The following is a 230,686-nucleotide window of genomic DNA, read 5'->3' as shown; positions in this document are numbered from 1 at the left end:
ATCCGATGCGGTGACAATTTGCTGCATCTGGGTTTCCATCTTATCGACCTCTACCGCGCAGTTACGCATCAACGCATCGGCTGATTGTGCTTCCTGCGTTGCCTGCTGCGAGAACTGTGCACCGATCTCCACCTCTTCCGAAACGCGATCCAGGCGCTGCGACAAGTGATGGAAGCTGGCATTTTGCTTCTGATGTTGCTGCATCACTTTTTCGTTGTGCTGCTGCATATCCTCGGCACCGGCGGCGACGCTGACTGCCACCGTGTTGATGTCGCGCACAATCTGTTGCAAGCCGAGCCGCATGGTATCAATCGACTGGAACAGCTGGCGCGTTTCCAGGGACTGGCGACGCGGATGGTTTTGCGCATCGACCAGATCACCGGTGGCGATCTGTTCCAGCTGCGCGTTAGCGCGACGCAGCGGCAACAGCACGCCGCGCATCAGCAGGCTGGAGGCCAGCACTAACAGCGCCATCAGCACCGCGCTGACAATCAGCGACATATTGCGGCTCAGCTTCAAGGTGCTAAGCGTGTTCTGATTCACGCTGCTGAGCTGATGATTAGCCTGCTCGATTTCACTGAACCAGGCATCATTAAACTGTTGCTGAAACGCCTGCATCGGCACCATAAAAAAGGCGTTAATGTCATTGGCCGCCAATCCTTTCAGCTGCTCCTGCAATCCTTCCGCCAGCATGGCGAAACCTTGCGCCAGCGGGCTATCTGCATTGGCGTGGTAGGCGGCGAACTGTTGCTGTGCATTTTTTAAAGAGTCATCGGCCGCTGCAGCCAGACTTTTCCAGCTATCGACTGAGCCACTTTGCTGATCCTGCATCAGATAGATGCCGGCGCGATGGCTGTTATCGCTGGCGGTGAGCAGTTCGATACGTGCTTTATCCAGCAGGGCCAGACGTTCACGCAGTTGATTCGCCTGCTGCAGCGAAGTTTGCGTCTGATTGACGTGGGTATTCAGCAGCAGCACACCGGCAAACTGCAGCGCGCAGAACAGCACGATAAACAGCAAAAACTGGCTACGCAAACTGGTGAGCCACAACGGAATTTTCAGGGATAACCGCGCGCGCAGCCGCAGCGGCAGAGAGATAACGGACAGGAGTGACATCACACGCCTCCAAAAAATAAAACAGGAGTATTGGCAGCACGCGTGACAGTTTGGTGACAGCGGGCGCGATTAGGCGGAAAACAGCATAAAGCGCGGCCCTAAATAAAATTGTGGTCCTGAATAGCTACGCCTTTTGCGCGGCGTACTGTTCAATCAACGGTAATAACAATTGCGCCACCGCAGCAAATACCGGCACCACCACCGAGTTGCCGAACTGCTTGTAGGCTTGCGTATCGGACACCGGAATGCGCAGTTTGGCTTCTCCCGGCGCTTCAAAACCCATCAGGCGGGCACATTCGCGCGGAGTTAAACGACGCGGACGGCGCGCCATATTCTCAGCCTGCTGGAAATCAGTTTCGCCTAACGCGTGATCCCAGCCGCGATCGATGAGGATTTCCGAACCATCTTTGTAATAGCGCGCCGATAAGGTACGCACACAAATGTTCAGATTACGCGGATCGTTTAGGCCAAAGCCGAAGCCGTTGCCTTTGGCTTTATGCTTTTTCGCGTATTGATAGAGATAATTCCACAACGTTGGCGACAGCGTGTATTTCGCTTCCGGCTGGGTTTCCAGCAGGCTGTGAAGTGACGGCACATTTTGCGGATAGAGCGCGGGCAGGGCGCGCAACGAGAAACCTTTGCTGAGCCCGCTGTCGCGACGAATGCCCACCAGCACAATGCGCTCGCGATGCTGCGGCAGAAAATGGCGCGCATCGATAACCTTGGCATCCGGCAAACCGCTGTCGTTGGCATCCGCCACGTCATAACCGAGTTCATCCAGCGTGGCCATGATGATGGCGAAGGTGCGGCCTTTGTCGTGGCTCTTGAGGTTTTTCACGTTCTCCAGCACGAAGAACGGCGGCTTTTTCGCGGCGAGAATGCGCGCCACATCGAAGAACAGCGTACCTTGCGCTTCACACTCAAAACCATGTGCGCGACCCAGCGCATTCTTCTTGCTCACGCCCGCCAGCGAGAAGGGCTGGCAAGGAAAACCGGCCAGCAGCACCTGATGATCGGGAATGGTGCGATCGATATGCTGATAAATTTCCTGCTCATCGCTAATGCCTGCCGGCTGCGTCACCAGACGAATATCACTGTTGAAGTAGTGCAACTGCGGATCGCTATACAGGTTAGCTTTGTAGGTGCGCACCGCTTCTTTATTCCATTCGCTGGTGAACACGCACTGTCCGCCAATTTGCTCAAAGCCACGGCGAATGCCGCCGATACCGGCAAACAGATCAACAAACTGGAATTTGGCGTCGTCATAATGCGCCGGACGCTGCGGCAGCAAGGCCTGCAGGCTGGCGACTTCGCGGCTGGAGAGCGCCGGCGCGGCACTTTTACCGGCGCGAATACGATTCAAACGCGGCACGCTCCAGTCGCGGCCACCGGCTTCGGTTAAGGTAATAACCACATCGCGTGCGGCATAGATATCGAGCACCTGCAGTAACAGCGACGTCGCGTCATCCTGATTGGCGGTAAACGGGGAGGGCGAGACGGGGTCGATAGCGAGCATGCGTTTTTCCTTAACAGTGAAGCGGCTATGCTAACACTCATCACGCAACGAGGAAATTGGCGTGCGGTGTGCTTTCGCTTTTGGCCTAAGCCGCTAAAGTTGAAGAAGCGCTAATACAAGGAGACGCTATGGCAGACGTTCACTCGCAAGCCATTCGCAGCAAAAACATGCGCGCCATTCGCAATCAGGATACCGCGATTGAACAGCGTATTGCGTTGATTCTTAAAGATCGCGGCTTCACCTATCGCGTGCAGGATAAAGCGCTACCGGGCCGCCCGGATTTTGTCCTGCCCGCCGAGAAAGCGATTATTTTTGTTCACGGCTGCTTCTGGCATCGTCATCACTGCTACTTATTTAAGATGCCCGCCACGCGTACCGAATTCTGGAGTGGCAAAATTAACAGTAACGTTGAGCGCGACCGGCGTTACGTCGAACAACTACGCGAAGGAGGCTGGAAAGTACTGATTGTTTGGGAGTGCGCGCTGCGCGGCAAACTGCAGCTGGAGGACAGCGCGCTGATTGAACGTTTAGAAGAGTGGCTGCTGGCGGCAACCGACAGCAGCGAAATCGACCATCAGGGCTTGCATCACTATCGCGTTGAATAGTGCGAGATTGTTGCTTTTAGCCGCCATAACAGTTTAGATCTCCCTTTTCTCTGGGACGCGGAATGAGCCATGAGCAGCATCAAACTTACCGTTAAGCGCCTGTATCAACTCCGCGATGAGCGGATGGTGACAACCCAAGCCACGGCGCGCATTTATCTTGGCGATCGGCTGGTCGCCACCGAAGAGATCAGCGGCATGACGGAAAGTCCGGTGAGCAAGTATTTGCACGCCGGGGATCTGACGGGGCCATTACGCGTTGAATGGGACTGTGCGGGCATCGCCGATATGTCAGTGACGGCGATTGAGCGTTGCCCCTGTTGTCAGGATCACGAACCGGAATAATAAGGAATACCACTTTGGCAGGAACCAGTTTACTTACACTTCTGGATGATATTGCAACACTGCTCGACGATATCTCGGTAATGGGCAAAGTTGCGGCAAAGAAGACCGCAGGCGTATTGGGTGACGATCTGTCGCTGAATGCGCAGCAGGTTAGCGGTGTCAAAGCCAACCGTGAATTGCCGGTTGTATGGAGCGTGGCAAAAGGCTCCTTTCTCAATAAATTAATTCTGGTGCCGCTGGCGTTATTGATCTCGGCTTTTGCGCCCTGGTTGATCACGCCGTTACTGATGATTGGTGGCGCATACCTCTGCTACGAGGGCGTGGAGAAAGTGCTGCATAGCCTGAATCACGATAAGGCTGAGCAGAGTCCGGAAGCGCGTCAACAGCGTCTCGATAAACTGGCGCAGCAGGATCCGCGTGCGTTCGAAAAAGATAAAGTCAAAGGCGCGGTGCGCACCGACTTTATCCTCTCGGCAGAAATTGTCGCCATCACGCTGGGCATCGTTTCAGAGGCGCCGCTGCTGAATCAGGTGTTGATTCTGGCGGGCGTCGCAATTCTGGTGACCATCGGCGTGTACGGCATTGTGGCGATGATTGTCAAAATCGATGATTTGGGATTCTGGCTTAAAGAGAAATCTTCTACCGTCGCGCAGGCGATTGGCGGCGTATTGCTTGCCTTTGCGCCCTGGTTAATGAAAGCCTTAACGCTGGTCGGTACCCTCGCGATGTTTTTGGTTGGTGGCGGCATTGTGGTGCACGGCATTACGCCGTTACATCACGCCATCAGCGAATACAGCGCCGGATTCAACGGTTTGGTCTCGGCACTGCTGAGCAACGGCGCCAATCTGGTGATCGGCTTTATCATTGGGTCGATCGTGCTGTTAGGCGTAAATCTGATTGCTAAGCTGCGCGGCTAGCAGTTATAAAGCGCTGTAAATTTCTAATCACGGTCAGGAGAACGATGATGAACGACGATATGTTTGAATTTGATATCGATGCACAGCTGGAACAGGCTGAAGCCAAAGCGGCAGAGAAAGCCAACGAAGTCCCTGCTGATATCAGCGACGAAGCGGACTGCGAAGGCTGCAAAATCTAATTTTCCTGTTCGGGAAGTGCTATCAAAGCCGACAATAAATCTTGTCGGCTTTTTTTATTTACAGAGTTTTTAACTGCTTATTCTGATTTAGTAGAAGTAATAGATTTATCGTATAGGAAAAAGTCGGTCACAGCTGCTATACCTAAACTCGGTCATTTAACGATGAAAGAGGGAGGTGCGGTATGATCTTTGCAATCAGTGACGAAGTTCAGCACAAACAGGGCGGACCCACCATGGTGGTCACCGGCTATGCCAGCGGAATGGTAGAGTGTCGTTGGTATGATGGTTATAGCGTGCGACGTGAGGCGTTCCACAGTGACGAACTCAGTCACTTATCAAGCGCGCAACAGCTGGCCAGTTGAATCCATTCGGGACGGTTTTTGCCGTCCCGAATGGAGTTGTAGCTCAATGATTTACCTTTGATCCCTGCCTATAAATTTTTTCCCAAACTGACTACACTTTGCGCATTCGCCTCTTTTCGAAGCAGGGATGCACATGCCAAACTCCCCTCAATTATCGCGTTGGAAAAGTCCATTTATACCGGTCCATCTCTGCTTTCTGGCGGTCTTTCTCTTCTCCGCTTTTCTCACCGTGCATGAAGCTTTTGAGCTGAAAAACAATTACGAACAGCGTCAACGCGCGCAGTTATCCGACGTGCAGAAAAACCTCGACAGCCAGTTCCAGGAGAGCCTGGACGAGCTGCTCTATTACCAGCAAATGCTCAACTACGCGCTGACCCATCCGCTCGATTCCGATCACGCGCGCGAAACGGTGGCGCGCTTTCAGCAGTTGCGTCAGCAGAATCCGTGGCAGTTACAGCTATCCAGCCCGCGCAGCATGCCGATAAACGGCGTCGGCGATAGCTGGCTAACTCGCGACCCGCTGTTATCGCGTGACGATACCCATATCGATCATGAGCTGCGTGCGGCGCTGGAGTTCAGCTTTATCCTGCAGTTTGGCGATACCAAACAGGATTTTCATTCCCGCTTCTGGTACATCTCGCGAGCCGGTTTCTACATCAGTTCGCGTCCGCCGCAAAACGCGCAGGAGCTGGAAGAGAGCTACGCCACCATGATCCAGCGCCCCTATTTCCGCGATCAGGATCCGCACAATCCGCTGCATGCACGCCTGCGCTGGACCGAAGGTTATCAGGGCTTATTTGATGAAGGGTTGATGATGACGGTCAGCACGCCGATTATCAGCGAAGGTTATTGGTACGGCGTGCTGTCGATGGATTTCACTCAGTCGCGTATCCATGCCTTGCTTGCATCCGCGCGCAACAGCTCATTGCAGGGCAAAATGGTATTGCTGGATCGCTCACTGCATGAAATTACCCGATTGACTGCACCCAACGACCAGCCATTAACCGCAGAACAAAAGGCCTTGTTAGAGCAGCAAATTCTGCAGAGTCCAGCCGGCGTTTCGCGGCTCGGAACGCAGTTTATTACCTGGAGCAAACTCAGGAACGTTGATGCCTACATCGTCAATGTTCAAAGTCTGAAGCAAGGCTTTTCACAAGAGTTAGGCCGCGTGGCGCTGTTTATGGTGGGCATGTGGCTGGTGTTTGTGCTGCTGCTGGTGGCGGCGCATCAGGTGATCTTTCGTTTGGTGCGCCGCCTGAATGATATGTCGGCCAAACTGGTGTGGCGGGCAAATTATGATGGTTTGACACGCCTGCTCAATCGCAGTGCCTTCTTCGAGCAATTTGATGCGCTGGCGGCGCGCGGCCAGCAGCAGCAAACGCCGCTGGCGGTAATTCAGCTGGATATCGATCATTTCAAAAAGGTCAACGATACCTGGGGACATCAGGCCGGCGATCAGGCCATTATCCGCGTGGCGAGCGTGATCAGCCACACGCTACGCAAATACGATGTCGCTGGACGCGTCGGCGGGGAAGAGTTCTGCATTGTGCTGCCAGAAACTACATTGGCAGAGGCACAGGCGGTGGCGGAGCGGATTCGCGTGCGGTTGGAGGCGAAAACCATTCTGGTTAACGCCAGCACCACCTTTGGCATTACGCTTTCGGCGGGCGTCAGCGGCAGTGAAGAGCAGGGCGATTATGAGGCTGAGAGCCTGCAGGCCAGCGCGGACAGCAGGCTCTATCTGGCGAAGACCGGCGGGCGCAATCGCGTCTGCGCAGCGGATTAAACCTTGCCGTCGTTATCCTCTTCGACGGCCTGGTAAATACGCTGCAGAATATCCGGGAAAGCCGATTGCACCCGGCTCCAGCTGGGAATAAACGGTTTCTCGTTCGGACGCTCAATAAAGGCTTGTCCGGCATCGAGAATCGCCTGAGTGAACATTTCCACCGCCGCTTCTTCAATGTGCTGATCAAACTTCAGGCCGTTCATGGTGGCCTCGTGGTTGTAGATCTCCATCATATCCAGCGCATTGCGGTAGTAAGTGGCCTTCAATACGCGGAACGAATCGCTGGTGAGCGGCACGCCCATGGTCGCCAGCTTACGCAATAGCGACTGCACGATGTCATTACTCATGCGCTTCAAACCGCCGGTGCCATCATCTTCCGCCAGCGGCTGATGTTTGTGGTCGTAGTTATCGGCAATCTCCACCTGACAGGTCTGGCGCGTGGTGTAGTTACGATAAATCTCCGACAGCACGCCAATCTCTAATCCCCAATCGCCGGGAATCTTGATGCCGTTGAGCACGTGCGTGCGCATGGCAAACTCGCCAGAGAGCGGATAGCGGAAGCTGGTGAGGTAATCGAGATATTCCGAGTGACCGTAGACTTTCTGTAAGGAGCGCAGCAGCGGACCGACCAGCAAACGTCCAACGCGGCCATTCAATTTGCCATCGGCCACGCGCGCGTAGAAGCCTTTGCAAAACTCGTACTGAAACGACGGATTGGCCAGCGGATAGAGCAAACGTGCCAGCATGCCGCGTTCGTAGGTGACGATATCGCAGTCGTGCAGCGCCACGCATTGGGTGCGATCGGAAGCCAACGTGTAGCCGGTACAGAACCACACATTGCGGCCTTTACCGGGTTGGCTCGGTGACAAACCCTCTTTATCCAGTTCGGCGTCCAGCGCTTTCAGACGCGGCCCGTCGTTCCACAAGATGCGATGGCGCTGCGGCAGGCGAGAGAAGAACTCGCGCGCAAAGAGAAACTGGTCGCGATCGGCGCGGTCAAGGCCAATCACGATCTCATCCAGATAGGGCACTTTCGCCAGTTCGTTAACAATGTTATCCAGCGCCGGGCCTTCCAGTTCCGAAAACAGCGACGGCAAAATCAGCCCCATTTTGCGTTTGCGCGAGAAGCGCACCATCTCCTTTTCCAGCGATTCGACGCTGCGGTGGGTGAGATTATGGAAATTAGTAATGACACCATTCTGGTAAAAATCACTCATCGTCTCATCCTTCTGGTTAAAGGCCGTTACTCGGCAAGAAAATAGTCCAGACCTTCACGCCAGCCCTGCGGACCGACGTGCGCGGTGTGGTAAACGTTCTCGGTATCGGAGCGTTGCAGTTCAACCGGCGTTTTGCTGAAGCCTTTTATCACCACGGCATAATCAACGCGCTCCAGCATCGGCACATCGTTTGGGCCATCGCCCAGGCCGATAGTGATGCGCGATTCTCCTTCTTGCGCGGCAAGATGCTGCTGGATTTCCGCCAGCGCGATGCCTTTGCCGGTGCCGGCGGGCATCACATGCCAGAAGCGTCCGCCCTGAGTTAACGCCAGATGGTGCTCGGCAAGCGCCTCACGAAATTCCTGCAAACGGTGTTCATCATCGCGCCACAGCACTACTTCCGATGCTTCGCGCAGGCGGCTTTGGCTGGCTTCGGTGAGCGTTAATCCGGTGAAGCGTGCTACTTCGGCATCGCTAAATTCATGAAAACCGTTAAAGCGGAATCGCGCTTGCAACCCGTGTAGCGTCTGGCACAGCGCATGATAGCCAGAGCTGGTTTCGGTCGGCGGCGTCTGTTCTCCGCCCAGCACCACGCGTGCACCGTTTTCAGCAATAAAGGGTGCGCCAACAATGCCCAACTTCTTTTGCAGTGGAATAATCTCTGCCGCCGTTTTGCTGGAACAAATCACCAGCGGAATCTGATGTTGTTTCAGACGCGCCAGCCATTCACTGGCCGCATCCCAGTTGTAGTCATGATGATCAAGTAATGAGCCATCAAGATCGGTAACGATCATCAGGGAAGAGTTAAGACTCAGCATCATCACACTCCTTACGCCAGTGGCATCCGTAAAGCGAAGAGTAATCAGTATAATAGCGGAATCACGATCACACTTTTTCCGGCGACCCGACCAGCGACAACCAGGATAATTCTTAAACAGCAGAGGTGACAGGATGCGCGATGCACATTTCGTGCACAGCTGAAACCAGCGGTGACGCGGTGCGTAGGGCGATTCGCATGAATGGTTATACAAAATTGTTCGATTTACATGCAGGGATAAGACTTGTCTTAATCGGACTAAGGCGTAATCTGACCGGGTGTTAAGAATTCCCTGGTGTAACGAATTTACTGATTTATTTTACCCGGCCATCCCGCCGGGTATTTTTTTAGAATCGATTTCAACGGTTTACTTCACTGATGGCGAAGTCGCGAATGTCGAGTTCGAAGGCTTCCGCTAAATCGGTATAAGAGTCATAAGCCTCGCCGTTCACTTTGACGCGATGGGCGTTTTCGGCTTCCATAAACTCTTGTATCTCGCCCGACGTTCTTTTCTGAATCGCCTCCAGCAGCGCATCGACATCAATATTGACTTCGCGCTGCACATTCTCGCTGTACTCTTTTGCCGTCGTCATAGCGCCCTCCCAGAGGCGATTGGATGAATTAACAGTATAGACGGTGCTGAAAAGAGGGCGTCGCGGGCAAATTGCAGACAAAAAAAAGCCCGCGCTGCGCGGGCAAAAATCCTTGTTACTTTTAGGTTGACTGCGCCTTTGGGGTTGGTGCAGTGAGGAGAAGTGTACGAGCAGCCCGCGTCAAAAGTCTCTCTATGAAACGTTAAGAAAGCGAAAAAGCGCATCTTGACAGAGTTTTACCTGCCTTTAAGTGCACAGTGCGTAACAGCGTCTATGCTTAGCGATTGATTGTTAAGTGATATCAGGGAGTGAATATGGACTTTTTACGTATTGTCATCGCCATTTTGGTACCGCCACTGGGCGTGTTCTTGCAGGTCGGGTTCGGCGGGGCGTTCTGGCTTAATATTCTGCTGACGCTGTGCGGCTACATTCCCGGTATCGTTCATGCGGTGTGGGTTATCGCCCGACGCTGATCGCGATCAGGCAGTGTTGATTATCTTCCGTTAGACTGTGTCGCAGGACAATTTGTGGAGAGTAATCAATGAAGGTGAACGATCGCGTTACGGTTAAAACCGATGGCGGCCCGCGTCGTGTGGGTACGGTGCTGGCAGTGGAAGCATTCAATGAGGGCACCATGTATCTGGTAGCGTTGGAAGATTACCCGCTGGGGATTTGGTTCTTTAATGAAAGCGATCATGCCGAAGGCGTGTTTGTTGAGCCGTATCAAGGGGCTTGATGCCAGGTGCGCATAAATGCGCACTTGAGTTGTAGGGTCGCCATTCATGGCGACCTCTGCAAATTCAACGCTTAAAACGTCTCCCAGTTATCATTTCCCGAGGTCGCCAATGCCGGACGCGGCGCCAGATTCGGCGTACGCAACCCGGACTGCGCCGCTTTAGCCACTTGCGCAACTGGCGCATCATTCAAACGGAACACCGCTACCGCCTGCGTCAATCGGCCAGCCTGGTCTTCCAGCGAAGCCGCTGCCGAAGAGGCTTCCTCAACCAGCGATGCGTTCTGCTGCGTCACGTTATCCATCTCGGTCACCGCCAGGCTAACCTGCTGGATGCCACGGCTCTGCTCATCGGACGCGGCAGCAATTTCCGCCATAATGTCCGTCACGCGACGCACCGCCTCAACAATCTCGCCCATGGTATTACCGGCTTCACCGACCTGGCGTGAACCGTTGGTAATCAAACCTACCGATTCCGCGATCAAGGTTTCAATCTCTTTCGCCGCCTGCGCACTGCGCTGTGCCAGATTACGTACTTCACTGGCTACCACGGCAAAACCACGGCCTTGCTCACCGGCACGCGCCGCTTCGACGGCGGCATTCAGCGCCAGAATATTGGTCTGGAAGGCGATGCTGTTAATGACGTTGGTGATCTCGGCAATCTTCTTCGAGCTGCCAGAAATGTTGTTCATGGTTTGCACCACGCCGCTCACCAGATCGCCGCCGCTACGCGCTTTGCCGGAGGCATCAGCAGCCAGCTGGCTGGCATGATGCGCGTTCTCGGCATTCTGTTTCACTGTTGCGGTGAGCTGCTCCATGCTTGCGGCGGTTTGCTCCAGTGCTGAAGCTTGCTCTTCAGTTCGCGATGAGAGGTCGGTGTTGCCAGCTGAGATCTCGCTGGAACCCTGATAAATCGCCACCGCACCTTCACGCACCGTGCCTACAGTACGCACCAGCGAGGCCTGCATCAGTTGCAGATTATGCAGCAAGCTACCAATCTCGCTGCGGCCATAGGCTTGCTCCGGTGCGGTCAAATCGCCTTGCGCAATACGTTCGATGCGGTCAACGGATTGGCGCAGCGGGTTAATCACCACGCGACGCAGGAACACGAAGGTCAACAGCACTAACACTAATGCGGCGACAAATGCGATAGCCATAGCAATAAAACCGACGCGCGATTGATGTGCCGCTGCGGCATTAATCGCTTCGGCGCGGTCGGTACGGATTTTAATCGCCTTTAACAGCACGGCGTTATAGGCGTCATCCAGCTTACGCGTGACGTCAGTTTCCTGCGCCACAATGCCTTCAAAGCTGCCTTGCTTAGCCGATTCAATCATCGGCTTAAGGCCTTTATCAATATAGGCATTGAAGCTGGCGGTCAGCGGTTCGTCGAGGGCAATATCCGCTGGCGTTTTCGCCTTGCGATCCATATAGAGTTTAAAGCCTTCGCGCGCTTGTTTAATACGCGTCTCGGTGCGTGCTAAATCGGCACGATAACCATCCATTTCGCCAATACGCGCGGCGGCACCGGATTGCAGCACATTCAGTCGTGCAGTGCGCAGATGGTTAGAACTGTTGGAGATGCCCATGCGGATTTGAATTTCTTCCGTGGCATCATTGAGTGAGTTATTACTCTGAATCAAAAAGTAGCTGGCGAGTCCAATGCACAGGGCAAAAAGCAGCAGAATGCCACCAAAGATCATACTGAACAAAGGCATCAGGCGCAGGTTCTGCCAGATGCTGAGCTTATATTGCTCATCAATCGATGCTGTTTTCATATCCTTGCTCTCATGTAGGTAGGTGTTATGAGAATAAGCATCGGCAGGCGAGGGGAAAGGATTAGGCAGGAAAGTGAGATCAAACTCGCAAAACGAGAAAGGGGCCAATCGCTGGATTGGCCCCTTTATTCACTGAAGGAAATTATCGCACGTTAACATAAATCCCTGAGGTGACATTATCAGTCAAACGTACGACATGATAAATAACCTGCTTATTATGGGTTTTAATTTTACGTTTAATATTACCTTTATGTGACGAAACAGTTTTGGCTTTAATTTGCATGTTCTCAGATATCTGAATGGTGTCATGACCTGACATCCACATTTTCAGCATATTTGATTCAGTCTGACTTAATGTCAGTGGATGCACGTCGAGCCCAGCAGAAATACGTGGCGAAGCGTTGAGTTTCTTTTGCAGGTAGGTGCCTAACAAAGAATCCAGCGTCGAAGTTTTTATCGATTTTGACGTAATAATCAGGTTCTTACGAACGTAGAGGTATTCCTCAAAATGGATATTCGAGATCGCCATGAAAATAAAGAATAAGGTATCAGGATGCTGCATAATAATAGCACGAATACGATCGCTGGAATCAGATTCGTGAATAAAGCACTCTTCGTTGATAAACACGACGCCCGGCTTTATTTGCTCACATCTTTGTTGCAATTGGTCGATGTCAGAGACAGGAGTAATATTTTTCTTTTTAACTCCTTTCGCAGACATATAGTCAGACAAACCCAGGCGTGTGTAATTACATGAATCCATAATAATCGTTGGCATTATAGCGACCCTCACCAATTTGTTATCCGTTTAAATCAACGATGAATACGCGTTTGCGGTACGAGAGAAATTTCCAAAGACACTTTTTTATTCTGCTCGGCAGATTGGCGATAGAAATCCATGCGCCATCATGACTCTTCCCTGAACCGTGCTGCGAAGTTATTTTTTTTAGTACATCCACGTCACTCTCAGCCCAGCCATAGTAGGGATGGCTGAGGATTTGCATTAAGTGTTTAATTCGCTCTGTTTTGAGAGCCCTGTCACTATCGCGCAGATCACAGACAAATCTGATAGGACAAATCTTAAAAACATTTGTTTAGCGAAAGTATGACGCTTCAGCGAGCGTTGACAATGCCGGAAAAAAGGGATTTAGACAAGAAAAATCGCTTTGAAATTTTTTTTGTTTAAAAACAGCCCTTTGAGCATTTCATCAACCAATTCTCAAGGTTTAGCCCCTTAGGAATCGTCTGACTAAAATACGCGAAGCGCGGTTTAATAAGAATAATTTTCACCAAAAATGCGCATTTATCAGAATTTCCTCAGTTGATTTCTGAGAAATATGGTTCAGAAAATGCACAGACAGTTTTTGGTTGCTTAAGTATTACTTAAGAACATCTACAGAATAGTTAATCAACTGCCGCGGGAAAGTTCTGACACAAACTGGGCGAGTAAATCAAAGACTTCGCTGAACAGATGTTCGCAGAAGGGAGCAAGCAGCGGCATCATCAACCCCACGCTGAGGATGCCCACCGTTAAGGTAATCGGGAAGCCAACCGCGAAAATTGAGAGCTGTGGTGAAACACGGTTTAACAAACCTAGTGCCATGTTTAGCGTGAGGAGTAGAACTATTAAGGGCAGCGCTAACATCATGCCATTAAGGAAAATTAATCCGGCGGCTTTGACTAACGCCATAAAGGCATTGGCGTTGAGCGGCTGGTCGCTGATCGGCAAGGTGTGAAAACTGTCCACCAAAAGCGAGATCAGCCACAGGTGTCCATTGAAGGTAAGAAACAGCAGCATCGCCAGCATATCGAGAAAACGTGCCAGCACCGGCATGTTCAGGCGGCTGCCCGGATCGAAGAAGGTGGCGAAGGACAAACCCATCTGCAAACCAATCACTTCACCTGCCATGCGCACCGCGGCAAAGGCGAACTGCATGGTCAAGCCAAGGCTAACGCCAATCAGCAACTGTTGCAGCAGCAACCAAAATCCGGCGGGTGTAAATAACGTGGCTTCAACCGGCGGCAGAACGGGAAGAATGATCCAGGTGATTAATACCGCCAGGCCAATCTTGACGCGTTTAGGAATCGATTTTTCGCTCAGCACCGGCGCGCTGGCAAACAGCGCCAGCAAACGCACCATCGGCCAGAAGAATTGTGCGACCCAATGGATCAGTTGGCTGCTGTCGAGGTTAATCATTAGCCAATGATGTACGGCAGATTGCTAAACAGCGTGCGAATGTAATCCAGCATCAGATTCAGCATCCACGGACCGGCGATCACCGCCGTAGCGGCAACGGCCAGAATCTTCGGGATAAAGGAGAGCGTTTGTTCGTTAATCTGGGTCGCGGCTTGCAGCACGCTGATGATCAAACCGCTGATCAACGCCACCAGCAACATCGGCGCGGCCATCAGCAGCGCGACGCGCATTGCTTCCTGGCCCATAACCATTACTGATTCAGGTGTCATCTTGCACTCCTCGGGAAATGTCGGGTTACGAGTAGAAACTTTGCGCCAGTGAACCCACCAGCAATTGCCAGCCATCCACCAGCACGAACAGCATCAGCTTGAACGGCAGGGAAATAGTGGCCGGCGGCACCATCATCATCCCCAGCGCCATCAGCACGCTGGCGACCACCAGATCGATGATCAGGAACGGGATAAACACGGTGAAACCAATCTGGAAGGCGGTTTTCAGTTCGCTGGTGACATACGCCGGCAGCAGAATGCGCATCGGTACCGCTTCCGGGCCCTGAATTGGCGCGGTGTTGGCCAGACGAGCAAACAGCGCTAAGTCGGCTTCGCGCGTTTGACGCAGCATAAATTCACGCAGCGGCTGGGCACCTTTATCAATCGCGTCCGCCATGCTGATTTTGTCCTGGCTGAACGGCAGATAGGCGTCGGAATAAATCTTGTCGAACGTCGGCGCCATAATAAAGAAGGTCAGAAACAGCGCCAGACCGAGCAGCACCTGGTTTGGCGGCGCCGATGGCGTGCCGAGGGCGTTACGCAGTAAACCAAACACAATGATGATGCGCGTGAAGCTGGTCATCATCAGCAGCACGGCCGGAATAAAGGTCAGCGAGGTGATGAAAACCAGCGTCTGCACCGGCAGAGACCAGCTCTGACCGCCATTGGCCAGCGGCTGGCTGATTAAACCTGGCAGCTGCGCATGGGCAACCGGTGCCAGCAACAGCAGCGGCAGAAGAGCAAGGAATCGACGCATCATTGTGGTTTTCCGGGACGTTTAACCAGATTCTGGAACAGCTGACGAAAATCCTGCGGGGCAGCGCTGCTATTCGCCAGTTCTTCCGGCGGCAGCGGCGGTAACGAGTGCAGATGCGTAATCTGCTGGGCGGTGACGCCCAACACCAGACGTGCATCGGCGGTATCGACAATCACCACACGCTCGCGCTGACCCACCTGCACGGTGGCGCTGACTTTCAGCGCCTGACCGGTCACGGTTTTCGGGGCAAAGCCGAGACGTTTCGCCAGCCAGCCGCAGCCGAGAATCAGCAGAACAATCACCGCCAGCACGCTGCTGACCTGGCCTATCACCGAACCGGTCGAGACAACCGGCTGGCTCGCTACCGGTTGTTCCGCTTGCGTGTGCTTTAACATGCTTAACGGCTCAGTCGACGCATACGTTCAGAAGGGGTAATGATGTCGGTGATGCGCACGCCATATTTGTCGTTCACTACCACCACTTCACCCTGCGCGATCAGATAACCGTTGATCAGAATATCCAGCGGTTCACCGGCCAGGCCATCCAGCGCCACCACCGAACCCTGCGTCAGACGCAGCAGCTCTTTGATGGTCATCTTGGTACGACCCAGCTCCACGGTCAGTTTGACCGGAATATCCATAATCAGGTCGATATCCTGCAGCGAACCGCTGATGCCAGGATTCTCCAGCGATTTGAACACATTCTCAGTCGGATCTGGCGCGCTGGTGGTGGTTTGTTCGTTCATAGCTGCAGCCCACAGATCGTCCGCGGAGATGTCGTCGTCGGACGGTTTCTTGCTGTCACTCATCGGGCTGTTCCTCGTTCAGCGAATTCAAAATCGGGTTAATCAAATGTTCTACACGCAGGGCATACTGGCCATTGATGGTGCCGTATTGGCTGGTCAGCACTGGCACGCCATCGACGTGAGCAATGATGCGGTCCGGCTTCTCAATGGGCAGGACGTCACCAGGTTTCAGCTGCAAAATACGTGACAGGCGCAGCGATGTTTCGGCGAAGTGGGCAATCAGCTCCAGCTCCGAGTGCTGCACCTGTTTCACCAGATTGTCGCGCCAGTGATTATCTTCACGGCGGGAGTTTTCCAGTGGCGGATTGACCAGCAGCTCGCGCAGCGGCTCAATCATCGAAAACGGAATACAGATATTGAATTCACCGACCAGGTTACCAATCTCCACCTGGAACGGCGTGTTAACCACGATGTCGTTCGGTGAAGTGGTGATGTTGGTGAACTTCACCTGCATCTCAGAACGCACATACTCGACTTCCAGCGGATAAATCGCTTTCCATGCGTCGCTATAACCATCCAGCGCCAGCTTCAACATGCGGCGAATCACGCGCTGTTCGGTATGGGTAAATTCACGACCTTCAACTTTGGTCGGAAAACGACCGTCGCCGCCAAACAGGTTATCGACAGCAATAAATACCAGGCTCGGTGAAAACACCACCAGCGCCGTGCCGCGCAGCGGCTTCAGGTGGATCAGGTTCAGGTTGGTTGGCACCGGCAGGTTGCGGGCGAACTCGTGGTACGGCTGAATCTTGATCGCACCCACACTAATATCGGGGCTACGGCGCAGCAGGTTGAACAGCGCCATACGGAAATGACGGGCAAAGCGCTCGTTGATGATCTCCAGCGCCTGCAGACGCTCACGTACGACGCGGCGCTGAGTATTGGGATCATAGGGACGGATGTCGCCATCGGTCCCTTTGGAACTGTTCTCTACTTCCGCGCTGTCACTGTCGCCATTAAGCAGCGCGTCAATCTCAGCCTGGGAGAGAATGCTATCGCCCATTAAATCACCTCAAAATGAAGGCGGTAAACAGCACGTCATTGACAACCTGAGCCGGTTGACCTTTTACCAGCGGCGGCGCCAGTGCCTGTTTGATCTGCTCAACCAGGGCCTGTTTGCCTTGCTCTGTTGCCAGTGCCGTCGCGCTTTGACGCGAAAGCAGTAACAGCAGACGGCTGCGCACTTCCGGCAGGTAATCGTTCATCCGACGACGGGTATCCTCATCGGGCAGACGCAGGGTGAAACCCACGTACAACACACGGTCGGGATCGTTGTCAGGATTGACCAGGTTTACTGTAAACGTATCCATTGCAAAAAATACGGGAGCAGCCGGTGGTTCGACTTTCGCCGCGTCCGGTTGGCTGCCTTCGTGTTTATTCATCATTCGCCAGACTGCATAGCCTGCCACGCTGCAAGCGGCCAGCGTTACAATCAGTAACACCGGTAGTAGTAGTGAACGTTTGCGGCCTTTAGCTTTCGCGTTATCAGACATCTTGCAGTTACTTCCTGTGAATTATGGGCAAGCCTCTCGGCTTACCTGGACAGATTATCCCGCGTCTTAAGTCAAACAATGGGAAGAAAAGACGCGGGTTTTACGCTTACCTTCAGCGTTTAGCGGCTGTCAGGCAAAGATATCGACAGCGCCGTTACCGGCCGCGCGCGCTTGAAGGGCTGCCGGGACGGCAATAGGCGTTATCTCGTTGTCACTGTCCTGGGAGAGGGTAAAGCTGCCGTGCTGTCCGTCACGACGTCCTTCCTGCTGGCCCTGATAACTCTGGCCCTGTGCGAAGGCGTCGCTGCTGACGTTACTCTGTCCCAGGTTTATTCCGCTCTCCGCCAGCGCTGTACGCAGCTGAGGGAGAGCCGCTTCCAGCGCGGCCCTCACTTGGCTGTGGCTGGAAACCATACTTAACTGTGCCTGATCCTTATCAAGCGTCAGGCTGATCTGGATAGCGCCCAGATCCTGCGGATGTAAACGCAATTCGGCGTTCTGCTGCCCGTTGCGGCTAAACATCACAATCTGCTGACTCAGTGCCTGCTGCCACTCGCTGCTGCCGAGCTGCGCATTCAGCATGGGCGTCGACGGCGTGGTGCTGGTCGAAGCGGTGCTGCTCACCAGCGAACTGGTGGCGCTGAGCGGTGCGCTGGATAATGGCGTCACCGGGTCATCACTGCTCTGCGCGGCGGTGCGCTCTTCCGGCTTACTCAGCGCATTCAGCACCTGCTTAAAACTCTCATCCAGCGTCAAGCCGCTGCTGTTACTGGCGGTGGTGTTGACGCTGCTGCTGGTCTGCGTGCTGGCAGCCGTTTGCGTTAAGAGCGTTCCAACATCGCTGGATTTCTTCGCTGTGCTATCCGGCTGTGCTGTTTCTTCTTTTACTGCACCTTCAAGCGAACCGCTTAACAATGCTGAATTAAGCGAAGCGCGGGTGTCAGCTTTGCCTTCGCCTGTGCCGCTACTTACCGTGGCTGTGCTGGTGCGGTTCTCAACCGCCACCGGCAACATGGCGAATAACGCCTGCACATTCTGTAAGTCGCTGGCAGTTAACGAACTTGCCTCACTCTTGTCTTTATCATCGGCTGATTTCAGCGTGGCTTTAGTGTTTTCCGGCTGTAAAAGTGCGTTTAACGCATCTGGTTTATCCAGCGCCTGCAATAACGCGCTTAAAGAGGCTTTTTTGACGTCTTTTTCATCAACTTCTGTTGTCAGATCAGTCGATTGCGTGTTAACAGCTTGTTGCTTTACCAGCGTCAGCAAGCGGTTGCCGAGTTCAGTAATAAATCCCTGCGGCAGGGTGTCTGCGCCCTGCAAAAGATCTGATGAAACTGAACTGTCAGCGTCTCCCAAAACCGAGGTTTGCGTAGCAACTGTTGGCAGCGTAATCATTCGCCTTTCCTCAATGCGGCCCGTTGGGCAAATTCATCCATCCGTTTCTGATCGAGACGGTTTTCTTGTCGTAATGCGTTTTCCTCAGCGCGCGTAATCAGCGTTTGATAAGCATTGAGTCGCTTATGCTTTTCACGCCAGTTGCTCAGCGCGGTGTCGAGGCGCTGATTCCACTGGGAAAGCTGTTGGCGATGCTGTTCGATGGCTTTTTCCAGCGTCTGAATAAACTGGTGATAATTGGTCCAGCGCGTGCTGGCGATGCCGCCGGACATATCCTGATTGAGCTTGTTGCGATACTCATCCTGATAATCCAGCAGCATGCTGAGCTGTTCGTCGGCCTGCTGCACACCACGACGCATATCGCCGAGGTGAATTACCGCACTCTCCAGTTCCTGCTCCGCCATATCGCGCAGCTTGTTGATCGCACTGGCCGTTTTCATGACTTAACCTCGTTTGGCGTTAACCGAACATCGCCTGCAGATGCAAACAGGCATCGTCGTAGTCGCTGCGTTCGAAAATGCCCTGATGCAGGAAAGCTTCCATCTCGGGATAGAGCTTGATGGCGCGGTCCAGCATCGGATCGCTGCCTGCGGCATACGCACCCACACTCACCAGATCGCGGTTACGCTGGAAGCTGGAGAGCAACTGTTTGAACTGGCGCACGCGCGCATAATGCGTCTCATCAATTAATGAGGTCATGGCGCGGCTGATCGATGCTTCAATATCAATCGCCGGATAGTGACCGGCTTCCGCTAGACGACGCGACAGCACAATGTGGCCGTCGAGAATCGCACGCGCCGAGTCGGCAATCGGGTCTTGCTGATCGTCGCCTTCGGTCAACACGGTATAAAACGCGGTGATCGAACCGCCGCCGTGCGTACCGTTACCGGCGCGTTCCACCAGCGCTGGCAGTTTGGCGAACACCGAAGGCGGATAACCTTTGGTGGCCGGTGGCTCACCGATGGCCAGCGCGATTTCACGTTGCGCCATGGCGTAGCGGGTGAGGGAATCCATAATCAGCAGCACGTGCTGGCCGCGATCGCGGAAATCTTCGGCGATACGCGTGGCATACGCCGCGCCCTGCATACGCAGCAGCGGCGAGACGTCAGCGGGTGCGGCGATCACTACCGAACGCGCGCGGCCTTCGGCACCGAGAATGTTTTCAATGAACTCTTTTACTTCACGACCACGTTCACCAATCAAGCCCACCACAATCACATCGGCTTTGGTGTAACGCGCCATCATGCCGAGCAGCACGCTTTTACCGACGCCGGAACCGGCGAACAGGCCCATACGTTGACCGCGACCCACGGTGAGCAGGGCGTTGATGGCGCGCACGCCGGTATCCAGCACATCTTCAATCGGCGTACGTTGCAACGGGTTGAACGGCGCGGTGATCAGCGGGGCGCGATAGCCGGTTTCTGGCGCGGGTAAACCATCCAGCGGTTTGCCGCTGCCGTCGAGAACGCGACCCAACAGTTCCGGGCCCAGCAGCATCTGTTTGCCGCTGTGCCCGCTGTCGCCACTGACGCGCGCATAAACCCGTGCGCCCGGCAAAATGCCGTCCACTTCTTCCAGCGGCATCATTAACAGTTTTTGGCCGTTGAAGCCGACCACTTCACTTTCCACTTCAGTGATCTTGCTGCCATCGGTACGTTCAATAATGCAGGTTGCGCCGAGCGGCAGTTGCAGGCCGGTGGCTTCCAGCACTAAACCGGTGGCGCGCGTCAGGCGACCGTAGCGACGCACGGTTTGCACCTGTGAAATGCGTTCTTCGAAGGCGTCGAGCGCGCCGAGCCAGCGTGAAAGGCGTGAGGAGGTCATTACAGTGTCCCCGGAGCGGCCAGGCGGCACAGCTCCTGCCAGCGCGTTGCCACGCTCGCATCGAGATCGCCATCTTCCGCGCTGAGCTTACAGCCGCCGGGATGCAGCGTGCTGTCGGCCAGCAAACGCCAGCCGTGCAGATCGAGCGTTGGGCCGAGTGTCTGCTCGATGCGCTGCAAATCATCCGGATGGACGCGCAGCTGCGGCTTGCCGCTGAACATCGGCTCCTGCTGAATCAGCTGCTGGATTTGACGCAGCAGGGCGGTGCCATCCACCTGCGTGGCCTGGCCAATCACCGTGCGCGCGGCTTCCAGCGCCAGCTGCATCAGACGTGAAGCGATCACGCTGTCGAGCGCTTCCAGCGTGTGATGGAACTCGGTCACCAGCTGCTGCATACGTGCCTGCAGCGGCGCTTGCTGCTGCTGCGCATCGGCTAAGCCTTGCTGGAATCCGGCGTCATAACCGTTCTGTTGCGCTTCGGCAAAACCCTTTTGATAACCTTCGCTGTAGCCTTGCGTCTGCGCATCTTTGCGCATCTGCTGCTGCATACGTTCCAGCTGTTGCTGCTGTTCCGCTTCGGCGCTCAGTTCAACATCGATCTCCGGCTCCTCTAACTGAGGCTCCGGTTCGGCACCAAACGGGCTGCCTAAATCATCAGGCTGCCAGCGCTGCCACGCGCGGGCGGAAAAGGCATCAGACATAGGTTTCCTCGCCACCACCAATTACCATCTCGCCGGATTCTGCTAAGCGGCGCACCACCAGAAGAATGGCCTTCTGTTCGTTCTCCACCGCCGACATACGTACCGGACCACGGTTGGCCAGATCGTCGCGCAGGATATCGGCCGCACGAGCGGACATGTTTTTGAGGAACTTCTCGCGCAGCGGCTGCTCGGCACCTTTCAATGCCACCAGCAACTGCTCGGATTCCACTTCCTGCAACAGGCGCTGGATGCTGCGGTCGTCCACTTCCACCAGGTTTTCGAACAGGAACATCTCGTCGATGATCTTCTGTGCCAGCTCGCCATCGAAGTCGCGTACTGCTTCGATAACCGCTTCTTCCTGCTGAGTTTTCATCAGGTTGATAATTTCTGCTGCGGTTCTCACGCCGCCCATCTTCGCGCGCTTGAGGTTGGTACCATCCAGCAGGCCGTTGAGCACTTCGGTCAGTTCCGCCAGCGCCGCCGGCTGGACACCACCGAACGTCGCGATACGCAGCATCACATCGTGACGCAGACGCTCGTCGAACAGCGCCAGAATATCTGCCGCCTGAGAACGTTTGAGGTGCACCAAAATGGTGGCGATAATCTGCGGATGCTCGTCGCGAATAAGGTCGGCGGCGGCCTGTGGCTCCATGAAGTTGAGCGTTTCCATGCCGCTGGTGGTCTCGTTTTTCTCGAGAATATCTTCCAGCAGGCTTGAGGCGCGCTCCTCGCCCAGCGCTTTGATCAGCACTGAACGCAGGTAATCGTTGGAATTGAGGCTCAGCGCCGCAAACTGTTCCGCATCGATTTCGAATTCACGCAGCACTTCGGTCAGCTGTTTGTGTGAAACCTGGCGCATGTTGGCCATGGCGCCACTCAGGTGCTGAACTTCACGCTGGTTGAGGTGTTTGAACACCTCCGCCGCGCGCTCTTCGCCGATGGTCATCATCAGAATGGCGCTTTTTTCTGTACCGGTCAGACTCATAGTTCTTTACTCATCCATTCGCGGATAACCAGCGCGACGACGCGCGGATCGTTTTCAGACATGTCGCGGATACGCTGGCTCATCACCTCGGCGCTCATGCGGTTAGTAGATTTACGCTCCTGATCCAGCTCGTCTTTGCTGAGCTGAACGCTAAAGGCTTCTTCCTCTTCCATTGCCGCAGCACGTGCCGCCAGCGCTTCCGCTGCTGCTTGTTCCTGCGCTTTCTTACGCATCAGCTGTGGACGTACCAACTTGCGATAGAGGATGAAGCCAACCAACGCCACCAGCAGCCAGCGACCAGCAGTCATCATCTGATCGAAGAACGATTGCTGCTGCCAGAATGGCAGGTCGCCACCGGCTGGCTCGGTCATGTTGAACTGCGAGTTCACCACATTGACGCTGTCGCCACGGGTCTGCGAATAGCCCATCGCTTCGCGGGTTAAATCTTCAATCTGCTTGATCTGCTGATCATTCAGCGCCACCGCTTTGCCTTTGCCGTCGTCGCGGTAGTTCACCACCACGGCAACCGACAGGCGCTGCACATCGCCGACGTTGAGCTTGGTATGACGAATGGTACGATCCAGCTCGTAGTTAACCGTGTCGTTGCGCGTCGAGCTGCTCGGGCCAGAAGGTTGTGCGGTGCTGGTGGTGCTGCCGTTATTCTGCGCATTGGCGTTTTGCGCGTTAGCGTTCTGACCATTGGCATTATTGTTGTTATTAGCTGGCGGATTGGTCACCGGCGCGGTGTTGGCTGGCGCAGGCTGATTCGACAACGCACCCGGCACGCCGCCAGGATACGGGCTGCCATTTTGTTCGGAGTTGCTGGTCTGGCGAGAACGCACCGCGGTATTGCCTGGATTGGCGTTCGGCTGGTATTTCTCGTCGGTCTGCTCGCTGCGGTCAAAGTTGATCTGCGCCGTCACCTGCGCATGCACATTGCCCTGACCAACAATTGGATTGAGGATCGCTTCGATGCGCTGCTGGAAGCGGGCTTCCACTTCAGAGGCATATTTCAGTTGCGCATCATTCAGGTCGCGACCTTCGCTATCGGAGCGGGTCAACAGACGACCGGCCTGATCGACAACGGTAACGTTGCCCGGCGGTAAACCGGCCACGCTGCTGGAGACCATATGCTGAATAGCCTGAATCTGGCCTTCATCTAACGCGCGGCCAGGTTGCAGATTCAGCGTTACCGAAGCGGAAGGGGCTTTCTGCTCACGCACGAACAAGGTTGGTTTTGGCATCGCCAGATGCACGCGCACGCTCTTTACCGGACCGAGCGTTTCGATGGTGCGCGACAGTTCACCTTCCAGCGCACGCTGATAGTTGATCTGTTCGCTGAACTGGCTGATACCGAACTTCTCTTTGTCCATCAGTTCGAAGCCAACGTTGCCGCCTTTCGGCAGACCTTGTTGCGCCAGACGCAGACGCAGCTCATGCACTTTATCGGCGGGCACCATCAGTGCTCCACCGTTATCGGCGAACTGGTAAGGGATGTTCATTTGCGTCAGCTGCGTGACAATCGCACCGCCGTCCTCATCGGAGAGGTTGTTATAGAGGACGCGATAGTCTGGCGCTTTTGCCCACAGCACCAACGCAAACACCACTGCGATAACCGCAGCGGCAGCAATAATTAAAGGAATTCGCGGATTGGCGCGCAGGCGGGCGAGAAGGTCACTGAAGCCTTTCTTTGCTGTCTCTGGTGTAGCGGCTGCACTCGCATTCATGACCGATTCCTGCCTGAAATTATTAGTGGTGACAAAACGAACTCCCTGAAGACTTCCCCCAAATTCAGGGGGGAGGAAAATTAAATTCCACTTATTGGCAGGCATTATTTGATGATTCGGGTCACATCGATGGGTGGATAAGCCGGGTTTTTTGCGGTCATTTAGCGCCTTTGTCCTATTGACAGTGTGTTAACTTTCTCATCGTGAAAATTTAATCACTTCTTCATTAGGGGTCAGGCAATGTCAATTCAGGCGATTGAGGGTGTGCTGCAGCAGCTGCAGATGACGTCTCTGCAGGCCAGCGGTAAGCAGGCGGAATCCACCAATCAGGTCGATTTTAGTGCCACCATGAAAGCAGCACTCGACAAGATCAGCGAAACCCAGACAACGGCGCGCGCGCAAGCGCAGGATTTTGAAATGGGTAAACCGGGCATCCAGTTAAACGATGTGATGGTCGATCTGCAAAAATCCTCTATTTCCATGCAGATGGGCGTGCAGGTGCGTAACAAACTGGTGTCGGCGTATACCGATATTATGAGTATGCAGGTGTAGTTTCTTTCGGCTTTCTTTCGGGTATTTCTTTCGAGTATAGTTCAGCGCGGTGATGGTTTTATCTCAGGCGGGAAGGTTGCTGCATCACAGTGAATACACCGCCCAACGCGCTGCCTTATTTTGAGAAGAGGATTCTCACGTGAAGAAAACCCTGCTGTTTTTAATCGCCATCGTTCTGCTTGCAGGATGTGACAAGGATGAAGCGACGTATTACCCGCAAATGAAAAACTTTGCCTATCTGTATCAATTCGAAGCGCTGCCTGGAAAAGTCAAAAATACCCATCAAACGCTGTTTACCGCCGACGGTCAGCAAATCTTCGAAGTGAACGTCGATTTCGACCGCAACGGCTGTCCAACGCATGTTAAGTCGGTGGGCAAAGAGGGCGAAGTGATTGAGGTTGCGCGCGACGGCGACGCATTAAAAGGCAGCGAAAACGGTCAGGACGTGGTGGTGACGCTGGATAAAAACTGCGCCATGGTGAAGAAAGTCACGCCGAGCATGACGGTAGATATTGCCTACAACAAACAGGGTTTGGTGGAGCAGATCTCATCGCCTGCTTCCGATGCAGCGTTTCACCTCGCCTATAACAGCGCGGGTGAAATGGCGGTATTGAGTATTACTCAGGCCGGAACGGAAGTGTCGCGTGCTACAGCAGTGCGGGCAGAAGATAAGAAAAAGATTTCTGACGTGGTCACCACGGTGAAGCGTAATGACCAAATTAAAACCGTCAGCAATGTCTGCAAATATAAAAACGCTGTTCCTTATTATTGCGACATTATTACCACCGACGCGGCGGGCGAGGTGGTTGATAAGCAGTATGGCAATATCGAGGTTACGTATTATTAGTTGCAGGGTCGCCATTTATGGCGACCGCCACACTATTTAATCTCAGGCCACGCCACCGCCGGGAATCCATTCAACAGCGGATGCGCAAACAGGAAACCCTGGAACTGGCTAATGCCCGCCGCTTCCAGCCACATCCACTCTTCGGCTTGTTCCACACCTTCGGCAATCACCGCGATTTCCAGCGATGCGCAGCATTTAATGATGGCGTGCATGATCGCCTGCTTCGGGCCGCTTTTATGCACATCGCGGATAATCTCGCGATCGATTTTGATTTTGTCCGGCTGGAATTTCGATAACAGCGACAAGCCAGCAAAACCGGCACCAAAATCGTCCAGCGCCAGGCTGATACCCGCCGCTTTCAACTTTCTCACTTCGGCAGCAAATTCATCTGAGCGCGAAATGATCTCATTTTCGGTCACTTCGACGATCACCTGCTGCGGCACCAGCCCGCTGGCTTTGATCTCGGCCAGCAGGAAATCCACCGCGTTTGGCACCGTCACCAGCGACATCGGTAGCAGGTTGATCGACAGGCGATGCTCGCCAATCCCCAGTTTGCTCGCCACGTTAAACGCCAGGCGTTTCGACTGAATATCCGCGTGATAAATCGCCTCACCACCAAACGCAGAGAAATACTCTTCCGGCGAGCCGCCGTTCGGCGTACGAATCAGCGCTTCAAGTGAGGTCACGCGGCGTGCGAAGGGATCGATGATCGGCTGAAAGGCAAAGCGGCAATCCTGCACGCTCTGATCAAGGTCATCCAGCTCATTCAGCCATTCATCGTCGGGAATAAATTCCCAGGTGCTGGCGGGTGGGATCTCAAAGTAGTTCTCTTTGTCGCGCGCCACCACGAAAGTACGCAAAAACTGCAGCGCACGATCTTTGTAGGTGAGCTGATAACGCGAGGTGCCTTTATCCAGTACCGCTTGCAGCACAGTGTCTTTGTCATGCTCGCGCAGATCGAACAGCTCCATGCCGACTTTGCCAAAACGGCGTTCTGGCGCGAAGTCGTGCATTAACTCCACCAGATTGTGGTGGCGTGCGTCCTGACAAATACGCTGATAGATGCCTTGCACCGCGTCGCGCGGGCCTTCCAGCAGTTGGAAGAAGTGCAGGCCGTCGAACAGCAGGATGCCGGTGACATCCGAGTTTTTGTTTTTGCGATTGGCTTTAGCAACCATATCTTCGAGCGTTTTAATCGGCACGTGGTCGTGCAGATGGCTGCGATAAAGGATGGTGGTGAGCATGGCGATTGTCCGGCTAAATTATTATTTTGCGGCTAGATTAACAGGCTTACAGCGGGGTCTGTCCATAGCTTCCCGCGCTCAGCCTAAACTTTTTTTAAAATAATGGCTTAAGCGAAGCGGCTAGCCGCCTCGGTAACGCCTCAACTCCATTAACGTGCCGATGATTTGCAGAGAAATTTCCTCAGAATGCAGCTGAGGAAAATCATCATTGAGCGCGCGCAATGTGAAGATTTTCTCATCCTGCTGCTGCGTTTGCAGACGATAAATTCGCACCAGCGCCACGCCATCGACCAGCGCCAAAACCACATCGCCAGGCTGTGGCTGAACGTCTGGATCAAAGATCACACTGTCTCCGGGCCGGTAATCGGGCTGCATCGCATGGTCTTCCACCGTGACCGCCAGCGCGCCATCGCCCAATTGACTTTCACTGTAGAGAAAGCGTGTTGCCTGCTGTTTCAGTAACAACCGCTGCTCGCCCAACCACATTGACGCTTGCGCCAGGCTAATCAATGGAACCGCCATAACCGGCGCGGCTTTGGCGTGGGTGGCAAACACTTCGCCGTCCCCATCAATAATCCACGCCGCTGTGCATTGCAGCCACTCCGCCAGCCGCAGTAAGTTCTCGCCGCGCGGAACGGTTTCCTCTTTTTCCCATTGCGATACAGCCACATGCGATACACCGATGCTCTTCGCCAGCGCCTGCTGCGTTAACTGTAGTGCTTTACGTCGTGCCCGGATGCGCTCACCGGAAGATTCTTTTTTCATCATCTTGACATCTCCTGAAGGAACGACTTAAGTATACTTAAATTCATAAGTTAAAGTAAACTTAAATTCAGGCGTTGACCGCGAAGCTGGCAAGGGTGGTCAGCGTGCTTATGGGGCACAACCCTTGCCAGGGGTGAGAGGTAAAGCATGGAAAGTAGTTTAGTCACCAGCGTAGGTGCGTTGCTTCTCGGCGGCGGCGCAGCAGCTGTGTTCTGGAAACCGTTAATGGCGGGTATCGCCGCTATCGTCACCAGCAATCGTGCCGGCGGGGAGATCATCACCAGCTACAAAGAACAGGTGATGCTGCTCAAAGAAGGTCATGCCTTGATGCGTCAGGAAAACGATGAGTTACGCGTCCGACATGACAAAAACCTGCGGCGAATCTCTTCGCTGGAAACCGATCTGCGGCTGATCAAAAACGCCCTGAGTATTTTACTGGCGACCACCGAAACCGAACATAGCGATAAGTTTCGCAGCCAAGTGAATCAACTGATTACCACTCTGGAGGAGAGTCGTGATGATGCAGATAAACAGTGAGTACGTAGTGAAAAACCATCGACGCCAACTGTTCTTCGGCGGCTTTCTGCTGATGCTGTCGCTGATGTGCGTGGCGATGACGGTGTTGTTTTTGTTTGTGAGTAACAGCGCCAATCAGCGCGTTGAAGAGATTCGACAGCAATATCGAACGATCTCAGAACGACGTGAAGCGCGCGTGGCGGAACTCACCAGCCAGTTGGTGGCGCTGCAGAACAAACTCGATGGGATAGCGAAGCACCCAATCAGCAATCCGGCTGATAAGGGGAAACCGGCTGAAGGAGATAAATCGCCACCTCAACCCAAGCGTTAAGGAGGTCAGCATGCGAATTACCACGTGGATTGCAGCCACTCTTACCCGACTGCGGTCTTTATTCAGTAAGAAGGAGAGCATTATGAGCGATCAAACTGTTATCAATCCAACCACTACCATCGCATCGTCACCTGCGGAAGATTTCGCCAACGAAGTGGCTACGCCAGTCGCAGTCGCAGCGGTACCTGAAGCGGCACCGGCTGTTACATCTGAGGCGATAACACCAGCGCTTGTGGAGGTTGCGCCCGTTGCTGCAGCCGAGGTTGCGCCGCCCAGCGTACCGGAAGCCGCTGCTCCCATTGCAGCCGAAGCGCCGCCAGCCGCCGCAGCGGCGCAGAGCCATGACGCCAGTCAGGCATTCTCAGAAGGCGTGAAGGATTTCGGACGCGCGTTTAACTTTGTCGAGCAGGGCGTGATCAAACTGGGTGATGCCGCGAAGGATGAGCTGATTGAGCTGGCGAGGAAATATCTGTAGTGCCTGACGACGCACCATTGGGGACCGGGATGTCCCCTGTTTACTCACAGGTTTTAGTCACTTCCGATTATTCCTAAGGCAGCTTCGATATTTTGCACTACCTTTAATCATTCAAGCGTTATTTAAATCGTCTTATTAAGCGAAAAGGAAGATAGCATGAGTGATACAGAAACTGTAAAAACCAAAACTGACTACCTGCGTGATGTCACCTCCCAGCTTAAAGAGATGCGCCACTACGCGCAGACCAACACTGAGACGCTGTCTGCCCACTGGCTGGCTTTTGATGCGGGTGAGTATAAAGACACAGAATATGCGGGACGCTTCGATACCTTGCTGAATAAACAGGGCAAGCTGCTGGATGACATTGATGAGGCGATTCAGGATCTGGAAATCGCCATCAACCATGCTGAGCAGGAAAGCTAAGCGTTCAACGCACTGGTGGCCTAATCGGCCACCAGCCACATTTCTGCCTCATCGAACATCTCTTCTACAATCCGCGCAACCGTCGCTTTATCGTTCTTACTCAAATCGGTATCTATCGCGTTACGTTCCATTGGTTTGACGCGCACCTCAATATCGGGAAAGACGCGCTGTACACGCTTTTCCAACTCCTGCAAAATCATCTCACGTGCACCCGGTAATCCGGCCACGTTACGCTTATCGTAAATCAACTCCACAAACATCAGGGTCGTTCCATTCATTGGATCGGGTGCGATATAGTACTGTAAATAAAAACAGGGGTAAATATGCGCCAACTGGTTATCGATATCTTATTGAAAATGGCAAAAATGGATGTGGAAGCAAAGGAGTTGGTGGCGCAGGTTGAGGCGCAGTCATTATTGATTGCGGCGCTGCTGATTCAGGCGAAAGAGAACAACTCGTTGACCATTTCCGATACGGTGCAGGAGGCGATTGTGACCGCTTCACGCGCATCGCAGGAATTTCTACAGTCGGATGTGGATCTGCTGCTTACCCACGTCAATCGTCTGCTGGCGGTGGCAAGTTATATCGAAGTGAAAGGGATCGAGCGAGAAGGGTAGAAAAAATATGACCTCTGGAAGTGGAAATCCAGCAACACTTCCAGAGGCGGTGCAACAGCACCATTCGTTCAAGGACAATCTACGACTTACGTCGTGATGAGTAAGTTATACAAGTTCGATCGACTTGTACAACTTTTTCCTGAACAATTTGTGTGGTTGGAGATGTATCTTTGATGCATTTTCAATGCGTTGCACTTAAAGCTCGTTCTTGATGCAGAACTCTTCCCACGTCATTCCTAACGCTTCCGCGTGAGATTTCAGATACTTTTCAATGGCATCGGCAGCGACGGCTTTGTCGGGTTCTGCCAGCTGAATGGAAAACAGCATGCCGTCCAGCTTCTTTTGACGTAAAAACGCGGCATAAATACGTTCAGCATGCCAGGCCCGTAACTGCGCTAATGACAAATTCGCCTGGCGTGCATCGCTTTCGGTCAGTTCATCCAATGCGGATTGTAAATCGGGGTGGGCGGCGAAAAACATCGTGCGTGCCTGAGCGTAATACTCTTCTGGGGTTTTCATTCGGTGTTCCTGCATATCAACTTGCGCGCTAGTGTAACGCGCGCAAGCTTTGTTGTCAGGATTCAGCTGTTGGATCGATATTCGTGGCAACCAGGTGCGCATTAATGCGCACCCTACGAAACCATACTCGCAACCAATCCCGGCCACTGCTGATTTACTCTGAAATTCCAAACTACCCCTAGGGTCGTCATTCATGGCGACCTGGAGTTCATCACTGGCAATCAGGTGCGCATTAATGCGCACCCTACGAAACCACACTCGCTACAAATCCCGTAGGGTCGCCATTTATGGCGACCACAACATCAATGCAACTGCTGATAAATCCGCGCGACGTCCTGCTGATTCTTCGCCAGCGTCTCATCCAGCGTCAGTTTGCCGCTCAGCATATCCGCCAGATTTTGCCCGACGGCGTTACCCATCTGGTCAAATCCAGGAATGCTCACGTACTGCACGCCCTGATAAGGCACCGGATTGAGCGTGGGCTGCTCGACGGTAGCCGAATCAATCGCCGCACGTACCTGCGCGGCGTACGGCGCCAGATGCTGATAGCTCGCCTGCTGATAGGTAGAATTGCGGCTGCCCGGCGGCACCGCGCCCCAGCCGACGGTATCGGCGACCTGCTGGATGTACTGTTTTGACGTCGCCCAGCTAATAAAGGCTATCGCCGCTTCACGGTTCGGCGTGTTAGCCGGTACCGCCAGCGCCCACGACCATAACCAGTTCGAACCATTACGCGTGATGCCGCCCGGCGCAGGCGCAAAAGCCAGCTTATCGGCGACTAATGAGATCTGCGGATTAACCAGCAAACCGGCCGCCACCGTGCTGTCGATCCACATCGCGCACTTGCCTTGCGCGGTCAGACGCAAAATCTGGCCGAAACTGTTTTTCACCGTGTCCGGCGGTCCATCCTGCTTAACCACCTGCAGATAATCACTCAGCGCTTCGCGCCACTCCGGCGAATTGAGCGTCGGCTGCCAGTTTTCATCGAACCACTGCGCGCCATAGGCATTCGCCATGGTGGTCATGAACGCCACGTTATCGCCCCAGCCAGGCTGACCGCGCAGGCACAGACCGTAAATCCCTTTTTGCGCATCGGTGAGTTTGGCGGCGAAGTTTTTGATGTCGGTCCAGTCGGGATTATCGGGCATGGTTAACCCTTTCTGCGCAAAAAGATCTTTGCGGTAGTAGGTCATGCTGCTTTCACCGTAGAACGGCAGGGCGTAAAGCGTTTGCTGGAACGACAGCGCTTTGCGCACCGGCGCGATCAGATCATCGCTGTCGTAATCGGCTGGCAGCTTATTCAGCGGCGCCAGCCAGCCTTTTTCGCCCCACAGCGGCGCTTCATAGGTGCCGACGGTGATGACATCGAACTGTGCCTGACCGCTGTTCATCGCTGACAGCACCGCCTGACGCAGCGCGCCATCGTCCATCACATGCCATTGCAGTTTGATGTCGGGATGCTCTTGTTCGTAGCGCGTGGCGAGCTGCTGCATGATGGTCATATCGCCGTTGGCGATGGTGGCGATATTCAGCGTGGTCGCCGCGTGGCTCAGCAGCGGCGTGGCGAGTAATATCGCGAGAAATTTACGCATCATGTCGCTCCTTAGCGCTGTTGCAGGCGGAAGAAGGCCATCTTCTCCACCAACAATCCGGCATGTTCGCTGACGGTCTGGCTGGCGGCGCTGGCTTCCTGCACCAGCGAGGCGTTTTGCTGCGTCGCGCCATCCATCTGAATTACTGCGGTGTTGACCTGTTCAATGCCACTGGATTGCTGGCGGCTGGCCACGGCGATTTCACCGACAATATCCACCACGCGCGCCACGCCCAGATTGATGTCATTGAGCATCGCGCCAGAACGCTGCACTAGCGCGCTACCGGCTTCCACTTTGCCGACGCTGGCATCGATCAACGCTTTGATCTCGTGCGCGGCACCGGCGGATCGCTGCGCGAGCTGACGCACTTCGGATGCCACCACGGCAAAACCGCGTCCCTGTTCGCCTGCGCGTGCCGCTTCTACAGCCGCGTTTAGCGCCAGCAGGTTAGTCTGGAAGGCGATCTCATCGATCACCCGGTTGATATCGGCGATGCGTTTGCTGGAAGATTCGATCTCCTCCATCGCACTGACCGCATCACGCAATACGCTGCTGCCGCGTTCGGCCTGATGACGCACATCGGTGGCCAGTTCGTTGGCCTGCGCGGCGTTATCGGCGTTGTGTTTCACCGTGGCGGTCATCTGCTCCATGCTGGCAGCGGTTTGCTCCAGCGAGCTGGCCTGCGAATGGGTACGTTCAGAGAGATCGTCATTGCCGTCGGCCATCTGACGCGCCGCATCACTCAGCGCGCTGGCGCTTTCGCCTACTTCACGCACGATCTCCGCCAGACGCACATCCATGCGCAATAGCGACTGCATCAGTTCGCCCATCTCATCGCGCGAAACGCTGCCGATATCATGATTCAGTTCACCGGCCGCAATCGATTCGGCCAGTTCACGTGCCTGACCAATTGAACGGTTGATTGAGCGGATCAACAGCCAGCCGAAAACCAGCGCCACGCTCAGCCCGGCCAGCAAAATGATAATCAGGCTGTTACGCGCCAACTGATAATCGCTATTGCTTTGCTGATAGGTGAGTTCCGCATGCTGACGCATCAGCGCATCAAGCTGATCGATATCCTGTTGGAGCAGCTGACTGCCGCTGCGCAGGCGGGTTTCAATCACCACCAGCGCGCCGGATGGGTTGCCGCCCTTCAGCAATTCACCGGCATCTTTCAGCGCGCTTTGCCAGCCGTCGAGATGGGTGATGAATTGCTGGCTGAGCGATTTGGTTTGCGCATCAAACGCCAGCTGCTGCCAGGTTTTACGGTCTTTGGCGATCTGCTCGCCGTAGTGCGCAATGCGCGCCAGACGCTTATCCACTTCGCTGCTGTCGGTCCAGTAGCGCAGGGCATCAAAAAGGGTCGAGGATTGTTCCTGCACCATGCGGTACAGGCGGGACGAATATTGCAGCGGTAACAGCTCATTTTGGTAGGCGTTTTGCGCCCGTTGGTCGGCGGCGCGCAGGCCGATGATTCCCCAGATGGCCGCAACAATCAGTAAAATGCACAGCAGGCCAACAATCGATGTCAGACGCGCGCGAAGAGTCAATCGCATAACGGTGTTCTCCGTAACGAAGGTGAGTGTGTAGTCGGTAATTATTGTTTTTGCAGGCTCTTTTAACTCCAGAAGAGTTATCGGCTGGGAAGTGAACAGCTTGAGGAAAATCATGCGGCGCGCAGCAGATACCTTGCGCAACGGATGGGAAAAATTATAACGTAGCCGCCATTGATGCGAGTGTAGGGACCGAGAATGAAAAAGTGGATGATAGTGGCCGCGCTGGCGCTGAGTGGCTGTGCGCAGATCAGCAATTATGACCAGGCCGTGAAAACCCCGGCGCCGCTGGAGCTAAAGGGCAATTGGCAAACCGTAGGCCCGCAGAGCAAGCTAATCAGCAAGCAAGCGATGGGCAGCCTGATTATCGGTGCCGAAGGCGACACGCTGGATTGCCGTCAGTGGCAGCGCGTGATTGCCAAGCCGGGCAAATTAACCCGTCTGGGCGATGATTGGGTCAACGTGACGCGCCAGGTGCGCGTGATGCCGCTGGTGCTGGAGAACGGTGAGCTGCGTTACGATGGTTTAAGACTGCGTAAAGTGGATCGTCCAACCGTTGAGTGCCAGCAGGCGCTGGACGAAGTGGCGAAGCGTCCGAACGAGGCGGTGATTCAGGATATCGAGCCAGAGATAATGCGCCCGATTACGGTGTCGTCTGCATCCGCACAGTAATTCCCTGGTCGCCATAAATGGCGACCCTACATATTCTGCCCGTAGGGTCGCCATTTATGGCGACCTGGAATCGAAAAAAACGGGTGAGAAGTTAACTTCCCACCCGTTTTTCATTCAGTTCATCGCAACGAATCAACCCTGCGGCAAATACACACTACCTTGCTTACCATACGCGCTCATCACCGATTTCTGCATCGATGACTGGCCCACCAGCTGCGTCAATTCATCCATACGCAACTGCAGCAGACGTTTTACTTCGCTCTCATTATCGAGAATATGGCGTAACACCGGACGCAGCTGCTCTTGCAGCTGGCGCGACGGTGCGGCGGCTTCGGTTGTTTGCGCCAGTCTTTGCACCGCACTGACATAGTCCACTTCCTTGGTAATCAAATCATCCCATTCGCCGTCTGCTGCCAAACGCAGCATTCCGTGGCTGAGGTCGAGTAACTGTTGGTAAACGGTGACAAGTGACGGTGCAATATTCATTAAACGGCGTCCTGAAGGTGTTGAGGTTGTACGACTTCTTTCCAGGCATCAGCGATATTGCGCAGAAGACCTTCAACTTCTTCGAGGGCTTCGACATCATTACGCAGATTAGCCTGAACCAGACGACGAACCATGTAGGAATAGAGCCCTAACAGGTTGTCGGTAAGGTCATCGCCTGATTGCTCATCGAGGCCCTGCTTGAGTCCGCCCTCGATGATGTTAATGGCCTTGGAAATCGAGTTACCTTTTCCCTGGATATTGTTGTCCTGCATAAACAGGCGGGCGCGGACCAGTGCGCTGATCGCACCGTCAAACAGCAAGGTAATCAGCTGCTGTTGATTGGCGCTCATTACTGAGCTCTCCACCCCAATTTTTGCATAGGCTTGTGTGCCTGTAGCGCTGTACATGGTCACTCCTTACTATTTAGAACTGCTGCTCGAGGTCATGCTGTCGAACTGCTGTGTCAGGTAATCGCTGGTGCTGTTCAGCGAGCTCATGGTGACGTCGAGTTGCGTGAACTGCGTTTTATAACGCGCAATCAGGGCGTTAATACGCGTGTTCATGTTGTTGTACTGCTCAGTCAGATTATTCAGCGTCTTGCTGACACCATCTTTCGCTGACTGAATGCTGCCGGTTGATGACAGCCAGCTGGTCAGGTTAGTCGCAAGTTTGGTGGTGATACCGGTGGTTTTACCGTCACCCACAATCATCTCTTTCACGCCGGCTGGATCTTTGGTCAGCTCGGTTTTCAGCTTGTCGGAATCCAGCGACAACTCACCGGTGGTCGGGTCGGTAGTAATACCGATTTGCGCCAGCGTTTTATAGGTTGAAGAGCTAGCCGTGTTGGTCAGCAGACTCTTGATCTGGGTTTGAATGCCGCGCAGCGTGCTGTCGCCAACCAGCGCACCGTTGCTGGAGTCTTGTGTATCTGAACCGACATCCACCGCGGTGTATTTGGTCAGGCTGGTGAACTGATCCAGCAAGGTATTGTAAGCATCCACAAAGTTGGAAATTGCGGTGGAGGCTTTAGACGTATCCTGCGTGATGGTTAACGTCTGATTTCCGCTGGTGACATCATTCAGATTCAGCGTAATCCCTTCCAGTGCATCACTGATGGTATTGGTGCTGCTGGTGATGGCGACGTTATTGACCGTCAACTCGGCATCTTGCGCGGCGACGCTGACGTCCAGCGGGTTGTCGGCATCGGTTTTGGTTGAATCAAAGCCGACAATGCCTTGCAGCGTGTCATCGCCGGTCACGGTAACGGAAGAAACCGCATTGGCCTCACCGGTTTTCGACGCGGTCAGTGACAGACGATAAGCGCCATCACCGGTTTTAATAATGCTGGCGCTGACACCGGCGTTGGCACCGTTAATCGCGTCACGCATGCCGGTCAGTGAAGTTTGCGCACTTGTTAACGTAATGTCTTTGCTGGTGCCGTCGGCCAGTTTGATCGACAGCGTGCGGCTGGCATCCGAGCTGCCCAGCGCGGTGGTATTGCTGGTTTGTACGCCGGAAGTCAGCGTCTGTGCCTGCGCCAGCTGGGTCACGCTAATGTTGTATTTTCCGGCGATGGTACTGCCAGACGTGGTGGCGCTGAATGCGGTGGTGCTGCTGGCAGCACTGGTGGCGGTGAACAAATCCGCGCTATTTAATGCCGTGTTGGCGCTCTGGAAGGTCGTTAACGCGCTCGACAAGGTGCCGTAGGCGCTCAGCTTCGCGGTATAAGCCGTTTGCTGATTAGAGATAGGCGTCAATGAAGCTTTCTCTGCCGTACTCAAGTTATCCAGGATAGTACTTAAATCGAGGCCTGAACCGATACCGAGGGTAGAAATTGTGGTCATGTTGTTTCCTTTCTATGTCGACACGGAGAATCAATACCGCGGGTTATCGGCTCTTTATGGGCAAAGTTTAGAATTATTTACCAGCAGGTAATAAAGCGAATAGCGTATATAGAGAAGGGTATTTCGGGGGCTAGAAAAATGATCAAGTTGGTCTAAAGAACTCTTCGGGTAGGGCGATAAAGATAAGCGTGACAGGTTGAAGGGAAAAATTTTCACCTGGTCCTAAAAAAAATCTAAAGGTTGTTTAAGGGCAGACGATAACAACATTGACGGCGCTGAAGCCGGCGGGTTGAAGCCCACACCTTAACCGAAAGACTTGATTAACAGGAATAATTATCATGGCCCAAGTCATTAATACCAACAGCCTCTCGCTGATCACTCAGAACAACATCAACAAGAACCAGTCTGCTCTGTCTACTTCTATCGAGCGTCTGTCTTCTGGTCTTCGTATTAACAGCGCTAAAGATGACGCAGCGGGCCAGGCAATTGCTAACCGCTTCCAGTCTAACATCACCGGCCTGACTCAGGCTGCGCGTAACGCCAACGACGGTATCTCTGCTGCGCAGACTACTGAAGGCGCGCTGTCAGAAATCAACAACAACTTACAACGTGTTCGTGAACTGACCGTACAGTCTCAGAACGGCACCAACAGCCAGTCTGACCTGGACTCAATTCAGGACGAAATCAAATCACGTCTGGACGAAATTGACCGCGTATCTGGTCAGACTCAGTTCAACGGCGTGAACGTACTGTCTAAAGACGGCACCCTGAAAATTCAGGTTGGCGCAAATGATGGTCAGACCATCAACATTGACTTGAAGCAGATTGACTCTAAAACTCTGGGTCTGAACGGTTTCAATGTAAACGGTTCTGGTACCATCGCGAACAAAGCAGCGACTATCAGTGATTTAGCAGCAACTGGTGCTAACGTAACTGACCCAACGAACGTTACTGTTACTACTAACTTTGATGCTTTAACTGCTGATACTGCTTTCTCGAAGCTGAATACTGGCGATACCGTTACAATTGCTACTGGTACAAATGCCGGTACTTATACCTACGATGCGACAGCTAAAAACTTCACTACTACTAAAACTGTTACTGCTGGTGCGAACACCACGGCGCTCGGTGCTTCCCTGAAAGCTGATGCAGGTCAGACGAAGTCAGGTACATATACTTCTACCACTGGTAAAGTTAACTTTGATACCGACGCAAGTGGCAACATTACTATTGGTGGACAGACTGCTTACTTGGTAAATGGTGCTCTGTCAACCAACAACTCCACCGGTGCTACTACTGGTGCGACCATGAGTGATCTGTTCACTGCTGCTGATGCAAACACGACTGCAGGTGGTTCATCAGTAGCCTTTGATGGTAAGACGTATAACTTCGCAGGTAGTGCTGGTGGCGTAACTTACAAAGATTCAGTAGCTTCAGACGCTCTGCTTGCTAACGTCAAAGCAGATACTGCTACAAACGATGTTACTATCAAGTTCAACCAACAGGCTCTTAACTTCAGCACTACCTTCACTTCAGGTTCTTCAACTGGTGCGGCGGGTGTTAAAGCATATGTTGATAGCGATGGTGAGCTGACCACAACTGGTTCTTACACCACTACTTACAAAGCGGATGCAGATACTGGTGCTGTAACAGTAACTGGCGGTAATGGTACTGGTAAATATGCCGCTAACGTAGGTGCAGCAGCATATGTAAGCTCTGCTGGCAAACTGACCACTGAAGCCACTAGCGCCGGTACTGCAACTACCGATCCACTGGCCGCTCTGGACTCAGCTATCAGCAACATCGATAAGTTCCGTTCAAGCCTGGGTGCGATTCAGAACCGTCTGGATTCAGCGGTAACTAACCTGAACAACACCACCACTAACCTGTCTGAAGCACAGTCTCGTATTCAGGATGCTGACTACGCCACTGAAGTTTCAAACATGTCTAAAGCACAGATCATCCAGCAGGCGGGTAACTCAGTGTTGGCTAAAGCTAACCAGGTTCCACAGCAGGTTCTGTCTCTGCTGCAGGGCTAATCGCTCTAAGCTCCTTGCTTATCAAACCCCGCTTCGGCGGGGTTTTTTTATACCTGCATATTATGAATATGCAGGTAATTGCTCATAATTCGCCGTTAAAAACTCCAAGTGATACAAGTCGGTCACCATAAATAGCGACCCTACAAAACCGGGTAGGGGCGCCATTTATGGCGACCAATACGTCATTGCACAAACCCAAACCCGCCACCTTCACCCAATCCGCTTGAAGCTTCCCCCGCTTATCGCTAAGGTAAGCGCGTTTTTTCGCCGCCAGGAAACCTCATGACCACCATCGCGCTCATCGACGACCATGTGATCGTCCGTTCGGGTTTTGCCCAATTACTGGGGCTGGAGCCGGATTTCCAGGTTGTTGCCGAATGCGGTTCCGGGCGGGAAGCGCTCAACCAGTTACCAGGTCGTGGCGTGCAGGTGTGCATCTGCGATATTTCGATGCCGGATATCTCCGGGTTGGAGCTGTTAAGCCAGCTGCCGAAAGGCATGGCGACCATCATGCTGTCGGTGCACGACAGTCCGGCGCTGGTGGAGCAGGCGCTTAACGCTGGCGCGCGTGGATTCCTCTCCAAACGTTGCAGCCCGGATGAACTGATCGCTGCGGTGCATACCGTGGCTAAAGGCGGCTGCTATCTGACGCCCGATATCGCTCTGAAGCTCGCTTCCGGACGTCAGGATCCGCTCACCAAACGCGAGCGGCAGGTGGCGGAAAAACTGGCGCAAGGTTTAGCGGTGAAAGAGATCGCGGCCGAACTGGGCCTGTCGCCGAAAACCGTTCACGTTCATCGCGCCAATTTGCTGGAAAAGCTCAACGTTAGTAACGACGTTGAACTGGCGCGCCGCATGTTTGATGGCTGGTAATGCAGCCATTCTTTTCGCGGCTGATTGCCGTTATCGCCAGTTTTTGTATCTTTTCTGCCGCGTGGTTTTGCCTGTGGAGCATCAGCCTGCATCTGGCGGATCGTCCTGAGCTGGCGGTATTGCTGTTTCCGTTTGGTCTGCGCCTTGGCTTGATGTTGCAGTGCCCGCGCGCCTATTGGCCGGTACTGCTCGGTGCCGAATGGTTGCTGCTTTATTGGCTGTCGCGCGAAGTGGCGCTGGCGCATCTGCCGCTGCTGATGCTGATGCTGGGTAGCGTGCTGACGCTGCTGCCGGTGGCGCTGATCTCCCGTTATCGTCATCAGCGCGACTGGCATACCTTGCTGTGGCAGGGTGGTGCGATGGTGTGCGCGGCGCTGCTGCAGGCACTGCCGTGGATCACTCAACCCGTCGCGCTCAATGCGGTGCTGCTCACGCTGACCGGCGCACTGACCGTAGCACCAACTTGCCTGGTGATCTGGCACTACCTCACCAGCACGCGCTGGCAGCCGCTTGGCCCGTCGCTGGTCGGGCAGCCGGTCAACTGGCGCGTGCGTCATCTGTTTGGTTATGTGCTGCTGTTTATGGTCAGTTTGTGGTTACAGCTTGGGTTGCCCGCAGAGCTGTCGCGCTTCACGCCGTTTTGTCTGGCGCTGCCGATTATTGCGCTGGCGTGGCATTACGGCTGGCAGGGCGCGCTGATCGCCACACTGATGAATGCCATTGCGTTGATCGCCAGCCAGACCTGGCACGATCACGCGGTCGATCTGCTGTTATCGTTGCTGGCGCAAAGTCTGACCGGGCTGCTGCTTGGCGCGGGGATTCAGCGCTTACGTGAACTCAATCAGTCGCTGCAAACCGAGTTGGTGCGCAATCGTCGCCTAACGGAACGCTTGCTGGAGACTGAAGAGAGCGTAAGGCGCGAAGTGGCGCGCGAGCTGCACGATGATATCGGGCAGACCATCACCGCCATTCGTACGCAAGCCGGGATTATGCAGCGCATCAGCCCGGAAAGTGGCGTGAAGCAGAGCGGGATGTTGATTGAGCAGCTGTCGCTGGGCATTTACGATTCCGTGCGCCGTTTGCTGGGGCGCTTGCGTCCGCGCCAGTTGGACGATCTTTCACTCGAGCAGGCAATCCGTTCGCTGATGCGGGAAATGGAGCTGGAAGGGCACGGCATCATCAGCCATCTCGACTGGCAGATTGACGAAGCGCGACTCAGTGAAGCGCAACGCGTCACGCTGTTTCGCGTTTGCCAGGAAGGACTCAATAACGTGGTGAAACACGCCAGCGCCCGCGCGGTGACGCTGCAAGGCACTTTGCAAGACCAGCGATTGCTGCTGGTGATCGAAGACGATGGCTGCGGCTTACCGGTGGGTTCTCCGCAGCAAGGTTTTGGCCTTGCCGGAATGCGCGAACGCGTGACGGCACTCGGCGGCTCGCTGGGAATCTCCTGCACCCACGGCACGCGCGTCAGCGTCACGTTACCGCTGCGCAATGGATAACCAAAATATGCTGTTCAGATTTCTCAAAGCGCCAGCCAGCGCGCAGCCAATCGGGGATAAAGCGACCATCGATGCGCGCTATCGTTACTGGCGTCGCCATATCATGATCACCATCTGGCTCGGCTACGCGCTGTTCTATTTCACCCGTAAAAGCTTTAACGCCGCGTCGCCGGAAATTCTGGCGGCGGGCGTAATGACGCGCACGGACATCGGCCTGCTGGCGACGCTGTTTTACATCACTTATGGTCTGTCGAAGTTTTTCTCTGGCATCGTTAGCGATCGTTCCAATGCGCGCTATTTCATGGGCATTGGGCTGATAGCGACAGGCGTGGTGAATATTCTGTTTGGCTTCTCCACCTCGCTGTGGGCATTCGCCTTGTTGTGGGTGTTGAATGCCTTTTTCCAGGGATGGGGATCGCCGGTCTGTGCGCGTCTGCTTACCAGCTGGTTTTCCCGCACCGAACGCGGCGGCTGGTGGGCGCTGTGGAATACGGCACAAAACGTCGGCGGTGCGCTCATCCCGATGATCGTCGGTGCCGCCGCGCTGCACTATGGCTGGCGCGCCGGCATGATGATTGCCGGCGGACTGGCGATCGTCGCCGGCATTTTCCTCTGCTGGCGCCTGCGCGATCGCCCGCAAACCGTGGGTTTACCGCCGGTCGGTGACTGGCGCCACGATGCGCTGGAGATCGCCCAGCAGCAAGAGGGCGCGGGGCTGAGTCACAAAGAGATCCTCGCCAAATATGTGCTGCTCAACCCTTACATCTGGCTGCTGTCGCTGTGTTACGTGCTGGTTTACGTGGTGCGTGCCGCTATCAACGATTGGGGCAATCTCTACATGTCTGAGACGCTGGGCGTCAATCTGGTGACGGCCAACTCGGCGGTGACCATGTTTGAACTCGGTGGCTTCGGTGGCGCGTTAGTGGCGGGATGGGGATCGGATAAATTGTTCAACGGCAATCGCGGGCCGATGAACCTGATCTTTGCCGCCGGCATTTTGCTGTCAGTGGGATCGCTGTGGCTGATGCCGTTTGCCAGCTACGTGATGCAGGCTGCGTGTTTCTTTACCATCGGCTTTTTTGTCTTCGGCCCGCAGATGTTGATCGGCATGGCGGCGGCGGAGTGTTCGCACAAAGATGCGGCGGGCGCGGCGACCGGCTTTGTTGGCCTGTTTGCCTATCTGGGCGCGTCGCTCTCCGGCTGGCCGCTGGCGCGAGTGATCGATGTCTGGCACTGGAGCGGCTTTTTCGCGGTCATCGCCTGCGCGGCGGGCATTTCGGCCCTGCTGCTGTTGCCGTTCCTGCATGCTCAAACGCCGCGCCAGCGCGAGGAAGTGTGATGTATCCCTGCTTTTTGCGCTTACATCGACAAAACTAAGAAATTTTCCCGGTTGCGCCGGGCAGTTGTCTCAGGCCGAAACCGCTGCTGATTTTTACAATGCCTGCCATCACGCAGGTCATTAATCAGGAGCACTCCATGCTGGCTTTCTTAAATCAGGTGCGCAAGCCGACCCTGAATCTGTCGCTCGAAGAGCGGCGCAAGATGTGGTTCAAACCCTTTATGCAGTCCTATCTGGTGGTCTTTATTGGCTACCTGACCATGTATCTGATCCGCAAAAACTTCAACATTGCGCAGAACGACATGATCACCACCTACGGACTCAGCATGACGCAGTTGGGGATGATTGGCCTCGGCTTTTCCATCACTTACGGCGTCGGTAAAACGCTGGTTTCCTATTACGCCGATGGTAAAAACACCAAGCAGTTCCTGCCGTTTATGCTGATCCTCTCGGCCATCTGCATGCTGGGCTTCAGCGCCAGCATGGGCGCCGGTTCAGTGAGTTTGTTCCTGATGATCGCGTTTTATGCGCTGAGTGGCTTCTTCCAAAGTACCGGCGGCTCATGTAGTTACTCCACCATCACCAAGTGGACGCCGCGTCGTAAACGCGGCAGCTATCTCGGCATGTGGAATATTTCGCATAACCTCGGCGGCGCGGGTGCAGCGGGTGTGGCGCTGTTTGGTGCCAACTACCTTTTCGATGGTCATGTGGTCGGCATGTTTGTGTTCCCGTCACTGATCGCCCTGGTGGTCGGCTTTATCGGTCTGCGCTACGGCAGTGATTCACCCGAATCCTACGGTCTGGGCAAAGCCGAAGAGCTGTTTGGTGAAGAGATCAGCGAAGAGGATAAGGAAACTGAAGATCAGGCGATGACCAAATGGCAGATCTTTGTTGAGTACGTGCTGAAAAACAAAGTGATTTGGCTGCTGTGCTTCGCCAATATCTTCCTGTATGTGGTGCGTATTGGTATCGATCAGTGGTCGACGGTGTATGCCTATCAGGAGTTAAAACTCTCAAAAGAGGTGGCGATTCAGGGCTTCACGCTGTTTGAAGTCGGTGCGTTAGTCGGCACGCTGCTGTGGGGATGGTTGTCGGATCTGGCGAATGGTCGTCGTGCGCTGGTGGCATGTGTGGCGCTGGCGTTGATTATCGCCACGCTCGGCATTTATCAACATGCCAGCAATCAGTATGTCTATCTGGCGTCGCTGTTTGCTCTGGGCTTCCTGGTGTTTGGTCCGCAACTGTTAATTGGTGTTGCCGCCGTCGGCTTTGTGCCGAAAAAAGCCATTGGTGCCGCCGATGGCATCAAAGGTACCTTTGCTTACCTGATTGGCGACAGCTTTGCTAAGTTAGGCTTAGGCATGATTGCGGATGGCACGCCAATCTTTGGCTTAACCGGTTGGGCCGGGACCTTTGCCGCGCTCGATGCCGCAGCCATCGCCTGTATCGCCCTGATGGCGCTGGTGGCGGTGTTTGAAGAGCGTAAGATCCGCCGTGAGAAACGCCTGCAACGGCTTAAAGTGGCTTAGGCGCAAGAGAAGTAAATTGGTCGCCATGAATGGCGACCCTCCGACGAACTCCTTTGTAGGGTCGCCATTTATGGCGACCGCTGCCCACCGTGCGTCCGTCTGCATAAAGCCAAATTCCGCGACAATTAAAAACCCAATTTCCCCCAACGCTTTACTTCCTCAGAAAAGTAACTGTCTTGTTACAGTCCACATCAAATTTGCCGATAACTCCCCTCAGAATCATTCCAATTTTTGAACCACTTTTTTCCGTTTCTGGGGTGTCTATGCGCTTCAATTATGACTTGTTACCGGGTGAGCTGCTGACCTTTGAAGAGATTGCCCTGCGCTATACGCAGCAGCATCCCGACGAGAAAGAGCTCACCGCACGCGGGTTGCTGAGCCCGTCGACCAGCTTTCGCAATTTGGTGATCCGCGCGCTGTTCGCGCAGGAGGAGATTAACAGCCCGATCGAGGATCTGCTGTTTGTCTCGGACGACAACGAGCGCAAAAACTATCTGCGCCGCTTTGAGCACTACCTGAAAAGCCAGCAGGCGTTTCTCTACTTCCGTCGCAATGACGAAGCGCGCAAAGAAGGGCGCTGGAAAGTGGTGGGCGAAACACAGGTGTTTGCCATGCTCGATCCCAATTCGGCGGCGGCGCAGAATCTGCTGAACAGTCGCGGCTTTAAGCTGGTGCTGATGCGCCAGACCGAAGAGGAGGAGTATTGGCAGCTGTTCGATGCGCAGGCACATCCGTGCTTCCCGCTGTCGCGCAAAATCCAGTTTCTGGTGGTGCTGAGCACGCCGCAATACAAAGTGCCGAGCGGCGTGATGCCCGGCACCGAAGTGGGACGCCGCGTGAAAGCCAAAGTGTTGCAACGCACCAGCCAGGCGGAGTTCACTTCGGCGGTGAAAGCACGTTACGGCGCCTGCATCATCACCGGCACGCAGTTGACCGAACGTCACAGCTGGCCGTGGGTGGAAGCCTGCTACATCGACACGCAAGAGAATGAAGAGGGTTTTCTGGCGGATAACAGCGCAGATAATGGCTTATTCCTGCGCAGCGACCTGCAACGGCTGTTTATCAACAAAATGATAAGCATCAACGCGGAAACCGGTCAGGTGCTGTTTAATCCAGCGCTGGAAACTGAAGCGTTGATTACCCCTTTTTATCAGGCACTTGAGGGCAAAGTTTGCGCATTATGGGACGCGGTGCCGCCTGGCACGCGGGAAAGACTGCGTAATTTGCGCTAACGCCCGCGCGGATGGCGGTGCGATCCACCGCCATCCATAACAAATTTGAAATAACCTCGCTTTTGCCCGCCTATTCTGCCAATCAAAACCCCTACAGAATTGGATAATCATGCCGATAACTTTACTAACGCAGGGTAGTCAACGTGAACGATCTCTATACCGCCGATGGCGTGATGGATAAACATTCGCTCTGGCAGCGCTACGTTCCTCTGGTGCGGCATGAAGCGCTGCGCCTGCAGGTACGTTTGCCAGCCAGCGTTGAGCTTGACGATCTGCTGCAGGCCGGTGGCATTGGCTTATTGAATGCCGTGGAGCGCTACGATGCGCTACAGGGCACCGCCTTTACCACCTACGCCGTGCAGCGTATCCGGGGAGCAATGCTGGATGAACTGCGCAGTCGCGACTGGGCACCACGCAGCGTTCGCAGAAATGCGCGCGAAGTGGCAGGTGCCATGCATCAGGTAGAACAAGCGTTGGGGCGCTCGGCTACTGAGCAGGAAGTGGCTGAGCGACTGAATGTTTCGCTGGAGGAGTATCGGCAGATTCTGCTCGATACCAACAACAGCCAACTCTTCTCCTACGACGAGTATCGGGAAGAACACGGCGACAGTGCGGAGCTGGTGACGGAGGGGCATGAGGAAGCCAACCCGCTTCATCAGTTGTTGGAAGGAAACCTACGTGACCGCGTAATTGAAGCGATTGAGGCGTTGCCTGAACGTGAAAAACTCGTGCTCACACTGTACTACCAGGAAGAACTGAACCTGAAGGAGATTGGCGCGGTGCTGGAAGTGGGGGAATCCCGCGTCAGCCAACTGCACAGTCAGGCGATCAAACGCCTGCGTGCCCGATTATCGGGGGCGCGCTAACAGACTCAGTTCCTGGCGATCGAAAAAAACAATAAAACCGGGGACTCAGCAATGGGAGCCAAAGTTAAAGCCAGACCTTTAAGTCGCTATCTTAAAGACTATAAGCACAGCCAAAGCAATTGTTCACACTGTGGCAAAGTTTTAGATCGTATGGCGTTAGTCTTTCGCGGCCAGATCATCAATAAAGAGGCCATCGCACGTATGGACCAAATGATTGACGATCAGGTGTGGATGAAACTCCAGCCAGAATTGACCGCCTTGTGTCGTTTCTGCAGCGATATTTTTTGTAATACCCATCCGAATTACTTCGACATTATGGCGTTTAAGCAATACCTGTTTGAGCAGACGGAGATGAGCCACAGTACCATACGTGAGTATGTAGTACGTTTGCGTCGGCTTGATGACATGCTGAAGGCGAAAAATTTCCCGGCCGATCGTTTACGGGGCAATAGCTGGCATGAGTGTCTGGAGAACGATCTGCCTGATGCGGGTAATAACAATTACCGCATCGCACTGCGTAAATATGACCAGTTTTTAGGCTGGCAGCAGGGCTGATGGTGAATCCACCCTTGTTGTTGTCGAGCATGACAGCAACAAGGGCAGCACGCGGTGAATTCCGGGTGCGACTTTTCTCATCTTCTGCAACACTGTATGGATAACTGCACATTGCCCGAATGGAGGCTGCATTGTCCTTACATCTTCTGCACCAGTTCCCACGTCTTGAATTACTCGGTGCACCTACGCCGCTTGAGCATTTGCCACGGCTTTCTGACTATCTTGGTCGCGATATCTTTATTAAGCGCGATGACTTCACGCCCGTAGCTCTTGGCGGCAATAAACTGCGTAAGCTCGAATTCCTGGCTGCTGACGCACTGCGCGAAGGCGCGGATGTGCTCCTGACGGCGGGCGCGATTCAATCTAACCACGTACGTCAAACTGCAGCCGTGGCCGCGAAGCTCGGCCTGAAGTGCGTGGCGCTGCTGGAAAACCCGATTGGCACCACAGCAGAAAACTACCTCAGCAACGGCAACCGTTTGTTGCTCGATTTGATGGATGTGGAAATCGTCATGGTCGATGCGCTGCACAATCCCACTGAACAGCTGGCCGCGCAGGCTGAACACCTCGAAGCACAGGGATTCCGTCCGTACATTGTGCCGGTTGGCGGCTCCAATGCGCTCGGTGCGCTTGGTTACGTTGAGTGCGCGCAGGAGATTGCCCATCAAAGCGAAGGCGTGGTGGATTTCGCTGCGGTGGTGGTGGCTTCCGGCAGCGCGGGGACGCACGCTGGTCTGGCGATTGGTCTGGAGCAGCTGCTGCCAGAAACCGAGCTGGTGGGCGTCACCGTATCGCGCAAAGTCGAGGCGCAGTTGCCGGTGGTGGAGCGCATTCGTAGCGCGTTAGCCGAGCACTTGGAAGTGCAGGCCAAAGCGCCGATCACCTTGTGGGATGATTACTTCGCGCCGCGTTACGGCGAGCCGAACGAAGAGGGCATGGCGGCGGTGAAACTGCTGGCGCGGCTCGAAGGTATCATGCTCGATCCGGTGTACACCGGCAAAGCGATGGCGGGATTAATCGATGGCATTGCGCAAAATCGCTTCCGTCGTGAAGGTCCGCTGCTGTTCGTGCATACCGGTGGATCGCCGGCGTTATTTGCTTATCACCCTTCGATCTGAGACAGAACGTAAAAACGGTTTATAATCCGGCGGTTATTTAGAAGAGGTCGCCATGAATGGCGACCCTACAAAGCACACAACAACACATCACAATAAATGGGGTAAACATGATTTTCTCTCCTATTCGTCGCCAAATGGTGATGGGCATGATGGCGGTCGCGCTGGTTGCGGGCGTTAACGTTAAATCCTTCGCCGCCGAAGATTTGCTGGCAAAAGTGAAGAGTAAAGGCGAGCTGCGCGTCGGTCTGGAAGGCACTTATCCGCCGTTCAGTTTCCAGGACGAAAAAGGCCAGCTGACCGGTTTTGAAGTGGAATTCGCGCAGGAGCTGGCGAAACATCTCGGTGTGAAAGCCGATCTGCGTCCTACCAAATGGGATGGCATGCTGGCCTCGCTGGATTCCAAACGCATCGACGTGGTGATCAACCAGGTCACCATCTCGCCTGAGCGTAAGAAGAAGTATGACTTCTCCACGCCTTACACCATCTCTGGCGTGCAGGCGCTGACGCTGAAGAAAAACGCGGCCACCGTCACCAAGCCGGACGATCTGGCAGGCAAGAAAGTCGGCGTCGGCCTCGGCTCTAACTACGAGCAGTGGCTGAAAGATAACGTGCCGAAAGCCGATGTGCGTACCTATGATGATGACCCAACCAAATATCAGGATCTGCGTTCAGGCCGTTTAGATGCCATTCTGGTGGACCGCTTAGCGGCACTGGATCTGGTGAAGAAAACCGGCGACACCATGGCAGTAGCGGGCCCGGCCTTCTCGCGTCTGGAATCGGGAGTGGCGCTGCGTAAAGGCAACGACGATCTGCTGAAAGCGATCGACTCTGCCATCGCGGACATGCAGAAAGATGGTTCGCTGAGCAAACTGTCTGAGAAATGGTTCGGCGCGGACGTCACTAAATAATGCAGGAAAGCTTACAACTGGTGCTGGATTCAGCACCATTTTTACTGAAAGGCGCGCTGTTCACGCTGCAGCTGAGTATCGGCGGGATGTTCTTCGGCCTGATACTCGGCTTCGTGCTGGCGCTGATGCGTCTGTCGCACTTCTGGCCGATCAACTGGCTGGCGCGCATCTACGTGTCGATTTTCCGTGGCACGCCGCTCATCGCCCAACTGTTTATGATCTATTACGGTCTGCCGCAGTTTGGTATCGAGCTGGATCCGATTCCGTCGGCGATGATTGGTCTGTCGCTGAATACCGCCGCTTACGCTTCTGAATCATTGCGTGGCGCGATTGCCTCGATTGAACGCGGGCAGTGGGAAGCTGCTGCCAGCATCGGCATGACGCCGTGGCAAACGCTGCGTCGCGTGATCCTGCCGCAGGCCGCGCGCACCGCGCTGCCGCCGCTGGGCAACAGCTTTATCAGCCTGGTGAAAGATACCTCGCTGGCCGCCACCATTCAGGTGCCGGAGCTGTTCCGTCAGGCGCAGCTGATCACCTCACGGACGCTGGAAGTGTTCACCATGTATCTGGCGGCCTCGCTGATTTACTGGGTGATGGCGACCGTGCTGTCGGCGTTGCAAAACCGCCTTGAAGCGCATGTGAATCGACAGGATCGGGAGGGCAAATGAGTGCAATTGAAGTCCGTCAGCTGGTGAAACAGTTTCACGGCCAGACGGTGCTGCACGGCATCGATCTCGACGTGGCGCCAGGCGAAGTGGTGGCAATTATCGGGCCGAGCGGTTCCGGTAAAACCACGCTGCTGCGCAGTATCAATCTGCTGGAAGTGCCGGAAAGCGGACGTATCAAAGTCGGGGATATCGCCATTGATGCGGCGCTCGGCCTCAACAAGCAGAAGCAGCTGGTGCGCCAGTTGCGTCAGCAGGTTGGCTTTGTGTTCCAGAACTTCAATCTGTTCCCGCACCGCTCGGTGCTGGAGAACATCATTGAAGGGCCGGTGATCGTCAAGGGCGAACCGAAGGCAGAAGCCATCGCGCGGGCGCGCAGTTTGCTGGAGAAAGTGGGATTGCACGGCAAGGAAGAGAGTTTCCCGCGTCGTCTTTCCGGCGGACAGCAGCAGCGTGTGGCGATTGCGCGCGCGCTGGCGATGCGTCCGGAAGTGATTCTGTTCGATGAGCCGACGTCGGCGCTTGATCCTGAACTGGTGGGCGAGGTGCTCAACACCATTCGCGCACTGGCGCAGGAGAAACGCACCATGGTGATCGTCACCCATGAGATGAGCTTTGCGCGTGACGTCGCGGATCGCGCCATCTTTATGGATCAGGGACGCATCGTGGAGCAGGGCGCGGCAAAAGAGCTGTTCAGTAATCCGCAGCAGGCGCGTACCCGGCAATTTCTCGACAAGTTTTTGAACCAGTGATTTAAACGGCAGGTCACCATAAATGGCGACCCTACAAGACCATGCGCATCCTGCACGTTACATCGTAGGGTGCGCATTCATGCGCACCGCTTAACCGCTCATCGATATTTCTACTCAATTGCAAGACGTCCAACAAAGAAATAACCGGTTTTTACTCATTATCAGCTGGTCTTTATCTCTCGGTTTTATCCTAAAGTTAATTTTAGAATTAAATATAACGCAATGAATCTAATGATAAATTAACCTTCTCGCGCCTTAGTGATTTCGAGATTTGCCTTATTAGGAAAGTCCTGATTGAGACATCTTTGTAAATATAAATAATTCTTTACAAATTCATGGCGCAATTAGGACATAGCAATGACGACTGCCAGGAAAGAGGTCCTCTGGATCAACACGCTCAAAGGGGGCTGCATTTTGATGGTGGTGTTACATCACTCCATCATCACCACGTTCGCGCCTTCGCTGCATCATCTCACCGCTGGACTGCTGCCAGCGCACTGGTGGGTGGCGTTTAACACCTATCTATCTCCGCTGCGCATGCCGGCTTTCTTCTTTGTCTCCGGTTTGCTGGCCGCCAGCTCAATCACCAAAAAGAGCTGGAAAGAGGTGTTCACCAAGAAGTTCAGCAACATCGTCTATCTCTACCTGCTGTGGGGCGTGATTCAGTGGTTAAGCATTCACTACATCTCCACGCATCTGGGTGAACGGCTCTCCAGCACCAAAAACGCTGCCTATGCCGACACGCCGTTTGAGTTCGTAAAGCTGCTGATGACCTCAATGACCAGCCTGTGGTATCTCTACGCGCTGGCCGGATTCTTCCTGTTCACCAAGCTGTTCCACAAACAGAAGCTGGCCTTGATGGCGCTGGCGATTGTCGCCACCTACGCGGCGCAGTTCAGCCTGATTCCCGGCTGGGGACCTGCCAGCGTGGCGCAGAACTATCTCTACTTCCTGCTCGGCGTGTTCTTCAGCCAGGCGTTGATTGAGTTGAGCGAGCTGAAGCGTCAGCACTGGTTGATGCTGGGCGGCATTGCGTTGATTGGCCTGCTGCATCATGTTGGCGGCATCTACAAAAATCCGTTCTACAGCCTGCTGACTATCGTGTTTGGCATTGTGCTGTGCCGCTTCCTCAATGAACGATTCAATATGGCGTGGCTCAACTGGATTGGCCGCAACACGCTACAAATTTACGTGCTGCACCGCATCTTTATTGAGCTGCTGGGGCTGAGTGCGATCGTGCTGGCGGTGCATTATGGCTGGTTTGACAATACCGCCTTTAGCTGGGCATGGGCGCTGCTGATGCCAATTACCGGCGTTGCGTTGTGTACCAGTATTTCGTTGCTGGTGTGGACGCTGCTCAATCGTGGTCCGGGCCGCATGCTATTTCTCTATCCGCGCCTATTGCGTAAATCTGCGCTCGAAAGCAAAAGCGCGCCGCAGCAATAATTTAATCGGGCCAGTTTGCTGGCCCTGATTATGTTTGTTGGTTGGTCGCCATTAATGGCGACCCTACAAATTCCTCGCTACCACAATGCAAATATTCACGCTTATCCATTTGCCACATTAAATAATTCTTTATTTAGGATTTGAATTTAATCTGGCATAAGAAAGGGTGGATTGTTCTTAATTTCCCTGCGCGACACCGCTCACACTTATTTTACTTAATAACCTTTTAGTGACTCTAATTAAGGCAAATTTCCTTAGCCTGCTCAGGGTTCTGTTTTTGTCTGGATCTGTAAAGTATTGTTATATCAGGACCACAAAAAAACATTTAGGACTTTCGCTACATCATGCTTTCGCCCGCTGTTTAATAATCGTTGAATAATCATAAATGCTTCAATGCTTATTCCCTCAACCTTCTCCTTTAAGACCTACACAGCAACAGCAGCGGGAGTCATCATATGAATAACGCCAGGAAAGAAGATATCGCATGGATAAATACCCTCAAGGGAGCCTGCATATTACTGGTGGTGTTGTATCACACCGTATTACCTGGATTCGAAGGCACGGTGAAATTATTGACGGCGGGTTGGATCCCGGCAGAAATATGGGTGCAGTTTAATACCGTATTATCGCCGCTGCGTATGCCAGCATTTTTCTTTGTATCGGGTTTATTAGCCACCAACGGTATTTTAAATCGGCCATGGAAACAGGTGTTTACCAGCCGCATCACCAACCTGTTTTATCTCTATATTCTGTGGGGCTTTATTCAGTGGTGGTCGATTGTTGGCATCTCAACGGAGATCACCGGGCAGCGTATTTCGCAGAACCTCAATGCGGCGTATGCCGGTTCGCTACTGGAGTTCTTAAAGCTCACGTTCCTCGCCATGAGCACCTCGTGGTATCTCTACGGCTTAGCGCTCTATTTCCTGTGCGCCAAGATCTTTAAACAGCAGAAAGTGGCGTTGCTGGTGGTGGCAATTGCGCTGAACTATCTGGCGGTGGAGAAGATCATTCCGTATTGGGGACCACAAAGCGTGGCGCAGTATTTCCTGTTCTTCCTGCTGGGTGCTTTCTGGAGCCCGATGATGCTGCGTCTCAGTGAATGGCGACGCGATAACATTGTGCCGTGGGCGATATTGGCCGCATTGTCTGGCCTGCACGTCATCTTTGGATTGGATAAGAGTTTGTTCATGTGCATCCTTGCGGTGCTGTTCAGCGTGGCGGCGTGTCGCTGGTTGAATGCGCATTTCAAGATGCGTTATTTGAATTGGGTTGGGCGCAATACGCTGCAAATCTACGTAATTCACCGCATCTTCATTGAGTTCTTTGGTATGTCAGCGATTCTGTTCGCCCAGCGTCATCACTTGTTTGAGCAAGCGTGGTTCTCGATACTGTGGGCCTGCTTCTATCCGCTGGCGATTGTCGGGATTTGTTCGCTGTGTTCGGTTGCGGTGTGGCAAGTGACCAATCGTGGATTGGGGCAGTCGCTGTTTGTGTTTCCAACGCTGATTGGGTTGAAGCGGAATAAGTCTGCGGCGTGAAAAAAGGTCGCCATGAATGGCGACCCTACGTTGTTACTGTTAACCGATGGTCATCAAACTCGCATTACCGCCCGCTGCGGCGGTATTGACGCTCAGTGAACGCTCAATCAGCAAACGTTCCAGCAGCAGATTGGTTTCGCCGCGCGCAAAGCCCTGCACCGAGACAATCGCGCCATCGCGTGCCGCGACCTGCTCACACAGACTGCGTAGCTGATCGGCATCACCGTGATAAATCACCGCATCAAACTCCGCCGCCAGCGCATCCTTCACCAGCTTGATGTGCGCTTGCACTTCCGCTGGTAAAGACTTACGCAGCGCACTATGCAGCTCATCATCCTGCCAGATAGCTTGGCTGCCGACGCTGGTCACCGCCGCCAACTGCGTCAGCGCATCTTCCGCGTTATCGGCGATGCACAGCACATGTTCGCGCGGCAGCAGGGTAAAGGTGTTGCGCTCGCCAGTTGGGCCCGGCAGCAGACGCACCGTACCGGCCTGCGCCAGCTCGTCGTAACGCTGACACAGCGCCAGCAGCTCAGGCTTATCCTGCGCCCATTGCTGCAAGGCTTGATGCGCACGCATCAACTCGGCACGCACCGTGCTGTCAACCGGACGCTCGGCATCCTGACGATCAAAGGTGATGCGCAGCGCACCGTCTGGACGATTGGCCAGCAGGCGATACAGATAGAGCGGACCACCGGCTTTCGGACCGGTGCCCGACAAGCCTTCGCCGCCGAAAGGCTGCACGCCAACCACCGCACCCACCATATTGCGGTTCACGTACAGGTTGCCGACTTTAGCCGTCGCCGTTACCTGCGCGATGGTTTCATCGATACGCGTGTGCACGCCGAGCGTCAGGCCGTAACCCGACGCATTAATCTGCTCAACCAGCTGCGGCAAGTTGTTGCGCGAGAAACGCACCACGTGCAGCACCGGACCAAACACCTCTTTATCCAGATCGCTGACCTGATCCAGCTCGATCAGCGTCGGCTTGATAAAGGTGCCGCTGTTCCACTCTTTAGTATCCTGTGGATTCTCCTGCGCCGCCTGATAAACGGTGAAGCCTTTGTTGCGCAGCGCCTGAATGTGACGCTCGATATTGGCTTTGGCTTCGGCATCAATCACTGGGCCAATGTCGGTTGAGAGACGTTCCGGGTTGCCCATGCGGCACTCCGCCATCGCACCACGCAGCATTTTCAACGTGTGATCGGCCACATCATCCTGCACGCACAGCAGACGCAGCGCCGAGCAGCGTTGACCGGCGCTATCAAACGCCGAGGCAACGATATCGACAACCACCTGTTCGGTGAGCGCTGAGGAATCCACAATCATCGCGTTCATGCCGCCGGTTTCGGCGATCAGCGGCGTTGGACGACCCTGAGGATCAAGACGACCGGCCAGATTGCGCTGCAGCAGCGTCGCCACCGCCGTTGAACCGGTAAACATCACACCGCGCACGCGTTCGTCGCCAGTCAGTTGCGCACCCACGGTTTCGCCCTGGCCCGGCAGCAGTTGCAGCACGCCAGCGGGTACGCCGGCATCCAGCAGAATTTGCACCGCCTGCGCGGCGATTAGCGGAGTTTGCTCTGCCGGTTTCGCCAGCACGCTGTTACCGGCTGCCAATGCTGCGGCAACTTGTCCGGCAAAGATTGCCAGCGGGAAGTTCCAAGGACTGATGCACACTACCGGACCCAGCGGACGATGGGTTTCGTTATCGAAATCGTCGCGCACCATGCCCGCGTAATAGTAGAGGAAATCGACCGCTTCACGCACTTCGGCGATGGCGTTGTTGTAGGTTTTACCGGCTTCACGCACCAGCAAGCCGATCAGTTGCTGCATCTGGCCTTCCATCGCTTCGGCAGCACGTTCCAGAATTGCGGCGCGCTCCTGCGGCGGTGTGGCGAACCAGATCGGACCGGCATTCACCGCCGCATCCAGCGCATCCGACACTTCGGCTTCGGTGGCTTCACGCACGCTGCCCACGACATCCGCAGGCGCGGAAGGATTCAGCACCGGACGGCTCACGCCTTCGCCTAATTCACCTTCTACCAGCGGCTGGGCGATCCACGGCTGGCTGGCGCTGTTGAGCAGGGCGCTGGAGAGCGACGCCAGACGATGTTCGTTGGCCATATCCAGACCAGCGGAGTTGGCACGCTTGGCGCCATACAGATCGCGCGGCAGCGGGATTTTCGGATGCGGTAAACCCACCGCGCCTTCCGCGACGCCCATCTTCTCCACGGCAGCCACCGGATCGGCGACCAACTCATCCAGCGGCAAGGTGTTATCGGCGATGCGGTTAACAAACGAGGTATTGGCACCGTTCTCCAGCAGACGACGAACCAGATACGCCAGCAGCGTTTCGTGGGTGCCGACCGGTGCATAAATACGGCACGGACGATTCAGTTTGCCATCGGCGACTTTGCCAACCACCTGCTCGTACAGCGGTTCACCCATGCCGTGCAGGCATTGGAATTCGTACTGGCCCGGATAATAGTTATTACCTGCCAGCTGGTAGATCGCTGCCAGCGTGTGCGCGTTGTGGGTAGCAAACTGCGGATATATCAGGTTCGGCACCGCCAGCAGTTTGCGTGCGCAGGCCAGATAAGAGATGTCGGTGTACACCTTGCGGGTGTAAACCGGATAGCCTTCCAGACCATCAATCTGCGCGCGCTTGATTTCGCTGTCCCAGTACGCGCCTTTTACCAGGCGGATCATCAGACGACGACGGCTGCGCTGCGCCAGGTCGATCAGCGAATCAATCACAAACGGACAGCGCTTTTGATACGCCTGAATCACAAAGCCGATGCCGTTCCAGCCTTCCAGCTCCGGCTCGAAACAGAGTTTTTCCAGCAGGTCGAGCGACAGCTCAAGACGGTCAGCTTCTTCCGCATCGATGTTGATACCGATGTCATACGAGCGCGCCAGTAGCGTCAGGGATTTGAGGATCGGATAAAGCTCGTCCATCACGCGCTCATACTGCGCGCGGCTGTAGCGCGGATGCAGCGCCGACAGTTTAATCGAGATGCCCGGACCTTCATAAATACCGCGACCATTCGACGCTTTTCCGATGGCGTGAATCGCCTGCTGATAGGACACCAAATAGGCTTTGGCATCGCTGGCGGTCAGCGCCGCTTCGCCCAGCATGTCGTAAGAGTAACGGAAACCTTTCTCTTCCAGCTTGCGCGCATTGGCCAGCGCTTCGGCGATGGTTTCACCGGTAACAAACTGCTCGCCCATCAGGCGCATCGCCATGTCGACGCCTTTGCGGATCAGCGGTTCGCCGCTCTTACCGATAATGCGATTGAGCGAGCGCGACAGGTTAGCTTCGTTGTGGGTGGAGACCAAACGGCCGGTGAACAGCAAGCCCCATGTCGCGGCGTTGACGAACATCGACGGGCTGCGACCCAGGTGCGATTGCCAGTTGCCGTTGCTAATCTTGTCGCGGATCAGCGCATCACGCGTCGGTTTATCCGGAATACGCAGCAGCGCTTCCGCCAGGCACATCAGCGCCACACCTTCCTGTGAGGAGAGCGAGAACTCTTGCAGCAAACTTTGCACCATGCCAGCGCGGCCGGTTGCACCTTTCTGGTGCCGCAACTTGTCGGCGAGGCTGTAAGCCAGCTGATGAGTTTTCTCTGCCAGCGGGGCAGGGAGACGCGCTTGCTCCAGCAGCATCGGTACGGCATCGGTCTCTGGACGACGCCACGCGGCAGTGATTGCTGAACGCGTTACCGACTGCGGCAAAATGTGTTCTGCGAAGTCGAGGAAAGGCTGCAGTGATTCTTCTGGCACGCCTTCATCAGCCAGCGCATCGATTAACTGTTGCGGGATTTCCGGCACGGATTCACCGGCTTCCAGCTGCTCCAGATAGTTAAAAATGGCCTGTTTGATCAGCCAGTGTGATGTGCGGTCAAGTTTCTGTGCTGCCAGTTTAATGCGATCGCGGGTGGCTTCATCCAGCTTCACCCCCATGGTAGTGGTTCCCATGATGTCCTCATCCTCGAAAATAGTGATTCATCGCTTGCGTGGCAGCAATATCACCTATGTTGCAACTTTGTGCAACCGATGTTGCTGGGCGGTCGCCATGAATGGCGACCCTACGAAGCCAGGCGTTTTCTGTAGGGGCGCCATTCATGGCGACCGAGGTGCAACCTTAATGTGATCGAGTGCAACCTCTGAACAGAAAAAAAGCAGCATTAGTGTCACCAATGTGACAGCTGTGTTAAATGCATTGTGCGCGCCGCACCTTTGCGGCAGGATACCGCGCCTTAAGAGAAATCGCTTTCTCTGGATGCGGTCAAATCATGCCGTTGCCCCGTTCCGGCAGCGATGATTAGAAGATTTCTCTTAGTGGATCAAATAATAAGTGGAGAGTCAGATGAGTATAAGTACACCGATGTTGGTGACCTTTATCGTTTATATCCTTGGGATGGTGTTAATCGGTTTCATTGCTTACCGTTCAACCAAAAGTTTTGACGACTATATTCTCGGTGGACGCAGTTTAGGTAGCGTGGTCACCGCGCTGTCTGCCGGTGCTTCCGATATGAGCGGCTGGTTATTGATGGGCCTGCCGGGCGCCATATTCCTTTCTGGTATTTCAGAAAGCTGGATCGCCATCGGCCTGATTATTGGCGCATGGTTGAACTGGCGCATTGTTGCAGGACGTCTGCGTGTGCAGACCGAACATCATGATAATGCGTTAACCCTGCCAGACTTCTTCTCCAGCCGTTTCGAGGACAACAGCAAACTGCTGCGCGTTATCTCGGCGGTGGTGATCCTGATCTTCTTCACTATCTATTGTGCTTCTGGCGTGGTCGCCGGTGCGCGTCTGTTTGAAAGCACCTTTGGTATGGATTACCAGACGGCGCTGTGGGCCGGTGCCGCCGCCACCATTCTGTATACGCTGGTGGGCGGTTTCCTCGCGGTGAGCTGGACCGATACCGTACAAGCCAGCCTGATGATTTTCGCGCTGATTCTGACGCCGGTGATTGTCATCGTCGCGGTAGGTGGCCTGGATGAATCGATGGCGGTGATTAAGGCGAAAAGCCTTGAGAATCTCGACATGCTGAAAGGACTGAACTTTGTCGCGGTGATTTCGCTGCTCGGTTGGGGTCTCGGCTACTTTGGTCAGCCGCATATTCTGGCGCGCTTTATGGCGGCCGATTCGCATCACACCATTCGCACTGCACGACGCATCGGCATGATTTGGATGATCCTGTGCCTGGCGGGTGCGGTGGCCGTCGGCTTCTTTGGTATCGCTTACTTCCAGAACCATCCAGAACACGCGGCTAACGTGAGCCAGAACGGTGAGCGCGTGTTTATTGAGTTGGCGCGTATTCTGTTTAACCCGTGGATTGCCGGGATCTTACTCTCTGCGATTCTGGCAGCGGTGATGTCTACGCTGAGCTGTCAGCTGCTGGTGTGCTCCAGCGCCCTGACCGAAGACTTGTATAAAGGCTTCCTGCGCAAAAATGCCAGCCAGAAAGAGCTGGTGTGGGTAGGGCGCTTAATGGTGCTGGTGATTGCGTTGATCGCTATCGCGCTGGCGGCGAATCCGGAAAACCGCGTACTTGGTTTAGTCAGCTATGCGTGGGCAGGATTTGGTGCCGCGTTTGGTCCGGTAGTGTTGTTCGGCGTGTGCTGGAAGCGTATGACGCGCAACGGCGCGCTGGCCGGTATGGTGGTGGGTGCGCTGACTGTGTTGCTGTGGAAATCATACGGCTACACCGATTTGTACGAAATCATTCCAGGCTTCGCCTTCGCCAGCATCGCGATTGTGGTGTTCAGCCTGCTGGGGCGTGGCCCATCTGAAGCCGCGCAGCAGCGCTTTGCCGCAGCCGAAGCCGAATACCAAAGCAAATAACCTAGGGTCGCCATTCATGGCGACCTCATTCCCACATCCGTAGGGTCGCCATTTATGGCGACCATCCCCATCTTCCCGCTCTCCAACCCGCAAAATCAAAATTAATTTCCCGCTGTGACTTGTATTTCTCCCTGCGATAATGATAATCGATATCGTTCGCACTTTACGTTTTTTTACCCAAGCTTTACTCTTCTTAAAATTCAAGAGGTTGGTGATGTTCGTTCCCTTTCTCATCATGCTGCGCGAAGGTCTGGAAGCAGCGCTCATCGTCAGCCTGATTGCTAGCTATCTCAAACGCACCCAGCGCACTCAATGGTTTCCCGCGATGTGGGCTGGTGTATTTATCGCTGCCGCGCTCTGCTTAGCGTTGGGCATCTTCATCAATGAAACCACCGGTGAGTTCCCGCAAAAACAGCAGGAGCTGTTCGAAGGCATTGTCGCGGTGATTGCCGTGGTGATCCTGACGTCGATGGTGTTCTGGATGCGCAAAGTCTCGCGCAATATCAAAGCCACGCTGGAAAAATCGGTCGATCAGGCGCTGCAGAAGCAGGGCGGCAGCGGCTTTCCGCTGGTGCTGATGGTGTTTCTGGCGGTGGCGCGTGAAGGGCTGGAATCAGTGTTCTTCCTGCTGGCCGCTTTCACTCAGGATGTCGGGTATGCGCCGCCGCTCGGCGCGGTGCTCGGCCTTGCTACCGCTGTAGCGCTGGGCTTTTTGCTCTATTACGGCGGCATTCGCCTGAATTTGGCGCACTTTTTCCGCTGGACCAGCTTGTTCATTCTGTTTGTTGCCGCCGGATTGGCCGCCGGTGCCATTCGCGCCTTCCATGAAGCCGGATTGTGGAATCACTTCCAGGATGTCGCGTTCGATATGAGCAACACGCTCTCAACACATTCGGTATTCGGCACGCTGCTGGAAGGGATTTTGGGCTATCAGGAAGCGCCAAGCGTCAGCGAAGTGGCGATGTGGCTCATCTACCTTATTCCGGCGCTACTGCTGTTCTTCTTCCCGGCGCGACCTTCGATCAACGCGGCGCGCACCACTCGCTGAAATTAAATCAGGCGCGATTGCGCGCCTGTTCTTCCATGTAACAGGGATATCACTATGACGATTCGCTTCCGCCGTAAGGCGCTGTTGGTTGCTATGCTGGCGCTTTCCGGTGCCGCTTCTGCTGCTGCCGTCCCGCAAGTCACGGTTACCGTGACCGACAAACAATGTGAGCCGATGTCGCTCAACGTGCAGGCCGGTAAAACCCAGTTCATCATCAAAAACAACAGCCAGAAAGCGCTGGAGTGGGAGATTTTGAAAGGGGTGATGGTGGTGGAAGAGCGTGAAAACATCGCGCCAGGCTTTAGCCAGAAACTGACCGCCAATCTGGAAGCGGGCGAATACGACATGACCTGCGGCCTGCTGAGCAACCCGAAGGGCAAGCTGGTAGTGAGCGGTGATGCGAAGAAAGCGGCATCCGGCAAACCGGATGTGCTGGAGCTGGTTGGCCCTATCGCCGACTACAAAGTCTACGTGATGAACGAAGTGAAAGAGCTGGTGGCGGGCACCAAGGCATTTACCGATGCGGTGAAAGCCGGTGACGTTGAGAAAGCCAAAGCCTTGTATGCGCCAACGCGCGTGCATTACGAGCGTATCGAACCTATCGCCGAGCTGTTCTCCGACCTCGATGGCAGCATTGATGCACGTGAAGATGACTTCGAGAAGAAAAACGAAGATCCGAAATTCACCGGTTTCCACCGCCTGGAAAAAATCCTTTTCGCCGATAACACCACCAAAGGTGCCGAAGATTTCGCCACTAAGCTGAATCAGGATGTGCTGGATCTGCAAACCCGCATCAGCGAACTGGCGTTCCCACCGGCGAAAGTGGTCGGCGGCGCGGCGGGTCTGATTGAAGAAGTGGCCTCCAGCAAAATCTCCGGTGAAGAAGACCGTTACAGCCGTACCGATCTCTCTGACTTCCAGGCCAACATTGATGGTGCGCAGAAAATCGTTGATCTGCTGCGTCCGCTGCTGCAGAAAAACAATCCGCAGCTGCTGGCGAAAGTGGATGCTAACTTCAAGAAAGTGGACGGCATTCTCAGCAAATATCGCACCAAAGACGGCTTTGAGTCGTACGAAAAACTGACCACCGCTGACCGTAATGCGCTGAAAGGCCCGATTACTACGCTGGCGGAAGATCTCTCCTTGTTGCGTGGAACCTTGGGTCTCGACTGATCATGAGTGATAAAAATGACGCGGCGCAGCCGTCGCGTCGTCGATTATTGCAGGGATTAGGCATGTTGGGCGGCGCGGCCGCCCTCGGCGCCGGTTGTCCGTTCCACACGGCCGCCGCCGATAGCTTCTCTCCCGGCACGGTTGCACCCAACTCGCGCCAGCAGGCGCAACCTTTTTACGGCGATCATCAAGCCGGTATCGTTACGCCGCAGCAGGCCTCGATGATGCTGGTGGCGTTCGATGTGCTGGCCAGCGATAAAGCCGAGCTTGAACGCCTGTTCCGCTTGCTGACCGAGCGCTTCGCGTTTCTCACGCAAGGTGGACCAGCGCCTGCAGTCACCAATCCGCAGTTGCCGCCAATGGATTCAGGGATTCTCGGTGCCGATATCGCGCCTGATAATCTCACCATGACCTTGTCGGTGGGCACGGCGCTGTTTGATGAGCGCTTCGGCTTGAGCAAACACAAGCCGGCGCAGCTGCAAACCATGACACGTTTTCCCAATGATTCGCTGGATGCTGAACAGTGCCACGGCGACCTGCTGCTACAGATCTGCGCCAACACGCAGGACACGGTGATTCACGCGCTGCGTGACATCATCAAACGTACGCCGGATCTGCTGGCGGTGCGCTGGCGTCGCGACGGCTTTATTGCTGACCATGCGGCGCGCAGCAACGGCAAAGAAACGCCGATCAACCTGCTGGGATTCAAAGATGGCACCGCAAATCCTGATACCCATAATCCGACGTTGATGAACCAGCTGTTGTGGGTTACCGACGAGCAGCAGGAACCGGCGTGGACGCGTGGCGGCAGCTATCAGGCGGTGCGCATCATCCGTTTTCATGTCGAAATGTGGGACCGCACGCCGCTCGGCGAGCAGCAAACCATCTTTGGCCGTGAGAAGTTATCGGGTGCGCCGCTCGGCATGAAAAACGAGCATGACGTACCGGATTACAGCAAAGATCCCGATGGTGATTTAATTGCGCTGGATGCGCATATTCGTCTCGCCAACCCACGTACGCCGGAAACCGATAGCAGCTTGATGCTGCGGCGCGGTTACAGCTATTCCAGCGGTATTACCGGATCGGGTCAGCTGGATATGGGTTTATTGTTTGTCTGTTACCAACATGATTTAGCCAAAGGCTTTATTACCGTGCAGCAGCGCCTGAATGGCGAAGCGCTGGAAGAATATATTCGCCCGGTTGGCGGCGGATACTTTTTCGCACTGCCGGGCGTGGCGGATAAAAACCATTATCTCGGGCAATCGTTACTGCAGGCCTGATTAATAAATGTGCAGCGCCTGCGTAGGCTAGCGATACGCAGGCGCGTTTGTTAAGCATTCCTTAAACTTTACGCTGGACGTAGTCGTTTCCGAATGTTCCTAAAAAGTTCTACCACCCGCCAATAAACCATCCATCTGATAAATCTACAAAATTTAATTTAAGGTAAAAGACCTCAGGCTTCGCTTATCTTTTTTTCTTTATCGGGACGTAAAATTAATGTTGCAAACCACCGCAAATATGATGCACTTTATTCATAAGCGTTGTCAGTTGTGTGGCTAAGCCACTGGAGTTCGCGCATGATTCGTCTCTCTCTGGGACAGTTAAATAGTTTCAACACACGCAGTACACTGCGGGGGATTTCTTCCCTGCTAAACAACCTCTCTACTTTTCAAACATCGTTCTCGTTCAATCTCATTTTCTTTACCGGTGCGCGCCTGCGTCTCGGCGCTGATGCGTACCATTCTCACTGGCTCGACACGGCTTACAAGGAAGCCAACTAAACCTCTAAAGCGTTCAAGTCATCGCCGCGGGTGATCCGCCGCGATAAATGAAACCAACTGTAAGGTGCCACTATGGGAAGACAGAAAGCAGTGATCAAAGCACGTCGTGAAGCAAGACGCGTTATTCGTAGCGACTCTCGCAGTCACCGTCAGCGTGAAGAAGAATCGGTCACTTCGCTGGTGCAAATGGGTGGGTTGGATTCGATTGGTATGGCGCGTGATGCACGTGACCGCGGGCCGATTGAAGCCAGAAATGAAGCTCAGGCACACTATCTCCATGCCATAGAAACGAAACAGCTTATTTTCGCCACCGGTGAAGCCGGCTGCGGAAAAACCTGGATTAGCGCAGCCAAAGCGGCTGAGGCCCTGATCAATAAGGATATCGAAAGGATTATCGTGACGCGCCCGGTTCTGCAGGCGGATGAAGATCTCGGTTTCCTCCCCGGAGACATTTCCGAGAAATTCGCGCCTTATTTCCGACCGGTATATGACGTTCTGGTTAAACGTCTCGGCGCTTCCTTTATGCAATACTGCCTGCGGCCTGAAATTGCCAAGGTAGAGATCGCGCCCTTCGCCTACATGCGTGGACGTACCTTTGAAAATGCTGTGGTGATCCTTGATGAGGCACAAAACGTCACCGCCGCACAGATGAAGATGTTCCTGACTCGCCTGGGGGAAAACGTGACGGTTATCGTCAACGGCGATATCACCCAGTGCGACCTGCCGTCCCATGCTAAATCTGGTCTCGCCGATGCGTTAGCGCGCTTCGAAGAGGATGAGATGATTGGCGTGGTGCGTTTCGGCAAAGAGGATTGCGTCCGTTCAGCGCTGTGCCAACGCACGCTGCACGCTTACAGTTAACCGTTTGATTGAGAATGTAGCCTAAGCAAAACCCGGCGCGAGCCGGGTTTTTTATGTGCGGGATGATGGCATACAATCGGGCGGTTTTTTCTCAGCATCGCTTGCCCCAACCCCCGAATTTTCACTTTACGACAACGATTAATGTCGCTTTATTATTTATCTTTGAAAAAGTGTCGCCTGCAAAAGTATCTCGACAATCCAAATAATAATTTTGGGAATAATCCTGGATGCTTTTTCAGTGTTCATCAATGCCTTAACTCAAATCTTAAGAAATTTCCTATATAAATCAGATCACAAAGATCGTCTCGCTTTATTGCCTTCTAAAATTTCCAGCTATATATTCGCGCGGTAACACACAGGGAAAGTGTGCCTACGCGTGCTTTCCGCGCCATTTTTACAAGGAGTAAACATGAGCAACTCTTACCAGAATGAAATCCCCAAAGCCCGTATCAATTTAAAACTCGACCTGCACACAGGTGGAGCGGCAAAGAAGACCGAGCTTCCTCTCAAACTGCTGGTGACCGGCGATTTCAGTAACGGTGCTGAAGACCGCCCGCTGTCTGAACGCGAAAAAATCAACGTCAACAAAAACAACTTCAACAGCGTGCTGGCCGATATCGCGCCTGCGGTGTCGTTTGCTGTGCCAAACACACTCGCTGGCGACGGCAGCGAAGAGAACGTGGCACTGAACTTCCGCGACATGAAGGACTTCGAGCCGGAGCAGGTTGCCCGCCAAATCCCTCAGCTGCGCGCCATGCTGGCGATGCGCAACCTGCTGCGCGACCTCAAATCTAACCTGCTGGATAACGTCACCTTCCGCAAAGAGCTGGAAGCCATCCTGAAAGACCCGGCACTTAGCGACGAACTGCGTAGCGAGCTGTCTGCGTTAGCCACCGATCAAGCCTGATCATCCCCGTAACGGACTATAGAGAGAGAATGCTGATGTCAGTTCAGAATGAAACCCATGCCAATGGTGCAACCACCGTGCTGGATCGCCCGGCAGCGGGCGGCGTCTACGCGTCGCTGTTTGAAAAAATCAACCTCAATCCGGTATCAGAGCTGAGTGACCTCAACGTCTGGCAGGACAATCAGGCGATGTCTGATGCCACCGCCGACGAGCGCGTCACCGCCGCGATGCAGGTGTTTTTGACGCGCCTGAAAATCAGCGGCGCGAAGGTCGAGAAGCTGGATAAAAACCTGCTGGATCACCATATCGCTGAGCTGGATCGCCAGATCAGCCGTCAGCTCGACGCGGTGATGCATCACGACGAGTTCCAGAAAGTGGAATCGGCGTGGCGCGGCCTTAAGTCGCTGGTGGATAAAACCGACTTCCGCCAGAACGTTAAAATCGAAGTGCTGGACGTGTCGAAAGACGACCTGCGTCAGGACTTTGAAGACGCGCCGGAAATCATTCAGAGTGGGCTCTATCTGCAAACCTACGTCGCTGAATACGACACGCCGGGCGGCGAGCCGATTGGCGCAGTGATTTCAGCTTATGAGTTCGATGCGTCTGCGCAGGACATCGCGCTGCTGCGTAACCTGTCGAAAGTGGCGGCCTCTGCGCATATGCCGTTTATCGGTTCGGTCGGCCCGCAGTTTTTCCTCAAAGACTCAATGGAAGAAGTGGCGGCGATTAAAGACATCGGCAACTACTTTGACCGCGCCGAATACATCAAGTGGAAGTCATTCCGTGACACCGATGATTCACGCTACATCGGCCTGACCATGCCGCGCGTGCTCGGTCGCTTGCCGTATGGCCCGGACACCGTGCCAGTGCGCAGCTTCAACTACATCGAAGAAGTGAAAGGCCCGGATCACGATAAATACTTGTGGACTAACGCGTCGTTCGCCTTTGCTGCCAACATGGTGCAGAGCTTCATCAGCAACGGCTGGTGCGTGCAAATCCGTGGCCCGCAGGCAGGCGGTGCGGTGCAGGATCTGCCGATCCATCTGTACGATTTGGGCACCGGCAACCAGGTGAAAATCCCGTCTGAGGTGATGATTCCGGAAACACGCGAGTTCGAGTTTGCTAACCTCGGCTTTATCCCGCTCTCTTATTATAAGAACCGCGATTACGCCTGCTTCTTCTCGGCAAACTCAACGCAAAAACCGGCGCTGTATGACACCGCCGATGCCACCGCCAACAGCCGCATCAACGCGCGTCTGCCTTACATCTTCCTGCTGTCGCGCATCGCGCACTACCTGAAGCTTATTCAGCGCGAAAACATCGGCACCACTAAAGACCGCCGCCTGCTGGAGCTTGAGCTGAATACCTGGGTGCGTACGCTGGTGACCGAGATGACCGATCCGGGCGACGAGCTGCAGTCTTCACATCCGCTGCGCGATGCGAAAGTGCTGGTGGAAGATATCGAGGACAACCCGGGCTTCTTCCGCGTCAAGCTGTTCGCTATCCCGCACTTCCAGGTGGAAGGCATGGACGTGAACCTGTCGCTGGTTTCTCAGATGCCGAAAGCTAAAGCGTAAGGCGGAACTCAGGGATGAAAACAGAACAACCACTCTGGGGCCGGGGCACCATGATCTCGCCCCAGCACTTTCAGCAGCAGTCCGCCTGGCAGGCGTGGCACAGCGAGTGCATTGCGCGCATGGGGCTTAATCAGCCGTGGGGCGTATTTAAGGTTGAGTTTGAGCCGGATGCGCTGAAGCTTGGCCGGGTCAAGCCGCGTCATCTGCACCTGCGTTTTCGTGATGGCACGCTGATCGATACCCACAACGCCGATCCGCTGCCACCGACGTTGACGCTTGAGGCGGAGCAGAAGGAAGTGACGGTTGTTCTGGCGCTGCCGCAGCTCTACGCCAACGGCGGCAACTGCCTGCAGGAGAGCGACGTGGCGGAGCGTCCGGTACGATTCCGTCAGCGCTGGCGCGATATCCGCAACCTGTTCGGGGACGACACCCGGCAGGTTGCGGTATTGCAGCCTGAACTGACGCTGCGTTATGCACATCAGGACAACAGCGACTGGCTGACCTGTCCGGTGGCGCGTCTGCAGCAGGATGCGCAGGGCGGCTGGGCGCTGGACAGCCAGTTCCTGCCGCCGCTGCTGACCCTGCAATCCAGCCCGTGGCTGATGACGGCACTTGAACAACTGGTGACGCAGCTGCGTGCACGGCTGGTGCGTCTGATGGCGATGCGCCGCGAAAGCAACCAGCGCATGGCCGATTTTGCCGTTGCCGACGTGTCGCTGTTCTGGCTGCTCAACGCGCTAAACAGCGCCGAACCACTGCTGGCCGATTTTCAGCGTCATCCGCAGAGCCCGCCGGAACGGCTTTATCCCGAACTGGCGCGACTCGCCGGTAGCCTGTTGACGTTCTCGCTCGAACATCAGGTCAGCGCTATCCCGGTGTATCGCCATGAAAATTTGAATGAGGTGTTCCCACCGCTATTCAGTCTGCTCGGCACGCTGCTGGAAGCCAGCCTGCCGTCGCGCATGGTGGCAATCGACATGACGCACGACAGCCGTCTGCGTCAGTGGCAGGCGCGCCTCAACGATCCACGCCTGCGCGAGGAAGCCGATTTCTACCTGTCGGTGCGCTCCCCGCTGCCGGTGGCGCAACTGCAGGAGCAGTTCCCGCGTCAGTGCAAAGTCGGCAGTCCGGATGACGTGACTGCGTTGGTCAACAGTTCGCAACTGGGCATTCCGCTTAAGCCGCTCAGCCACGTGCCTGCGGCGATCCCGCTGCGTCTGGAGAACCAGTATTTCTCGCTGGATCTGTCGCATCCGGCGGCACGCGCGATGCTCGAAAGCGGCAGCTGCATGTTTTATGTCCCCGGCACGCTCGGTGATCCGGAGCTTGAACTCTTCACGGTGCTGAAATCATGAGTACTGAAGCAAAAAATATCGATATTGATGCGCTGCTGCAGAACACCTGGCTGCAGGTGATCAGCCTGCGTCATGGACCGACATTTTCCGACGGTGAAGGGCTGGCACTGTGGCAACGCTGCGTCAGTGATGCGGAGCGGGTGCAGCTCACACTGCGTGATGCGGGCGTCAGCCGCGAGAGCCGTAATGACATTCTGCTGGCGCAGTGCGCGCTGCTGGATGAGGCGGTGAAAGGGCGCGGCGTGCAGGATGATGCCTGCGTGCAGTGGTATCACATGCCGCTACAGGGCCATTTTTTACAGACCATGGATGCGGGCGAAACGTTGTGCGACCGCATGCAGCAGGTGCTGGCGCAGCCGGAAGCCGATGAAATGGTGCTGACCTGTTTTCACCGCGTGATGATGCTCGGCTTTCTCGGCGGATATACCTCCATTGATGCACCCGCGCGCCAGCAGCTGGTGAGCGCGCTAACTAAGCGCGTACCACCTTTCACGCGTGCGGCGGATGCGCCGTTGTTATCGCTGGCAAGCGGTGGGTTGCGCACGGGTTGGTTAAGCAGCTGGCCTGCACGTCTTGGCCTGACCGCGCTGCTGCTGGCCGCGCTGTGGTGGGGGCTGAATCACTGGCTCGATCACCTGATCACGACGCTGCTGCCCGGAGTCAAAGGATGACCTCGCTGCTACCGCGCCTGCTGGTGCTCTGGATTTGGCTGCTTGCGGCGGTTCTGTGCACGCAGTTTCTGAGCTTTACGCGTAGCAGCGATTTCCTCGTGTTGCTGGCGATACTGCTGCTTGCTGGCACGGTAACGTTCAGAGTGCTGCGCCGCCGCAAGCATGTGAGGAGTCAGGAATGGACTGATTTGCCCGATGCAGTTTATCGTCAGCCGGTGGTGCTTTGCTGCAATGCAAGCGGCCTGTCGGATGAGGAAGCGGTACGCGTGCTGCCGCAAGGCTGCTTTATTCACGTTGCCGATAGCAGCGCACTCCAGCACAGCGTGCGCCAGCTGTTAATGATGCGCCCCGACTGGGGCCGCCAGATTTCAATCTGCCTCAATATCAGTCCACAGCAACAGCAGGACAGCGCAGCGCTGGAAAATGCGCTGTTTGCTCTGCGCTGGCAAATTGCGTTACTGCGCCGTGAAACCCGTCAGTCGCTGCCGCTACTGCTTAACATCGGCGTTGCCGGCGAGATGACGCAGTGCGCTGAACCACTTTGGCAGGTTCAGCTGGAGGGAAATAGTCCACAAATCTGGCAGGACGACAACTCACCGCGTGGCATCAGCGAATGGCTGCAGTCGGGTGGCAGCGTGGCGATGCAGCAGCAGGTCCTGCTCAACTCGCTGGATGCGTGGACGCGTCAGCATGTGCTGCGCGTGCTGACAGAGGCGCACAGTGATGTCGCCGCCGTGATACCCGCCGCATATGTGTTGCAGCTGCAACCCGCTATGCCGGGCGCCGGCAATGACTCTCTGTGGTGCGCCTGGCTGTGGCAGCACACCACTATCCGCAGCGCCGGTACCGCTGCGAATACGCCCGTCATACTGCCCGACTTTATCCTTCCGCTGCTTCCAGAAGGCCGTGGCCTGACGCCGGGCATCCGCGCGTTGCGCACGGCGATCACGGCCTTCGCCGTTGCCGCAGTAATCGCACTCTGTGCGGTGGCCTGGAACAACCAGTCGCTAATCCATCGCATCGTATTCGACCTCGAACACTACAACCGTATTGCCATGACCGACTACGCGCCGAAGCTCGCTGCTGTGCAGGTGCTGCGCGAGGACGCGAGTCAGCTCGACAACTATGCACGTCAGGGCGCGCCGCTGCGCCTGAGTCTGGGGCTTTATCAGGGCGGGCATCTGCATCTGCCGGTACTGCACGCCATTAGTACCTGGATACCTGAACCTAAGCCAAAACCTGCACCGAAGCCAAAACCGCAACCCACGCTGGTGCGGCTGGACGCGATGTCGCTGTTCGATTCCGGCAAATCCGATCTGAAAACCGGCTCTACCAAAGTGATGGTGAACGCGCTGGTCAACATCAAAGCGCGCGCGGGCTGGCTGATTGTGGTCGCGGGTTACACCGATGATACCGGCAACCCGGCGCTGAATCAGCGCCTGTCGCTGAAGCGCGCTGAAGCGGTGCGCGACTGGATGCGCGACACCGGCGACGTGGATGAGAGCTGCTTTGCGGTGCAGGGCTTCGGCCAGAGCCGTCCGATGGCGACTAACGACACTGCCGAAGGCCGCGCGGCCAACCGGCGCGTTGAAATCAGTCTGGTGCCGCAGGCCGACGCCTGCCAGGCAGCGGACGCAATCCCTCCGTCATCACAGGATGGTGACGGCAATCATGAAGAAAAGGAGTAACACATGGCAATTCCGGTTTATCTGTGGCTGAAGGACGACGGCGGTGCGGACATCAAGGGATCGGTGGACGTACAGGACCGTGAAGGCAGCATCGAAGTGGTGGCGCAGGAACATAACCTGTACATCCCGACTGACAACAACACTGGCAAACTGACCGGCACGCGTATTCACACGCCGTTCCTGTTCACCAAGGAAATCGACTCGTCCAGCCCGTACCTCTACAAGGCGGTCACCACCGGCCAGACGCTGAAGTCTGCCGAGTTCAAATGGTACCGCATCAGCGACGCCGGCCAGGAAGTGGAGTACTTCAACACCAAGCTGGAAAACGTGAAGGTGGTGAAGGTCAATCCGGTGATGCATGACGTTAAGGACCCGTCGAAAGAGAAGCACAACCATCTGGAGCAGATTGAGCTGCGCTACGAAAAAATAACCTGGACCTACAAAGACGGCAACATTATTCACTCCGATTCCTGGAACGAACGCGCCACCGCCTGATTACGCGTCATATTTCGCGCCGCAGGTGCGTTGGCTGCGCTCGCGCACCCCGGTCACTTACTTATGTAAGCTCCCGGGGCTGCACTCGCTTGCCGCCCTCCTGCGACACGAACTATTTAGCGTAATCCCTCCGCCGGGCTGGGATTTTTCAACCCGGAGGATCGTAGGGTCGCCATTCATGGCGACCTTAATACCCACCACGCCAGATGCCTGGTGATTCCATCCTCGTTGGGTGAAATCACAAGTCATTTTCCACCTTTCAACCTACCTGCCTTATGCGCTTTGGTTAACGGCGACGGGCGGTAGCGTGCCCCCAATCAGGAGATTTTGCCATGGACAGTCAGTCAGCCGCGCTTCTGCGTCGCCTCAATCCGTTCTGCGCGCAGGCGCTGGAATCCACCGCCTCGCTGTGTCAGATCCGCGCGCACGCTGAAATCCAGCCGGAACACTGGCTGCTCAAGCTGCTGGAGCAGGGCGAGGGCGACATCACGGTAATTGCGCGTCGCTACGAGTGGGATATGGACGCCATCTGGCAGGATTTACTGGCGTTTCTCGACCGCCAGCCGCGCGCGGTGCGCGGGCGGCCGCAGCTTTCTTCCTCATTAGAAGCGCTGTTAAAGCAGGCGTGGCTGATGGCCTCGGCATCTGATAATTCGCCGCAAATCCGCAGCATCCACTTACTAATGGCGCTGGCCGAACAGCCGTCGCTGGTGCGCTGTGAAGGACTGTGGCCGCTGCTGAGCCTGCGCATGAGCCAGCTCGAGCGCCTGCAGCCGATGCTCGAAGCACAGTCTGACGAGCGTGCAGAGGCCGAGCAGCCAGAGATGCCGATTAGCACCCTTGAACAAGCTCCCGCAGGCGAAACCAGAACCGCATCCACCGAAGCGCTGACCCGCTTCACCCGCGACGTCACCGCCGATGCGCGCAGCGGCAAAATCGACCCGGTCTTTGGCCGCGACAACGAAATCCGCCAGATGGTGGATATCCTGTCGCGCCGCCGCAAGAACAACCCGATTCTGGTCGGCGAGCCGGGCGTGGGCAAAACCGCGCTGGTGGAAGGGCTGGCGCTGCGCATCGCCGAAGGCAACGTGCCGGACAGCCTGAAGCCGGTGAGCGTGCATACGCTGGACCTCGGCATGCTGCAGGCGGGCGCAGGCGTGAAGGGCGAATTCGAGCAGCGCCTGAAGAACATCATCACCGAGGTGCAGGCCGCGCCAGACCCGGTGCTGCTGTTTATCGACGAGGCGCACACCATCATCGGCGCGGGCAACGCAGCGGGCGGCGCGGACGCGGCCAACCTGCTGAAACCGGCTCTGGCGCGCGGCGAACTGCGCACCATCGCCGCGACAACGTGGAGCGAGTACAAACAGTATTTTGAGAAGGACGCCGCGCTGGAGCGCCGCTTCCAGATGGTGAAGGTGGATGAGCCGGACGACGACACTGCCTGCCTGATGCTGCGTGGACTCAAGTCGCGCTACGCGGAGCATCACGGCGTACACATCACCGACGCGGCGGTGCGCGCCGCCGTCACGCTGTCGCGGCGTTACCTCACCGGACGCCAGCTGCCGGACAAGGCGGTTGACCTGCTCGACACCGCCGCCGCGCGCGTGCGCATGAGCCAGGACACGGTGCCGGAAGCGATTACCCGCTTAAGGGCGAAGCTGGATGCGCTGAACATCGAGCAGCGCGCCATTCTCGACGACGAGGCGCTCGGCGGTGCCATCCCGCAGGAACGTCTGGCAGAAATCGCCGGCCTGATTGCTGTAACCGATGAAGAGCTGGAGGCGCTGGAGCAGCGTTACGGCATCGTGCGGTCGCTGATGCAAGAGCTGCTGGAAGGCCGCAAAGACGCCAGCCAGCGCAGCGCTATCACACAGCTTCAGACCGACCTCGACGCGCTGCAGCCCGGCGAGCCGCTGCTGACCGCCGACGTGGACGCGCGCATCGTGGCGGCCGTGATTGCCGACTGGACCGGCGTACCGCTCTCCTCATTAATGAAGGACGAGCAGGCGGAACTGCTGGCGCTGGAAAACCAGCTTGCCACCCGCGTGGTCGGGCAGGACGCGGCGCTCAATGCCATCGCGCAGCGCCTGCGCGCCTCAAAAACCGGACTCACCTCAGAAAACGGCCCGCAGGGTGTGTTCCTGCTGGTCGGCACCAGCGGCACCGGCAAAACCGAAACCGCGCTGGCGCTGGCGGATTTGTTGTACGGCGGCGAGAAGTCGCTGATTACCATCAACCTCAGCGAATATCAGGAAGCGCACACCGTTTCCCAGCTCAAAGGCTCGCCGCCGGGTTACGTCGGCTACGGCCAGGGCGGCATTCTCACCGAAGCGGTGCGCAAGCGCCCATACAGCGTGGTGCTGCTCGACGAAGTGGAAAAGGCGCACCGCGATGTCATCAATTTGTTCTATCAGGTGTTTGATCGCGGCTTTATGCGCGACGGGGAAGGGCGTGAAATCGACTTCCGAAACACTGTGATTCTGATGACCTCCAACCTCGGCAGCGACGTATTAATGCAGCTGCTGGATGAAACCCCAGATGCTGCCGAAGCCGACCTTCAGGAGTACCTGCGCCCGATCCTGCGCGACCACTTCCAGCCGGCGCTGCTGGCCCGCTTCCAGACGGTGATTTACCGCCCGCTGGCGCGCGACGCCATGCGCATCATCGTGGAGATGAAGCTCAGCCAGGTGAGCCAGCGGCTGCAACGCCATTACGGCATCCGCACCACCATCGGCGACGGGCTGTACGAAATGCTCACCGACGCCTGCCTGCTGCCGGACACCGGCGCGCGCAACGTCGACAGCCTGCTCAACCAGCAGATTTTGCCGGTGCTGAGTCAGATGATTTTGCAGCACCGCGCCAGCGGCACCTTAGGCAACAGCCTGACGCTGGACACCAATGACGAAGGCGAAGTGAGCTTTATCTTCTGAACATGTGACGTTCTTTTTTAATAACAAGGAGAGTGTATGAAAACCCATAATATCCCCGTTTCACCTGCGTTTATTGCGATTTCCTGGATTGCCATGCTCGGCGGCACGCTGGTTTATCTGGCGGGCCTGTGGCGCGCGGATAGGCAGCTGAATGAAAAAGGCTACTACTTTGCGGTGCTGATCCTCGGACTGTTCGCGGCGGTTTCGCTGCAAAAAACCGTACGCGACCGTCTGGAAGGTATTCCGACTACGCACCTTTATCACTTGGTTTGCCTGCTGGCCTTCACTATTGCCGTGGTGTTGCTGGTTGCTGGGCTGTGGAATGCAACGCTGATGCCGAGCGAAAAAGGCTTTTACGGCGTGTCGTTTTTCATGGCGTTATTCGGTGCTGTAGCGGTACAGAAAAACACCCGTGACGGTATGCACAGCGTGACTGAAAACGCTACTGAGGAAAGCCAGGAACCTCAGTCCTGACATTCACCTAATACTCACGCGGCCGCCTTAGGTGCGGGAGAAAGGTAAAGTCAGAACAGCGAATTAAAAGGATTTAATCATGACAGATACGGCTATTACTCTGTTCAGCCACAGCCATCATCGGCTGAAGGTCACCGACAGCGCCTCCCCGCTGGACGTGCTCAGCTTTGAAGGCGCAGAAGCGCTGAGCGCGCCGTTCAGCTGGAAAATTATCTTTACCAGCACTGACATGCACATCACCCGCGAAGCCATGCTGCTGAAAACCGCGTCGCTGACCCTGCAGCCATCGCCGCAGAGCCTTGCGGACCTGCTGCGCAAAGCCGAACCGCTGCGCGTGGTGCAGGGCGTGGTCACCGGTTTTGATACGCTCGGCGTGTCCGCCGACGAAGCGCACTACGCCATCACGCTGCAGCCGCGCCTCGCGCTGCTGGCGCGCACCCGGCAGAACGCCATCTGGCAGGATGCGTCGGTGCCGCAGATTGTCGAATCCATCCTGCGCGACCGCCACGGTATGCGTGGCCAGGACTTCGTGTTCAGCCTCAGCCGCGACTACCCAAAGCGCGAGCAGGTAATGCAGTTTGACGAAGACGACCTGCGCTTCGTCTCGCGCCTGCTGGCGGAGGTCGGCATCTGGTTCCGCTTCACCACCGACACGCGGCTTAACATCGACGTGGTGGAGTTTTACGACGGGCCGCAGGGCTATGAAACCGGCCTGACGCTGCCCGCCGTGCCGCCGTCCGGCCTGCACGACAGCGGCACGGAGTCGGTGTGGGCGATGGAAAGCCGCTTCCGGGTGGTGGAGAAAACCGTCAGCACGCGCGACTACAACTACCGCGACGCCACCGCCGATATGAACGCGCAGGCCGACGTCACCGGCGGCGACGACACCACTTACGGCGAAGCCTATCACTGGGCGGATAACTACCTGCAGGCGGGCGAGGCTTACAGCGCAACGCCGGCAACTGAAAGCGGCGCGTTCTACGCCCGGCTGCGCCACGAGCGTTACCTCAACCGCCAGACGCAGCTCAGCGCCAAATCCAGCAGCGCGACGCTAATGCCCGGAGTGGTGGTGCGCGCCAGCGGCGGCGACAACGTGGCGGAAGTGTTCCGCAGCGGCGTGGTTATCACCTCGCTGCTGTGCCGCGCGGCGCGCGACAGCAGCATGGAAACCCTGTTTCAGGGTATCCCGGCGGAAGGCCGCTATGGCTACCGTCCGGAACCGGCACCGCGCCCGGTGATGGCGGGCACCTTACCGGCGCGCATCACCAGCACCACCACCAACGACACCTACGGCCACATCGACCGCGACGGCCGCTATCGCGTCAATATGCTGTTTGACCGTGCGGGCTGGGAAAGCGGGCACGAAAGCCTGTGGGTACGCCAGTCGCGCCCGTTCGCCGGCGACACCTACGGCCTGCACCTGCCGCTGCTGGCGGGCACTGAGGTGGCGATTGGCTTTGAGCACGGCAAACTGGACCGTCCGTACATCGCCGGCGTGCTGCACGACTCGTCCCGCGCCGACCACGTCACCATCCGCAACTACAGGCGCAACGTGCTGCGCACGCCCGCCAACAACAAGCTGCGCCTCGACGACACGCGCGGCCAGGAGCACATCAAGCTCAGCACTGAATACGGTGGCAAAAGCCAGCTCAACCTCGGTCATCTGGTGGACGGCGAACGCCAGCCGCGCGGCGAAGGTTTCGAGCTGCGCACCGACAGCTGGGGCGCCATCCGCGCAAACAAAGGGCTGTTTATCAGCGCGGACGGGCAGGCGGCGGCACAGGGGCAGCAGAAAGACATGCAGGCGGCGCTGGGCAACCTCAACCAGGCGCGCGAGCAGATGGCGGAGATATCCGGCGACGCGCAGAAGGCCACTGCAAACCCGGCAGACCTGCGCGCGCAGATAGCGCTGCTTGAGCAGCAGGTCCAGGAGCTGAAAAAGTCGGTGCTGCTGCTGAGCGCGCCGGATGGCATGGCGCTGACCAGCGGCGGGCATCTGCAACTTTCAGCGACGCAGAATCTGGTGGCGACGGCGGGCAAAAATGCCGACGTCAGCGTAATGAAGAACCTGTTTATCGGGGTGGGCAACGCGCTGAGCGTGTTCGTGCGAAAGCTGGGCATCAGGCTGATTGCGAATCAGGGACCGGTGCAGCTGCAGGCGCAAAACGATTTGATGGAGCTGCTGGCCAGGAAAGAAATCAGCATCGTCAGCACCGAAGATGAAATAAAAATCATCGCGAAAAAGAAGATCACGCTGAACGGCGGCGGGAGTTATATCACGCTGGATGCTAATGCGATTGAGCTAGCAACGATGGGAGACTTCAGAACTAAAGCCGGTCATTACAATAGGCTACCAGAATCGCAGAGTAAGCCTGAACTTCACTCTTTAGCGAATGCTATAGATGATGAAAGCCATAATGTTAGATATTTGTTTACAAATGATAATGGAACTCCAATTTTAAACAGCCCTTACAAGGCATATTTAGCTGATGGTTCGATAGTTGAAGGTTTCACTGATGATAAAGGTTACACTAAGTTATTTACTTCAGCTCAGGCTCAAGATATTTCGGTAAATTTAATTATGGATGTAATTAATGCCTAGTTATATTGTTTACACAAAAATAGAATCCAATATTCCTGGTCATGAGCTTTTGTATGACTTGCTAATATATCGCATTGATGGCAAAGGTGAAAAGCATGTTCTAGTCTCTGTTTTCCAGAAGGTTTTCTCATCCTCACATCAAACGGAAAAACATGAAATCAATGATACCGAAGACGCTATGTCGGTAATTTACATGCTAGAAATGAATTTATATCGTAAGCATGGCGGCAAACTGGTTTTGGTATCTCAATCTCCTTCAAGAAAAATGTACACATTGGGAGAAATGGTTTCAGGGCAGAGCTTTTCGAATGATAAGCGCGAAAATATTTGTTACTTTGAGGCTAAAACACAAACTAGACCGGCCAATGATAGTGATGATAATAATATAAAAAATGTAAGTATAACGTGTATGGAGAGATCATTTATAGCAAAAGAATACCCTATTAACGGCCCTGATGATCCTTTTGAAAAAAGGAAAATTGAGACTGAAATACTATCAAGATTGAATCGTAGAAGTTATCCTAATCAAGGCGAAACTAGTCTTTGTGGACCTGCTGCATTTTTTTATTGTCTACAGATTGATCGACCTGATGTTTATAAGCAAGCTGCTAACGAACTTTGGCTATATGGTAAAACCAAAATAAATGATTTAGTAATAAGTCCTAGTGATGGATGCAGACACCCTAAGGGAAGTTTTTATTCCTATGGTGGAGAAAGGATCTCTGGGCTGGATTGGATAACTTTAGCTAGCCTTAGAGATTCTGAAAATTTAATTATGAGTTATGATGAAGTAGATGACCAAGTGGCAGGTATAACTGTATGGGATAAGCTCACTAAGTGGTTTGAAAAAGCTGGATATGTAAAGGTGTTTAGCAACGTAGGTTTATTGAGAAGTAATGTTAAAGATCTTGCTCATTTAAACGAACATGCTAGAAACGGTTGTAAAGTGGTCTGTCTTATATCAGCCGGAATGTTGTCTGGTTTTGGGCCAAAAGAAACTCTATCTAAAAATCATTGGATAGTATGGGATGGCACTTTAAAAAATGACAAAGGAGAAGACGTTACTGAGTTTTCAAATCCCAGCGATAATGTTGAATTGAATTTATTTTCATGGGGGATTGTTGGTCAGCAAATCAAGATAAATAAAGACTTGGACTATGTACGTAAACATATATTTGGAGGGGTGGCTTTTAAGCCATTAAAATAAATGAAATTTTTAATTATCCTTGTTGTTGTTATAATTTCTGGATGTAGTAGTGCCAGTCCCGAAGTGTTGCCTGAGGTAATGAAACTTTCGAATGCAACACTGAAAGTAAAATATCATAATGAAATTGAGATAAAGGGAGGTCCAGTTAATAAAACTAGTGTATCGGTAATCATAACTCCTTCTAATTCTGGCCTGATGTGGAAGCCGAAAACAACAATGTATGTTTTTGCAGGAGAAGAGAAAATGAATGAAGATTATCATAAGATAATTATTTACGGCACCCCGAGTAAAGTAGGTGATTTTGATGTTATTGTGTCAGGGCATACTCTTGGAACAATGTATTCAGGTATTGGATTTTATCGTAAGTATCGCCTGGTAATTAATGATTAATTAAAAAGTAATTTTTTTAATTTATCTTTTTTGTAGTGTTCGTTATGAATTAAACAAAAGGTGGTATCGGAAAAGAGTTATAAGTGTATGGTTTGAATGGAGTTCATTTGAGAATCAAACTAATTTATTAAATGTGGGAGCCTGAAACAATAAAATATAAAATTGGAGGTGAAGGTTGCGTGAATTTTTATTATCATAAGCTAACAATAGTTGGCGCCCCTTGTAAGTCCGGGAGTTATAATATTGTTGTGTCTGGTTATACCCTAGGGCAATGAAGTCAGAAAGGGGTTTTTATAAGAAGTATAAATTAATCATTAAATAGATATATGTGCTTTATATTTTTCTCAATAATAGGATTGATATACCTTCAACGAGCTTTGAAAAACATGAATAAGCTAATTTTCTTTTTTATTTATGTGTTTTTTATTTCAGGTTGTGTAAAGAAAGTTTCATTTCAACCAAATGAACTGCCAGATGGGCGAGTTGGGGAAATGTATTATGTTCCCGTGAATGTATCTGGTGGCTCTGGTCCTATTGTCGACTTCCATTATGAGGTTCACCCTTATAATTCAGGGTTGAAATTGAAGTTTGATACTGAGAAATTTTACACAAAATACTTATATAATAAGTTTGTTATTGAAGGGAAACCTCAATTCCCAAGGGAATTTTGCATAAAAATGAAAGGTGGATTGGTAGGTGGTGCAGGCCAAGGTTTTGAAAAAATATATAAAATTAAGGTGGCGAATTAGTTTAATTAAGATCAGGTTTCGACTCCCTCTTAATAAATGCTGATAGGTCAAGGGAGTAATTGTTAATCGAAATTATACTTTTTTTAAACATTAAATTTAGGTTAGTTGCTTTAGTAAAAGGCGTCATAACCTTTACCATTCTGAGCGAATGGACGCCCCGCTTACGTGGCATTTTAAAAGGATTTAACCATGAGCAAAACGGCCATCCCCTTCTTCAGTCACAGCCATCACCGACTGAAGGTCACCGACAGCGCCTCCCCGCTGGGCGTACTCAGCTTTGAAGGCGCAGAAGCGCTGAGTGTGCCGTTCAGCTGGAAAATCATCTTCACCAGCGTTGATAAAAATATCAGCCGCGAAGCCATGCTGATGAAAACCGCCTCGCTGACCCTGCAGCCATCACCGCAGAGCCTCGCCGACCTGCTGCGCAAGGCTAATCCGCTGCGCGTGGTGCAGGGCGTGGTCACCGGCTTTGATATGCTCGGCATGTCGGCCGATGAGGCGCGCTACGCCATCACGCTGCAGCCGCGCCTCGCGCTGCTGGCGCGCACCCGGCAGAACGCCATCTGGCAGGATGCGTCGGTGCCGCAGATTGTCGAATCCATCCTGCGCGACCGCCACGGCATGCGCGGTCAGGACTTCGTGTTTGCCCTCAGCCGCGACTACCCGAAGCGCGAGCAGGTAATGCAGTTTGACGAAGACGACCTGCGCTTCGTCTCGCGCCTGCTGGCGGAAGTGGGCATCTGGTTCCGCTTCACTACCGACACGCGCCTTAACATCGACGTGGTGGAGTTTTACGACGGCCCGCAGGGCTATGAAACCGGCCTGACGCTGCCCGCCGTGCCGCCGTCCGGCCTGCACGATAACGGCGTGGAGTCGGTGTGGGAGATGGAAAGCCGCTTCCGGGTGGTGGAGAAAACCGTCAGCACCCGCGACTACAACTACCGCGACGCCACTGCCGACATGAACGCGCAGGCCGACGTCACCGGCGGCGACGACACCACCTGTGGCGAAGCCTATCACTGGGCGGATAACTACCTGCAGGCGGGCGAGGCGTACAGCGCGACTCCCGCCACAGAAAGCGGTGCGTTCTACGCCCGGCTGCGCCACGAGCGCTACCTCAACGGCCAGACGCGGCTCAGCGCCAAATCCAGCTGTGCTTCGCTGATGCCCGGCGTGGTGGTGCGCGCCAGCGGCAGCAACGCGGCGGAGGTGTTTCGCATCGGCGTGGTTATCACCTCGCTGGTCTGCCGCGCGGCGCGCGACAGCAGCATGGAAACCGCGTTTCACGGCATCCCGGCGGAAGGCCGCTACGGCTATCGCCCGGAACCGGCACCGCGCCCGGTGATGGCGGGCACCTTACCGGCGCGCATCACCAGCACCACCACCAACGACACTTATGGGCACATTGACCGCGACGGCCGCTATCGCGTCAGCATGCTGTTTGACCGTGCGGGCTGGGAAAGCGGGCATGAAAGCCTGTGGGTGCGCCAGTCGCGCCCGTTCGCCGGCGACACCTACGGCCTGCACCTGCCGCTGCTGGCGGGCACCGAGGTGGCAATTGGCTTTGAGCACGGCAATCCGGACCGTCCGTACATCGCGGGCGTGCTGCATGACTCATCGCGCGCCGACCACGTCACCATCCGCAACTACAGGCGCAATGTGCTGCGCACGCCCGCCTACAACAAGCTGCGCCTCGACGACACGCGCGGCCAGGAGCACATCAAGCTCAGCACTGAATACGGTGGCAAAAGCCAGCTCAACCTCGGTCATCTGGTGGACGGCGAACGCCAGCCGCGCGGCGAAGGCTTCGAGCTGCGCACCGACAGCTGGGGCGCCATCCGCGCAAACAAAGGGCTGTTTATCAGCGCGGACGGGCAGGCGGCGGCAAAGGGGCAGCAGAAAGACATGCAGGCGGCGCTGGGCAACCTCAACCAGGCGCGCGAGCAGATGGCGGAGATATCCGGCGACGCGCAGAAGGCCACGGCAAACCCGGCAGACCTGCGCGCGCAGATAGCGTTACTGGAGCAGCAGGTGCAGGCGCTGAAAAAGTCGGTGCTGCTGCTGAGCGCACCGGACGGCATAGCGCTGACCAGCGGCGGGCATCTGCAGCTCTCCGCAACGCAGAATCTGGTGGCGACGGCGGGCAACAATGCCGACGTCAGCGTAATGAAAAACCTGTTCATCGGGGTGGGCAACGCGCTGAGCGTGTTCGTACGAAAGCTGGGCATAAAGCTGATTGCCAATCAGGGGCCGGTACAGCTGCAGGCGCAGAACGATCTGCTGGAGCTGCTGGCGCGCAGGGAAATCAGCATCGTCAGCACCGAAGATGAAATCAAAATCATCGCGAAAAAGAAGATCACGCTGAACGGCGGCGGGAGTTATATCACGTTAGATGCCAATGCGATCGAGTCTGCTACTGCAGGAGATTACCGCACGCAAGCGGGCCAGTATGTCCGGCTGGAACAGGCGAGCAATCCGGAAGAATTCCCAAGCCTGGCCGTAATAAAAAAAGAGCCTTCGGGCAAATTTACCTTTTCCTGACAGGGAGTCACTAAATGATCATCAGTCCACCCATTTTAAAAGCCAAATCTGCTACAGAAACGGATGCCGCATGGATTAGTCGTGTGATGGCTTCTGACGTACACCGAGGTTTTCCTGTTAGTGCAGCCGGTTCATGGCATGGCGGAATTCATATTAAACATACGGATAACAGCAGTAGCCCAGAAAAAGTTAGGGCAATTGCAGATGGCAAGGTCGTATCTTTTCGCACTCCTGCCAATGACGAAGCAAAATGTGCTGAGCCATTGAATCTGAATGGTGCAACTGACAATGGTTATGTGTTGCTGAAACATGAAACGGAAATTGGCAGTGGTGAAAACGGCAAGGTGGTTTTTTACTCGTTATATATGCATTTGAAATCACTTAACGCAGCCATTAAAAGTGATGCTCTGATATATCGTAAGGATGCATTAGGAACATCTGGCATGGTGGATGGAGAAAATGCCTTCCACTTTCAGATATTTTGTGACGATGACAACATTGAAAAATTAACCGGAAGAAAGACGCAGAAACTGGATATCACCCGTGATGGTCGAACCGATGCTGTTTATGGCGATATTCATTTTGTTTTGCCTGTCGGGACAAAATTTTATAATAAAACACCCGAGAACAATAGCACTGCCACTGAAGGTCTTAGTGAATTACATACCAGTACGGTACCTTTGTATGCCAGCATGACTCTGGCTAAAGGAAGTTGCACCGTGGTAACGAGGCAGGAGGATGAAAATGTTGAAGGGCGCTTTTTTACGGTCGGTGAAGCGCTTATTGATGTTGATGAAAAAGAATATGAATATAATCTTTATAAAACCGCTAAGTCTCGTTATAAAAATTGCCCAAGTGCAGGTTATGAATTACTAAGATTTGGAAGGGTTATAAATGTAGATCATGAAAAGTTGGTTCCGGCAGATGCACCTTTATGGATGACGATAAACTATCCAGGGGGGAAAGGTGTCGTCAATTTTGCTGTTGATACAATCAAAAAATTCAGTGATGCTGATTTTCCTCATTGGATGGGATGGAATCTAATTGATGATGACTGTGATACAAATAGTCAGTGCAATTCAGAAGTTTTAAAAAAAATGCAAGAAGGAGATTTTTATACCGAAATTAAAGGGGGGGTGATTTGTAAGTTTCCTTTTGAATGGGGGTTCGGGACTTTTGAATCTCGTTTTTCATGGCTTAAGAAAGCTAATGAGGAAAGAGTTGGAATGAACAGTAGCGATTATGACGAGTTTAAAAATCATGTTGAGGCGCTATGCTTTGATGGAAATGGCCATCCATCTGAAAAAGTTTGGAGCTTTGAACCAAAAGCATTTATTGAACACTTTAGACGATGTGGGTGGATGGATTGTAGGTTAATTAAAGAAGTAATGACTGAAAATACTAACAAAAAATCAAAGGTGACAATAAATGACATTGAGATGATTACGGAAGAATATTATTTGGATATTAATATAATTATGAGGAAGTATAACTTATTTAATCTTAATAGGATTAGCCATTTCCTAGGGCAAGGAGCTGTGGAATCCGGATATCTGCTGTCTATGCAAGAAGTCAGTCAAATACAAATTTTAGATAATGGAGTGCAAAAGGGAGGGCGAATAGTGGATAATTCTACCTTAAATGAAACTTCTGAATTGGGTCATTGGTATGGTTCTGAAGATGCAGAAATAGATAATTATTATTCAGGAAAAAAATATAACTCTCGTGGAGGATATATAGCTGGATCCTATAGTTGGAAAAATGGTAACTGTGGTGATCTTGATGCTCAAAAATTTCGTGGCAGGGGTTTTAAAATGTTAACTGGTTTAGATACATACTCAAGCTATTGGGTATATCGGGGCTGGCTTAACAAAGATGATTATGATAGCTCATGGTGGACTGATTCAGAATATAAGAAGAAAAATAAAGCTAAAATGAAAAAAAGACCACCAAATATTGATTCACCCCATAAAATTACAGAAAATGCTTACAATTGTATTGATACAGGTGGTTTTTTTATTTGCTGTTTTAAAAAGGGTGTAATTAAAGTAATGGATGCGGATAAGTTGAATAACTCAGATGATGATATTATCGCATTGAGTGTGACGTCTTTAATAAATGGTGCAGATTTGGGATTGGCACAACGAAAAACTGCAACGAAAAGAGCAAAGGAGTTGATTGGTGATGACTTTTAATAATCCTAAGTTGATGTTTATATTTTTTTTGGTTATTTCATTCTCTTCATGGGGAGAGTCTTATAATAAAATAAATATCGATGGATTAGAAATACAGTTAAGTAGAAAAGAATATGGGGTAATGAATGTATTAAATACTATCAACGATTCAAAGTATTCGTGTGCGATTAAAAACTGGCAAAAGACTATGAGTTCGGGTGCGGGTATTATATCTTTGACAAGTGATAAGGTTGGAGTGCTAATTGCGCCTGGCAATAAATACTTAAAAGTTAATGATATTAAATTCTGCCATGGAAAATCGTTACAATTTTACGATATCCCTTTTATTGATTCAAAAATCGCTTCTGTAGTGGATGTGAATTTTAAAGAGGAGTTAATATTAGCATTAGTGGTTATTGATGCGCATTTCAGGACTTATCAAGCAATAATCTCGACTTTTAATGGGGAAGAAAATATTTTATCAGGTAAAGGCTTTTGGCAGGATTTATCGTCAGGAGAACATGATGTTGATGACTCTTTTTCTACAGGTAAATCAATTTACATTGGGAAAATATCACTTGATGGGAAGTATGTGGCACCATATGATGTGGATTGTACAACGAATTCATTTCCTGGCGTTTGGGATATAAAAAAGAAGGTTAAAGTCATATTCAAAAATGACATTGATAATCAAAGGAAATGTAACTCCCTTTTTTATTGATTTCGGATGAGTAAGTGTTGCTTAAATGAATTTTTAAAAAAAACGGTAATGAAATTTATCTTGCTAATGGTTAGCAGTTTGAGTGATTTCATAAAATGATAGTTAGCTCGAAAATAGAATCAATATGTTCACAAATGATCTCTGCAACTAATTGTTTAAAGAAGTTGTTGAATGTATTTTGCTCTTTCATTTATCCTTTTTATGGCTGCGCCGCTGTCGCATGCAAAAGACATTTACTATTGTTGGACTATAAAATTCAATAGTGTTGAATTTGATTATTCAAAAATTAAAAAAGCATCTCTTAAAACAGATTGTCGCGATAATCCAGTGCCAATTTACTTCAAAGGGCTTAAGGACTATTTTAATCTGACACCAAAAGCTTATGCTACAGGCGGCGCTAGTTACCTGATTTGGGATAAAGTGAGTAAAAACTATCGATATGATGAAGATGAACTTAAAAAGACCATTCAAAACATTACTGATAAAGAACAAAAGTATAAATATCTATCTAATCTGATTCCCAGTGTAAATATATATTATTATCCTCGGCCTAACGGAGCGCTGGTTATTTCAGATGTTATTTTTCAAGACAAAAAAGACAATGATGTCAGTATAATCAAAGATGCTTTCTTTTACTCGAAGGATAACCATGCCGCTGTATATGGTTCTCAACCCACGAAGTTTAAAGAAAAAAATAAAATTATTTTTTTGAAAGCTGTCAATAATCTCTTCAATACTATGGCTATTGATTGGGGTTAAATTTAGGCCGGCAAATGCCAAGATGAAAGAATTGGATGTTTCCTTCAATTATTCAAGATCTGTATCTTATATATATTAAATAAAAGTGGATAAAGTAAATAACAAGTTATTCGGATTCGGTGGCAAAGTTAAATCAAACAATGATGAGGGTGGTGGACGATGAAAGATATTATTATTTTTTTTTGGTTTTTTTTTATCGAGTTATAGCTATTCAGGATCGGTGGGCGGCATAACACTTTTCGTACAGCCTACAACAAATGCTAAAAATATAAAGTATGTATTTGATGGATATTTTAGAAATTATTATGGTGTTGATAATCCTAAAACTCCATCATGTACACCGGATGACTATGTACCTTACATTAGTACTGTATATTTGAATACGATTCCAAAAGATATTGATAGTAACCTAATAGATAGTGCAATTGATTCTGATTTGTCCAGAAAAGAGTTGGCTAAGAAACTCAGCAATTTTCAAGATGACCGAGTGTCAGGTTTCAATGGTGCAATGATATACGATTTGAAAGATGAGAGTGTCATAATTTATACTTTCGATCTTTCATCACCAAATGAAATTCGTAAAACTATTATAAAAAAAGAAAGAATAATTTCATCCGATGATATGGGGAATGCCATTTGTAAGTCTATCGAAGGTAAAATCCTTCCATCTGAACCCTGAATAATATCTTTTTATAAGTCAATTAATGGATGATACATAGAGGATTATTAACGAAGTGCTTTTATTAAGTAAGTTTATGAGGTGTTAATGAAAAAAATTTCAGCTGTAATCTTGTTAATATTACCTGCGTTTAACTCTGCTGCAGAGGAAAGCACTTTCAAAGCCGCCTGGACTGACAGCAATGGCAACAACGTGGTAAATCTTAATGTCAGAAATGGTCTAAAAGGAGAGGATGTTGGTTCCATTTATCTTTCTGGTGAAGGGATCATAAATGATGTGCAAAGCTGGAAAGTACGCGATGCAGTAGAAGCCTGTCCAGTTGACTACGATATCACCATTTATCCCGAGACCTTTGAGTTTATTGATTTACAAGATCATGGAGGGAATTATTTATTGTTTGCATATCGATTACTTTGTGTAGGTGGAGTAGATCCCGGCGAGATTAAATATTTGGCTTATCAGGATGGAAAGAAGTACGCATTACGAGGTGAGGAAAAAATAATTACACCAGATGAGAATACTTACGGAGGTGAAGATCCTCCAAAACCTGACTATAACCTCAGAAATAACAAACCACTCCTGAATTACATGCTTAATAAATGGCCATCTTTTTCTATTCGACTTTACTAGCGATTACAGAGAACCAGTTGGCCGAGCGTTCATATGCAAAATAAAAAATACTCATTAAAAAAACTGCCACCCATATCACCTCGGCCTCAACCCATAAAATTCGGGCGCTGGCTGGTCCTGCTGGCTATTCTAATGGTCTTGAGCACAGTAACTACCCGATTATTAGGGCAATCCATCGAGAGTCACATATTATGGTGGCTGGCTATCGGCGGTGGCATAGCGCTTTGGATAATAATATTTGGCAGCTATCTACTTGTCTGGCTGGCAGGGAATATTATTGCCAATGGGAAGGATAATCAGCGTGAGCGGTGGCTGCTTTATGAGACCCAAAAGAGTCGTCGAGCGCTGCAAATTCTGGCAGCAGAGTATCTGACCTGTCATTCACCGGATATTTATCATCCCACGCCGCTGGAAGCGCTTATGGAAAATAGCGGTGCAAGACGGGCACAGAGTGACCGAAAGGGAAACGGTGGTGTGAATCACAGTCAGATTGCCTCGCAGGCGTTTGATAAGCCGCATGCAGTGATGTGCCATACCATTAATCATCTGCTGTCTTCCATTATTCCGCAACTTGAAAAGCTGGATACCAAGAAGACAATAAAAATAGCGCTGAATATTTCCTCTTCTGTCAGCATCCGAGAAGTAAAAAACGAAATCACTCATGTCTTTCACGAAGCCGAATTAACTCACCCAATTGAATTTATTGCCGGAGAGGGTGTTGCAGTAATTAACCAGTGGCTGAATGAACAATTCACCGACGACGCGCTACTCCTGGTTATCGCCCTACAGATTGATCCTCCAATGGTAAAAGACAGCGCGGAAGCTGGCGTGGCACTGCTGCTCGGCAACCGAATGACGCAACACACGATCAGCCCGGCGGCTCTGCTGCACCGCCCAGACCTCAATACGGATAACGATCTCGCCACATGTTTGAAACAGGCGGCGGACAATGTCCCGCTTGAAAGTGGTCTGGTGCAGCATCTGTGGATCGCTGGCGTGACGGAAGAGCAATACCTGTCCACTTTCAGCGTTTTGAAGGCGTTTCCGGTTGAAGCCGTGGAAACGGAAAACGTGATTACCCCGGATATATCAATCGGCCATGCTGGAGCCGCTGCGCCCTGGCTGGCAATAGCGGCTGCATTCCAGGCCGCAACACTGACCCATCGTCCCCAGATGATTATTACCGGGGACACTTCAACGGATGACATGTGGAGCGTGGCGGTTTCGCCCGTTACGCCGCCGCACGAGAGGGATACTTGAAACGCTTCTTATCAAAATTAATGCCCAAATCAGCCGAGTTCTGGTTCGGGCTGATCATGCTGTTGCTCTCTGCACTGGCTTTGCTGGCGTGGTTTGTGTGCTGGCAACATCCAGAAAGCGTCAGCCTGGTTAACGAAAGTACAATTCAGCAGCGCTGGATGGCGGCTTCGCTGACTCTCGCCGTGATTTGTTTCCTGATTGCTGTCATTGGTATCCTGCTGATGCGTCAGGCCGGAAAATCAGCCTTTGATGCGCAGTTGAAAGGCGTCAATGGTGATGATGTTCTCGTACCGAAGAAAGACGCGACCTCGACGTCTCCTGCGCAAGCCATGCTGAAGGAGCTTAAACAGCATCTGCGTAGCCGCTATCAGTTTTTCTGGCGCGGCAAGGTTCGTGTGCTACTGGTGACCGGTGAAGAGGCAGCCGTTGAGGCGCTGGTTCCCGGCTTATCGAACCGGCAATGGCTGGAAGGTAATCGCACCGTACTGATTTACGGTGGTAGCCTGAGCAGCGAGCCAGATCTCGAAATACTTGCAGCAACACGCAAATTGCGCCGCAGCCGCCCACTTGATGGCATTGTTCATCTGCTAGAGCCGGATGAAACGCTATCGCCTAAGCAGAGTGATGTTTATCGCCGTTCGCTGGAAAAAATCAGTGCTGCATTGCGCTGGCAGGCGCCCATCTGGCTGTGGCAACTCAGCCAAAGTGCGTGGTCGCAGGACGAACGTGAACAAAACGCGCCGGGGCTGACTTTCAGCGCCCGCTCAATTCCCGAAGACGTAAGCACACAGATTGAAAACCTCATCCCGCTGCTGCGCGAGCAGGGCATGACGCAGATTTCGCAACAGCGCAGCCATGACTGGTTGCTGCGCCTGTCTCAGCAACTCGCCGATCAAAACCAGCAATGGCAGCAGCGTCTGGCGCCGTGGTTTGCATCTCAGCGCAAAATGCCGTTGCGCGGGCTGGTATTCAGTCTGCCGGAGAGAGCGCATGCTTCAGCGAGCGTGCATCCACATGCGCTAAGCGATAGCGCATTGTGGCAGGGCATCAGCCAGGACAAAATGCGCGGCAGGCGCACCGGTTTGCCCTGGGAACAGACGCTAGCGTGGGCGCTGATGGGGGTAATGCTGCTGTGGGGCTCAGGAATGATGGTGTCGTTTGGCATCAACCGTTATCAGATTGTCAGTGCTGCGGAAAAAGCACAGACGCTAGTGTCGAATCCCGCCGTTAATGATCAGCAGCTGATTTCCCTGCACGGCCTGCGCAACGATCTTGGCCTGCAGCAATATTGGCTGGCGCACCGCTCGCCGTGGTATCAGCGATTTGGGCTGAGCCACACGCAGGAACTGCATGCCGCGTTGTTACCGTGGTATGCCGTGGCGGGCAACCGCTTAATTCGCGATCCCGCGCGAGCAGCACTTGAAGCGAAACTGACGCGGCTGGCTGATCTACCGCCCGCCAGCCCGCTGCGCGCCACGCTGGCACAACCGGGTTATGACCAGCTCAAAGCCTGGCTGATGATGTCGCGCCCAAACCGTTCCGAGCCCGATTTCTTTGTTCAAACCATGAAGGCAGTGCAGCCGGAGCGTAACGGCATTTCTACGGCGTTGTGGCAGAGTCTGTCACCGGATTTGTGGTTCTTTTACGCCGCGAATCTTTCTCAGCAACCAACGTGGGGCATCAAGGCCGATGCGGCTTTACTGGCTCAGGTGCGTCAGGTGCTGCTGCAACAGATTGGTCAACGCAACGCCGAAAGCACGCTATATCAGAACGTTCTGCAGGCCGTGCGCCGCAACTATGCGGATGTTTCACTGGAAGATATGGCACCCGGCACCGATCCGCGTCGCCTGTTTACCAGCGATGAAACGGTGCCGGGCATGTTCACCCGCCAGGCGTGGGAAGGCGGCGTACGTCAGGAAATTGAGAAGGCGGCGAGTGCGCGGCGTGATCAGATTGACTGGGTGCTGAGTGACAGCCGCAGTGCGGTTTCTCAGGATGTTTCCCCGGAAGCACTTCAGGCGCGTCTGACGCAACGCTACTTCACCGATTTCGCTGCCAGCTGGCTGAATTTCCTCAATAGCCTGCGCCTCAATCCGGCGAACAATATCGCAGACGTTACCGATCAACTGACGCTGCTCAGCGATGTGCGTCAGTCGCCGCTGATTGCTCTGATGAACACGGTGGCTTGGCAGGGACAAACCGGACAGAAGCGCGCAGCGCTGTCGGATACGCTGATTAACTCGGCCAAAGATCTCATTAGCCAGAAAGAGAAACCGGCGATTGATCAGCAGGTCAGCGGACCTGAAGGCCCGCTGGATGCCACTTTTGGCCCACTGCTGGCACTGATGGGTAAAAGCAGCGGTGCACAGTTGATGGCTGCCGACAGCACGCTAAGCCTGCAAACCTTCCTTACTCGAATAACTCGCGTGCGCCTGCGTTTACAGCAGGTTGCGGCTGCGCCAGACCCTCAGGAGATGCTGCAAACACTGGCGCAAACGGTATTCCAGGGCAAAAGCGTCGATCTCACCGATACGCAGCAGTACGGCAGCCTGATGGCGGCGAGTCTGGGCGAAGAGTGGAGTGGATTTGGTCAGACATTTTTTGTCCAGCCGCTGAACCAGGCGTGGGAAACCATCCTGGAGCCTTCTGCTGTCAGCCTCAATGCACAATGGAAACGTTCGATCGTCGAAAACTGGCGCACTGCATTTGACGGACGCTATCCGTTTGCAGCCAGCAATAGTGATGCATCACTACCCATGTTGGCCGAGTTCATTCGAAAAGATGCTGGACGCATCGACAGCTTCCTTAGCGGTCGCCTCGGTGGTGTGCTGCAGAAAGAGGGCAGTCGCTGGGTGCCGGACAGTGCGCACAGTCAGGGATTAACCTTTAACCCGGCCTTCCTTAAAGCGGTGAATCAGTTGCGTGAACTGGCGGATATCCTGTTCACCGACGGCACGCAGGGGATTAGCTTTGAACTTCAGGGGCGTCCGACACCTGATGTGGTGAAAACCGAGTTGAAAATCGACGGGCAGATGCTGAGCTATTTTAACCAGATGGCGGAATGGCAGGCGATGCGCTGGCCAGGCGAGAACTTAAAACCCGGCACGCTGCTCACCTGGACAGGTGTGGGTAATGGAGGGCAGATTTACGGTGATTACAGCGGAACCTGGGGCTTTATCCGCTGGTTAGAGCAAGGTAAGCGTCAGCGGCTGGATCGCAGCCAGTGGATGCTGAACTTTGCCACACCGGATAAACGCAACCTGCAATGGGTGCTGCGCACGCAGATGAGCAATGGCCCGCTGGCGCTGCTGCGGCTGCGTGGATTTGCGCTGCCAGACGAGATATTCAGTGTTGATGCGGTTTCCGCCTCGCAATCGATGGCACCGCGCGAAGCGGCAATGGATGAAATACCCACAGACATGGATGGAGCGGAATAATGGCGGACATTAATGTATTAATCGGCGCGTGTGGAGCCGAAGTTTCTACGCTGCGGGCTGATGCTCAGCAGCGCCTGAATCATTGGTCAAACTGGTTACAACCTATCGCGGCAGAAGCGCCTTGCGGTGCAGATCCCGCCTATGACGACCAGTTTTTGTTGATCCGTGAAGAGGTCAACAAACTCTCCGGCATTGATACTGCGTTAATCACTTCACTGACGGAGCCACTGCTTAATTCTGTCAGCAAAGATATTCGCATCATTACCTTTTATCTCTGGGCGCGGCTGCATCAGGATGGCGAAACCGGATTGGCTGAAGGCGTTGAATTACTGGCGGCGGCGTTGCAGCACTTCGGCACTGAACTCCATCCGCAGCGTCCGCGCAGCAGACAAGCCGCACTCGCCTGGTTAGGTAGTGCGCGCATGCTGGACAGTTTATCGCTGTGGCCGGAAGCCGATTTAGATTGTACCCGACGTATTTGCGGTGGCTTGCTGCTGGTAAGCGAAGCATTGCAGGAGGACGAGCGTACGACAATTCAGCCTCTGATTAACGCGCTGGAGATCAGGCTGGCCCAGAACGGGGGCGCTGACGCGATGGTTCCACAGCACAGTGCTGAAGAATTTAATACCGGACGTGATATTGATGCGTCATCACTCAAGCCAGTTAATTCAGGTGAAAATCTCAAAGCGCAGGCCAAAGTATTGGCGACTTATCTGCGCGAACAACCAGGTGGATGGTTAGCCGCGCATCATTTGATGAAGAGTGTGCGCTGGGACACCATGACACAGCTTCCTGCGTTAGGTGCTGGCGGCAATACGCGCCTGCTGACACCGAAACCCGAGCACCGCGCACATTTAAAACGTCTTTATCTGCAACAAAGCTGGCTTGAACTAATTGAGCTGACGGACTCGCTGTTCAGCCAGGCAACTAATCATCTGTGGCTCGATTTGCAATGGTATGCGTGGGAAGCACTGACCCGCAGTAATAAAGAAAGCACTCTGGCGACCATTATCGAACAGGATCTCAATGCGCTGCTGCTGCGTTTACCAGGGCTGGAAACGCTGACCTTCGCCGACGGCACACCGTTTGCTGATGACGTCACACTCAACTGGATCGCTCAACGTGTCACTGGCGGCGGAGCTTATCATGAGCCAGAAACGATGGTTAACGGCAGTCAGCCGGAAAGCGATGTGCTTTCACTTGAAGCTGAAGCACTGGAAAAAGCGGATGCGGAAGGTGTGGATGCGGCGTTGTATTGGCTGCAATTGCGGCCGGGTGTCAGTAGCGTGCGCGATCAATGGTTGTTGCGCCTGTTAATGGCTCGGGTATGCGAACAGTTTGGTCGCAACGATATGGCGCTGCATTTGCTGGGAGAATTGAATACCCAAGCAGATGGACTGACATTACCGCAGTGGTCACCTGACTTAATGTTCGAAGTGCGTGCGCGCAGGCTCAAACTGCTGCGAGTGAAAGCCGCCCGGGGCGAGAGCGACAGAGTTCGGCTGCAACCAGAAATGGACGCGCTGCTCTCGGGATTGATCACTATCGATCCTGCCCGTGCCGCCGTGTTGTGCGGTTAAGCCACAACAACTACTCAGGGAGTGAAACATGGCAAAAGGTTTTTATTTAGTTCAGGGGGATAAAACCACCTGCGGCGGACAAATCATTGAGGGCGCAACTGACCATACAATATTTGGCAAGGCGGCTGTGCGTGAAAAAGATCGGGTTCTTTGCGGTAAACATCCCGGCACTTTTCTTATTGCGGGTGGAATTGTTAATGACACCATTCATGGCCGCCGTATGGCAGGTACGTTAGACAGCGAAAGCACTTGCCCATGTAAGGCGAAGTTTATTCCATCGATGCTGCAGGATACTTATGAGAAGGCGAGTGGCGGCTCTGCAACGGCCAGTGAATCATCTGCTTCAAATCCTGTAGCGCGACCATTACCGGCTTATTTAACGGGCGAAAAAGTACCTTCTGGGTTTGTGCCTGATTATCCTGTGTTGAGAAACACGCATGATCTGCCAGATATGGCGCTAAGGTCGATGCTGAAAAATAATAATCAAGACGTAATGCTGCTTACGCTTGAAGAAGCATTTGAGGTGTTGGCTTCTTGGGGATCGTGGAAGTCTGGCTGGATGTATATTAGCCAAAGTGCGCCAGGGGAAATAGTAGTCAATTATTTAGCTAACATAAAAGAGGTAATATCTACTTCGCGAATTATTAATAAGCTTGGAAGTTTCATGATAACAGCGACTTTCTATGTTAATCATAAAGGAACCGAGTTGATAAAAATAAGTGGCTATCCCGGGATTAGGAAAATATTAAATGCTCCAGTTTTTGCCATAAAAAATCCTAAGGTTATTGACATAGGTATTGGTAAATATGGACTGGCAAAGTCCATAGTTAAGGGGGCGAGAGTTACATTCTATATAGCGGCAGCTTTTCGTACAATTGATTATATTGCAAATGATGAAACATCTTTTGCAGAGTTTTTGGGCGGTTTGGCTACTGATGTCGTTAAAATTGGTATTTCATCAGCAGTTGTTTGGAGTGTCGGTGCCCTTTTTGTAACACCACTCATAGCTGTAAATCTTGTGATTGTTGTTGTAGTAGGCGGCGTTTCTGCAATAGCACTCAACTATTTGGATGATAAATTCGGTGCAAAAGATAAAGTTGTAGAATACATAGAGTCAGCCCAGCAGGAATTTGCAAATGTGGCTCGGGAAACGGAGCAAGGTCTGCTAGATCTGGGTGCTATGCATGCTGAACAAATGCTGACTAAAGGAAGGGAAGTTATTTTATATGAAACAAAGAAATACATAAAAAACAAAGTAAAGGAGATCGTAAGAAATGAGTTTTAAAATGAAAGTAAATATTAGGCCGTTCTTTGCTATTATAGTTGCATTTATAATGAGCGTTGCAAGTATTTACTTGGCGAATGAAATTTTTAGCAATTATTTCTCATTTGGTGATATTGTTGTTTTCTCTTGGTTATCAGTTTCACTTGTTATTCTCCCATTCGCAATGATCTTCCCTATAAGTTATTTTTCGTTGTTTCTTTTGAAAGGAGAGAGTAAAGCTCTTAAAATCATTGAAGGTTACATGGGATGTTTTAAATGGCTTTGCATAATTTTGGTTTCTGCAAGCATTATATTTATAGTTTTTTATAAAATAGAGATGAAAGGAAAAGGTTATCTAATCTGCAAAGGAATTCCTTCAGGATGGATGCCAGGGACTGCAACAAAGTACGTAAAATCTAAAGAACTTTGTTACATGAGAAAGGATTAATTCTCGGTGTATAGTTTCTCATTGGCTGTACGCGTGATGCTTCTGATCTGGAGTGTAATTATGTGTGGTATATCTATAATTGCCTCTTATATCGGTTTCCTTTCTACAAAAGAGTATTTGGCATTTCCTGATGTATTGACATACTCAACAGGGCTCGTTTCTCTAACTTTATCCGCATTTATAATGTTGCCATTTTGGTTATCTGGTATTTATGGCTTCATTAAAGGGCAGCGTATGAATGATAAGCATCAGAAAGTTGCAGCGATGATAATACTCTCAGGGATTTTTTTGTCACTTATTTAAGGTTTCTCTTTTAAAGTTTTTTTCATTAGTAGTATGAATAGCAAGGATTATTATAGTTGCGCTGGCATACCAACAGGATGGATGCCAGGAATGGCAACGAAATATGTAATAAATAAAGACTTGTGCAATAAAAATAAATGATTGTTAATGATGTCTGATATGATAAATGCAAAGTGTAGGTTTTTAGTGTCAGTAATCTTCTGGTTAATATTGTCTTTCGGTTCTTGCTGGGGGGCTTTAGTATCATTTAATAACTATTTTTCATTTGCAGTACGTATTGTCTTCTCTCCCTATGCTTTATCATTGCCGCTGGTACCAATAATTTTATTCTTCCCTTGCATTTATTGGTTTATGGTCATTCGTTATGGGGAGAAATTAGCTATAAAAAAAATGCAAAGTAATTAATGAACTATTTATATGCTTGTTGGTTGGTTATGTTTTTTGTGCTGTTGTATTTATTGTTCTTTATAAGAATCACCTCATTAGCCAAGGCTATTTTATTTGCTCAGGGAATCCCAGAGGGTGGACTATTGGTATGGCAACTGAATATGTAAGATCACTCTCGAATTGTGTTAAGTAGAAATATCAACATACATCTTTTAGTTACCATCGATTAATTCCAATTATTGGGTTTATGAGAGCTAAAAGTGAATAACTGGTTGAAAAAAGTAAGTTGGTTATCGAGCATAAAATTAGAATTTATTTAAGAAATACGATTAATGATATTATCCAAGAAAGTTATTAAAATGAAAGAAAAAGCAAGAGCGTTATTCTCAATTTTAATTTTGATGTCAATTTCTATTTTATCTCTCTACCTTTGGATTGATGAACTTTCAGGGTATCTTAAGTTTAAGGATGTGATTATTTTTTCATGGATGTCAGTTAGCTTATTTTTCATTCCGCTGACGTTGCCATTTCCCACATATTGGTTTTATTCATTTTTGGTTTTTGGACATGATGTGGCATTGGTTAAAGTGAATCGTGTCATAACATATTTCAAGTGGGTGTGTATATTTTCTATTATTACATCAATCTTGATGTCTTTTTTCTATGTTTCTACATTGAAGTATAAAGGTTATACCACTTGCAAGGGTATTCCTTCTGGATGGATGCCTGGAATGGCAACAAAATATGTAATAAGTAAAGATTTATGCAATAAAAATAAATGATTTTAAATGGTGTTAGATATGATAAGTGCTAAATGTAGATTTTTTAGTTCATTGATTTTTTGGTTTATTTTTTCATTCGGCTCTGTCTGGGGGGGAATAAAAGCATTTGAAGAGGCTTTTTCTTTCGGTGCACGGATCGTTTTCTCTCCTTACGAATTACTATATCCATTCTCGCCCGTGATCTTATCATTCCCTTGTATTTATTTGTATATGGTTTTTCGTTATGGAGAGAATTTGGCAATAAAGAAATTTAAAGCAATAAATAGAGTGTTTATATATTTATTGGTTGGGTATGTTATTTTTATCTTCGTGTTTGTCGTTATTTATAAGAATCACCTTGTTAGTCAAGGGTATCTTATCTGCTCAGGTAATCCCAGAGGCTGGACTATTGGTATGGCTACTGAATATGTAAGATTACTCTCAGACTGTGTTAAATGAAACTTGCAACATACATTACATTATAAATATTGGATTTTTTAGTTATTGAGTATGTGAAAGCTAATGGCGGATGATATATTAATATATAGTAAGTTAGTTATCATGAATAAAATTAGAAGTTGTTCAGGAAACACTTTCGATAATCTCATTTTAAAGGGTTATTAAAATGAAATAAACAGCAATGGCAATATTTTAATTTTCATTTTGATGTTAATGACATCTTCATCTCTTTAATTTTTGGATTCATGAAATATCAAAATGCCTTAATTTAAGAACATCCCGCTTTTTCACAGATGTAAGCCAGCCTATTTTTAACCCCACTGACATTAACGTTCTCTGTACATTGTTTTTTATCATTAACCGTAGAACATAATGTGGACTGGAAAAAGGTGAATCATGATATGCCATATTTAAAATGGATATGTTTATTTTCTCTTATCACATCAATTTTGATGCCTTTTCCTATGTTTCGATATTGAAGTATAAAAGTTATGACTCTTGCAAGGATGTTCCTTCAGGATGGATGTCTGGAGCTGCTACTGAGTATGTTAAGAACATGGAGCTCTGTTATAAATAATGTCAGAAAAAATGAGTTAATGACTTTAATATTTATGCCTTAGATGGATTTTGCAAAAATTGCGTATGAATAAACTTCTTGTAATAACTGCAATAATATTAGTTTTTCAAGTTGCAAAACTAACCAAGCCTTCAGTGTCTGTCTACAACCAAACAGATGATGTTGTATACCTTTTCTCAGGGGTTTCTCAAGATGGCGTTGAGCCGGAGATTGAAGAGGTTACTGCCATGATGAGACCTGTTCGGATTAATATAGGTGAAACAGCACATATTCGGCTAGCTTACTCAGATTTGTACAAACCAAATAGAGTTATCAGTCTTGGGTGGTATAGAGGAAAACGAGATGAATGGTCTTACAGAAATAGCGGATATAATACTTTTAATATCACCACTAAACCGGGTGTATGTTCTGTCACGATAATTATCAAAAAGGATGAGGCCACCATTCGACCCGATAGAACCATCTTCTGTTATAAATATTTAAACTCCGCATCAGAATGATTTTTAAATTCTGAACATCTAACTAACGCACTTTAAAAATAATATAATTATGGACGATTTAACTCTGCGTTATTACGACGCTGAAATGCGCTACCTGCAGGAAGCCGGCGAAGAGTTTGCCCGCGCCCATCCTGAACAGGCAGCGATGCTCAATCTGGACAAAGCTGGCGCCCGCGATCCCTACGTTGAAAGGCTGTTTGAAGGCTTTGCCTTTATAGTCGGTCGCCTGCGCGAAAAGCTCGACGATGACCTGCCAGAACTCACCGAAGGTCTGGTCAGCCTGTTGTGGCCACACTACCTGCGCACCATTCCGTCGATGTCGGTGGTGGAGTTCACGCCCGACTGGCGCGAGATGAAGGAGCCGATGCTGCTGGCGCGCGGCTTTGAAGTAATCTCACGTCCGGTGGGTGAAAAAGGCACGCGCTGTCGCTACACCACCACACGCGACGTGCAGGTGCTGCCGCTGGCGCTGGAGTCGGCAAAATTAACCACCGATGCCGCCGGACGCTCAGTTGTTCGCCTGCGTTTCAACGGCGGCGCGCTGGCCGACTGGAGCCGTATCGACGTCAGCCGCATTCCGCTTTACCTCAATGCCGATGCGCCGCTGGCCTGCGCGCTGCACGAAGCATTAACGCTCAACGTCGCCAGCATCGCGCTGCGTCTGCCGGGTGAAACCGACAGCCGCCGCTTTGACGGGCATTTCAGCGCGCAGGGCTTCAGTCAGGAAGACCGGCTGTGGCCGGGTGATGAGGGCAGCTTTAGCGGCTATCAGCTGCTGCTGGAATACTTCACCTTCCGCGAGAAGTTTATGGCGGTGAATCTGCGCGGGCTGGAACAGATTGCACTGCCTGCGTCGCTACCGTGGTTTGAACTCGATGTGGTATTGGCGCAGCGCTGGGAGCATGATTTTCAGTTCAGCGAAAAACATCTGCGCCTCAACGCCGTGCCGGTGATTAACCTTTTTGCGATGGAATCTGATCCGCTGATGATCAACGGCCTGCAGACCGAATATATGCTGCGGCCAATGCGCGTGCAGGACGGACACACCGAAATCTACTCGGTGGATTCGGTGATTTCCTCGAAAGGTCTGCCGTACGTGCCGTTCAGCAGCTTCCGCCACAAAGGCGGCATGCTGCGTCATGAAGCGCCGGAGCATTACTTCCACACGCGCGTGCGGCGCGGGCCGTCCGGGCTGCACGAAACCTGGATGATCCTCGGCGGCGAAGCCTTTGATAATCACAGCCTGCCGGAGAACGAAAGCCTGTCGGTGAGCGTCACCGGCACCAACGGCCAGCTGCCGCGTCGCGCGCTACAGAGCACGCTGCTGGATACCGCCGTGAGCAGCACCGACGTGGCGATGCAGGTGCGTAACCTGTGCGCGCCGACGCTGCCGTGTTATCCGCCCAATCGTGATCGCTTCCACTGGCGCGTGTTAAGCCACCTTGGTTCGAGTTTTCTGTGGATGATGGACAACGCCGAAGTGCTGCGCGGCACGCTGGCGCTCTACGACTGGACGCACAGCGAAATGAACCGCCGCCGCCTGGACGCCATCCTGCACGTTTGCCACAAAGAGACCGAACGCTTTGAGCAAGGTTATCTGCTGCGTGGCGTGCAGATTGAAATCACCCTCGACAGCAGCGGCTTTGCCGGCAGCGGCGATATCTGCCTGTTTGGCGAAATGCTCAGCCGCTTCTTCGCGCTCTATACCGACATTCACCTGTTTAACCGTCTGATTTTAATCCTGCAGCCAACCGGAGAGCGCCTCGAATGGGAAGAGAAGCACAATCGCCGCATCTCCGGCTGACGCCACGGCTGGAGCAGGAGCTGACGCGGCTGAACTTTTACCGCTTCTGCCAGCTGATAGAGCATCAGCATAAAGACAAGCCGCCGCTCGGTAGCACCAGCAAACCGCAGAACGATGCGGTGCGTTTACTGCCGCATCCCGGCATGGGGTTTCCAGCGGGTGAGCTGAAGGCGTTTGAGTACAACGAAGCCGATGCCGCCGTGCCGCCAGTGGTGCGCACCACTTTCCTCGGATTGTACGGCGTGGATTCGCCGCTGCCCGGCAGCTATATCGATGACATCACCCAGCGCGATGAAGGGCATGAAGCGCTGCAGGGCTTTCTCGATATTTTTAACCACCGCATCCTGACGCAGTTTTATCGCATCTGGCGCAAATACTCGTATCCGGCAACTTTTGAGGTGGGCGGTGGCGACAGCACTTCGCAGTCGTTGCTCGGGCTGGTGGGATTGGGCATTCCGGGCACCGGCAAGCATATCGCCACGCCGGTTTCGCGCTTTCTGGCGCTACTCGGCGTCATGCGCCAGCCGGGCAGAACGGAAGAGGGCATTCGCGCGCTGGTGCGTTTGCTTGCGCCGAACACCTCGGTGACCGTGCAGCCGCACTGTCTGCGTCCGGTGCCGGTTAGCCATCCGCTGGAATGCGAGTTCGTACTGGATGGCAACGCGCCGCTCGGCGATGAGGCGATGGATGCCAACAGCCAGCTGCTGATTGAGCTGCAAACCGCTTGTCCAAATGAAGCCGAACGCTGGCTGCCGGACGGCCAGTTGTATCAGGATTTTCTGGTGATGTTGCGTGTCTATCTCGGCTGGCGCTACCGGGCGCGGATTCGATTGTGTCTGGAGACGCAGCTGCTGGCACCGCCGGAACTCGGCGATGCGCCGTTCTGGCTCGGCATGACCGGCGTGCTGGGCGCGGACGAAGCGTGCAGCGACATCCCCCAAACTTTTACTACTGAACTGGGTTGCTATGCAGGCATGCGCCCGGTCAAACCCTGCGAGGAGCAGCGACGTGTCAGTTACCACTTCGATTAAATTTATGATGTGCAGCGCACTGTTGCTGCTTGGCGGCTGCGGTTTGCAGCAGAAAGTCACCGATGGATCCGTCGCGGCGTTTGACGCGATTTTCTACAAGCAGATTAAAACCCTGCACCTTGATTTCAGCGCGCGTGAAAGCCTCAACAGCGACAGCCGCGAGCATAATCCGCTGTCGCAGCCGGTGATGGTGCGCGTGTTTCAAGTCAGCGAGCGCAAAGCCTTTGACGGCGCGGTGTATCAGCAACTGACCGGCGATGCGGCGGACGTGCTCAAAGCCGAACTTCTCGCCGATCGTGATGTGGTGCTAACGCCAGGCGGCGATGTGTCGCTGAATATGCCAATGGAAAAAGAGGCCAGATTTGTCGCGGTGGTCGCGTTGTTCCAGCAGCCGGATATGGCGAAAAACAGCTGGCGGCTGGTGCTGGAGCGCAACGATTTGGATCCGGATAAAGCGCGCATGATTGAGTTAAGCAGCAACAGTCTGCGCCTGATTAGCGAGGCAAAACCATGAGTGGCGGCAACCATCAACCTTCGCTGTATGAGCTGCTGAAAGGCAGCTTCGCGGGTGGGCTGGAGCTGGACCGTGTGAAGGAGCAGGATCAGGTGATCCTTTCCGTGCTTGATAACATGCAGCGCATCCTCAATACCCGCGCCGGATCGCTGTCGCATATCCCCGATTACGGCCTGCCCGATATGACGCGCATCCTGCAGGGCATGCCCGGCACCGCGCATCAGCTGCTGTATACGCTCTCTGAGGTGCTGCTGAAATACGAGCCGCGCCTGAAGCGCATTGAGGTGGTGTTACTGGAACAGAGCATGCCCGGCGAGTTGCGCTATGCCATTGATGCCGAACTCAAAGAGGGCGGACTGGTGCGCTTCGGCACCGAATTTATGCCGGAAGGCCGCGTGATGATCCGCCACATGAAGCAACAGCAATACCTTGATGCCAGGGCATCTGTTTAACTTTTTAGCCTGATTAGGGCTTTTTGGAACACAGCAATGACTTCATCTCAACCTCGGTTTGTTAAAACCGGCGGCGATCCACGAGCGTTTGCGGAATATGCTGCGCTGCGTCATGAAATGCAGAAACTCACGCATCCGGCGCGCCCGGATGTCGATTGGCCGCACGTATCCACACTCTGTTTAACGCTGTTTGAAAAAAACGGTGTAGAACTGCAAAGTGCCGTTTGGTACACGCTTTCGCGTGCGCACAGTGCCGGAACGTCAGGTATGACGGAAGGATTGGCAGTGCTGGTGGCATTGGTCACCCGCGAATGGCCGACGCTGTGGCCGCATCAGGCGCACGCGCGTATCGAACTGCTGGCGGGACTGTGTCGTCGGTTGCAGCAGTTCCTGCGTAAACAAACGATAACCGAAGCAGACTTAACGGCGCTCAGCCAGGCGGCGCGCTTACTCAGCGAGACTGGCGATCATCTGCAACGTCTTGAGCTGAGACAGCTTAGCCAGATCGATCCGCTGCTGGATCGCATTCGCAGTGCAGTGGTGATGCTAGAGCGCTGCGATATCTTAACGTCTGATGCCGTGATTACGCGGTCTGAAATCGCGCCGATTGAGAAGCCCGCACTGGCGTTAGCAGATGCAGAAGTCAGTGGCTGGGTTTATGTTCCGTCTACGGGAGCGCCTGCACCCGATTTGCGGCGGCTGCGCCATCGGGCGTTTATTAGTGGTGTGGGCGCAACGCTGCTGAGCGTGTCACTGATGTTCGTCGCTTACTATTTCGTTGAGCAAAACACCAAGCATGAATCTCCGTTGCAGCAGGAATTACTGGCTTCGGTATCGCCAATCCCAGCACCGCTTGAGCCTGAAATGGTTGCTGAACTGGAGGCTAATCCCCCTGAATGGCTTAACGACGGTGCATGGCTGGAGCAAACGCAGCAGCAACTAAACTGGCTGCAGGGCGCATCGCCAGACTGGAATCTGCAGCACGGCAATGCGCTGGTGATGCAGGCCAGCCTGTTATTGCCTGATTCGGATGTCGTTAAAACGATGAGTGCACGCTGGAACAAGCAAATTAAGTCGGCAGCGCTGCCTGCTGAGAAAATGCAGGGATGGCAGCAGGGCATGGAGCAGCTAAACATGTTGTCGCAGCGCCTAAACGAACTGGATGAGAAACGCGGTAAATATCTGACGGTGAGTGAACTGAAGACAGCGGTCTATGATATGACGCAGGCGTTCAACGTAACGGTGCCACTGGAAGAGGAACTGCGCGTCTTGCAGCAATCAGGTGGTGAGGTTCCACAACATCAATTAGCACAAGCGGAAATGCACTTGAAGCAGCTTATCGCCAGCTATCAAGAGTTAGTCACATCTGCAAGAGAATAGGATCTAACAAAATCCGCGATCTAACAGAAAACAGGCAAAAAAAAGCCTGAACTTTCGTTCAGGCTCTTCTTTAGAATGTGGCGGTGAGAGGGGCCGCCTGATTCAAATCCTTTCCATTCCAAACCTGTCCAATAATTCTCACTATAACAGTGAGTTATCCATAAACTCGTCCAAATCTGTTTCAGGCCATCCAGTAGAAGTGCAATATAAATGGCATACTGGATGGCATACCAGCTTGAGCAGGAAGTAATCAAAATGGCATTACTTACCGACACCAAAGCCAGGCATATTAAGCCTGATGATAAACCGTTGCCGCATGGTGGCGTCACCGGGTTAACTCTTCACGCATCCTCTACTAAAGGGCATGGCAAATGGGTCTTACGCTATGTCAGTCCCGTAACGGATAAACGCCGTAACGCAGGGTTGGGCACTTATCCAGAGACCAGCATTGCTGAGGCAGCAAAACTGGCTCAATCAATGCGTGAGCAACTGGCGGCTGGCATTGATCCGCTTGAGCTCAAAAGAATTGAAGCGGAAAAAGTCAAAATACCCACTTTCGAAGAAGCTGCGCGGAAAGTGCATCAGGAGCAACTTTCAGGCTGGCGCAATAAGAAGCATGAGAAGCAATGGCTATCATCGCTGGAGCGCTATGTGTTCCCACGGATTGGTTCTGTATCAATCGAGAACATTTCTCCGGCTATGATTGCGGATGTGTTGCGTCCGATCTGGTTGACGCTCGCAGAGACAGCCAGCAGGGTGAGGCAGCGCATCCATGCGGTGATGCAATGGGCTTGGGCACATGGACACTGTACCGCGAACCCAGTGGATGTCGTTGACCATCTATTACCAAAGCAAAGTGCGCGCACTGAGCATCATCCAGCCATGCCATGGAAATTGATTCCCGGCTTCATTGCAAAGCATGTGCAAACCGATGAGCGCTACAACGTGACTCGAGCGCTATTGCTGATCGTGATTCTGACTGCGTGCCGTTCTGGTGAAGCGAGGTTTATGCGATGGGAGGAGATTGACTTCAAAAAGAAAATTTGGACAGTGCCAGCGGATAGAATGAAAGCCGGTGTAATGCATCGAGTTCCGTTGTCTGATCAGGCGATTGCAATTCTTGAAGGATTGAAGGGATTACATGATGAGCTGGTATTCCCATCGCCGCGTAAGCAAGTGGTGTTGTCCGATATGGTGTTAACTTCATTCCTGCGCAAGGTGGATGCACCTAGTGATATTGAGGGAAGGGTAGCGACGGCACATGGATTCCGTTCAAGTTTTCGTGATTGGTGCAGTGAGCAGGGATATTCGCGAGATTTGGCTGAGAGGGCGTTGGCACATGCGGTAGAGAACAAGGTTGAGGCGGCTTATCATAGGACAGACTTGCTCGAGCAGCGGCGGCCTATGATGCAGGAATGGGGCAATTTTATAATGACAAATATGAGTTAAAAAAATAGTTTAATGTTTAATGTCAGAATAAAAGACCTCCTGACATTAAACACAAAATAATTTTTAACTAAGCAGTGGGGGAGGGGCCATCGGCTTTTCAATGATCAAACCATAACCATCGCGAAGTTCTCTATCTACAAGATGAAATTTATTTAGCTTAAGGGAAGTCCAGTGTGATTTATCTATATGTTCTAACAATATAAACTGGAATCCACCATATTTATCCATTTCAGACGTAAACTTGTTTAGTTCTAACAATACTTTATCAAGGCTTCGAACATCATCATTAGCTTTCCCATCACTGGAAAAATAGGGAGTGCTGACTTGATCCAAAACTAAAAAAGAAGGTATCCAGGAAATTTTGAGTTGTTTTGCTATTTCATGAATTGCGAGGAAATGGGCTATATGCAGATATAAATAGTTAGACGCACTACCCACATCTGGCATTTTTTCATATTGAGCCAGATCAAATGAGTGTAGATGGATCAGTTTCTCTTTTTCGTAGTATGAAGCTTTGAAATCATCATAGCCCTTTAATGGTAGGCTACGTATCCGCTTGTTAATCAGCTCGTTTAGTTTTTGCTTAGCTATACTGGATTTTTCTTCATTGTTATCGACTATTTTTTTGAGTGCTTCGATTTCATTATTGAATTGATCAACATTTAAATCGGTTGTAACTCCTGTACTTTTTTTGTAAAAGTCGAGTTTTGTTTCAAGTTGCCCAATAAAACGATAATAAATACTTGGGGTATATGTGTCTTCAGAGGAAACATTCAAAGATAATAAAGAGTTTTGCAATGATTTTATTTTTTCTTTATTTTTGTTGAGTGATTCCAAAACCTCATCCATAAAAGGAAAGTTATTTTTATTTCTAAGTGATTTTTTTATGTCAGTTAATTCGCATTGTAATTTTTCAATAACTAATGAAGCGAACTTAGAAGGAAATAACTTATCAGAGACCTCATTGAAAATAGTAATTGGTTTCAGAGTGTCTTCATTCTCTTTAAGTTCACTAATGAAGCTTGGTTTGTTTTCAATGAAACTTTTTAATTTTTTATTTTTACTTGATAAACTAAATATTTCATTTTCAATTTTGTTAATCTGAGCCCTATGGTCCGTTATATTTACAGGGTTTTCAATTAGCCCTTTCAGCATTAATATTTTTTCTTGATAAGACTCTGGTATCTCCTTTATGATCCCAAAGGAATATGCCTTCTCACAGAGGAAATTAACGTCGTCATAGAAAATATGCTCAGTTTTCTCTATGATTTCTTTCTTACGTATTAGGAAATCCTTTTTCTTTTCAATTTCGTCAAGTCGATTTCTTGAAATAGCAGTATCTACATTTTCAGCCCCGATCGCCATACGGAACGTTCTCTCTATTGCTTCTTGATAACGACCATCTGCAGGTCGAATGTAAAGATGATCTGGCGCAACCATAGTACTTTGGTCTTGATAGCTGTAAGCAAGAAAATTCCTAAATGAAACTTTCGAATGAGTCTGAATATAACGGCCACCATACGGAACTCTCAATTCAGTATCGATACCAAATGCATTATTTAGTATTTTTTTTAGATTCTCTATCTTGATGTTTAAAATTGGCAAGTCAGGGATTGAGCCATTCTCATTAAAGTATGCTTTATCTGTTGCTCCGTTGCTTTCTGACGGACGCGATATTACTAATTCTTTACCATTGACTGAAATTTTTATGCCATACCAATCGACTTTTGAGTCGATGTTGGTCTTGGAAATTCCAGTGGTTTCACTCGCTAGCAAGCAATAATCAATAATAAAAAGCACAGAAGATTTACCTTTCCCTGAATCCCCTGTGATTACATTGACACTATTATGTTTGAACTCTAAAACTCTCCTAAGTCCATTCTTTTGCCATAAAATAACGTTTGATATTTGAATGTTGCTCATAACGTAATCCTGAAATTTTGATAGAGTTCTTCTGATGGTTCCTCAAGAATTAAAGATAACTTAGGTCCTGCCAGCAAAATATCTTTAGCAGTTTTACCAATTTTAGAATCATCTAAAGAAAACAATTTATTTATGAGTGAGATTCTTTCATCTTTAAAGGTTATCATACCCACCTCTAGTGCAAAAAGTATTGTGTTCATTGATGTGAGCGTTAAATCATTATAACGTGTAGCTATAGTAACAAAATCAGCGGGGAAAGATAATAATAGATCTTTACTGCTTAATGTTAAACTATTCTTCCTTTTAAGAATCGACCTGATATTCTTATCGAAAATGAGAGGAAGTACAAGCATTGCATTTGCCATATTTAAACAATTATTAGGCATATGTGTTAACGCACTTTGCATAGCAACAATACCGATTAGTTCATTTTGAGATGACGCTTTCATTTTTTAAATTTTCCCCGCCAATCCTTTCTCCAGCCAATTAAAGGAGAGTTTGAAAGCTTGATGAATTTACCACAACTTAAGTTGATTGGTAGTTCAGTGCCTTCAACTGTAAGCTTGTTATCCATAGTTGCGTCGTAACATTGAACAGAGGATTCATTATCATTTTCTGAATCTGAATTTCTGTGCAGTCGTCTGTGCAGATTATTCCATTCAGAAATAGATTTTTTTTCTAATTTAGAATCATCATGTGCTGTAAAAGTGCCTTTCTCTCTTAGCGATGCCATGAATTTTTCTGCCAAAATCATTTCAACTCCACGATCGATAATTTCTTCATCATCAATCTCAATATCCTTAAGTTGACTAAAAAAAACACTATCAAGAAAAGATAATTTATCTGGGCGATCATGGGAATAATAAATATTAACGAACTGATCAAAGTCTATTTCTTCCGCCCGTGCTGACCTAATAATTCTGTTGAAACCTATTCTAGTTCTAAAGTCGTCATAACTAATGATAACTTTGTTATTTTCTTTAATGGTCGAGTACTTAGATTCTTTAAATGCACCGATTACATACTTTCTTGTGTCAGGAATTTGTTCTTCTGGAACAGAAAAATGTCTAAGTGATGAAGAAATTCTTTCAATAATAGATGAGTCATCAGAATGAAACTCAAAGCGTTCAAAAATAAAATTTAACTTTTCGTCATTTGTTTCTGATACGCAGCTTACAAATTTAGCTAAAGGATTGGGTGGGTCACCTTGTTCCTTTTTTGATTCGGCTTCTAAAATATCTGTATTTGTGATGCGAATATGACTAAGTATACTTTCCAAGTCTTTCGATTTAGATTTCAATAAGCTAATAAAATGCTGGCTATTTAGTGCTTTGTTTGTGAATAACTGAAACGTAATATTATTAATTTTCGGGAGGCTAGGTAGCAGATTTATCCAGTTGTATATTGTTTTCCAAAGATCAATGTCTCTATCTGTGATGTTTCCAGAATTAACCGAATGTTTAACTTGAACAAGAGTGAGATTATCAATCAAACCTGACTTATCCACCATCTCAATGTGAATGTCATCATGAACTTCTAGCCCTAAGGACTGACCTTCTTTCAACTCAATGAGTTTTTCAACGTAAACTAAATCTTGAAATTCAAATCCCAATGAGGTTTTATCTGCAGCGATTTTATCGGAATGATTCATGCCTTTATGCTCATTAATTGAAATAAAAATTAAATTTAGTAGTTTAGCTTTCTAATTTTCTTAATGTTAGGGGGTATTTGAGGTATAAGTTTAACTAAAATTAGCGATTGGCGTTAACATGGCATTGTAGCAATATTTGATGTTAGTAAACTGGATGATAATGCAAAGTAATTAAAGTGTCTACGAATTATGCACGGAATTTTCTATGTCCTGGCTCCAGCATCAGATACACTCTTCAGCTAGTAATATCTAATTCCTCGCTATCAAATTTTCCCGTATCGGCAACGTGCTGCAAGCTCAATAACGTCTTACAACTCAGTGACGAATGTGGATGCTGCTCGTTAAAATCCTACCGCCCGAAATGAGTAATTTTCCAAAGTGGACGATATTGCTGAACCAGTACTCATTGAGGCATCCATCTCAAAAAGTTGACTTAAGACATTTAATAAGACTATCCCGCGTTGGCTAGCTCGATTGTATTAACTCACTTCAACACCATTCTCACAGGCCTAATGATTGCGTTTGCGGCAGATAATTTTCGGCTCCTGACCGGTTCTAATTGTTACCAGATAGCATTCAATGATTGAATGCAATTTATACTAAGCTTGAGCGGCACGACTCAAATTCTGAAGGCGGTAGGAGGCCATCAGGCACCCCTTTGTAGAATCATCCACTCAGTCAGAAAAATAATCTTGCGGTTGCTGGCGAGATCATCCATGAGAAAATCCGCTGGCAAGGTGAGGTTGCACATCCGGGGGGCAGGGCAGAAGCGTAAGCCGCTTAGCTTCATGCTCTTCCATACCATCAAATTTCTTTAGGCAGGTGTGGGTTACATCTGAATAGCATACTTGCGGCAGAGTACCCGTGCAGAGACCCCGGCTTCAGCCTCGCACAAAATTCCTATGATTTATTCGTTAAAAAACGCGTTTTCATAGAAATATCCCAACATTACAGATGAAGACATTACTAATATCACTGTGTTTGAATAAACGTTAAGCAAGTCATATTTGCCTTTTAACTGGTCTAGGGCATGATATTTATTTAATAACTTGAAGCGCTCCCTGATAAGTGGTCATCATACTCCCGGGAAGAAAGTTTGCGTTACCACACTCGTTACGGGAGCATTATTCACCGTTGCCGGTATAGCATCGCTGAGGGTGCAGAATTCGTTATGCTTAGAGCAAATATTTTGAACCTGCAGGCACTTCTCTCAATGAAGTACCTGCAGGTTCAAAAGCTTTAGCGACATTAGCGCGAGACTGGCGGTGTACCATGCGTATGGAATGTCTCAATCGTCTTCAATCCCCATGCTTGGCCTTTCTTCCGCTCTGATTCTGTCCAAACCACTGTCTGCCAGTCTGGCGCCAAAATGAGTCGTGCTCCAGAATTTGCTAACTCGACGCGGTTACCTGCTGGCTCCCATACGTAAAGGAAGAACGTACCTTGTATGGCGTGTTTGTGTGGACCCGTTTCTATATGAACACCATTTTCAAGGAAGATGTCTGCAGCGCGCAAAATGTCTTCCCGCGTGTCAGTTGCATATGTGACGTGGTGTAATCGCGCCGAGCCGCCGCCATGCTCTTCAGTGCAGGCCAGATCATAAGTTTTGTTATTGATGGTGAACCAGCATCCACCAACGCGCCCATTATCGAGCTGAATCATTTCTGTAACGCGCGAGCCCAGGCATGTTTCCATAAAGACTTTAAACTCACGCACATCTGATGCCAGTAAATTTAAGTGGTCCAGGCGGCGAGGGCAGGCACCGCGCGCGTGATAGCGTTGAGCAAGATTCTTTAAAGCGGGGCGTTCCGCTGGTTCAGCCTCATAGCGAACCGTATCGTAATAAATCTCGAATACATGACCGAAAGGATCAGAAAAGCGGAAAGCACGACCATGCCCCTTTTCGGCATCTACCCACCCAATTACATCATATTTGCTGGCTTCAATTGCCGCTACCCGGCGCAACAGTGCCGCCTCTGAACTGGCACGATAGGCGATATGACCGACGCCGGTCGTATGGTGACGAGTGAGTTTGAGTGAGTGGAATTCATAGTCATCCCATGCACGAAGCCAGGCATGATCGTCATTCAAAGCTGAAACGGTGAGCCCATAAACATTGACGAAGAAGTTTAAGCTTTCCTCAAACTTATCGGTATACATCTCAACATGGGCGAGATGTGCGATATCAAAGCAAGGTTCCGGTTGTTGGTTCGTCATTGTGCTCTCCTTTCAAACGGTAATAGCAATGCAGCTAAACGATGCACCCACGTTAATCAGAACCCCCGGAAGTGTCTGTTTCAAATACCTTTTAGGGGTATGCATTGCATTTATACTGTGAGCCATCTGACAATTAAGCATCTATAACTCGTCAGTCTCGTACTAGCTTCCCTTTTCGTAGCTCTCTATTCCATTCAAACATTGAATGATTACTATAATTTAAACTTGAAATGATATTTATATTGAATCATTGATCACATAAATTAGACAAAACCATTGCCGTGATGAAAGGAGTGTTTAAAGTCCAGTGTGCCTATTCGAACGACAACTGACACTCACTCGTCTCCATAACTATCTGAAGTATTAACTTGTAGTTATGACTTTCATAAAAGGAACATTAAATGGATATAACTTCGCCTCTGTCTAATCAAATTCCAAAGAAAAAAAACATAGCTACTGCGATATTAGCCTCTCTATGTTTGATGCCTTATTTAGTGAATGCAGCTTCAGCTACAGAAGAGCCAAATAATGCCGCAAAACATACGAAAACAATGGTGTATGTTGGCACATATTCAGGAGAAGGCAGTACTGGAGGAATATATTCTTACGAGATGTCTGATGATGGAAAAAAATTAACGCAGATCCAGCATATCGATGCACCGGCCCAAGCTGGATTTCAGGTCGTTAATCAAAAAAATCTCAAATTATATTCTGTCGACGAGAGAAAAAATGATGGGCGAGGTCCGGTTTCATCACCAGCAAAAGTCTATTCATTTTCTATTGATAAGAATACAGGGAAATTAATACCGTTAAATTCTATGATTGCACCGGGTCCGAATCCGACCTATTTGAGTATTGATGCGGCTAACAATAGACTTTTTACTGCTAATCATGGCGGCTTTGAACATATTGAAAAAGTTGTATTTAAAGAGGGGAAGTGGCAATCAGCTTATGATTATGATGACGCTACAGTCATCATGTATAAGTTAAAAAGCAGTGGCGAACTGGAAAATATTAAAGATCTGGTGGTTCTCAAAGGCCACGGGCAAGACCCCAATAACTCAAAGCAACTGGCGGGACATGCCCAAGCCAGTTCGCACGCGCACAGTTCAGTAGTATCACCGGATGGGAAATATCTATTGGTGTGTAATAAAGGAACGGATGAAATTTTAGTTTATGCAATCAGGGATAAACTAAAATTAGTTAACAGTTTTAAATTCCCAGATGTATCAGCGCCACGGCATCTTGTGTTCACTGATAATAAACGGTTCTATCTGGATCTGGAGTTGTCTAACCAGGTTGCTTCAATGAATTTTGATCCAGTAAATGGGAAGATCTCGCTGATTGATAAAGTTTCAGCCGTTCCTCCAACGTTTGATGGGTATAACGAACCTGCAGAGATTCGCCTTCACCCGAATCATAAGTATGTGTATGTCAACAATCGCGGTAGCGATGACATCAGTTGGTTTGGCATTCAGCCAAATGGCAAACTTGAATGGAAGGGATCTGTGCCTCTGGCCAAATCTCTGCATCCAGGCGTCGCTGCGAGAAGCTTTGCTTTGTCACCCGACGCCCAAAACTTAATTGTCGCCGATCGCCCTGATAACAAACTTAAAATTTATAGCATCAACGCTAATGATGGCAGCCTGAAAAGAAGCAGTGAGGTACCGCTCGCTCAGCCCGCGTTTATCTCTTTTGCTTTACTTAATTGATGCAGGCTAAACATGAATAAACACCATTTTATATTTTCTGTACCACTCTTTTTATTGATACCTACGTTATCCCACTCAGCAGTGGTCTATAACAAAGATGGGAATATTGTCGACTTATATGGAAAGCTGGTTGCGAAAGAAATCTATAAAGAAAACAGTGATCATACCAGAAAAGAAGCAGGTTTTGGTTCAATAGGATTTAAAGGACAGACGCAAATCAGCAATAAGTTAACAGGGTTTGGACAATGGGAATATCGTGCCTATACCAATGCTGCTGAGGATGAAGCTCAAACCACGGAGACCAGGCTTGGGTTTGCTGGCATAAAGTATCAGGGAATTGGATCTGTTGATTATGGTTATAACAACGGCATTTTATATGATGTTGGTTCTTTAACGGATATGGCTCCGTCATGGTCGGCAATGACATGGACGGGAAGTTATAATAAAAACTTCATGAACAGTCGTTCTGAGGGTGTTCTGACTTTCAGAAGTAATGACTTCTTTGGTCTTTCAGATAATCTAAGCTTAGGTATTCAATTGCAAGGGAAAAATGAAACCAGCAATATCTATACCTCTAATGGTAAGGGAATTGGTTATTCCCTGGGTTATGAGATTATTGATGGATTGAAAATGATTGGGGCTTATAGCAAATCAGACCGAACGACTGAGCAACGAGAGGATGGTAAAGGACGTAATGCCGAATCCTGGGCTATCGGTGCGAAGTACGATGCTAATAGCTTATACCTTGCCTCACTTTATTCTGAAACCAGAAATACCACGCGCACAGGTTCATCGGGAGATGCGGGCTTTGCGAATAAAACCAGAAACATTGAGCTCTTGGCTCAATATATCTTTAAGTCAGGTCTTCGGCCTTCGATTGGTTGGTTTCACACACGTGGTTATGATCTCACGCCTGTTGGAGCGTTTGATGGTGGGGATGCTGACCTGGCAAATTACATCGAATTGGGTGTCAGTTATAATTTCAATCCTAACTTTAGAGTTTATATTGATTACTATATAAACTTGTTGGATGAAGATTCTCAGTATGTCAAACAGGTCGGCGGGATTAACGGCAACGATAATATGACCGCATTAAATATGAGTTACTATTTTTAACGGCAGGATGATGCTGATGCAGAGAGTAACTGCATCAGCCTCTCTTCTTCTGATACCCCTACCGGCATATACAGCCGCTCTTTACACGCAATGCCTGATGCTTCGAGATCAGCATCAATTTTTTGGCGCTCTTCCTGGCTTTTTTTGCCACAGCCGCTGTTCAGTCAGGTTGTTATTAACGCAGCGAAGAAATCCAGATGCCACCAGGGGTGGTGAAAATCTCAATCGGTTACCACTTTCAATCCATTTTCACGCTGAAGTTTTCACTATCTTCGATTTGGCGCAGCTGCTGGGCATCGATTTGACCTGAAGCTTTTTGGATTCGTGCATGTTTAATTTGTCTGGCCGCAGGAAGCTGCCAACAACCTCAGAACGAAAAAGGGGGACATTTTATTCATAGCTAGCACCTGTGACGAAACGAGAGTGAAAACACACCGGAAATTTGTACAAAGCGATCACAATGTAAACTGTTATTATTGATTTTTAAATTATTATGGTGAATATTCGTATCTTAAACGTATTCAGTTGGTATTAAATTGATCAATCATTCAAATTATGACTTTTCAGCTTATCCCAAATATGCATTTTTTTGTTTTGAGAACTTAACCCTCAATCTGGACTGATTTGATTATGATTGACGAAGAGAAAGATGGATCGTTAAAAATCATGCAGTTAAGATCATTCTGTATGATCGCTAAATACGGAACCGTCTCTGAAGCCGCCGACAATATATTTCGGACTCAATCTGCGGTAACACGTTCGGTCCGCGAACTTGAGGAGGCTTTAGGCGTCACGCTTTTTGAACGTCACGCTTCAGGCATGATGATTACTGATTTTGGGAAATGCATACTTCCACGTGCACAGAAAGCGATCGCTGAACTCAGACAGATCCCGGAAATCTTGACTAAATTAAAACCCCGCGCCACTGAGCGACGTGAAGAAGCCGAACCTATATGGCTCTTCAATTTACGAAGGCTGGAAGTTTTCGTTGCTCTACATCGTTTCCATCACACCAAAACAGCAGCTCATGCACTTGGCGTAAGTCAGCCAGCGATAAGCGCTTCATTAAAAGTGCTGGAAAAAGGTGCCGATATCTCTCTCTTTCAGCGCACTCCACGTGGATTAATACCGACCACTGCGGGACGTGAAATTGCATCCGGAATTAGTCGTGCGATCAATGAAATAAGTCATATAAAAGAAGATATAGCAGCGCGCCAGGGGATACTGACCGGCACGGTGAACATCGGTGCCTTGCCGCTAAGCCGCACGAGTTTGCTACCGGAAGCGATAGCTCAACTAATGGCGACGCATCCTGGGATCCGCATCTTTACCAATGAAAGTGCTTTCAGCGGTTTAGTGACTGACTTACGGTCAGGAGATGTTGATTTCATTGTTGGTGCGCTGCGCAAGGAGGAGGACTTCTTCGACACAGATAACACCTTTCTGTTCGAGGAAGAACTGGTGATGTTGGTGGGTCCACAGCATCCGCTATTGCATAAATCACTGCAGCCGGAAGACTTTGCCACCGCCAAATGGATCTTACCGCGAAGTAAAACGCCCGCTCGTCGCTTACTTGATCAAGCTTTTGTCGATCGTGGATTGCCGGTGCTGCAACCTGCCGTAGAGAGTGGTGATTTAGCGATTGTACGGGGGCTGCTGTTGCGAACAGAGATGATAGCGGTGGTTTCATCGCAGCAACTTGCCTGGGAGCTTGAAAACGACATCCTGCAACCACTGAATTACAGTCTGCAGGATACGCGTCGAGATATTGGACTTATATTCCGGCATGGTTCGCTTCACTCACCAGCTGCACTTGCCTTAATTGAAACCATAAAAAATATGTTCTAGCAGGCTTAATTAAACCTGATTTTTTTCTGATAGCTTGGAATAAATAAAACTCATGGCATATCTAACATAATCAATATCATCAATTCCATTTTCCTGCCGATAGCTTAACTATGGATGGAATGTTTAATCTTTTGTCCATGGCTAATAATAATCTTACCCAGAAACACCAGCTAGAGGTCATTATGCTTAATCGAATTCGTGTGGTCACCTTGTTGACCGCCATTCTGGTTCTTTTTTCGCTAATACAGTTTTCGTCCAGTGGATTGTTTTTTCAAACCATCCGAAGTGATAAACAAAACTTTATCTTAAACCAACATATTCGTGAGCTACAAACTTCACTTGGTACCGCATGGATGGCGATGGTGCAAGCGCGAACACTGTTAAATCAGTTAGGAATTAATAAGTTACAACTGCCAAACCAACATCAATCGCATGCAGATTCTATTGCAAAGATAGAGATGAAGCTTCTGTTAGCGAAAAATGCCATGACGGATTTCAATCAAAAACTTCAGCCGTATGAAGTAGAATCAATTTTGAATATTCAATTAAACGATCGCTATCAACACTATTACAGCACATTAAATTCCCTGTTGAGTGACATCAGTCACGATGACATTTCATCTTTCATGAGCCAAGCTGCGCAGAAAAATCAAGATGATTTTGAAAAGGCTTTCGAAAACTGGTTGATTGATTGTGACCGATTAATTAAGCAGGGTGAGGCTGAAAATAAACTCGCGTATGAACGAGCGCTGTGGTTATTGATCACTTTAATGGTAGTGCTTCCCTGTATTGTTTATTTCGTCTGGCGGCGTCTCCAGCACCTTCTTATTCAGCCACTCAAACGAGGTGTTACTCATATACATGCGATTGCAAAAGGTGAATTAACATCTGACATCCGAGTTGATGTTAATAATGAAATGGGAGAATTGCTCACTGCGCTGCAACATATGCAGACTGAACTCGCGCGAACCGTTTCAGATGTGCGTTCAGAAGCGAGCGAGATTTTCTCTGCAGCAAGCGCGATTAGCGCTGATTACCAGGATTTGTCGTCCAGAACCGAACAACAGGCATCAGCGCTGGTGCAAACCGCCGCCAGCATGGAGCAGTTTACCGCTGCGGTTAAGCAAAATGGAGACAATGCTAACGTCGCCTCCGAACTCGCCAGCAGTGCATCGCTGATAGCGGTTAGAGGAAATAAAGTGGTGAGCGATGTGGTGAGCACTATGCATGGCATAGCCGCAAGTTCTCAGCGTATAGCCGATATCATCAGCATGATTGATGGCATCGCATTTCAGACCAATATTCTGGCACTAAATGCGGCTGTAGAAGCGGCGAGGGCAGGCGAGCAGGGGCGCGGATTTGCAGTCGTTGCGGGAGAAGTGCGTAACCTTGCGCAGAGTACAGCACAAGCAGCCAAAGAGATTAAGGTATTGATAGAAGAGTCGGTTAATCGCATTACAGCAGGCGCATCTCATGCCGACCATGCTGGTGAAACGATGAATGAAATCACCGAGGCGGTGACGCGCGTCAACAGCTTAATGGAGCAAATTGCTACCGCCTCGCAGGAGCAGAGTCGCGGTATTGATCAGGTGAGTTTGGCGGTTACGGAGATGGATCGCGTTACCCAGCAAAATGCATTGTTGGTGGAGGCATCCGCGCAAACCACCAGTGGCCTTGAAACCCGAGCTGACCGATTGAATCAGGCTGTTGCTATTTTCCGCATCAACTAATTAAAAGCCCGCCAGGATTTACTCTGGCGGGCTTTTTCAACTTGTTTATCGCGCCATCATAATGACTTGTTTAGGGTCGAGACCACTTTCGCTTAGCGACAAATCATGCAGGATGCGGCGCATCATAAGTCCAGGGCGATCGGGAGCAAAGTTGAGATCAAACTGTTTTTCAGGGTCGTTATTAACCACTTCCAAAATCCACTCCAGCGCATCCACATCCTCGGTATAGGCTTTCTGAGATGATTCATACAGATGCTTATCGGTTTCCTCGTTTTGCAAGTCGAAGTTGCGCGAGCAGAACCACCAATAATGGATGCTGCCGTTGGTTTCCGGCGTGAAAATATGTGAGATGTTGAAGCGATAGGTCTCTTCGCTGCCGTGGTGTTTGGTGATATCAACTATGCGTGCAAACGCCACATGCATGGCTGGCGAGACGAACATAGCAGTTGAAAACCGATTAACTGGAATGCCGCCTAACTTAGTCGGCCCGGCATAAACGCCCGGCGGCGGGGAGTTAAGCAGTTGGCGTTCAATGATAACTTTGTCATCTTCGACGCGCGCCTCAAGCTTGGAGCGTGCGTATTCAGGCGTACCAATTGCCCCTGGATGCAGGAATGGGAAATGCGTCTGATCGAGCAAGTTCTCATGCATTGATACATAGTCTGATTTCATATGGAACTGATCGTTAACGGTCTTCCATTCGTTACTTTCTAACCAAGGCGTTTCGGGGATGAGAGCGGGGTCGGCCAAATCGGGATCACCCATCCAAATCCACAGCAGCGGTCCACGCTCTACGATGTCATAGGTACGCACAGCGGCATTTGTGGGCACATTGATCATCGACGGCAGGTTGACGCAGCGCCCTGATGGCGCGAACTCCATGCCGTGATAGCCACAGCGCAGGTTATCGCCGTGCAATGTACCTTTTGCCAATGGAAATGAGCGATGTGGGCAACGATTACGCATAGCGATGGGTTCGCCGGCTTCGGTACGATAAAGTGCTACCTCAATGCCTAAAAAACGGCGGCTGAAGATCTCGCGTGTGACTTCATGCGCCAGCGCGGCAACATACCAGCAATTTTTCACCAGCGGCGTGTTTTGATCGGCAAAGCCACTGCTTGCCAAAACGCTGTCGTTTAGTGGAACTCGCGGGTGTTCAAAGTTCATATCAAATGTATTGCTCATGCTTTCCTCACTTACAGGTCAAGTGTGATTTTTTTGCCCTTAAGGCGGGAGACGCAGATGCACATCGAGGCGCTTTTATTTTTGTCATCATCATCAAGGCAAACATCGCGGTGAATAATGGGGCCATCAGCATCAATGATGTGTTGTGCGCAGACACCACATTCGCCGCGTCGACAATCCCATAGCACGTCAATGTTGGCGTTGTTTAGCGCGTCGAGAATGGAAGTGTTGCCATGCACGTGAACGGTTTTATGTGACTTTTGCAGATAAACATCGAAGCCATCACGAAGAGGATTGTTAGCCAGGAACAGTTCATAGTGCAGTTGTTGTAATGGCCAATTACACGCTTTTGCGGCGGCGATACAGGCTTCAATCATTGGCAACGGGCCACAAATATAAATGTGTGTAGTGGCGTGCAGCTTGCGAAAAAGCTGATCAAACTCCAGGCGCTGCTGCTGTTCGGCATACAAGAATTCTGCGTTTTCTCCACTCAGCGTCTGCACTTCGGTGTGATACGCCATGCTCCTGGCATTTAAACCACAGTAGATCATACGCACTGGTTTATTACGCTTAGTCAGACTGCGCAGCATCGATAAAATTGGCGTGATGCCAATGCCCCCCGCGATCAATAACGTAGGAGCATTATTGCGTTCGAGCGGGAAGGCGTTAACAGGCACCGAAACCTGCACATTCATGCCCGGCTGCAGCTGCGTATGGATATAGTTGGATGTTTGCCCATATTGCTCACGCTTCACTGCAATGCGCCATACGTTGCGTGGATCGTCCTGAGTGTCACCGCCTATTAATGAATAGTGGCGTACCAATAAGGTGCCATCCGCATCACGCAGAAAAAGCATGGTATGTGCTCCGGGTCCATATTCAGGCAGCGGTTGACCTTCACTGGACGATAACCTGATTTCACGAACATCTTCCGTCACTGCTTTTATCGATGCGACGGTGACATTTATCGTCTGAAAAGCCATAACATTACTCCTGTAAATTGACTACTTAGAAACTTGTCGCTCAGTTATTAGCTGAATCGTTGTGTTGAGATTGATGATGAGCAACGATGCGATCAGCGCTGAAGTGGCAAGGAAACAGTAAAGGCTGCTTTCACCGGGAAATGCATAGAGCAAGACGCCGCCCATGGAAGAACTGGCGATGGCACCAATGCGGCCGATGCCGTGCATGCAGCTCACGCCGGTTGCGCGGAAAGCTGTGGGATAGGTTGCAGGTGCGATTGATTGCATACCGGTCTGAGCACCATTGATGAAAATGCCGGAAAGGAAGATAAGCACCAGCAAGGTCATAAATTGCTTATCAAGCACAAATGCCCCGAACAGGATGGTGGCACCGACCAGATAGAACACGGAGACCATTTTCGCGGCTGACGTTTTGTCCATCAGATAGCCGATCACCAGGCAACCAAATATGCCACCCAGCTGAAAACCCGATGCGACCCACGCCGTTTCCGTTAGTGAAAAGCCGCCCTGACGTAACGAATTTGGCATCCATCCATTCAGCAAATAAATGGTGAACAAGCCAAAGAGATAGGTCAGCCAGAGCACTAAGGTTTTTTTGCTATAGCCTGATGAGAACAGCGCACTGAAGGTGCTTTTATCGTTGAAAAAGGGATATTCGCGCACGGTAAAACGATGATCAAAGCACCCGCCCATTCGATTAAGCACGTGGCACAATTGTTTGTGATCCGCAGCGCGTCGCCATAAATACATTGGCGATTCGCTCAAAGTCAGCAGCAAGAGCAACAGTAATAGCGCAGGGATGAGGCCGCCAATCAGCAATAAACTGCCCCAGTGAAAATGTTGCAGCATCCAGGCTGCCAGCAAACCCGCACCGCCTGATCCCAGGCTGAATCCGCTATACATCGCAGTCATCACCGTACTTTTACGGCGTGAGGGCACAAACTCGGCGACCAGAGTTACGCAAATCGGCATCACTGCGCCAAGTCCTAATCCGGACAAAAAGCGAAAAGCCGCAAGCTGTGATGGCGTTGTAGAAAACGCGCCTGTTACGCTCATTACACTGACCAGCGCCATAGCTGAAAGCAGTATCTTTTTGCGTCCAAAGCGGTCAGCCAAACCCCCTGCGGCGATTGCGCCGAGCGCCACGCCTAACATGGCAGCGCCCAGGATCATGCCCGCATGTCCCGGCGTTAGCTGCCACTGCTGATTAAGCGAGGGGATTATGAAACCCATCACTGCGGTGTCATAACCATCGATAAAAATGATCATGAAGCCGAGGAACAATACGTAGAACTGATAGCGACTGATTTTTTGTTTATCAATCCAGTCGCGAACATCAATCGGATTCTCGTTCATAGATGGATTCTCATTTATATGGTTGTAGGGGCAGCGTTAGCGACTGCTGATTTCAAATTACAAAAAAAAATCCTGCAGAGAGATTCAATACTTATGCGAAAGGTATGAGTTTTAGTTATTCTGTGATCGAAAGCGTCTGAATTGGGTGTTTAAAATTATTTGATTTTATCAAAAAAAGGGACTGCCAATTATTAGCAGTCCCTGGTGAGGCACGATAGATTATCTATGGATGAAATAACCCACGTGTTGAAATTAGCGTTAGCCGATTAACGTGGTTTTAGTTCGATGGTCATTTCGGCGGTTTTTTTAACTTGCTGTTTGTTTCTTAATAGCATGAAGTTACTGCGTAAGCGTGTTATTCGCAACCTGTTGTTTAGTTTCTTTGGCATCAATAGTCTCAGTCAGTTCCACAATGCCGACAACGGCATCACAATTATTAACGCAGGCAACATATTGGCTATGGGAAAAATTTTTATTCCGCAAATTCTTAAACCGGTTGCCATCATTAACATTCCACCTACTGCATAAAAATCATTACGCATGATTTCGCTGGTTAAAGGCAGGATCAGAATCGCGGCATAAGCGAGGCTCAGTTGTATGATGATTTGTGGGATGGCGATGAAAGCAACAACGTAGCCAAGCCGCGTGGAGAACAGGAGAGCGGCAAAGAAATCCATACTGGCCTTGGTGTAGAGCACCGAAGCATCTCCGTTCATGCCTTCATTTAATGCACCAACGATCCCGGTTCCACTCGCACAGAACAGCACAATCAGGGCAACGAAGAGTTCAAGAAATTCGTTTTGACTGACTGTTTCCTGACGGCCTGGTGAAAGCCACTCCGCAAACTTTCGTACTTTTGCCGCCGCGTTATTAATTCGTCTTTCGACGTAAATCAATTCTCCAATGATAGTTCCGATGATGCAGGCTAAAATGATTACCGGAAGTGTCGAAAACTTCATGATCAAAATAACGGCCATTGACATTGAGCAAAGGCCAAAAACCATCGGCATACTTTCATGCAGACGTTTAGGTACGGCGCGGGCCAGCATAAAACCTATCAGGCTTCCAAGAATAATGCCCAAGCTATTAGCATAAGGACCGATAATCACAATTTCCCCCTGGTGAGGCAAAATTAAATAGGCAAGCCCTTATCAGGCTTGCCAGTATATTTATATTTTTTGGACGTCAATCCAGCTATTTTTTTCGTTACTTTCAATGACTGCAGCAATGATGGCCATGACATTGGCACCATCCAAGAAAGTTGCGAAACCCGGCTTTTCATCTTGTATACGTTTGCCAGATGCAATATACGAATAATACTCTTGCATCATGTTTTTAAACGCGTCTGGCCAGCCTTCAATATGGCCACCAGGATAATGTGCTGATGATGCGACGCCTTTTTTCAACAACGAGGGATCGTCTGATAATAGCTGATTAGGCTGACCTCGATGACCCAGCCACAGTTGCTGAGGCATTTCCTGATCCCATGCTAAAGACATTTCACTGCCGTTGATTTCCATTACCAGCTGATTCTTGCGTCCGGCGCTGACCTGTGACACCGTGAACGATCCGCGCGAGCCGTCCTCAAACATGACCAGGATAGATCCAAAATCCTCCGTTGATACACTCTTGATGTCATAGGCGGCCTCTGCGTCTCTTTCAGCAGAGAAGGTTGAAGTCACCCCTTTGGCTGACTTGCGCTCCGGCCAGGCAATGGAAAGATCGGCGAATACGCGGGTAATTTTTTTTCCAGTGACATATTGAACCGTGTCGCACCAGTGCGATCCGATGTCAGCGAATGCGCGCGACTTACCACCATGTTGTGGTTCAACACGCCAGTTGTAATCGGTCTCCAGCAACATCCAGTCCTGGAAGTAACCACCGTGAACCAAAAACACGCGTCCAACATCACCGTCGGCAATCATTGCTGCTGATTGTTGCACCATGCTGAATTTGCGATAAACAAAGCTCACACCGTGAACCAGATCGCTGTCTTTAACCAGGTCTGACAGTTCACGTGCTTCATCGAGCGTCATGCATAACGGTTTTTCGGAAAATACGTGTTTTCCAGCACGGATGATTTTTTTGTTAATTTCTGCGTGGACATTGTTAGGTGTGCAGTTGTGCACCACCTGAATTTCTGGGTTATTTAATAAATCGTCCACATTGGCATAAGCATGCGGAATATTGAGTTCTTTCGCTTTTTCATCAGCCAGTTCCTGAGTATGAGCGGCAATGGCAATTACTTCTGCCACGCCTAAGCGACGAATAGCTTCAATGTGGGCAGGGCCGATAAAACCTGCGCCAACTACACCAACCTTAATCATTTTTTTCTCCGCTATTAAAGTCCAAGCATTTTCCGGGCTGTTGCATCGGAATCATCAGTCACCGCAAAATCGTCAAAAGCACGCTGGGCAACCGGAATAATGTGGTTTCTGATAAATTGAGCGCCTTCACGCGCCCCTTGCTCGCTCTCTTTCAGGCAGCATTCCCATTCCAGAACCGCCCAGCCTGGATAATCGTATTGCGCAAGCTTGCTGAAAATGGCGGGGAAGTTTATGTCACCATCACCCAGAGAGCGGAAGCGGCCTGCACGTTCAATCCAGGCTTGATAGCCGCCATAGACACCGCTTTTATTAGATGTTGTAAATTCGGCGTCTTTGACGTGAAAAGCTTTAATACGTTGGTGATACGCGTCGATAAAGCCAACATAATCGATATGTTGCAAGCGCAGATGGCTTGGATCGTAAAGGATGTTGCAGCGTGGATGGTTATCTACTGCGGCAAGAAAACGTTCGAAGCTCACGCCATCATGTAAATCTTCACCTGGATGCAATTCGTAGCAGACATCTACACCATACTTATCAAACTCATCCAGAATCGGACGCCAGCGTGCTGCCAGTTCATCGAATGCGGCCTTTATTAAGGATTCTTTACGCGGCGGCCAGGGATAAAAATAAGGCCATGCTAATGCCCCTGAGAAGGTGGCGTGCGCGCTAAGGCCTAAGTGTGAAGAGGCTTTTGCCGCTTTTTTTAACGCGTTGACTGCCCATTCCTGACGAGCACTAGCGTCATGACGCAATGCTTCAGGAGCAAAGTCGTTGAATGCCAGATCATAAGCGGGATGAACAGCGACTAATTGTCCTTCTAAATGCGTTGAAAGCTCACTAATCACCAATCCATGCTCAGCCAACTTGCCACTGATCTCATCGCAGTAGGCTTTGCTTTCTGCTGCTTTATTGAGATCAAAAATGTGAGGATGGTGACATGGGATCTGTAGCGCTTTGAAACCCAGCATCGCGGCCCATGCGGCTAAGCCATCCAGGGAGTTGAAGGGGGCTGAGGAATCAATAAATTGCGAGATAAACAATCCCGGACCTTTCAGGGTTTGCATATGTGCCTCCTTGATACTGATGAGAGTAGGGATGAGGGGGTGGGCATTACGCCAACACCAGCGGCTGTTGTTTTGAAGTAAGCTGCTGCTGCAGCCAGGCCACGGCACCGGTTAAGCCCGGGGACTCGTGAATAATGAGATAAACCGGTACCTGTTTAAGCCATTTGCCGAAGCGGCCTTTATCTTCAAACGCCACGCGGAAATCAGATTTGAGGAAGAACTCTTTGATTTTTGGAACAATGCCGCCCGCGATATAAACGCCGCCAGATGCGCCATAGGTGAGGGCCAGATTGCCACCAAAATGTCCCATCGCCGTACAGAATAATGTCAGCGTACGGTAACAATCATGGCAGCTGTAATTGAGAGCGCGAGTGGTTACTTCCGCAGGTGAAAGACGTTCCGGTTGGCGCTTGTCGGCCAGCACCACGGCTTCGTAAATGTTCACTAATCCCTGTCCTGACAGCAATTTTTCTGCTGAAAGGTGGCCCAGCCGTGAACGCATAATGCTGCAGATGACCTCTTCTTCATGGGTGGTTGCAGCAAAATCAACATGTCCACCTTCTCCTGGAATCACCATCCAACCATTGCGATCAATCAGGCAGGACACTCCTAATCCGGTTCCCGCACCGTAGACGGCGATGGGTTGGTGACGTTCACGTTCGCCTCCACCAAATTGGATAACGCACTCTTCACTTAATAAAGGTATGGACATCGAGACAGCAGTGAAATCATTAATGATTTCCAGTTGTTCAAAGGCAAATTGCTTTTTGAGTGCAGCAGGAGAAAATGCCCAACTATTGTTGGTCATGGTTATCCACTCATCATTGATAGGGGACGCTATGGCTAAACAGGCATACTGAAGTCTGACAGGTGATTCGTTCAGGAAATGAGTGATGACCTCTTCAAAGGTGAGGTAATCACGGGTGAGAAATCGTTGGATATTTGAAATTTTCCCTGTTTCAAGATTACACACGGCCAGGCGGGCGTTTGTTCCACCAATATCTCCAATTAAAGCGTAAGCAGGCATCATCAGCTCCGGGAACGAAACACTGATATTTCAATCAGTGTTTGGCCATCAATTGTTAATTATTCATGTTGTGAATCTTCTTTCTACAATAAGCGCTACAATCGTTCAATAAAAATATTATTATCGAAATTGTGGGAGTGATCTCACAAAATGTTCGGTTAAATATGGTAAAGATATGCTTCGTAAATGCATGAACCATTCACTAATTGAATATTTCGCACAATAATTAAGCCGGAAGGATTTGATGGAAAACACACATTACGATGCGCTTGTCATTGGCTCCGGGGCCGCTGGTAGCTTTGCCGCTAAAGAATTGACTGAAAAAGGCTTGAAGGTGATGCTGATTGAAGCTGGCCGCAATATCACCAGTGAGGACTTCAATCCGAATTTTAAAGGTCCGAAAGAGAAAGGCATACAGCTATGGGCGCGCGCGAAAGCGGCGATTACCGGTCAACATATTCAGTCTAAGGTGGCGATGTATGGCCGCCAGCAGCGTCATTTATTCGTCAACGATCGTGAAAATCCCTACACAACACCTGCCGACAAACCGTTTCTGTGGATTCGCGGAAAGCAATTGGGTGGCCGTCTGCATACCTATGGACGCATGCTGTTGCGCTGGTCTGATTACGATTTCAAAGGCGCCAGCCATGATGGTAAAGGGCAGGATTGGCCATTTGATTATGCTGAGCTGGCGCCTTATTACGACAAGGTCGAAAAATTCCTGGGGATTTATGGGACCAAAGAGTCTTTGCCGAATGTACCTGATGGGCAATTTATGGGAGATTCTCATCTGACTTCAACCGAGGCTACGTTCAAATCCAGAACACACGAACGCTGGCCGGAACGCAATCCTATTCCATGGCGCTATATGCCACCCAACATCAAGCGCGTACCGCAACCTATTTTGGCCGCGAAAGAAACCGGACGTTTATCGATGCGCACCAATGCCGTCGTGCGCAAAATTTTAGTCGATCCGCAATCAAATAAAGCCAGTGGCGTGGAGTATGTCGATCGTGAGACAAAACAGGCGGGCGTTATTCATGGCAATATCGTGGTGCTATGTGGATCGACCATCGAATCTGTACGCCTGTTGTTGAACTCGGCAACCAAACAATATCCTAACGGCTTAGGCAATAGCTCAGGAACGTTGGGAAAATACTTTATGGATCAGGTGCCGAGCATGATTTTTGGCACGATTCCGGGCAAAAAAGGATTTGAAACGGATAATACGCATCCCGCCGATCCCTTTTATGGCGTGACCGGCGGGGTGTATGTTCCCCGTTTCGAAAACCTCGACAAAGTAACCAACAACCAGTTTGTGCGCGGTTATGCGTTTCAGGGAACGATTGGTCGGTTATATGCGCGGGACGACAAAGATGCGAAGTTTGGCATTATGGGTTTTGGTGAGATGCTGCCTTACGCCGACAATACCATCACGCTGAATCCTCACAAAAAAGATGCCTACGGTATTCCGGTGCCCCATATCTCATGCTACATGCATGATAACGAGAAAAAACTGCTCAAGGCGCAAACGGAAGCGATCAAAGAGATGTTGGTTAATGCCGGTTTTGAGTTGGAATTTTGTGGCTCGTATTTGGGGGTGGAAGAGTTTGGTAAGGGCGCGTTCCCGGACGCCGATTGGTTTAGCCGGATGCTGTTCCGCATGAACTTCCGTAAAAGCATGTGCATGGGTGCGGCGATTCATGAAACGGGTGGAGCACGCATGGGCGATGATCCTAAAACCTCAGTGCTCAATAGCCATAACCAATCCTGGGATATCCCTAATCTGTTTGTCACTGATGGCAGCTGTTTCCCTACCGGTGGTGTATCAGGTGCAACACTCACCATCATGGCAGTGACGGTGCGAGCTTGTGAATATATCTCACAGCAGCATGCTCAAGGTGCATTCAAGTAACTTCCTCATAAGGCTGCGAATACTCAGTTCGCGGCCTGCTTCACAGCCGCAGGGAAAGCGGGTTGATTCTTCAAATTCTGAACGATAAGATTCGTTTCTTTCTCTTTTCCCTATTTTTTATCAAGTGGTGACGTCATGACGGCGAGCAAAAGGGTCCTACGCAACGTTAGCGTAGGTCTGGTTCTGGATTTGCTGAGAAATGAGGGGCCGACCTCTCAGGCTTCGATTGCTCGTAAAACAGGGCTTTCTCCTGCCACAGTCAACAATGTTATTCAGTTGCTGCGTAAAGAAGGTGTGGCCGACTTCGAATGGATAAATGGCCGGGAAGCACTTGTCACGTTGATCTCCACTAAAGGTGTCATGATGTCGGTGATGGTCAGTGCCGATTTCATCCATGGCGCTGTATTCAGCTTTGAACATCAGAAACGACAAGACTTACTCGCTTATCCAGATGATCTGCTTGACCAGCAAAATACGCCTGAATCACTGGCCGCTTTCATTAAGCAATTGGCCGGGCTGGCAAACGTCAGCGTTGCGGCCTTAACCGGAGTGTCGATTTCGATCCAGGCTCCCGTTGATAAGAAAAATGGCACCATTGCCATATGGTCGGCAGGGCGTTTACCGGGTTGGAAGGATATTCCCATCAAGGAAAAGCTGGAGTCTCTTCTCAACGTCAACGTGCATGTTGATAACGATGCCAATCTGGCGACTTACGCTGAGTGGACCTGGGGAGCAGGACGAGGCGTTGATTGTTTCCTGTATCTCTCCTGCTCGCGCCAAATCGGCAGCGGTTTAATCATCGATGGCAAGGTGCATAACGGCAGCAATGGCATGGCTGGTGAGCTGGGCCATTTAGTGATCGATAAGGCCGGTCCGGTGTGTTTCTGCGGTTCCCGTGGATGTCTGACAACATTGGTATCTGAACGCGCCATTTTGCGCATTCTGGATGACACTGAAAATGCCAAATCGTCACTCGCGGAAGTGATCGCCAGCGCAAATGATGGCGATGCTGCCTGCCAGCGCGTGCTGTATGAAGCGGGGCATAACGTCGGACAAGCGTTAGCTAACACAGCAAAAATAGTCGCGCCGGGCATTGTAGCTATCGGCGGCGAGTTAGGAAGTGCCTGGCAATTTATCAAAGACAGTTTGCGCGTCGCAACTGAAGAGAACAATCTGGACAATGTATCGCCGGGCATTCAGTTTGTTCCGGGGATTTTGAAGAAAGATGCGGTTCTACTTGGCGGCATTGCCTCGCTGCTGTCGCAGTCAGGGCAGGGCATCAGCGATCTACCCGATTGGATGACACATGACGCCGCCGATTGTTCAACAACTGAATCATTGAACTAATACGGTAATCCCGCCAAATTAATGGCATGACTTAGCAATAAAGTCATGCCATCCCTTTACCACTTTCCCAGCCAGCTATAGCGCCATCACAACTCATTCCTTGCATTTTAATTCTCTCATCTATGGTTGCTTTAAGCAGTCAATACTTCTTCATTACGGTAATATCATTCAAATAATGAATGATAACATTTATCTCATTTGTTTTTAAATTCACAAATTAAACGATTGGATCACATTTTTCACAACAACGCATTGATGACTGAATTCTTTATCTGTAATTATTCAGCCTGATAACCGGGGCAGTTGTTTTGCTATTACTTCAAAACAAATTCAATAAATACGTGGAGGGACTCTTGATGAGTAACCCAGTAGCGGGTCAAGCTTCAGGCTCTTCTGATGGTAAAAATATGACAATCAATACAGTTAGTTATGATGTTAAGCCTGTGTTTATCCGGCTCGGTCTGTTGATGTTCCTTCAGTTTGTCGTGTTTGGCTCCTGGTTCTCAACTTTAGGGCTGGTACTCATCACCAACAATCTTGCAGGCATCGTAGGTTACGCATACGCGCTCAGCGCAGTGGCTGCACTTTTCTCGCCTGCTTTTGTAGGTGCCTTGGGCGACCGTTTCATCTCAGCAGAAAAGCTGCTCGCGATTGCCAGTTTCATCGGTGCGGCAATTCAGTTCGCTTTACCATCAATGGTTATGGGTGGGCATTCTGAGTGGGTGCTGATTCTAATCTTCCTCTACATGTTGACCTTCCAACCAACATTGGGCCTTGCCAACACGGTTTGCTTTGAACATCTGGGAGAACATCAGAAACTTTTCCCGTTCCTGCGTATTTTCGCCACATTAGCGTGGGTTCTGGCGGGTGTATGTGTTGGTGTGCTTGGGCTTTCAGCGTCACCTCAAATCTTTATGCTCGCCGGTGGAGCGAGTGTGGTTCTCGGCTTCTATGCCTTAACGCTGCCGAAGACGCCACCAAAGAAAAAAGACGCACGACTGAACTGGGGCGATATTGTCGGCGTGCACTCATTCCCGTTGTTCAAGATGCGCAATTTCACCGTCTTGATGATCTGCGCCGTCATGACTTCCATTTCTCTTGGCTTCTATAACTCCTTTGCCTCTGCCTACCTTGGTGCACTGAAAATTGAAAATATCGCTGCGGTGCTGGCAATTGGTCAGGTGACGGAGGTGATTTTCATCGCTCTGGTTCCTTTCGTACTGCTGAAAATCGGCATGAAGTTTGGTTTGTTGATCGGCATGGGGATGTGGGGTGTTCGCTTCATCATCTTTATCGCGGCAGCGCATGGAGATAAAGAGTGGGCAATCCTGGGCATTGCACTACACGGAATCTGTAACGACTTCTTCATCGTATTGAGTGCGATGTATATCGACAAAATCACGCCTAAAGAGATGAAAGCACAAGCACAGAGTTGGCTCATCATCGCCATTTCAGGTGTGGGTTCCGGCATTGGCGCAGTGGTTTCCGGCAACATTTTTGGCGGCATTGTGGCGAGTAACCAGGTGGATAACCCGCTGGCGTGGACGCAACTTTGGGTGGTTCCGATTGGCATCGCCGTGGTGACTTCAGTGGTCTGGCTGTTTGGCTTCAGACGCAATGCAGCCGGTTTGACCGGGTATTTCAAATAACGTAACCGCAGTTGAGGAGTAGTTATGTTTGATAATTTTTTGATCCGACCAGGCAGCCTGCAAAACGAAGCGGTTGACGGGAAGGTGATTGGATTCAAATTGGCGGTGAGAAACGCTAATTACCGGGGTGTGTTCCTGTCATTGCATAACGGTTATTTCATTTCTGTCGATGGACAGGAGTTTGGCCGTGATATGCAAACGTTTGAGATTAATGGTAAGCCGCCGCGTGAATTCAGCGAGATTGCCAAGGCGATCTATGAGCACTGGGATTATGGCGATGAGGGAATCTTGCATATCGCCCATCCTGGTGGTTTGAAAACTGGCAACCATACCGTGCGATTCCAGCAGTCGGTATTGGCCGCTTACGGCTATTTACCCACTGATGAACAATGGGTGAAAGAACCTCCGGTTCCTGGCAGCGGTGCTGGTTCAGATAAAGCACCGCAAATTGTTAGCTACGAACTTGAATTAGCCTGAGGGGACATCAATGAAACGCGGCGTATCTTTATATAGTTATCAGCAATCGCAATTTTTTGGCGAAACTGACCTGGATTCACAGATTGACGAAGTCTCCCATAATTTGCACGGTGCAAAGGGTATTGAGGTCATTGATGAAATGTCCCTGCAATACCCGGCACCCAACAAAGCATTCATGCAGAAATGGTATGACTTGATTGATCGCAACGACTTAAAGCCTGTTGCACTCGACGTTGGCATGGACGTACTTCAATTCCGCACACACGTCATGAGTTATGACGAGTGCGCAGAGCGCCTGCGAAGCGATATCAGACTGGCTCACAGCCTTGGCTTTTCAATCGTACGTGTACTTTCTGTCGTGCCGATCGAAATCATGATTAAAGCGTTGCCGCTGGCGGAAGCATTGAACATTCGCATTGGCCGAGAAATTCACCAACCAATGCCGCTTGAAGGGCAAAATGTCTCGGAGATTGTTGAATTTTGTGAAAAAAATCAGACGCGTCATTTGGGATTAGTACCTGACTTCGGTATTTTCGGCACCCGTCCTTCAGAAGTGATGCTCGATTGGTTCGTTCGTCGCGGTGCGCAGCAGGAGTCAACAGAGGTGGCCGTTACGCTAGCAGAGCTGATTCAGCGTAACGATGCTCCATTCAAAGTTGTTGATATGGCGCGACACACAGCCGGTAATGTACGTTCCGAGTTTAACCGCTTTGTTAAAACGGGCGACTGCACGGATGAGTTCCGATCCTGCTTTGCTGCCATCAAAGAGATGACGGAGCAGACGGTCAAATCGCCACAGGATATTGACTATACCGTTGCTGCGGAAGGGCTCATGCTGTCGCAGACTTCGGCCAATACCTTGAAAGATCTCAGTGAACACATCACGCATGTTCACGCTAAATTTTACAATATGTCATTGATTCCCGGTACAACGGATCAGTACCAGGATATCTCAATCGACTACGCTTCGCCTATTGCTGCATTGAAGGAAGCGGGTTTCCAGGGATATCTCAATTCTGAGTACGAAGGACAGCGTTACTTCCATGACCGAGGCCGTGAAAACATGATGAGCGAGATTGAGCAAGTTCGTCGCCATCAAGAGATGTTAACGCGTTTAATTTCAGCTTAAGCGAGTGCAATATGAGCCAGATTCGTAATACTGCTCAGGGAAAGACCATCGTCTATGTAGGAACCTATGGAGACGAGAAAAATCCAGGCGGCATATTTGCTATTGAAGTTGCCGGGGCTGGCGAGTTATTTGTGCCTATAAAACGCACGCACACGCCTAAACTTGCCGGTTATCTCACTTATGATGCCGGTACGCACACGCTTTATTCCGTTGATGAACGTAAAAATGATGGACGCGGCCCGGTTGAGCCGCCCGCCAGCATTATGGCTTTTCGGGTAAATCTTGTTTCTGGCGTTCTAACTGCCTTGAACAGTCATGTAGCGCCTGGACCACGCCCCACCTATCTCAATCTGGATAGACAAAATCGCCGCCTTGCATGTGCTAATCATGGTGATTTTGACCATGTAGAAAAAGCCATTTTTAAAAATGGGCAGTGGGTATCCGAATATGTCTACGATGATTCGACAGTTATTATTTTTTCTTTGAATGATGATGGTTCCATTGCTGGCATTAGTGATTTAGTGGTTTTAGAAGGCCATGGAAAAGATCCCAACCGTTCGCCGCAAGCTGGTGGCCATGCACAGGCAAGCCCACATGCACACAGTGCTGTTTTCTCACCTGATGCGCGCTTCTTGCTGGTATGTGATAAGGGCACGGATCGAATTCTGGTTTATGCAGCTAATGCGAAACTGGAGTTGGTCCATAGCTACCAATTCGCTGAGGAAACGGCACCAAGACACCTTGAGTTTGCAAGTGCAGAACGGATTTACCTTACCTGTGAAATATCCTCCGAGTTGGCATCCATGCGATTTGATGCAGATACAGGTGAAATTGAACTGATTGATAAGGTTAAAACTATCGCGAATAATTTCAATGATCTTAATGAACCTGCGGAAATTCGCGTTCATCCATCAGGTGAGTTTATTTATGTGAATAATCGTGGTGAGGATTCATTGGCGTGGTTTAGTGTTTCATTGGATGGGACATTAAAACGTGAAGGTCATGTGCAACTCGCTAAATCTATTCATCCTGGCTTGGCAGCGCGAAACTTCACATTCGCCCCTTGCGGAAAGTATTTGGTAATAGCGGATAGACCTGATAATTGCATTAAATCCTACTCGGTAAATAGTCAGGATGGCAGCTTACATCATAACGCTACATTTAATGTTCCGCAGCCAGCATTTATTGAGTTTGTTAGATTAAATAATTAACCAAAAAGTTAATATAAATTAACGCTCCTTTCCGTAATGGAAAGGAGCGTTTGATGTGCCTGTTCTATGTCCTTTACCCTATTGACGAGAATAAAAAATGAGAAATAACAATAAAGCACTTATGTTGGCTTCCACTATTTGTGCATTGTGTTCAAATCCTTTATTTGCACAGGAAATAAAAGAAACAACCTGGGATGGTTCAGTCATTGGCTTCGAGCCAAATAGCACGGGGATGTTCGGCGACATGGGAGGCGTACGCTCTGGGTTGTCAGACAAAGGTTTTAATTTTGGCTTAGTGTACGCCAGTGAATCTGCAATGAATTTTGCTGGTGGATACAATCATGACAGGCATTTTGCTTATGTAGATCAGGTTGCATTTATTTTCACTCAGGATCTTGAGCGTTATACAGGAATTCCAGATGCGAAAATTGAAGGTTTGATTACTAACCGTAACCATGATGACAATTTAACCACCAAGCGCGTTCAGGATTCTCGAGCCTACTTTAACGACCTTAATCAGGAAGTGTGGGGAGGCGGTTCAATTACGCGTCTGGGCTATTTAACGTTTAGCCGCAGCTTCGATGACCGCAGGCTTCACTGGCGTGTTGGTCAGATGAACTATCAACAAACCTTTGACCAAATTGCGCCATGTGACTTCCAGACGCTGTCACTGTGCGGCGGAAAATCGTCTTATGCGCGTAGCTGGGATACCTGGAACATTCATACGTGGGGTACGACCTTCGCTTATGATGTTACGCCCGAGCTAACGGTTAAAACCGGCGTGCTTGAAAAGAACAACTTATCAACACAACGCAGCCGCACATGGTCATTCACAACACATGGAAGCAAAGGTGTTTTACTGCCATTAGAGGCTCAATTTAAAACTAAGGTAAATGATTTACCGGGTCTCTATAACATCGGAGTGATGTACAACAACGCTCAACAAGATGAGCTGTATACTGCACCGGGTGAACAGACCAAAAGTCATAATAATACCTGGTTTATGTGGGCAGGGTTTAACCAGCAGATTACGCGTTCGGAGGATGCACTGAATCGCGGTATGAGTGTGGCGGGCGGCTTTGCACTGGGCGATCAACGCACCGATCCCTTCCACGTAGCAGCTTCGTTATCTGTTCGTTATCGTGGTCTGTTTGACGCATTACCAAACGACTGGATTGGACTGGGTGCAAGTTATCTTGATATGAGTAAGTATCAGGCCCGCGCGCAGCGACTGCAGAATCAACTCAATGGTGTAGATGATTATAGCGATCCGAGTTATACACCCGTAGTAGGTCATTCAGTCCAGCTTGATTTGTATTATCGCTTCCGTCCGGTATCCTGGTTGGATATTCAACCGGATATTCAGTACTGGATTCATCCTGGCGGGATCAAAGAGACGCAGGATGCTGTTGTGGTTGGTTTGAAAACGGCAGTGAGATTCTAATCTCAATTGATAAAAGTTTAGCAATAAGAGCTTGAAATTGATATCAAGCTCTTATGCATAATATACAGCTTTTCGCGTAAAATATGCGCAACGAGCCCAGCTAACATAAATAATCAGTACCTATTCAGCTAAATATTATTCGAGTTAATTATGTTTTGATGAAGCCGGGATTACGATGGCTTTCTTTAATATCCTTGGTTTTTTGTTTAGTCAGATATGCAATCCACAGAGGAGTTTGATATATACATCAATTTTTAGAATGACATGCTTATAATTAACCCTGTGCGAGTTTTTAGGAGGATTAAATAAACTCTCATAATCTGGGTGATTAGTACATGCAGCACTACAATAGGTGTTTTGTAAATGAATAGACATATTCTCGGTATTGGTTTTATTTCAAACTCTACCTAATTAATATATACCCCGGTTGAACTTGAACTTGAACATCACATGATAATGAAAATGTTCGCTTAGGTTGCGATCCTTAGTCCATACATAAGCAGGAAGAGCAGATCACATCGTCTCACCTTATCATTGGATTGTTAATAAAATAAATGAACAAGTTTACATATAGCAAAAACTGAGAATGGATTTTTTAAGAAGTGAAAATTTTGAGGAGGAAGATGGTTTTTTGGCTCTATTGAAGTGGTTTATTTAATTTTTTAAGAACCTCTTCAATGTAAATTTTAGAGGTTCTTGTTATGGGTTGTCAAAAATTGAAGATGTTAGGCTCTGACATCAACTAATCGCCGTTTGTTTTTTTTATTTTACTTTGTGATATCAGTCTATCGAAGGCAGCTCGAACATCGGCATTATTTCGTGATAAATCCATTATTGATCGCTCTAGGTCATCAATTTTAAGCCACTTCTCAGACTTGATTTTTTCTTTAATGAATAATTTAATATCATCTTGAATTGAGCGGATGATTACCGTTTTTTTTGTGTTTCTTAGGTCCGGTGTTTTTTTTGCTTAACAAAGAGATTAGTTCATCAATAATCATTTTTCGTTCATCAGTTGAACTTCTTTCAATCTTCGGATGATTGATGTTATTTGATTTTTTTGATGAAGGCTCTCGTTTGAATTTTTTATTGATTGTCAGGTAACTGTTGTATTTATAAGCACCGATCCAGCAGCTTAATAAGTTATTTGATTTCACTATGAAACTTATGCTTTTATCTTGATGGTTTTTGTTAGACAATATTATTCCAAGCTCTTGACAGAGAAGTGCAGTCTTTAGTAAACCATTATAAAGGCCTTGATTTGCGAATGTCTTCTCATACATCGAAATTGACATATCAATATGCTTTTCTACATCTCTTACTTTTTGAAGAGTAATTTTATTTGCTACATTCTTGCCGTAAGGCTCAGAACCCGGAAATGCTGACGTTAGTTCATGTCCTAATAAATTTATAGCTTCAGATTTTGCATCATTCTGGTATTTATCTATTAAGAGTAAGTATTTCCTGTGTTCTATGATTAAACTTTCCTCGTTAATTGACTCGGAGACAGTTGAACCAAATCGATCAAGTAATCCATAAAAATGATCGAAGAGGGTTTGATAAAATGAAGCAGTGGCTGCAGATGAATCGATTGCTGAACCACTAGTTGCATTATCAGAAAGGTCAATTGCTCTTGCCATTATTTTTCCTTAAAAATGAGTTGCTATGCTTTCAGAAAAAAAAGTGAAAAGTGAAAGTGAAATGCAAAGTGAAAGTAGCATATTAATCAGATAATTGAACCCATACGCATTTTTTTGTTTACTGCTGTGACGTAACTTCTGGTCGTCCACATCAAACCAGAGGAGTTCAAACGAAATGTCATCATCAGTAGTAAAGATCCTGCGACTAGTTCAGGTCGTCCACAAAGTCGGCGTGAGCCGCTCAACCATCTACGACTGGCTCAACCCAAAATCGTCACGCTATGACGCGACTTTCCCAAAGCAGCGCCAGTTAGGCTTACAGGCTGTTGGCTGGATGGAGTCCGAAATAGACGACTGGCTGTTGAAGCTTGGACCCGTAAAAAAATAATCATACAACCTAAGCAGAAGCAAGCTGACATAGGTCAGCTTGCTTCTGCAGGTTATCAACACAATTTATGGAATCAATTATGTCTACAAAAAATGAATTTCCTTATCAACGTTTACCAAAGTTACTCATTAATGTGGCCTTTGAGATAGCCAGGGCAACTCAGGCTCCAATTGCACTCATCTTCGCCTCAATGTTTGGAGTAATGTCGCTGATTTGTCAACGCGTAATAAATGTGAAAAGGCCTGATAATTTGTTGGGCCCTGTATCACTCTTTATAGTCACCATCGCTGAGTCTGGAGAGCGTAAAAGTTCTGTGGACAAAATGATTATGGGACCATTATTTCATATTGATGAGAAGAATGCGGAGGCATACCGGTTGTCATATGACATTTATAAACGAGATATGGAAATTTTTGCAGTGCAGAAACAAGCGCTGATGTCCAGGCTAAAATCTGAAACTAAACTAGGGATAAATACAGATGATATTAAGGAAAGGCTTAGCGTTTTAGAACAGGCAAAACCAGTAAAGCCTATCAGGCAAAGGTTAATTGTAAACGATGCAACACCGGCTGCCTTAAAGCAGATGCTGGCAAATAAAGGGGCCTCAACCGGCTTAATGTCAGATGAGGCAGGTATGGTGTTCAGCGGCAAGGCACTAGAACAGTTGCCAATGCTAAACAAGATTTGGGATGGCAGTTCTTTCGTAGTTAACCGGGCAAATTTCCCTGAACTATCTATTAAAGACGTTAGGATGACGATGTCACTAATGGCACAGCCAGAAGTCGTCAAAAGTTTTATTCATCGTGGTAAAGGTGAAGCTCGTCATACCGGATTTCTGGCACGCTGTTTGATAGGCTATCCCGAGTCGACGCAAGGTACACGTCTTATAGGAGATGCTGAAACGTCAATTGAGCATCTACCAAATTTTCATAAAAAATTGTCTTATTTTGCTGCCATGACTACCAATGATTTACGAATCATGATGCACTTTAGCAGCGACGCCGAGCAAGCCTGGCGAGAGTTTTATAATAGAATTGAACGTTTGATTGGCGAAACTGGGTATCACTCATTGAGTGAATTCAAAGACTACGCATCTAAGATGTCGGAAAACGTTGCTCGATTGGCTGCACTGATTGAGTTTTTTCACAGCAGTAAGGAAACAATTAGTGTTAATGCTGTTGATGTAGCCATTGATATTATTGAGTGGTATGGCTATCAATATATTAAATTAGTTGGAGAAAAAGAAAATCCATTTGATGATTCTAATTTTCTTTTTCAATGGCTAATTGAATTTTGCAAAAAACACAATGCGAGTAGCATTCCTAAAAATATCATTTTGCAGTATGGACCTAGCAGAGTACGCAAGCGAGCAAAGCTTAATGCATTAATTGATATTCTTCAGGGACGAAACCTTGTTTTTATCAGTTATTATGGAAGGGCAATTATGGTTAATATTAGTGATTGGGCCAAGCAAAGGCTCAACTAATTCAATGTGATATTTCATTTTGTATTGAAATTGCCAACTCTCTATGTCACTTACGTTCTGCTTGTGGCAACGAAGTTCTGAAATAATACTTAAGGCTATCGAAAATGTCTCATATAATGAAATTAATAGTTGATCTGACTAACAACACTCTATCATGTCAGTTCACAGCTCATCGATTATTGTCTGAATATTCGATTGATGAACAGTGTGCGCTGATTACAGCCATCCTTATCGGACGTGACCATATTAAGCATAACAAATTCATTGAATATGATAAGGAAACTATTGGTTACTTCGGTCCCAGTCGCCCATTCAGTCGTTATCTTTTTACGGGGCATGCACCAAATTGGCGAATACGTCCCGAAGAGTTTGCTTCTATACTGAGTTCTAAATCTGATAATATCAATATTTACTGTGAAGCATTTATACGTTGTGCGCACAATTCTGGTTACGACTTGTACTGTTTTTAATCAATTATTTTTTCTTTATTTAAAAAGGCCGCAGTAGCGGCCTTTAATTTATGTCTGATTTGTTAGGGTTATCCAATCAAGCTTGGGCTAGGCTGACTGCTACCAAATGATCGACCATTCCCAATTTGTTTACTTGCGGTCTTAGCTAAATACATAGCACGGTAGCGAACTATTTTCATCTGTTCAGAAAAATGAGGGCTATTGCGTTCTATCCAGGTCACGGCGCAGTCGGGAAAATGAGCAAGGTGGGCGTAACACTCTACTCGGAGTTTCAGTGCACTACACCAGGCACGTTGTATTAGATTTGCCAGAGATGAATATTGATCTGGCAGAAGTTGAAGATTTCCTAAAAAACAGAACACATCCTTATTCAACATTAGCATCACGTGGTAATGACGATTACCATTCACCGGCCCGTATTCACGACACCAAATATAATGCATGGCTGTTCTGTTGTGGCAGGTGAGACCGTCATTGCGTTTTCTTTCAATTAAAGCAGAAAGGTGATATTTCAGAGAGTCAAAGAAACGTGAAATTACTAACTCATCCCGCCGTCCAGTTCTATCTAGAGGGAAATGAAGGTCTACCCTAAAGGTAGACAATCTTGCGTGTTGCGATGTTGCGGTATTTAATGTGCGCTCTACACCATTTACATAGAGAGGGTTATAATTAGGCATGATAAATGATCGCTCTTGATATTTTCTGATTGAAATTAATAATTGATACTAGTTGCTTGGTAATCAAACAGATACACCTTACAAACTTGCTTCAATACTCTCTGTATATATTACTTAATCCGGGGGTTAGTTAGGCATGAATTCCATGCTAGGCTGGTTGGATTTTAATGATTTTGCGCCGTATAAGGGGTGATTGAATTCTGGAGTTATTTTTTTGAGAATAAGAAAGGGTTTGTTTTATTCATGTGATATGTTTTCCATGTAATAAAAAACACATGAAAGATATGTTGTTTATGGAGTGTAAAATAAAAAAATTATAAATACATATTACCTTGCTGAAGTAGATAAGTGTGTGTCATTTGTACATTGCTATTTTTTAAACTCACACTCACCATAACAAGTTAATTTTCCATGGAAATTCTTATCATCTTATACGCCATTGCCTTCGCTCATAAACTACGGACACAACCTGTCCGTAATCATGCATCTGACAACAATGTTTATCGAACTGTAAGGACATCACCTTGCAGACGGGTTTGTTATCGTTTTGGCATTAACGATTCATACCTAGAGAATAATAAATGGCTGTTTATCGAGACGATCCTGACCTGCAGTTTTTAAGTCGCTGTGAGAATGATGAGCTGGATTTGTTAGTTAGCTTGATTACACATGACCCTCGTGATGGCACGCTTCGTTGGACAGAAAACCTGTCAGGGAATGCAAACTACAAACTTTACTATCCTGCCCATCGAAATTATTGGCGCGAAATAGCCGCTGAAATTCAGACCTTCGGAGCCAGCAGTATAGTCAGTGTATTCAGGGGAGGAAAAGGAGTGATGTATCGAGAGGTTTTGTGCGATGTCTGCAATCACGTAGATGTGAAACATCAAAAAGAAGATACCACTGAAGCTATTGAACTGGCACTTCTGATGGGATTGCTCGCGAAGAGTTTGGACGGAATGTCACAGGAAGAGTTGCAGGCGTTTGCCGACAGTATGGGCGCTGAGCTGACGCGGCCTACCGCGCCTTTGATTCTGATGGCAATACAGACGGCAGTCAAAGCGTCGGGTTTTGCTGCATATCGCCTTTCGGTAGTGATGTTGAGTACCTTGGCAAAAGTCGTTCTGGGACGAAGTTTACCTATGGTGGCATATCTGACTCTGACAAGATCGATCGGTATTTTGGCAGGGCCGGTCGGATGGACATTAAGTACCGGCTGGCTTATTGCGGGTATCAGTGGTCCAGCCTGGCGTGTCACCGTCCCGGCTTGTCTACTTATTGCTTGTTTGCGACAGCAGTAGTTGCATAGAACACAATAATTTTGGAACTAGAAGCTATGTCTGCGCAAAAAAAACAACACGACCGCATGGCATCAAGGCTGGCAGTCATTATAAGTCGTTTGCTGATAGGAGAACGGTTAGAAGTCAAGAAATTGGCACATGAGTTTATGATCTCGGAAAGAACACTTAGACGCGATTTCCGTGAGCGTCTGAGCTGTTTGGAACTTCAATATGTTGAAGGCGGCTACTCACTTGTGCGGTTGCAAGATGGCATCCGAACAAACAGGGATATTTTGCACTTCGCTCACGTAACCTGTACGGAGCAGTTATTTCCGGCGATGGACAGCAAACTCATTTCTATACTGATTGATAGCGCGGTGGAGTCGCCATTTATTGTTAGTTTGGCTCCGCCTGATCGCAAACCATCACTTTTTGGTGGATTTTGGCGTATTACACAAGCAATTCTTGATCGGACCTTGCTTGATCTAACGGTTGATGGGCAACAGCACCGTTGGTTTGCGCCTTACCGATTAATTTATTTCGAACATAGTTGGTATTTAGTCGGTGAGAACCGCCAGAAATTGCAAGTATTCATACTTGGCAGTATCACCGATGTCCTTATGACCAGACAGCCATTCCTGCGTCGACGACAGATAGATGAACTTACAGGAGAGCAGCATTTCATCCAATCCCTTCCACATTTCCAGTATGTTCGAAGAATAATCGAAAATATAGGAAAGTAGCTGGCTATTTAATTACGTGCGCCTTATTAATGACAAAAGCATTGGTGTTAGCTGGCTTGGAAGTTTTGATGTGAATTAGAATCCATAGTTTTCAAAAGAAATCCATAAAGCAGGTAATCACTGGTTGTTACTATCTAGGCGCTAATTGTACATTTCATTACTGATTTCAACTTAAGGATAAATATCGTGAAATATAAGGTTTTGCTCGTTCTGGCTATTCTGTTACTTTGCGCGTGCGATGATGATGAGCCAGAAATAAAAATAGAAACTTTTAACAAAGTAAATCAGTACATCAATCTTCCCTATGTCAGTGTTAGCATAAGCTCTCTTGTAGATAATATCGAAATTCAAGATGTCATTGTGAATAGGGGAAATTGCAAAATTGAGAACCAACGATTTAAAGGTTTAAATAATAGAATGAAAAAGATTCCTAAAATTATTCGCTACGGTGAAGTTGTGTCGCTTGATTTCTCCGGGCCATGCAAAGCCTCTCAGGTTGATGTTGTGACAAACAAAGGATCTTGGTCATGGAAATATGAATAAATTTTCACACGATAGTCATGAGGTATCACTCAAATTGTAAGCTCTTTATTTGTTGGCTTTTCACACAGTATATTTAAAATTTAATCTCAAGTATTAGTAATCATGAAGCAGGCTACATATAGTCTGCTTTTTTTGTTGATAAGGAATCGATATGTCATCTAATAGTAAAGATATGAATTATTCATCAGACAATTTGATTCAGTCAAATTTAGTACCAGATAAGTTTCGGCCCCATTTTTGGCAGCAGCAATTTGGTCAGATTGCGCAATGGATGACTCTTGAAACACTAACATTTAGCTGGATGAGTCGATTGTGCAAACAATATAACGGCGGTATTTGGTGTTTTTATACCCTTAGCAATGGCGGTGCCTACATCGCACCAGACAGCAATCTAAGCTGGTCAGTATATAACAAGCTAAATGGCAGCATTGCTGAGATGAGCAGCGAGGCTGTAGGTATAGCGGTTTGCTTAATGAACTGGAGCCATCATGCTTGCAGAACTGGAAGCTCAGCGATGAGCGAGCATTTTTATCGACTGCGAGAATTTGCACTGAGCCATCCTGAAAGCGCCGCCATCATGCGTATCATTGACTAAAACTGGAGATATTATGGAAAATACTGCATTGGCTTTTCCACTTACATCACAGCGCACCATAAAGCGCGCGCTGGTGTTGCTGGAAAATCATCTGCGTGAACCGGGCGTAGCCTTCACTTCGACGCCATTTTCACGCGATTGGATTCGCCTTCAGTTAGCCAGTCATGAACGTGAACTGTTTATGGTGATGTTTCTGGATAATCAGAATAGGCTGCTGGCACATGAAACGTTGTTCCACGGTACGATAAACAGCACAGTCGTATATCCTCGTGATGTGGTCAAAGCGGCTCTACGGCACAACGCTGCAGCAGTGATTCTTGCACATAATCATCCATCCGGATTTGCTCAACCCAGTGATGCAGACAGAAATATTACTGAACGACTGAAAAAGGCGCTGGCGTTGGTAGATGTTCGCCTTTTGGATCATTTAGTCGTCGGTAGTAAAGAAGTCGTGTCATTTACTGAACTCGGATGGCTTTAGCGGGAGGATGAAGTGCACAAAAATGAATGGGGGCTTAAACGTAATTTCATTCCACTCTTTAGTGCAAGGCTGGTGCAAGATGGCAACCGACTGCACTATCTGGCTGACAGAGCGGGAATCACGGGGGAGTTCAACGAAGAGCAGATTGACCGCCTTGAACAGTCATTCACGCCAATGGTTGGGATGCTAGAACATCTTTTGACAACCGGCGAACTCAACTCTAGCCAGCAGCACTGCATCACGATTTACCACAATGAGCTGACATGTGAAGCTGATACTCTCGGTTCACACGGCTACGTCTATATCGCGATTTATCCAACACCTTAGTTAAACACCATAGGAATCCCATTATGCCAACCTCAGTACAGAGGCGGGGAGCATCGTGCTGCCTGTCACCCGAAGATCACTGGCGAACACTCCTCGTACATCTGTTAGACAAGCATTTCGGATTGGAGTTAAGCGATACGCCATTTTGCAGCGAGTCAGTCATCCAGCAGCACATCGAAGCGGGTGTTACCCTAGCCGATGCCATCAACTTTCTAGTGAAAAAATATGAATTGGTGCGCGTAGATATCAGCAGCAAAGCCTATGCTGAGCCAGAAATGTTTCTTACAGCTGCGGATATCCTGAAGGCAAGTCAAGCTACCGGATTAACGCAGCGCAATCTCAGTTTAACCTAAATACCGCTTTTCAGATTTACCTTTCTGCAGTTCTTCTGTTTATCTCACAACGCATGGCGCCTCTGTCATTATCGGCAGGGGTATTTGTTATACGGAATTTTTTTATGCAAATAGAACCTGAAATGATTACTGAACATACCGAGTTGATCAACTCGACCAACTTTGAGCGCATTGTTTCCGGGCGTGACGCAGCACTGGGAAAGATTGAGCAACTGATTCACCAGCTAAGTGCCATCTCACAACTTACTGCTGAAATTGGTGGTGGTAACGCAATTGATTGGGCAATGAAGTCTGGTCATCGCTATGGTTGTTGGTTGATGGAAACACCAGAGAAAGTGATGCCAGTTATTACCCGTAATATTGATCGTAGCCTCTGGCGTGATCTAATGCTCAAATCTGGAATGCTTTCTTTGATGGATGCGCAGGCTCGTGACCAGTGGCAGAAGAATTTAGATGAGGGGGATGTGCCGGCGATTAATGAGGACAACATTCTCGCGACGTTCGAGCAATTACATAAAAGTAAGGGAGAGGTATTTGAGAGAGGTGTCATAAATCTATTTAAGAGCCTGAGCTGGAATTACAAAACCAATAGCCCAGTAAAGTTTAGTCGAAAGATTATCAAGAACAATTTGGTGAGCTTTTCGCAGTGGGGATTTCGACTTAACTGTGGGCATCGGAGAGATCAGTTGGTTGATCTCGAGCGTGTGGTTTCCCTGCTTGATGGAAAGGCATTGCCAGACAATCGTGCCGATATTTCTCAGCGACTAGATGCCCATATCCATGCGCAGAAAGAGTCCACAATCTATGAAGATGACTACTTCAGCATCCGTTATTTTCAGAAGGGTTCAGCACATATAACTTTCAAGCGCGAGGTTATTACTGAGGGGCTCAATGACGTTTTGATCAGGCACTATCCGAAAGCTCTAGCCTCATCTTAGTAGAGCGGTTGATGTGAATAAGTGTGGCTAATGTCATTTAAGTAAAGACACCCAATCGAGTTGCTATTCTCGCTACAATAGCGGAAATAGCAGGGATGTAGATGATACTGCAAGGTTAGCGGAGGAAAAAGGCTGCGAAGAGTTTCCTTACTTTCCCCTGAGAAATATTGATAGCTCAATTGCTAATCAGTGATTTCGATTCCGAACTCATCTGAAGCGGGGCGATTTGATCGCATCCAAGCCAGAGCGCCATGGCATACCAGATGGCATACTGAAAACCCTATAAAACAAAAAAGCCCAAGTTAATTAATAACTTGAGCTTAATTGTTGGCGGTGAGAGGGGGATTCGAACCCCCGATACGTTGCCGTATACACACTTTCCAGGCGTGCTCCTTCAGCCACTCGGACACCTCACCACATTTTTTTGTCAACCGCGCTGGGTCAACGGGGCGCTACTATAGGGAGATCGCTGAAAAGGGTCAAGTGCTATTTTCTCCTTTTGTTCTATTCGCTTAAGCTCTGAGCGTATTGCCGTTAGCCTGTTCACAATGGCGATTCTGTCATCAAATCATTCCCTTTCTGTCACAAAAATGTCACCGCACTGTCGCAGACTTGTCCGCGGAAACATTTGGTTATATCTATGGATAAGGATGCTTATAAATGAAACAGATACATCTCTTTACGGTTACGCTGCTGGCTTCTCTGATCGCGACTTCAGCAGTGGCAGAAGATGCACAATATTCCCGCGCCGCTACCGGCGATATCACCGAGCACGGCGGCGCACGACGTCTCACTGGCGACCAGACCGAAGCGCTGAAAGCTTCATTAAGCAATAGCACCGCGAAAAACGTGATTCTGCTGATTGGTGACGGAATGGGTGATTCGGAAATCACCGCCGCGCGTAATCAGGCGCGTGGTGCAGGCGGTTTCTTCCCCGGTCTTGATGCGTTGCCGCTCACCGGTCAATACACGCACTATTCATTAGATAAGAAAACCCACAAGCCAAATTACGTGACGGATTCCGCCGCCTCGGCCACCGCGTGGGCCACCGGCACCAAATCCTATAACGGCGCAATTGGCGTCGATGTGAACGGCAAAGATCAGGTGACGATTCTTGAGCTGGCGAAAGCCGCCGGTAAAGCCACCGGCAACGTCTCCACTGCTGAATTGCAGGACGCCACGCCAGCGGCGTTAATCGCCCACGTTACCTCGCGCAAATGCTACGGCCCGGAGAAAACCAGCGAGTTGTGTCCGGCAAACGCGCTGGAGCAGGGCGGTAAAGGATCGATTACCGAGCAGATGCTGAAAACCCGTGCGGACGTCACGTTAGGCGGCGGCGCGAAATCTTTCGGCGAAACCGCCAAAGCCGGCGAGTATCAGGGCAAAACCCTGCGCGAACAGGCCCAGGCGCTGGGCTATCAGTGGATTGATAATCTGGATGGCATGAACGCCATTCAACAGGCCGACCAGAGCAAACCGATGCTTGGCCTGTTCGCCGACGGCAATATGCCGGTGCGCTGGCAGGGACCGAAAGCCAGCTATCATGGCAACATTGATAAGCCAGTGGTGACCTGTGAAGTGAATAAAGAGCGTCCAGCTTCGGTACCGACGCTGGCGCAGATGACTAAAAAAGCTATCGATCTGTTGAGCACCAATGAAAAAGGCTTCTTCCTGCAGGTGGAAGGCGCGTCAATTGATAAGCAGGACCATGCGGCTAATCCATGCGGTCAGATTGGTGAAACAGTTGATTTGGATGAAGCGGTGCAGCAGGCGCTGGCATTTGCGCGCGAGCATGGCGACACGCTGGTGGTGGTGACCGCCGATCACGCGCACAGCAGCCAGATCGTGGAAAACGGCACCAAGGCGCCGGGCCTGACGCAGGCGGTGAATACCAAAGATGGTGCAGTGATGACCATCAGTTACGGCAATTCAGAAGAGGATTCGCAGGAACACACCGGCACGCAGGTGCGTATTGCAGCGTATGGCCCACATGCGGCCAACGTGGTGGGCTTGACCGATCAGACCGATCTGTTCTTTACCCTGAAGGATGCGATGGGGTTGAAGTAACGAGGTTATTGTTGAGAAGGTCGCCATTAATGGCGACCTTACCTTACAAGCCGCGTTGTGCCATCAAGCGTGCTAAATCCACCAAACGATTGGAGAAGCCCCATTCGTTATCATACCAGGCAAGGATCTTCACCAGATTGCCGCCAATCACCAGCGTAGAAAGCCCATCAATAATCGATGAACGGGCATCGCCCTGATAATCGCTCGATACCAGCGGCTCGTCGCTGTATCCGAGAATCCCCTTCAGCGGACCTTCTGCCGCCGCCGCTTTAAAGGCGTCGTTCACCTCTTCTGCTGTCACATCGCGTTTCAGCGTCACGGTTAAATCCACAATCGAAACCACCGGCACCGGCACGCGCAGGGAATAGCCGGTCAATCGACCATCCAGCTCCGGAATCACCCGACCGAGCGCCTTCGCCGCACCGCTTGAGTAAGGCACAATCGACAGCGCCGCCGCCCGCGCACCGCGCAGATCTTTCTCTGGCTGGTCGTGTAGCACCTGGCTGTTGGTATAAGCATGCGTGGTGTTCATTAAACCGTGCTCGATTCCAAACGCCTGATGCAGCACCGCCGCCGCTGGCGCTAAGCCGTTGGTGGTGCAGCTGCCGTTACTCACTACAAAGTGCTGCTGCGGATCGTAACGCTGATCGTTGACGCCCAACACAATCGTCAGGTCATCGTTCTTGCCCGGCGCGGAGATAATCACGCGCTTCGCACCGCCACTGGTGATGTGCACAGCGGCTTTGTCGCGTTCGGTGAAGAAGCCGGTGGCTTCAATCACGATATCCACGCCGACATCGCGCCAGCGAATATTCGCCGGATCGCGCTCGCTGAACACCCGCACCGCTTTGCCATCAATGCGCAATTCGCCTTCGCCGGCTTCCACTTCTGCCGGTAATCGGCCGAGCAGGGAATCGTGTTTTAACAGATGCGCGAGAGTTTTACTGTCGGTGAGGTCGTTGATGGCGACGATTTCAATATCGTCGCTGCCCAGCGCTGCACGAAAAACGTTACGTCCGATACGGCCAAAGCCGTTGATGCCGATCTTAGTCATGGTTGACTCCTTTTCCGAAGATGCTGGAGTCACTCTAGGCCGACGACGCCGTGGCGTAAACGCCAAAAAAGGATCACTTTACGCCAATTTTCTGCAGTGAAAGCGTTGGCGATATTCGCCCGGCGTGAGATGCAGTTGGCGCTCAAAGCTGCGGCGTAAATTGATGCTGCTGCCGAAGCCGGTATGTTGCGCGATGCGATCCAGCGTGTCGTTGCTTTGCTCCAGCTGTTCACGCGCGGCGGCGAGGCGCGCTTCGGCTACATAGCGCGCAGGCGGCGCGCCGGTTTCACGGGTGAACACGCGGGTGAAGTTGCGCGGGCTCATGGCAACGCGCTCCGCCAGCTTCTCCACCGACAGATCGTCAGCGAGGTTGGCGCGGATCCAGCGCTGCAGTTCACCGATCGGGCCGATGCCGCTTGGCGTTTGCAGATGAAAACGGCTGAACTGCATCTGTCCGCCCGGACGGCGCAGATACATCACCATATCCTGCGCGATATCGCGCGCCACGCTAAAGCCGAAATCCTCTTCCACCAGCGCCAATGTCAGGTCAAAGCCCGAGCTGACGCCGCCGGAGGTCCAGATCGGTCCGTCCTGAATAAACAGCGGGCCGCCTTCCACCTGAATGTTTGGATAACGCGACTGCAAAGTATCGAGCAAACGCCAGTGCGTGGTGGCACGACGGCCATCCAGCAAGCCGGATTCCGCTAAGAGCATCGCGCCGCCACATACCGACACCACGCGGCGCGCCTGCGGAGCCGCCAGCTTAATGAAATCGACCACCATGTTGCCTTCTTCCGCGCTGTCGCCGCGTCCGGTGATCATGATGGTGTCCCAAGCAGTGCGCGGATCGAGATCGGCCAGTTTGAGGTCGGCTAATAGATTGAGGCCCGATTGGCCGTGGATCACCTGATGTGATTGAGTGGTGGCGAGGCTGACGCGATAGCGTTGCTGATCAACGCCAACCGGAAGGTGCTGATTGGCGCGCATCAGGATGTCGGCGATACCCGCCGCTTCAAACAGCATGCCGCCGTCGGGCACAATAATCAGAAAGGTTTTCATGGCGTGAAATGGATTTATTAACGAAATAAGCCAGAGTGTCTCATGAGGCAGGGATTAACGCCATGCATACCAGGTCGCCATGAATGGCAACCCTACAAAATCGTAGGGTGCGCATTCATGCGCACCTGGTTAAATGGTCACCATAAATGGCGACCTTACGCTACGCCGATGCGCCACTGCTCGGGCGGCAACGTGCCGTTCACGGCGAAATCGCCGACGATGCGATCCTTATAGATGCGCGGATTGTGCGAAGAAAGGGTGCGCACGTTGCGCCAGAAGCGGTCAAGCGCCAGCGGTTTCAACGTGGCCGACGCGCCCAGCGCATCAAACAGCGTCGAGCTGGCGTTGAGCAACAAATCGCTCACCACATTCAGCGACTGTGACACTTCCAGTTCGGCAATCGCCACCGCGTGGTTCTCGTGCTCCTGATCGCCGCTGAAGTGGGCGTCATAGGCACGTTGCAGCGCGCTGGCGGCGTGCAGCACAATCGCGCCACTGCTGTAGGCCGCGCCACGCAGGCGTCCAACCACCTGCAAAATCTGCGCATCCTGCGCGGCACGCGGCGCATTGCCGTTGCTGTAAGTGCGTGTGCGTGAAGCCACCTGCTGCGCCACTTCGCCGCTCTGCGCGCGGCCTATGCCGGCCAGTGTCGCCAGATGAATCAGCTGATAAAACGCCGGTGAATACCTGAAATGAATCTCTTCGTTGATGTCATCGGCAGCGATCGCCACGTCAGCGAAAATTGCCGTGCCGCTGGCGGTCAGGGTTTGGCCGAAGCCGTTCCAGTCGTCGAGCACCGTCACGCCCTCGGCGGTGCGGGAAACCGTCACCGATACGCCTTTGCCGTTTTCATCGGTGATGCCGATATCAATCCAGTCGGAATAGAGCGAGCCGGTGGTGTAAAACTTGCGGCCATTAAGCCGCCAGGATTCGCCGCTGCGCGCAATGTGCGTGGAGAATTCAGACTGGCGCGCATCGCCGGTTTCGCTCCACGCGGGCCCGACGATTTCGCCGCGTCCGAGCCGCGTCAGCCACTTGTCACGAAACGGGCTGCTGCCGCTGTTCAGCACGTTTTCCACAAAGCCGAGATGACCGCGAATCGATTGCACCAGATTGGAATCCGCCTCGCCGAGCTCAATCAGCAGTGCGAAAAGCTCAGGCAGCGTCGCGCCCAAGCCGCCATGGCTTTCCGGCACGCGCAGTGCGGTGAAACCGCCTTGTTTCAGCCACGCATTTTGCTCCAGCGGCAGTTGACGCTGCAGCTCACGCTCAATCGCGCCCGCGCGTATTTTCTGGAGCACCGGACGGAAACGCTCCGCCAGCTGTTCATAACGGGATGACGGGCCAGCTCCCCAACCTGATTCGATGTGCGACATGACGTTTCCCTCCAGCGTAGAAATTTTCATTACTATGTCATCGCCATCGGGCGCAAATTAATGCTTTTTCTGCGTAAGCTATTTCACCAAATAACTAATCGCTGCTTATTTCACTATATGGAACAAATAATTCAATTCTGCATATTCACTGCCACTATTGTTATTTGCCGCGTTTTATATCTGTGCTCTATTCAAACGCTACTCCGTGAGTTACCCATTAATTTCCAAAAAATATAATTTCAAGCGGAATAGATCCATGCGAAATCTGTTATTTGTCTTTAACCGGGAAATGTAGCGAAATGAAATATCTGTCTCTTCAGCGGTTATTCATGCCGATATTGGCGACAATAAGTGGTGCGTTGCCCTTAAGCGTCAGCGCGCAGAGCGATTCGCCCCGTTATAGCAACGGCACGCTGGTTTATCTGCATGAGCAGGAGCCACCTTGCTTGTGGGGCGGCTGGGTGCAGCAAGCTTATTTATCGCGTCAGGTTTTTGATTATCTGGTGAGTTATGACAACGGACAAATTCGTCCGTGGCTGGCTGCCAGCTGGAGTGAATCCGCCGATCGTAAAACCATTACGTTTCATTTACGCCACGACGTTAAATTTACCGATGGCGATGTATTTAATGCCGATGCGGTTATTGCGAATTATCCAGCGTGGCAAAAAGGAATAGGCTGGCACGGTTTTACTTATATGACCGGATTTACCAAGGTCGATGATTATACCGTGGCGCTGCATTTATCTGAGCCGAATCCCGAAATCTATAATGTGCTGGCAAATGGTCATTACGGATTTCAATCGCCCGATTCGCTGGCGCATAACAGCAGCGAGCAGAAGTGCTTACGACCGGTCGGCACCGGACCGTGGAAAGTGGCGCGCTGGGTGCGCGGCGATGGCATCAGCTTTGTGCGCAATGATGATTATCGCTGGGCACCGCCAAACGCGCACCACAACGGCCCGGCGTATATCAAGCATCTGGAGTGGAAGTTTGTACCGGATGCCACCACGCGCTGGGGCGCACTGGTGAGCGGCGGCGCGGAGGTGATTTATCAGCCGCCATCCGCGCAGTGGCAGGCGCTGCAACGTCACTATCAAACGCTCTCTTACGTCGCCACGGGACGGCCGCAGGCGTTCTCCTTTAATGTGCAGCGCGGTCCGTTTACCGATCAGCGGGTGCGCCAGGCATTTGCTTACGCGCTGGACCGCAAGCAGATTGTCAAAACCGTGTTTAAAGGCGCAGTGCCGTATGAGGGCAACGGCTCGCTGAGTAAAAGCACACCGCTTTATCTGAATGTCGACGATCGCTATTCGCTCAATATCGCCAAAGCCAATCAGCTGCTGGATGACGCGGGCTGGACCGGACGCGATGCCGCCGGCTATCGCACCAAAGACGGTAAAACGCTGGATGCGCGCTTACCGTTTATTCAGGCGATTATCGACCAGGAAGGCGCGCTGATGCTGCAGGCGGTACAGGACCAGGTCAAACGCGTCGGCATCAAGCTGGATCTGATCCCGCTGACGCAAACCGAAGGCTTTGCCGGTGCACGTTCGCGTCCGGGAGATAAGGAAATCAGCTTTGGTTACTGGGTTTGGCCGTCGCCCAACATCCTCGACATCGTCTACAACCATGCGCTTAACGGCGCGTTCAACGGCAACAACACCAGCTTTTTCAATAATCCTGAAGTTGAAGCGCAAATCCTTGATGCGCAGCGCGATCCCGACGCGCAACGCCGTCAGCAAAAATTCGACCTGCTGCAAAAGTGGTTTGACGATCAGGCGATTGCCATCGGCGGCTACAACTTCACCTACAACGTTGCCATCGCCAACAACCTACGCGGGCTTTGGCAGGATCAGGGCAACGGATTGCTGAACTTTAACGATGCTTACTTCGTGCAGGAGCAGCCATGAGTGAATTAACGTCATCGTCGCCGCAAAACAGCGCCGCCCATCTGGCAAACGTGGCCACGCCACGCAGCCGCACGGCGTTGTTGCTGCGGCGGATTTCACTGCGTATCGCCTCCGCGCTGTTCGTGCTGTGGGGCACCATCACCGTAACTTTTTTGGTGCTTTCGGTGCTGCCAGGCGATCGCGCCACTATCTTGCTGAATATCACTTCCGGGCAGGTGATTGAACGCACGTCGGCTGAGCTGGCACCGATCAACGCGCAATACGGTTTTGATAAGCCTATTGTCGAGCAGTATCTGCACTATTTCTGGCGGCTGCTACACGCCGATTTTGGTTTCTCATTTGAGCTGCAGCGGCCGGTGGTGCACATCATCGCCGAGAAATTGCTGCCGACCTTTACGCTGGCGATTGCCGCGCTGCTGCTGGCGTGGATTATTGCCATTCCGTGGACGCTGCTCACCGCCGGTCGCCATCGTCGGCTGGCGGCGTTTGGTTCGGCGGTGGAAACCATCATGGCCGGATTGCCGCAGTACTGGATTGGTATTCTGCTGCTGATCGTTTTCGCCATCGGCCTGCGCTGGTTCCCGGTGGTCGGCGGCACCAGCCTGCTCGGCACCGTGCTTCCCGCCATCACGCTGGCTATTCCGCTGGCGGGCTTTATTGGACACGCGATTCGCGGCGAATTTGAACGCAGCATGCAGCAGCCGTTTGTGCTGTCGGCGCGGGCGCGCGGTATGAGTCTGGCGGGCGTGCGGCTGCGCCATGTGTTACGCCACGCGCTGATTCCGGCCATCACGTTGAGCGGCTGGGCGATCGGCAATTTGCTCTCTGGCGCGGTGCTGGTGGAAGCGTTATTTGCCCGGCCGGGACTCGGCAACGTGCTGGTCAATGCGGTGAGCAACAAGGATTTTGCGCTGGTCTCCGGCATCGTGATTCTTATCAGTTTCCTCTACATCGTCATTAACCTGGTGGTTGACCTGATTTACCTGATCGTCGATCCCCGTCTGAGAGGTCGCGCATGACAACTCATCTCACGGATTACGCCGCACCGCGCACCACGCGCTTCAGCTGGCAACTGCCGCTTTCGGTGCTGCTCTCCGCCCTCGTGGCGCTGTTCTTTATTGTCGCGGCCATCGCGCCCGGCGTGCTGGCGACGCACGATCCCTTCAGCACCGATCTCTATCGCGCGCTGCAAGCACCTTCGTGGAACAACTGGCTCGGCACCGATGACATTGGCCGTGACCTCTACAGCCGCATTATCTGGGGTACGCGTCAGTCGCTGCTGATTGGCATCGGCGCGATGGTGATCGCGCTGTTTGGTGCGGTGGTGCTTGGCTTTAGCGCCGCGCTCGGGCCGCGCTGGCTGGCGGAGCCGGTCAATCGTCTGCTGGAAATCCTGCTGGCGTTTCCCACCTTGCTGTTGGCGCTGCTGTTTGTTGCGCTGCTGGGTCCATCCGCCAGCAGTTTACTGGTCTCGGTCGGCATTGGCACCGCGCCGGGCTATGCGCGACTGGTGCGGGCGCAGGCATTGCAGGTCAAACAATCCGGTTATGTCGAAGCGGCGCGTGCGCTCGGGCATCCCTGGCCGCGGCTGTTTATCCAGCACATCGCGCCCAACGTGTTCCGGCCGTTGTTCTCGCTGGTGGCGTTAGGCATCGGGCAATCGGTGGTGTGGGCATCTGGATTGTCGTTTCTTGGATTAGGCGTAGTGCCGCCGTCGCCGGAGTGGGGCGCGCTGCTCGAAGCCGGAAAAATTAACGTCACCGTCGCCTGGTGGCTGGAAGTGTTGCCGGGCATTGCCATTGTACTGGTGGCGCTGTCGTTCACGCAGATTGGCCGCTATATCCAGCAGCGAGCGGAAGGAGAGAAGCGCTAATGAGCAGCAATGTGATTGATGTGCGCGGCCTGAATATCTGGGCCAGCAGTGAAAGCGGGCAACCGCGCCATATTGTGAAAAACGTCAGCTTCGCACTGCAACGCGGCCAATGTCTGGCACTGGTGGGTGAATCGGGATCGGGAAAAAGCGTCACCGCTCGTTCGCTGGTGGGATTAGCCGGTGACGGATTGCAGGTGCAGGCTGAAACGCTGAGCCTGCACGGCGAGACGCTGCAGCAGCGTAGCGACAGTTGGTGGCGGCAGGTGCGCGGCAGCAAAGTGGGTTTCATTTTACAGGACGCGCTGGTGTCGCTGGATCCGCTGCGTCCGGTGGGCAAAGAGATCGCCGAAGCGCTGGCGCTGCATGGCTGGGGCAACGCCGCCAGCCGTCAGCAGAAAGTGCAGACCTTGCTGGAAGAAGTCGGCGTGCCGCAGGCGGCTTATCGCGCCAGCCAGCGGCCTGGAGAGTTATCGGGCGGCTTGCGCCAGCGCGCGTTGATCGCTTCGGCGATTGCGCTGCATCCGGATGTGCTGATCGCCGATGAGCCCACCACCGCGCTGGATGTCACGGTGCAGGCGCAGGTGCTGGAGGTCTTACGGCAGATGCTGGATCGCGGCACCAGCGTAATTCTGATTAGCCACGATCTGGCAGTGGTGGCGAAAATCGCCGATCAGATTCTGGTGATGCAGGGCGGATCGATTGTCGAGGCGGGTACGGCGCAGCAAGTCCTGCAACAGCCGCAGCATGCATATACCCAAGGTTTGATTAACGCGATTCCCAGCGAGCACACTAAAGGGCAACGCCTTTCGGGCAGCGCGGCAAGTGTGCCAATCCGATCCGTGACGCCATCAGCGGAAGTGCTGCTGGAAGCGCGACATATCGTGAAGCGTTTTCGTGGGCACAGCGCCGTCGATGACGTTTCCTTTAGCTTAAAACGCGGCGAGACATTGGGAATTGTCGGCGAGTCGGGTTCAGGCAAAACCACCTTGTCACGCATTGCGCTGGCGCTGGAAACACCGGACAGCGGCGAGGTGCTGTTTGCCGGTCAGCCGTGGAGCCACGCGTCCGCCGCCGATCAACGTGCCATTCGCCGCCAGATCGCCGTGGTGTATCAGGATCCGCTCTCCTCGTTCGATCCGCGCTGGCGCGTGGCCGACATCCTGCTGGATGCGATCGCGCTCGATCGGCATGCGCCAACGCAAACACCGCGCGAGCGAGCGATTAGCCTGCTGCAATCGGTTGGGCTCGGCGCAGAGCATCTCACGCAGTGTCCAGCGCGCATGTCGGGCGGCCAGCGCCAGCGTGTGGCGATTGCCCGCGCGATCGCGACTCATCCAAAAGTGATTGTGCTCGACGAAGCGGTGTCGGCGCTGGATGTCACCATTCAGGCGCAGATTCTCGATCTGCTAAGCGATCTACAGGCGCAGCTCGGCGTCAGCTATCTGTTTATCTCGCACGATCTTGGCGTGATCCATCACATGAGCGATCGCGTGTTGGTGATGCAGAACGGCCAGGCGGTTGAGCAGGGCGCCGCCGATGAGGTGTTCTACCGCCCGCGCCATCCTTACACCCAGACGTTACTTGCCTCGCTGCCACGTCTGGCCGCGCCGGAAACTGCCTAACTTTGCTACAGGAGCGAACATGTCACGCGAACTGATTTATAACGGATTTTTGCATCTCACGCCGAACCACCATAGCCACGGTTACTGGCGCACGCCGGAAGGCCAGGTTCAGTACAACTACAACCAGCTTGATGCCTATGTAAAGACGGTGAAAACCCTGGAGAAAGGGCTGTTTGATACCTTGTTCATCGCCGATGTGGTGGGCGTGTATGACATCGATTATGGCGACGGCAAAACCACGATTAGTGCCGGTACTCAGTTCCCCGAGCCCGATCCGATCACCATTCTTTCGGCACTGGGTTTAGCCACCGAAAATCTTGGTTTAGTGGTGACCAGCAACGTGATTCAGACCCATCCGTTCTCGTTTGCGCGCCAGATCTCCTCACTGGATGAATTTACCCGCGGTCGCATCGGCTGGAATATCGTCACTTCGTATCTCTCCAACGGCTTCCGCAACTACGGCTATCAGGACATTGTGCCGCACGACGAACGCTACGCATGGGCGCAGGAGTATCTCGATGTGGCGTATAAGCTGTGGGAGCTGTCGTGGGAAGAGGGCGCAGTGCTGCACGATCCCGCTACCAACCGCTTTTTCGATGCCGACAAGATCCATAAAATCAACCACGTTGGTAAGCGCTATCGGGTGGAAGGGCCGCACATTGTTGAGCCTTCACCGCAGCGCAGCCCGGTGTTCTTCCAGGCCGGCAACTCGGATGCCGGACGCCGCTTTGCCGCGCGCAACGCCGAAGTGACGTTCCTGCCATCGCAAACGCCAGACACCGCGCGCAAAGATATCGCCATCCTCAATCAGGATGTGGTGGATTTCGGTCGCCAGCCGGAGGATTTGAAGAAGCTGGTGATGCTGTCCACCGTGATTGGATCGACTGAGGAAGAGGCGAAGCGCAAGCAGCAATATCTGTTCGACAACATTGATATCAATGCATTGCAGGGCTTCTATAGCGGAGGTTCGGGCATCGATCTGGCGAATATCGATCCTGATACGCCGCTGACTGAACTCAGTCGCCGCGAGGAGTTCAGCCAGCATATGCGCTCGAAATTCCGTATCGCGGTTGATGCTGATTATGGGCAAGGCCGTGTGCTGACGTGGCGCGAATACCTGATCCAGCATGCGTTGCTGCCGGGCCGTTTTGCCGGTACGCCAGAACAGATCGCCGACCGGGTGCAGCAGTTTGCTGATGCAGGCGTTGATGGTTTTAACGTGGTGCCGATCACCACGCTCGGCTGGTGGGATGAGTGGGTCGAACACGTGGTGCCGGTGCTGCAAAAACGCGGCCTGGCGCAAACGGCGTATAAATCAGGCACGCTGCGCGAGAAGATTTTCGGCAAGGAGAGCAAATTGCCGGCGACGCATCCGCAACGGACGTTGACGTTGGATTAGCATCACGATTAACCAGGTGCGCATAAATGCGCACCCTACGATTCTACTCACTATCGCAATAAATCCCGTAGGGTCGCCATTCATGGCGACCGCACTCACCGACGAAAAAGCATTACGCGACGCTGCCTGACTTTTTGATTATGCTGATAAAAAGGACGTTTCACTGCGCAGGGAATCCGTTATGCATAACCGCCTCGATCAGTTTCTCATCCATCCTCCCGCTATGCGCTTAACCGGTATTCGGCGGTTTGGCATCGAATTTCTCTGGTTTGGCATCAAAGAGGCGCGAGCGTGCTTATTTGCTGGCCTGTTTTTCCTCGCGATATTTTGTGTGCCGCGTGGCGGCATGTTCGGCATTACGCGTTACGACCTGCTGCTGATGATCGCCGTGTCTATCCAGCTAATAATGGTTGCCACCAAACTGGAAAGCTGGGATGAACTGAAATCCATCACCCTGTTTCATCTGCTCGGTTTTGGCTTAGAGCTATTCAAAACCTCGTCAGCCATTGGTTCATGGCATTACCCCGAAGCGGGCTGGAGTAAAATCGGCGGTGTACCGCTCTTTAGCGGCTTTATGTATGCGGCGGTTGGAAGCTACATAATTCAGTGCTGGCGTCTGATGGATCTTAAAATCCGCCATCATCCGCCGATTCTTCATGCGGTGCTGCTCTCGCTGGCGCTCTATGCAAATTTCTTTACCCATCACTATATCGGTGATTACCGCTGGTATATCGCAGCGGTGGCGTTGGGCTTATATGCACGCTCGGAAGTGATATTTACCCCCTACGATCGTCCATTTCGCATGCCGCTGCTGGTAGCGTTTATCCTGATCGGTTTCTTTATTTGGCTGGCAGAGAATCTGGGCACCTTTTTTGGCGTCTGGCAATATCCCAATCAGCTTGGCGCGTGGGCGACGGTGCATGTCGGCAAGTGGGGCGCATGGTCAATGCTGGTGATGATGACATTTACTATCACGCTGTTCCTTAAGGATATAAAAAAACGCGTGCATATTGCGCAGTAAGTCATGTCAATTCATTGCGCCTATTAATGAATTTTCCTCATAGGCGCAATGTCATTTCAGGCCATTATCTTCACAATCCCTTCCGCTAACATGGACGAATTCGATCTCTCTGGAATTCAACATGGATCACGCCTCAACGCGTACGCAATCCTTCACCGTCAAATCGAGCGGTTTGCCGTTTATCCTCATTCTGAGTGCGTTGATGGCGATCACCTCGCTATCCACGGATATCTATCTGCCCGCCATGCCGATCATGGCGCGCGAGCTGTACGGCGATGCGGAACTCACCATCACCGGCTTTCTTATCGGCTTCTGTATTGCCCAGCTGATTTGGGGGCCGTTGAGCGATCACTTCGGCCGTAAAACGCCGTTGTTTATTGGGCTGACGCTGTTTGTCATCGGCTCTGCGGGTTGTGCGCTCTCCACTGACATTACCCACATCGTGTTCTGGCGCGTGTTCCAGGCGCTGGGTGCTTGTACCGGACCGATGCTGGCGCGCGCCATGATTCGCGATCTGTTTGCTCGCTCGCGTGCCGCGCAGATGCTCTCGACGCTGATGGTGATTATGGCGATTGCGCCAATTGCCGGGCCGCTGTTGGGCGGGCAGATGATCCGTGTGACATCCTGGCATGCCATCTTCTGGCTTTTAGCGGCTATCGGCGGCGTGATGCTGATGTTGATCAGCTGGTTGCCGGAAACCTTGCCGCCGGAGAAAAGGGTAAAAGCCTCGCTGCCGGGCGCGTTTCGTAACTATTTCGCGCTGCTGAAAAATCGCCATTTCATGCGTTTTACCCTGTGCGTGGCGTTCTATTACGTCGCCGCTTATGCCTTTATTACCGGCTCGCCTTTTGTCTACATCTCTTACTTCGGCATTGATGCGCAGCACTATGGCTGGCTGTTTGCGGTCAACGTGGTGGGTTTGATGGCGGTGAGCATGGTGAATCGACGTTTGGTGCATCGCTATCCGCTTGAGTCGCTGCTGAAGTTTGCCGTGCTAACCGCCACAGTGGCAGCGCTGATCCTCGCGCTCTGCACCAAACTGCAGCTCGGCGGCATCGTGATGATCATTCTCTCGGTGTTCGTGTTCTTCTCGATGAACGGCATTATCGCGGCCACCTCAACGGCGGCGGCGATGGATGCGGTGCCGAATATGGCGGGTTCCGCCTCGGCGCTGATTGGCTCGCTGCAATACGGCAGCGGCATCATCTCGTCGCTGCTGCTGGCGCTGTTAAGCGACGGCACGCCGTGGACCATGGGCTGGATTATCGCGCTGTTTACCGTGGCGAGCGCGGTGATGGCGATCAGCGCCGCCACGGCAAAGTCGCAAGATTAAATGTTCTGGTCGAAGAACGGATCGAGTTGGCTCATCGCTTCATCGACATAACGTGGTACCCAGTACGTCTCGATGTGGGTTGCGCCTGCGATGAGATAGAGCGTTTTGTTGGCGGTTCCGCTGGCTTTGCTAAAGGCGCTTTGTGTCATGTAGAGCGAGTCAGCTTTGCTGCCCGCCATCATCAGCAGCGGCTGGTTGATCAGCTCCATGTTGCTTTGCGCATCAAAGCGCATCAACTCCAGCAGGCTGCTGGTGGTGTAGCGGAAGGTTGAGTTCGGATGGGCGTGGGTTTTCCAGTAATAGGCGTAACCCTGGCGATAGAGATCGAACGGCAGTTTAGCGATCTGTTCATCGGTCAGATTGGCGTCGCCGGAGTAGCTGACTTCACCGCCCGCGGCTTCTTTGCTGCGCGCCTCGGTGGCGGCACGCAGGCGATCCTGAATAGTGGCGATCTGGGAATCCTGATAGCCGTTGCGGCGCACCCGCCCGGAATCGAACATGCTCAGAGTCGCGAGCGCTTTAAACCGCTTATCCGTCTGGGCCGCCTTCAGCGAGTAACCGCCGCCGCCGCAGATGCCGAGCAGGCCGATGCGTGCGGCATCGACGCCGGGATAATTGCTGAGGTAATCGGCCATGCCGTGAATATCTTCGATACGGTTAGCCGGGATATCCACGCTGCGTGGCATGCCGCCGCTGGCACCCTGATAAGCGGCATCGGCGGTGATGGTGATGTAACCGTGTTCGGCCAGTCGCTGTGCGTACAAACCAGCAACTTGTTCTTTCACGCCGCCGTTAGGATGCGTGACCACAATCGCGGGATATTTCTTTGACGGATCGTAATGAGCGGGCGTGTAGACATTGGCGGCGATTTGCAGGCCGTGCAGATCGTATTTCACTGGATGAATGTTGACCTTGCCCGCCACGTTTTGCGTAATCGCGCCGTCATAAACCAGCGTGAAAGGGTTTTGTTTGTAATTAGCGGCCTGTGCGCTGACGGAAATTGCGGTGAACAGCAGGGCATGAATAGCAGTGAGTTTCATCTTCGCTCCCGGAGAAAAGTAGTGGCCTGAAAGTGGCCGTGCACGAAAGCTTAAGGCGCGCGGGCTGACAGCATCATGACCAGAACATAACAACCTTGTCAGTTTCAGCCATACGCTAACTGACAGCGCTGTCAGCAACTTGTCAGCTTGCTGTTGGTGAGCGACGCGCAACATAACGTTCAACGTTGTAAACAGAGGAAGCCCCAGCTATGCGCTTATTGTTGGTTGAAGACGAAGAGAAAACCTCCACTTACCTGAGCCGCGCGCTGGGTGAATCGGGGTTTAGCGTGGATGTCTCAGCCGACGGCGCGGAAGGGCTGCACTTTGCGCTCGAGTTTGATTACGACGCGGTGATCCTCGACGTGATGCTGCCGGGCATCGACGGTTATCGCGTGCTGGAAGGCATTCGCAGCAACAAACAAACGCCGGTGCTGATGCTATCGGCGCGGGGTTCGGTGGATGAGCGGGTAAAAGGATTGCGGCTCGGTGCGGATGATTATCTGCCCAAGCCTTTTTCGCTGATTGAACTGGTGGCGCGCATCCAGGCGCTGGTGCGGCGTCGTGCCACCGATGGTGCTGACATCACCCAGTTGCAAATCCACGATCTGCATCTCGATCTGCTGGCGCGCCGCGTATTCCGTCACGGCAATCGGCTGGAGCTGACCGCCAAAGAGTTCGCGCTGCTCAGTTTGCTGGCGCGGCATCAGGGCGAAATTTTGTCGAAGATGATGATCGCTGAACAGGTTTGGGACATGAATTTCGATAGCGACGCCAATGTGGTGGAAGTGGCGATTAAGCGGTTACGCGGCAAAATCGACGCGCCTTTTGCGGTCAAACTGCTGCATACCGTGCGCGGCATGGGCTACGTGTTGGAAGTGCGGGAGGATCAGCATGTTTAAAGGTTCGATCTCCGCGCGGCTGGCGCTGATGTTTGTTGTCAGCATGGTGCTGATCGTCTCAACGATTGGCCTGTTGCTGCGCAATTCGCTACATGATTCGCTGCAAAAGCAGATGCACAACGAACTGCAGTTTCGTGCATCGCTGATGAGTCCGTGGATTAGCGCGCGCAGCTCGCCTGAAGGCTGGTCGGCGCTGGCCAGTAAGTTCACCGATTTAACCAGCGCGGAAGGTGAGCGCGTGCGTTACTGGATTTTGAGTGACGATGCACGTTTCAGCGTGGGCGGTGCGCCGCCGCTCGGCGTGCGCTGGGACGCCTTGCAGGAAGGCTTTAATAAAGTGCCGGGCGCAACCGATGAGGCCTGCTCGCTGTTTCTGCTGGTGAAAACCATCGCCGCGCACGGCGAGCGGCCGGCGCTGCGCTATGTGGTGGCCATCGATTCCACGCCTTACATGGGCACGCTGGATGCCTTCACGCGTACGCTACTGATTATCGCGTTAGTCGGCGTGTTTATTGTGGCGATGCTCGGTTACGCAATTTCACGCATTGGCCTGCGACCGGTGGGCGCGCTAAGCCAGCAGGCGCAGCAGCTGGTGCCGGGCGATCACGCTCAGCGCCTCAACACCGACACTTTGCCGGATGAGCTGCAGCCGCTGGCCTCCTCATTTAACGGCGTGCTGGAGAGACAGGCGGTCGCGTGGCGGCAGTTGGAGAGTTTCAATGCTGATGTCGCGCACGAGCTGCGCACGCCGCTGACCAATTTGATCGGTCAGACACAGCTGGGCTTAGCGCGCCGCCGATCGCCAGCCGAGCTGGAGGATTTACTCGGCTCCAATCTGGAGGAGCTGGAACGAATGACCTCCATCGTCAACGACATGCTGTTCCTGTCACATGCCCATGCGGGTGAACATGCTTCACAGCTGACGTGCGTGTCGCTGCGCGCAGAGACCGCTAAAACCGCTGAATACGTAGAACCCAGTTTCGCCGAAAAGCAGCTGCGATTGCAGATTGACGGCGATGCGCAGGTGCATATCGATCGGCGCTTATTCCATCGCTCGCTGGCGAATCTGCTGGAGAACAGTGCGCGCCATGCCGCGCCGCACAGCACCATTACCGTCACGCTGAGTGAATCCAAAACAGAGGCGATGGTGGCGGTTTCGAACCACGGCGACGCCATCGCGCCGGAGCATCTGCATCGCCTGTTTGAGCGCTTTTACCGCGTGGACGCGTCGCGCGCCAAAAGCGATACACATCATGGGCTGGGATTATCGATTGTGCGCGCGGTGGCCATCATGCATCGCGGTGACGTGTTCGCGCGCAGTGAAAGTGGAATTAACACGTTTGGGCTGACCTTTGCCTTAACGCCCGAGCGTAAAACGCTGTCTGCCGCGCCCGTCGCCTCGCTGAAAACTGACAACATTGTCAGTAACGCGTCAGCCTGACGACATCTGCGCCTCGTTAGAATCGATGCCTCGCAGCATCCATGTTCAACAAAATAGGACGCACTGCATGACAGCAAAATCGGGTTATTTGGGGCTATTACTGTCCTTTGCTTTCTCATCGGTTGCCGCCGAACCTTTGGTGCAGATTGCACCGGCCGGCAGCCAATCAGCGCTTACCGGTCCCGCGCAGAACTTCACCGGTCAGGTGCGCGTTGATCCGCTGTTTGTGGCGGATAACCACATCATTGCCTCGGCTGCGTATGTCACCTTTGAACCCGGCGCGCGCTCGGCGTGGCACACGCATCCCGCCGGGCAACGGCTGATTGTCACCTCCGGCGTGGGCTTGACCCAGCAGGAAGGGCAACCGGTGCAGATCATCCGTGTTGGCGATGTGGTGATCTGCCCGCCAGGCGTCAAGCACTGGCATGGCGCCAGCGCTAACAGTGCGATGACACATATCGCGGTGACCGGCGTGGTGGATGGCAAAAGCGTAACCTGGATGGAGAAAGTGACTGATGAACACTATCGCGCCGATTAAGCAACTCACCGTCGGCATCGTCATGATGTTCGCCGGAAACCTGACGACCTATGCTGCAACCCAACAAGGAGTGACACCTGCAATGAATCAGTCATCAAATCCGTCCGAGACGCTCTCGGCACGTCAACAAGCCATTCCGCTGATGGCGGCGTTTATGGCAACCAGCAATATGGAAAAACTGGATGCGGCGCTTAATCAGGGGCTGGACGCCGGATTAACGGTAAACGAAGCCAAAGAAATACTGGTGCAGCTGTATGCCTACACCGGTTTTCCGCGCAGTCTCAACGCGCTGAGCGCGCTGATGAAAGTCACGGAAGCGCGCAAGCAGCGCGGTATCAAGGATGAAGTGGGTAAAGAACCAGTGCAGCCGGTTCCGGTGGGCGATGCGCTGCGTCAGCTGGGCACCGACAACCAGACCAAAATTTCTGGCGCGCCGGTGCAAGGACCACTTTTCGACTTCGCGCCGGTGATCAACCAGTTCCTGCAAACCCATCTGTTTGGCGATATTTTTGCCCGTGACAACCTTGGCTGGCAAAGCCGTGAGCTGGCCACGGTGGGTGCCTTGGCCGCCACGCCGGGAGCAGAATCGCAGCTGCTGTCACATACGCGCGCCAGCTTGCGCGTAGGGATCACGCGCGGCCAGTTGCAGCAGCTAACGGAGCTGTTGCGCGCCAATGGGGAAGTTGAGGCGGCGGATCGCGCGGAAGCAGCGATGCAGGCAACGCAAAGCGCGTGATAACGCTGGTAATGCGCGTCAGTTAAGCATCTTTCGGTCACCATAAATGGCGACCCTACAAAGGATTGGCGCGTTTTTCGTAGGGTGCGCATTCATGCGCACCTGCATACAAACGGTTTATTTCGGCTTCTCCATTTGGGGCACCACGCTGCCTCCGCTGATAAATACCTTTCTCAGCAGCCACGATTTAAGCAATAAACGCGTGATTCCATTTATCACGCACGGCGGTTATGGCATTGGTGACAGCGAAGCTGGCTATCGTCATTAACTTAAGCGGAATATTGAGGGGAAAGGACGTGAAGAAATTGATCAAAATCTGCAGCCTATGCGTGCTGGCGACCAGCTTTATCGTCGCCGCACAGGTGGAACCTTTAGTGATTCAGGAACAAGGTAGTTTTGCGGCGGGCGGCACGGTGATAACCGCGCCAGGGCAATTCGATGCCAAAAAGCCGCTGGATGCCGCAGGCCAGACTTATCATGGCGATCACGCGGCGGTGTTTTATCAAATTCCGCCACATGCACATAAATATCCCATCGTTATGCTGCACGGGGCCGGGCAGTTTTCCCGCACCTGGGAAAGCACGCCGGATGGCCGCGAAGGCTTCCAGAACCTATTTCTGCGACGCGGATTTGCCACTTATCTGGTCGATCAGCCGCGTCGCGGTAGCGCCGGTCGCAGCACGGTAGAAAGCACGCTAACGCCGAAACCGGATGAGCAGCTGTGGTTCAATCAGTTCCGTCTCGGCGTGTGGCCCACCTTCTTCAAAGGCGTGCAGTTCTCACAGCATAAAGAGGCGCTGAACCAATACTTCCGCCAGATGACGCCCAATACCGGGCCGTTTGACGTCAATGTTATTTCGGATGCGCTCTCCGCCGTGGTTGATAAAAGCGGTCCCGCCATTCTGTTTACCCATTCGCAGGGCGGCGGACCTGGCTGGTACACCGCGATGAAAAACAGCAAGGTCAAAGCCATCGTCGCCTTTGAACCGGGCAGCGGCTTTGTGTTTCCAGAAAATGAATTACCGCCAGCAATGCCCAGCGCGTTCGATACGCTGAAGGGTGAACCGGTGGCGCTGGATAAGTTTATGGCGCTGACCAAAATTCCTATTCTGATCTTCTATGGCGATAACATCCCGGATAAACCCAGCGCCATGCCGGCGCAGGACAGCTGGCGCGTAAGGCTGGCGATGGCGCGCCAGTGGCAAGATGTGGTGAATAAACACGGTGGCGATGTGCAGGTGATTCACCTGCCGGAAATCGGCATTAAAGGCAACACTCATTTCCCGTTCTCCGACCTGAATAACGTACAGATCGCCGATCAGGTCAGCCAGTTTTTGCAGCAGAAGCATCTGCAATAGCTCAACGGCAGGGTTTATGGATTGATGAATACAACTAATAAACCCTAGCTGATTACTAGGTCTAATCAAATCAATGCGGTGGCGTTATGCTTTTGGAAACGCTCAAAAGGATAACGCCATGCAAACTGTAAAACTCAATAACGGCCTCGATATGCCTCTGCTGGGCTTTGGTGTGTTTCAGATGACCGATGCCACTGAGTGCGAGCGCGCGGTAATCGACGCCATTGAAACCGGTTATCGCCTGATTGATACCGCCGCGTCTTATCAAAACGAAACTCAGGTCGGCAATGCCCTCAAGCAGAGCGGCATCGCGCGCGATGAACTGTTCGTCACTACCAAACTGTGGCTACAGGACACGAGTTATGAAGGTGCCAAGGCGCAGTTTGAGCGCTCACTTAATCGCTTGCAGATGGATTACGTCGATCTCTATCTGATTCACCAGCCGTACGGCGATGTGCACGGTGCCTGGCGGGCGATGGAAGAGTTGCAGCAGACGGGCAAGATCAAAGCGATTGGCGTCAGCAATTTCCAGCCGGATCGTCTGGCGGACCTCCTCGCGTTCAACAAGGTGATTCCGGCAGTCAATCAGGTTGAAGTCAATCCGTTCAATCAACAGCTACACGCCGTGCCATGGATGAAGAGCCGCAATATTCAGCCCGAGGCCTGGGCACCATTTGCTGAAGGCAGAAACGGTTTATTCCAGCATCCGCTGCTGACGAAGATTGGCGAAAAATATGGCAAGAGCGTTGGCCAGGTGGTTCTGCGCTGGATCTTCCAGCGCGGCATCGTGTCGCTGGCGAAATCGGTGCGCAAAGCGCGCATGGCAGAAAATATCAACGTGCTGGACTTTGAACTCAGCGAGGCAGAAATGCAGCAAATTACCGCGCTGGATAGCGCGACCAGCGCCTTCTTCTCGCACCGCGATCCCGCAATGGTCGAGTGGCTGACCGGCAGAAAACTGGATGTCTAAACAGTTCTGATATCAATCTCTTTAGACCGGCTCAATAATTAAAACGGCGGTACCTGAATAGGTGCCGCCTTGGGTAATGCCTTCCAGCTGGCTGGTAATGGTCAGGGAAGATAGGCCCGTTTCCAGAGAATGTTTATCGCCCGGCTGTTTATTATTTATAAGAATATTGGCTTTAGCATCATTATTAAGTGGGACATAAGTAAGCTTGCTCTCCAGACTTAATTTTATATTGTTTTTTTGTGAGCAATTGATGCTGACTGATGCGCTGGCTGTCGACGTAGCTGCGTCTTTAATTGAAATGGATCCGTGATTTAAGTTTATTTCTGGCGTAACGATATAACAATAAACATTGGGCGGTTGTGTTTTTAAACAACCTGTTGGTAATATGGCGGTTGCATAAGATGTATTGCCCTGTGGAATACCACCAAATGCCACGCAACGACCATTTGCTCCGCCAGCCGCAGAATAGTAGGTCGTAGATGGTCCTTTCTTAAACGCTCGCATGGCGGTAGCACTGATGGTTTCACCCGGTATAACTTTTGAACCACATATATCATTGACGCAGGTCTCACTTTGTACCACTTCAAATTTAGAACCTGTTGACCAGGAACTGCCAAACCAATAATTTTCCGGTGCCTGGGTATCAGCAAATGGGATATCAATAGTTGTCCAGATCACTCGTAAGCGAGCGGGTCGATCATCGGTTCTGGTGATTGATAATGGTACCGGGAATGGCCCTGCAATGGCTGCCGATAGCCAGAATACAAGAAAAGGGAGTAATAAACTGCGTATATTCACCCGGAATTCCTCATTGGTAATTCAAATTAAAAGTCGCGATGGCACTAAAAGCACCATGAATAATGGTGCGATCGCGAATAGCATTGGGTTCGCCCTGAATATACGCACGTAATACAATCAAGGTTCGTCCGGCTTGCAACGTAACAGGCGGGGCGACCTTGTTCAGTAACACGGCTTCCCCGGACAATGTTTCCATGCCAATAGCGATACCCGCATTTTTACTACCGGCCTGTGTCGCCAGAAATCCGGCCAATTCATTACTCTCCTGGCCGCTAAATGTAATGGCGACAGTTTTAGCTGTATCGATGGAGCAACCGATCAGGTTCAGTGTGAAAGGCATCGTTTGAGATCGATCATTGACATACAGTTCTCGGTCGATAACGTTGCCGAAATTAAGCTCTAGAGCGTTATCTCCGGCTTCGATGACACAAGGCTCGGCAATCAGTGCACCACTAAAATGGATATCGGTAGCGAGCGATAACGGGGAAACCAGCGACAGAAGTATCGCCACTATATTTCGCCAGAGAATCCATAAACCCATTATTGGTACTCCGCAACGAGTGAGGCGGTTGCGAGGAAGCTGCCCTCGGACAATTTAATCGCTGGATCGGCTACCGGTACCGCTTCCAATACGGGAGGACTAGTCATATCAATAATCCATGTTGAACCAATACGAACGCGCTGATTGTTTTGCAATATGCGAATACCCAATCCTGATTTACTCGTTCGAATCGCCGTATTATCTTTGCTCATGATATTGCCGCTCACAGTGAGCATCAATTTAAATGAAGAATCATTAGTTGCACATTTAATGACGTAATTAATTTTCTGACGATAATTATCCCCATTGATTTTACTTACACCCAAATCCTCGCCAAAACTGATATCAATGGGTTGATCGTCATTTATTTTACAAGGCGGCGGCTCAATGATTGTACCTTTGAGTAATAGATTCGGTGCGGCTCTGGCCATGTTACTACACCACAAAAGCCCACCAATGATCATCAGAGTGAGAATATTAAATCGGGTGTTATTCATTCGTAATATACCGCCAGCGTTGCTGCTGCGCTAAACGGACCCGCTTGTACTTTAACATTGCCAATTTTGTAAGGTGCAGCTTCGAATGCGTAAGACCTCAGAGGGTCCACTTCCAGCCGCTCATTAAGTGGAAACCATTTACCGGCTCTAAAAAATTCAATGCTCAAATTCTCTTTGCTGGTTTTAAGTACTTTAATGCTGTTGTCCCATTGCTCGCCTTCAATTTTAAGAAAGATGGTGTTTGGTGTGGAGGCATTGCATTGGAAGTTAACAAAAAACATCTCCAGGTAATGATTTCCGTCGAGTTTGGTGGATAAGACTTCATCACCAAAGTCCACCTCAATCGTTTCACCGTTATTGATGGTGCACGAAGGCCCTAACACCTCGACATTAACGTGAATGTTGGACGCCAAAGCAGTCAGCGGCAAAAGACACACCGATAAAATAACAACTTTTTTTACTGCCGTTAGCCAACTCATTTACTTTTGCCTTAACGAAGTCAGACTTAATTATCTAGTGGTGTGGCAATACAGAGATTAACTTTGCAACTGAACTGGAGTTTGGGGCGGGCACCGTAATCATTGACGTAGTTAATCACCGGCGATAAACCCAATTCCGTTACCGATGACGTCAGCAATTGATCGCTTTGAGGTGCTAGCATAAGGGGTTTAAAACTTTCAATCGTTTTGCTTTTTGCACTTTTCCGTCCTTCAACCAAGGTAATGTAGTAATTGGTTGGGTTGTGAATGCGATATTTATCACCTTCACGGCTAAGCTTGAGCTGTTCTTGCCATGGCGCGGCACTTTTATCTGTGATAATAGCGGCTGGGCGATAAAAAAGTTTAATGCGCGTTTGCAAGGCGATTTGTAGCGTATTGGGCTTCGATGATTTCGGTGGAATTTCACGTAAATTAAAAAAGAACAAACTTTCTCTGTCCTGGGGCAATGATGCGACTGCCGGTAAGGCCTGGATTTTCAGTTGGCTGCTGGCGCCAGGTTCAACACGTTGTACCGGGGGCAGTACCACTAAAGGACCGGTGATCTTATTTCCTTCAGCATCTTCCAGCCAGCCTTGCGCCAGGTAAGGCATTTTTTTATTTTCGTTGCTAATACGTAAGCTGACGGATTTCTGCGTGCTATCAAATACAACGCGCGTGCGATCCAGCGAAATCGCTGCGTAGGCGGGTTGAAAGCCAATAACACTGACCAAAAGTGTAGACATCAATGCATTTTTAAATTGAAAAAACATGGTTATATCCCGTTATTACAATAGCCAGTTAAAGGCTGCAGTTTTAATTAAATCTCACCGTCTCTTCGGCAAGGAAGAAATAGATTTGCAGTAAAGTCTTGTGGGTTAAGTGATTGTGGCAACGCAATGCTACATTGCACTTTCTCTGCCCATTTCACTGTCATACTTTCACCTGCAGCAATACCCGTGAGATAGACATTGCCGCTGTCACTCACAATGCCCACTTCCTGTTTTTTGCGATTGTGCACCGTGGCGCCAAACGGTGGATAGGAACCGTCGGCCAGCCGGATGATCGCCATCGCTTTCTCTCCGGCGATGACGGCAAATTTACGATAGCCAATGGCACCTTCAGTCAGCGTGGCTTGCACTACCGAACGTTCAGCTTCGACATTGTCCGGTAGATTATTGAGATCGAGGCTGGCGCTATTGCGGTAATAACTGTTGACGTCAGTCGACACCAGTTTGCCAAAGCGGTTACTGCGCACCGCTAATCCGCCACTGCTAACAGGAATGTTGGCCACATTGTCGGTATCAATCATTAAACGTGTGCCGCCCATGTTGCTGGAGCGATGCAACGCGGCGCCTTTAGTCGTCGCCGTTGCGCCACCGCGCACATTGAAGCCAAACGTGGTGGATTTTCCAGTTTGCGAACTGACGTTAGCGTTCAAATGCGCCAGCTCGCCGTCATGCGTTATACTGCCGTTCGACGTGCTGCCATGGCTATTGATCCCCGTTCCCACTTGATAACTGTTGCGTTGGTCCAGACGTCCATAATAATTAACGCGCTGATTTGTCCCATCGCGGCCTTGTGCGGCGCTATAACTCAGCGTGGCGTTGTTACCCAATGGGATCGACAGCGAGACAAATACGCCATCATCTTTGCTGCCATTATTAATAGTGCGATAGGCGGACAGCGATAAACTCAGATTGCGTAAATTGCCAATATCAAAATATTGCGACAGGTTAGCGCTATAACGATCGTTATCCGGCAAGCTCCAATACGTTTGGTGGTTATAGTTGAAATAGGTGCTCAAACGTAAATCACGGAACTGCTTATTAACGGTGACCGAATAAAGTTCTTTGCTGTTTTGCTGACGGCTGCCCGTTTTGCGCGTTTCCAGATATTCATTCATGCTGAGGAAATTACGCTCGGAGAAACGATAACCGGCAAAAGTAATCTGGCTGTCGTACTGCTCAAAGTTTTTTGAATAGCTGAGTCGATAGGATCGTCCAGTCAGCTTTTCCGCGATATCAGGTAAGGCGGCGCGTGATTGTGTGATATCAAATGATAAAGCACCCAACCAGTACAAATCACGACCAATACCCAGCACCAAAGCATTGTAATTTCCTGCCGCCACACCACCACCAAATAGCGACCAACCGTTACTCACGCCCCAGGATAATTCGCCACTGGCAAATGCAGGCCCTTTAAATTGATGGCGAGATTGAGAAGATTTTCCCGCTGCGAATTTGTAACGCATGCGTCCAGGCCGCGTCAGATAGGGAATGCTAGACGTTTCTATGGTAAAGGTTTGCGCCGTGCCATCCTGCTCTTCAACACGGACATCCAGTTTGCCGGAGACGGCATTATCAATATCCTGAATGCGGAATGGGCCAGCAGCGACCTGAACTTCTTTAAGCACACGACCTTGTTGGCTGATAATCACCAGCGCATTGGTACGTGCAATGCCGGTAACTTCAGGGGCATAACCGCGCAGGTTAGGCGGTAATTGGCTATCATCTGAGGCTACGCTAACCCCCGCGTAGCTGAAGCTGTCGAAGAGCTCTGAACCTAGATAATCTTCTCCGACAGAGACTTTTGCTTCCCAGCCTGGAATGGCGCGGTACGCATAATAGCGGCTCCAGTCAAACCGCTGTGCCAAGGTTTTGCTTTGATTATTTTGCGATCTTCCAGGTTGAGATTGCCAGTCGGCGCGAAAACGCCATGCGTTAAGGTTTGCGCCAACGGTGCCATTACCGTTAAGCATCAGACGCTGCCCGTTTTTTTGACTCTGTGTTTGCCCATTGAAGTTGTAATCAAACAATGCGCCGGGAATACCATTATCCCACATCGCCGGAGCATCCCAGTTTTCATCGACATATTGTAAATAAGCCTGGGGAATGCTGATATACAGCGCCGAGGTGGCCAGATCAGGGCGCACCTCTAATCCTGTCATGCTGGCAGTGTCAATGCATTTCCCTTGTTGCTGCCAAACGATTTTTTCAATCACACTCTTTCTCAGGCCAAATTGTTTAATAAGGTCTGGCGTGATGCATACCGTGCTTTTATTCGTCTCTTCTTGAGTCTGAATAATGACGGTTTGCTCTGGCAGTGCTTGTTTGTTGATAAACACTGACATTTCATACTCCCCAGCGAGAATAAATCCGCTGTTTGAGAATCGGGAAAGGTCAATGTTTTTCCGGTCATTGATATCCAAAATATCAGTATTGAATTCAATATTGTCAGACAAGCTATAACTGGAAAACCCCAGGAAAAAACTCGCTATTAATAAACTCAGCTGCGTTGGCCGGAATCTCGGGGAAATCTTGTAACAAACCACCTTCATAATCTTAACCTTTGATTTCCCTGAGGTGTGCAGACGCATTCCGAACCGAGTATGAAAATATAACGATGAGAGAGAGCGACACGCTGAGGAGGAAATTAAATTTTCCCCAGGATTTTTCTTACAGGTTGAGGGTCGAGGTGTGTTCAGGCCGTTAGCCGAAAGCAGCGGGGCGAACAGGTATTAATTCCTGCCAATTACTGTCGCTTATATTGGCCGGATTAACAGAGTTTAGCGTTGTCGCGCAAAGAGGCGTTACAAAGAGCATGCGGTAACCGCATGCTCGATTGAGGATTACAGGTAGTTGAGGCCGAAATTAACCACTGCCTGGAATTCACCTGGAACAATGGGAAGATCGTTATCGTCTTCATCTTTATCTCCCTGCAGGTAAGCAGCGAAACTGAGATTATTGTTGCCATCCTGCAGTGCCTGAGCAACTGAAGGCGTGCCCAGCTTAATTAAATTGTAGGTGCCATCGACAATAGCAATGCTCGCGCCTTTGGCGGTGCCGGCAATTCCTACACGGTCTGAGTTGCCCGCTGGTCCGGTGAAGGTCGTGGTAACGGTTTTCTTGGTGGTTAGGGCACAGTTTTCCAGCATGATATTGAACTGACGAGGTTGAGACTTGCCGCCGTTCGCCAGAGAAACGTTAGAGACCTGACCCAGATCGACTGTTTGGTCGCTATTTTCATGAGAAACAGAACATGGCGCCTCAATGATGGAGCCGGTGAAAGTGATGGTACCGCTGCCCTGGTCAGCAGCCTGGGAAGCTGAGGTTGTTCCCAATGCAATTAAGGTGGCAATGGCAAGTGCGTTAAGTTTCATGTTTAGTCCTTTAATGTTTTGTTTTTGATGATTTTTTTATTAAAAAAATCTTACTAAAAACCAGCTTGTTACGAGTTGGAATGAGTGTACAAGTAGGGAAATTCCTACTCAATCAGAATGGATTGTCAGGATCTGTAGGGTGAAACCTACATTGCCGGGCAGTAAATGACGTGCAGGATTATTAAACCGTAGTTTGAATTATTTAGAGAGATTACGTATGGCACTTATACGCTCAATTATTATTGACGATCATCCTTTAATCCGTTTAGCCGTCAGGACATTATTAGAAAAAGATCAATTCACCATTGTCGCAGAATCGGATGATGGCCTCGAAGGTCAAAAGCTGGTTGAATTACATAATCCCGACGTGTTGGTTATCGACATTGATATTGCGCGCATCGATGGCATTGAGGTGGTGAAACATCTTCGACGCAGGGATTTTAGTGGTGTCATTGTGGTTTTATCTGCAAAAAATCCTGACTATTATGCTCCACTCAGTGCGTCTGCAGGGGCGAATGGTTTTGTTAGCAAAGATAAAAACTTGCAGGAAGTCATTAGTGCGATTAACGCAGGTATTAACGGCTATAGTTATTTCCCGCTGATCAAACATCAGGTGGGAGAGGGCAGTGAATTGTCGGATCAACAAAAAATTGCGATGTTATCCACCCAGGAGTTTAGGGTTTTCCAGTTGCTGGTGGATGGTTTGCAAAATACCGAAGTTGCTTTGAAGATGAACCTGAGCACCAAAACCGTAGCCACTTATAAATGCCGTTTAATGGACAAGTTGAAATTCAAAACGGTTAAACAGTTATATGAATTTGGGCAGAGAAATAGCCTTTAATTTTAGGGTATGAATGGGTATGCTTTGCAGCGTCAGGATCTTCCGGCCAGGGTTGGTTGAGACGATTACAGAGAGCCCATGAAAAACAGTAATGATAAACAGCTATGCGACATTGCGATTGGTGATGCCGTGCTTGAATTATTTAATCAGGATGCACCGGTCTCGCGCACCACGCTGCTCGCGCAATTAGAGAAGATGATTCATGCCGGTGACACGGCGGAAGATGTGCGAGTCGCCAGACTGGCTTTAGATTTGGTGAAGAGCAGCAGCACAGCCAACAACGCTAATAGATCTGAAGAGAACGTGATGAGCTTTATGGCGAAAAACGTCGCGGCGGATGACTCCACTAAGCACTGAGCGTTGCATGCCGGACACGGGTTGTCCGGCATAACGTCAGGATTTACCAGTGGAACTTATTCGAATCTTCCCACTCTTTGACTTCTTTCTCAGCACGGTCTTTTTCATAACCGTAGCGTTCCTGAATTTTACCGACCAGCTGATCGCGTTTTCCTTCGACCACGGTCATATCATCATCAGTCAGGTCGCCCCATTTTTCCTTCACTTTCCCTTTGAACTGCTTCCAGTTGCCGCTAATACGATCTTCGTTCATGTCGAACTCCCTGGTTAGTGGTTACTGAGTGCTCCCCTTTACTGGCCTGATGCCAGCGGGTGAATTAATTCTGGCACAGGATTTACGCTTTGCCTGGCAGGGCTGTGAGCTGACTCGAAAATTTGAAATTGCGTGAGTGGAGCGGTGATAAAGTCAGGCTTTACAAGCTAACTCATTGCTCTATAAGGCGTTATGTTTACCTGGCTATACAGGCAATGGTTTGTTGCGATATAGTAACCGCCGATAAGACATTTCCGTCAACTTTTGGAAACCCGCATTACCCAATGCCATCCGCTATGAGCAAAACGCTAACCACCGAAACGAAAAGCAGAGAGCGTGGCCGCCCAAGAGAGTTCGATATCGAACAGGCTCTGGACAAAGCCATGATCGTTTTTCGTCAAAAGGGTTTTCATGCCGCTTCACTGAATGATTTGGGCGAGGCGATGGGGCTGACGGCGGGCAGCATCTACAAGGCTTTCAAAGATAAGCGCAGCCTGTTCCTGCTGGTGTTTGAACGCTACCTTTCGGTGCGTAATGCCGATCTGCGTCAGCGTCTGGCGCAGTTCACCACTGGCCGCGAGAAGCTTAGCGAGCTGCTGCAGTTTTACCTGGATTCCGCGCGGGCGGTGGAAGGTCGCACCGGCTGTTTAGTGGTGGGCAGCGCGGTGGAGCTACAGGTGCTGGATGACGATCTCTCGCAACTGGTCAGTGAAGCGGTCATACGCAATAAAAACTTCCTCGCCTCGTTACTCAAACAGGGCCAGGAAGATGGATCGGTCACGCCCAATCTGGATGTCGATACCGCCGCAGGATTGATCCTCTGTATCGCCTTTGGCATGCGCGTTGTGGGCAAGATCACGGATGTAAAAGATGAACCTGAGACCATCAAGTTAGTAATGAAGCTGCTGGACTAAAATTTGTCTAATTAGGAGGCGGATACTTCCTAAATAAGCGAAGCGTAAAGCCGGAGGGCAAGTGAAAGACGAAGATTCAGATATTACGGAAGAGATTCGCGCATTGGTGGGAAGGGTGGTGACACGTATCCTTCGTCCCGATGAAGCGCTTACCGTTCAGGAACTTATTGGCGCGTTGTATCGCCTGAGTTTGCGTTCTACCGATAGCAAAACCAAAGTCGCCTGCGAGAAAGCCATTCGTATCCTGGCGAAAAAACTGCATTAATAGGGTCGCGCGTGCCGCGCCTTGTTGTTCTCCTCTGCTGAAGTCTGGCAATCCCTCGCCAAACAGCCATTTAATGATTAAAGCGGGCGATGCGCGGTCTCTTTCGCCTTCCACAGCGCAAACAGCGTGATCATCAACGCCAGGCTGACATACAGCGATACCCACATCGTGCTGCCCATCTCTTTATACAAGGTCGTAATGATCAAGGGCGCAAAGCCGCCGCCGATGATGCCCGCCAGCGTGTAAGCCAGTGACGATCCGGCGTAGCGTACGTGGCTGGGGAACTGCTCGGTGACAAATGCCGCCTGCGGTCCGTACATCACCGCATGAATCAGCAAGCCGCCAATCACCGCCAGTACGATCAGCACCGGCTGCGAGCTATCCAGCAGTACAAAGAATACAAACGACCAGACGATCGCCAGCAGCGCACCGGCAATGTAAACCGGACGACGGCCGAGCTTGTCGGAGAGCGCGCCAAACATCGGTACCGTGATGGCATTGCCGATCGCACCGAGCATGGTAGCCATTAACGCCAGCGGACGCGGCAGTTGCAGCACCGTGGTGACGTAAGTCAGGGTAAACACCACCACCAGCGCATAAAGCACGTCGGAACCGATGCGTGAACCGCCCGCGATCAGCAGCTCGCGTGGATAGCGCACAAACACCTCTTTGAGCGGCGTATGCGTGGTTTTCTCCGCTTGCTGCATCGCGACAAAGGTCGGTGTCTCTTCCACGCCGCGCCGCAACCATAAGCCAAACATCACCAGCAGCAGACTGAGCAGGAACGGAATGCGCCATCCCCACTCTTGAAACTGCTCGCCGCTCAACGCCACCGTCACCAGCGTGATAAATCCGGTGCCAATCAAGGTACCGCACGATGGACCCACCTGCGCAAACGAGGCGTTACGGCCACGTTTGTTGGCATCGCCATGCTCCATCGACAGCAACACCGCACCGGCCCATTCGCCGCCTAATGCAATGCCCTGAATGAAGCGTAAAGCCACCAGCAGCACCGGACTCCAGATGCCCCACACCGCATAGCCGGGCAGCAGGCCCATCAGCGCGGTGGTGACGCCCATAATCACTAATGTGGTGATCAATACCGCTTTACGCCCGGCGACATCACCGAGATGACCAAAGATAAAGCCGCCCACCGGACGGGAGATGTAGCCGACCGCATAGGTGGAAAACGCCAGAATAGTGCCGACCAGCGGATCGAAGCTGGGGAAAAACACGTGGTTAAACACCAGCGCCGCCATGATGTTGTAGACCGTGAAGTCATACCACTCCAGCGCGGTTCCAATGGAGCTGGCCGCCGCAAGGCGACCGGTTTTGCTGTGGCTGGCGCGCGCGCCTGAAGCGTGCGGCAACGTTGAGTCGGTATTAGCCATGAGCCATCTCCTGTTTGGTTAACTGCCAACTGAGGGAGTAAAGCTGTACATCCGCGTTGAGCGCCTGCGCGGCGTCGGCGGAGAGGGTTTTACACACTTGCGCGTCTCGGCAGATCAGCAGCAGCATCGGATGCATCGGTCGCGTCGCGCTGGTTTCCCGTGGCAGCGGCGAGCTCAGCGTGGTGTCAGGCGACAGCAAACGTGAGGCGATATAGCCCGGCGTTTGCTGCACGCTGTTTTGCCAGCTGCCCAGCGATGCAACATCTGTACCGGCTTTCAACGTCAGCACCGCCAGATGGCTGCCGGTGCCTTGTCCATGCTGATGGGAGATGGCGCAGACGCGGCGCATCGGATTGACCATCTTGTTGAGATTCTTCACCGACCATTCGGTCTGGCGCGTGAAGGCAGCGTGATAATCCGCGCTGGTAAAGGCTTCCAGCGATGTGGTTTCGTACAGGCCGAGGTATTTGCGTTCCGCATCCACCGCCTGATAACGCGTGCCGCTGAGAAAGCCGCTGATCGCCACGCGCTCTTCAACGTGTTCGTGGTCGTACCATTGGTTGAAATCCGCTTCATCTGCAGCATCGATATGGGTGGCGACAAACAGCATGCCGTGGGGTTGAGTCATGATCAGCTACTCCGTTTCAGGGTGGTTTCAATCGCGGCAGCCCAGCTGAGTAATGCAGCATCGTTGCCATGGGTGGAAGAGAGCATCAGGCCAACCGGCGCGTCGCCGGGCTGATGACAAGGCAGAGAAATTGAACAGCCATCCAGCATGTTGATCACGCTGGTGTTGCGCAGCATCAGCAGATTGACCTGCATGTAGCGCGCCGGATCCTCGAGTTCGGCCAGCGTCGGCGCGATCAGCGGTACCGTCGGCATCAATATGCCGTCGAAAGGCGCAACGGCCTGCTCGACGCGCTGTTTCCAGTCGGCGCGCAGCTGGTAAAGTTCGGCGGCATCCTCTTCATTCAGCAAACTGCCGCGTTGAATGCGCGTCAGAACCTGCGGATCGTAAGCTTCCGGCTGAGATTGGGCGTAATGCTGATGCCATTGCCAGGCCTCCCACGCGGTAATGCCGCCGCGCGCGTTGATGGTGTCGAGTTCTGCCAGCTCTTGCAGCGGCAGCTCGGTGATTTTCACGCCCTGTGCGCGCAGCACATCAAGCGCATGCAGCCAGGCGGCGTTGACGTGTTCGTCAAGGCCAGCCAGCACCCGCGTCTGCGGGATGACGAAGTGTGCGTCCGACAGATGCCGCTCATCGAGCTCCAGCGGCCGATCGGCAATCACGCTATCGAGTAACCAGCAGCTGCGCACGTCGTGAGCGATCACGCCGATGCTATCGAGCGACGCCGCCAGCGGCAGCGTTCCGCGTTGATCGATGCGGCTGGCGCTGGGTTTAAAACCGGTTAATCCGCACAGCGCCGCTGGAATGCGCACCGAACCGCCGGTATCAGTGCCAACGGCCGCCAGGCACATGCCATCGCTCACCGCCACCGCCGCACCGGAAGATGAACCGCCAGGAATGCGCTGCTGCGCGCGCTGCCAAGGATTGGCGGGCGTGCCGTAATGCGGATTGACGCCGAGGCCAGTGAAGGCGAATTCGCTCATATTGGTTTTGCCAACGATGGCGGCACCGGACAGCTGCAGCCGATCAACCATGCTGGCATTCGCCGTGGCTGGGCTTGCGTTACTCAGCAAGCGGGAACCGGCGGTGGTGACTTCTCCGGCGACATCGAACAGATCTTTGATGCTGATAGGCAGACCATCAATCGCGCTGCGCGGCTGTTGCTGCTGCCAGCGCGCGCCGGCTTGTGCCGCCAGCTGCTGCGCAGCATCGGCACATACCTTGGTGAAGACACGCTTGCCTTCCCCGGCTTCCGCCGCAATTGCACGCAGCGCATCCTGGGTCAGGGTTTCAGGGCTGGTTTGCCCGGCGAGCAGCTGCTGGCTCGCTTGCCATAACGTTGTCATAGGAACCTCAGGCAATAACCGGCAGCGAGCCAGTGATGTAGGTGTGTTCCAGCGTGCGGTTCAGCACGGGATCGTGCAGCGCCATGCGGAATTCACTCGCAGGACGAATCCCGCCAATGGCGCTGAGCGTGCCGCACGACATGGCAAAACCTTCCTCAACCTGGCCCGTGGAAAAATAGCGGCTAAGCAGATCGAGCGGCGTCAGCAGCGAGGCGAGGGCGCCTTGCTGATAAGTTACCCAGTCGCCGTTGACGTTGATCCAGGCGCGCAGCTCCAGTTGATCCCAGTGCGCTTTAACGTCCGACATGCGCCACGCGTGTCCGGCAACCGGTTTGATGCACGCCTGCTTCGATAGCGCCACGCTGAAGGTTTCCAGATGACGATCGGTGTGATCGGAAATCAGCGAAACCCAATATTCGCCGCGATGGAAAAACACAAAGGGTTCGGCTTCACCGGATGTTTGGTCGCCAACCACTTCCAGCTGCGTTTGCTGACTTAATTGATTGGTCGCGACGCGGTAAAACAGCGGCACTGCACCAGGAGCGGGCACGCCGAGCGCTTCGAGTTCACTAATATGGTGCAGCACCGCTTCCTGGTCGCGTCCAACCCAGCCCGCGATAACAAGTTGATTAACCTCAACATCCAGTACTGCCGCATCGGCGTAATCTGTCGTAAACCGTAATTGCATGGGATAGATCTCCAGTTGAGAAATGCGTGTGAAATTTCACTGTGATTTCAATCTAGCCATTTTCATGCCAGGTTTTTGTGTAATATGTCTCAGTTACCTAATAAGGATTTGCGCGATGAGTAATGTGATGGCTGAAAATGTGAGCTCGCCGACGACACCGAAGAGCATTTCGCTTAATGAGCGCGCTTATCTGGCGTTCAAGCACCGGCTGATCACGCTGCGCTACAAACCTGGCGATTATCTCAATATCGCGCAGGTGATGGATGACCTTGAGATGGGCAGAACGCCGGTGAATCAGGCGGTGCATCGGCTGGAGACGGAAGGGCTGTTGCAGATCATCCCGCGCAAGGGCGTGATGGTGTCGCCGCTGTCGATTGATGATGCGCTGGAGTTAATTGAGGTGCGTTTGGTAAATGAGGCGTTGTGCTTGCGACTGGCTTCGCAGCGGGTCAATGCGGCGCAAATCGCCTATTTGCGGGAAATGAATCAGCGCATTGCCAATGCCAGCGCCTCACGCGATCGCGAACAGATGATGTTGCTGGACCGCGAGTTTCATCAGGTGCTGGCGGATATCGCCGCCAATGGTCGTCTGGCCGATATTCTCAGCATTATCCACGCGCAGGCGCAGCGCTTCTGGGCCACCACGCTCTCCAGCGCTGCGCACATGAACGAAGTGATCGCCGAACACGAAGCGATCATTGCCGCGCTGGAACAGGGAAATGCCGAACAGGCGGAAGAGGCGGCGCGGGTGCATATCTATTCGTTTAAGCAGGCGCTGCTGAATAATTAATACTCCGCTTCTTCACCCGGTAGCGGAATGGAGAGATCCATACCTTCAGCCCCGGCATAGAAAATGATCAGCTCGGCAGGCTGGTCGGTGGTGAAGCCGCGATGGGCAATGTCGATGGATTCATTAAAGGCTTCGCCTGCATTGAAGGTTTTAGTTTCGCCGCCTGCTTTGTCCTCGATGGTGAGCGATCCCGATAAAATATACGCAGTGTTGGGCATCGGATGCGTATGCCACGGCAGCTCGGAATGCGCAGGAATGGTCATCTTCATTACGGTGATCTCGGGCTGACCGGCGGGATAGTGTTCTATGCGCTGACCATTCCATGCTTGCCCGCTTTGCAGCAGCGTTTCCGCACTGTTTTCATGCTCGTTATCGGCACTTTTCATCTTATTCCCCTGAATAGTCATTAAAATCTCTCCCGCACAGGATAGTGCAAATCTGCAAGGCTGCGCGCGCGCTCACTTCCAACACAAGTCGATCAAGGCCGAGACACTTGTAAAAGAATTGTGATCGGTCACGAAGAACTGCTTAAAGTAATCGATTACTTTTAACTTCTCTGTGGAATGTAATCGATTTCTTTTTGGCGTGAGGTCAGCATGGTTTCGACAACTACAGGTTCTGAAATCGCGGTGAGACAGCAGCGTCTGTTGATTCCCCGCTTGTCGTTAATGATGTTCATGCAGTTTTTCATTTGGGGAAGCTGGTCCGTTACGCTCGGGCTGGTGATGACGCAACACAACATGTCATTGCTGATCGGTGACGCCTTTTCGGCGGGGCCGATCGCCTCGATTCTGTCGCCGTTTGTATTGGGCATGTTAGTTGACCGCTTTTTTTCATCGCAGAAGGTGATGGCGGTGATGAACCTGGCGGGCGCGGTGATCTTATGGTTTGTTCCGGCCGCGCTGGTGGCCGAAAACGGTGCGCTGCTGATTGGATTGCTGTTTGGCTACACGCTCTGTTTTATGCCGACGCTGGCGCTCTCCAACAACATCGCTTTTCACAGCCTGGCCAGCAGTGACAAAAGTTTTCCGGTAGTACGAGTGTTTGGCACCATTGGCTGGATTGTGGCGGGCATCTTTATTGGTGTCACCGGCATCGCATCCAGCACCGGGATTTTTACTCTGGCCGCTATATGTTCCGTGGCGTTAGCGATCTACAGCCTGACGCTACCGCATACGCCAGCACCGGCGAAAGGTATGCCGTTAAAAGTGCGCGATCTGTTCTGTGCAGATGCCTTCGCGCTGCTGAAAATTCGTCACTTCTTCGTGTTTGCGCTCTGCGCCACCTTGATCTCCATCCCGCTCGGCACCTATTACGCCTACACCGCGTCCTGGCTGGCGGATGCGGGCGTGAGTAACGTCAGTACCGCGATGTCTTTTGGTCAGATGTCGGAAATATTCTTCATGCTGGTGATCCCGCTGCTGTTCCGCCGCCTCGGCGTCAAATACATGTTGCTGGTCGGCATGGTGGCGTGGTTTGTGCGTTACGCGCTGTTCGCCATGGGCATGAACGATGAAAGCCGCGCACTGATCTACATGGGCATTCTGCTGCACGGTGTCTGTTACGACTTCTTCTTTGTGGTCGGCTTTATATACACCGACCGCATCGCAGGGGAAAAAGTGAAAGGGCAGGCGCAAAGCATGGTGGTGATGTTCACCTACGGTATCGGCATGCTGCTGGGCTCGCAGATCTCCGGCGCACTCTACAACCGCCTGATTGCCGGACAGGGCACGGCGCAAAACTGGGCAACATTCTGGTGGATCCCCGCGATTGCGGCGGCGGTGATCGCCGTTCTTTTCCTCTTCACCTTTAAATACCGGGATGAAAAGGTTTGATTGACTGGAGGTGTACGTGAAAACGGTAAAAGGACCTGGAATTTTTCTCGCGCAGTTTATTGGCCCGCAGCCACCGTTTAATTCACTGGAAGGGCTGGCGCAATGGGCTTCTGCGCTCGGTTATAAGGCGTTACAAGTGCCTTGTAATCACCCGAAGATTTTTGATCTGTCGCACGCCGCAACCAGTCAAACCTATTGCGATGAAGTGACGGGTTTACTGGCGAACTACGGCTTGCAGATCAGTGAATTATCGACGCATCTGGAAGGTCAGCTGATTGCTGTCCACCCAGCGCACGATGTCGCCTTCGATGGCTTCGCACCCGCCGCTTTACGCGGTGACAAGGAAAAGCGCACCGCATGGGCGATTCAGACGGTGAAGCTGGCGGCAGCCGCGTCGGCCAGGCTGGGATTGCAGGCCCACGCTACGTTCTCCGGTTCGTTAGCCTGGCCGTATCTCTATCCGTGGCCGCCGCATAATCCTCAGCTATTGAGTGAAGCCTTCTCAGAGCTGGCACGGCGCTGGTTGCCGGTGCTCGACGAATTTGACCGCTACGGCATTGATGTCTGTTACGAGATTCATCCCGGTGAGGATCTGCATGATGGCGTGACGTTTGAACGCTTTTTGGAGTTGGTGAACCATCATCCGCGCTGCAACATCTTGTTCGATCCCAGTCACTTGCACTTGCAGCATATCGACTATCTGCACTTCATCGATATCTACCATCAGCGCATCAAGGCGTTTCACGTTAAAGATGCCGAGTATCTGCCAAACGGGCGTAGCGGCGTGTATGGCGGTTATCAGCGCTGGATAGATCGTGCCGGTCGTTTTCGCTCACCCGGTGATGGACAGATCGATTTCCCGGCCATTTTCAGCAAGCTGGCGCAATACGATTATGACGGTTGGGCGGTGCTGGAGTGGGAATGTTGTCTGAAAGAGGCGGAAACCGGCGCGCGTGAGGGCGCTGAGTTCATCCGTCGCCACATCATTCCAGTGGCCGATCGGGCATTCGATGACTTTGCCGCACAATCGGAGCAAGCGGCCAGCATCCGCTTGCAGCTGGGGCTGAGTGCGGCAGAGTCGCATGATTAAGGTGGGCGCGGAATTATGGTAGCCTCCGTTGTATCTGACTGAGCAAGAGTTGCAAGCATGTCCATCCAAAAAATCGCCCGCTTAGCGGGCGTTTCTGTGGCGACCGTTTCACGGGTGCTGAATAACAGCGACACGGTAAAAGCGCAGAATCGTGAGAAAGTCCTGCAAGCCATCGAAGCGAGTAATTACCAGCCAAATTTGTTAGCGCGTCAGTTACGCACTGCACGTAGCTCAATGATTCTCGTCATGGTGTCAGATATCTCCAATCCCTTCTGCGCCGAGTTGGTGAAAGGCATTGAGGAGCAGGCGGAGAAGAACCGCTATCGCATTCTGTTGTGTAATTCTGGATCAGACATCGAGCGCTCCCGCTCCAGTTTGCAATTGCTGGCCGGTAAAATGGTGGATGGCATTATCACTATGGATGCGTTCAGTAAGTTGCCAGAATTGGCACAGCTAATTGGCGAAACGCCGTGGGTTCAGTGCGCGGAATACGCCGATGCCGGGGACGTCTCCTGCGTCGGCATTGATGATGTGCAGGCATCAAAGCACGTAGTGGCGTATCTGGCGAGCAGGGGACGACAGCGTATTGCGTTAATCAACCACGATCTCAGCTATAAATATGCGCAGCTGCGACAGGCGGGTTATCAGCAGCAACTTATCCAGGAAGCGCGTAGCTGGCAGGCCATCTCTTACGCCACCGATCTGAGTTTTAATGCCGGTAAACAGGCGATGGAAACCTTGCTGGCAGCGCCCGAGCGTCCAGATGCCGTGTTCGCGGTGTCGGACACTTTAGCGGCGGGCGCGCTCTCAGCGATTCACGCCGCCGGACTGCGCGTACCGCAGGATATTGCGGTGACCGGATTTGATGGCACCGACCTCGCCGAAATGGTCACGCCGCCACTGAGCACGCTGGCGCAGCCGTCGCGCGATATGGGAAGAAAAGCGTTCGCTTTGCTGCTGAATAAGATTGACCAACCTGATTCGCCGACTCAACGCATTATGATGGACTGGCACTTTGTGGTGCGTGCCAGTACTTAAGCGGTTGCTTGCTGGCGATACTCGGTTGGTGAGCAGCCGAACTTCGCCCTGAACTCGCGCGAGAAGTGCGGCATGTCGCTAAAGCCCGTTCGCCAGGCAATCTGGCTAATCGGCGTGGCGCGATGCAGCGGAGAATGTAAAGCGTCCGCCGCTTTTATCAGCCGTTGATTAAGCACATAGCGGCCAAATGAGGTGCCATCTTTCTTCAGCAGCATGTTGAGATAGCGCGAGCTAATACCAAAGGCGTCAGCGATGGTTGCGGCGGTCAGCGCCGGATCGGCCAGCCGCTGGTTGATCATGATTTTCATCTGGAACAGCAAGCCGTGATAGGTTTTGGCCTGGCTTCGGTTGCTGCACTCGTCGGCAATCACCGATGTCAGCAGTTCGAGAAACTGCTCGTGTAGCATGGCGGCGTACTTGAGTGAAATGTCTTCGGGCAGCGTCATCAGGTTGTTTAACAGCATCTGCAAGAAGGGCATCAGCGGATGCTGTTTGCCAAAGGCGTTAGCCACCAAATGCTCGGTTTTCCCCACTCGTTGACTCAGATGATCTTTGCTAATTTGCACCACATGTTGCCGCGTCTCACCATGAAGGTGCAGCTCATAGGGAAACTGCGTGTCGTAAAGCGCGAACTCACCCTGACTGAGCGAGGCATGATTTCCGCCCTGCAGCACCGAGGTTTTTCCCTGACTGACAAAGCTCAGCAGAATCATATTATCCGGGCTGTTATCGGCGCCTTTGCGGCCACGGATCACCTCTTGCGCGCTGCAACTCACCTCGGATAAGCGCAGATCGCCCCAAACGCCCGCTTGCAGGATGCCGTTGCGCTCGCTGCCCGCATAGGTGCTCTCCAGCGGCACAAATGTCTGGCTGATGGCGTGGCGCCAGTAATCGGTGCGATCAGCATACAAAACGTCGGCGGTGTTAAAGGTTTTCATGCCTGCATCCTCAGCGTTAGGTGAGGCATTGCTTGCAAACTCCAGGCCATTTCCATTCTGGACAATCATCCCTTCCTTCCTGTCATAACCCTGCGCGTGGCGCGGCGGTTATATCTGTTGCCAGTTAATTTTCATTCACCTGGGAGAGAGCAACATGATGAACAAACCGATTACCGTGGCCTGCGTACAGGCCGCGCCACTGTTTATGAATTTGGAAGGGACGATAGATAAAACCATCAAGCTGATTGAGGAAGCCGCCGCGCAGGGTGCGGAACTGATCGCCTTTCCCGAAACCTGGATTCCGGGCTATCCGTGGTTTTTGTGGTTGAACTCACCTGCCGTGAATATGCCGCTGGTGTATGACTATCATCAGAACTCGCTGGTTCTGGATAGCGTGCAGGCGAAACGCATTGCCGATGCCGCGCGGCAGAACAGCATGATGGTGGTACTCGGATTCAGTGAGCGCGACCACGGCAGCCTTTACATCTCGCAGTGGATTATTGGCAGCGACGGCGAAACCATCGGTACGCGCCGCAAGCTTAAGGCGACGCACGTCGAGCGGACGCTGTTCGGCGAGAGCGACGGTTCTTCATTGACCACCTGGGAAACGCCGCTTGGCGTGGTTGGCGCACTTTGCTGCTGGGAGCATCTGCAGCCGCTCTCGCGTTACGCCATGTATTCCCAGCATGAAGAGATCCACATTGCCGCCTGGCCGAGTTTCAGTCTCTACAACAACGCCACAGCGGCGCTGGGTCCCGAGGTCAACACGGCGGCTTCGCGTTTGTATGCCGCCGAAGGGCAGTGTTTCGTGCTGGCACCTTGCTCGGTGGTTTCCGCAGAGATGATCGAACTGCTGTGCCCGGACGATGCCCGTCGCGCATTACTCAGCGCCGGTGGCGGACATGCCCGCATTTATGGTCCGGACGGCAGCGAACTTGCCACACCGCTCGGTGAACATGAAGAGGGCTTGCTGTTAGCCACGCTGGCACCCTCGGCCATCATCTTCGCCAAACTGGCGGCCGATCCTGTGGGACACTATTCACGTCCCGATGTGACCCAGCTTCTGTTTAATTCCGCCGCCAAACCGCCGGTGGTCAAACGCGGCTTGCCTGCTGAGCTGCAAGGTGAATTGCCAGCTGAAGAGGAGGAATAACATGGAATCCGCTATTCCTGCGCATCTGCGTGTCGCGCGCCGTTGTCCGATGGCGATGCCTAACGATCATCAACCCCCTTTTCCGGCGTGGACGGCGCGCTTCTCCCCACTTTCCGGCCAAGTAGTGATGGCGTACTTCGGCGTTCAGGCAGCCACTCCGGTCGCGCCTGTGGCTCTCAATGCGGTGACTGGACGCTTTTCTTCCCCGTACGCGCCAGAACATTGGGACCTGGCGGCGTATATAGACGACGCCGGGTTTCATAACCTGATCGCCATTGCCTACTGGCCGTCGCAGCAGCAGTTTGAGCGCTGGAAAACAGGCAGCTTATTTTCTGCATGGTGGCACGCAGCGGAACGAGAAGCGGGCGAATATGGCTACTTTCTCGAGATCGTGAGCCCGCAAGCCGACAGGTTTGAAACCATTTTCTCCGATCGTGCCTCGCCTGAAGGCGTGGCCTGTCTGGCTGTTGGCATGAGTGGCGAAATGCAGGAGCACGGCTATTGGGGCAGTGCGCGCGATCGCCTGCCGCGTGCGCAGTTCGATGCGCTAAGTGGCAGTGGAATGACGCCATCAGCGACGCGCACCGGCAAACGCGTTGTGCTGTCTGGCCGGGAAAATCTCTGCCTGATCCGCTCCGGGCAGGATTGGTCGGCTACCCAGCAAGAAGAGAGACAAAAGTACCTTAGAGAGGTGGAACCGGTGCTGCGCGAAGGCATGCACTTTCTGCGCGACAGCGGCCACACCATCGGCTGTATGAACTGTCGCTATATGCAGGTCATTGATGTGAACACGCATGCCGTGACGGAGAAGACCTTTGGCCTGGCGCATTTTACCGATATGGCGGCACTTGAGCTGTGGGCAAAAAGCCATCCTACCCACGTGGCGATTTTCGGCGGATTTATGCGTTACGTGCAGGAGCTGAACTTCAATATCGCGCTGCGGCTGTGGCACGAAATCGTGGTGGTTCCAGCATCGGCTCAGCATTTTGAGTACATCAACTGTCATGCGAACACCGGCTTATTGCGGCAGTTCGTCGGAGAATCGTTATGAAGAAAACAGTCAGTGCTATCGCGACCTGGGTGACAGCAACGCTGTGCTTACCTGCTTATGCGCTGGAGTTTTCTCCCGGCGATTACGAAATGCTGCCAGCCGATAAAAGCCTCGCGCTGGCCTACTTTCAGTATTCCCACAGCGACGATTATTATTCGCAGGGGAAGAAGGTCAACGCTGATTACCGCTTGCGGACTCAAGCCACGCTGCTGCGCTTTATTCATGGCTTCCGCCCGGCAGAAAATATCAGCATCGAACCGCAGGTAATTGTTCCCCTGGTTAGCGCGGATGCGATGGGCGATGCGCGCGCACTAGGCAACGCCTCGGGATTGGGTGACGTGATTTTTGGCGTGCCGTTCAAGTTCAATCTGGATGCGCAGGGCAGGGATCTGCTCTCGCTGGCGCCGTTTATCTATGCGCCAACCGGCAGTTACGACCAACAAAAAGCACTCAACGTTGGGGAAAATCGCTGGCGCTATCTGCTGCAGGGCGTGTGGATCCACCATTTCTCTGCGTCGTGGGCATTTGAAACCGGTACTGACGTTTCCTGGGTCACGGCGAATGATGCTTATGGCGCGAATAGCAGCACGCTCAGGCAGAGTCCGCGCTACGAATATCAGGCTTATCTGCGCTATAACCTGACACCCGCGACACAGTTTGGCATTGGCGGCGGATGGATAACCGGCGCGGAGAGTCGCGTTAATGGCACTGCTCAGGACGACCGACTCAACAGCAGCTATTTGCGGCTGTCGGCGGCCCATTTTGTAATGCCAGGCGTTCAGCTCCAGCTTTCCGCTGGACGTGATATCAAGGTAGAGCAGGGATTCAGGCAGGACACCAATATCAGCTTGCGGTTGGGGCTGCTGTTTTAAGTAAGCCACTATGCGGTTAGCGGCTTACCAGTAGGTGTGAGTTTCAGCCAAACAGACGCTGGCGGTTTTGCGTCAGCGCGTGTGCCACATCAGGCAGCATCGGGAAAGAACTCTGACCGCCATATTTCTGGATTGAGCAGGAGCTGATTTCAGCAGCGAAAGGAATCGCGTCTTCCAGAGCAATGTTGTTCACCAGGCAATAGGCAATGCCGCCAATAAATGAATCGCCTGCGCCGGTGGTATCCACCACATCCGGGCAGAACACGGCGGGATAATGTCTGGCACCTGCATCACCGGATAACACCGCGCCTTTCTCGCCCAGCGTGATAATCACCCGGCCATTCACCTTTTGCTGTAGCGTAGCTGCGCAGGTCATCGCTTCCTTGACCGAAGTGACGGAAGTTTTGCTCATAAAGCTGGCTTCGGTCTCATTCACTACCAGAAAATCAACCTGGCTCAGCGCCTGCGAAGAGATTTCGCGTGCTGGCGCGTTGTTGAGCAAAATCTGGCAATCGTGACGACGTGCCACGCTGATGGCACGTTCAACCACAGGGTCGGGAATTTCCGACTGCAGGATTAACAGTGGGCGATCGCTGAATAACCCATCGTGAATGTCGGATTCGGTAATCAGGTAGTTTGCGCCTTTAATAATGGTGCTGCAGTAATCACCGGATTCCAGAATCTGCACGATGCCAATGCCGGAGGTTTTTCCGCGTTGGCTAATGTTATCCACCGAAACGCCGTTTTCATTCAGCGATTTTATGAGCTCACTGCCATAAATATCATTGCCAACGCAGCCCACCATATTGACGTTCAAGCCCAGCTTGGCGCACTGAACCGCCTGGTTTGCTCCTTTTCCGCCCGGCATTAGCATTAATTCGTTGCCGGTAAACGTCTCCCCAATTTCCGGCAGGCGATCCTGCTGGACAAGAATGTCGTAGTTAAGACTGCCAATAACAACAATATTATGTTTCATCATTTCGGCCCTTAATTGGCGGTGCGTTTGGACGCAACCGCATTTCTGGTGTTGTGTAAACTGGTCTGGCTTTTTTCGCTGGTCTTGCTGGCGATAATGGTAAAAATGGCATCGAGAATATTCAGATGCACAATGCGCGTGGTGGCGTTTTCTCCGGTAATCGGATTGTTTTTAACCGAGGAGATAATCGAGTGCCTGGCAATTAAACTCAGTGGGCTGTTGGGATAATTGGTCAGGCAGATGGTTTCTGCGCCGTTCTCATTCGCCGCTTTTACCATCTGGATAATGTCTGTGGTTTGGCCGGAGTGGGAAATCGCCAGCAGGATATCGCCGGGTTGCATCAACGAGGCGGTCATCAACTGCTTGTGGCTGTCACTGAACACCGATGAGAAGATGCCAATTTTCAGCAGCTTATGATTGAAGTCATCACAGATTGAGCCTGAACCACCGCATCCGGCAATAAAAATGCGCGCGCTTTCTGGCTTATTAATAAACAGATACGCCACCGCTTTGATCACGGCAGTGTTAATTACGCTCAGGGAATCCTGCAGCGCCAGCACTGAATTTAAAAAGGTGCTTTCAATCACCTGCTCAACATATTTCTCTGAATCCGGAATCACTGGAATATCGATAATCTCTTCCTGCGAGCTAACTTGTCGGGCGATATTGATTTTCAGATCGTGAAAACCGGTAAAGCCGAGTTTCTTCGATACTTTAGTAATGCTCGATACGCTGACATTCAGATAATTCGCAATATCAGTGATGCACATTTTAGATAATGACTGCGGATTGTCGTCAATAAATCGTGCAATAGAACGTTCCTTTTTTCCCAGCTCAGGTGCAAGCGTGCGAGCCAGCAGGAATATCTCATTGCCTTTAAGTCGGTTATGCATGTTGAGCGCTCAATAAAAACGTTGTCGCTAAGCTAGCATGGTGATTAGGGGAAAAGTGTTAACTGGATCACATGCTGTAAAACGTTTTACTGATGCATTTTACTGTCAGTAAAATAATAGTAGTGCAATTGCGCCTGTTATTTTACTAGCAGGAAAATGAGTATTTAACTTGTTGTATTTAAATGATTTTACTCGTAGTAAAACTTTCACTATGATAAATCACTTTTTTATTTTATTAGCGGTAGTATTTATCTGCCCGCATTTACCTGATGAATGTTCTCATTTATAAGAAAGTGGAAATCCCATTAAAGGTAATTTAAAAATGAAATTCTCATCACGTATAAATTCATTTCGCTCCAGAGCCGATCTGTTTGCGGCGAAGAACAAAATGGATACTTGCGATCTTATTACGCGTATGGGTACCGTTGCGGGCTTGACGCATATTGAACTGAATTATCCGGAACATTTTATTGGTCAGGATAAAGAACTGATCAAGCAGACCATCGCCGATAACAATTTGCAGGTCGGTGGCATTGCATTGCGTTATAACAAAGAGTTCATTGACGGTGAATTCACCAATCCGGATGCCGCACTGCGTAAAAAAGCGATTGAAATTACCCTTGAAGCCGCAGAGATGTGCAAATACCTCGGTGGTAATACCGTCACGCTGTGGTTTGGCTACGATGGCTACGATTATCCGTTCCAGCAGGATTACTTCCGCGCCTATGAGTGGCTGGTCAGCGCATTACAGACCGTGACGCAGTCCCACGCGGATATGCAATTCAGCTTTGAATACAAGCCGTATGAGCCGCGCACCTTCTCGTTTATTGGCGATGTCTCTTCAACGCTGATGCTGATTGATGACGTGGGCTCCGATAATCTCGGTATTACCCTCGATTTTTGCCACATGATCATGAAGAAAGAGAATCCCGCCTTCTCGCTGTTCCAGTCGGCACGCAAAAACCGTTTGGTGGGTTTCCACCTGAATGATGGTTATGGCCATTTTGATGATGGGTTGATGCTGGGTTCAGTGCATCTGATGCAGACGCTGGAATACATCTATTACGCAAAACGCGTTAACTTCAGCGGCCTAATCTATTTCGATACCTTCCCAAGCCGTGAAGATCCGGTTGCCGAATGCGCGCAAAATATTCGCATGTATAAAGCGCTTTCAAGCTTTATCGATCGCCTGAGCATTGATGAGATCGATCAGCTGATTAAAAGCCAGGATGCACTGAAAGTGCAGGGCATGCTGATGAAAATCATCGCTGAATAAAAACAAAATTAAAACTTACCTCTATTAACTACGACCAGTCAGTGTCTGACACTGGGGGAAACTATGTTCGATAAAATAGGTTTGCCTAAAAACTTGCTTTGGGGCTATATCGGCCTCGCGATATTTATGATCGGCGATGGTGTAGAACAAGCGTGGATTGCCATCTGGCTGGTGGATAAAGGGCTGTCCGTCGCGCAGGCCTCTTATCTGATCACCGCATACGGTGTCACGGTGACGCTGGCGGCCTGGGTAACTGGCGTACTGGTGCAAACCCTCGGACCGCGCAAAGTGATGGTGTATGGGCTGATCACCTTCGTCATCGGCAGCATCGGGTTTATCGGCATTGGTCTGAAGACCATGCACATGGCCTGGATGCTGCCATTTTATGCCATTCGCGGCATCGGTTATCCGCTGTTTGCCTACTCGTTTCTCATCTGGATTAACTACAGCACGCCGGTGGAGCGCCGTTCTACCGCAGTGGGTTGGTTCTGGTTTACCTTCTCGCTGGGTTTAAGTGTCATCGGTCCGTTCTTCTCCTCGCTGGCACTGCCGGTAATGGGCGAAATTCATGTGCTGTGGATCGGTATGGTGTTTGTGGTGGTGGGATCAGTGTTAGGCATTTGGGTGAACCGTGACGTGGTACCTGCATCTGAAATTCATCCCTTCAGCGCGGCGGAGTTAATTAAAGGCATCACCATTTTGCAGCGTCCGGTGATCGCCATGGGATTGGTGGTGAAATCGGTCAACGGCATCGCCCAATATGGTTTAGCCACCTTCCTGCCGCTGTATCTGATCAGTTTTGGCTACAGCAAAACCGAATGGCTGCATATGTGGTCGGCGGTGTTCCTGGTGGCGATTTTTGCCAACCTGTTCTTTGGCTTCTTCGGCGATAAGTTTGGCTGGCGTACCACCATCATGTGGGTCGGCGGCTTTGGCTATGCCGCGGTGCTGATTCTGGTTTGGGCAGTGCCGCAGGTGCTGGGCCATAACTTCTATGTGATGGCGTTCGTGCTGTGTCTGTGCGGCATTACCATGGCCGGTTATGTGCCGCTATCAGCACTGTTCCCGTTACTGGCCCCGGACAGCAAGGGCGCGGCGATGTCGGTGCTGAATCTGGGTGCAGGTCTGGGCGCATTTATCGCACCTGCCATCACTGCGCTGTTCTACTCATCGCTGGGTGCGGGCGGGGTGCTGGGGATTTATGCCGGGCTTTATGTGTTGAGCGGCGTGCTGACGCCATTCCTGAAAACGCCTGAAGAGCTGGATGCGCGGGTAGCGATGACGGATAAAGCCGCCTGACAGACGTGAGATTTTGGTTATAAAAAAAAGCCCAGTTAATAACTGGGCTTTTTATTGCTAGCAACAGATTAGACGTTGATGTCTGCGGCGCTATTCCGCGTAACAATGCTCGGCTGCCGGAAAGCTCCTGTCCTTGACTGCTGCAACATAGCTCTGAATGGCGGCCTGAATGCTTTCCTGACCCGACATAAAGTTACGCACAAACTTAGGCGCACGCCCGGTGATGCTGAGCCCGAGCATATCGTGCAGCACTAACACCTGACCATCGGTATCAACGCCAGCGCCAATGCCGATAACCGGAACAGCAACCGCTTCGCTCAACGCTTTGCCCACCGAGCTGGGAACAGCTTCAACCAAAATCATTGCCGCACCGGCCGCTTCCAATTTTATCGCCGCATCGATCAGAGTCTGCGCCTGCTCCTGGCCTCGCCCCTGAACTTTGAAACCACCAAACACATTTACTGATTGCGGTGTCAGTCCAATGTGCGCGCAGACTGGGATGCCATTGCGCGTTAACTGGCGAACGGATTCACACAGCCATTCACCGCCTTCAAGCTTCACCATCTGCGCACCGGCCTGCATCAAGCGGCCCGAGCTTTGCAGCGCCTGTTCAGGCGAGGCGTAGGTCATGAAGGAGAGATCGGCGATGATAAAGCTGCCGGCATTACCGCTTTTCACGCTGGCCGTGTGATACGCCATATCATCAAGGGTGACCGGCAGCGTGCTGTCGTGGCCCTGCAGGATCATCCCGAGCGTATCGCCGATCAGCAGCATATCGACGCCAGCACGGCTGGACTCATGCGCAAATGTCGCATCGTAGCAGGTCAGCATGGCAATCTTTTCGCCACGCAGTTTCATTTTTTGCAGGTGGGTTAGCGTGATATCTGGCATTTCAATGTCTCATCAAAGCGATTCTGTCAGTAAGAGTGCTGCGATGACGATCATCAGAGCACCGGATGTTTGGCTGACCCTTCGTGCAGCCTGCGGGCGGGTGCGTAACACCGCTCTGGAACCTAATCCTACAATCAGGTACACCACCGCGCAGCTAAATACATGAACCATACCTAACGCTGCCATCTGTAATGGCAGAGGCCATGCGCCCTGCGGGTCGGTGAACTGTGGTAACAGCGCCAGAAACAGTAGAAACACCTTTGGGTTGAGGCCACTGATGCAAAGCCCTTTCAGCGCCCAGCGACCGGCATTGCCTGCGTCAGTGGCGTCTCCTGCACTGGGAATGGTGGGATGTCGCAACATGCCGATGCCCAGCCAGATTAAATAGCACGCGCCCGCCACGGTTAACACTTTCATCAACGCCGGTAAGCTGGCGACCATCGTGCCAACGCCAGCCGCAACAATAAGCGTGGCAATCAGGTGGCCGCTGAGCAGACCCAGAACCGCCGGGATCACCCGCCCTCCACGCATGCCCGCGGAAATCGCATAGGCCCAGTCAGCGCCCGGTGTGATAACGAATAGAACCGATACGGCCCAAAATGCTGCGAAGAAACTCAGCGCCATGGCGATGCACCTTTCATCTCAACGTTGAGGTAAGAAAACATCGCGCAGAAGCGCATTAAAGGTAGTTTGTTAAGCACGTTCTCAGTCCCGGTTAGCGGATGAATCATCTATTACGTCATGCGTCATTCGCTAGAAAGAATATCCTCAGATAGTTAGAATGTGCTCTTAATATGGGGTGTGCTAAACGCTAATTTAGGAATAAGTTTCCAAATGGATCGTATTGACCGCAATATTCTTGCTGAACTGCAAACGGATGGTCGTTTATCGGTGACGGAGCTGGCAGAACGGGTTGGGCTGAGCCTCTCTCCTTGCCATCGCCGGGTTAAAGCGCTGGAACAAAGCGGCATTATCCGTGGGTATCGCGCGCATCTTGATCCCGTCTGTCTGGGATATAACTTTTCGGCAATCGTGTTTGTGACTTTACGCGAAGGCGATCGCCGTGCGGTGAGTGCGTTCGAAGACGCGGTAAAGGATTTGCCGCAAATTACACTGGCGCAGCGTTTGTTTGGCGATCCGGATTATCTGCTGCACATCACCACACGCGATTTGCCCGCTTTCCAGCAGCTGTATGATGAAAAGCTATCCGGTCTGCCCGGTGTTCAACGGTTAACGTCGACGCTGGTGATGAAAACGGTGATCCAGGATCGCCCGTTACCGCTGTGAATTTCCGCTGAAATAAGAGAACGCACTATGTCGCCAGTTTTTGCAACCAATTCGCCTGGGTAAAAGGGATAAAAAAATCCACGCCAATGCGTGGATTTTGGGATTTTTTGTCTGACGCGATAGCGCGGCAGACAACATTAAGACTTTAGACGTTGAACAGGAAGTTCATCACGTCACCATCTTTAACGATGTACTCTTTTCCTTCTGAGCGCATCTTGCCGGCTTCTTTCGCGCCTTGTTCGCCTTTGAACGCAACGAAATCTTCAAATGCGATGGTCTGAGCGCGGATAAAGCCTTTCTCGAAGTCGGTGTGGATTTTACCCGCCGCCTGTGGCGCAGTGGCACCAACAGGGATGGTCCATGCACGCACTTCTTTCACGCCAGCGGTGAAGTAGGTTTGCAGGTTCAGCAACGCATAACCGGCGCGGATCACGCGGTTCAGGCCCGGCTCTTCCAGACCCAATTCAGCCATGAACTCGTCGCGCTCGTCATCTTCCAGCTCAGCGATATCAGATTCAACCGCAGCACACACTGGCACCACTACTGAACCTTCAGCTTCGGCAATCGCACGCACCTGATCGAGGTACGGATTGTTTTCGAAACCGTCTTCGTTGACGTTGGCGATGTACATGGTTGGCTTCAGCGTCAGGAAGCTGAGATAGCGGATTGCCGCTTTCTCGTCAGCATCCAGCTTCAGTGCGCGCAGCATGCCCGCTTCTGACAGGTGCGGCAGGCACTTCTCCAGCGCAGCCAGTTCGGCTTTAGCATCTTTGTCGCCGCCTTTGGCTTTCTTCTGGCAACGCTGAATCGCACGTTCGCAGGTGTCGAGATCCGACAGCGCCAGCTCGGTGTTGATCACGTCAATATCTTCCGCCGGGTTAACTTTGCCCGCAACGTGGATGATGTTGTCGTTTTCGAAGCAGCGCACTACGTGGCCGATGGCTTCGGTTTCACGGATGTTGGTCAGGAACTGGTTACCGAGGCCTTCACCTTTGGACGCGCCTTTCACCAGACCGGCGATATCAACGAATTCCATGGTGGTTGGCACCACACGCTGTGGCTTAACAATCTCGCTCAGCTGATCGAGGCGCAGATCGGGCATTGGCACTACACCGGTGTTTGGCTCGATGGTGCAGAACGGAAAGTTGGCTGCTTCGATACCCGCTTTAGTCAGCGCGTTGAACAGGGTGGATTTACCGACGTTCGGCAGGCCCACAATACCGCATTTAAATCCCATGGTCTGATTACCTTTCTCACTGAGTGCGCGGCGCTTTTTAATAGCGCCGACAGATTCAAAAAATTTCGCGCATTATACACAGAATTGCCTTCTGCAGCGCGGGAATTGGCCTTAGCCCGCCTTGAAGGCGTGCAGGCGGTTCATCGCCTTGATCTTGTCTTCTTTCAGCCACAACTCGGTGCAGCGCACCGCTTCGTCTACGGCATCGTCAATCAGCTTTTGTTCGCTAGCTGGCGGCTTGCCTAGCACGAAACCGGTGACTTTATTGCGGTCGCCTGGATGGCCAATACCGACGCGTAAACGGTGAAAATTATTGTTGTTGCCCAGCTTGCTGATGATGTCTTTCAGGCCGTTATGGCCGCCGTGGCCGCCACCTTGCTTAAATTTTGCCACGCCTGGCGGTAAATCCAGCTCATCGTGCGCCACCAAAATCTCTTCTGGCGCAATGCGATAGAAGGTCGCCATCGCCGCCACCGCTTTCCCGCTGAGATTCATAAACGTGGTGGGCACCAGCAGGCGCACATCTTCTCCCGCCAGCGACAGGCGCGTGGTGTAGCCGTAAAATTTTGGCTCGTCTTTTAACGACTGATTGTTGCGGCTCGCCAGTAAATCGACATACCAGGCACCCGCGTTATGGCGCGTTGCGGCGTATTCAGCGCCGGGATTGGCCAGCCCCACAATCAGTTTAATGCTGCTCACGATGTTTATCCTGTCTTGCTGCGGAAAGGGCGATAGTTTACTGCCTGGCGGCACGGATGACAAAGGTCGCAAGTAGCAGATAATGTCTCTGCGTGACTAATCATTTTCTATCGAAATCAAGGTACTGGCGGTAAAGATTTGTCAAAGGTTGTGAAGGATATGTGATCCTGTACGCAACTTAAGCGGCAACTATTGCCTAAGCTTATGGCTAGTTAACCATACGTGCTGTTTTGCTTTTATAAGGATGGAGGTGGATCATGAAACGTCAAAATTGCCGCTTTGTAGGTAACGGTTTGATGTGTTTGGGTTTACTGACGATGGTATTGGGCGTCGGCTATTCCATTATCAATCAGCTTCCTTCACTCAATCTGCCACAATTTCTCGCGCACGGTGCGATGTTCAGCATCTTCGTTGGCGCTTTGCTGTGGCTGGTCGGCGCGCGCGTCAGCGGACGTGAGCGCGTAGAAGATCGCTATTACTGGTTGCGTCATTACGGTGATAAGCGTTGCCGTCGCAATCACTCATCACATTAAGTGAGTACGGTTTGCTGCAGCGGCTGTAACTGCGCGAGATAACATTCGATGCGGTTACGGCCGCTGGCTTTTGCGCGATACAAAGCTTCATCGGCCAGCGCCAGCAACGGCGGGAAAGGTTCGCCGGGCTGCAGCGCGGTGGCAAAGCCGATACTGACGGTATAGCGCACGTCGTTGGGTTGCGACAGCTGTGTCGCTAAACGGATACATTCACACACGCGCTGCGCCTGCTCGGCATCGCCGGGAATAATCGCTGCAAACTCTTCACCGCCCAAGCGGGCAAAATGTCCACTCTCCGGCAACAACGCTTGCACCACCTGACAAAAATCAATTAATACCTGATCGCCTTGCTGATGGCCAAAACGGTCGTTGATACTTTTAAAATGGTCCAGATCGAACAGCACCGCGCTGTAAACAAATTGCTGCGATTGTCGCGCGCTGCGCAGCACCATTTTATCTGCCTGCTCGAACAGTGCGCGACGATTCCACACGCTGGTGAGCGGATCAAGCATTGATGCCAGTTTGTGGGCGATTTGCGTGCGCTCATTCACCATCGCCAGAATGGTGAAGCTCAGGCCAATGACAAACAGAATCGATTCGAGAATCACATAAACCGAGAAGCTGGAGCCGCCAATCGCACCACGCACCGGCGTTGCCACCGCATCATCCAGAAAGATGCGCGCCACGTGAAACAGCAGATGAATCCACAGCAGGATTTGCGCTGGCCAGAAGGTGACGGTTAACGAGGCATGCACGCGCCACAGCAAGCGGATCAGCGCGCCGGTATAAATGATACACAGCAGGCAAACCACCAACACGCGCTTCGGCTGGCTGTGATAAAACTCGGGGAACAGGCACAGAATTGCCCATAACAAACCGCCGCCTAACCAGCTGAGTCCAATGGTTTTACCGCAGAAGATGCGGAAGGCATTGAGCAGATTGCCGTAAGCCAGCAGCAGCATGATGTTGCCGACCGCTACCGGTAAAAACTGGAATCCCGCGCTGCGTAAGCTGCTAAGGAACACCGCGGTCAACGTTAAAACCAACGCCAGCGTGGTGCAGCCCAATACGCGATCGTACTGCGCACCAATCCAGGCAAAAACCAAAATGATACTCAAAAACCCCAGCACATAGAGCTCGCAAACAAACAGTGTGTAGATGTCGAGAGTCATAGTGGTCGGAGCTCTTGGCAAAAGTGGGGGAGAAAATACCATTAATTATTGGACTGCTAAAGGGCGGCAATGCGAGTTGCTGGAAAAGAGTGGATGGCAGCGAGAATAGCGGGATTTAACGAAATTTATCGCGCAAATATCGGCGGCGAAAGTGGCTTAATCGGTGAGTAAGGTTTAAGGCAGTCAACAAAGAAAAACCGGGCACGAAGCCCGGTTTCACGCGATGAATTAATGCTCAAACATCGCGGAGATTGATTCTTCGTTGCTGATACGACGAATCGCTTCGGCCAACATGCCAGACAGCGTCAAAGTACGCACGTTTGGCAGAGATTTCATCTCTTCAGACAGCGGAATGGTATCGCAGACAATCACCTGGTCAATCACAGACTTACGCAGGTTTTCCACCGCGTTGCCAGAGAAGATTGGGTGAGTGGCGTAGGCGAAGACACGTTTCGCGCCGCGCTCTTTCAACGCTTCAGCCGCTTTGCACAGCGTACCGCCGGTGTCGATCATATCGTCGACTAGTACACAGTCACGACCCGCAACGTCACCAATAATGTGCATCACCTGAGAAACGTTCGCGCGCGGGCGGCGTTTGTCGATGATAGCCATATCGGTATCGTTAAGCAGTTTAGCGATGGCGCGGGCACGCACTACGCCACCGATGTCTGGGGAAACCACAATTGGATTTTCCAGGCCAATTTGCAGCATATCTTCTAGCAGGATTGGGCTGCCGAAGACGTTATCCACCGGGACATCAAAGAAGCCCTGAATCTGTTCAGCATGCAGGTCAACGGTGAGAACACGGTCAACGCCCACGCTGGAGAGGAAATCGGCAACCACTTTGGCGGTGATCGGTACACGAGCAGAACGCACACGGCGATCCTGACGCGCATAGCCAAAGTAAGGAATAACAGCAGTAATACGACCAGCAGAAGCCCGACGCAAAGCGTCGACCATCACAACCAGCTCCATCAGATTATCGTTGGTGGGGGCACAGGTGGACTGGATGATGAAAATATCACCACCGCGTACATTTTCGTTGATCTGTACACTTACTTCACCATCACTGAAACGGCCAACAGCGGCGTCTCCGAGGCTAGTGTAAAGGCGGTTGGCAATACGTTGTGCTAGTTCCGGGGTGGCGTTACCAGCAAATAGCTTCATATCAGGCACGAGAAGAACCTCAGGCTTGGCGTCCAGAGAATGAACGGCTCTAGAGTAACCGGCGAATACCAAAGAGCATGTTCATACGGGTGTGTTAATGCGCAACATGCAGTGTCTGGAACGTGTGACACTGTCACGTAGACGCTTTTAGCCCAGAAAGTGTGCGCTGCAACGGCGAGAGGTTAAGCCCGCGCGCCACAAATCCGCAAATCCATTTCGGGGCAAGCTCCAGCACCTGACGTGCGTCGGATTCGGTGTCAAATTCAGCAAACACACAAGCTCCGGTCCCAGTCAGGCGCGACGGCGCGTATTCTAGCAGCCAGGAAAGCAGCTCATCAACCTTACGAAAACGTTTTCTTGCCACAGACTCACAATCATTGTGAAAAGGACGCTGTGACAGTTCATCTAATGTGCGGATTGGTGAATCGCGCGTCAGATCGGGATCGCGGAACAGATCCGGCGTTGCGATACTCACGCCCGGATGCGCCACCAGATACCATTTTTCTGCCGGTTCAGCCGGCTGCAACAGTTCGCCCACGCCTTCAGCAAAGGCTGCGTGACCACCAATAAACACTGGCACATCCGCGCCCAGCTTGATGCCAATCGCTGCCAGCTCAGCAACGCTTAAGCCGGTTTGCCACAGATGATTCAGCGCCACTAACACCGTTGCCGCATCCGAAGAACCGCCGCCAAGCCCGCCGCCCATCGGCAAAACTTTCTCCAGCGCGATGGTCGCACCGGCTTGCGCAGGCAAAGTGCCACGCGCGGTGGCGAAGGTTTTTAATGCCTGCGCGGCACGCACAATCAGGTTCTCTTCATCCGGCACGCCATCCAGCGGTGTCAGCAAGGTAATCTTGCCGCTGCTGTCTGGCGTGATTTCCAGCGTGTCACCGTAATCGAGAAATTGAAACAGCGTTTGCAGGTTGTGGTAGCCGTCAGGACGACGGCCAGTGATGTACAGAAAAAGATTCAGTTTTGCTGGCGCGGGCCACGTGGTGATCATTGGGTGGTCCAGCTATCCATGCGTAATTTGATGCGCTGGCCGCCTTCAGACAGCTCCAGATTCGCCGGCAGCGGTGGATTCACTTTGCTGTCGTAATCAGAAATGTTCACTTTCCACTGCTGGCCGTTACGGCTGTAGTTCAGGCTTTGCAGCTGGTAATTGTTGTTCAGCTGATAATCGCTAGCATCGCCCGGCAAGCCCATCATCCACTGACGCAGATTAGCGAGCGGGATATCCATGCCGGTAAGCTGTGAAATCATCTTCTCTGCATCGTTGCTGACGTAGCGCTTGCCTTTGTTATCAACGATCTGCACCACGGAACCTTGCGCATCCAGCTGCAATTCGGTGCTGCCGAGCGGATTGGTTAACAGCAGACGATAGCGATCGGCAGCGGTTTGCTGCCAGTTAAAGCGCGCATAGACTTTTTGCTTATCCGACAGGTACGCGAACGCGCCGCGCGTCTGATACTGGCTGATTTTCGCCACGGCTTGTTGATGCTGCTGCCATTGCGGTGACGTGGTGCTTGGGCCCGGACCTTGTGGTTTGTTAATGGTACATGCAGCCAGTAACACGCTGGCAAGGGGTAAAAGGCGCAGTAACTTGCGCGGGGGCAAATGCATCACGTGGTCATCTCCTCAGACACGTTTTTACTTCGTAACCGGTAACGCTAACCATCCGCATGTGAGCCGTCAATGCTGTTATGGCAATAATTGCGCACGATCAGTTTAATCTTATTACAGTCATAGGCTTTGTATGGCTTTTCTTGACCTGTGGCATCTTGTAGAATGCGCTGCACAAAACCCTGACAACTCTTGGGATATCCCAACCCGAATCACATGACGCTGCTTGCACTCGGAATCAACCACAAAACTGCACCTGTTGCGCTACGCGAACGCGTTGCGTTTACACCAGACACGCTGGAACTGGCGCTGAATAGCCTGCTGTCCCAGCCGATGGTGCAGAGCGGCGTGGTCCTCTCGACCTGCAACCGTACGGAACTCTACCTCAGTGTAGAGCAGCAAGCCGACCTGCAGGAGAAGCTGGTGCGTTGGCTGTGTGACTATCACGATCTGCGTGAAGAGGATGTGCGCAACAGCCTCTACTGGCATCAGGATAACGCGGCAGTCAGCCATCTGATGCGTGTAGCTAGCGGGTTGGATTCACTGGTGTTGGGTGAACCACAGATTTTAGGTCAGGTAAAAAAAGCCTTCGTTGATTCGTCACGCGATCACGCGCTGAGCAGTGAACTGGAGCGCATGTTCCAGAAAACCTTCTCGGTAGCCAAGCGTGTACGCACCGAAACCGAGATTGGCGCCAGCGCCGTATCGGTCGCCTTCGCTGCCTGTTCCCTGGCGCGTCAAATCTTTGAATCGCTCAGCACCGTTAACGTGCTGCTGGTCGGCGCCGGTGAAACCATCGAGTTAGTGGCGCGTCATCTGCGCGAACACTCCGTCAAGAAGCTGATGATCGCCAACCGCACACGCGAGCGTGCGCAGCTGCTGGCTGATGAAGTTGGGGCAGAAGTGATTGGCCTCGGCGATATCGAAACGCGTCTGGCCGATGCCGACATCATTATTTCGTCTACCGCCAGCCCGCTGCCGATTATCGGTAAAGGCATGGTGGAGCGCGCGCTGAAAGCGCGTCGCAATCAGCCGATGCTGCTGGTGGATATCGCCGTACCGCGCGATGTCGAGCCGGAAGTGGGCAAGCTGGCGAACGCCTATCTCTACAGCGTTGATGATCTGCAAGCGATCATCGAGCAGAACATGGCGCAGCGTAAAGCCGCCGCCGTGCAGGCTGAAAGCATTGTGGTGCAGGAGAGCGGCGAATTTATGGCCTGGCTGCGCGCGCAAAGCGCGGTTGAGACCATTCGTGAATACCGTTCGCAGGCCGATCAGGTACGCGCCGAGTTACAGGAACGCGCGCTGGCCGCGCTGCAGCAGGGCGCTGACGCCGAAAAAGTATTGCAAGAGTTGGCGCATAAGCTGACCAACCGTTTAATTCATGCACCAACCAAATCACTGCAGCAGGCCGCGCGCGACGGCGACAGCGAACGCCTGCAGATCTTACGTGACAGCCTCGGTTTAGAGTAATCTGGTCAGTCACGACCTATCACTGGGATACCCGCTATTACATGAAGAGCTCTATTGTTGCCAAGCTGGAAGCGCTCCAGGAACGCCACGAGGAAGTGGAAGCGTTGCTGGGCGATGCCGGCGTGATTGCCGATCAGGATCGTTTCCGTGCGTTATCACGCGAATATGCCCAGCTTAGCGACGTCACCCGTTGTTTCCGCGAATGGCAGCAGGTGCAGGAAGATGTTGAAACTGCCGAAATGATGCTGCAAGACCCGGAAATGCGCGAGATGGCGCAGGAAGAATTGAAGCTGTCACGCGAGAAGCGTGAAGAGCTGGAACAACAGCTGCAAGTGCTGCTGCTGCCGAAAGATCCCGACGATGAACGTCCGTGCTTTGTCGAAGTGCGCGCCGGTACCGGCGGTGATGAAGCGGCGATTTTTGCCGGCGATCTGTTCCGTATGTACAGCCGTTATGCTGAAGCACGTCGCTGGCAGGTGGAGATCATCAGCGCCAACGAAGGTGAGCACGGCGGCTATAAAGAAGTGATCGCGCGCATCATCGGCGACGGCGCGTATGGCCGCTTTAAATTTGAATCCGGCGGTCATCGTGTCCAGCGCGTGCCGGAAACCGAATCGCAGGGGCGTATTCACACTTCAGCTTGTACCGTTGCGGTGATGCCGGAGCTGCCAGAAGCGGAAATGCCGGAAATCAACGCCGGCGATTTGAAAATCGACACCTTCCGTTCCTCCGGTGCCGGTGGTCAGCACGTTAACACCACCGATTCCGCCATTCGTATCACCCACTTGCCAACCGGCATTGTGGTGGAGTGTCAGGACGAACGTTCTCAGCACAAAAACAAAGCCAAAGCGTTGGCGGTGTTGGGCGCGCGTATTCACGCGGCGGAAACGGCGAAGCGTAATGCCGCAGAAGCCTCAACGCGTCGTAACCTGCTCGGCAGCGGCGACCGTTCGGATCGTAACCGCACCTATAACTTCCCGCAGGGCCGCGTGACCGATCACCGCATCAACCTGACGGTTTATCGTCTCGACGAGGTGATGGAAGGCAAGCTGGATTCCCTGATTGAGCCGATTGTGCAGGAGTATCAAGCCGATCAGCTGGCCGCGCTGGCTGGACAGGACTAATGATCATCCGTCGCTGGCTACAGCAGGCTGTGGTAGCGCTCTGTGGCGGCGACAGCCCGAAGCGCGATGCGGAAATATTGCTGGGTTTCGTGACGGGCAAACCGCGCAGTTGGCTGATCGCCTTTGACGATGCCGAATTGGACGCGCAGCAGCAGGAACAGCTGAATGCGCTGCTGGCGCGCCGCGTTAACGGTGAGCCGATTGCGCATCTGGTTGGCGAGCGTGAATTCTGGTCGCTGCCGTTGCGCGTCAGCGATGCCACGCTGATCCCGCGCCCGGACACCGAAGTGCTGGTGGAACAAGCGCTGGCGCATCTGCCGGCCACTGCAATTTCACTGCTGGATTTGGGCACCGGCACCGGCGCGATTGCGCTGGCGCTGGCCAGCGAACGGCCAGGCTGTCAGGTTATCGGCTGCGATCGCATTGCAGCCGCAGTGGAACTGGCGCAGGACAACGCGCAACGTCTGCACATCGAAAACGCCCGCTTCATCCTCAGCAACTGGTTCAGCGATCTTCCCGCCCAACGTTTTGATCTGATTGTCAGCAATCCGCCCTATATTGATGCCGCCGATGAACATCTGCAGCAGGGCGACGTGCGCTTTGAACCGCTCAGCGCGCTAGTGGCGGACGATCAGGGTTTGGCCGATTTACGTTTCATCATTCACAGCGCACCGAACTGGCTGCACGCGGGTGGGTGGCTGCTGCTGGAACATGGCTGGCAGCAAGGCGCAGCCGTACGCGCCATCATGACGCAGCACGGTTATCAGGCGGTAAGCACCGTTGACGATTACGGCGGTAATCCGCGCGTAACACTAGGACAATTTTTTAACAAGGAATAACGATGGCGAGCTGGTATCCCCTCATTAAACATTTTCACTTGCTGACCGTCGCGCTGACGATTTGTCTGTTTTTGCTGCGCTTCTACTGGCAAACCACCGGCTCAGCAATGCTGCAGCGCCGCTGGGTGCGCGTTGCGCCGCACATCAATGACACCTTTTTGCTGTTAAGCGGTGCGCTGCTGGTGATGATTACGCACTTTTATCCGTTCACACCGCAAGGAAGCTGGCTGACGGAGAAGCTGTTAGCGGTTATTATCTACATCGCCTTAGGTTCCGTGGCATTGAGCCGTCGCCCACGTAAAATGGGGACACGTTGGATCGCCTTCCTGATTGCAATCGTAGCTTTGCTGTTTGTGATTAAGCTGGCGATGACCAAAATGCCGTTATTGGGGATTGTATGACCTCGCCAGAGCAACTCGATTACAGTGAAACACCGTTGAGTGAAGCGGTGATTGGCGCCACATGCGCCATACGCAATGATTTTTCTGCGCCTTCTGTGCAACAACAGTTGGCGGCAATGGTCGATGAAGCCCGTGAGTTCATCAGCAGCGAGCAGGACGCCGATTTGCAGCTGGGTAAGCTGCTGGAGCTGTTCTATCGTCAATGGGGATTTGGTGGCGCCAGCGGCGTCTACAATCTCTCTGACGCGCTGTGGATCGACAAAGTATTGAAGAGCCGTCAGGGCACCGCAGTGTCGCTGGGTGTGATTCTGCTGCACATCGCCGATGAGCTGGAATTACCGCTGATGCCGGTGATTTTCCCGACGCAGCTGATTCTGCGCGCCGACTGGTTAGATGGCGAAATGTGGCTGATCAACCCGTTCAACGGCGAAACGCTGGATACGCATACGCTGGAAGTGTGGCTCAAAGGCAACATCAGCCCAACCGCCAAGCTGTATAACGACGATCTCGACGAAGCCAAGACCATCAACGTGATGCGCAAGATGCTCGACACCTTGAAATCCGCGCTGATGGAAGAGAAGCAGATGGAGCTGGCGCTGAACGTCAGCAAAGTGCTGCTGCAGATCGATCCTGATGATCCTTATGAGATTCGCGACCGTGGTTTGATTTACGCGCAATTAGAGTGTGAACACATCGCGCTGACTGATTTGACCTATTTCGTTGAACAGTGTCCTGAAGATCCGGTCAGCGAAATGATTAAAGTGCAGATTCACGCAATTGAACAGAAACAGGTCACGCTGCACTAAGCGTGACCCGATAAAAGGAAAGGAAAGGGCATGACACAGAAAGTAGTGAAAATCGGCGATATCAAGGTCGCAAACGATCTGCCATTCGTTCTCTTCGGCGGCATGAACGTGCTGGAATCGCGCGATCTCGCCATGCGCATCTGCGAACACTACGTTAAGGTCACCGACAAACTCGGCATCCCTTACGTATTCAAAGCCTCTTTTGATAAAGCGAACCGCTCTTCGATCAAATCCTATCGTGGTCCAGGCCTGGAAGAGGGCATGAAGATTTTCCAGGAGCTAAAGCAGACTTTCGGTGTGAAAATCATCACCGACGTGCACGAAGCATCGCAGGCGCAACCTGTGGCTGACGTGGTTGATGTGATTCAGTTGCCGGCCTTCCTCGCGCGTCAGACCGATCTGGTGGAAGCGATGGCGAAAACTGGCGCAGTCATCAACGTGAAGAAGCCACAGTTTGTGAGCCCAGGCCAAATGGGCAACATCTATGACAAGTTCGTTGAAGGCGGTAACGATCAGGTTATTCTGTGCGATCGCGGCAGCAACTTCGGCTATGACAACTTGGTTGTTGATATGCTTGGCTTTAACGTGATGAAGAACGTCACGCAAAATAGCCCAGTGATCTTCGACGTTACCCACGCGCTGCAAACGCGCGATCCGTTCGGCGCTGCCTCTGGCGGTCGTCGTGCGCAGGTGGCTGAGCTGGCGCGTGCCGGTATGGCGGTTGGCATTGCTGGCTTGTTCATCGAAGCACACCCAGAGCCAAACAGCGCGAAATGCGACGGTCCATCGGCGCTGCCGCTGGATAAGCTGGAGCCATTCCTGGTGCAGATGAAAGCGATTGACGATCTGGTGAAGAGCTTCCCAGAGCTGGATACCAGCAACTGATTGTTTTCAGATGTGAAAAAGGCGCCGATGGCGCCTTTTTTATTGGCTGGTCGCCATAAATGGCGACCCTACAATATGCACGATTTCCGTAGGGTCGCCATTTATGGCGACCTGTCACTCACAGCATAATCGTCAACAAATACCCGGCAAATAGCGCCAGATGCGCGGCACCGTTCAACACGTTGGTGCGGCCCGTTGAGAACGAAATGTGGCACAGAATCAACACGGCGCTCATCATCACCATCTGCGGCGGCTCAAGGCCGAACACCAATTGCTGGTCGGTCAGGGTAGCGATAATAGTAACCGCAGGCACGGTCAGTGAAATAGTCGCCAGCACCGAACCGAAGAACAGATTCATTGCGCGCTGCACCTGATTCATCAGCACCGCTTTAATCGCACCTAAACCTTCTGGAGACAGGATCAACAGCGCCACCAGGAAGCCGGTGAACTGTGCTGGGGCATTCAGCTCTGTCAGCAGGCTCTCCAGCGGATTAGCGTTCATCTTGGTTACGGCGATAACCGCAATCAGATGCACGATCAGCCATACGGTGTGCCACAGTGAACTGTGCGCAGAAGGCTTGCCGTCATGCGGATCGTCACCATCATCTTCATGCTCATAAACGAACAGGCTTTGGTGCGTTTTGGTTTGAATCAGCAGGAATACGCCGTACATCGCTGCGGAAATCGCCGCGATAATCAGCGCCTGGGTGGTAGTGAAGTTGCCACCGGGTAACGCATTGGGAAACACCAGCACCAGAATCGCCAGCGGGAAAATGGCGATCATGTACTGTTTCACGCCCGCCAGATTAACGTACTGCGTGGCAAACTTGCGCCCGCCCAGCAGCAGGGCACAGCCGACCAAACCGGCAGTCACAATCATGATGATCGAGTAAAGCGTGTCGCGCATCAGCGCGGGCGCGGCATCGCCGGTGGCCATCAGCGCCGAGATCAGGCTCACTTCGAGAATGACGACGGAAAGACTTAAAATCAGCGAGCCATAAGGTTCGCCTAAACGGTGTGCCAGAACGTCGGCGTGACGCACCACGCTGAATGCGCTAAATAGAATGGCAACTAATGCCAACAGGTTGATGCCGATAACCGGCAGAAGCGCTGTCTGGTTACCGAAGAAGCTCAGCACCGCCAGCGCAGCAACGGGGAAAATCAGTGAGTACTCGGTATGGCGGGTTTTCTCATGTCCAGGCATTTACCATCCTCTCCGGAAAAAGTACAAAGCAGGCAATCATTGCCTGATAAATATAATGAGTTTTCTGACGCAACGCAGTGTAACTTTTCAACAACTGTGCTGCTGTGACTTTACGCGATTTTACCAAAAGCGTTTATTATGTATAACACGGCAAAAGAGCATGTTATCGCTGGATTAACACCTGTATTCATTATGTTGCATCAGTCATCCACTAAATTAAAGATGAGATTGGTCTGTTTAATTGACTTGTTTGATACGGCTTATGGGGGTTTAACTCTCTTAAATCCAATATTCCCGTAAAAGTCGGACTTTATGCGGATTTTTTGCTTCGCTTCGCACTTTTCCTTCCAATATTGAAGTTCCTCGCCAGGCAGCCGATGCTATTTACACAGAATTTCCCTTTTGTGATCGGGGTCAATCTTGAATGTTTTGTTAAAAATGAATTAATGTCTTCTCTTAAGGCGAAGTGTTCAGCGTCGCCTGTAGACATCAGTTTTAAGGAACCACACCGGCAAGATGTCAGCGCAGTAGAGGAGACCACAGTGTTAACGCGGGAATTTTTATTAAAAGCAGATTGTAAAACATCGTTTGGCGATATTGATGAAGCGCTGTTCTGGAGCTGTGAAAAGCGTGCGGCATCGCTGTCAGCGACGCTTGCCTGTCGTCCTGACCAAAGCCCGGTGTGGATTTTTGGCTACGGCTCGCTGATGTGGAACCCGATTTTTGAAGCGGCAGAAGTGGCGCCTGGCCGATTAGAGGGCTGGCACCGTGCATTTTGTCTGCGTCTGATTGCCGGTCGCGGCACCGTCACCGCGCCTGGCCGCATGCTGGCACTGAAAGAGGGCGGATCCACCAGTGGACTGGCGTTCCGTTTACCGGAATCGCGACTGCATGATGAGCTGGAGCTGCTGTGGAAGCGTGAAATGATCACCGGCTGCTATCTGCCAACCTGGTGTGAGCTGGAGCTGGAGGATGGACGCAACGTCACCGCGCTGGTGTTCATTATGGATCCGCGTCATCCATTGTATGAAACCGACTCATGCCGCAGTACCATCGCGCCGCTGATTGCCCAGGCCAGTGGGCCGCTCGGCACCAACGCACAGTATCTCTATGCGCTGGAGCAGGAGCTGGGCAAACGTGGGATGCAGGAAGCGGCGTTGACGCGCCTGGCGGCAGAAGTCAGAGCGCTGCAGAATCATTCAGCAGCGCGCTAACGCGCATTACTGCGCTGGATTAATCAGCCAGGTTCCCGGCTTATCGATGGTCAACGATTGGCTGTGCACCTGGTTGCCGTTACGCACTTCAATGCGATAGTTCCCCGCTGCCAGATTCAATGAAGCAAACCCGCTGCTCGAGGGCTTCACATCCCGGGCTTCGCCATTCAGCATCACATTCTCACCCGCCTGCAAACGCAGATAAACCGTCGCTACCGTTGGCGCAGTGCTCGCCACATTATTGGCGGGTGCAGCAGGCGCGGCTGGCGTGGTGCTCGCGGCCACCGGCGGCACTTCGCTGTGACGATTCACTTTCCACACCACCACAACAACCGCCAACACCGCAATCGCAGCGGCCACCACTAAACCGGGCGACAGACGACGCACGTTGCGCGGCGTCAAAGGTTCAACGGCAGCAGCGGCATGATTGACCGCCAACACCTGCGGTTCCGGCGTTGCCGCCATCGGCTCCGCTGGTACAACCGGTTCAGCTACCACCGGAATGGTGGTAGAGAGCGCTTCGACATCGCTTACCGGCAGATCGATCAGGCTGGCAAAGGCATCAATGCTTTGCGGACGATCTTCCGGCTTCATCGCTAACGCGCAGTCAATGGCGTGTAGCAGCGGCAGAGAATAGCCTTCCGGCTTGCGCTCCACCAGCGGCTGATAGTTATCCTCAATGCAGCGCACCACACTCACCGGCGGCGCATGGCCGGTAATCAGGTTATGCAGCACCGCGCCCAGCGCATAGATATCGGTCCACGGACCTTGCTCAATTTCGCCTTCTTCGCTGTATTGCTCAATCGGCGCAAAGCCGGGTTTAAGCATGATCTCGGTTTCATCAGAGAGGTTACCGATCTCTTTGCGCGCCGAGCCAAAATCGAGCAGCACCGGCAGCTGATTTTCCTGAATCTGGATGTTATCCAGCGAGATGTCGCGATGCAGATAACCGGCAGCGTGAATGGTATCGATGGCGCCAAACAGCGGCGGCAGCAGACGACGGATCCAGCTCTCATCAATGCTGTCCGGACTGGTGATCTGCCACTCTTTCAGCGTCATGCCGCTGTAATAGAGCGTGCCCATGTACGCGGTGCCGTTCTCTTCCCAGAAGCGCAACACGTGCAGCAAGCCGGGATGATTGAAGCGTGCCAGCAGGCGCGCCTCCTGAATAAAGCTATTGCGACCGGCGGTAAACAGCTTATGGAAACGCTCACCGCGCAGTTCCAGCGACATATCCGCCGCACGCACCGCCAGCGAGACGGGCATGTACTCTTTGATGGCGATGGTGCGTTCCAGCTGATGATCCCAGGCACGATAAACAATGCCGAAGCCGCCGCCGCCAATCACTTCCTTGATTTCAAATTCATTAAACCGGTAGCCCGCAGGAAGGGCGTTAGGTGTATGGTTTTCGTTTGCCGACATAGTGAACTCTCTGAACACGTCCTGTAGCGCCCCGTCATCACGATGACGGCGGGCAACGACCGCTAATTAATTAATGTTACGCCAGGCACCAATCGCCGGATCGGCGAGATCCGCATGCAGGGTGTCAATCAGTAACACAGTCACTTTTTGCTGTGGCATAAATTGCGGCGACCAAACGCCGCGTAACGTCTCAACCCGCTTTTTCAGCACATCGCTGTCCTGATCGGCGGTTTTGTCCATCTTCACCAAAAGTGTGCCGCTGAAGCGCCACACATGCTGTTGTGCATCAAACGGCAGCACTAACCAGCTATCATCGGCATCCGGACGCGTAACGATCATGCGCTGGTTATTCACCGAGACCACTTCCAGCGGCGGACCGCTTAGTTTCAAATCTGCAATCGGGTAGCCCTGATAGAAATTCAGCGCCACATTGCGCGTTTTACCGTTGCTCATCAGCGTCATTTCGCTCGGGCCTTCCAGCCAGCCTTCGGTGGAGCAGTGCTGATTCGGGTTATCCGGGATAAACAGCGATTCGCCTTTGTCATCCCACCAGGTGCGGAAATGACAGCCGCCCGGCAAGGCAAAATGCTGCAGCGGTGTGCTATCCGCCGGACGCGAGAGATCGAGCGGCGCGGCATTATTGGCGGTTGCGCTGGCGGTGGCATCGTTGATGACGATGGGACGCCAGTTCTGTAATTTGGCAGCGCTACCGTTTGCCAGCACGCTGCCCTCTTTATTGGTCATCTGCCACGGTAGTTCATCCAGCAAGCCGCACTGATTAGCCAGCAGCGTACCGACGCGCGGCAGGAAGCTGGTCAGGACGCTGGAGTCGGTGCTTTTGCCCGAAACAATGCGCAGCGGCAGCGTCTCTTTGCACCAATCGTTGGGCGCTTTGCTCGCCACGTCATCAATGTAGACTTCCAATGACAGGCTCGGTGAATAGACCACACGATAATCTTCTGCCTGCGCATTTCCGGCCAGCAACAGGGTTGCGAAGCCCGTCAACCACACTTTCATAAGAATCCTTGGATCAATAACGTGACGGCAGAAAACGTGCCGCATCAGCCTGGGAATAAAGCAGCGTCGCTTCCTGCGGTTCGCCAATCCAGACGGCAAGAGCGCTGAGATTGTCGCTTTTAACACTGCGGTTAACGGCTTGTTCCATCAAAGTCAGCCACTCTTCGCAGGCATTCACCATGCGCAGGGCCAGTTCCATTTCGTGGGTGGTGAGATTGAGCCAGAATCCATCGCTGCAAACTAAAAACGCGTCGCCGTCGGCCAGCGTAATCACCTCGCTAAAGGTGGCCGGACGGGCAGGCTCAACACCGAGCGCATTATAGAGTAAATTACTGTTAATGCCGGTATTTTCATAGCCCGCCTCGCGTAACTGCTGGGCCAAACTGTGATCACGCGTCACCTGATTCAGCACCCCGTGACGGAAGTGATAAACCCGGCTGTCGCCAGCGTGCGCCCACCATGCGAGCTGTTTTTCACGGTCGATAAACAGCGCGGCGAGCGTGGTGCTCATCCGGGAAAAATTCGGATTGTTTCCCTGTGCCTCAATCAGCACCTGCTGGCAGTGTTCGATGGCAGCGCGCGTGCTTTCCTGCGTGAAGGTCGCGCTATGCTGCAACTGCGTCAGCAGCGTGTCGCGCACCAGCTGCGCAGCGATATCTCCGCCGGGCAAACCGGCGACGCCGTCGCACACCAGAAAACAGGCTTTTTGGTCGTCTAGCTCGGCGCCAGTGCGATCCTGATTTTCGTCACGCATGCCTTGCTGGCAGCGGCTGGCAAACATCATCTTCATGCGTCTTCGGTCCGCGTCTGAGAATCCATGTATTGATTCACTTCCATATCATAGGCATGCAGGAAGGCTTCGCCGAACAGCGTGTGGAAGTCATCTTCAATTTCACCGGCGGTACGCTGATAGTGGCGAGAGAAGTAATCCCACAGCGCCGCTTTTCGTCCGGTGCTAAACGCCATTTTGGGCAGCACGCCATCTTTGCGCGCTTCTTCTTCTAAGCGCTGCGGGTTAAACGATTGCAACATGGCGGCGATAATCGCGCGGATGCCGGCAATCATCCCAAGCTGATGCGCCTGCAAATCCACCAGCGCATCACGCACCGCCGGTTCCGGCGGCATAAAGCCCGGCATCTGGCTCTGATACATCTGCATCAACACGGTTTTACCGGACGGCAGAATTTTGAATGGGTTATTTGCCTCATTGAGGATCATCGTCATGTCGGCTTTCACGCCGCGCTTGAGAATCGAGCGCGAGGAGAGTAGGGCGACGGTGCCTTGCGAAAACAGGCTCAGCATGCGACCAGTGACACGCATCTGCTCTTCGGTGATGGTGGTTTGGTGGCCGTTGTTCAGCCCCATGCCTTCCAGCAACGCGGCAATCAGTTTGTCCTGAGAGACGCCAGGCAAGGTGGCTGGCAGCGTCGGCGCATCGCTTTGCGGATCGATGGCGAGACGCGGATCGTTGCGACGTTCCTGACGCGCTACCGGCTCGGGAATCACGTCGGGCTCCTGCATCATGCCGAGCGGGTCATCACTGCTGTCGGCAAAGAATGCCAGCGGATCGTCCTGGCGGGTTTTGAGATTGTTGGGATCGCGCACTTCGAGCCCGTACTCACCAATTTGCAGCGTGTCACCATCCTGCAACGCCACTTGCGAGCCGCGTTGCAACGCGACGCCGTTCAATACCACCGACGTGACGCTGCCCTGATTGGTCAGGCGGCATTCGCCCTCCGGCGATAGGTGCACCAGCGCCTGCAAGCGCGATATGGCGCGCGATTCGTCAGGCAGCACCAGATCGTTATCCTGACTGCGGCCGATGGTGCCGCCGGGCGGTTTGAAGGCTACCGTCTTGGCGGGCACATCCGTATTGCACTGCACAATGGTAAATTGCATGAGTCATCCCGTTAACAAGGCAAACGCGACGGCCTATTCAAACATCGGTGGATAGAGGCCGTTGCGGCCCGGCTGTGCACCAGACGCCGGGTTAAACAATAATGAAAAAAGTTGCGCAGTCAGCGGGCCACTGTGTTTATGCGTGGCATGGCTAAAACCGTCACTGCGATTACTCCACCAGTAGCTCATGTGCTGCTGCGGATCGAACCTGTCAGCCACTTCACGCCAGCTCAGCGTGCAGGGCAAATCATCAAAACCAATTACATCCATGATGTCGCTGCGCTGCGTATCCGGCACCAGCAGCGGCGACAGGCGCTGCATTTGCTGTTCCAGCGCATCGGGATTGAGCCGATCGCGCACCGCGTGCAGCAGCAGCGCGCCCAATTCCTGAAACCAGTCGCCGGACATTGCCAGCTGCGCGCTATGCCAGCGGCTCAGCGGGAAGCTGCGCAGCGCCAGCAGCGGCCAGCTGCGGCCCACGCGATCGCACGAGGGCAGCAGGCAGCCCATCTGCACCTGCTGACGCAGCGGCGAAAGCGGCAACACAAAATTCCACACCGGCGCACGTAAAAACTGTGCCGGACTGGCATCCGGTTGCTGATGCCAGTGCGTCAATCCCTGTTGAAACCAGTGGCTCCACGGCGTCACGGTATTTTCGCTCAGACGCTGGCGCAAAAAATCGCCGGTGGCCGGTAACTTGCCGTACCAGCCCGGCGCAGTGTGTGTCGGCATGATTACCTCACCATTACTCACTGTGTCTGGTCAATCGCTGCGAAACGACGTGTGGCGCAATCGCCAGCGTGTTGCTGCTGTCACCGGCATTTTTCAGATTCTCCGCAAGCTTGCGCATCATCAACGCGTTGTCACGCGCATAGGGCGAAGACTGAATTTGTTGATCCAGCAGCTGGCTCAGATGCCAGTCGAGCTGCTGCAAATCACGCGCGCTAACATCATCGGGTAGCGTACGCTGCAGGTTTTGCATCAGCCAGCCACGCAGGAACTCGCCGTCATAATTGCGCGGCTGATACAGCATTTGATAAGCGCGCAGCGCATTGCGACTGTATTCGTTATCGGTGCCCGGATCGTCACGCAGCAAATTAGTGATCTGCTGTGCCACGCGCGGCAAAAGTAAAGACTTAAGCGCATTTTGATAAAGCGCCCACGCCGCATCGCTTACCTGATTGCCGCGATATAGCCCAACGCGCATGGTAAGCGGTGGATTGTCGAGGGAAAAACGCTCGGAGAGCGGCAGTTTCACCAGGTTATTTAAGAAGGGTAGCAGATCAAAAATATTATCGGCGGGCTGATGGATCACCTGCTGACTTTGCGTGGTGATCGGGCCAATGCGCTCTGCAACCTGGTCGAGATAACGCTGATTCTGAATATAGCTGGTGAGCCACAAACAAGAGAGCAGCAGCAGCGCGCCGGTCAGCACGCCATAACCGATCCAGTGGAACAGGCGGTTGCGGTATTCCCAATGGCGATTGCTACCCGCCAGGCCACTTTCGCGGAACACCAGATCGCTCAGCAAATCGCGGATAAAGAAACTCTGCCCTTTGTTGCCGGGAATGGGGCTGCTGCGATTAACGCTATCCCAGGCAGCGAGGCTGCTTTCGCCGGTATGCGGTAGCTGCAGTTTACGATTGAGCTCGCCCATGATGCGGTCAAACGGCAAACCTTCCTGCGTGCCGCTGGTGAAGAACAGACCGCGCGCCGACCAGGCGATCGGTTCCTGATGGCTGGAGAACACCACATCGAGATACTCATTCAGCAGCGGACGCAGCGAGCTGAACTCTTGCGGGAACAGGAAGCTGTCGGCGCGCTGGGTGAGATCGCGTTCACCCGCCATCACCTCGGCCAACTGCTGCTGTAAACGCTGCTCTAAGTGTTGATATTGCTGGCTGAAGCTACGATGCCAGTCATCTTTGTGCGGTTTGCCCGGTTCCCACGGGAAGGTAAAGCCCCAAATTGCATCACGCTGCGGCTTGCTTTGGCTGCCGTAGAAACTCATAAACCCTTTGAGCAGGTCGGTTTTGGTCACCATCACGTAAACCGGGAAGTGAATGCCGGTGTGCTGATGCAGCTCCGCCATGCGCTCACGCAGCGCGCTGGCCTGCGCATGACGCGCTTCGGCAGAATCGGTCAGCAGATCGGAGACGCTGATGGTCATGATCACGCCGTTAATCGGCTGGCGGGTACGATAACGCTTCAGCAGATTGATAAAACTCTGCCACTCCGCGCCGTCGCGCGCGCGCTGGCTCTCCTGCAGGGCGTAACGCCCGGCGGTATCGATCAGTACCGCGCTGTCGGTAAACCACCAGTCGCAATGGCGCGTGCCGCCCACGCCGCGAATCGCCGCTTTGCCAAGGCTATCGGTGAGCGGGAATTCCAGACCGGCATTGAGTAACGCGGTGGTTTTACCAGCGCCCGGCGCGCCAATCATCACGTACCACGGCAGTTGATAAAGGTAATGACTTTGAAAACGTGCCAGCCAGCTCTGCTGATGGCGACGACCAAACTGGGTGCGCTTTAAACGCAGCGCTGCTTCACTGAAGCGCTGCGCCAGCAGGGTTTCGGTGGCCTGACGATCGGATAGCTCTTCCTGACTCATCTGCTGCAGACGGTTGAGCAGCTTGCTGTTAAACCAGCCACGCCACAGTGCAGGGATAAACTGGAACAGCAGCCAAAGCAGATAGAGCAGACCTACCGCTAACTGGCGCGGCAATACCGGCTCAAGCGGGCGCGTATCGCCCCAGCTCCATAGCGGTCCGAGCATCCACAGCACGCAGCTCAGTGCCGTGACGCCAATCAGGCTCCACAGCAGGCGATGGGTTAACAGATGTTGCAGTGATGCGCGCATCATTGGCCTCCCTGATGATTGCCGAGGGTTTCCGGTGTCACAAACAGGGTGATTTCCACCCGACGATTGCGGGCGCGGTTTTCATTGCTGTCGTTCGGCAGCAGCGGATTGCTGTCGCCGCGACCTTCCGCTTTCACGCTGTGACCTTCGGCGAGCTGCGGATTTAGCAGTTGGGTGATGGCGCGTGCGCGGGCAAAAGAGAATTCGTAGCTGGAGGCGAAACGGCCATCGACCGGGCTGTTGTCGGTATACACCGACACCAAAACCGTGCCTTTCACGGTTTTCATTGCGCTGGCTACATGCGCCAGCAGCGCACGACCCACCTGATTCACCACTGTGCCCTCGCTGGAGAACAGTTTGTCCGCCGGGATAATCACTTTGCTGCCGAACGCGCCGTCGCTCACTTCCAGCTGTCCGGCCGCAATCACATCATTCAGACGTTGATGCAGATCGAGCAGCGCTTGAGGGGAAGTAGGGCGACGTCCTGGCGTGATTTGTGGCAGCGGGGTTTGATAGATGGTGCGCAACAATGGTTCGGCGGCGTTGCCGAGTCGCCAGTTCAGCCCGCTGTAAATCAGGCTCGCCACCAGCGTGGCTAAGGTAACGCAGGCCCAGAGCGGCACCATTGGACGCGTTAGGGTGCTGACCAGCGGATGCACTTCCACCAGCGGCACCGCCGGATTAGCGCTTGATGGGCGATGCTCTGCAATCAATTGCGCCAGGCGTTTGCGGATCGCTTCACACTGCGCGCGACCGCTGTCACTGCCGCGATAGCGACCTTCATAGCCGAGCAACAGGCAATAGTGGATCAGTTCCAGCAGCCACAGATGCTGCTGCGGGCTCTGTGAAACGCGCGATAACAGCTGGAACACTTTCTCGCCGCCCCAGCTTTCATTATGAAAAGTGACCAGCATGCCGTTACCGGACCACACGCCGCGCGTGCCCCACGGCGTTTGCGCCGCGGCTTCGTCCAGCACGCTGCACAGGCAGTAGCGCGCGCCGATGATCATCTCAAAAGGTAAGCCCGCTTGTTTACAGCGTTGTTCGAATTGGCGGATCTCTTCGATCAGTAACTGGCGCAATCCGGCAGGATCGTCATGCGTAGCGGCCTGCCGTATACGTACCACGGCATTCAGGATAGGTGCTGCGGCATTAAGCAAAAGGTTATCATTGCCCGCGACAATGCCATCGCGAGCAAGGGAATCCTGAGTCATTAAATCTTGGTTATCCAGGCAAGGGCGAAAATCACAGCCCGCACGGCGAAAGCTGCTGCGGGCATTGTGCGCCGGATTGCATTATCAGTCTAAAATCCAGGTCGCGGTATCGTTAGTGCGACAAGCTTTACTGGCGCCCCCAACGGCCACACAGACCTGTTTGCTGTTGCGGCGAGGGCGCGGGCGATCGCTACGAATGGTCGCGTCATAACGGCTACTCTCTACGCCCGCTTTTGGCGGAATATAGCCAATTAACTGGCCGTTAGGCTCATCGGCCACCGCCAGCCAGCTGTGTTCAACACGTCCCAGCACTTCAAACGGTTTGGCGTTATCAAGATAGCGCACTACCTTTCCACCAAAATCAGGCGTGGTCATCACGGATGCCGCATAGAGCGCGCGATAACTCTCATTGACCGGCGTGAATTCGCCAGGTGCTGCCACCGCATGACGATGAACCAGTTGGACGCCATTCACTTCACTGGTTACCAGCGTGTCATCAGTAACGGGTGGCGGTGGCGCTTTACACGCAGCCAGACTTAACACCGCCAGCAACACAAGCACGAGACTCTTATTCACCATGATCCTCAAATTTCATCAGATTAGCTGCAGAGTAATCTGCGGCACGAGCCTTTAAGGCAGGCAGATTAGGCAGCGAGAAAGCCATCAAAAAAACAGACAGATTACAGAAAGATAGTGCTGAACTAAGTCTACCTAAGACTTTTTAGAATTCAAACCATTGCACCACGAGAAATCCCATGCTAGCGGGCGAAAAAGCAGCGCAGGACAATGATATAAAACACATAGTCACGGTGATAGATAAGCTTCGTTAATTTATTCGCTGCAGTTAGCGATGCGCGGGTGCGCAGCGGCATTTGGTCGCTGCTAGTGCCAATCGAAAATGGTAAATAAGATTAATCTATTTTTTCAGATTAAAAAAGATTGCTCAGCGAAACAATTTTCTTAAATTCGGAATTTCCGGGCAGATTTTTGCCTCTTCTAAACGCAGCACGGCATGGCTTTTGCTTAATCTTCTGTTTATTGCGCTAAACCGCTGGAGAAAGCAATGAATCGGGCTTTGAACTATCTGCGTGCCAGCCGCGCCAGCGAGATAGCCAGTTTGCAACGGCTGTTGCGAACCGGCGAACAGATTACCGCCATCAGTGAATTGATCCATGTGCTGCAGCGTGAACGTGGAGCCAGCAATATCTGGCTGTGCTCGGCTGGTCGATTGTTTGGCGAAGAGCTGGCACTGCGCGCTGCGGAAGTAGAACTGCGTGAGCAGAGTGCGATGGCGGTGCTGCCAGAAGCAGAGGCGCAGCCCGGCTATAGCCGATTTTGCATGTTGATCGCTACTGCGCTTCAGGCGCTGGACGGACTACCGGCGCTGCGTCAGCAAGTACACAGCCGCACCGTGACGCAGGCGCAGGCGATGGATGCGTTTAATCACATCATCTGCACCTTACTCAATCTGGTATTTGAAGCGGCGGATACCGCCAGTGAGCCGGACATCTCGCGTGCGTTAATCGCGCTATTTAGCTTTATGCAAGGCAAAGAGCTGGCCGGACAGGAGCGCGCCACCGGTTCGGCGGGATTCGCTGCCGGTGAATTTACCGAGACGCAACGGCAGCGTATTCAGGTGTTGATCGCTGCGCAGGAGCAAAGCTTTGCAACCTTCAGCCAGTTTTCTGATGCGGAAAATTTGCAACGCTGGCAGGCGATAGCCGATGCCGGCAGCCAGATTGAGCGGCTAAGACGCATCGCCTGCACCGGCGCACAGTGCGGTGAAAATGGTGTGTTGCAGTGGTTTAGTCTGCTTAGCTCGCGTCTCGATCAGATGAAACAGATTGAAGATACGCTGTGCGCCACGCTGATGAACCGCTGTCAGTGTGCGATTGCGGCTGCCCAGCACAGCGAACATCCGCCGATTGCCATCGGAGAAGAGGCCAGTTTTTCGCTCTATGTCGCGGGTGCCAGCTGGCTGTCAGGCGCTGAAACCACGCTGGACAGCAATGGCCTCGCGCCCCAACTCGGGCGTTCGGTGCTGGCGTTGATCCGTGAGCAGTCGCAGCGTCTGCAGACGCAGGCTGATGAACTCGCCTCGATGCGCGCTTCACTGGATGAACGCAAAATTATCGATCAGGCGAAAAGCTGGTTGATGCAACAGCACGGTTTCAGCGAGCAGGATGCGTGGCAGGCGCTGCGTAAAAGCGCCATGAACCAGAACAAACGGGTGCTGGAAATTGCCCAGGCGGTGCTGGCGGTTGCCGCCACGCTCAAGGCATAACCCGAAGGAGGTAGCTGCACAAACCCTGTGCGTAGGGTGCGTCAGCGCAGTGCAAAAATGACGCACCCTCAGCGCATTTGTAGCGCCAGCCTTGATAAATCGGCCTGATATTTTTGGCACAGGCTTTGCAATACCTTACAGACATTGCGCATTTGTTTCGCCAACGGCGGTGAAGCGAGTGCTTTGGATAAAGGCGTCCGGCCCCATGTTTTTCGACATGCGGGAGGACGCCTTTTTTTATTCTTTTTTTTCAGGATGCGCATGATGAGCAAAACGCGGTTCAAGTTGTCACGACGTCAATTTCTCCTGGGTAGCGCGGTGGTCGGTGGCAGCTATTTACTGCCGGGATTACGCAATGCGGTGTGGGCTGCCGGTTCCGACGCGCCCGAAAAGAGCAACATTCGCGTCGGCTTTATTCCGCTCACCGACTGCGCGCCGGTGGTGATGGCGTCAGTAAAAGGCTTTGATAAAAAATACGGCCTGACGTTGCAACCGAGTAAAGAAGCCAGCTGGGCGGCGGTACGCGACAAACTCACCGCAGGCGAGCTGGATGCAGCGCACGCGTTGTACGGCATGATTTATGGTCTGCAGTTGGGCATTGCCGGACCTCAACATGAGATGGCTAACCTGATGACGCTCAACAACAACGGGCAGGCCATCACTCTGGCGAATCAGCTTAAAGATCAGAAAGTCACCGATGCCGCCAGCCTGCAAAAGTTAATCGCCAGTCAAGCCAAAGGCAGCTTTACCTTCGCGCATACCTTCCCAACCAGTACGCACGCCATGTGGCTCTATTACTGGCTGGCCAACGCTGGAATCGACCCGTTTGAGGATGTGCGTACCGTGGTGGTCCCGCCACCGCAAATGGTGATGAACATGAAGATGGGCAACATGAGTGGCTTCTGCGTGGGCGAGCCGTGGAATCAGCGCGCCATCAGCGACAACATCGGTTTTACCGCCGCGACCACGCAGCAAATCTGGCCGGATCATCCCGAAAAAATTCTCGCCACGCGCGCCGCCTGGGTGCAAGAGAACCCGAATACCGCACGAGCGCTGACCGCCGCCGTGCTGGAAGCCGCGCGCTGGATCGATGCCTCCGACGATAACCGCAAAGAGACCGCGCAGGTGCTGGCTGGGCGCGCGTGGATCAACACCAAAGTGGAAACGCTGGAAGGGCGCATGCTCGGTCAGTACGAAAACGGGCTCGGTCAGCGCTGGCAGGACGCGCACGGTATGCACTTCTTCCGCGACGGTGAAGTGAGCTTCCCATGGATTTCCGACGGCATGTGGTTCCTGACGCAAATGAAACGCTGGGGCATGGTGCAAACCGCGCCTGATTACGCAGCAGTGGCGCGTCAGATCAACCGTATCGATATATACAAACAGGCCGCCAGCGCGGTGGGCGGCATTAGCGTCCCAGCCGGCGAGATGCGCAGCAGCACGCTGTTCGACGGCAAAGTGTGGGACGGCAGCAATCCCGCCGCTTATGCCGACAGTTTTGCCCTTAAACGCAGTTAAGTGAGGTCATGATGAAATCTGAAGCACGCACGCTCAACGCCGCGCCGATCGCCGCGCAACCCGCGCAGGTGATTGCGCTCAAGGTGACGCCCGCACCGCGTCGAGGTCAACGCTGGCTCCGTCCTCTGTTGCAGCGGCTAATCCCCGCCAGTTGCGGCCTGATTTTGCTGCTGTTTGTCTGGCAACTGGCCTCAATGTCTAGCAAAGGCTTCCCCACGCCGTACGCCACCTGGCAAGCCGCCGTCACGCTGTTTGCCGATCCGTTTTACAACAACGGCCCCAACGATCAGGGCATCGGCTGGAACGTGGTCGCCTCGCTGCAACGGGTGGCAATCGGCTTTGGTCTGGCGGCGCTGGTGGGCATTCCCGCCGGATTCCTGATTGGCCGTTTTAGCTTTATCGCGCACATGCTCAACCCGATCATCGCGTTGCTGCGCCCGGTCAGTCCACTTGCCTGGTTACCAATTGGCCTGCTGCTGTTCCAGCGCGCTGAACCGGCATCAAGCTGGACCATTTTCATCTGCTCCATCTGGCCGATGGTGATCAACACCGCCGAAGGCGTACAGCGTATTCCGCAGGATTACCTCAACGTGGCGCGCGTGCTGCGGCTCAGTGAGTGGACAGTGATGCGCCGCATTCTGTTCCCGGCGGTGCTGCCTGCAGTGTTAACCGGCATGCGTTTGTCGATGGGCATCGCGTGGCTGGTGATTGTCGCCGCGGAAATGCTCACCGGGGGGCTCGGTATCGGTTTCTGGATCTGGAACGAGTGGAACAACCTCAATGTGGAAAACATCCTGATCGCCATCGTGGTGATCGGCGTGGTCGGGTTACTGCTCGAACAGGCGCTGATGTTACTGGCACGCCGCTTTAGCTGGGAAAAATAAGGGCATCCGACGCCTTTGTAGGGTTGCCATTTATGGCGACCGAAAACTCAGAATCACCGGGAATTGAAAAATGAATCCAATTATTCGCGTACAGCAGATCAGCCAGCGCTTCAATACCGCAGGCGGCGAGTTCCTCGCCCTCGATAACGTCAGTTTTGATATCCATGAAGGTGAAACGCTCAGCCTGATTGGCCACTCCGGCTGCGGAAAGTCCACGCTTCTCAATCTGATCGCCGGGCTAACACAGCCGAGTAGCGGCGTGTTGCTGTGTGACAACCGCGAAATCAGCGGTCCCGGTCCGGAGCGTGCGGTGGTGTTCCAGAACCATTCGTTGCTGCCGTGGCTGACCGCCTACCAAAACGTGGAGCTGGCGGTGCAGCAAGTGTTCAAAGGAAAGATGAGCAAAAGCGAGATGAGCGAGTGGATCGAACACAACCTCAATCGCGTGCAGATGAGTCACGCGTTGCATAAGCGTCCGTCGGAGATCTCCGGGGGCATGAAGCAGCGTGTCGGCATTGCGCGTGCGCTGGCCATGCAGCCGCGTGTGCTGCTGCTGGATGAACCGTTCGGCGCGCTGGATGCACTGACGCGCGCTCATCTGCAAGACAGCGTGATGCGCATCCAGCAGGAGCTCAACACCACCATTGTGCTGATTACGCACGATGTCGATGAGGCGGTGTTGCTGTCGGATCGCGTGCTGATGATGACCAACGGCCCAGCCGCGCAGGTCGGTGACATCCTCAACATCGACCTGCTGCGTCCACGTTCACGGGTAGCGCTGGCCGACGAGCCGCGTTATCACCAGCTGCGCCAACGGATTCTGCATTTCCTTTATGAAAAGCAAACGGCTGTGGCGTAAGGGGACAACCATGGTGCAGCGACTGGTAGTGATCGGTAACGGCATGGCGGCGATGCACATGGTGGAAACCTTGCTGCAACGTGCGCCGGGTCGCTACGCCATCACGGTGATTGGCCGTGAGCTGCACGGCAATTACAACCGGGTACTGCTGTCGCCGGTGCTGGCGGGCGAAAAAGCCTTTGCTGACACGGTGCTCCACGCGCCCGAATGGTATGCGGCACATCAGGTGCAACTGCTGATGGGTGAAGAAGCGCTGCAGGTGGATATCCCTGCGCGCACAGTGCAAACCGACCAGCGCACCCTGCACTGGGACAAGCTGGTGTTCGCCTGCGGTTCCCAGCCGCGCATGCCGGATCTGCCCGGCATCCATCGCCCTCAGGTGCAGGGTTTTCGCACGGTGCGAGACGTGGAAACCATGCTCGCGCAGCAAGGTCCGGTGGTGGTGCTGGGCGGGGGATTTATTGGCGTGGAAGCTGCAGCGGCGCTGCGTCAGCGTGGACGTGACGTCACGCTGCTGCATCATCGCCCGTGGTTGCTTGACCGCCAACTGGATGCCAAAGCGGGTGCGCTGTTGCAGCAGCATCTGACACAGCGCGGTATTCGCTGTCGGCTCGGCGTCTCTTTGCAGTCCATTGACGCGAAAAGCGTCACGCTCAGCGATGGTGCGGTTATCGCGGCGGAACAGGTGGTGATCGCCATCGGCGTGCTGCCGGAGATCGCGCTGGCGCAGGCGGCGGGCGTGCCTTGTCAGCGCGGCATTCTGGTAAACCGCCAACTGCAAACCGCGCTACCGCATGTGTATGCGCTCGGCGAGTGCTGCGAAATCAGCGGAGAAACCTTTGGCTTGATTGCGCCTTGTCTGGCGCAGGCCGCCGTGCTGGCAGCACAACTGGCGGGTGAACCCGTGGCCGACTTTCACTATCAGGAAAACGGTACGCGGCTGAAAGTCAGCGGCATTGAGATGTTCAGTGCGGGCGATATCAGCGAAGGCGACGCCATCAGTAGCTTTGACCCGCTGCACCAGCACTATCGCCGTCTATTTTTGCGCAATGGCGCACTGCGCGGCGTGCTGCTGTTTGGCGACAGCCAGGCGGCAGGCACGCTGCTACCACAACTTCAACAGGCCGCGCAGGTGGGCATTAACGCGCTGTTCGGTCTTGACGACAACACAAAGCAGCCAAGCGCTGCAGGAAGCCAGATGATGAGCAAACCTCTTCTCGCCGTGGTTGGACACGGCATGGTCAGCCACCATTTTCTTGAACAGCTGGTGAGTCGTGAACTGCATCAGCACTATCACATCGTGGTGTACGGCGATGAGCCGCAGATGGCCTACGATCGCGTGCATCTTACCGAATACTTCAACGGCAAAAGCGCGGACGATTTGTCACTGGTCAGCGATAACTTCTTTCAGCAACACGGCATCGAACTGCGCAGCGGTTGTGAAGTGGTGGCAATTGACAGTGCAAAACGCAGCCTGCGTGATGCCAGCGGCGCGGAATTGAGCTGGGATAAACTGGTGCTGGCGACTGGCTCGGTGCCGTTTGTACCGCCGGTTCCCGGCCACGATCACGCGCGTTGTTTTGTATACCGCACACTGGCCGATCTGGATGCGATTGCTGATTGTGCCAGAAAGGCGACGCGCGGGGTGGTGATTGGAGGCGGGCTGCTCGGACTGGAAGCCGCCAACGCATTGAAACAGCTCGGTCTGGAAACCCATGTGGTGGAGTTCGCGCCGCGTCTTATGGCGGTGCAATTGGATGACGGCGGCGCGCAGATGCTGCGCGGCAAAATCAGCGCGCTGGGCGTACAAGTTCATACCAGCAAGCAAACTGAAGCGATTGAAAGCCTGCCGGATGGCAGCCTGCAGCTGCGTTTTGCCGATGGCAGCCTGCTGGCAACGGACCTGCTGGTATTTTCAGCCGGCATCCGTCCGCGCGATGCACTGGCGCGCGCCGCTGGATTGCAACTGGGCGAACGCGGCGGCATTCTGATCAACGACGCTTGCGCCACCAGCGCCGCAGATGTCTATGCGATTGGCGAATGCGCGCTGTGGCAAGGGCAAATTTTCGGTTTGGTTGCGCCGGGATATCAAATGGCGCGCGTACTGGCGGCGCAGCTGGCACATGAAGAGCTGGCGTTCAGCGGTGCCGACATGAGCACCAAACTGAAGCTGCTCGGCGTGGAAGTGGCGTCATTTGGCGATGCGCACGGGCGCACCGCTGACAGCCAAAGTTATCAGTGGATCGATAATCCAAAGGGCATCTACAAAAAACTGGTGGTGTGCAAAGATCGCAAAACGCTGCTTGGCGGCGTGCTGGTGGGCGACAGCGCAGATTACGCCAGCCTGCTGCAGATGATGCTAAATCAGTTACCGCTACCGGAAGAGCCAGAGAGCCTGATTTTGCCGCAGTTAGCGGGAGCGCCGGCTAAAGCGCTGGGTGTCGCAGCGTTGCCAGACAGCGCGCAAATCTGCTCGTGCCATAACGTCAGCAAGGCGGACATTTGCGGGGCAGTGCAGGGCGGCTGCGGTGACATGGCGGCGATCAAAAGCTGCACCAAAGCGGCGACCGGCTGCGGTGGGTGCAGCGCATTAGTCAAACAGGTGATGGAGTTCCAGCTCGCCAGTCAGGGCGTGGAAGTGAAAAAGGATATCTGCGAACACTTTGCCTACTCGCGTCAGGAGCTGTATCACCTGATCCGCGTCGGCAACATCACCACCTTCGAGCAGCTATTGCAGCTCAACGGACGCGGACAGGGCTGTGAAGTGTGCAAACCGCTGGTGGGATCATTGCTGGCATCATGCTGGAATGACTACTTACTTAAGCCCGAACATCTGCCGCTGCAGGATACTAACGATCGCTACTTCGCCAACATCCAGAAAGATGGCACCTATTCGGTGGTACCCCGTGTGCCAGCCGGTGAAATTACGCCGCAAGGGCTAATTGCGATTGGTGAAGTAGCAGCCCGTTACGATCTCTACACCAAAATCACCGGCGGTCAGCGCATCGATCTTTTCGGTGCGCGGCTCGATCAGCTACCGGATATCTGGGAACGCCTGATCGCGGCGGGTTTTGAAACCGGTCACGCCTACGGCAAATCGCTGCGCACGGTAAAATCCTGCGTAGGCTCAACCTGGTGCCGCTACGGCGTGCAGGATTCCACCGCCTTCGCCATCGCATTAGAGAATCGCTACAAAGGGCTGCGCGCCCCGCACAAAATCAAAATGGCGGTTTCTGGCTGCACGCGGGAATGCGCCGAAGCGCAGAGCAAGGACATTGGCGTAATCGCCACGGAAAAAGGCTGGAACCTGTATGTCTGCGGCAACGGCGGGATGAAACCGCGCCATGCCGATCTGTTCGCCAGCGATCTCGATGATGAAACCCTGCTGCGCTACGTTGACCGCATCTTGATGTTCTATGTGCGCACCGCCGATCGTCTGCAGCGCACCAGCGTGTGGATGGATAACATGGAAGGCGGACTCGACTACCTGCGTCAGGTGGTGATCGAGGATTCACTCGGCATGGCCGCGCAACTTGAGCAGGAGATGCAGCGCGTGGTGGATCGCTATCAGTGCGAATGGCACAGCACGCTGCAGGATCCTACACGTCGCGCCTTGTTTACCGCCACCGTCAACAGCGAGCAGCCTGACGAGACGCTCAACTATGTGCAGGTGCGCGGTCAGCGTCAGCCCGCGACGGCGGACAGCATTCCGGTCACTACGTTGCCGGCAGAACCCTGGAGTGCCATTTGCCATGTCGACGCCATCCCGCCGTCTGCGGGCATGGGGGCGCGGCTGGGCGGCCAGCGTGTGGCCTTGTTCCGCTTGGGCGAGGCGATTTATGCGCTGGAAGATATTGAGCCCGGCACGCAAGCCAGCGTGCTGTCGCGCGGCATTCTCGGCGACGTTGCGGGCGAGCCGGTGGTGATTTCACCGCTTTACAAGCAGCGCGTGCGGCTGCGCGACGGACAAAGTCTCGATAACGCCGAGCATCAGCTGCGCTGCTGGCCGGTGCGCGTGGAGGGCGGCAAAGTGTGGCTCGGGCATCAGCCGATTATTGCGCTGGCGGCGGCCTCATGAAAACCACCTGTCCGTACTGCGGCGTTGGCTGTGGGGTGGAGGTGAAAGCCCTGGATGCGGCGGTGAGCGGCGACCGCCAGCATCCGGCTAATTTCGGTCGGCTGTGCGTTAAGGGTTCGGCGCTGGGCGAGACCCTGACGCATGAAGGTCGTTTGCTCTGGCCGCAGATTGATGGTCAGCGCGTCAGTATCGATGCCGCACTGGACCACGTGGCGGCAGGTTTCCGGCGCATCATCGATCAACATGGGCCGCAGGCGGTGGCCTTTTACGGCTCCGGTCAACTGTTGACGGAGGATTATTACACCGCCAATAAGCTGATGAAGGGCTTTATTGGCTCTGCCAACATCGATACCAATTCACGGCTGTGTATGGCTTCGGCGGTGGTGGGCTACAAACGCGCTTTCGGTGCCGATGCGGTGCCGTGCTGCTATGACGATCTTGAACAGGCCGATGTCGTGGTGTTAGTCGGCTCCAATGCAGCATGGGCACATCCGGTGGCGTGGCAGCGGCTGGTGCAAGCCAAAGCCGAACGTCCTGAGGTGCAGCTGGTGGTGATCGATCCGCGTCGTACTGCCAGCTGTGACCTTGCCGATCTGCATCTGGCGCTGCGACCGGGATCTGATAGCGCGCTGTTTGCCGGGCTGCTGAACTGGCTGGCGCGCAATGCGGGTATCGATACCAGTATGTTGCCGCATCTGGCCAATGTGGAGGCGACCTTAGCGGCCTGTGAGGCGTGGGATGTGGCGGCGGTCGCCGCTGCCTGCCAGTTGAGTGAGCATGACATTATGGCGTTCTGGCAGCTGTTCGCCGCGCAGCCGCGCGTGCTGACGCTGTGGTGCATGGGCATCAATCAGTCACAAACCGGTAGCGATAACAACAACGCCATCCTCAATGCGCATCTGCTGAGCGGCAAAATCGGCCGTGCGGGCTGTGGACCTTTTTCGCTGACCGGACAGCCCAACGCCATGGGCGGCCGTGAAGTGGGCGGCTTAGCCAATCAACTGGCGGCGCACATGGGCTTTAGCGCAGCAGAAGTTGATCGTGTGGCGCGCTTTTGGGGGAGCGATCGTGTTGCGCAGCAGCCGGGACTGACGGCGGTAAATCTGTTCAACGCCATCGAACGCGGCGACGTCAAAGCGGTGTGGATCATGGGTACCAATCCCGCCGTTTCGATGCCGGAAGGTAACCGGGTGGCGCAGGCGCTGGCGAAATGCGATCTGGTGGTGGTGTCGGAAGTCAGCGCCCACAGCGACACGGCACAGTTCGCTGACGTGCTACTTCCGGCGCAGGCGTGGGGTGAGAAAAACGGCACCGTAACCAACTCGGAGCGGCGTATCTCACGCCAGCGCAGTTTTACCGCGCCAGCCGGTGAGGCCAAAGCGGATTGGTGGCTGCTGGCGCAGGTGGCGCAGCGGCTCGGTTTTGGCGCGGCCTTTGCCTGGCAGCATCCATGCGAGATTTTCGCCGAGCATGCCGCGCTGTCCGGTTTTGAGAATCGCGGCACGCGCGCCTTTGATATCAGCGCGCTGGCAACCATCACGCGTGAGCAATATGACCAGTTAGCGCCGGTGCAGTGGCCGATTACTGCCGCGTCACCTAACGGCACCGCGCGGCTGTTTGCCGATCGCCGCTTTTACCATGCCGATGGCAAAGCGCGTCTGCTGCCGCCCGCGATGCCGATTAAAACCCTCACGACCACGGATTATCCGCTGCTGATGAACACTGGCCGCATCCGCGATCAGTGGCACACCATGACGCGCACCGGCAACGTGCCGCGCCTGATGCAGCATTACGATGAACCCTTTGTCGCGCTAAATCCGCTGGATGCGGCGGCCCACGGCTTGAGTCACGGCGATGTGACGCGCGTGCAGTCGGCGCTGGGCTGGTGCAGCGGACGCGTCACCCTCGACAGCGGCCTGCAGCGTGGGCAACTCTTTGTGCCAATGCACTGGACAAGGCAGTTCAGCGGGCAGGCCAACGTCGATGGCTTAGTGGCGGCTACCTGTTGTCCCGATTCCGCTCAGCCAGCGTTAAAACAAACAGCGGTGCGTTTGCAACCTGTGCGTCCGACGTGGCAAGGCTGGCTGTGGCTGCCGGACATCATCACGCCGCCTGCATTACTTTACTGGTCGCGTGCGCCACAGCCCGGCGTTCAGCGCTATGTGCTGGCGGGCAACGCTCACGCTGGCGAATGGCTGATGCAACTGCCGGGCATGTCCGCATTGCAATGGCAGCAGGCGCAGGCGGGACAGCAATTGTACTGGCTTGGCTGGCGCGAGGGTAAGTTGGCATGCGCCTTCTATGCCGCCCCTTGGCTGCCGGACATCGATCACCCCTTTATCGCGCAGGCCTTTAGCCAGCCGCCCGATTCGCCGCAGCAGCGACATGCGCTGTTAGGCGGACGACCGACGCAGGGCGGCAGCCACGGACGAACCCTTTGCAGCTGCTTTGGCGTCGGAGAAGTGGCGATTCGCCGGGCCATCGCCGAGGGCTGTGATTCCCCGGCGGCGCTCGGCGCGGTGTTGAAATGCGGCACCAACTGTGGCTCCTGTATTCCGGAGCTCAAACAACTGCTCTCATCTCTGCGCGTGGCGCAGTAACGGAAAACATCATGACGCAAGCCAGTGAATCCCTCGATAAGCTGTTTAATCCGCGTGACGGCGAACAAGCGCAAGGTTGCGTCTGGCTGGTTGGGGCTGGGCCGGGTGACGTAGAACTGCTCACCTTAAAAGCCTGGCGGTTGATCAACAGCGCTGATGTGGTGGTATATGACCGGTTAGTGAGCGAGGCGATCATGGCGGAAGTGCCGCCGGAGACGCTGGCGATTGATGTCGGCAAGAAACCCGGCAGCCACGGTTTGAAGCAGGCGCAAATTAATCAGCTGCTGGTGGATTTAGCCCGCAGCGGGCGGCAAGTGGTGCGGCTCAAAGGCGGCGATCCCTTTATTTTCGGGCGCGGCGGTGAAGAGATGCTCTATCTGCAACAGGCGGGAATTACCTGCCAGATCGTGCCGGGTATTACCGCCGCCGCCGGATGCGCGGCAGCCAGTGGCATTCCGCTAACGCACCGCGATTGCGCACAGTCGCTGCGGTTAATTACCGGTCACGGCAAAAGCGGTGAACCGCAGCTGGATGATGCCAGCCTCGCCGCCGATAACCAGACGCTGGTGTTTTATATGGGGCTGAAGTGGAGCGCCAGCATCAGCGCACAGCTGCAGGCGCAGGGCCGCAGCGCGCAGACGCCGGTAGCGATTATTGAGAACGGCACGCGCGTCGATCAGCGGGTGATGATCACCACGCTGGCTGAGCTGGCGCATACCGTTGAGGTGCAACAAGCGCAATCACCGGCGTTATTGTTGGTTGGTGACGTGGTGCGCTTTTATCGCCATCCGGTCAGCATTAACGCACATTCGAGTAGGGTAGCGGCGCCATTTATTGCGTAATGCTGTATCTGTGCGGGCGCTGACACGTCTGCTGCGTCACGGGCCGTCCTCGCGCCGCTTGCGCGGTGCCTTCGGCTTCCACGTCGTGCCAACGGACCGTTCGGGGATCGGCCGTCCTGGCCGGCCCCGAACTGCCTCACACATCCATGCGTGAGGCTCCTGGCCCAACGTAAAAGCCTCAGCGCTGCGAATGCCCCTTTGCCGCAGCAGACGTGCCAGCGCCTGCAAAAAATGAGCCCTTTTTAACAACATGCACGTCAGTTAAGCATCTTTCGGTCACCATAAATGGCGACCCTACAAAGGATTGGCGCGTTTTTCGTAGGGTGCGCATTCATGCGCACCTGCATACATATGCAAACTAATGCTTAACTGAGCGGCATCAAGCCATTTATCGCGACCCATCAGCCCGCAATTTCACTTATGGCTAAATAAGCTCACATTTCCCCCCTTTAATCCGCGCTTTAGCCTGACGGGGTTTTGGCATTCTATGCTCAGAATTCCTGCCAGCTGAGGTATGTCGTGGCTGAAGAGAGTAACGAGGACAAAACAGAATCGCCCACGCCCCACCGACTTGAAAAAGCGCGTGAGGAGGGGCAGATTCCGCGTTCGCGCGAGCTGACTTCAGTGATGATGCTGTTGATTGGATTGCTGATCCTGTGGGTCGGCGGCAACAGTATGGCGGAGCGTCTGGCGAGCATGGTCGCCACCGGTTTTCGTTTTGACCACGGCATGGTCAGCGATGACAAAGTGATCATCGGCCACATTGGCAGCCTGATTAAGCAGGCGGTAATCGCGTTGCTGCCGCTGATGGGGGGCTTAGTCGTGGTGGCGATTGCCGGGCCGATGGCGCTGGGCGGCCTTAACTTCAGCGGCAAATCCATCAAGTTCGATCTCAAAAAGCTTAACCCGCTCACCGGAATCGGCCGCATGTTCTCCGGTCAAACCGCCGCTGAGCTGGTGAAGTCGATTATGAAAGCGGTGCTGGTGGGCATCGTCGCCGGTTGGTACATCTGGAGCCACTGGCAAGAGATGCTGCGTTTGATGAGCGAATCGCCCATCAACGCGCTGCATCATGGTCTGTCGATGATCGCCGCCTGCTGCGGGTTGATCATGCTCGGCCTGTTCCCAATGGTCGGTTTTGATGTGTTCTGGCAGCTTTATAGCTACTTCAAAAAGCTGAAGATGACGCGCCAGGAAATTCGCGACGAACATAAACAGAACGAAGGTGACCCGCACGTTAAAGGGCGTATTCGTCAGGCGATGCGCGCCGCCGCGCGTCGTCGCATGATGGCCGATGTGCCGAAAGCCGATGTCATCGTCACCAACCCAACGCACTACTCGGTGGCGCTGAAGTATCAGGAAGGCAAGATGAGCGCGCCGAAAGTGATTGCCAAAGGTGCGGGCGATATTGCGCTGAAAATTCGTGAGCTCGCCAAAGAGCACCGTATCCCGATTCTTGAAGCACCGCCGTTGGCGCGTGCGTTGTATCGACACACAGAAATTGGTCAGTTCATCCCCGGCGCGCTGTATGGCGCGGTGGCAGAAGTGCTGGCCTGGGTTTG

General features: G+C 52.3%; 212 protein-coding genes, 1 tRNA gene and 4 pseudogenes (2 of these 217 cut by a window edge). 133 read left to right on the top strand and 84 right to left on the bottom strand.

What is annotated here, in order from left to right:
* Positions 1-1,116, bottom strand: partial view of a methyl-accepting chemotaxis protein gene (locus tag FHW71_RS02655; RefSeq protein WP_179450285.1) — the 5' portion only. 477 nt of this gene lie to the left of the window's left edge; the window shows 1,116 of its 1,593 coding nt (coding positions 1-1,116); it begins with the start codon at positions 1,114-1,116; its stop codon lies beyond the left edge, outside the window.
* 124 nt (positions 1,117-1,240) lie between these two features.
* Positions 1,241-2,632 (bottom strand): DNA (cytosine-5-)-methyltransferase, encoded by a 1,392-nt coding sequence (gene dcm, locus FHW71_RS02650; RefSeq protein ID WP_179450287.1) that lies wholly within the window; start codon positions 2,630-2,632, stop codon positions 1,241-1,243.
* A 128-nt stretch (positions 2,633-2,760) separates the two neighbouring features.
* Between dcm and vsr the strand changes: the two genes are divergently transcribed.
* From vsr to dgcQ, 6 genes are all read left to right on the top strand, one after another.
* Entirely contained in the window at positions 2,761-3,237 is a 477-nt protein-coding gene (vsr, locus tag FHW71_RS02645) for a DNA mismatch endonuclease Vsr (RefSeq protein ID WP_008105435.1), read from the top strand.
* Between the two features lie 69 nt (positions 3,238-3,306).
* Positions 3,307-3,579, top strand: coding sequence for a hypothetical protein (locus FHW71_RS02640; RefSeq protein WP_008105433.1), 273 nt, complete (start codon positions 3,307-3,309; stop codon positions 3,577-3,579).
* Between the two features lie 14 nt (positions 3,580-3,593).
* Entirely contained in the window at positions 3,594-4,496 is a 903-nt protein-coding gene (locus FHW71_RS02635) for a DUF808 domain-containing protein (protein WP_008105432.1), read from the top strand.
* Between the two features lie 44 nt (positions 4,497-4,540).
* Positions 4,541-4,675 carry a hypothetical protein gene (locus FHW71_RS24000; protein WP_255253243.1) on the top strand — a complete coding sequence of 45 codons (135 nt, stop codon included), beginning with the start codon at positions 4,541-4,543 and terminating at the stop codon, positions 4,673-4,675.
* Between the two features lie 182 nt (positions 4,676-4,857).
* Positions 4,858-5,037, top strand: coding sequence for a DUF2158 domain-containing protein (locus tag FHW71_RS02630; protein ID WP_008105429.1), 180 nt, complete (start codon positions 4,858-4,860; stop codon positions 5,035-5,037).
* A gap of 133 nt (positions 5,038-5,170) precedes the next feature.
* A complete protein-coding gene (gene dgcQ, locus FHW71_RS02625) occupies positions 5,171-6,823 on the top strand; it encodes a cellulose biosynthesis regulator diguanylate cyclase DgcQ (RefSeq protein WP_061717617.1) in 1,653 nt (550 codons plus the stop codon).
* Here dgcQ and FHW71_RS02620 read toward each other — a convergent pair.
* From FHW71_RS02620 to FHW71_RS02610, 3 genes are all read right to left on the bottom strand, one after another.
* Complete coding sequence (locus FHW71_RS02620) at positions 6,820-8,040, bottom strand: glycosyl transferase (protein WP_008105424.1); 1,221 nt, start codon at positions 8,038-8,040, stop codon at positions 6,820-6,822. The genes dgcQ and FHW71_RS02620 overlap by 4 nt on opposite strands.
* Positions 8,041-8,066: 26 nt before the next feature.
* Positions 8,067-8,858 carry a mannosyl-3-phosphoglycerate phosphatase-related protein gene (locus FHW71_RS02615; RefSeq protein ID WP_179450872.1) on the bottom strand — a complete coding sequence of 264 codons (792 nt, stop codon included), beginning with the start codon at positions 8,856-8,858 and terminating at the stop codon, positions 8,067-8,069.
* Positions 8,859-9,216: 358 nt separating this feature from the next.
* A complete protein-coding gene (locus FHW71_RS02610) occupies positions 9,217-9,450 on the bottom strand; it encodes a DUF2525 domain-containing protein (RefSeq protein WP_061717614.1) in 234 nt (77 codons plus the stop codon).
* A gap of 314 nt (positions 9,451-9,764) precedes the next feature.
* On the opposite strand from FHW71_RS02610, the gene FHW71_RS02605 reads away from it, so the two are divergent.
* Together FHW71_RS02605 and dsrB are read left to right on the top strand one after the other, a co-directional pair.
* Entirely contained in the window at positions 9,765-9,923 is a 159-nt protein-coding gene (locus FHW71_RS02605) for a YqaE/Pmp3 family membrane protein (protein ID WP_007891469.1), read from the top strand.
* Positions 9,924-9,991: 68 nt separating this feature from the next.
* Positions 9,992-10,186, top strand: a complete 195-nt coding sequence (gene dsrB, locus FHW71_RS02600) for a protein DsrB (protein WP_179450289.1) — start codon at positions 9,992-9,994, stop codon at positions 10,184-10,186.
* Positions 10,187-10,257: 71 nt separating this feature from the next.
* On the opposite strand, the gene FHW71_RS02595 is transcribed toward dsrB, so the two are convergent.
* The 15 genes from FHW71_RS02595 to fliF all read right to left on the bottom strand — a co-directional run bounded on the left by FHW71_RS02595 (position 10,258) and on the right by fliF (position 24,114).
* Positions 10,258-11,961: a methyl-accepting chemotaxis protein gene (locus FHW71_RS02595; RefSeq protein ID WP_008105415.1), complete on the bottom strand. Its 1,704-nt coding sequence runs from the start codon at positions 11,959-11,961 to the stop codon at positions 10,258-10,260.
* A 142-nt stretch (positions 11,962-12,103) separates the two neighbouring features.
* On the bottom strand, positions 12,104-12,739 hold the full coding sequence (gene rcsA / locus FHW71_RS02590) for a transcriptional regulator RcsA (protein ID WP_008105413.1): 636 nt from the start codon (positions 12,737-12,739) through the stop codon (positions 12,104-12,106).
* A gap of 630 nt (positions 12,740-13,369) precedes the next feature.
* Positions 13,370-14,158 (bottom strand): flagellar biosynthetic protein FliR, encoded by a 789-nt coding sequence (fliR, locus tag FHW71_RS02585; RefSeq protein ID WP_179450291.1) that lies wholly within the window; start codon positions 14,156-14,158, stop codon positions 13,370-13,372.
* Positions 14,158-14,427, bottom strand: coding sequence for a flagellar biosynthesis protein FliQ (gene fliQ, locus FHW71_RS02580; protein ID WP_008105408.1), 270 nt, complete (start codon positions 14,425-14,427; stop codon positions 14,158-14,160). Before fliQ ends, fliR begins: the two co-directional genes overlap by 1 nt.
* 25 nt (positions 14,428-14,452) lie before the next feature.
* On the bottom strand, positions 14,453-15,184 hold the full coding sequence (fliP, locus tag FHW71_RS02575; protein ID WP_154190575.1) for a flagellar type III secretion system pore protein FliP: 732 nt from the start codon (positions 15,182-15,184) through the stop codon (positions 14,453-14,455).
* Positions 15,184-15,579, bottom strand: coding sequence for a flagellar biosynthetic protein FliO (gene fliO / locus FHW71_RS02570; RefSeq protein WP_061717608.1), 396 nt, complete (start codon positions 15,577-15,579; stop codon positions 15,184-15,186). Before fliO ends, fliP begins: the two co-directional genes overlap by 1 nt.
* Positions 15,580-15,581: 2 nt before the next feature.
* Positions 15,582-15,992: a flagellar motor switch protein FliN gene (fliN, locus tag FHW71_RS02565; RefSeq protein ID WP_008105402.1), complete on the bottom strand. Its 411-nt coding sequence runs from the start codon at positions 15,990-15,992 to the stop codon at positions 15,582-15,584.
* Positions 15,985-16,992 (bottom strand): flagellar motor switch protein FliM, encoded by a 1,008-nt coding sequence (gene fliM / locus FHW71_RS02560; protein WP_008105401.1) that lies wholly within the window; start codon positions 16,990-16,992, stop codon positions 15,985-15,987. Before fliM ends, fliN begins: the two co-directional genes overlap by 8 nt.
* A gap of 4 nt (positions 16,993-16,996) precedes the next feature.
* The gene (fliL, locus tag FHW71_RS02555) at positions 16,997-17,482 is read right to left on the bottom strand and encodes a flagellar basal body-associated protein FliL (protein ID WP_008105400.1); all 486 of its coding nucleotides are present in this window, start codon (positions 17,480-17,482) and stop codon (positions 16,997-16,999) included.
* A gap of 129 nt (positions 17,483-17,611) precedes the next feature.
* Positions 17,612-18,877: a flagellar hook-length control protein FliK gene (locus FHW71_RS02550; RefSeq protein ID WP_179450293.1), complete on the bottom strand. Its 1,266-nt coding sequence runs from the start codon at positions 18,875-18,877 to the stop codon at positions 17,612-17,614.
* Entirely contained in the window at positions 18,874-19,317 is a 444-nt protein-coding gene (gene fliJ / locus FHW71_RS02545) for a flagellar export protein FliJ (protein WP_008105396.1), read from the bottom strand. Before fliJ ends, FHW71_RS02550 begins: the two co-directional genes overlap by 4 nt.
* 19 nt (positions 19,318-19,336) lie before the next feature.
* The gene (fliI, locus tag FHW71_RS02540) at positions 19,337-20,701 is read right to left on the bottom strand and encodes a flagellar protein export ATPase FliI (protein WP_008105395.1); all 1,365 of its coding nucleotides are present in this window, start codon (positions 20,699-20,701) and stop codon (positions 19,337-19,339) included.
* Entirely contained in the window at positions 20,701-21,402 is a 702-nt protein-coding gene (gene fliH / locus FHW71_RS02535) for a flagellar assembly protein FliH (protein WP_137386041.1), read from the bottom strand. Before fliH ends, fliI begins: the two co-directional genes overlap by 1 nt.
* Positions 21,395-22,387 carry a flagellar motor switch protein FliG gene (gene fliG, locus FHW71_RS02530; protein ID WP_008105392.1) on the bottom strand — a complete coding sequence of 331 codons (993 nt, stop codon included), beginning with the start codon at positions 22,385-22,387 and terminating at the stop codon, positions 21,395-21,397. The genes fliH and fliG overlap by 8 nt, the downstream gene beginning before the upstream one ends.
* Positions 22,384-24,114, bottom strand: coding sequence for a flagellar basal-body MS-ring/collar protein FliF (fliF, locus tag FHW71_RS02525; protein WP_179450295.1), 1,731 nt, complete (start codon positions 24,112-24,114; stop codon positions 22,384-22,386). The genes fliG and fliF overlap by 4 nt, the downstream gene beginning before the upstream one ends.
* A gap of 240 nt (positions 24,115-24,354) precedes the next feature.
* Here fliF and fliE point away from each other — a divergent pair, with 240 nt between their 5' ends.
* Positions 24,355-24,666, top strand: a complete 312-nt coding sequence (gene fliE, locus FHW71_RS02520; protein ID WP_008105389.1) for a flagellar hook-basal body complex protein FliE — start codon at positions 24,355-24,357, stop codon at positions 24,664-24,666.
* 139 nt (positions 24,667-24,805) lie between these two features.
* On the top strand, positions 24,806-25,513 hold the full coding sequence (locus FHW71_RS02515; RefSeq protein WP_179450297.1) for a YnfC family lipoprotein: 708 nt from the start codon (positions 24,806-24,808) through the stop codon (positions 25,511-25,513).
* A gap of 32 nt (positions 25,514-25,545) precedes the next feature.
* On the opposite strand, the gene FHW71_RS02510 is transcribed toward FHW71_RS02515, so the two are convergent.
* Together FHW71_RS02510 and FHW71_RS02505 are read right to left on the bottom strand one after the other, a co-directional pair.
* Positions 25,546-26,757: a diguanylate phosphodiesterase gene (locus FHW71_RS02510; RefSeq protein ID WP_008105386.1), complete on the bottom strand. Its 1,212-nt coding sequence runs from the start codon at positions 26,755-26,757 to the stop codon at positions 25,546-25,548.
* A 120-nt stretch (positions 26,758-26,877) separates the two neighbouring features.
* Positions 26,878-27,525, bottom strand: a complete 648-nt coding sequence (locus tag FHW71_RS02505; RefSeq protein ID WP_179450300.1) for a S24 family peptidase — start codon at positions 27,523-27,525, stop codon at positions 26,878-26,880.
* A 144-nt stretch (positions 27,526-27,669) separates the two neighbouring features.
* On the opposite strand from FHW71_RS02505, the gene FHW71_RS02500 reads away from it, so the two are divergent.
* The 4 genes from FHW71_RS02500 to FHW71_RS02485 all read left to right on the top strand — a co-directional run bounded on the left by FHW71_RS02500 (position 27,670) and on the right by FHW71_RS02485 (position 29,267).
* Positions 27,670-28,059: a hypothetical protein gene (locus tag FHW71_RS02500; RefSeq protein ID WP_008105381.1), complete on the top strand. Its 390-nt coding sequence runs from the start codon at positions 27,670-27,672 to the stop codon at positions 28,057-28,059.
* Positions 28,040-28,369, top strand: a complete 330-nt coding sequence (locus FHW71_RS02495) for a hypothetical protein (protein ID WP_179450302.1) — start codon at positions 28,040-28,042, stop codon at positions 28,367-28,369. Before FHW71_RS02500 ends, FHW71_RS02495 begins: the two co-directional genes overlap by 20 nt.
* A gap of 82 nt (positions 28,370-28,451) precedes the next feature.
* On the top strand, positions 28,452-28,844 hold the full coding sequence (locus FHW71_RS02490) for a hypothetical protein (protein ID WP_179450304.1): 393 nt from the start codon (positions 28,452-28,454) through the stop codon (positions 28,842-28,844).
* A 156-nt stretch (positions 28,845-29,000) separates the two neighbouring features.
* Entirely contained in the window at positions 29,001-29,267 is a 267-nt protein-coding gene (locus FHW71_RS02485; protein WP_008105375.1) for a hypothetical protein, read from the top strand.
* Between the two features lie 20 nt (positions 29,268-29,287).
* Here FHW71_RS02485 and FHW71_RS02480 read toward each other — a convergent pair whose 3' ends face one another.
* Positions 29,288-29,527 carry a DinI-like family protein gene (locus tag FHW71_RS02480; protein WP_008105373.1) on the bottom strand — a complete coding sequence of 80 codons (240 nt, stop codon included), beginning with the start codon at positions 29,525-29,527 and terminating at the stop codon, positions 29,288-29,290.
* Positions 29,528-29,590: 63 nt separating this feature from the next.
* Here FHW71_RS02480 and iraP point away from each other — a divergent pair, with 63 nt between their 5' ends.
* A complete protein-coding gene (gene iraP, locus FHW71_RS02475; RefSeq protein WP_061717593.1) occupies positions 29,591-29,884 on the top strand; it encodes an anti-adapter protein IraP in 294 nt (97 codons plus the stop codon).
* Between the two features lie 195 nt (positions 29,885-30,079).
* On the opposite strand, the gene FHW71_RS02470 is transcribed toward iraP, so the two are convergent.
* The 3 genes from FHW71_RS02470 to FHW71_RS02460 form a co-directional block, all read right to left on the bottom strand.
* Entirely contained in the window at positions 30,080-30,403 is a 324-nt protein-coding gene (locus tag FHW71_RS02470) for a DUF6388 family protein (RefSeq protein ID WP_179450306.1), read from the bottom strand.
* A gap of 302 nt (positions 30,404-30,705) precedes the next feature.
* Entirely contained in the window at positions 30,706-31,998 is a 1,293-nt protein-coding gene (locus FHW71_RS02465) for a sugar ABC transporter substrate-binding protein (protein ID WP_286176085.1), read from the bottom strand.
* 8 nt (positions 31,999-32,006) lie between these two features.
* On the bottom strand, positions 32,007-33,551 hold the full coding sequence (locus FHW71_RS02460) for a methyl-accepting chemotaxis protein (protein WP_179450310.1): 1,545 nt from the start codon (positions 33,549-33,551) through the stop codon (positions 32,007-32,009).
* Between the two features lie 195 nt (positions 33,552-33,746).
* Between FHW71_RS02460 and yedD the strand changes: the two genes are divergently transcribed.
* Entirely contained in the window at positions 33,747-34,220 is a 474-nt protein-coding gene (gene yedD, locus FHW71_RS02455; protein WP_179450312.1) for a lipoprotein YedD, read from the top strand.
* A 132-nt stretch (positions 34,221-34,352) separates the two neighbouring features.
* Here yedD and fliT read toward each other — a convergent pair whose 3' ends face one another.
* The 3 genes from fliT to fliD are packed head-to-tail and all read right to left on the bottom strand — an operon-like array spanning position 34,353 to position 36,550.
* Entirely contained in the window at positions 34,353-34,706 is a 354-nt protein-coding gene (gene fliT / locus FHW71_RS02450) for a flagella biosynthesis regulatory protein FliT (protein WP_061718461.1), read from the bottom strand.
* Entirely contained in the window at positions 34,706-35,113 is a 408-nt protein-coding gene (gene fliS, locus FHW71_RS02445; RefSeq protein WP_008105355.1) for a flagellar export chaperone FliS, read from the bottom strand. The genes fliT and fliS overlap by 1 nt, the downstream gene beginning before the upstream one ends.
* 12 nt (positions 35,114-35,125) lie before the next feature.
* Complete coding sequence (gene fliD / locus FHW71_RS02440; RefSeq protein ID WP_179450314.1) at positions 35,126-36,550, bottom strand: flagellar filament capping protein FliD; 1,425 nt, start codon at positions 36,548-36,550, stop codon at positions 35,126-35,128.
* Positions 36,551-36,888: 338 nt separating this feature from the next.
* On the opposite strand from fliD, the gene FHW71_RS02435 reads away from it, so the two are divergent.
* The 14 genes from FHW71_RS02435 to FHW71_RS02370 all read left to right on the top strand — a co-directional run bounded on the left by FHW71_RS02435 (position 36,889) and on the right by FHW71_RS02370 (position 52,912).
* Positions 36,889-38,589, top strand: coding sequence for a FliC/FljB family flagellin (locus FHW71_RS02435; protein ID WP_179450316.1), 1,701 nt, complete (start codon positions 36,889-36,891; stop codon positions 38,587-38,589).
* A gap of 282 nt (positions 38,590-38,871) precedes the next feature.
* A complete protein-coding gene (uhpA, locus tag FHW71_RS02430; protein ID WP_154189952.1) occupies positions 38,872-39,462 on the top strand; it encodes a transcriptional regulator UhpA in 591 nt (196 codons plus the stop codon).
* On the top strand, positions 39,462-40,964 hold the full coding sequence (gene uhpB, locus FHW71_RS02425; RefSeq protein ID WP_179450318.1) for a signal transduction histidine-protein kinase/phosphatase UhpB: 1,503 nt from the start codon (positions 39,462-39,464) through the stop codon (positions 40,962-40,964). Before uhpA ends, uhpB begins: the two co-directional genes overlap by 1 nt.
* Before the next feature lie 10 nt (positions 40,965-40,974).
* Positions 40,975-42,303 (top strand): MFS transporter, encoded by a 1,329-nt coding sequence (locus FHW71_RS02420; protein ID WP_036648590.1) that lies wholly within the window; start codon positions 40,975-40,977, stop codon positions 42,301-42,303.
* A 137-nt stretch (positions 42,304-42,440) separates the two neighbouring features.
* On the top strand, positions 42,441-43,832 hold the full coding sequence (gene uhpT / locus FHW71_RS02415; protein WP_179450320.1) for a hexose-6-phosphate:phosphate antiporter: 1,392 nt from the start codon (positions 42,441-42,443) through the stop codon (positions 43,830-43,832).
* A 263-nt stretch (positions 43,833-44,095) separates the two neighbouring features.
* Positions 44,096-45,064, top strand: coding sequence for an HNH endonuclease signature motif containing protein (locus FHW71_RS02410; protein ID WP_179450322.1), 969 nt, complete (start codon positions 44,096-44,098; stop codon positions 45,062-45,064).
* A gap of 143 nt (positions 45,065-45,207) precedes the next feature.
* Positions 45,208-45,930 (top strand): RNA polymerase sigma factor FliA, encoded by a 723-nt coding sequence (locus FHW71_RS02405; protein WP_007891379.1) that lies wholly within the window; start codon positions 45,208-45,210, stop codon positions 45,928-45,930.
* A 51-nt stretch (positions 45,931-45,981) separates the two neighbouring features.
* Positions 45,982-46,485 (top strand): flagella biosynthesis regulatory protein FliZ, encoded by a 504-nt coding sequence (fliZ, locus tag FHW71_RS02400; RefSeq protein WP_007891377.1) that lies wholly within the window; start codon positions 45,982-45,984, stop codon positions 46,483-46,485.
* A 131-nt stretch (positions 46,486-46,616) separates the two neighbouring features.
* On the top strand, positions 46,617-47,603 hold the full coding sequence (locus FHW71_RS02395) for a D-cysteine desulfhydrase (protein WP_179450324.1): 987 nt from the start codon (positions 46,617-46,619) through the stop codon (positions 47,601-47,603).
* A 107-nt stretch (positions 47,604-47,710) separates the two neighbouring features.
* On the top strand, positions 47,711-48,511 hold the full coding sequence (gene tcyJ, locus FHW71_RS02390) for a cystine ABC transporter substrate-binding protein (protein ID WP_036648575.1): 801 nt from the start codon (positions 47,711-47,713) through the stop codon (positions 48,509-48,511).
* Positions 48,511-49,179 (top strand): cystine ABC transporter permease, encoded by a 669-nt coding sequence (gene tcyL / locus FHW71_RS02385; RefSeq protein ID WP_008105335.1) that lies wholly within the window; start codon positions 48,511-48,513, stop codon positions 49,177-49,179. The genes tcyJ and tcyL overlap by 1 nt, the downstream gene beginning before the upstream one ends.
* Positions 49,176-49,928 (top strand): L-cystine ABC transporter ATP-binding protein TcyN, encoded by a 753-nt coding sequence (tcyN, locus tag FHW71_RS02380; RefSeq protein ID WP_008105333.1) that lies wholly within the window; start codon positions 49,176-49,178, stop codon positions 49,926-49,928. Before tcyL ends, tcyN begins: the two co-directional genes overlap by 4 nt.
* Positions 49,929-50,285: 357 nt before the next feature.
* Entirely contained in the window at positions 50,286-51,374 is a 1,089-nt protein-coding gene (locus FHW71_RS02375) for an acyltransferase family protein (RefSeq protein WP_154189943.1), read from the top strand.
* A 455-nt stretch (positions 51,375-51,829) separates the two neighbouring features.
* Positions 51,830-52,912, top strand: coding sequence for an acyltransferase family protein (locus FHW71_RS02370; RefSeq protein ID WP_179450326.1), 1,083 nt, complete (start codon positions 51,830-51,832; stop codon positions 52,910-52,912).
* Between the two features lie 39 nt (positions 52,913-52,951).
* Here the strand turns inward: FHW71_RS02370 and putA are convergent, their stop codons facing one another.
* Positions 52,952-56,896 (bottom strand): trifunctional transcriptional regulator/proline dehydrogenase/L-glutamate gamma-semialdehyde dehydrogenase, encoded by a 3,945-nt coding sequence (gene putA / locus FHW71_RS02365; protein ID WP_179450328.1) that lies wholly within the window; start codon positions 56,894-56,896, stop codon positions 52,952-52,954.
* Positions 56,897-57,287: 391 nt separating this feature from the next.
* Here putA and putP point away from each other — a divergent pair, with 391 nt between their 5' ends.
* From putP to FHW71_RS02180, 37 genes are all read left to right on the top strand, one after another.
* The gene (gene putP / locus FHW71_RS02360) at positions 57,288-58,772 is read left to right on the top strand and encodes a sodium/proline symporter PutP (RefSeq protein WP_179450330.1); all 1,485 of its coding nucleotides are present in this window, start codon (positions 57,288-57,290) and stop codon (positions 58,770-58,772) included.
* A 214-nt stretch (positions 58,773-58,986) separates the two neighbouring features.
* Complete coding sequence (efeU, locus tag FHW71_RS02355; RefSeq protein ID WP_008105324.1) at positions 58,987-59,820, top strand: iron uptake transporter permease EfeU; 834 nt, start codon at positions 58,987-58,989, stop codon at positions 59,818-59,820.
* A gap of 54 nt (positions 59,821-59,874) precedes the next feature.
* Positions 59,875-60,993, top strand: coding sequence for an iron uptake system protein EfeO (efeO, locus tag FHW71_RS02350; protein ID WP_061718475.1), 1,119 nt, complete (start codon positions 59,875-59,877; stop codon positions 60,991-60,993).
* 2 nt (positions 60,994-60,995) lie between these two features.
* Positions 60,996-62,273, top strand: a complete 1,278-nt coding sequence (gene efeB, locus FHW71_RS02345; protein WP_179450333.1) for an iron uptake transporter deferrochelatase/peroxidase subunit — start codon at positions 60,996-60,998, stop codon at positions 62,271-62,273.
* A 297-nt stretch (positions 62,274-62,570) separates the two neighbouring features.
* Positions 62,571-62,774, top strand: coding sequence for a hypothetical protein (locus FHW71_RS02340; RefSeq protein ID WP_061718478.1), 204 nt, complete (start codon positions 62,571-62,573; stop codon positions 62,772-62,774).
* A 72-nt stretch (positions 62,775-62,846) separates the two neighbouring features.
* Positions 62,847-63,635 (top strand): phosphate starvation-inducible protein PhoH, encoded by a 789-nt coding sequence (phoH, locus tag FHW71_RS02335; RefSeq protein WP_008105319.1) that lies wholly within the window; start codon positions 62,847-62,849, stop codon positions 63,633-63,635.
* Between the two features lie 409 nt (positions 63,636-64,044).
* Positions 64,045-64,542 (top strand): type VI secretion system contractile sheath small subunit, encoded by a 498-nt coding sequence (tssB, locus tag FHW71_RS02330; protein ID WP_154157404.1) that lies wholly within the window; start codon positions 64,045-64,047, stop codon positions 64,540-64,542.
* Positions 64,543-64,571: 29 nt separating this feature from the next.
* Complete coding sequence (gene tssC / locus FHW71_RS02325) at positions 64,572-66,119, top strand: type VI secretion system contractile sheath large subunit (RefSeq protein ID WP_154189937.1); 1,548 nt, start codon at positions 64,572-64,574, stop codon at positions 66,117-66,119.
* Between the two features lie 14 nt (positions 66,120-66,133).
* The gene (gene tssK, locus FHW71_RS02320) at positions 66,134-67,474 is read left to right on the top strand and encodes a type VI secretion system baseplate subunit TssK (RefSeq protein WP_179450335.1); all 1,341 of its coding nucleotides are present in this window, start codon (positions 66,134-66,136) and stop codon (positions 67,472-67,474) included.
* Positions 67,471-68,145, top strand: a complete 675-nt coding sequence (gene tssL / locus FHW71_RS02315; protein WP_179450337.1) for a type VI secretion system protein TssL, short form — start codon at positions 67,471-67,473, stop codon at positions 68,143-68,145. The genes tssK and tssL overlap by 4 nt, the downstream gene beginning before the upstream one ends.
* Positions 68,142-69,833 carry an OmpA family protein gene (locus FHW71_RS02310; RefSeq protein ID WP_179450339.1) on the top strand — a complete coding sequence of 564 codons (1,692 nt, stop codon included), beginning with the start codon at positions 68,142-68,144 and terminating at the stop codon, positions 69,831-69,833. The genes tssL and FHW71_RS02310 overlap by 4 nt, the downstream gene beginning before the upstream one ends.
* Positions 69,834-69,836: 3 nt before the next feature.
* Positions 69,837-70,328, top strand: a complete 492-nt coding sequence (gene hcp / locus FHW71_RS02305; protein ID WP_008105313.1) for a type VI secretion system effector Hcp — start codon at positions 69,837-69,839, stop codon at positions 70,326-70,328.
* A gap of 332 nt (positions 70,329-70,660) precedes the next feature.
* Complete coding sequence (gene tssH / locus FHW71_RS02300) at positions 70,661-73,261, top strand: type VI secretion system ATPase TssH (RefSeq protein ID WP_179450341.1); 2,601 nt, start codon at positions 70,661-70,663, stop codon at positions 73,259-73,261.
* Between the two features lie 36 nt (positions 73,262-73,297).
* Positions 73,298-73,735 (top strand): inner membrane protein YiaA, encoded by a 438-nt coding sequence (yiaA, locus tag FHW71_RS02295; protein ID WP_179450343.1) that lies wholly within the window; start codon positions 73,298-73,300, stop codon positions 73,733-73,735.
* A gap of 79 nt (positions 73,736-73,814) precedes the next feature.
* Positions 73,815-76,337, top strand: a complete 2,523-nt coding sequence (vgrG, locus tag FHW71_RS02290; RefSeq protein WP_179450345.1) for a type VI secretion system tip protein VgrG — start codon at positions 73,815-73,817, stop codon at positions 76,335-76,337.
* Positions 76,330-77,544: a hypothetical protein gene (locus FHW71_RS02285; RefSeq protein ID WP_179450347.1), complete on the top strand. Its 1,215-nt coding sequence runs from the start codon at positions 76,330-76,332 to the stop codon at positions 77,542-77,544. Before vgrG (FHW71_RS02290) ends, FHW71_RS02285 begins: the two co-directional genes overlap by 8 nt.
* The gene (locus FHW71_RS02280; RefSeq protein ID WP_179450349.1) at positions 77,545-77,934 is read left to right on the top strand and encodes a hypothetical protein; all 390 of its coding nucleotides are present in this window, start codon (positions 77,545-77,547) and stop codon (positions 77,932-77,934) included.
* A 386-nt stretch (positions 77,935-78,320) separates the two neighbouring features.
* Positions 78,321-78,683 (top strand): hypothetical protein, encoded by a 363-nt coding sequence (locus FHW71_RS02275; protein ID WP_179449805.1) that lies wholly within the window; start codon positions 78,321-78,323, stop codon positions 78,681-78,683.
* A 189-nt stretch (positions 78,684-78,872) separates the two neighbouring features.
* Positions 78,873-81,224 (top strand): type VI secretion system tip protein VgrG, encoded by a 2,352-nt coding sequence (vgrG, locus tag FHW71_RS02270; RefSeq protein WP_179450351.1) that lies wholly within the window; start codon positions 78,873-78,875, stop codon positions 81,222-81,224.
* A gap of 14 nt (positions 81,225-81,238) precedes the next feature.
* Positions 81,239-83,419 (top strand): M23 family metallopeptidase, encoded by a 2,181-nt coding sequence (locus FHW71_RS02265; RefSeq protein WP_179450353.1) that lies wholly within the window; start codon positions 81,239-81,241, stop codon positions 83,417-83,419.
* Positions 83,406-84,119: a hypothetical protein gene (locus FHW71_RS02260; RefSeq protein ID WP_179450355.1), complete on the top strand. Its 714-nt coding sequence runs from the start codon at positions 83,406-83,408 to the stop codon at positions 84,117-84,119. Before FHW71_RS02265 ends, FHW71_RS02260 begins: the two co-directional genes overlap by 14 nt.
* Before the next feature lie 171 nt (positions 84,120-84,290).
* Positions 84,291-84,878, top strand: coding sequence for a hypothetical protein (locus FHW71_RS02255; RefSeq protein ID WP_179450357.1), 588 nt, complete (start codon positions 84,291-84,293; stop codon positions 84,876-84,878).
* 220 nt (positions 84,879-85,098) lie between these two features.
* Positions 85,099-85,557 (top strand): hypothetical protein, encoded by a 459-nt coding sequence (locus FHW71_RS02250; RefSeq protein WP_218889016.1) that lies wholly within the window; start codon positions 85,099-85,101, stop codon positions 85,555-85,557.
* 87 nt (positions 85,558-85,644) lie between these two features.
* On the top strand, positions 85,645-86,187 hold the full coding sequence (locus FHW71_RS02245) for a M949_RS01915 family surface polysaccharide biosynthesis protein (protein ID WP_179450359.1): 543 nt from the start codon (positions 85,645-85,647) through the stop codon (positions 86,185-86,187).
* A gap of 33 nt (positions 86,188-86,220) precedes the next feature.
* Positions 86,221-87,447: a hypothetical protein gene (locus FHW71_RS02240; protein WP_179450362.1), complete on the top strand. Its 1,227-nt coding sequence runs from the start codon at positions 86,221-86,223 to the stop codon at positions 87,445-87,447.
* A gap of 20 nt (positions 87,448-87,467) precedes the next feature.
* Positions 87,468-90,884, top strand: coding sequence for an ImcF-related family protein (locus tag FHW71_RS02235; RefSeq protein ID WP_179450364.1), 3,417 nt, complete (start codon positions 87,468-87,470; stop codon positions 90,882-90,884).
* Entirely contained in the window at positions 90,884-92,464 is a 1,581-nt protein-coding gene (gene tssA, locus FHW71_RS02230; RefSeq protein WP_179450366.1) for a type VI secretion system protein TssA, read from the top strand. Before FHW71_RS02235 ends, tssA begins: the two co-directional genes overlap by 1 nt.
* 28 nt (positions 92,465-92,492) lie before the next feature.
* On the top strand, positions 92,493-93,749 hold the full coding sequence (locus FHW71_RS02225) for a PAAR domain-containing protein (protein ID WP_179450368.1): 1,257 nt from the start codon (positions 92,493-92,495) through the stop codon (positions 93,747-93,749).
* Positions 93,739-94,176 (top strand): DUF1240 domain-containing protein, encoded by a 438-nt coding sequence (locus FHW71_RS23995; RefSeq protein WP_179450370.1) that lies wholly within the window; start codon positions 93,739-93,741, stop codon positions 94,174-94,176. Before FHW71_RS02225 ends, FHW71_RS23995 begins: the two co-directional genes overlap by 11 nt.
* 1,049 nt (positions 94,177-95,225) lie before the next feature.
* Positions 95,226-95,648 carry a DUF1240 domain-containing protein gene (locus FHW71_RS02215; protein ID WP_179450372.1) on the top strand — a complete coding sequence of 141 codons (423 nt, stop codon included), beginning with the start codon at positions 95,226-95,228 and terminating at the stop codon, positions 95,646-95,648.
* Positions 95,649-96,728: 1,080 nt separating this feature from the next.
* Positions 96,729-97,163 (top strand): hypothetical protein, encoded by a 435-nt coding sequence (locus FHW71_RS02210; protein ID WP_179450374.1) that lies wholly within the window; start codon positions 96,729-96,731, stop codon positions 97,161-97,163.
* A gap of 49 nt (positions 97,164-97,212) precedes the next feature.
* Entirely contained in the window at positions 97,213-98,967 is a 1,755-nt protein-coding gene (gene tssF / locus FHW71_RS02205) for a type VI secretion system baseplate subunit TssF (RefSeq protein WP_179450376.1), read from the top strand.
* Complete coding sequence (tssG, locus tag FHW71_RS02200) at positions 98,931-99,998, top strand: type VI secretion system baseplate subunit TssG (protein ID WP_179450378.1); 1,068 nt, start codon at positions 98,931-98,933, stop codon at positions 99,996-99,998. Before tssF ends, tssG begins: the two co-directional genes overlap by 37 nt.
* The gene (tssJ, locus tag FHW71_RS02195; protein WP_179450380.1) at positions 99,976-100,512 is read left to right on the top strand and encodes a type VI secretion system lipoprotein TssJ; all 537 of its coding nucleotides are present in this window, start codon (positions 99,976-99,978) and stop codon (positions 100,510-100,512) included. Before tssG ends, tssJ begins: the two co-directional genes overlap by 23 nt.
* Positions 100,509-100,964 carry a type VI secretion system baseplate subunit TssE gene (tssE, locus tag FHW71_RS02190; RefSeq protein ID WP_179450382.1) on the top strand — a complete coding sequence of 152 codons (456 nt, stop codon included), beginning with the start codon at positions 100,509-100,511 and terminating at the stop codon, positions 100,962-100,964. The genes tssJ and tssE overlap by 4 nt, the downstream gene beginning before the upstream one ends.
* Positions 100,965-101,000: 36 nt before the next feature.
* Positions 101,001-102,344: a VasL domain-containing protein gene (locus tag FHW71_RS02185; protein ID WP_179450384.1), complete on the top strand. Its 1,344-nt coding sequence runs from the start codon at positions 101,001-101,003 to the stop codon at positions 102,342-102,344.
* A gap of 255 nt (positions 102,345-102,599) precedes the next feature.
* The gene (locus tag FHW71_RS02180) at positions 102,600-103,793 is read left to right on the top strand and encodes a tyrosine-type recombinase/integrase (protein WP_179450386.1); all 1,194 of its coding nucleotides are present in this window, start codon (positions 102,600-102,602) and stop codon (positions 103,791-103,793) included.
* 63 nt (positions 103,794-103,856) lie between these two features.
* Here FHW71_RS02180 and FHW71_RS02175 read toward each other — a convergent pair whose 3' ends face one another.
* From FHW71_RS02175 to FHW71_RS02160, 5 genes and pseudogenes are all read right to left on the bottom strand, one after another.
* Positions 103,857-105,716 (bottom strand): DUF3732 domain-containing protein, encoded by a 1,860-nt coding sequence (locus tag FHW71_RS02175; RefSeq protein WP_179450388.1) that lies wholly within the window; start codon positions 105,714-105,716, stop codon positions 103,857-103,859.
* On the bottom strand, positions 105,713-106,165 hold the full coding sequence (locus tag FHW71_RS02170; RefSeq protein WP_179450390.1) for a three component ABC system middle component: 453 nt from the start codon (positions 106,163-106,165) through the stop codon (positions 105,713-105,715). Before FHW71_RS02170 ends, FHW71_RS02175 begins: the two co-directional genes overlap by 4 nt.
* Positions 106,162-107,367: a hypothetical protein gene (locus tag FHW71_RS02165; protein WP_179450392.1), complete on the bottom strand. Its 1,206-nt coding sequence runs from the start codon at positions 107,365-107,367 to the stop codon at positions 106,162-106,164. Before FHW71_RS02165 ends, FHW71_RS02170 begins: the two co-directional genes overlap by 4 nt.
* 773 nt (positions 107,368-108,140) lie before the next feature.
* Positions 108,141-108,274: pseudogene (locus FHW71_RS23990) on the bottom strand (IS3 family transposase); the annotation flags it as partial.
* 341 nt (positions 108,275-108,615) lie between these two features.
* A complete protein-coding gene (locus FHW71_RS02160; RefSeq protein ID WP_179450394.1) occupies positions 108,616-109,584 on the bottom strand; it encodes a VOC family protein in 969 nt (322 codons plus the stop codon).
* Positions 109,585-109,985: 401 nt separating this feature from the next.
* Between FHW71_RS02160 and FHW71_RS02155 the strand changes: the two genes are divergently transcribed.
* Together FHW71_RS02155 and FHW71_RS02150 are read left to right on the top strand one after the other, a co-directional pair.
* On the top strand, positions 109,986-111,296 hold the full coding sequence (locus FHW71_RS02155) for a beta-propeller fold lactonase family protein (RefSeq protein ID WP_286176083.1): 1,311 nt from the start codon (positions 109,986-109,988) through the stop codon (positions 111,294-111,296).
* A gap of 12 nt (positions 111,297-111,308) precedes the next feature.
* Positions 111,309-112,412: a porin gene (locus FHW71_RS02150; RefSeq protein ID WP_179450396.1), complete on the top strand. Its 1,104-nt coding sequence runs from the start codon at positions 111,309-111,311 to the stop codon at positions 112,410-112,412.
* A gap of 44 nt (positions 112,413-112,456) precedes the next feature.
* Here the strand turns inward: FHW71_RS02150 and FHW71_RS23985 are convergent.
* Positions 112,457-112,576: pseudogene (locus FHW71_RS23985) on the bottom strand (DNA polymerase III subunit theta); the annotation flags it as partial.
* 466 nt (positions 112,577-113,042) lie between these two features.
* Between FHW71_RS23985 and FHW71_RS02140 the strand changes: the two are divergent.
* Positions 113,043-114,260, top strand: a complete 1,218-nt coding sequence (locus FHW71_RS02140) for a LysR family transcriptional regulator (RefSeq protein ID WP_218889018.1) — start codon at positions 113,043-113,045, stop codon at positions 114,258-114,260.
* 119 nt (positions 114,261-114,379) lie between these two features.
* The gene (locus tag FHW71_RS02135; RefSeq protein ID WP_179450400.1) at positions 114,380-115,990 is read left to right on the top strand and encodes a methyl-accepting chemotaxis protein; all 1,611 of its coding nucleotides are present in this window, start codon (positions 114,380-114,382) and stop codon (positions 115,988-115,990) included.
* A 45-nt stretch (positions 115,991-116,035) separates the two neighbouring features.
* On the opposite strand, the gene FHW71_RS02130 is transcribed toward FHW71_RS02135, so the two are convergent.
* The 7 genes from FHW71_RS02130 to glk all read right to left on the bottom strand — a co-directional run bounded on the left by FHW71_RS02130 (position 116,036) and on the right by glk (position 123,935).
* The gene (locus FHW71_RS02130; RefSeq protein ID WP_218889020.1) at positions 116,036-117,175 is read right to left on the bottom strand and encodes an aromatic ring-hydroxylating dioxygenase subunit alpha; all 1,140 of its coding nucleotides are present in this window, start codon (positions 117,173-117,175) and stop codon (positions 116,036-116,038) included.
* An 11-nt stretch (positions 117,176-117,186) separates the two neighbouring features.
* Positions 117,187-118,158 carry a PDR/VanB family oxidoreductase gene (locus FHW71_RS02125; protein WP_179450402.1) on the bottom strand — a complete coding sequence of 324 codons (972 nt, stop codon included), beginning with the start codon at positions 118,156-118,158 and terminating at the stop codon, positions 117,187-117,189.
* A 21-nt stretch (positions 118,159-118,179) separates the two neighbouring features.
* Positions 118,180-119,514: an MFS transporter gene (locus FHW71_RS02120; RefSeq protein WP_179450404.1), complete on the bottom strand. Its 1,335-nt coding sequence runs from the start codon at positions 119,512-119,514 to the stop codon at positions 118,180-118,182.
* A gap of 401 nt (positions 119,515-119,915) precedes the next feature.
* Entirely contained in the window at positions 119,916-120,623 is a 708-nt protein-coding gene (locus tag FHW71_RS02115) for a DUF554 domain-containing protein (RefSeq protein WP_179450407.1), read from the bottom strand.
* Between the two features lie 60 nt (positions 120,624-120,683).
* Entirely contained in the window at positions 120,684-121,841 is a 1,158-nt protein-coding gene (locus FHW71_RS02110) for a Gfo/Idh/MocA family oxidoreductase (protein WP_179450409.1), read from the bottom strand.
* A 14-nt stretch (positions 121,842-121,855) separates the two neighbouring features.
* Complete coding sequence (locus FHW71_RS02105; protein ID WP_179450411.1) at positions 121,856-122,908, bottom strand: sugar phosphate isomerase/epimerase family protein; 1,053 nt, start codon at positions 122,906-122,908, stop codon at positions 121,856-121,858.
* A 46-nt stretch (positions 122,909-122,954) separates the two neighbouring features.
* A complete protein-coding gene (gene glk, locus FHW71_RS02100; RefSeq protein WP_179450883.1) occupies positions 122,955-123,935 on the bottom strand; it encodes a glucokinase in 981 nt (326 codons plus the stop codon).
* A gap of 244 nt (positions 123,936-124,179) precedes the next feature.
* Here glk and FHW71_RS02095 point away from each other — a divergent pair, with 244 nt between their 5' ends.
* The 7 genes from FHW71_RS02095 to FHW71_RS02065 all read left to right on the top strand — a co-directional run bounded on the left by FHW71_RS02095 (position 124,180) and on the right by FHW71_RS02065 (position 133,107).
* The gene (locus FHW71_RS02095) at positions 124,180-125,850 is read left to right on the top strand and encodes a GMC family oxidoreductase (RefSeq protein WP_179450413.1); all 1,671 of its coding nucleotides are present in this window, start codon (positions 124,180-124,182) and stop codon (positions 125,848-125,850) included.
* A gap of 135 nt (positions 125,851-125,985) precedes the next feature.
* A complete protein-coding gene (locus FHW71_RS02090; protein WP_179450415.1) occupies positions 125,986-127,197 on the top strand; it encodes an ROK family transcriptional regulator in 1,212 nt (403 codons plus the stop codon).
* A 356-nt stretch (positions 127,198-127,553) separates the two neighbouring features.
* The gene (locus FHW71_RS02085; protein WP_179450417.1) at positions 127,554-128,846 is read left to right on the top strand and encodes an MFS transporter; all 1,293 of its coding nucleotides are present in this window, start codon (positions 127,554-127,556) and stop codon (positions 128,844-128,846) included.
* 24 nt (positions 128,847-128,870) lie between these two features.
* On the top strand, positions 128,871-129,323 hold the full coding sequence (locus FHW71_RS02080; RefSeq protein WP_179450419.1) for a DUF6379 domain-containing protein: 453 nt from the start codon (positions 128,871-128,873) through the stop codon (positions 129,321-129,323).
* A 10-nt stretch (positions 129,324-129,333) separates the two neighbouring features.
* Complete coding sequence (locus FHW71_RS02075; protein ID WP_179450421.1) at positions 129,334-130,452, top strand: xylose isomerase; 1,119 nt, start codon at positions 129,334-129,336, stop codon at positions 130,450-130,452.
* Between the two features lie 11 nt (positions 130,453-130,463).
* Positions 130,464-131,663 (top strand): beta-propeller fold lactonase family protein, encoded by a 1,200-nt coding sequence (locus FHW71_RS02070; protein WP_179450423.1) that lies wholly within the window; start codon positions 130,464-130,466, stop codon positions 131,661-131,663.
* Between the two features lie 97 nt (positions 131,664-131,760).
* Entirely contained in the window at positions 131,761-133,107 is a 1,347-nt protein-coding gene (locus tag FHW71_RS02065; RefSeq protein ID WP_286176082.1) for a carbohydrate porin, read from the top strand.
* Between the two features lie 411 nt (positions 133,108-133,518).
* Here FHW71_RS02065 and FHW71_RS24110 read toward each other — a convergent pair.
* Positions 133,519-133,605 (bottom strand): annotated as a pseudogene (locus tag FHW71_RS24110) (hypothetical protein); the annotation flags it as partial.
* Between the two features lie 407 nt (positions 133,606-134,012).
* Positions 134,013-134,747 carry a hypothetical protein gene (locus tag FHW71_RS02060; protein ID WP_179450425.1) on the bottom strand — a complete coding sequence of 245 codons (735 nt, stop codon included), beginning with the start codon at positions 134,745-134,747 and terminating at the stop codon, positions 134,013-134,015.
* 175 nt (positions 134,748-134,922) lie between these two features.
* On the opposite strand from FHW71_RS02060, the gene FHW71_RS02055 reads away from it, so the two are divergent.
* Positions 134,923-135,135 (top strand): AlpA family phage regulatory protein, encoded by a 213-nt coding sequence (locus tag FHW71_RS02055; protein WP_179450427.1) that lies wholly within the window; start codon positions 134,923-134,925, stop codon positions 135,133-135,135.
* A gap of 79 nt (positions 135,136-135,214) precedes the next feature.
* Positions 135,215-136,621 carry a YfjI family protein gene (locus tag FHW71_RS02050; protein WP_179450429.1) on the top strand — a complete coding sequence of 469 codons (1,407 nt, stop codon included), beginning with the start codon at positions 135,215-135,217 and terminating at the stop codon, positions 136,619-136,621.
* Between the two features lie 538 nt (positions 136,622-137,159).
* Here FHW71_RS02050 and FHW71_RS02045 read toward each other — a convergent pair.
* On the bottom strand, positions 137,160-137,768 hold the full coding sequence (locus FHW71_RS02045; protein ID WP_179450431.1) for an inovirus Gp2 family protein: 609 nt from the start codon (positions 137,766-137,768) through the stop codon (positions 137,160-137,162).
* Between the two features lie 581 nt (positions 137,769-138,349).
* On the opposite strand from FHW71_RS02045, the gene FHW71_RS02040 reads away from it, so the two are divergent.
* The 8 genes from FHW71_RS02040 (at position 138,350) to FHW71_RS02005 (ending at position 143,028) form a co-directional block, all read left to right on the top strand.
* Positions 138,350-139,069 carry a DUF3944 domain-containing protein gene (locus FHW71_RS02040; RefSeq protein ID WP_179450432.1) on the top strand — a complete coding sequence of 240 codons (720 nt, stop codon included), beginning with the start codon at positions 138,350-138,352 and terminating at the stop codon, positions 139,067-139,069.
* Between the two features lie 35 nt (positions 139,070-139,104).
* The gene (locus FHW71_RS02035) at positions 139,105-139,791 is read left to right on the top strand and encodes a WYL domain-containing protein (RefSeq protein ID WP_179450433.1); all 687 of its coding nucleotides are present in this window, start codon (positions 139,105-139,107) and stop codon (positions 139,789-139,791) included.
* A gap of 186 nt (positions 139,792-139,977) precedes the next feature.
* Complete coding sequence (locus FHW71_RS02030; protein ID WP_179450434.1) at positions 139,978-140,334, top strand: hypothetical protein; 357 nt, start codon at positions 139,978-139,980, stop codon at positions 140,332-140,334.
* 151 nt (positions 140,335-140,485) lie between these two features.
* On the top strand, positions 140,486-140,929 hold the full coding sequence (locus FHW71_RS02025) for an antirestriction protein (RefSeq protein ID WP_218889026.1): 444 nt from the start codon (positions 140,486-140,488) through the stop codon (positions 140,927-140,929).
* 13 nt (positions 140,930-140,942) lie between these two features.
* Positions 140,943-141,410, top strand: a complete 468-nt coding sequence (radC, locus tag FHW71_RS02020; RefSeq protein WP_179450435.1) for a DNA repair protein RadC — start codon at positions 140,943-140,945, stop codon at positions 141,408-141,410.
* Between the two features lie 12 nt (positions 141,411-141,422).
* Positions 141,423-141,737 (top strand): type IV toxin-antitoxin system YeeU family antitoxin, encoded by a 315-nt coding sequence (locus FHW71_RS02015; protein ID WP_179450436.1) that lies wholly within the window; start codon positions 141,423-141,425, stop codon positions 141,735-141,737.
* Between the two features lie 23 nt (positions 141,738-141,760).
* Entirely contained in the window at positions 141,761-142,090 is a 330-nt protein-coding gene (locus FHW71_RS02010) for a TA system toxin CbtA family protein (RefSeq protein ID WP_179450437.1), read from the top strand.
* Positions 142,091-142,194: 104 nt separating this feature from the next.
* The gene (locus tag FHW71_RS02005; protein WP_179450439.1) at positions 142,195-143,028 is read left to right on the top strand and encodes a DUF4942 domain-containing protein; all 834 of its coding nucleotides are present in this window, start codon (positions 142,195-142,197) and stop codon (positions 143,026-143,028) included.
* A 328-nt stretch (positions 143,029-143,356) separates the two neighbouring features.
* Here FHW71_RS02005 and FHW71_RS02000 read toward each other — a convergent pair.
* Positions 143,357-143,444, bottom strand: a tRNA-Ser gene (locus FHW71_RS02000).
* Between the two features lie 244 nt (positions 143,445-143,688).
* On the opposite strand from FHW71_RS02000, the gene phoA reads away from it, so the two are divergent.
* A complete protein-coding gene (gene phoA / locus FHW71_RS01995) occupies positions 143,689-145,095 on the top strand; it encodes an alkaline phosphatase (RefSeq protein ID WP_179450441.1) in 1,407 nt (468 codons plus the stop codon).
* 43 nt (positions 145,096-145,138) lie between these two features.
* On the opposite strand, the gene gap is transcribed toward phoA, so the two are convergent.
* The 3 genes from gap to FHW71_RS01980 all read right to left on the bottom strand — a co-directional run bounded on the left by gap (position 145,139) and on the right by FHW71_RS01980 (position 148,584).
* Entirely contained in the window at positions 145,139-146,149 is a 1,011-nt protein-coding gene (gene gap, locus FHW71_RS01990) for a type I glyceraldehyde-3-phosphate dehydrogenase (RefSeq protein ID WP_179450443.1), read from the bottom strand.
* Positions 146,150-146,227: 78 nt separating this feature from the next.
* Positions 146,228-147,208 carry a helix-turn-helix domain-containing protein gene (locus tag FHW71_RS01985; RefSeq protein WP_179450445.1) on the bottom strand — a complete coding sequence of 327 codons (981 nt, stop codon included), beginning with the start codon at positions 147,206-147,208 and terminating at the stop codon, positions 146,228-146,230.
* Between the two features lie 155 nt (positions 147,209-147,363).
* Positions 147,364-148,584 (bottom strand): acyl-CoA dehydrogenase family protein, encoded by a 1,221-nt coding sequence (locus FHW71_RS01980; RefSeq protein ID WP_179450447.1) that lies wholly within the window; start codon positions 148,582-148,584, stop codon positions 147,364-147,366.
* A gap of 299 nt (positions 148,585-148,883) precedes the next feature.
* Here FHW71_RS01980 and FHW71_RS01975 point away from each other — a divergent pair, with 299 nt between their 5' ends.
* The 7 genes from FHW71_RS01975 (at position 148,884) to FHW71_RS01945 (ending at position 157,742) form a co-directional block, all read left to right on the top strand.
* The gene (locus tag FHW71_RS01975) at positions 148,884-150,494 is read left to right on the top strand and encodes an ABC transporter substrate-binding protein (protein ID WP_179450449.1); all 1,611 of its coding nucleotides are present in this window, start codon (positions 148,884-148,886) and stop codon (positions 150,492-150,494) included.
* Positions 150,491-151,513: an ABC transporter permease gene (locus FHW71_RS01970; protein ID WP_179450451.1), complete on the top strand. Its 1,023-nt coding sequence runs from the start codon at positions 150,491-150,493 to the stop codon at positions 151,511-151,513. Before FHW71_RS01975 ends, FHW71_RS01970 begins: the two co-directional genes overlap by 4 nt.
* Positions 151,510-152,367 carry an ABC transporter permease gene (locus tag FHW71_RS01965; protein ID WP_179450453.1) on the top strand — a complete coding sequence of 286 codons (858 nt, stop codon included), beginning with the start codon at positions 151,510-151,512 and terminating at the stop codon, positions 152,365-152,367. Before FHW71_RS01970 ends, FHW71_RS01965 begins: the two co-directional genes overlap by 4 nt.
* Positions 152,367-153,989, top strand: a complete 1,623-nt coding sequence (locus FHW71_RS01960) for an ABC transporter ATP-binding protein (protein ID WP_179450455.1) — start codon at positions 152,367-152,369, stop codon at positions 153,987-153,989. Before FHW71_RS01965 ends, FHW71_RS01960 begins: the two co-directional genes overlap by 1 nt.
* 19 nt (positions 153,990-154,008) lie before the next feature.
* A complete protein-coding gene (locus FHW71_RS01955) occupies positions 154,009-155,388 on the top strand; it encodes an NtaA/DmoA family FMN-dependent monooxygenase (RefSeq protein ID WP_179450457.1) in 1,380 nt (459 codons plus the stop codon).
* Between the two features lie 181 nt (positions 155,389-155,569).
* A complete protein-coding gene (locus tag FHW71_RS01950) occupies positions 155,570-156,409 on the top strand; it encodes a DUF817 domain-containing protein (protein WP_179450459.1) in 840 nt (279 codons plus the stop codon).
* A gap of 121 nt (positions 156,410-156,530) precedes the next feature.
* Complete coding sequence (locus FHW71_RS01945) at positions 156,531-157,742, top strand: multidrug effflux MFS transporter (protein WP_179450461.1); 1,212 nt, start codon at positions 156,531-156,533, stop codon at positions 157,740-157,742.
* Here FHW71_RS01945 and FHW71_RS01940 read toward each other — a convergent pair.
* Complete coding sequence (locus tag FHW71_RS01940) at positions 157,739-158,782, bottom strand: alpha/beta hydrolase (protein WP_179450463.1); 1,044 nt, start codon at positions 158,780-158,782, stop codon at positions 157,739-157,741. The genes FHW71_RS01945 and FHW71_RS01940 overlap by 4 nt on opposite strands.
* Before the next feature lie 209 nt (positions 158,783-158,991).
* Between FHW71_RS01940 and FHW71_RS01935 the strand changes: the two genes are divergently transcribed.
* The 7 genes and pseudogenes from FHW71_RS01935 (at position 158,992) to FHW71_RS01905 (ending at position 164,724) form a co-directional block, all read left to right on the top strand.
* The gene (locus FHW71_RS01935) at positions 158,992-159,681 is read left to right on the top strand and encodes a heavy metal response regulator transcription factor (protein WP_179450465.1); all 690 of its coding nucleotides are present in this window, start codon (positions 158,992-158,994) and stop codon (positions 159,679-159,681) included.
* On the top strand, positions 159,674-161,122 hold the full coding sequence (locus FHW71_RS01930; protein WP_179450467.1) for a heavy metal sensor histidine kinase: 1,449 nt from the start codon (positions 159,674-159,676) through the stop codon (positions 161,120-161,122). Before FHW71_RS01935 ends, FHW71_RS01930 begins: the two co-directional genes overlap by 8 nt.
* A gap of 67 nt (positions 161,123-161,189) precedes the next feature.
* Positions 161,190-161,660, top strand: a complete 471-nt coding sequence (locus FHW71_RS01925) for a cupin domain-containing protein (protein WP_179450470.1) — start codon at positions 161,190-161,192, stop codon at positions 161,658-161,660.
* Positions 161,638-162,396 (top strand): carboxymuconolactone decarboxylase family protein, encoded by a 759-nt coding sequence (locus FHW71_RS01920; RefSeq protein ID WP_179450472.1) that lies wholly within the window; start codon positions 161,638-161,640, stop codon positions 162,394-162,396. The genes FHW71_RS01925 and FHW71_RS01920 overlap by 23 nt, the downstream gene beginning before the upstream one ends.
* Before the next feature lie 94 nt (positions 162,397-162,490).
* Positions 162,491-162,646 (top strand): annotated as a pseudogene (locus FHW71_RS01915) (flavodoxin); the annotation flags it as partial.
* A 46-nt stretch (positions 162,647-162,692) separates the two neighbouring features.
* The gene (locus FHW71_RS01910; RefSeq protein WP_179450475.1) at positions 162,693-163,754 is read left to right on the top strand and encodes an alpha/beta fold hydrolase; all 1,062 of its coding nucleotides are present in this window, start codon (positions 162,693-162,695) and stop codon (positions 163,752-163,754) included.
* A 118-nt stretch (positions 163,755-163,872) separates the two neighbouring features.
* Positions 163,873-164,724: an aldo/keto reductase gene (locus tag FHW71_RS01905; RefSeq protein ID WP_179450477.1), complete on the top strand. Its 852-nt coding sequence runs from the start codon at positions 163,873-163,875 to the stop codon at positions 164,722-164,724.
* Positions 164,725-164,745: 21 nt separating this feature from the next.
* On the opposite strand, the gene FHW71_RS01900 is transcribed toward FHW71_RS01905, so the two are convergent.
* The 7 genes from FHW71_RS01900 to FHW71_RS01870 form a co-directional block, all read right to left on the bottom strand.
* On the bottom strand, positions 164,746-165,522 hold the full coding sequence (locus tag FHW71_RS01900) for a hypothetical protein (RefSeq protein WP_179450479.1): 777 nt from the start codon (positions 165,520-165,522) through the stop codon (positions 164,746-164,748).
* Between the two features lie 10 nt (positions 165,523-165,532).
* Positions 165,533-166,063 carry a fimbrial protein gene (locus FHW71_RS01895; RefSeq protein WP_179450481.1) on the bottom strand — a complete coding sequence of 177 codons (531 nt, stop codon included), beginning with the start codon at positions 166,061-166,063 and terminating at the stop codon, positions 165,533-165,535.
* A complete protein-coding gene (locus tag FHW71_RS01890) occupies positions 166,063-166,494 on the bottom strand; it encodes a fimbrial protein (protein WP_179450483.1) in 432 nt (143 codons plus the stop codon). The genes FHW71_RS01895 and FHW71_RS01890 overlap by 1 nt, the downstream gene beginning before the upstream one ends.
* Before the next feature lie 62 nt (positions 166,495-166,556).
* Complete coding sequence (locus FHW71_RS01885) at positions 166,557-167,039, bottom strand: fimbrial protein (protein WP_179450485.1); 483 nt, start codon at positions 167,037-167,039, stop codon at positions 166,557-166,559.
* Between the two features lie 26 nt (positions 167,040-167,065).
* A complete protein-coding gene (locus FHW71_RS01880) occupies positions 167,066-167,809 on the bottom strand; it encodes a fimbria/pilus periplasmic chaperone (protein ID WP_179450487.1) in 744 nt (247 codons plus the stop codon).
* Between the two features lie 47 nt (positions 167,810-167,856).
* The gene (locus FHW71_RS01875; protein ID WP_286176080.1) at positions 167,857-170,415 is read right to left on the bottom strand and encodes an outer membrane usher protein; all 2,559 of its coding nucleotides are present in this window, start codon (positions 170,413-170,415) and stop codon (positions 167,857-167,859) included.
* A 252-nt stretch (positions 170,416-170,667) separates the two neighbouring features.
* Positions 170,668-171,198 (bottom strand): fimbrial protein, encoded by a 531-nt coding sequence (locus FHW71_RS01870; RefSeq protein ID WP_179450489.1) that lies wholly within the window; start codon positions 171,196-171,198, stop codon positions 170,668-170,670.
* Between the two features lie 217 nt (positions 171,199-171,415).
* On the opposite strand from FHW71_RS01870, the gene FHW71_RS01865 reads away from it, so the two are divergent.
* Positions 171,416-172,039 carry a response regulator gene (locus FHW71_RS01865; RefSeq protein ID WP_179450492.1) on the top strand — a complete coding sequence of 208 codons (624 nt, stop codon included), beginning with the start codon at positions 171,416-171,418 and terminating at the stop codon, positions 172,037-172,039.
* Between the two features lie 78 nt (positions 172,040-172,117).
* Positions 172,118-172,396 carry a hypothetical protein gene (locus tag FHW71_RS01860; protein WP_179450494.1) on the top strand — a complete coding sequence of 93 codons (279 nt, stop codon included), beginning with the start codon at positions 172,118-172,120 and terminating at the stop codon, positions 172,394-172,396.
* Between the two features lie 43 nt (positions 172,397-172,439).
* On the opposite strand, the gene FHW71_RS01855 is transcribed toward FHW71_RS01860, so the two are convergent.
* Positions 172,440-172,649, bottom strand: a complete 210-nt coding sequence (locus tag FHW71_RS01855) for a CsbD family protein (protein ID WP_008107582.1) — start codon at positions 172,647-172,649, stop codon at positions 172,440-172,442.
* Positions 172,650-172,933: 284 nt separating this feature from the next.
* Between FHW71_RS01855 and FHW71_RS01850 the strand changes: the two genes are divergently transcribed.
* Entirely contained in the window at positions 172,934-173,563 is a 630-nt protein-coding gene (locus tag FHW71_RS01850) for a TetR/AcrR family transcriptional regulator (RefSeq protein WP_179450496.1), read from the top strand.
* 61 nt (positions 173,564-173,624) lie between these two features.
* Positions 173,625-173,828, top strand: coding sequence for a hypothetical protein (locus FHW71_RS01845; RefSeq protein WP_101764092.1), 204 nt, complete (start codon positions 173,625-173,627; stop codon positions 173,826-173,828).
* 77 nt (positions 173,829-173,905) lie between these two features.
* Here FHW71_RS01845 and FHW71_RS01840 read toward each other — a convergent pair whose 3' ends face one another.
* Genes FHW71_RS01840 through FHW71_RS01825 form a run of 4 tightly spaced genes read right to left on the bottom strand, consistent with a single transcriptional unit; the run spans position 173,906 to position 177,881 of the window.
* On the bottom strand, positions 173,906-175,219 hold the full coding sequence (locus tag FHW71_RS01840) for an MFS transporter (RefSeq protein ID WP_179450498.1): 1,314 nt from the start codon (positions 175,217-175,219) through the stop codon (positions 173,906-173,908).
* The gene (locus FHW71_RS01835) at positions 175,212-175,847 is read right to left on the bottom strand and encodes a DUF4286 family protein (RefSeq protein WP_179450500.1); all 636 of its coding nucleotides are present in this window, start codon (positions 175,845-175,847) and stop codon (positions 175,212-175,214) included. Before FHW71_RS01835 ends, FHW71_RS01840 begins: the two co-directional genes overlap by 8 nt.
* Positions 175,848-175,849: 2 nt before the next feature.
* Positions 175,850-177,193: an amidase gene (locus FHW71_RS01830; RefSeq protein WP_179450502.1), complete on the bottom strand. Its 1,344-nt coding sequence runs from the start codon at positions 177,191-177,193 to the stop codon at positions 175,850-175,852.
* A gap of 7 nt (positions 177,194-177,200) precedes the next feature.
* Positions 177,201-177,881, bottom strand: a complete 681-nt coding sequence (locus tag FHW71_RS01825; protein WP_179450504.1) for a DUF2848 domain-containing protein — start codon at positions 177,879-177,881, stop codon at positions 177,201-177,203.
* Between the two features lie 115 nt (positions 177,882-177,996).
* Here FHW71_RS01825 and FHW71_RS01820 point away from each other — a divergent pair, with 115 nt between their 5' ends.
* Positions 177,997-178,671: a GntR family transcriptional regulator gene (locus FHW71_RS01820; protein ID WP_179450506.1), complete on the top strand. Its 675-nt coding sequence runs from the start codon at positions 177,997-177,999 to the stop codon at positions 178,669-178,671.
* Here the strand turns inward: FHW71_RS01820 and FHW71_RS01815 are convergent.
* A complete protein-coding gene (locus FHW71_RS01815) occupies positions 178,668-179,057 on the bottom strand; it encodes a cupin domain-containing protein (RefSeq protein WP_179450508.1) in 390 nt (129 codons plus the stop codon). The two genes, FHW71_RS01820 and FHW71_RS01815, sit on opposite strands and share 4 nt — an antisense overlap.
* 210 nt (positions 179,058-179,267) lie before the next feature.
* Between FHW71_RS01815 and FHW71_RS01810 the strand changes: the two genes are divergently transcribed.
* Genes FHW71_RS01810 through FHW71_RS01800 form a run of 3 tightly spaced genes read left to right on the top strand, consistent with a single transcriptional unit; the run spans position 179,268 to position 182,634 of the window.
* Complete coding sequence (locus FHW71_RS01810) at positions 179,268-180,506, top strand: MFS transporter (RefSeq protein WP_179450509.1); 1,239 nt, start codon at positions 179,268-179,270, stop codon at positions 180,504-180,506.
* 16 nt (positions 180,507-180,522) lie between these two features.
* On the top strand, positions 180,523-181,596 hold the full coding sequence (locus FHW71_RS01805; protein WP_179450510.1) for a sugar phosphate isomerase/epimerase: 1,074 nt from the start codon (positions 180,523-180,525) through the stop codon (positions 181,594-181,596).
* A 57-nt stretch (positions 181,597-181,653) separates the two neighbouring features.
* Positions 181,654-182,634 carry a LacI family DNA-binding transcriptional regulator gene (locus tag FHW71_RS01800; RefSeq protein ID WP_179450511.1) on the top strand — a complete coding sequence of 327 codons (981 nt, stop codon included), beginning with the start codon at positions 181,654-181,656 and terminating at the stop codon, positions 182,632-182,634.
* Here the strand turns inward: FHW71_RS01800 and FHW71_RS01795 are convergent.
* Positions 182,631-183,572, bottom strand: coding sequence for a helix-turn-helix domain-containing protein (locus tag FHW71_RS01795; protein ID WP_179450512.1), 942 nt, complete (start codon positions 183,570-183,572; stop codon positions 182,631-182,633). The genes FHW71_RS01800 and FHW71_RS01795 overlap by 4 nt on opposite strands.
* A gap of 154 nt (positions 183,573-183,726) precedes the next feature.
* On the opposite strand from FHW71_RS01795, the gene FHW71_RS01790 reads away from it, so the two are divergent.
* The 3 genes from FHW71_RS01790 to FHW71_RS01780 are packed head-to-tail and all read left to right on the top strand — an operon-like array spanning position 183,727 to position 186,648.
* Positions 183,727-184,725 carry a carbon-nitrogen hydrolase family protein gene (locus FHW71_RS01790; RefSeq protein ID WP_218889028.1) on the top strand — a complete coding sequence of 333 codons (999 nt, stop codon included), beginning with the start codon at positions 183,727-183,729 and terminating at the stop codon, positions 184,723-184,725.
* 1 nt (position 184,726) lies between these two features.
* Complete coding sequence (locus FHW71_RS01785; protein ID WP_179450513.1) at positions 184,727-185,776, top strand: phenylacetaldoxime dehydratase family protein; 1,050 nt, start codon at positions 184,727-184,729, stop codon at positions 185,774-185,776.
* Positions 185,773-186,648, top strand: a complete 876-nt coding sequence (locus tag FHW71_RS01780; RefSeq protein ID WP_179450515.1) for a transporter — start codon at positions 185,773-185,775, stop codon at positions 186,646-186,648. Before FHW71_RS01785 ends, FHW71_RS01780 begins: the two co-directional genes overlap by 4 nt.
* A 43-nt stretch (positions 186,649-186,691) precedes the next feature.
* Here the strand turns inward: FHW71_RS01780 and FHW71_RS01775 are convergent, their stop codons facing one another.
* Positions 186,692-187,624, bottom strand: coding sequence for a ribokinase (locus FHW71_RS01775; protein ID WP_179450893.1), 933 nt, complete (start codon positions 187,622-187,624; stop codon positions 186,692-186,694).
* A gap of 11 nt (positions 187,625-187,635) precedes the next feature.
* Positions 187,636-188,517 (bottom strand): SIS domain-containing protein, encoded by an 882-nt coding sequence (locus FHW71_RS01770; protein WP_179450517.1) that lies wholly within the window; start codon positions 188,515-188,517, stop codon positions 187,636-187,638.
* A gap of 322 nt (positions 188,518-188,839) precedes the next feature.
* Here FHW71_RS01770 and FHW71_RS01765 point away from each other — a divergent pair, with 322 nt between their 5' ends.
* Positions 188,840-189,793 carry a sugar phosphate isomerase/epimerase family protein gene (locus tag FHW71_RS01765; RefSeq protein ID WP_008107617.1) on the top strand — a complete coding sequence of 318 codons (954 nt, stop codon included), beginning with the start codon at positions 188,840-188,842 and terminating at the stop codon, positions 189,791-189,793.
* 63 nt (positions 189,794-189,856) lie between these two features.
* Complete coding sequence (locus FHW71_RS01760; RefSeq protein WP_179450519.1) at positions 189,857-191,092, top strand: MFS transporter; 1,236 nt, start codon at positions 189,857-189,859, stop codon at positions 191,090-191,092.
* Positions 191,093-191,182: 90 nt separating this feature from the next.
* Here the strand turns inward: FHW71_RS01760 and panB are convergent, their stop codons facing one another.
* Positions 191,183-191,983, bottom strand: a complete 801-nt coding sequence (gene panB / locus FHW71_RS01755; protein ID WP_179450521.1) for a 3-methyl-2-oxobutanoate hydroxymethyltransferase — start codon at positions 191,981-191,983, stop codon at positions 191,183-191,185.
* Between the two features lie 12 nt (positions 191,984-191,995).
* Entirely contained in the window at positions 191,996-192,607 is a 612-nt protein-coding gene (locus FHW71_RS01750) for a LysE family translocator (RefSeq protein ID WP_008107629.1), read from the bottom strand.
* 210 nt (positions 192,608-192,817) lie between these two features.
* On the opposite strand from FHW71_RS01750, the gene FHW71_RS01745 reads away from it, so the two are divergent.
* The gene (locus tag FHW71_RS01745) at positions 192,818-193,270 is read left to right on the top strand and encodes an Lrp/AsnC family transcriptional regulator (protein WP_179450523.1); all 453 of its coding nucleotides are present in this window, start codon (positions 192,818-192,820) and stop codon (positions 193,268-193,270) included.
* Positions 193,271-193,415: 145 nt separating this feature from the next.
* On the opposite strand, the gene ychF is transcribed toward FHW71_RS01745, so the two are convergent.
* Positions 193,416-194,507, bottom strand: coding sequence for a redox-regulated ATPase YchF (gene ychF / locus FHW71_RS01740; RefSeq protein ID WP_179450525.1), 1,092 nt, complete (start codon positions 194,505-194,507; stop codon positions 193,416-193,418).
* Between the two features lie 111 nt (positions 194,508-194,618).
* Positions 194,619-195,206 (bottom strand): aminoacyl-tRNA hydrolase, encoded by a 588-nt coding sequence (pth, locus tag FHW71_RS01735; RefSeq protein WP_179450527.1) that lies wholly within the window; start codon positions 195,204-195,206, stop codon positions 194,619-194,621.
* Between the two features lie 257 nt (positions 195,207-195,463).
* Between pth and ychH the strand changes: the two genes are divergently transcribed.
* Positions 195,464-195,739: a stress-induced protein YchH gene (gene ychH / locus FHW71_RS01730; protein ID WP_061723496.1), complete on the top strand. Its 276-nt coding sequence runs from the start codon at positions 195,464-195,466 to the stop codon at positions 195,737-195,739.
* Here the strand turns inward: ychH and FHW71_RS01725 are convergent.
* The 4 genes from FHW71_RS01725 to lolB all read right to left on the bottom strand — a co-directional run bounded on the left by FHW71_RS01725 (position 195,736) and on the right by lolB (position 199,701).
* Entirely contained in the window at positions 195,736-196,911 is a 1,176-nt protein-coding gene (locus FHW71_RS01725; RefSeq protein ID WP_179450529.1) for a GGDEF domain-containing protein, read from the bottom strand. The genes ychH and FHW71_RS01725 overlap by 4 nt on opposite strands.
* 228 nt (positions 196,912-197,139) lie before the next feature.
* Positions 197,140-198,087, bottom strand: coding sequence for a ribose-phosphate diphosphokinase (gene prs / locus FHW71_RS01720; protein WP_006118899.1), 948 nt, complete (start codon positions 198,085-198,087; stop codon positions 197,140-197,142).
* Between the two features lie 124 nt (positions 198,088-198,211).
* A complete protein-coding gene (gene ispE / locus FHW71_RS01715) occupies positions 198,212-199,081 on the bottom strand; it encodes a 4-(cytidine 5'-diphospho)-2-C-methyl-D-erythritol kinase (RefSeq protein ID WP_179450531.1) in 870 nt (289 codons plus the stop codon).
* Positions 199,078-199,701, bottom strand: a complete 624-nt coding sequence (lolB, locus tag FHW71_RS01710; protein WP_101764109.1) for a lipoprotein insertase outer membrane protein LolB — start codon at positions 199,699-199,701, stop codon at positions 199,078-199,080. Before lolB ends, ispE begins: the two co-directional genes overlap by 4 nt.
* 216 nt (positions 199,702-199,917) lie before the next feature.
* Here lolB and hemA point away from each other — a divergent pair, with 216 nt between their 5' ends.
* From hemA to kdsA, 6 genes are read left to right on the top strand one after another with little or no spacing between them, the layout of a single operon-like run.
* Positions 199,918-201,174, top strand: a complete 1,257-nt coding sequence (hemA, locus tag FHW71_RS01705; RefSeq protein WP_061718543.1) for a glutamyl-tRNA reductase — start codon at positions 199,918-199,920, stop codon at positions 201,172-201,174.
* A 41-nt stretch (positions 201,175-201,215) separates the two neighbouring features.
* Positions 201,216-202,298, top strand: a complete 1,083-nt coding sequence (prfA, locus tag FHW71_RS01700) for a peptide chain release factor 1 (protein WP_179450533.1) — start codon at positions 201,216-201,218, stop codon at positions 202,296-202,298.
* On the top strand, positions 202,298-203,137 hold the full coding sequence (gene prmC / locus FHW71_RS01695) for a peptide chain release factor N(5)-glutamine methyltransferase (RefSeq protein WP_179450535.1): 840 nt from the start codon (positions 202,298-202,300) through the stop codon (positions 203,135-203,137). Before prfA ends, prmC begins: the two co-directional genes overlap by 1 nt.
* Positions 203,138-203,139: 2 nt before the next feature.
* Positions 203,140-203,538 (top strand): SirB2 family protein, encoded by a 399-nt coding sequence (locus FHW71_RS01690; protein WP_179450537.1) that lies wholly within the window; start codon positions 203,140-203,142, stop codon positions 203,536-203,538.
* Entirely contained in the window at positions 203,535-204,344 is an 810-nt protein-coding gene (gene sirB1 / locus FHW71_RS01685; protein ID WP_008107665.1) for an invasion regulator SirB1, read from the top strand. Before FHW71_RS01690 ends, sirB1 begins: the two co-directional genes overlap by 4 nt.
* Positions 204,345-204,374: 30 nt before the next feature.
* Positions 204,375-205,229, top strand: coding sequence for a 3-deoxy-8-phosphooctulonate synthase (gene kdsA / locus FHW71_RS01680; RefSeq protein WP_179450539.1), 855 nt, complete (start codon positions 204,375-204,377; stop codon positions 205,227-205,229).
* A 118-nt stretch (positions 205,230-205,347) separates the two neighbouring features.
* Here kdsA and chaA read toward each other — a convergent pair whose 3' ends face one another.
* Positions 205,348-206,433, bottom strand: coding sequence for a sodium-potassium/proton antiporter ChaA (gene chaA / locus FHW71_RS01675; protein WP_179450541.1), 1,086 nt, complete (start codon positions 206,431-206,433; stop codon positions 205,348-205,350).
* A gap of 542 nt (positions 206,434-206,975) precedes the next feature.
* Here chaA and FHW71_RS01670 point away from each other — a divergent pair.
* Positions 206,976-207,647, top strand: a complete 672-nt coding sequence (locus tag FHW71_RS01670; RefSeq protein ID WP_008107689.1) for a gamma-glutamylcyclotransferase — start codon at positions 206,976-206,978, stop codon at positions 207,645-207,647.
* Between the two features lie 6 nt (positions 207,648-207,653).
* Here the strand turns inward: FHW71_RS01670 and FHW71_RS01665 are convergent, their stop codons facing one another.
* From FHW71_RS01665 to FHW71_RS01630, 8 genes are all read right to left on the bottom strand, one after another.
* On the bottom strand, positions 207,654-209,069 hold the full coding sequence (locus FHW71_RS01665) for a serine/threonine-protein kinase (protein ID WP_179450543.1): 1,416 nt from the start codon (positions 209,067-209,069) through the stop codon (positions 207,654-207,656).
* Between the two features lie 66 nt (positions 209,070-209,135).
* On the bottom strand, positions 209,136-210,086 hold the full coding sequence (locus FHW71_RS01660; RefSeq protein WP_008107691.1) for a hypothetical protein: 951 nt from the start codon (positions 210,084-210,086) through the stop codon (positions 209,136-209,138).
* Between the two features lie 13 nt (positions 210,087-210,099).
* The gene (locus FHW71_RS01655; protein ID WP_179450545.1) at positions 210,100-210,876 is read right to left on the bottom strand and encodes a PP2C family serine/threonine-protein phosphatase; all 777 of its coding nucleotides are present in this window, start codon (positions 210,874-210,876) and stop codon (positions 210,100-210,102) included.
* Positions 210,873-211,985, bottom strand: coding sequence for a type VI secretion system-associated FHA domain protein TagH (gene tagH / locus FHW71_RS01650; protein WP_179450547.1), 1,113 nt, complete (start codon positions 211,983-211,985; stop codon positions 210,873-210,875). Before tagH ends, FHW71_RS01655 begins: the two co-directional genes overlap by 4 nt.
* Before the next feature lie 33 nt (positions 211,986-212,018).
* Positions 212,019-212,717, bottom strand: a complete 699-nt coding sequence (tagF, locus tag FHW71_RS01645) for a type VI secretion system-associated protein TagF (protein ID WP_008107694.1) — start codon at positions 212,715-212,717, stop codon at positions 212,019-212,021.
* Between the two features lie 13 nt (positions 212,718-212,730).
* Positions 212,731-214,845, bottom strand: coding sequence for a type VI secretion system membrane subunit TssM (gene tssM, locus FHW71_RS01640; protein ID WP_154193899.1), 2,115 nt, complete (start codon positions 214,843-214,845; stop codon positions 212,731-212,733).
* Positions 214,845-216,059: a type IVB secretion system protein IcmH/DotU gene (icmH, locus tag FHW71_RS01635; RefSeq protein ID WP_179450550.1), complete on the bottom strand. Its 1,215-nt coding sequence runs from the start codon at positions 216,057-216,059 to the stop codon at positions 214,845-214,847. Before icmH ends, tssM begins: the two co-directional genes overlap by 1 nt.
* 84 nt (positions 216,060-216,143) lie before the next feature.
* Entirely contained in the window at positions 216,144-216,635 is a 492-nt protein-coding gene (locus tag FHW71_RS01630; protein ID WP_091003328.1) for a hypothetical protein, read from the bottom strand.
* A 487-nt stretch (positions 216,636-217,122) separates the two neighbouring features.
* On the opposite strand from FHW71_RS01630, the gene FHW71_RS01625 reads away from it, so the two are divergent.
* The 8 genes from FHW71_RS01625 to flhB all read left to right on the top strand — a co-directional run.
* Positions 217,123-218,343, top strand: a complete 1,221-nt coding sequence (locus FHW71_RS01625; protein WP_179450552.1) for a nitrate regulatory protein — start codon at positions 217,123-217,125, stop codon at positions 218,341-218,343.
* A 264-nt stretch (positions 218,344-218,607) separates the two neighbouring features.
* Complete coding sequence (locus FHW71_RS01620) at positions 218,608-219,861, top strand: CmpA/NrtA family ABC transporter substrate-binding protein (protein WP_179450554.1); 1,254 nt, start codon at positions 218,608-218,610, stop codon at positions 219,859-219,861.
* An 11-nt stretch (positions 219,862-219,872) separates the two neighbouring features.
* Positions 219,873-220,745: a nitrate ABC transporter permease gene (ntrB, locus tag FHW71_RS01615; protein ID WP_154181720.1), complete on the top strand. Its 873-nt coding sequence runs from the start codon at positions 219,873-219,875 to the stop codon at positions 220,743-220,745.
* A 70-nt stretch (positions 220,746-220,815) separates the two neighbouring features.
* Complete coding sequence (locus FHW71_RS01610) at positions 220,816-221,604, top strand: ABC transporter ATP-binding protein (RefSeq protein ID WP_179450556.1); 789 nt, start codon at positions 220,816-220,818, stop codon at positions 221,602-221,604.
* A 10-nt stretch (positions 221,605-221,614) separates the two neighbouring features.
* Positions 221,615-225,682 (top strand): nitrite reductase large subunit NirB, encoded by a 4,068-nt coding sequence (gene nirB / locus FHW71_RS01605; RefSeq protein WP_179450558.1) that lies wholly within the window; start codon positions 221,615-221,617, stop codon positions 225,680-225,682.
* A complete protein-coding gene (locus FHW71_RS01600) occupies positions 225,679-228,282 on the top strand; it encodes a nitrate reductase (RefSeq protein WP_179450560.1) in 2,604 nt (867 codons plus the stop codon). The genes nirB and FHW71_RS01600 overlap by 4 nt, the downstream gene beginning before the upstream one ends.
* A gap of 11 nt (positions 228,283-228,293) precedes the next feature.
* On the top strand, positions 228,294-229,124 hold the full coding sequence (gene cobA / locus FHW71_RS01595; RefSeq protein WP_179450562.1) for a uroporphyrinogen-III C-methyltransferase: 831 nt from the start codon (positions 228,294-228,296) through the stop codon (positions 229,122-229,124).
* Positions 229,125-229,643: 519 nt separating this feature from the next.
* A protein-coding gene (gene flhB / locus FHW71_RS01590) for a flagellar biosynthesis protein FlhB (RefSeq protein ID WP_008110543.1) crosses the window boundary here: on the top strand, positions 229,644-230,686 show its 5' portion. Its footprint extends 109 nt past the window's final position; only the first 1,043 of its 1,152 coding nucleotides appear in the window; the start codon lies at positions 229,644-229,646; its stop codon lies off the right edge, out of view.

It is taken from the genome of Enterobacter sp. Sphag1F, assembly GCF_014193275.1.
Taxonomy (GTDB): Bacteria; Pseudomonadota; Gammaproteobacteria; order Enterobacterales; family Enterobacteriaceae; genus Pantoea; species Pantoea symbiotica.
This window is presented reverse-complemented; position numbering and strand designations above follow the sequence as displayed.

Excerpts from the sequence above, each read along its gene's own strand:
- dcm (WP_179450287.1), bottom strand. The coding sequence starts at position 2,632 with ATGCTCGCTATCGACCCCGTCTCGCCCTCCCCGTTTACCGCCAATCAG.
- vsr (WP_008105435.1), top strand. The coding sequence starts at position 2,761 with ATGGCAGACGTTCACTCGCAAGCCATTCGCAGCAAAAACATGCGCGCC.
- FHW71_RS02640 (WP_008105433.1), top strand. The coding sequence starts at position 3,307 with ATGAGCAGCATCAAACTTACCGTTAAGCGCCTGTATCAACTCCGCGAT.
- FHW71_RS24000 (WP_255253243.1), top strand. The coding sequence starts at position 4,541 with ATGATGAACGACGATATGTTTGAATTTGATATCGATGCACAGCTGGAA.
- FHW71_RS02630 (WP_008105429.1), top strand. The coding sequence starts at position 4,858 with ATGATCTTTGCAATCAGTGACGAAGTTCAGCACAAACAGGGCGGACCC.
- dgcQ (WP_061717617.1), top strand. The coding sequence starts at position 5,171 with ATGCCAAACTCCCCTCAATTATCGCGTTGGAAAAGTCCATTTATACCG.
- FHW71_RS02620 (WP_008105424.1), bottom strand. The coding sequence starts at position 8,040 with ATGAGTGATTTTTACCAGAATGGTGTCATTACTAATTTCCATAATCTC.
- FHW71_RS02615 (WP_179450872.1), bottom strand. The coding sequence starts at position 8,858 with ATGCTGAGTCTTAACTCTTCCCTGATGATCGTTACCGATCTTGATGGC.
- FHW71_RS02610 (WP_061717614.1), bottom strand. The coding sequence starts at position 9,450 with ATGACGACGGCAAAAGAGTACAGCGAGAATGTGCAGCGCGAAGTCAAT.
- FHW71_RS02605 (WP_007891469.1), top strand. The coding sequence starts at position 9,765 with ATGGACTTTTTACGTATTGTCATCGCCATTTTGGTACCGCCACTGGGC.
- dsrB (WP_179450289.1), top strand. The coding sequence starts at position 9,992 with ATGAAGGTGAACGATCGCGTTACGGTTAAAACCGATGGCGGCCCGCGT.
- FHW71_RS02595 (WP_008105415.1), bottom strand. The coding sequence starts at position 11,961 with ATGAAAACAGCATCGATTGATGAGCAATATAAGCTCAGCATCTGGCAG.
- rcsA (WP_008105413.1), bottom strand. The coding sequence starts at position 12,739 with ATGCCAACGATTATTATGGATTCATGTAATTACACACGCCTGGGTTTG.
- fliR (WP_179450291.1), bottom strand. The coding sequence starts at position 14,158 with ATGATTAACCTCGACAGCAGCCAACTGATCCATTGGGTCGCACAATTC.
- fliQ (WP_008105408.1), bottom strand. The coding sequence starts at position 14,427 with ATGACACCTGAATCAGTAATGGTTATGGGCCAGGAAGCAATGCGCGTC.
- fliP (WP_154190575.1), bottom strand. The coding sequence starts at position 15,184 with ATGCGTCGATTCCTTGCTCTTCTGCCGCTGCTGTTGCTGGCACCGGTT.
- fliO (WP_061717608.1), bottom strand. The coding sequence starts at position 15,579 with ATGTTAAAGCACACGCAAGCGGAACAACCGGTAGCGAGCCAGCCGGTT.
- fliN (WP_008105402.1), bottom strand. The coding sequence starts at position 15,992 with ATGAGTGACAGCAAGAAACCGTCCGACGACGACATCTCCGCGGACGAT.
- fliM (WP_008105401.1), bottom strand. The coding sequence starts at position 16,992 with ATGGGCGATAGCATTCTCTCCCAGGCTGAGATTGACGCGCTGCTTAAT.
- fliL (WP_008105400.1), bottom strand. The coding sequence starts at position 17,482 with ATGTCTGATAACGCGAAAGCTAAAGGCCGCAAACGTTCACTACTACTA.
- FHW71_RS02550 (WP_179450293.1), bottom strand. The coding sequence starts at position 18,877 with ATGATTACGCTGCCAACAGTTGCTACGCAAACCTCGGTTTTGGGAGAC.
- fliJ (WP_008105396.1), bottom strand. The coding sequence starts at position 19,317 with ATGAAAACGGCCAGTGCGATCAACAAGCTGCGCGATATGGCGGAGCAG.
- fliI (WP_008105395.1), bottom strand. The coding sequence starts at position 20,701 with ATGACCTCCTCACGCCTTTCACGCTGGCTCGGCGCGCTCGACGCCTTC.
- fliH (WP_137386041.1), bottom strand. The coding sequence starts at position 21,402 with ATGTCTGATGCCTTTTCCGCCCGCGCGTGGCAGCGCTGGCAGCCTGAT.
- fliG (WP_008105392.1), bottom strand. The coding sequence starts at position 22,387 with ATGAGTCTGACCGGTACAGAAAAAAGCGCCATTCTGATGATGACCATC.
- fliF (WP_179450295.1), bottom strand. The coding sequence starts at position 24,114 with ATGAATGCGAGTGCAGCCGCTACACCAGAGACAGCAAAGAAAGGCTTC.
- fliE (WP_008105389.1), top strand. The coding sequence starts at position 24,355 with ATGTCAATTCAGGCGATTGAGGGTGTGCTGCAGCAGCTGCAGATGACG.
- FHW71_RS02510 (WP_008105386.1), bottom strand. The coding sequence starts at position 26,757 with ATGCTCACCACCATCCTTTATCGCAGCCATCTGCACGACCACGTGCCG.
- FHW71_RS02505 (WP_179450300.1), bottom strand. The coding sequence starts at position 27,525 with ATGATGAAAAAAGAATCTTCCGGTGAGCGCATCCGGGCACGACGTAAA.
- FHW71_RS02500 (WP_008105381.1), top strand. The coding sequence starts at position 27,670 with ATGGAAAGTAGTTTAGTCACCAGCGTAGGTGCGTTGCTTCTCGGCGGC.
- FHW71_RS02495 (WP_179450302.1), top strand. The coding sequence starts at position 28,040 with ATGATGCAGATAAACAGTGAGTACGTAGTGAAAAACCATCGACGCCAA.
- FHW71_RS02490 (WP_179450304.1), top strand. The coding sequence starts at position 28,452 with ATGAGCGATCAAACTGTTATCAATCCAACCACTACCATCGCATCGTCA.
- FHW71_RS02485 (WP_008105375.1), top strand. The coding sequence starts at position 29,001 with ATGAGTGATACAGAAACTGTAAAAACCAAAACTGACTACCTGCGTGAT.
- FHW71_RS02480 (WP_008105373.1), bottom strand. The coding sequence starts at position 29,527 with ATGTTTGTGGAGTTGATTTACGATAAGCGTAACGTGGCCGGATTACCG.
- iraP (WP_061717593.1), top strand. The coding sequence starts at position 29,591 with ATGCGCCAACTGGTTATCGATATCTTATTGAAAATGGCAAAAATGGAT.
- FHW71_RS02470 (WP_179450306.1), bottom strand. The coding sequence starts at position 30,403 with ATGAAAACCCCAGAAGAGTATTACGCTCAGGCACGCACGATGTTTTTC.
- FHW71_RS02465 (WP_286176085.1), bottom strand. The coding sequence starts at position 31,998 with ATGATGCGTAAATTTCTCGCGATATTACTCGCCACGCCGCTGCTGAGC.
- FHW71_RS02460 (WP_179450310.1), bottom strand. The coding sequence starts at position 33,551 with ATGCGATTGACTCTTCGCGCGCGTCTGACATCGATTGTTGGCCTGCTG.
- yedD (WP_179450312.1), top strand. The coding sequence starts at position 33,747 with ATGAAAAAGTGGATGATAGTGGCCGCGCTGGCGCTGAGTGGCTGTGCG.
- fliT (WP_061718461.1), bottom strand. The coding sequence starts at position 34,706 with ATGAATATTGCACCGTCACTTGTCACCGTTTACCAACAGTTACTCGAC.
- fliS (WP_008105355.1), bottom strand. The coding sequence starts at position 35,113 with ATGTACAGCGCTACAGGCACACAAGCCTATGCAAAAATTGGGGTGGAG.
- fliD (WP_179450314.1), bottom strand. The coding sequence starts at position 36,550 with ATGACCACAATTTCTACCCTCGGTATCGGTTCAGGCCTCGATTTAAGT.
- FHW71_RS02435 (WP_179450316.1), top strand. The coding sequence starts at position 36,889 with ATGGCCCAAGTCATTAATACCAACAGCCTCTCGCTGATCACTCAGAAC.
- uhpA (WP_154189952.1), top strand. The coding sequence starts at position 38,872 with ATGACCACCATCGCGCTCATCGACGACCATGTGATCGTCCGTTCGGGT.
- uhpB (WP_179450318.1), top strand. The coding sequence starts at position 39,462 with ATGCAGCCATTCTTTTCGCGGCTGATTGCCGTTATCGCCAGTTTTTGT.
- uhpT (WP_179450320.1), top strand. The coding sequence starts at position 42,441 with ATGCTGGCTTTCTTAAATCAGGTGCGCAAGCCGACCCTGAATCTGTCG.
- FHW71_RS02410 (WP_179450322.1), top strand. The coding sequence starts at position 44,096 with ATGCGCTTCAATTATGACTTGTTACCGGGTGAGCTGCTGACCTTTGAA.
- fliZ (WP_007891377.1), top strand. The coding sequence starts at position 45,982 with ATGGGAGCCAAAGTTAAAGCCAGACCTTTAAGTCGCTATCTTAAAGAC.
- tcyJ (WP_036648575.1), top strand. The coding sequence starts at position 47,711 with ATGATTTTCTCTCCTATTCGTCGCCAAATGGTGATGGGCATGATGGCG.
- tcyL (WP_008105335.1), top strand. The coding sequence starts at position 48,511 with ATGCAGGAAAGCTTACAACTGGTGCTGGATTCAGCACCATTTTTACTG.
- tcyN (WP_008105333.1), top strand. The coding sequence starts at position 49,176 with ATGAGTGCAATTGAAGTCCGTCAGCTGGTGAAACAGTTTCACGGCCAG.
- FHW71_RS02375 (WP_154189943.1), top strand. The coding sequence starts at position 50,286 with ATGACGACTGCCAGGAAAGAGGTCCTCTGGATCAACACGCTCAAAGGG.
- FHW71_RS02370 (WP_179450326.1), top strand. The coding sequence starts at position 51,830 with ATGAATAACGCCAGGAAAGAAGATATCGCATGGATAAATACCCTCAAG.
- putA (WP_179450328.1), bottom strand. The coding sequence starts at position 56,896 with ATGGGAACCACTACCATGGGGGTGAAGCTGGATGAAGCCACCCGCGAT.
- putP (WP_179450330.1), top strand. The coding sequence starts at position 57,288 with ATGAGTATAAGTACACCGATGTTGGTGACCTTTATCGTTTATATCCTT.
- efeU (WP_008105324.1), top strand. The coding sequence starts at position 58,987 with ATGTTCGTTCCCTTTCTCATCATGCTGCGCGAAGGTCTGGAAGCAGCG.
- efeO (WP_061718475.1), top strand. The coding sequence starts at position 59,875 with ATGACGATTCGCTTCCGCCGTAAGGCGCTGTTGGTTGCTATGCTGGCG.
- efeB (WP_179450333.1), top strand. The coding sequence starts at position 60,996 with ATGAGTGATAAAAATGACGCGGCGCAGCCGTCGCGTCGTCGATTATTG.
- FHW71_RS02340 (WP_061718478.1), top strand. The coding sequence starts at position 62,571 with ATGATTCGTCTCTCTCTGGGACAGTTAAATAGTTTCAACACACGCAGT.
- phoH (WP_008105319.1), top strand. The coding sequence starts at position 62,847 with ATGGGAAGACAGAAAGCAGTGATCAAAGCACGTCGTGAAGCAAGACGC.
- tssB (WP_154157404.1), top strand. The coding sequence starts at position 64,045 with ATGAGCAACTCTTACCAGAATGAAATCCCCAAAGCCCGTATCAATTTA.
- tssC (WP_154189937.1), top strand. The coding sequence starts at position 64,572 with ATGCTGATGTCAGTTCAGAATGAAACCCATGCCAATGGTGCAACCACC.
- tssK (WP_179450335.1), top strand. The coding sequence starts at position 66,134 with ATGAAAACAGAACAACCACTCTGGGGCCGGGGCACCATGATCTCGCCC.
- tssL (WP_179450337.1), top strand. The coding sequence starts at position 67,471 with ATGAGTACTGAAGCAAAAAATATCGATATTGATGCGCTGCTGCAGAAC.
- FHW71_RS02310 (WP_179450339.1), top strand. The coding sequence starts at position 68,142 with ATGACCTCGCTGCTACCGCGCCTGCTGGTGCTCTGGATTTGGCTGCTT.
- hcp (WP_008105313.1), top strand. The coding sequence starts at position 69,837 with ATGGCAATTCCGGTTTATCTGTGGCTGAAGGACGACGGCGGTGCGGAC.
- tssH (WP_179450341.1), top strand. The coding sequence starts at position 70,661 with ATGGACAGTCAGTCAGCCGCGCTTCTGCGTCGCCTCAATCCGTTCTGC.
- yiaA (WP_179450343.1), top strand. The coding sequence starts at position 73,298 with ATGAAAACCCATAATATCCCCGTTTCACCTGCGTTTATTGCGATTTCC.
- vgrG (WP_179450345.1), top strand. The coding sequence starts at position 73,815 with ATGACAGATACGGCTATTACTCTGTTCAGCCACAGCCATCATCGGCTG.
- FHW71_RS02285 (WP_179450347.1), top strand. The coding sequence starts at position 76,330 with ATGCCTAGTTATATTGTTTACACAAAAATAGAATCCAATATTCCTGGT.
- FHW71_RS02280 (WP_179450349.1), top strand. The coding sequence starts at position 77,545 with ATGAAATTTTTAATTATCCTTGTTGTTGTTATAATTTCTGGATGTAGT.
- FHW71_RS02275 (WP_179449805.1), top strand. The coding sequence starts at position 78,321 with ATGAATAAGCTAATTTTCTTTTTTATTTATGTGTTTTTTATTTCAGGT.
- vgrG (WP_179450351.1), top strand. The coding sequence starts at position 78,873 with ATGAGCAAAACGGCCATCCCCTTCTTCAGTCACAGCCATCACCGACTG.
- FHW71_RS02265 (WP_179450353.1), top strand. The coding sequence starts at position 81,239 with ATGATCATCAGTCCACCCATTTTAAAAGCCAAATCTGCTACAGAAACG.
- FHW71_RS02255 (WP_179450357.1), top strand. The coding sequence starts at position 84,291 with ATGTATTTTGCTCTTTCATTTATCCTTTTTATGGCTGCGCCGCTGTCG.
- FHW71_RS02245 (WP_179450359.1), top strand. The coding sequence starts at position 85,645 with ATGAAAAAAATTTCAGCTGTAATCTTGTTAATATTACCTGCGTTTAAC.
- FHW71_RS02240 (WP_179450362.1), top strand. The coding sequence starts at position 86,221 with ATGCAAAATAAAAAATACTCATTAAAAAAACTGCCACCCATATCACCT.
- FHW71_RS02235 (WP_179450364.1), top strand. The coding sequence starts at position 87,468 with ATGCCCAAATCAGCCGAGTTCTGGTTCGGGCTGATCATGCTGTTGCTC.
- tssA (WP_179450366.1), top strand. The coding sequence starts at position 90,884 with ATGGCGGACATTAATGTATTAATCGGCGCGTGTGGAGCCGAAGTTTCT.
- FHW71_RS02225 (WP_179450368.1), top strand. The coding sequence starts at position 92,493 with ATGGCAAAAGGTTTTTATTTAGTTCAGGGGGATAAAACCACCTGCGGC.
- FHW71_RS23995 (WP_179450370.1), top strand. The coding sequence starts at position 93,739 with ATGAGTTTTAAAATGAAAGTAAATATTAGGCCGTTCTTTGCTATTATA.
- FHW71_RS02215 (WP_179450372.1), top strand. The coding sequence starts at position 95,226 with ATGAAAGAAAAAGCAAGAGCGTTATTCTCAATTTTAATTTTGATGTCA.
- FHW71_RS02210 (WP_179450374.1), top strand. The coding sequence starts at position 96,729 with ATGAATAAACTTCTTGTAATAACTGCAATAATATTAGTTTTTCAAGTT.
- tssF (WP_179450376.1), top strand. The coding sequence starts at position 97,213 with ATGGACGATTTAACTCTGCGTTATTACGACGCTGAAATGCGCTACCTG.
- tssG (WP_179450378.1), top strand. The coding sequence starts at position 98,931 with ATGGGAAGAGAAGCACAATCGCCGCATCTCCGGCTGACGCCACGGCTG.
- tssE (WP_179450382.1), top strand. The coding sequence starts at position 100,509 with ATGAGTGGCGGCAACCATCAACCTTCGCTGTATGAGCTGCTGAAAGGC.
- FHW71_RS02185 (WP_179450384.1), top strand. The coding sequence starts at position 101,001 with ATGACTTCATCTCAACCTCGGTTTGTTAAAACCGGCGGCGATCCACGA.
- FHW71_RS02180 (WP_179450386.1), top strand. The coding sequence starts at position 102,600 with ATGGCATTACTTACCGACACCAAAGCCAGGCATATTAAGCCTGATGAT.
- FHW71_RS02175 (WP_179450388.1), bottom strand. The coding sequence starts at position 105,716 with ATGAGCAACATTCAAATATCAAACGTTATTTTATGGCAAAAGAATGGA.
- FHW71_RS02170 (WP_179450390.1), bottom strand. The coding sequence starts at position 106,165 with ATGAAAGCGTCATCTCAAAATGAACTAATCGGTATTGTTGCTATGCAA.
- FHW71_RS02165 (WP_179450392.1), bottom strand. The coding sequence starts at position 107,367 with ATGAATCATTCCGATAAAATCGCTGCAGATAAAACCTCATTGGGATTT.
- FHW71_RS02160 (WP_179450394.1), bottom strand. The coding sequence starts at position 109,584 with ATGACGAACCAACAACCGGAACCTTGCTTTGATATCGCACATCTCGCC.
- FHW71_RS02155 (WP_286176083.1), top strand. The coding sequence starts at position 109,986 with ATGGATATAACTTCGCCTCTGTCTAATCAAATTCCAAAGAAAAAAAAC.
- FHW71_RS02150 (WP_179450396.1), top strand. The coding sequence starts at position 111,309 with ATGAATAAACACCATTTTATATTTTCTGTACCACTCTTTTTATTGATA.
- FHW71_RS02140 (WP_218889018.1), top strand. The coding sequence starts at position 113,043 with ATGATTGACGAAGAGAAAGATGGATCGTTAAAAATCATGCAGTTAAGA.
- FHW71_RS02135 (WP_179450400.1), top strand. The coding sequence starts at position 114,380 with ATGTTTAATCTTTTGTCCATGGCTAATAATAATCTTACCCAGAAACAC.
- FHW71_RS02130 (WP_218889020.1), bottom strand. The coding sequence starts at position 117,175 with ATGAGCAATACATTTGATATGAACTTTGAACACCCGCGAGTTCCACTA.
- FHW71_RS02125 (WP_179450402.1), bottom strand. The coding sequence starts at position 118,158 with ATGGCTTTTCAGACGATAAATGTCACCGTCGCATCGATAAAAGCAGTG.
- FHW71_RS02120 (WP_179450404.1), bottom strand. The coding sequence starts at position 119,514 with ATGAACGAGAATCCGATTGATGTTCGCGACTGGATTGATAAACAAAAA.
- FHW71_RS02110 (WP_179450409.1), bottom strand. The coding sequence starts at position 121,841 with ATGATTAAGGTTGGTGTAGTTGGCGCAGGTTTTATCGGCCCTGCCCAC.
- FHW71_RS02105 (WP_179450411.1), bottom strand. The coding sequence starts at position 122,908 with ATGCAAACCCTGAAAGGTCCGGGATTGTTTATCTCGCAATTTATTGAT.
- glk (WP_179450883.1), bottom strand. The coding sequence starts at position 123,935 with ATGCCTGCTTACGCTTTAATTGGAGATATTGGTGGAACAAACGCCCGC.
- FHW71_RS02095 (WP_179450413.1), top strand. The coding sequence starts at position 124,180 with ATGGAAAACACACATTACGATGCGCTTGTCATTGGCTCCGGGGCCGCT.
- FHW71_RS02090 (WP_179450415.1), top strand. The coding sequence starts at position 125,986 with ATGACGGCGAGCAAAAGGGTCCTACGCAACGTTAGCGTAGGTCTGGTT.
- FHW71_RS02085 (WP_179450417.1), top strand. The coding sequence starts at position 127,554 with ATGAGTAACCCAGTAGCGGGTCAAGCTTCAGGCTCTTCTGATGGTAAA.
- FHW71_RS02080 (WP_179450419.1), top strand. The coding sequence starts at position 128,871 with ATGTTTGATAATTTTTTGATCCGACCAGGCAGCCTGCAAAACGAAGCG.
- FHW71_RS02075 (WP_179450421.1), top strand. The coding sequence starts at position 129,334 with ATGAAACGCGGCGTATCTTTATATAGTTATCAGCAATCGCAATTTTTT.
- FHW71_RS02070 (WP_179450423.1), top strand. The coding sequence starts at position 130,464 with ATGAGCCAGATTCGTAATACTGCTCAGGGAAAGACCATCGTCTATGTA.
- FHW71_RS02065 (WP_286176082.1), top strand. The coding sequence starts at position 131,761 with ATGAGAAATAACAATAAAGCACTTATGTTGGCTTCCACTATTTGTGCA.
- FHW71_RS02060 (WP_179450425.1), bottom strand. The coding sequence starts at position 134,747 with ATGGCAAGAGCAATTGACCTTTCTGATAATGCAACTAGTGGTTCAGCA.
- FHW71_RS02055 (WP_179450427.1), top strand. The coding sequence starts at position 134,923 with ATGTCATCATCAGTAGTAAAGATCCTGCGACTAGTTCAGGTCGTCCAC.
- FHW71_RS02050 (WP_179450429.1), top strand. The coding sequence starts at position 135,215 with ATGTCTACAAAAAATGAATTTCCTTATCAACGTTTACCAAAGTTACTC.
- FHW71_RS02045 (WP_179450431.1), bottom strand. The coding sequence starts at position 137,768 with ATGCCTAATTATAACCCTCTCTATGTAAATGGTGTAGAGCGCACATTA.
- FHW71_RS02040 (WP_179450432.1), top strand. The coding sequence starts at position 138,350 with ATGGCTGTTTATCGAGACGATCCTGACCTGCAGTTTTTAAGTCGCTGT.
- FHW71_RS02035 (WP_179450433.1), top strand. The coding sequence starts at position 139,105 with ATGTCTGCGCAAAAAAAACAACACGACCGCATGGCATCAAGGCTGGCA.
- FHW71_RS02025 (WP_218889026.1), top strand. The coding sequence starts at position 140,486 with ATGTCATCTAATAGTAAAGATATGAATTATTCATCAGACAATTTGATT.
- radC (WP_179450435.1), top strand. The coding sequence starts at position 140,943 with ATGGAAAATACTGCATTGGCTTTTCCACTTACATCACAGCGCACCATA.
- FHW71_RS02010 (WP_179450437.1), top strand. The coding sequence starts at position 141,761 with ATGCCAACCTCAGTACAGAGGCGGGGAGCATCGTGCTGCCTGTCACCC.
- FHW71_RS02005 (WP_179450439.1), top strand. The coding sequence starts at position 142,195 with ATGCAAATAGAACCTGAAATGATTACTGAACATACCGAGTTGATCAAC.
- phoA (WP_179450441.1), top strand. The coding sequence starts at position 143,689 with ATGAAACAGATACATCTCTTTACGGTTACGCTGCTGGCTTCTCTGATC.
- gap (WP_179450443.1), bottom strand. The coding sequence starts at position 146,149 with ATGACTAAGATCGGCATCAACGGCTTTGGCCGTATCGGACGTAACGTT.
- FHW71_RS01985 (WP_179450445.1), bottom strand. The coding sequence starts at position 147,208 with ATGAAAACCTTTCTGATTATTGTGCCCGACGGCGGCATGCTGTTTGAA.
- FHW71_RS01980 (WP_179450447.1), bottom strand. The coding sequence starts at position 148,584 with ATGTCGCACATCGAATCAGGTTGGGGAGCTGGCCCGTCATCCCGTTAT.
- FHW71_RS01975 (WP_179450449.1), top strand. The coding sequence starts at position 148,884 with ATGAAATATCTGTCTCTTCAGCGGTTATTCATGCCGATATTGGCGACA.
- FHW71_RS01970 (WP_179450451.1), top strand. The coding sequence starts at position 150,491 with ATGAGTGAATTAACGTCATCGTCGCCGCAAAACAGCGCCGCCCATCTG.
- FHW71_RS01965 (WP_179450453.1), top strand. The coding sequence starts at position 151,510 with ATGACAACTCATCTCACGGATTACGCCGCACCGCGCACCACGCGCTTC.
- FHW71_RS01960 (WP_179450455.1), top strand. The coding sequence starts at position 152,367 with ATGAGCAGCAATGTGATTGATGTGCGCGGCCTGAATATCTGGGCCAGC.
- FHW71_RS01955 (WP_179450457.1), top strand. The coding sequence starts at position 154,009 with ATGTCACGCGAACTGATTTATAACGGATTTTTGCATCTCACGCCGAAC.
- FHW71_RS01950 (WP_179450459.1), top strand. The coding sequence starts at position 155,570 with ATGCATAACCGCCTCGATCAGTTTCTCATCCATCCTCCCGCTATGCGC.
- FHW71_RS01945 (WP_179450461.1), top strand. The coding sequence starts at position 156,531 with ATGGATCACGCCTCAACGCGTACGCAATCCTTCACCGTCAAATCGAGC.
- FHW71_RS01940 (WP_179450463.1), bottom strand. The coding sequence starts at position 158,782 with ATGAAACTCACTGCTATTCATGCCCTGCTGTTCACCGCAATTTCCGTC.
- FHW71_RS01935 (WP_179450465.1), top strand. The coding sequence starts at position 158,992 with ATGCGCTTATTGTTGGTTGAAGACGAAGAGAAAACCTCCACTTACCTG.
- FHW71_RS01930 (WP_179450467.1), top strand. The coding sequence starts at position 159,674 with ATGTTTAAAGGTTCGATCTCCGCGCGGCTGGCGCTGATGTTTGTTGTC.
- FHW71_RS01925 (WP_179450470.1), top strand. The coding sequence starts at position 161,190 with ATGACAGCAAAATCGGGTTATTTGGGGCTATTACTGTCCTTTGCTTTC.
- FHW71_RS01920 (WP_179450472.1), top strand. The coding sequence starts at position 161,638 with ATGAACACTATCGCGCCGATTAAGCAACTCACCGTCGGCATCGTCATG.
- FHW71_RS01905 (WP_179450477.1), top strand. The coding sequence starts at position 163,873 with ATGCAAACTGTAAAACTCAATAACGGCCTCGATATGCCTCTGCTGGGC.
- FHW71_RS01895 (WP_179450481.1), bottom strand. The coding sequence starts at position 166,063 with ATGGGTTTATGGATTCTCTGGCGAAATATAGTGGCGATACTTCTGTCG.
- FHW71_RS01890 (WP_179450483.1), bottom strand. The coding sequence starts at position 166,494 with ATGGCCAGAGCCGCACCGAATCTATTACTCAAAGGTACAATCATTGAG.
- FHW71_RS01885 (WP_179450485.1), bottom strand. The coding sequence starts at position 167,039 with ATGAGTTGGCTAACGGCAGTAAAAAAAGTTGTTATTTTATCGGTGTGT.
- FHW71_RS01880 (WP_179450487.1), bottom strand. The coding sequence starts at position 167,809 with ATGTTTTTTCAATTTAAAAATGCATTGATGTCTACACTTTTGGTCAGT.
- FHW71_RS01875 (WP_286176080.1), bottom strand. The coding sequence starts at position 170,415 with ATGCGTCTGCACACCTCAGGGAAATCAAAGGTTAAGATTATGAAGGTG.
- FHW71_RS01870 (WP_179450489.1), bottom strand. The coding sequence starts at position 171,198 with ATGAAACTTAACGCACTTGCCATTGCCACCTTAATTGCATTGGGAACA.
- FHW71_RS01865 (WP_179450492.1), top strand. The coding sequence starts at position 171,416 with ATGGCACTTATACGCTCAATTATTATTGACGATCATCCTTTAATCCGT.
- FHW71_RS01860 (WP_179450494.1), top strand. The coding sequence starts at position 172,118 with ATGAAAAACAGTAATGATAAACAGCTATGCGACATTGCGATTGGTGAT.
- FHW71_RS01855 (WP_008107582.1), bottom strand. The coding sequence starts at position 172,649 with ATGAACGAAGATCGTATTAGCGGCAACTGGAAGCAGTTCAAAGGGAAA.
- FHW71_RS01850 (WP_179450496.1), top strand. The coding sequence starts at position 172,934 with ATGCCATCCGCTATGAGCAAAACGCTAACCACCGAAACGAAAAGCAGA.
- FHW71_RS01840 (WP_179450498.1), bottom strand. The coding sequence starts at position 175,219 with ATGGCTAATACCGACTCAACGTTGCCGCACGCTTCAGGCGCGCGCGCC.
- FHW71_RS01835 (WP_179450500.1), bottom strand. The coding sequence starts at position 175,847 with ATGACTCAACCCCACGGCATGCTGTTTGTCGCCACCCATATCGATGCT.
- FHW71_RS01830 (WP_179450502.1), bottom strand. The coding sequence starts at position 177,193 with ATGACAACGTTATGGCAAGCGAGCCAGCAGCTGCTCGCCGGGCAAACC.
- FHW71_RS01825 (WP_179450504.1), bottom strand. The coding sequence starts at position 177,881 with ATGCAATTACGGTTTACGACAGATTACGCCGATGCGGCAGTACTGGAT.
- FHW71_RS01820 (WP_179450506.1), top strand. The coding sequence starts at position 177,997 with ATGAGTAATGTGATGGCTGAAAATGTGAGCTCGCCGACGACACCGAAG.
- FHW71_RS01815 (WP_179450508.1), bottom strand. The coding sequence starts at position 179,057 with ATGAAAAGTGCCGATAACGAGCATGAAAACAGTGCGGAAACGCTGCTG.
- FHW71_RS01810 (WP_179450509.1), top strand. The coding sequence starts at position 179,268 with ATGGTTTCGACAACTACAGGTTCTGAAATCGCGGTGAGACAGCAGCGT.
- FHW71_RS01800 (WP_179450511.1), top strand. The coding sequence starts at position 181,654 with ATGTCCATCCAAAAAATCGCCCGCTTAGCGGGCGTTTCTGTGGCGACC.
- FHW71_RS01795 (WP_179450512.1), bottom strand. The coding sequence starts at position 183,572 with ATGAAAACCTTTAACACCGCCGACGTTTTGTATGCTGATCGCACCGAT.
- FHW71_RS01790 (WP_218889028.1), top strand. The coding sequence starts at position 183,727 with ATGATGAACAAACCGATTACCGTGGCCTGCGTACAGGCCGCGCCACTG.
- FHW71_RS01785 (WP_179450513.1), top strand. The coding sequence starts at position 184,727 with ATGGAATCCGCTATTCCTGCGCATCTGCGTGTCGCGCGCCGTTGTCCG.
- FHW71_RS01780 (WP_179450515.1), top strand. The coding sequence starts at position 185,773 with ATGAAGAAAACAGTCAGTGCTATCGCGACCTGGGTGACAGCAACGCTG.
- FHW71_RS01775 (WP_179450893.1), bottom strand. The coding sequence starts at position 187,624 with ATGAAACATAATATTGTTGTTATTGGCAGTCTTAACTACGACATTCTT.
- FHW71_RS01770 (WP_179450517.1), bottom strand. The coding sequence starts at position 188,517 with ATGCATAACCGACTTAAAGGCAATGAGATATTCCTGCTGGCTCGCACG.
- FHW71_RS01765 (WP_008107617.1), top strand. The coding sequence starts at position 188,840 with ATGAAATTCTCATCACGTATAAATTCATTTCGCTCCAGAGCCGATCTG.
- FHW71_RS01760 (WP_179450519.1), top strand. The coding sequence starts at position 189,857 with ATGTTCGATAAAATAGGTTTGCCTAAAAACTTGCTTTGGGGCTATATC.
- panB (WP_179450521.1), bottom strand. The coding sequence starts at position 191,983 with ATGCCAGATATCACGCTAACCCACCTGCAAAAAATGAAACTGCGTGGC.
- FHW71_RS01750 (WP_008107629.1), bottom strand. The coding sequence starts at position 192,607 with ATGGCGCTGAGTTTCTTCGCAGCATTTTGGGCCGTATCGGTTCTATTC.
- FHW71_RS01745 (WP_179450523.1), top strand. The coding sequence starts at position 192,818 with ATGGATCGTATTGACCGCAATATTCTTGCTGAACTGCAAACGGATGGT.
- ychF (WP_179450525.1), bottom strand. The coding sequence starts at position 194,507 with ATGGGATTTAAATGCGGTATTGTGGGCCTGCCGAACGTCGGTAAATCC.
- ychH (WP_061723496.1), top strand. The coding sequence starts at position 195,464 with ATGAAACGTCAAAATTGCCGCTTTGTAGGTAACGGTTTGATGTGTTTG.
- FHW71_RS01725 (WP_179450529.1), bottom strand. The coding sequence starts at position 196,911 with ATGACTCTCGACATCTACACACTGTTTGTTTGCGAGCTCTATGTGCTG.
- ispE (WP_179450531.1), bottom strand. The coding sequence starts at position 199,081 with ATGATCACCACGTGGCCCGCGCCAGCAAAACTGAATCTTTTTCTGTAC.
- lolB (WP_101764109.1), bottom strand. The coding sequence starts at position 199,701 with ATGCATTTGCCCCCGCGCAAGTTACTGCGCCTTTTACCCCTTGCCAGC.
- hemA (WP_061718543.1), top strand. The coding sequence starts at position 199,918 with ATGACGCTGCTTGCACTCGGAATCAACCACAAAACTGCACCTGTTGCG.
- prfA (WP_179450533.1), top strand. The coding sequence starts at position 201,216 with ATGAAGAGCTCTATTGTTGCCAAGCTGGAAGCGCTCCAGGAACGCCAC.
- prmC (WP_179450535.1), top strand. The coding sequence starts at position 202,298 with ATGATCATCCGTCGCTGGCTACAGCAGGCTGTGGTAGCGCTCTGTGGC.
- FHW71_RS01690 (WP_179450537.1), top strand. The coding sequence starts at position 203,140 with ATGGCGAGCTGGTATCCCCTCATTAAACATTTTCACTTGCTGACCGTC.
- sirB1 (WP_008107665.1), top strand. The coding sequence starts at position 203,535 with ATGACCTCGCCAGAGCAACTCGATTACAGTGAAACACCGTTGAGTGAA.
- kdsA (WP_179450539.1), top strand. The coding sequence starts at position 204,375 with ATGACACAGAAAGTAGTGAAAATCGGCGATATCAAGGTCGCAAACGAT.
- chaA (WP_179450541.1), bottom strand. The coding sequence starts at position 206,433 with ATGCCTGGACATGAGAAAACCCGCCATACCGAGTACTCACTGATTTTC.
- FHW71_RS01665 (WP_179450543.1), bottom strand. The coding sequence starts at position 209,069 with ATGTCGGCAAACGAAAACCATACACCTAACGCCCTTCCTGCGGGCTAC.
- FHW71_RS01660 (WP_008107691.1), bottom strand. The coding sequence starts at position 210,086 with ATGAAAGTGTGGTTGACGGGCTTCGCAACCCTGTTGCTGGCCGGAAAT.
- FHW71_RS01655 (WP_179450545.1), bottom strand. The coding sequence starts at position 210,876 with ATGAAGATGATGTTTGCCAGCCGCTGCCAGCAAGGCATGCGTGACGAA.
- tagH (WP_179450547.1), bottom strand. The coding sequence starts at position 211,985 with ATGCAATTTACCATTGTGCAGTGCAATACGGATGTGCCCGCCAAGACG.
- tagF (WP_008107694.1), bottom strand. The coding sequence starts at position 212,717 with ATGCCGACACACACTGCGCCGGGCTGGTACGGCAAGTTACCGGCCACC.
- tssM (WP_154193899.1), bottom strand. The coding sequence starts at position 214,845 with ATGCGCGCATCACTGCAACATCTGTTAACCCATCGCCTGCTGTGGAGC.
- icmH (WP_179450550.1), bottom strand. The coding sequence starts at position 216,059 with ATGACTCAGGATTCCCTTGCTCGCGATGGCATTGTCGCGGGCAATGAT.
- FHW71_RS01625 (WP_179450552.1), top strand. The coding sequence starts at position 217,123 with ATGAATCGGGCTTTGAACTATCTGCGTGCCAGCCGCGCCAGCGAGATA.
- FHW71_RS01620 (WP_179450554.1), top strand. The coding sequence starts at position 218,608 with ATGAGCAAAACGCGGTTCAAGTTGTCACGACGTCAATTTCTCCTGGGT.
- ntrB (WP_154181720.1), top strand. The coding sequence starts at position 219,873 with ATGAAATCTGAAGCACGCACGCTCAACGCCGCGCCGATCGCCGCGCAA.
- FHW71_RS01610 (WP_179450556.1), top strand. The coding sequence starts at position 220,816 with ATGAATCCAATTATTCGCGTACAGCAGATCAGCCAGCGCTTCAATACC.
- nirB (WP_179450558.1), top strand. The coding sequence starts at position 221,615 with ATGGTGCAGCGACTGGTAGTGATCGGTAACGGCATGGCGGCGATGCAC.
- FHW71_RS01600 (WP_179450560.1), top strand. The coding sequence starts at position 225,679 with ATGAAAACCACCTGTCCGTACTGCGGCGTTGGCTGTGGGGTGGAGGTG.
- cobA (WP_179450562.1), top strand. The coding sequence starts at position 228,294 with ATGACGCAAGCCAGTGAATCCCTCGATAAGCTGTTTAATCCGCGTGAC.